The sequence below is a fragment of the Sinomonas sp. B1-1 genome (assembly GCF_050474465.1).
GTDB lineage: Bacteria > Actinomycetota > Actinomycetes > Actinomycetales > Micrococcaceae > Sinomonas > Sinomonas flava.
Genome location: NZ_JBCHVF010000005.1, coordinates 1 through 186,536 on the forward strand (window position 1 = coordinate 1; position 186,536 = coordinate 186,536).

Annotated in this window: 179 protein-coding genes and 1 pseudogene; 90 read left to right on the forward strand and 90 right to left on the reverse strand. The window is 70.2% G+C overall.

Going from position 1 to position 186,536, the window contains the following annotated elements; translation table 11 throughout:
- The 7 genes from ACQ5BE_RS09575 to ACQ5BE_RS09605 form a co-directional block, all read right to left on the reverse strand.
- The coding region (locus tag ACQ5BE_RS09575; protein WP_430296805.1) for a Gfo/Idh/MocA family oxidoreductase at positions 1–287 on the reverse strand (287 nt) is incomplete at its 3' end.
- Positions 284–1,099, reverse strand: a complete 816-nt coding sequence (locus ACQ5BE_RS09580; protein ID WP_430296806.1) for a ThuA domain-containing protein — start codon at positions 1,097–1,099, stop codon at positions 284–286. The genes ACQ5BE_RS09575 and ACQ5BE_RS09580, both read right to left, overlap by 4 nt.
- Entirely contained in the window at positions 1,096–2,199 is a 1,104-nt protein-coding gene (locus tag ACQ5BE_RS09585; RefSeq protein WP_430296807.1) for a Gfo/Idh/MocA family protein, read from the reverse strand. Before ACQ5BE_RS09585 ends, ACQ5BE_RS09580 begins: the two co-directional genes overlap by 4 nt.
- Positions 2,200–2,243: 44 nt before the next feature.
- On the reverse strand, positions 2,244–3,140 hold the full coding sequence (locus ACQ5BE_RS09590) for a carbohydrate ABC transporter permease (protein WP_430296808.1): 897 nt from the start codon (positions 3,138–3,140) through the stop codon (positions 2,244–2,246).
- On the reverse strand, positions 3,137–4,072 hold the full coding sequence (locus ACQ5BE_RS09595) for a carbohydrate ABC transporter permease (RefSeq protein ID WP_430296809.1): 936 nt from the start codon (positions 4,070–4,072) through the stop codon (positions 3,137–3,139). The genes ACQ5BE_RS09590 and ACQ5BE_RS09595 overlap by 4 nt, the downstream gene beginning before the upstream one ends.
- Positions 4,073–4,074: 2 nt before the next feature.
- Positions 4,075–5,241 carry an ABC transporter substrate-binding protein gene (locus ACQ5BE_RS09600; protein WP_430296810.1) on the reverse strand — a complete coding sequence of 389 codons (1,167 nt, stop codon included), beginning with the start codon at positions 5,239–5,241 and terminating at the stop codon, positions 4,075–4,077.
- Between the two features lie 343 nt (positions 5,242–5,584).
- Positions 5,585–6,598, reverse strand: coding sequence for a LacI family DNA-binding transcriptional regulator (locus ACQ5BE_RS09605; RefSeq protein ID WP_413249011.1), 1,014 nt, complete (start codon positions 6,596–6,598; stop codon positions 5,585–5,587).
- A gap of 161 nt (positions 6,599–6,759) precedes the next feature.
- On the opposite strand from ACQ5BE_RS09605, the gene ACQ5BE_RS09610 reads away from it, so the two are divergent.
- On the forward strand, positions 6,760–7,260 hold the full coding sequence (locus ACQ5BE_RS09610; protein ID WP_208710733.1) for a GNAT family N-acetyltransferase: 501 nt from the start codon (positions 6,760–6,762) through the stop codon (positions 7,258–7,260).
- Positions 7,261–7,269: 9 nt separating this feature from the next.
- Here the strand turns inward: ACQ5BE_RS09610 and ACQ5BE_RS09615 are convergent, their stop codons facing one another.
- The 7 genes from ACQ5BE_RS09615 to ACQ5BE_RS09645 form a co-directional block, all read right to left on the reverse strand.
- Complete coding sequence (locus tag ACQ5BE_RS09615; protein ID WP_430296973.1) at positions 7,270–8,325, reverse strand: FUSC family protein; 1,056 nt, start codon at positions 8,323–8,325, stop codon at positions 7,270–7,272.
- Between the two features lie 101 nt (positions 8,326–8,426).
- On the reverse strand, positions 8,427–9,623 hold the full coding sequence (gene rlmN / locus ACQ5BE_RS09620; RefSeq protein WP_430296811.1) for a 23S rRNA (adenine(2503)-C(2))-methyltransferase RlmN: 1,197 nt from the start codon (positions 9,621–9,623) through the stop codon (positions 8,427–8,429).
- A 583-nt stretch (positions 9,624–10,206) separates the two neighbouring features.
- The gene (locus ACQ5BE_RS09625; protein WP_430296812.1) at positions 10,207–12,117 is read right to left on the reverse strand and encodes an ABC transporter ATP-binding protein; all 1,911 of its coding nucleotides are present in this window, start codon (positions 12,115–12,117) and stop codon (positions 10,207–10,209) included.
- A gap of 17 nt (positions 12,118–12,134) precedes the next feature.
- On the reverse strand, positions 12,135–12,752 hold the full coding sequence (locus tag ACQ5BE_RS09630; protein WP_430296813.1) for a PadR family transcriptional regulator: 618 nt from the start codon (positions 12,750–12,752) through the stop codon (positions 12,135–12,137).
- 421 nt (positions 12,753–13,173) lie between these two features.
- Complete coding sequence (locus ACQ5BE_RS09635; protein WP_430296814.1) at positions 13,174–13,656, reverse strand: carboxymuconolactone decarboxylase family protein; 483 nt, start codon at positions 13,654–13,656, stop codon at positions 13,174–13,176.
- 78 nt (positions 13,657–13,734) lie between these two features.
- On the reverse strand, positions 13,735–14,925 hold the full coding sequence (locus ACQ5BE_RS09640; RefSeq protein WP_430296815.1) for a 4-hydroxybenzoate 3-monooxygenase: 1,191 nt from the start codon (positions 14,923–14,925) through the stop codon (positions 13,735–13,737).
- A gap of 202 nt (positions 14,926–15,127) precedes the next feature.
- Positions 15,128–15,877, reverse strand: coding sequence for an IclR family transcriptional regulator (locus tag ACQ5BE_RS09645; protein WP_430296816.1), 750 nt, complete (start codon positions 15,875–15,877; stop codon positions 15,128–15,130).
- Between the two features lie 116 nt (positions 15,878–15,993).
- Here ACQ5BE_RS09645 and ACQ5BE_RS09650 point away from each other — a divergent pair, with 116 nt between their 5' ends.
- Positions 15,994–17,232 carry an MFS transporter gene (locus ACQ5BE_RS09650; protein ID WP_430296817.1) on the forward strand — a complete coding sequence of 413 codons (1,239 nt, stop codon included), beginning with the start codon at positions 15,994–15,996 and terminating at the stop codon, positions 17,230–17,232.
- Positions 17,233–17,321: 89 nt separating this feature from the next.
- Here ACQ5BE_RS09650 and ACQ5BE_RS09655 read toward each other — a convergent pair whose 3' ends face one another.
- Both ACQ5BE_RS09655 and ACQ5BE_RS09660 read right to left on the reverse strand, forming a co-directional pair.
- Positions 17,322–18,395, reverse strand: a complete 1,074-nt coding sequence (locus ACQ5BE_RS09655; RefSeq protein ID WP_430296818.1) for a tellurite resistance/C4-dicarboxylate transporter family protein — start codon at positions 18,393–18,395, stop codon at positions 17,322–17,324.
- A 13-nt stretch (positions 18,396–18,408) separates the two neighbouring features.
- Positions 18,409–19,425: a zinc-binding dehydrogenase gene (locus ACQ5BE_RS09660; RefSeq protein WP_430296819.1), complete on the reverse strand. Its 1,017-nt coding sequence runs from the start codon at positions 19,423–19,425 to the stop codon at positions 18,409–18,411.
- Positions 19,426–19,552: 127 nt separating this feature from the next.
- Between ACQ5BE_RS09660 and ACQ5BE_RS09665 the strand changes: the two genes are divergently transcribed.
- Together ACQ5BE_RS09665 and ACQ5BE_RS09670 are read left to right on the forward strand one after the other, a co-directional pair.
- Positions 19,553–20,176, forward strand: a complete 624-nt coding sequence (locus ACQ5BE_RS09665) for a HutD/Ves family protein (RefSeq protein ID WP_430296820.1) — start codon at positions 19,553–19,555, stop codon at positions 20,174–20,176.
- A gap of 67 nt (positions 20,177–20,243) precedes the next feature.
- Positions 20,244–20,972: an HD domain-containing protein gene (locus tag ACQ5BE_RS09670; protein WP_430296821.1), complete on the forward strand. Its 729-nt coding sequence runs from the start codon at positions 20,244–20,246 to the stop codon at positions 20,970–20,972.
- Here ACQ5BE_RS09670 and ACQ5BE_RS09675 read toward each other — a convergent pair.
- Complete coding sequence (locus ACQ5BE_RS09675) at positions 20,863–21,753, reverse strand: hypothetical protein (RefSeq protein WP_430296822.1); 891 nt, start codon at positions 21,751–21,753, stop codon at positions 20,863–20,865. The two genes, ACQ5BE_RS09670 and ACQ5BE_RS09675, sit on opposite strands and share 110 nt — an antisense overlap.
- Positions 21,754–22,042: 289 nt before the next feature.
- Between ACQ5BE_RS09675 and ACQ5BE_RS09680 the strand changes: the two genes are divergently transcribed.
- From ACQ5BE_RS09680 to ACQ5BE_RS09700, 5 genes are all read left to right on the forward strand, one after another.
- The gene (locus ACQ5BE_RS09680; RefSeq protein WP_430296823.1) at positions 22,043–22,834 is read left to right on the forward strand and encodes an IclR family transcriptional regulator; all 792 of its coding nucleotides are present in this window, start codon (positions 22,043–22,045) and stop codon (positions 22,832–22,834) included.
- Between the two features lie 3 nt (positions 22,835–22,837).
- Entirely contained in the window at positions 22,838–23,914 is a 1,077-nt protein-coding gene (locus ACQ5BE_RS09685; protein WP_430296824.1) for a phosphotransferase family protein, read from the forward strand.
- Between the two features lie 44 nt (positions 23,915–23,958).
- Entirely contained in the window at positions 23,959–24,399 is a 441-nt protein-coding gene (locus ACQ5BE_RS09690; RefSeq protein WP_430296825.1) for a VOC family protein, read from the forward strand.
- Positions 24,400–24,477: 78 nt separating this feature from the next.
- Entirely contained in the window at positions 24,478–25,632 is a 1,155-nt protein-coding gene (locus ACQ5BE_RS09695; RefSeq protein WP_430296826.1) for an MFS transporter, read from the forward strand.
- Between the two features lie 108 nt (positions 25,633–25,740).
- Positions 25,741–26,214, forward strand: a complete 474-nt coding sequence (locus ACQ5BE_RS09700; RefSeq protein WP_430296827.1) for an SRPBCC family protein — start codon at positions 25,741–25,743, stop codon at positions 26,212–26,214.
- A 45-nt stretch (positions 26,215–26,259) separates the two neighbouring features.
- On the opposite strand, the gene ACQ5BE_RS09705 is transcribed toward ACQ5BE_RS09700, so the two are convergent.
- Positions 26,260–27,324, reverse strand: a complete 1,065-nt coding sequence (locus ACQ5BE_RS09705; RefSeq protein ID WP_430296828.1) for a sodium:calcium antiporter — start codon at positions 27,322–27,324, stop codon at positions 26,260–26,262.
- A 100-nt stretch (positions 27,325–27,424) separates the two neighbouring features.
- Between ACQ5BE_RS09705 and ACQ5BE_RS09710 the strand changes: the two genes are divergently transcribed.
- Positions 27,425–27,910 (forward strand): MarR family winged helix-turn-helix transcriptional regulator, encoded by a 486-nt coding sequence (locus tag ACQ5BE_RS09710; protein WP_430296829.1) that lies wholly within the window; start codon positions 27,425–27,427, stop codon positions 27,908–27,910.
- Positions 27,911–27,933: 23 nt separating this feature from the next.
- Here ACQ5BE_RS09710 and ACQ5BE_RS09715 read toward each other — a convergent pair whose 3' ends face one another.
- On the reverse strand, positions 27,934–28,896 hold the full coding sequence (locus ACQ5BE_RS09715) for an aldose 1-epimerase family protein (protein WP_430296830.1): 963 nt from the start codon (positions 28,894–28,896) through the stop codon (positions 27,934–27,936).
- Positions 28,897–29,068: 172 nt separating this feature from the next.
- Here ACQ5BE_RS09715 and ACQ5BE_RS09720 point away from each other — a divergent pair, with 172 nt between their 5' ends.
- The 8 genes from ACQ5BE_RS09720 (at position 29,069) to ACQ5BE_RS09755 (ending at position 38,952) form a co-directional block, all read left to right on the forward strand.
- On the forward strand, positions 29,069–29,455 hold the full coding sequence (locus ACQ5BE_RS09720) for a low affinity iron permease family protein (protein ID WP_430296831.1): 387 nt from the start codon (positions 29,069–29,071) through the stop codon (positions 29,453–29,455).
- 129 nt (positions 29,456–29,584) lie between these two features.
- Complete coding sequence (accB, locus tag ACQ5BE_RS09725; RefSeq protein ID WP_430296832.1) at positions 29,585–30,112, forward strand: acetyl-CoA carboxylase biotin carboxyl carrier protein; 528 nt, start codon at positions 29,585–29,587, stop codon at positions 30,110–30,112.
- Positions 30,109–31,518, forward strand: a complete 1,410-nt coding sequence (locus ACQ5BE_RS09730; RefSeq protein ID WP_430296833.1) for an acetyl-CoA carboxylase biotin carboxylase subunit — start codon at positions 30,109–30,111, stop codon at positions 31,516–31,518. Before accB ends, ACQ5BE_RS09730 begins: the two co-directional genes overlap by 4 nt.
- On the forward strand, positions 31,518–33,011 hold the full coding sequence (locus ACQ5BE_RS09735) for a pyruvate/oxaloacetate carboxyltransferase (protein ID WP_430296834.1): 1,494 nt from the start codon (positions 31,518–31,520) through the stop codon (positions 33,009–33,011). The genes ACQ5BE_RS09730 and ACQ5BE_RS09735 overlap by 1 nt, the downstream gene beginning before the upstream one ends.
- Positions 33,008–33,880: an HAD-IIA family hydrolase gene (locus ACQ5BE_RS09740; protein WP_430296835.1), complete on the forward strand. Its 873-nt coding sequence runs from the start codon at positions 33,008–33,010 to the stop codon at positions 33,878–33,880. Before ACQ5BE_RS09735 ends, ACQ5BE_RS09740 begins: the two co-directional genes overlap by 4 nt.
- Positions 33,881–33,908: 28 nt before the next feature.
- Positions 33,909–35,795 carry a PEP-utilizing enzyme gene (locus ACQ5BE_RS09745; RefSeq protein WP_430296836.1) on the forward strand — a complete coding sequence of 629 codons (1,887 nt, stop codon included), beginning with the start codon at positions 33,909–33,911 and terminating at the stop codon, positions 35,793–35,795.
- A 26-nt stretch (positions 35,796–35,821) separates the two neighbouring features.
- Positions 35,822–36,928, forward strand: coding sequence for a PEP/pyruvate-binding domain-containing protein (locus ACQ5BE_RS09750; protein WP_430296837.1), 1,107 nt, complete (start codon positions 35,822–35,824; stop codon positions 36,926–36,928).
- Positions 36,925–38,952: an acetoacetate--CoA ligase gene (locus ACQ5BE_RS09755; RefSeq protein ID WP_430296838.1), complete on the forward strand. Its 2,028-nt coding sequence runs from the start codon at positions 36,925–36,927 to the stop codon at positions 38,950–38,952. The genes ACQ5BE_RS09750 and ACQ5BE_RS09755 overlap by 4 nt, the downstream gene beginning before the upstream one ends.
- Before the next feature lie 53 nt (positions 38,953–39,005).
- Here ACQ5BE_RS09755 and ACQ5BE_RS09760 read toward each other — a convergent pair whose 3' ends face one another.
- On the reverse strand, positions 39,006–39,785 hold the full coding sequence (locus ACQ5BE_RS09760) for an IclR family transcriptional regulator (protein ID WP_430296839.1): 780 nt from the start codon (positions 39,783–39,785) through the stop codon (positions 39,006–39,008).
- Between the two features lie 193 nt (positions 39,786–39,978).
- Between ACQ5BE_RS09760 and ACQ5BE_RS09765 the strand changes: the two genes are divergently transcribed.
- Together ACQ5BE_RS09765 and ACQ5BE_RS09770 are read left to right on the forward strand one after the other, a co-directional pair.
- Positions 39,979–40,326, forward strand: coding sequence for a hypothetical protein (locus ACQ5BE_RS09765; protein ID WP_430296840.1), 348 nt, complete (start codon positions 39,979–39,981; stop codon positions 40,324–40,326).
- Positions 40,327–40,367: 41 nt separating this feature from the next.
- Positions 40,368–40,709 (forward strand): YciI family protein, encoded by a 342-nt coding sequence (locus ACQ5BE_RS09770; RefSeq protein WP_430296841.1) that lies wholly within the window; start codon positions 40,368–40,370, stop codon positions 40,707–40,709.
- 72 nt (positions 40,710–40,781) lie between these two features.
- On the opposite strand, the gene ACQ5BE_RS09775 is transcribed toward ACQ5BE_RS09770, so the two are convergent.
- The 7 genes from ACQ5BE_RS09775 to ACQ5BE_RS09805 are packed head-to-tail and all read right to left on the reverse strand — an operon-like array spanning position 40,782 to position 47,515.
- Positions 40,782–41,486, reverse strand: coding sequence for a substrate-binding domain-containing protein (locus ACQ5BE_RS09775; RefSeq protein ID WP_430296842.1), 705 nt, complete (start codon positions 41,484–41,486; stop codon positions 40,782–40,784).
- Positions 41,483–42,457 (reverse strand): aldo/keto reductase, encoded by a 975-nt coding sequence (locus tag ACQ5BE_RS09780; protein WP_430296843.1) that lies wholly within the window; start codon positions 42,455–42,457, stop codon positions 41,483–41,485. Before ACQ5BE_RS09780 ends, ACQ5BE_RS09775 begins: the two co-directional genes overlap by 4 nt.
- Complete coding sequence (locus ACQ5BE_RS09785) at positions 42,454–43,407, reverse strand: Gfo/Idh/MocA family oxidoreductase (RefSeq protein WP_430296844.1); 954 nt, start codon at positions 43,405–43,407, stop codon at positions 42,454–42,456. The genes ACQ5BE_RS09780 and ACQ5BE_RS09785 overlap by 4 nt, the downstream gene beginning before the upstream one ends.
- A 34-nt stretch (positions 43,408–43,441) precedes the next feature.
- On the reverse strand, positions 43,442–44,839 hold the full coding sequence (locus ACQ5BE_RS09790) for a protocatechuate 4,5-dioxygenase subunit alpha/beta (RefSeq protein ID WP_430296845.1): 1,398 nt from the start codon (positions 44,837–44,839) through the stop codon (positions 43,442–43,444).
- Position 44,840: 1 nt separating this feature from the next.
- Entirely contained in the window at positions 44,841–45,776 is a 936-nt protein-coding gene (locus ACQ5BE_RS09795; protein WP_430296846.1) for an amidohydrolase family protein, read from the reverse strand.
- Between the two features lie 2 nt (positions 45,777–45,778).
- On the reverse strand, positions 45,779–46,471 hold the full coding sequence (ligK, locus tag ACQ5BE_RS09800) for a 4-carboxy-4-hydroxy-2-oxoadipate aldolase/oxaloacetate decarboxylase (RefSeq protein WP_222703663.1): 693 nt from the start codon (positions 46,469–46,471) through the stop codon (positions 45,779–45,781).
- Positions 46,472–46,486: 15 nt separating this feature from the next.
- Complete coding sequence (locus ACQ5BE_RS09805; protein ID WP_430296847.1) at positions 46,487–47,515, reverse strand: amidohydrolase family protein; 1,029 nt, start codon at positions 47,513–47,515, stop codon at positions 46,487–46,489.
- A 108-nt stretch (positions 47,516–47,623) separates the two neighbouring features.
- Here ACQ5BE_RS09805 and ACQ5BE_RS09810 point away from each other — a divergent pair, with 108 nt between their 5' ends.
- Positions 47,624–48,514: a LysR family transcriptional regulator gene (locus ACQ5BE_RS09810; RefSeq protein WP_430296848.1), complete on the forward strand. Its 891-nt coding sequence runs from the start codon at positions 47,624–47,626 to the stop codon at positions 48,512–48,514.
- A 15-nt stretch (positions 48,515–48,529) separates the two neighbouring features.
- Here the strand turns inward: ACQ5BE_RS09810 and ACQ5BE_RS09815 are convergent, their stop codons facing one another.
- Complete coding sequence (locus ACQ5BE_RS09815) at positions 48,530–49,183, reverse strand: hypothetical protein (protein WP_430296849.1); 654 nt, start codon at positions 49,181–49,183, stop codon at positions 48,530–48,532.
- Positions 49,184–49,292: 109 nt separating this feature from the next.
- Here ACQ5BE_RS09815 and ACQ5BE_RS09820 point away from each other — a divergent pair, with 109 nt between their 5' ends.
- The 9 genes from ACQ5BE_RS09820 (at position 49,293) to ACQ5BE_RS09860 (ending at position 55,777) form a co-directional block, all read left to right on the forward strand.
- Positions 49,293–50,015 (forward strand): alpha/beta fold hydrolase, encoded by a 723-nt coding sequence (locus ACQ5BE_RS09820; protein WP_430296850.1) that lies wholly within the window; start codon positions 49,293–49,295, stop codon positions 50,013–50,015.
- A 14-nt stretch (positions 50,016–50,029) separates the two neighbouring features.
- On the forward strand, positions 50,030–50,317 hold the full coding sequence (locus ACQ5BE_RS09825; RefSeq protein ID WP_430296851.1) for a muconolactone Delta-isomerase: 288 nt from the start codon (positions 50,030–50,032) through the stop codon (positions 50,315–50,317).
- 85 nt (positions 50,318–50,402) lie between these two features.
- On the forward strand, positions 50,403–51,338 hold the full coding sequence (locus ACQ5BE_RS09830; protein WP_430296852.1) for a ketopantoate reductase family protein: 936 nt from the start codon (positions 50,403–50,405) through the stop codon (positions 51,336–51,338).
- Between the two features lie 91 nt (positions 51,339–51,429).
- Positions 51,430–52,524, forward strand: coding sequence for a sensor histidine kinase (locus ACQ5BE_RS09835; RefSeq protein ID WP_430296853.1), 1,095 nt, complete (start codon positions 51,430–51,432; stop codon positions 52,522–52,524).
- A complete protein-coding gene (locus ACQ5BE_RS09840) occupies positions 52,521–52,658 on the forward strand; it encodes a hypothetical protein (RefSeq protein ID WP_430296854.1) in 138 nt (45 codons plus the stop codon). Before ACQ5BE_RS09835 ends, ACQ5BE_RS09840 begins: the two co-directional genes overlap by 4 nt.
- Before the next feature lie 12 nt (positions 52,659–52,670).
- A complete protein-coding gene (locus tag ACQ5BE_RS09845; protein ID WP_430296855.1) occupies positions 52,671–53,159 on the forward strand; it encodes a LuxR C-terminal-related transcriptional regulator in 489 nt (162 codons plus the stop codon).
- Positions 53,160–53,300: 141 nt separating this feature from the next.
- On the forward strand, positions 53,301–53,690 hold the full coding sequence (locus ACQ5BE_RS09850; protein ID WP_430296856.1) for a hypothetical protein: 390 nt from the start codon (positions 53,301–53,303) through the stop codon (positions 53,688–53,690).
- A 2-nt stretch (positions 53,691–53,692) separates the two neighbouring features.
- Positions 53,693–55,048, forward strand: coding sequence for a DJ-1/PfpI family protein (locus ACQ5BE_RS09855; RefSeq protein ID WP_430296857.1), 1,356 nt, complete (start codon positions 53,693–53,695; stop codon positions 55,046–55,048).
- A 162-nt stretch (positions 55,049–55,210) separates the two neighbouring features.
- A complete protein-coding gene (locus ACQ5BE_RS09860) occupies positions 55,211–55,777 on the forward strand; it encodes a dihydrofolate reductase family protein (protein WP_430296858.1) in 567 nt (188 codons plus the stop codon).
- A 31-nt stretch (positions 55,778–55,808) separates the two neighbouring features.
- On the opposite strand, the gene ACQ5BE_RS09865 is transcribed toward ACQ5BE_RS09860, so the two are convergent.
- Both ACQ5BE_RS09865 and ACQ5BE_RS09870 read right to left on the reverse strand, forming a co-directional pair.
- Positions 55,809–56,447 (reverse strand): SOUL family heme-binding protein, encoded by a 639-nt coding sequence (locus tag ACQ5BE_RS09865; RefSeq protein WP_430296859.1) that lies wholly within the window; start codon positions 56,445–56,447, stop codon positions 55,809–55,811.
- A 53-nt stretch (positions 56,448–56,500) separates the two neighbouring features.
- Positions 56,501–57,079, reverse strand: a complete 579-nt coding sequence (locus ACQ5BE_RS09870; protein ID WP_430296860.1) for a TetR/AcrR family transcriptional regulator — start codon at positions 57,077–57,079, stop codon at positions 56,501–56,503.
- Between the two features lie 118 nt (positions 57,080–57,197).
- Here ACQ5BE_RS09870 and ACQ5BE_RS09875 point away from each other — a divergent pair, with 118 nt between their 5' ends.
- Positions 57,198–57,860 (forward strand): NADPH-dependent F420 reductase, encoded by a 663-nt coding sequence (locus tag ACQ5BE_RS09875; protein WP_430296861.1) that lies wholly within the window; start codon positions 57,198–57,200, stop codon positions 57,858–57,860.
- A 126-nt stretch (positions 57,861–57,986) separates the two neighbouring features.
- Positions 57,987–58,634: a dihydrofolate reductase family protein gene (locus ACQ5BE_RS09880; RefSeq protein WP_430296862.1), complete on the forward strand. Its 648-nt coding sequence runs from the start codon at positions 57,987–57,989 to the stop codon at positions 58,632–58,634.
- 100 nt (positions 58,635–58,734) lie between these two features.
- Here ACQ5BE_RS09880 and ACQ5BE_RS09885 read toward each other — a convergent pair whose 3' ends face one another.
- The 4 genes from ACQ5BE_RS09885 to pdxA form a co-directional block, all read right to left on the reverse strand.
- Positions 58,735–58,917, reverse strand: coding sequence for a hypothetical protein (locus ACQ5BE_RS09885; protein ID WP_430296863.1), 183 nt, complete (start codon positions 58,915–58,917; stop codon positions 58,735–58,737).
- 355 nt (positions 58,918–59,272) lie between these two features.
- Positions 59,273–59,713, reverse strand: a complete 441-nt coding sequence (locus tag ACQ5BE_RS09890) for an SRPBCC family protein (protein WP_430296864.1) — start codon at positions 59,711–59,713, stop codon at positions 59,273–59,275.
- Between the two features lie 165 nt (positions 59,714–59,878).
- Positions 59,879–61,213 carry an MFS transporter gene (locus ACQ5BE_RS09895; protein WP_430296865.1) on the reverse strand — a complete coding sequence of 445 codons (1,335 nt, stop codon included), beginning with the start codon at positions 61,211–61,213 and terminating at the stop codon, positions 59,879–59,881.
- Positions 61,214–61,257: 44 nt separating this feature from the next.
- Entirely contained in the window at positions 61,258–63,522 is a 2,265-nt protein-coding gene (pdxA, locus tag ACQ5BE_RS09900) for a 4-hydroxythreonine-4-phosphate dehydrogenase PdxA (RefSeq protein ID WP_430296866.1), read from the reverse strand.
- A 223-nt stretch (positions 63,523–63,745) separates the two neighbouring features.
- Here pdxA and ACQ5BE_RS09905 point away from each other — a divergent pair, with 223 nt between their 5' ends.
- The 7 genes from ACQ5BE_RS09905 to ACQ5BE_RS09935 all read left to right on the forward strand — a co-directional run bounded on the left by ACQ5BE_RS09905 (position 63,746) and on the right by ACQ5BE_RS09935 (position 70,601).
- Positions 63,746–64,729: an aldo/keto reductase gene (locus ACQ5BE_RS09905; protein ID WP_430296867.1), complete on the forward strand. Its 984-nt coding sequence runs from the start codon at positions 63,746–63,748 to the stop codon at positions 64,727–64,729.
- Positions 64,730–64,763: 34 nt separating this feature from the next.
- Positions 64,764–65,558, forward strand: a complete 795-nt coding sequence (locus tag ACQ5BE_RS09910) for an HpcH/HpaI aldolase family protein (RefSeq protein WP_430296868.1) — start codon at positions 64,764–64,766, stop codon at positions 65,556–65,558.
- A gap of 7 nt (positions 65,559–65,565) precedes the next feature.
- Positions 65,566–66,819 carry a sialidase family protein gene (locus tag ACQ5BE_RS09915; protein ID WP_430296869.1) on the forward strand — a complete coding sequence of 418 codons (1,254 nt, stop codon included), beginning with the start codon at positions 65,566–65,568 and terminating at the stop codon, positions 66,817–66,819.
- Entirely contained in the window at positions 66,812–67,492 is a 681-nt protein-coding gene (locus tag ACQ5BE_RS09920) for an SDR family NAD(P)-dependent oxidoreductase (RefSeq protein WP_430296870.1), read from the forward strand. Before ACQ5BE_RS09915 ends, ACQ5BE_RS09920 begins: the two co-directional genes overlap by 8 nt.
- Positions 67,493–67,590: 98 nt before the next feature.
- Positions 67,591–68,394, forward strand: coding sequence for a DeoR/GlpR family DNA-binding transcription regulator (locus tag ACQ5BE_RS09925; protein WP_430296871.1), 804 nt, complete (start codon positions 67,591–67,593; stop codon positions 68,392–68,394).
- An 86-nt stretch (positions 68,395–68,480) separates the two neighbouring features.
- Positions 68,481–70,154, forward strand: coding sequence for a LuxR C-terminal-related transcriptional regulator (locus ACQ5BE_RS09930; RefSeq protein WP_430296872.1), 1,674 nt, complete (start codon positions 68,481–68,483; stop codon positions 70,152–70,154).
- A 66-nt stretch (positions 70,155–70,220) separates the two neighbouring features.
- Positions 70,221–70,601, forward strand: coding sequence for a hypothetical protein (locus tag ACQ5BE_RS09935; RefSeq protein ID WP_430296873.1), 381 nt, complete (start codon positions 70,221–70,223; stop codon positions 70,599–70,601).
- Between the two features lie 67 nt (positions 70,602–70,668).
- Here ACQ5BE_RS09935 and ACQ5BE_RS09940 read toward each other — a convergent pair whose 3' ends face one another.
- The 9 genes from ACQ5BE_RS09940 to ACQ5BE_RS09980 all read right to left on the reverse strand — a co-directional run bounded on the left by ACQ5BE_RS09940 (position 70,669) and on the right by ACQ5BE_RS09980 (position 79,424).
- Complete coding sequence (locus ACQ5BE_RS09940; protein ID WP_430296874.1) at positions 70,669–71,097, reverse strand: rhodanese-like domain-containing protein; 429 nt, start codon at positions 71,095–71,097, stop codon at positions 70,669–70,671.
- A 2-nt stretch (positions 71,098–71,099) separates the two neighbouring features.
- Entirely contained in the window at positions 71,100–71,732 is a 633-nt protein-coding gene (locus ACQ5BE_RS09945; RefSeq protein ID WP_430296875.1) for a bifunctional 4-hydroxy-2-oxoglutarate aldolase/2-dehydro-3-deoxy-phosphogluconate aldolase, read from the reverse strand.
- A 16-nt stretch (positions 71,733–71,748) separates the two neighbouring features.
- Positions 71,749–72,684: a sugar kinase gene (locus ACQ5BE_RS09950; protein ID WP_430296876.1), complete on the reverse strand. Its 936-nt coding sequence runs from the start codon at positions 72,682–72,684 to the stop codon at positions 71,749–71,751.
- 7 nt (positions 72,685–72,691) lie between these two features.
- A complete protein-coding gene (locus ACQ5BE_RS09955) occupies positions 72,692–74,272 on the reverse strand; it encodes an N-acyl-D-amino-acid deacylase family protein (protein WP_430296877.1) in 1,581 nt (526 codons plus the stop codon).
- Positions 74,273–74,296: 24 nt separating this feature from the next.
- On the reverse strand, positions 74,297–75,610 hold the full coding sequence (locus ACQ5BE_RS09960) for an alanine racemase (protein WP_430296878.1): 1,314 nt from the start codon (positions 75,608–75,610) through the stop codon (positions 74,297–74,299).
- Between the two features lie 26 nt (positions 75,611–75,636).
- A complete protein-coding gene (locus ACQ5BE_RS09965) occupies positions 75,637–76,029 on the reverse strand; it encodes a RidA family protein (RefSeq protein WP_430296879.1) in 393 nt (130 codons plus the stop codon).
- 72 nt (positions 76,030–76,101) lie between these two features.
- Positions 76,102–77,445, reverse strand: a complete 1,344-nt coding sequence (locus tag ACQ5BE_RS09970; protein ID WP_430296880.1) for an MFS transporter — start codon at positions 77,443–77,445, stop codon at positions 76,102–76,104.
- A 35-nt stretch (positions 77,446–77,480) separates the two neighbouring features.
- Positions 77,481–79,013 (reverse strand): IS1634 family transposase, encoded by a 1,533-nt coding sequence (locus ACQ5BE_RS09975; RefSeq protein WP_430296881.1) that lies wholly within the window; start codon positions 79,011–79,013, stop codon positions 77,481–77,483.
- A 9-nt stretch (positions 79,014–79,022) separates the two neighbouring features.
- Positions 79,023–79,424, reverse strand: a complete 402-nt coding sequence (locus ACQ5BE_RS09980) for an MFS transporter (RefSeq protein WP_430296882.1) — start codon at positions 79,422–79,424, stop codon at positions 79,023–79,025.
- A gap of 151 nt (positions 79,425–79,575) precedes the next feature.
- On the opposite strand from ACQ5BE_RS09980, the gene ACQ5BE_RS09985 reads away from it, so the two are divergent.
- Positions 79,576–80,316: a helix-turn-helix transcriptional regulator gene (locus ACQ5BE_RS09985; protein WP_430296883.1), complete on the forward strand. Its 741-nt coding sequence runs from the start codon at positions 79,576–79,578 to the stop codon at positions 80,314–80,316.
- A gap of 376 nt (positions 80,317–80,692) precedes the next feature.
- Here ACQ5BE_RS09985 and ACQ5BE_RS09990 read toward each other — a convergent pair whose 3' ends face one another.
- Together ACQ5BE_RS09990 and ACQ5BE_RS09995 are read right to left on the reverse strand one after the other, a co-directional pair.
- On the reverse strand, positions 80,693–82,021 hold the full coding sequence (locus ACQ5BE_RS09990; RefSeq protein WP_430296884.1) for a hypothetical protein: 1,329 nt from the start codon (positions 82,019–82,021) through the stop codon (positions 80,693–80,695).
- Positions 82,014–85,415, reverse strand: a complete 3,402-nt coding sequence (locus tag ACQ5BE_RS09995) for an AAA domain-containing protein (protein ID WP_430296885.1) — start codon at positions 85,413–85,415, stop codon at positions 82,014–82,016. The genes ACQ5BE_RS09990 and ACQ5BE_RS09995 overlap by 8 nt, the downstream gene beginning before the upstream one ends.
- Positions 85,416–85,685: 270 nt before the next feature.
- Here ACQ5BE_RS09995 and ACQ5BE_RS10000 point away from each other — a divergent pair, with 270 nt between their 5' ends.
- The 9 genes from ACQ5BE_RS10000 to ACQ5BE_RS10040 all read left to right on the forward strand — a co-directional run bounded on the left by ACQ5BE_RS10000 (position 85,686) and on the right by ACQ5BE_RS10040 (position 96,083).
- A complete protein-coding gene (locus ACQ5BE_RS10000; RefSeq protein WP_430296886.1) occupies positions 85,686–87,038 on the forward strand; it encodes a cytochrome P450 in 1,353 nt (450 codons plus the stop codon).
- 5 nt (positions 87,039–87,043) lie between these two features.
- Entirely contained in the window at positions 87,044–88,150 is a 1,107-nt protein-coding gene (locus ACQ5BE_RS10005) for a PEP/pyruvate-binding domain-containing protein (protein ID WP_430296887.1), read from the forward strand.
- Between the two features lie 45 nt (positions 88,151–88,195).
- Positions 88,196–90,100 (forward strand): PEP-utilizing enzyme, encoded by a 1,905-nt coding sequence (locus tag ACQ5BE_RS10010; protein WP_430296888.1) that lies wholly within the window; start codon positions 88,196–88,198, stop codon positions 90,098–90,100.
- Positions 90,093–90,875 (forward strand): SDR family NAD(P)-dependent oxidoreductase, encoded by a 783-nt coding sequence (locus ACQ5BE_RS10015; RefSeq protein ID WP_430296889.1) that lies wholly within the window; start codon positions 90,093–90,095, stop codon positions 90,873–90,875. The genes ACQ5BE_RS10010 and ACQ5BE_RS10015 overlap by 8 nt, the downstream gene beginning before the upstream one ends.
- An 86-nt stretch (positions 90,876–90,961) precedes the next feature.
- Complete coding sequence (locus ACQ5BE_RS10020; RefSeq protein ID WP_189694476.1) at positions 90,962–91,285, forward strand: 2Fe-2S iron-sulfur cluster-binding protein; 324 nt, start codon at positions 90,962–90,964, stop codon at positions 91,283–91,285.
- Position 91,286: 1 nt separating this feature from the next.
- Positions 91,287–92,597 carry an NAD(P)/FAD-dependent oxidoreductase gene (locus ACQ5BE_RS10025; protein WP_430296890.1) on the forward strand — a complete coding sequence of 437 codons (1,311 nt, stop codon included), beginning with the start codon at positions 91,287–91,289 and terminating at the stop codon, positions 92,595–92,597.
- 188 nt (positions 92,598–92,785) lie between these two features.
- On the forward strand, positions 92,786–93,589 hold the full coding sequence (locus ACQ5BE_RS10030; RefSeq protein WP_430296891.1) for an HD domain-containing protein: 804 nt from the start codon (positions 92,786–92,788) through the stop codon (positions 93,587–93,589).
- Positions 93,586–95,139 (forward strand): aldehyde dehydrogenase family protein, encoded by a 1,554-nt coding sequence (locus ACQ5BE_RS10035; protein WP_430296892.1) that lies wholly within the window; start codon positions 93,586–93,588, stop codon positions 95,137–95,139. The genes ACQ5BE_RS10030 and ACQ5BE_RS10035 overlap by 4 nt, the downstream gene beginning before the upstream one ends.
- Positions 95,140–95,213: 74 nt before the next feature.
- Complete coding sequence (locus ACQ5BE_RS10040; RefSeq protein ID WP_430296893.1) at positions 95,214–96,083, forward strand: GAF and ANTAR domain-containing protein; 870 nt, start codon at positions 95,214–95,216, stop codon at positions 96,081–96,083.
- A gap of 255 nt (positions 96,084–96,338) precedes the next feature.
- On the opposite strand, the gene ACQ5BE_RS10045 is transcribed toward ACQ5BE_RS10040, so the two are convergent.
- Positions 96,339–96,506 carry a hypothetical protein gene (locus tag ACQ5BE_RS10045; RefSeq protein WP_430296894.1) on the reverse strand — a complete coding sequence of 56 codons (168 nt, stop codon included), beginning with the start codon at positions 96,504–96,506 and terminating at the stop codon, positions 96,339–96,341.
- Positions 96,507–96,643: 137 nt separating this feature from the next.
- Positions 96,644–97,417, reverse strand: coding sequence for an isochorismatase family protein (locus ACQ5BE_RS10050; protein WP_430296895.1), 774 nt, complete (start codon positions 97,415–97,417; stop codon positions 96,644–96,646).
- A gap of 508 nt (positions 97,418–97,925) precedes the next feature.
- Between ACQ5BE_RS10050 and ACQ5BE_RS10055 the strand changes: the two genes are divergently transcribed.
- Positions 97,926–98,702, forward strand: coding sequence for an SDR family NAD(P)-dependent oxidoreductase (locus ACQ5BE_RS10055; RefSeq protein WP_430296896.1), 777 nt, complete (start codon positions 97,926–97,928; stop codon positions 98,700–98,702).
- A gap of 341 nt (positions 98,703–99,043) precedes the next feature.
- On the opposite strand, the gene ACQ5BE_RS10060 is transcribed toward ACQ5BE_RS10055, so the two are convergent.
- The gene (locus ACQ5BE_RS10060; RefSeq protein ID WP_430296897.1) at positions 99,044–99,391 is read right to left on the reverse strand and encodes a hypothetical protein; all 348 of its coding nucleotides are present in this window, start codon (positions 99,389–99,391) and stop codon (positions 99,044–99,046) included.
- A 378-nt stretch (positions 99,392–99,769) separates the two neighbouring features.
- Here ACQ5BE_RS10060 and ACQ5BE_RS10065 point away from each other — a divergent pair, with 378 nt between their 5' ends.
- The gene (locus ACQ5BE_RS10065; RefSeq protein WP_430296898.1) at positions 99,770–100,069 is read left to right on the forward strand and encodes a YceI family protein; all 300 of its coding nucleotides are present in this window, start codon (positions 99,770–99,772) and stop codon (positions 100,067–100,069) included.
- Here the strand turns inward: ACQ5BE_RS10065 and ACQ5BE_RS10070 are convergent.
- Complete coding sequence (locus ACQ5BE_RS10070) at positions 100,066–100,845, reverse strand: IclR family transcriptional regulator (protein ID WP_430296899.1); 780 nt, start codon at positions 100,843–100,845, stop codon at positions 100,066–100,068. The two genes, ACQ5BE_RS10065 and ACQ5BE_RS10070, sit on opposite strands and share 4 nt — an antisense overlap.
- Positions 100,846–101,033: 188 nt before the next feature.
- Here ACQ5BE_RS10070 and ACQ5BE_RS10075 point away from each other — a divergent pair, with 188 nt between their 5' ends.
- The 4 genes from ACQ5BE_RS10075 to ACQ5BE_RS10090 are packed head-to-tail and all read left to right on the forward strand — an operon-like array spanning position 101,034 to position 104,636.
- The gene (locus tag ACQ5BE_RS10075; protein WP_430296900.1) at positions 101,034–101,801 is read left to right on the forward strand and encodes an SDR family NAD(P)-dependent oxidoreductase; all 768 of its coding nucleotides are present in this window, start codon (positions 101,034–101,036) and stop codon (positions 101,799–101,801) included.
- A gap of 33 nt (positions 101,802–101,834) precedes the next feature.
- Entirely contained in the window at positions 101,835–103,079 is a 1,245-nt protein-coding gene (locus ACQ5BE_RS10080; RefSeq protein ID WP_430296901.1) for a cytochrome P450, read from the forward strand.
- Positions 103,076–104,299: an NAD(P)/FAD-dependent oxidoreductase gene (locus tag ACQ5BE_RS10085; RefSeq protein ID WP_430296902.1), complete on the forward strand. Its 1,224-nt coding sequence runs from the start codon at positions 103,076–103,078 to the stop codon at positions 104,297–104,299. Before ACQ5BE_RS10080 ends, ACQ5BE_RS10085 begins: the two co-directional genes overlap by 4 nt.
- Before the next feature lie 16 nt (positions 104,300–104,315).
- Complete coding sequence (locus ACQ5BE_RS10090) at positions 104,316–104,636, forward strand: 2Fe-2S iron-sulfur cluster-binding protein (RefSeq protein WP_430296903.1); 321 nt, start codon at positions 104,316–104,318, stop codon at positions 104,634–104,636.
- A 26-nt stretch (positions 104,637–104,662) separates the two neighbouring features.
- Here ACQ5BE_RS10090 and ACQ5BE_RS10095 read toward each other — a convergent pair whose 3' ends face one another.
- Positions 104,663–105,409: a FadR/GntR family transcriptional regulator gene (locus ACQ5BE_RS10095; protein ID WP_430296904.1), complete on the reverse strand. Its 747-nt coding sequence runs from the start codon at positions 105,407–105,409 to the stop codon at positions 104,663–104,665.
- A gap of 142 nt (positions 105,410–105,551) precedes the next feature.
- Between ACQ5BE_RS10095 and ACQ5BE_RS10100 the strand changes: the two genes are divergently transcribed.
- The 9 genes from ACQ5BE_RS10100 (at position 105,552) to ACQ5BE_RS10140 (ending at position 112,427) form a co-directional block, all read left to right on the forward strand.
- A complete protein-coding gene (locus ACQ5BE_RS10100) occupies positions 105,552–105,938 on the forward strand; it encodes a cupin domain-containing protein (protein ID WP_430296905.1) in 387 nt (128 codons plus the stop codon).
- A 29-nt stretch (positions 105,939–105,967) separates the two neighbouring features.
- Positions 105,968–106,840 carry a hypothetical protein gene (locus ACQ5BE_RS10105; protein WP_430296906.1) on the forward strand — a complete coding sequence of 291 codons (873 nt, stop codon included), beginning with the start codon at positions 105,968–105,970 and terminating at the stop codon, positions 106,838–106,840.
- Positions 106,841–106,931: 91 nt separating this feature from the next.
- Positions 106,932–107,378, forward strand: a complete 447-nt coding sequence (locus ACQ5BE_RS10110; RefSeq protein ID WP_430296907.1) for a cupin domain-containing protein — start codon at positions 106,932–106,934, stop codon at positions 107,376–107,378.
- A 39-nt stretch (positions 107,379–107,417) separates the two neighbouring features.
- Entirely contained in the window at positions 107,418–108,764 is a 1,347-nt protein-coding gene (locus tag ACQ5BE_RS10115) for an MFS transporter (protein WP_430296908.1), read from the forward strand.
- Between the two features lie 13 nt (positions 108,765–108,777).
- A complete protein-coding gene (locus ACQ5BE_RS10120; RefSeq protein WP_430296909.1) occupies positions 108,778–109,287 on the forward strand; it encodes a nuclear transport factor 2 family protein in 510 nt (169 codons plus the stop codon).
- The gene (locus tag ACQ5BE_RS10125; RefSeq protein WP_430296974.1) at positions 109,260–110,360 is read left to right on the forward strand and encodes an SDR family oxidoreductase; all 1,101 of its coding nucleotides are present in this window, start codon (positions 109,260–109,262) and stop codon (positions 110,358–110,360) included. Before ACQ5BE_RS10120 ends, ACQ5BE_RS10125 begins: the two co-directional genes overlap by 28 nt.
- A 114-nt stretch (positions 110,361–110,474) precedes the next feature.
- Complete coding sequence (locus ACQ5BE_RS10130) at positions 110,475–111,365, forward strand: fumarylacetoacetate hydrolase family protein (RefSeq protein ID WP_430296910.1); 891 nt, start codon at positions 110,475–110,477, stop codon at positions 111,363–111,365.
- Between the two features lie 128 nt (positions 111,366–111,493).
- Positions 111,494–111,700, forward strand: coding sequence for a hypothetical protein (locus tag ACQ5BE_RS10135; RefSeq protein WP_430296911.1), 207 nt, complete (start codon positions 111,494–111,496; stop codon positions 111,698–111,700).
- Positions 111,701–112,202: 502 nt separating this feature from the next.
- Entirely contained in the window at positions 112,203–112,427 is a 225-nt protein-coding gene (locus ACQ5BE_RS10140) for an alpha/beta fold hydrolase (protein WP_430296912.1), read from the forward strand.
- Here ACQ5BE_RS10140 and ACQ5BE_RS10145 read toward each other — a convergent pair.
- Positions 112,424–113,293, reverse strand: coding sequence for a helix-turn-helix transcriptional regulator (locus ACQ5BE_RS10145; protein WP_430296913.1), 870 nt, complete (start codon positions 113,291–113,293; stop codon positions 112,424–112,426). The genes ACQ5BE_RS10140 and ACQ5BE_RS10145 overlap by 4 nt on opposite strands.
- 85 nt (positions 113,294–113,378) lie before the next feature.
- On the opposite strand from ACQ5BE_RS10145, the gene ilvD reads away from it, so the two are divergent.
- Positions 113,379–115,271: a dihydroxy-acid dehydratase gene (gene ilvD / locus ACQ5BE_RS10150; RefSeq protein ID WP_430296914.1), complete on the forward strand. Its 1,893-nt coding sequence runs from the start codon at positions 113,379–113,381 to the stop codon at positions 115,269–115,271.
- Positions 115,272–115,419: 148 nt separating this feature from the next.
- Here ilvD and ACQ5BE_RS10155 read toward each other — a convergent pair whose 3' ends face one another.
- From ACQ5BE_RS10155 to ACQ5BE_RS10200, 10 genes are all read right to left on the reverse strand, one after another.
- Positions 115,420–116,472 carry a DUF2637 domain-containing protein gene (locus ACQ5BE_RS10155; RefSeq protein ID WP_430296915.1) on the reverse strand — a complete coding sequence of 351 codons (1,053 nt, stop codon included), beginning with the start codon at positions 116,470–116,472 and terminating at the stop codon, positions 115,420–115,422.
- A 78-nt stretch (positions 116,473–116,550) separates the two neighbouring features.
- The gene (locus ACQ5BE_RS10160; RefSeq protein ID WP_430296916.1) at positions 116,551–117,480 is read right to left on the reverse strand and encodes a hypothetical protein; all 930 of its coding nucleotides are present in this window, start codon (positions 117,478–117,480) and stop codon (positions 116,551–116,553) included.
- Positions 117,477–118,166 (reverse strand): cytochrome b N-terminal domain-containing protein, encoded by a 690-nt coding sequence (locus ACQ5BE_RS10165; protein ID WP_430296917.1) that lies wholly within the window; start codon positions 118,164–118,166, stop codon positions 117,477–117,479. The genes ACQ5BE_RS10160 and ACQ5BE_RS10165 overlap by 4 nt, the downstream gene beginning before the upstream one ends.
- Positions 118,163–118,339 carry a hypothetical protein gene (locus tag ACQ5BE_RS10170; RefSeq protein ID WP_430296918.1) on the reverse strand — a complete coding sequence of 59 codons (177 nt, stop codon included), beginning with the start codon at positions 118,337–118,339 and terminating at the stop codon, positions 118,163–118,165. The genes ACQ5BE_RS10165 and ACQ5BE_RS10170 overlap by 4 nt, the downstream gene beginning before the upstream one ends.
- A gap of 105 nt (positions 118,340–118,444) precedes the next feature.
- A complete protein-coding gene (locus ACQ5BE_RS10175; RefSeq protein WP_430296919.1) occupies positions 118,445–119,902 on the reverse strand; it encodes a benzaldehyde dehydrogenase in 1,458 nt (485 codons plus the stop codon).
- A gap of 69 nt (positions 119,903–119,971) precedes the next feature.
- Positions 119,972–120,778, reverse strand: a complete 807-nt coding sequence (locus ACQ5BE_RS10180) for an IclR family transcriptional regulator domain-containing protein (RefSeq protein ID WP_430296920.1) — start codon at positions 120,776–120,778, stop codon at positions 119,972–119,974.
- A 237-nt stretch (positions 120,779–121,015) separates the two neighbouring features.
- Positions 121,016–121,705, reverse strand: a complete 690-nt coding sequence (locus tag ACQ5BE_RS10185) for a 3-oxoacid CoA-transferase subunit B (RefSeq protein WP_430296921.1) — start codon at positions 121,703–121,705, stop codon at positions 121,016–121,018.
- Between the two features lie 4 nt (positions 121,706–121,709).
- Positions 121,710–122,378: a 3-oxoacid CoA-transferase subunit A gene (locus tag ACQ5BE_RS10190; RefSeq protein WP_430296922.1), complete on the reverse strand. Its 669-nt coding sequence runs from the start codon at positions 122,376–122,378 to the stop codon at positions 121,710–121,712.
- Between the two features lie 31 nt (positions 122,379–122,409).
- A complete protein-coding gene (locus ACQ5BE_RS10195) occupies positions 122,410–123,657 on the reverse strand; it encodes a thiolase family protein (RefSeq protein ID WP_430296923.1) in 1,248 nt (415 codons plus the stop codon).
- A complete protein-coding gene (locus ACQ5BE_RS10200; RefSeq protein WP_430296924.1) occupies positions 123,654–124,484 on the reverse strand; it encodes an alpha/beta fold hydrolase in 831 nt (276 codons plus the stop codon). Before ACQ5BE_RS10200 ends, ACQ5BE_RS10195 begins: the two co-directional genes overlap by 4 nt.
- Before the next feature lie 161 nt (positions 124,485–124,645).
- On the opposite strand from ACQ5BE_RS10200, the gene ACQ5BE_RS10205 reads away from it, so the two are divergent.
- Entirely contained in the window at positions 124,646–125,557 is a 912-nt protein-coding gene (locus ACQ5BE_RS10205; protein WP_430296925.1) for a multidrug DMT transporter permease, read from the forward strand.
- Positions 125,558–125,600: 43 nt separating this feature from the next.
- On the opposite strand, the gene ACQ5BE_RS10210 is transcribed toward ACQ5BE_RS10205, so the two are convergent.
- A complete protein-coding gene (locus tag ACQ5BE_RS10210) occupies positions 125,601–126,932 on the reverse strand; it encodes an Nramp family divalent metal transporter (protein ID WP_430296926.1) in 1,332 nt (443 codons plus the stop codon).
- A 72-nt stretch (positions 126,933–127,004) separates the two neighbouring features.
- Positions 127,005–130,037 carry a glycoside hydrolase family 2 TIM barrel-domain containing protein gene (locus ACQ5BE_RS10215; RefSeq protein WP_430296927.1) on the reverse strand — a complete coding sequence of 1,011 codons (3,033 nt, stop codon included), beginning with the start codon at positions 130,035–130,037 and terminating at the stop codon, positions 127,005–127,007.
- A gap of 133 nt (positions 130,038–130,170) precedes the next feature.
- Between ACQ5BE_RS10215 and ACQ5BE_RS10220 the strand changes: the two genes are divergently transcribed.
- Positions 130,171–131,034, forward strand: a complete 864-nt coding sequence (locus ACQ5BE_RS10220) for an alpha/beta hydrolase family protein (RefSeq protein ID WP_430296928.1) — start codon at positions 130,171–130,173, stop codon at positions 131,032–131,034.
- A gap of 46 nt (positions 131,035–131,080) precedes the next feature.
- Complete coding sequence (locus ACQ5BE_RS10225) at positions 131,081–131,419, forward strand: YnfA family protein (RefSeq protein WP_430296929.1); 339 nt, start codon at positions 131,081–131,083, stop codon at positions 131,417–131,419.
- A gap of 25 nt (positions 131,420–131,444) precedes the next feature.
- On the opposite strand, the gene kynA is transcribed toward ACQ5BE_RS10225, so the two are convergent.
- Positions 131,445–132,293: a tryptophan 2,3-dioxygenase gene (kynA, locus tag ACQ5BE_RS10230; RefSeq protein WP_430296930.1), complete on the reverse strand. Its 849-nt coding sequence runs from the start codon at positions 132,291–132,293 to the stop codon at positions 131,445–131,447.
- A gap of 83 nt (positions 132,294–132,376) precedes the next feature.
- Complete coding sequence (locus ACQ5BE_RS10235) at positions 132,377–133,450, reverse strand: hypothetical protein (RefSeq protein ID WP_430296931.1); 1,074 nt, start codon at positions 133,448–133,450, stop codon at positions 132,377–132,379.
- Positions 133,451–133,652: 202 nt separating this feature from the next.
- Here ACQ5BE_RS10235 and ACQ5BE_RS10240 point away from each other — a divergent pair, with 202 nt between their 5' ends.
- Both ACQ5BE_RS10240 and ACQ5BE_RS10245 read left to right on the forward strand, forming a co-directional pair.
- A complete protein-coding gene (locus tag ACQ5BE_RS10240; protein ID WP_430296932.1) occupies positions 133,653–136,739 on the forward strand; it encodes a M14 family zinc carboxypeptidase in 3,087 nt (1,028 codons plus the stop codon).
- A gap of 149 nt (positions 136,740–136,888) precedes the next feature.
- The gene (locus ACQ5BE_RS10245) at positions 136,889–137,890 is read left to right on the forward strand and encodes an aldo/keto reductase family protein (protein WP_430296933.1); all 1,002 of its coding nucleotides are present in this window, start codon (positions 136,889–136,891) and stop codon (positions 137,888–137,890) included.
- A 21-nt stretch (positions 137,891–137,911) separates the two neighbouring features.
- On the opposite strand, the gene ACQ5BE_RS10250 is transcribed toward ACQ5BE_RS10245, so the two are convergent.
- The 6 genes from ACQ5BE_RS10250 to ACQ5BE_RS10275 all read right to left on the reverse strand — a co-directional run bounded on the left by ACQ5BE_RS10250 (position 137,912) and on the right by ACQ5BE_RS10275 (position 145,296).
- The gene (locus ACQ5BE_RS10250) at positions 137,912–139,447 is read right to left on the reverse strand and encodes an aldehyde dehydrogenase family protein (protein WP_430296934.1); all 1,536 of its coding nucleotides are present in this window, start codon (positions 139,445–139,447) and stop codon (positions 137,912–137,914) included.
- 16 nt (positions 139,448–139,463) lie between these two features.
- A complete protein-coding gene (gene dapA / locus ACQ5BE_RS10255; protein WP_430296935.1) occupies positions 139,464–140,372 on the reverse strand; it encodes a 4-hydroxy-tetrahydrodipicolinate synthase in 909 nt (302 codons plus the stop codon).
- A gap of 54 nt (positions 140,373–140,426) precedes the next feature.
- Complete coding sequence (locus ACQ5BE_RS10260; RefSeq protein WP_430296936.1) at positions 140,427–141,815, reverse strand: protoporphyrinogen/coproporphyrinogen oxidase; 1,389 nt, start codon at positions 141,813–141,815, stop codon at positions 140,427–140,429.
- A 44-nt stretch (positions 141,816–141,859) separates the two neighbouring features.
- Complete coding sequence (locus tag ACQ5BE_RS10265) at positions 141,860–143,215, reverse strand: MFS transporter (protein WP_430296937.1); 1,356 nt, start codon at positions 143,213–143,215, stop codon at positions 141,860–141,862.
- Between the two features lie 354 nt (positions 143,216–143,569).
- A complete protein-coding gene (locus ACQ5BE_RS10270; RefSeq protein ID WP_430296938.1) occupies positions 143,570–144,223 on the reverse strand; it encodes a TetR/AcrR family transcriptional regulator in 654 nt (217 codons plus the stop codon).
- 194 nt (positions 144,224–144,417) lie between these two features.
- On the reverse strand, positions 144,418–145,296 hold the full coding sequence (locus ACQ5BE_RS10275; protein ID WP_430296939.1) for a sigma-70 family RNA polymerase sigma factor: 879 nt from the start codon (positions 145,294–145,296) through the stop codon (positions 144,418–144,420).
- A 231-nt stretch (positions 145,297–145,527) separates the two neighbouring features.
- On the opposite strand from ACQ5BE_RS10275, the gene ACQ5BE_RS10280 reads away from it, so the two are divergent.
- On the forward strand, positions 145,528–146,202 hold the full coding sequence (locus ACQ5BE_RS10280; protein ID WP_413251060.1) for a TetR/AcrR family transcriptional regulator: 675 nt from the start codon (positions 145,528–145,530) through the stop codon (positions 146,200–146,202).
- Positions 146,203–146,246: 44 nt separating this feature from the next.
- Here the strand turns inward: ACQ5BE_RS10280 and ACQ5BE_RS10285 are convergent, their stop codons facing one another.
- Positions 146,247–147,179, reverse strand: coding sequence for a helix-turn-helix transcriptional regulator (locus tag ACQ5BE_RS10285; protein WP_430296940.1), 933 nt, complete (start codon positions 147,177–147,179; stop codon positions 146,247–146,249).
- Positions 147,180–147,401: 222 nt separating this feature from the next.
- Here ACQ5BE_RS10285 and ACQ5BE_RS10290 point away from each other — a divergent pair, with 222 nt between their 5' ends.
- Positions 147,402–148,157: a mechanosensitive ion channel family protein gene (locus tag ACQ5BE_RS10290; protein WP_430296941.1), complete on the forward strand. Its 756-nt coding sequence runs from the start codon at positions 147,402–147,404 to the stop codon at positions 148,155–148,157.
- A 48-nt stretch (positions 148,158–148,205) separates the two neighbouring features.
- Positions 148,206–148,631, forward strand: coding sequence for a lipopolysaccharide assembly protein LapA domain-containing protein (locus ACQ5BE_RS10295; protein WP_430296942.1), 426 nt, complete (start codon positions 148,206–148,208; stop codon positions 148,629–148,631).
- Positions 148,632–148,729: 98 nt separating this feature from the next.
- Here the strand turns inward: ACQ5BE_RS10295 and ACQ5BE_RS10300 are convergent, their stop codons facing one another.
- Positions 148,730–149,701: an aldo/keto reductase gene (locus ACQ5BE_RS10300; RefSeq protein WP_430296943.1), complete on the reverse strand. Its 972-nt coding sequence runs from the start codon at positions 149,699–149,701 to the stop codon at positions 148,730–148,732.
- A gap of 149 nt (positions 149,702–149,850) precedes the next feature.
- Between ACQ5BE_RS10300 and ACQ5BE_RS10305 the strand changes: the two genes are divergently transcribed.
- Positions 149,851–151,083, forward strand: coding sequence for an MFS transporter (locus ACQ5BE_RS10305; protein ID WP_430296944.1), 1,233 nt, complete (start codon positions 149,851–149,853; stop codon positions 151,081–151,083).
- 22 nt (positions 151,084–151,105) lie between these two features.
- Here ACQ5BE_RS10305 and ACQ5BE_RS10310 read toward each other — a convergent pair whose 3' ends face one another.
- Positions 151,106–151,906 (reverse strand): ABC transporter permease, encoded by an 801-nt coding sequence (locus tag ACQ5BE_RS10310; RefSeq protein ID WP_430296945.1) that lies wholly within the window; start codon positions 151,904–151,906, stop codon positions 151,106–151,108.
- Positions 151,899–152,669, reverse strand: coding sequence for an ABC transporter ATP-binding protein (locus tag ACQ5BE_RS10315; protein ID WP_430296946.1), 771 nt, complete (start codon positions 152,667–152,669; stop codon positions 151,899–151,901). The genes ACQ5BE_RS10310 and ACQ5BE_RS10315 overlap by 8 nt, the downstream gene beginning before the upstream one ends.
- Before the next feature lie 112 nt (positions 152,670–152,781).
- Here ACQ5BE_RS10315 and ACQ5BE_RS10320 point away from each other — a divergent pair, with 112 nt between their 5' ends.
- Positions 152,782–153,204 (forward strand): SRPBCC domain-containing protein, encoded by a 423-nt coding sequence (locus ACQ5BE_RS10320; RefSeq protein ID WP_430296947.1) that lies wholly within the window; start codon positions 152,782–152,784, stop codon positions 153,202–153,204.
- On the opposite strand, the gene ACQ5BE_RS10325 is transcribed toward ACQ5BE_RS10320, so the two are convergent.
- On the reverse strand, positions 153,186–154,778 hold the full coding sequence (locus ACQ5BE_RS10325; protein WP_430296948.1) for a Na+/H+ antiporter: 1,593 nt from the start codon (positions 154,776–154,778) through the stop codon (positions 153,186–153,188). The two genes, ACQ5BE_RS10320 and ACQ5BE_RS10325, sit on opposite strands and share 19 nt — an antisense overlap.
- A gap of 345 nt (positions 154,779–155,123) precedes the next feature.
- Here ACQ5BE_RS10325 and ACQ5BE_RS10330 point away from each other — a divergent pair, with 345 nt between their 5' ends.
- The gene (locus ACQ5BE_RS10330) at positions 155,124–155,264 is read left to right on the forward strand and encodes a hypothetical protein (protein ID WP_430296949.1); all 141 of its coding nucleotides are present in this window, start codon (positions 155,124–155,126) and stop codon (positions 155,262–155,264) included.
- 86 nt (positions 155,265–155,350) lie between these two features.
- On the opposite strand, the gene ACQ5BE_RS10335 is transcribed toward ACQ5BE_RS10330, so the two are convergent.
- The 9 genes from ACQ5BE_RS10335 to ACQ5BE_RS10375 form a co-directional block, all read right to left on the reverse strand.
- A complete protein-coding gene (locus ACQ5BE_RS10335) occupies positions 155,351–155,752 on the reverse strand; it encodes a hypothetical protein (protein ID WP_430296950.1) in 402 nt (133 codons plus the stop codon).
- Positions 155,753–155,967: 215 nt separating this feature from the next.
- A complete protein-coding gene (locus tag ACQ5BE_RS10340; protein WP_430296951.1) occupies positions 155,968–157,842 on the reverse strand; it encodes an FAD-dependent oxidoreductase in 1,875 nt (624 codons plus the stop codon).
- Positions 157,839–158,735 (reverse strand): sugar phosphate isomerase/epimerase family protein, encoded by an 897-nt coding sequence (locus tag ACQ5BE_RS10345; protein ID WP_430296952.1) that lies wholly within the window; start codon positions 158,733–158,735, stop codon positions 157,839–157,841. The genes ACQ5BE_RS10340 and ACQ5BE_RS10345 overlap by 4 nt, the downstream gene beginning before the upstream one ends.
- The gene (locus ACQ5BE_RS10350; RefSeq protein WP_430296953.1) at positions 158,732–160,882 is read right to left on the reverse strand and encodes an FAD-dependent oxidoreductase; all 2,151 of its coding nucleotides are present in this window, start codon (positions 160,880–160,882) and stop codon (positions 158,732–158,734) included. The genes ACQ5BE_RS10345 and ACQ5BE_RS10350 overlap by 4 nt, the downstream gene beginning before the upstream one ends.
- Positions 160,879–161,964, reverse strand: a complete 1,086-nt coding sequence (locus ACQ5BE_RS10355) for a Gfo/Idh/MocA family protein (RefSeq protein WP_430296954.1) — start codon at positions 161,962–161,964, stop codon at positions 160,879–160,881. Before ACQ5BE_RS10355 ends, ACQ5BE_RS10350 begins: the two co-directional genes overlap by 4 nt.
- A gap of 19 nt (positions 161,965–161,983) precedes the next feature.
- Positions 161,984–162,925: a shikimate dehydrogenase gene (locus ACQ5BE_RS10360; RefSeq protein WP_430296955.1), complete on the reverse strand. Its 942-nt coding sequence runs from the start codon at positions 162,923–162,925 to the stop codon at positions 161,984–161,986.
- Positions 162,925–164,286 (reverse strand): MFS transporter, encoded by a 1,362-nt coding sequence (locus ACQ5BE_RS10365; RefSeq protein ID WP_430296956.1) that lies wholly within the window; start codon positions 164,284–164,286, stop codon positions 162,925–162,927. Before ACQ5BE_RS10365 ends, ACQ5BE_RS10360 begins: the two co-directional genes overlap by 1 nt.
- A 251-nt stretch (positions 164,287–164,537) precedes the next feature.
- Positions 164,538–165,437 (reverse strand): prolipoprotein diacylglyceryl transferase, encoded by a 900-nt coding sequence (gene lgt, locus ACQ5BE_RS10370; RefSeq protein WP_255405364.1) that lies wholly within the window; start codon positions 165,435–165,437, stop codon positions 164,538–164,540.
- Positions 165,438–165,503: 66 nt separating this feature from the next.
- Complete coding sequence (locus tag ACQ5BE_RS10375; protein WP_344301316.1) at positions 165,504–166,400, reverse strand: LysR family transcriptional regulator; 897 nt, start codon at positions 166,398–166,400, stop codon at positions 165,504–165,506.
- Between the two features lie 50 nt (positions 166,401–166,450).
- Here ACQ5BE_RS10375 and ACQ5BE_RS10380 point away from each other — a divergent pair, with 50 nt between their 5' ends.
- Positions 166,451–167,638, forward strand: coding sequence for an MFS transporter (locus ACQ5BE_RS10380; protein ID WP_430296957.1), 1,188 nt, complete (start codon positions 166,451–166,453; stop codon positions 167,636–167,638).
- A 300-nt stretch (positions 167,639–167,938) separates the two neighbouring features.
- On the opposite strand, the gene ACQ5BE_RS10385 is transcribed toward ACQ5BE_RS10380, so the two are convergent.
- The gene (locus tag ACQ5BE_RS10385; RefSeq protein ID WP_430296958.1) at positions 167,939–168,754 is read right to left on the reverse strand and encodes a PIG-L family deacetylase; all 816 of its coding nucleotides are present in this window, start codon (positions 168,752–168,754) and stop codon (positions 167,939–167,941) included.
- A gap of 688 nt (positions 168,755–169,442) precedes the next feature.
- Here ACQ5BE_RS10385 and ACQ5BE_RS10390 point away from each other — a divergent pair.
- Positions 169,443–170,792, forward strand: a complete 1,350-nt coding sequence (locus ACQ5BE_RS10390) for a hypothetical protein (protein ID WP_430296959.1) — start codon at positions 169,443–169,445, stop codon at positions 170,790–170,792.
- A 74-nt stretch (positions 170,793–170,866) separates the two neighbouring features.
- On the opposite strand, the gene ACQ5BE_RS10395 is transcribed toward ACQ5BE_RS10390, so the two are convergent.
- Positions 170,867–171,400, reverse strand: a complete 534-nt coding sequence (locus tag ACQ5BE_RS10395; RefSeq protein ID WP_430296960.1) for a hypothetical protein — start codon at positions 171,398–171,400, stop codon at positions 170,867–170,869.
- A gap of 69 nt (positions 171,401–171,469) precedes the next feature.
- Positions 171,470–172,132 carry a hypothetical protein gene (locus tag ACQ5BE_RS10400; protein ID WP_430296961.1) on the reverse strand — a complete coding sequence of 221 codons (663 nt, stop codon included), beginning with the start codon at positions 172,130–172,132 and terminating at the stop codon, positions 171,470–171,472.
- A 29-nt stretch (positions 172,133–172,161) separates the two neighbouring features.
- On the opposite strand from ACQ5BE_RS10400, the pseudogene ACQ5BE_RS10405 reads away from it, so the two are divergent.
- The 3 genes and pseudogenes from ACQ5BE_RS10405 to ACQ5BE_RS10415 all read left to right on the forward strand — a co-directional run.
- Positions 172,162–172,414, forward strand: a pseudogene (locus tag ACQ5BE_RS10405) (IS256 family transposase); the annotation flags it as partial.
- Between the two features lie 138 nt (positions 172,415–172,552).
- Positions 172,553–174,577: an acyltransferase family protein gene (locus ACQ5BE_RS10410; RefSeq protein ID WP_430296962.1), complete on the forward strand. Its 2,025-nt coding sequence runs from the start codon at positions 172,553–172,555 to the stop codon at positions 174,575–174,577.
- A 301-nt stretch (positions 174,578–174,878) separates the two neighbouring features.
- Complete coding sequence (locus ACQ5BE_RS10415; RefSeq protein WP_430296963.1) at positions 174,879–176,012, forward strand: AbrB family transcriptional regulator; 1,134 nt, start codon at positions 174,879–174,881, stop codon at positions 176,010–176,012.
- 128 nt (positions 176,013–176,140) lie between these two features.
- On the opposite strand, the gene ACQ5BE_RS10420 is transcribed toward ACQ5BE_RS10415, so the two are convergent.
- Positions 176,141–176,815 carry a hypothetical protein gene (locus ACQ5BE_RS10420; RefSeq protein ID WP_344301318.1) on the reverse strand — a complete coding sequence of 225 codons (675 nt, stop codon included), beginning with the start codon at positions 176,813–176,815 and terminating at the stop codon, positions 176,141–176,143.
- 195 nt (positions 176,816–177,010) lie between these two features.
- Between ACQ5BE_RS10420 and ACQ5BE_RS10425 the strand changes: the two genes are divergently transcribed.
- The 7 genes from ACQ5BE_RS10425 (at position 177,011) to ACQ5BE_RS10455 (ending at position 183,808) form a co-directional block, all read left to right on the forward strand.
- Positions 177,011–177,394 carry a cupin domain-containing protein gene (locus ACQ5BE_RS10425; protein WP_344301319.1) on the forward strand — a complete coding sequence of 128 codons (384 nt, stop codon included), beginning with the start codon at positions 177,011–177,013 and terminating at the stop codon, positions 177,392–177,394.
- 46 nt (positions 177,395–177,440) lie between these two features.
- Positions 177,441–178,529: an NADH:flavin oxidoreductase/NADH oxidase gene (locus ACQ5BE_RS10430; protein ID WP_430296964.1), complete on the forward strand. Its 1,089-nt coding sequence runs from the start codon at positions 177,441–177,443 to the stop codon at positions 178,527–178,529.
- A gap of 111 nt (positions 178,530–178,640) precedes the next feature.
- A complete protein-coding gene (locus ACQ5BE_RS10435) occupies positions 178,641–178,943 on the forward strand; it encodes a YciI family protein (protein ID WP_430296965.1) in 303 nt (100 codons plus the stop codon).
- Complete coding sequence (locus ACQ5BE_RS10440; RefSeq protein WP_430296966.1) at positions 178,940–180,040, forward strand: alcohol dehydrogenase catalytic domain-containing protein; 1,101 nt, start codon at positions 178,940–178,942, stop codon at positions 180,038–180,040. Before ACQ5BE_RS10435 ends, ACQ5BE_RS10440 begins: the two co-directional genes overlap by 4 nt.
- A complete protein-coding gene (locus ACQ5BE_RS10445) occupies positions 180,037–181,722 on the forward strand; it encodes an FAD-dependent oxidoreductase (protein WP_430296967.1) in 1,686 nt (561 codons plus the stop codon). Before ACQ5BE_RS10440 ends, ACQ5BE_RS10445 begins: the two co-directional genes overlap by 4 nt.
- Positions 181,723–181,876: 154 nt before the next feature.
- Positions 181,877–183,259, forward strand: coding sequence for an FAD-binding oxidoreductase (locus ACQ5BE_RS10450; protein WP_430296968.1), 1,383 nt, complete (start codon positions 181,877–181,879; stop codon positions 183,257–183,259).
- Between the two features lie 156 nt (positions 183,260–183,415).
- Positions 183,416–183,808 carry a rhodanese-like domain-containing protein gene (locus ACQ5BE_RS10455; protein ID WP_430296969.1) on the forward strand — a complete coding sequence of 131 codons (393 nt, stop codon included), beginning with the start codon at positions 183,416–183,418 and terminating at the stop codon, positions 183,806–183,808.
- A gap of 24 nt (positions 183,809–183,832) precedes the next feature.
- Here ACQ5BE_RS10455 and ACQ5BE_RS10460 read toward each other — a convergent pair whose 3' ends face one another.
- Positions 183,833–184,720, reverse strand: coding sequence for a LysR family transcriptional regulator (locus tag ACQ5BE_RS10460; protein ID WP_430296970.1), 888 nt, complete (start codon positions 184,718–184,720; stop codon positions 183,833–183,835).
- Between the two features lie 141 nt (positions 184,721–184,861).
- Between ACQ5BE_RS10460 and ACQ5BE_RS10465 the strand changes: the two genes are divergently transcribed.
- Entirely contained in the window at positions 184,862–186,022 is a 1,161-nt protein-coding gene (locus ACQ5BE_RS10465) for an iron-containing alcohol dehydrogenase (RefSeq protein WP_430296971.1), read from the forward strand.
- A gap of 45 nt (positions 186,023–186,067) precedes the next feature.
- The coding region (locus ACQ5BE_RS10470) for an aldehyde dehydrogenase family protein (protein ID WP_430296972.1) at positions 186,068–186,536 on the forward strand (469 nt) is incomplete at its 3' end.

Consider the following 186,536-nt stretch of genomic DNA (forward strand, 5'->3'; position numbering starts at 1 on the left):
CCGGCCTCGAGGGCGGCCACCGCGATCTCGGCGTGGAGCCAGCCGGGGGCGCAGATGTCCACGATGTGCACATCGTCCCGGGCGATCACCGCCCGCCAGTCGGTGGCGGACTCGGCCCACCCGTACCTCGCGGCGGCCTCGGCGACCTCCCCGGCGTGGCGGCCCACGAGGACCTTCTGCTCCACGGCCGGGACATCGAAGAACGCCCTCACGTTCCGCCACGCCTGAGAGTGGGCCTTGCCCATGAACGCATACCCGATCACCGCCACACCCAGGGCCCCGGTCATCGCGAGACCTCCCGGCCGAGGAGCGCGGACTCTGTGCGGCTCGTCGCTGCCACAGGAGCGTCCGTGTCAAACCAGCCTCGGGGTCGATTGCTGACCTCCGGGGCGGCACGGTGCAGGTCCGGCTGCGCCGCCCAGCGGACGCCGTTTGCGAGGACCCGACGGACCTGAGGATGGTGGTAGACGGGGTACTCCTGGTCCCCCGGGCTGAAGTAGAAGATCCTGCCCCTGCCCCGGGTGAACGTCACGCCAGACCGGAAGACCTCACCCCCCGCGAAAGAGCTGATGAAGATCAGGTCGTCCGGCTCCGGGATGTCGAACAGCTCTCCGTACATCTCCTGCTGGGGGATGACGATCGGGTTGTCGATCCCATCAGCGATGGGATGTGACGGCTTGACGGTCCACACGAGCTCACGCTCCCCTTCATTGCGCCATGCCAGGGAACAGCTGGTGCCGAGAAGCCGTGTGAAGACCTTCGCGAAGTGCCCCGAATGGAGCACGATCAGTCCCATGCCGCCGAGGACATGACGCTGCACACGATCCACGACGTCGTCGGCCACCTGCCCGTGAGCCTTGTGGCCCCACCACAGCAGAACGTCGGTCGTTGCCAGAACCTCCTCCGACAGTCCATGGTCCTGATCCGTGGCGAGCGTCGCGGTGGAGATGTCGGCGGCGGGAAGCGCCTGACGGAGACCGGCCGAAATCGCACCATGGATCCCCTGGGGATACATCTGGCCGATGTGCTCGGGCTCGTTGAGGGACTCGTGCACCCCCTCGTTCCACACCAGAACGCGCAGCTTCTCACCGTTGGTCACAGCTGGACCTCCTTCGCCTCACGCGCGGAGCGGTAGCATGCGTCAATGATCTCTGCCCGGCCCAGCGCCAGCGATCCGTCATGGGACCCCCACACGGCCGCTCCGGCACGCACGGCCGCAATGAACTCCTCCACGACGGCTTGGTGGCCTCGTCCCGGCAGCGCATGAGGCCAGTAGTCCGCGTTGACCCCTTCCTTGTCGGTGAAGATCGTCAGCTCCCCCACGGGCGCTGACGGCGATCCCTTCGCCTTCAGTTCTGCTCCGCCATCAGTCCCGTAGACCATGAAGTCGAGAAGGTCGTCCTTCTCCCGGTAGCTCGCCCATCCAGCCTCGACCAGGAGGGTCGCGCCTCCTTCCAGCCGCAGGAACGCCGACGCGAAGTCCTCGACCTCGAACGCATGTTCCGCGCTCATCGGCGAGAAGCGCGCACTGCCGCCGCGCCCTCGCGGGCCCAATTCCGCATGGGCGGACGCCGTCACGCTGAGGACCTTCGGCTCGCCGAGGAGGTGCAGGGCGTAGTCGAGGACATGCACGCCGATATCTGCCATTGGGCCGCCCCCGGAGAGCTGCGGGTTCGTGAACCAGCTGCCGAGCCGCGGGATGCCGGTCCGGCGCAGCCATGACGCCTTGGCGTAATACGGCCGGCCGAGCTCGCCGGCGTCGATGATCGACTTGAGCTTCTGGATGTCCCCACGGCGACGGTGGTTGAAGGCGACGTCGAGGACCCTTCCAGCCTTCCGGGCAGCAGCGACCATCGTGCGGCCCTCATTCGCTGTCCGCGCGAGCGGCTTCTCGCTCAAGACGTGCAGCCCGCGCTCGAGGGCAGCTATCGCGATCGGGGCGTGCAGGAACGTCGGAACCGCGACGCTCACGGCATCCAGGTCCTGATACTCGAGCATGTCCTCCCAGCGGAGGAAGGCCTGGGGAATGGCGTACTCGGCTTGGAGGGAGTGCAGCAATTCCTCCTCCATCCCGGCAAGGGCGACGATCTGCACGCCGGGGATCGTGCTGTAGGCCTTGAGATGCTGCTGACCTGCCCAGCCGATGCCGACGACGCCGACCTTGAGCGGTGAGGGAACAGCACACTGTTCGGAGTTCACTGGATGATTCCTTCTGTTCGGTGTGTGACGAGGAAGTGCCCGGCTCAGCCCTTGACGGCCCCGGCCGTCATGCCAGCGACGATCCGCTTCTGGCAGATCAGCACGAGGACCACGAGCGGTACCGTGACGATGACTGAGGCTGCGCTGATCCGTCCCAAGGGGATGTCGAATTCGCTCATGCCGTTGAAGAAGGCGATCGCGACTGGGACAGGCCTGGCCGCGGGCGAACTCGTCAGTGTCACGGCCAGGAGGAATTCGTTCCAGACCGAGATGAACACGAGAATCGCGGTGGTGGCGAGGCCCGGCACCGCGAGCGGCAGGATCACTCTCCTGAAGGCCTGGAACGGCGTGGCCCCATCAACGTATGCGGACTCCTCGAGCTCTCGGGGGATGTCCCTGAAGAACGAGGTCAGGGTGTAGATCGCCAGGGGCAGCGCGAAGGTCAGCTTGGGGATGATAAGGCCCAACAGGGTGTCGTAGAGGCCGATCTCGCGCCATATGGCGAACATCGGTGCCGCGATCGCGATGGCGGGAAATGTCGTGACAGAGAGGACCAAGGTCAGCACGAGGGCCTTCCGGCGCATCTTCAGACGGGCCAGCGCGTAGGCGGCAAACGAGGCGAACACCAGCGCGATGACGGTCGTGACGACGGCGATGATCACCGAATTCCTCAGGGCGAGGAGGAAGTCACCGTTGCCGAACACCGAGAGGTAGTTCTCGACGGTTGGCTGGCTCGGAAAGAGCTCGCCCTGGCCCAGGCTTGCACCCTTCTTGAGCGAGGTGCTGATGAGCCAGTAGAACGGCACGAGCGAGAATCCCATGACGACCACGGCGAACACCCAGACCAGCGGATGGAGACGGTCCCTGCCCCGGCGACGCTTCGGCGCACGCGTACTCTCAATGGACTGGATGGAGGGACGTGAGGCGGTAGCAGTGCTCATGAGCGGTCCTCCCGTGCAATGTCGCGGATGTTCCCGCCTCCGAAGCGGATGTACACGGCGGAGACGATCATGACGGTCAGGAAGGTGAGGATGGACAGCGCGGACCCTTGGCCGACAAGCCGGTTCTCGTTCAGCTGGCTGTACGCCAGCATGGACATGGACTGCGTCCCGTTCGCGCCGTGCGTGAGAACGAAGGGAAGGTCGAAGATCCTCAAGGCGTCGAGCGTGCGGAAGATCGCCGCGAGGACGATGGCGGGGCGGAGGAGCGGAAGGGTCACGTGGACGAAGGTCTTCCACCTTCCCGCGCCATCGAGCTCCGAGGCCTCGTAGGTTTCCTGGGAGATGGCCTGCAGGCCCGCGAGAATGATCAAGGCCGCGAACGGCGTCGTCTTCCACACGTCTGCCATGACGATGACGGCCATCGCGTACCCCTGTTCCCCGAGCCACACGACGCCGGCCCCCGGAAGGTGGAGCGCGGAGAGGATCTGGGGCACGAACCCCGTGGTGGGATCGAACATCGTCTGCCAGGTGATCGCGCTGACCACCGTGATGATCGCGTACGGGATTAGCACGACCGTCCGGAGGATCGCCCGTCCGCGGAAGGCGAGGTTGAGCAGCATCGCCATGCCCGTGCCGAGGACGATCTCGAGCGCGACGGAGCTGCCCGCGAACAGGAAGGTCTGCCCGAACGCCTTCCACCAGTCCGCCCCGGCGAGCGCATCGGTGTAGTTGGCCAAACCTACGAAGCGGGACAGGCCCGCCTGACGGAGGCTGTACTGGTTGAGCGAGAGCCAGACTGCATAGCCCACCGGGACGGCAGCGACCAGAGCCATGAGCACAAGCGATGGTGCCGTCATGGCGGCGGCGAGGCGCCGCTCGGCATGGTCTCGGGTGCTGCGATGGCGATCGGCCCCTGGGATGCGGATAGCCATCGTCAGAAGCTCGCCTGAGCGCTCTTGATCTGGTCGGCCATCTTCTTCACTGCGTCTTCCGTGCCAGCCGTTCCCGCGAGGACGGAGTAGACGTTCTTGTTGATCGCCTCAGAGATCTGGGCGTACACCGGGGAGACGGGCCGCGGCTTGGCACCCTTGACGGAGACCAGCAGCTCCTGGGCGAACGGCATCTTTGCGAGGACGTCCGGGTCCGAGTAGGCCGCCTCACCTGCGGGAGCCTGCGAGTAGTCCATTGCCACGTGCTTCTGCCACTCCGGTGAGGACTCGAAGTTGATGAAGGCGACGGCCGCCGCCGTGTTCGACGAGAATGCTGAGATCGCCAGATTCCAGCCGCCCAGCACGCCGCTTCCCTTCGAGCTCCCGTCGAAGGACGGGAGGGGCGCGACACCGAAGGTGCCCTTCAGCGGCGTCGCATTGAGCTGTCCGTAGACGTTCGGCCAGTTGCGCTGGTAGCCGAACTTCCCGGACTCATAGGCAAGGCGGGTCGCGTTCTCCTCGTAGGTCAGCACCCCACGGTCGGCGGAGCCGTTCTTGATGCCCTCCGCCATGAAGTCGAGAACCTTGCGGGTCTCAGGCGAATCGACCTTGACGTTTCCCTGGTCGTCGATCACCTCGCCGCCGGCACTGTAGAGGAGCTCGAGGAAGTTCACCGTGAGCCCCTCGTACTGCTTGGCCTGATAGACGAGGCCGTTTCCCGGGGCCTTTGCCGCCTCGGCGTAGAGCTGCTGCCACGTCTCGGGCTTCGCCACCTTGTCCTTGGCGTAGTAGATGAGTCCGGCGTTCGTGTAGAACGGCGTTGCCCAGGACTTGTCCTTGTATCGGGTCGTGGCAACAGTCGAGGGGATGAGCGTGCCCTTGACGGCGTCGGTCACCTTGGTCACGTCCTGAAGCCAGCCCTGGGACGCGAACTCTGGCGTCCAGGTCACGTCGGTCAGGTAGAGGTCGCATTCGCTGGACTTGGCTTGAAGACGCTGCACGGCCTGGGTGCGACTCTCGTCAGTAGTGGCGCCGAGAACGGTGTACTTCGCCGTGATCCCCGGATTGGCCTTCATGAAAGCCTCGACCGTGCCCTTGTAGAGGCCGACCGAGTCCCTGCCACCGCAGATGGACAGGGCCCCGGATGCTCCGTTGGCAATGGCCGGGTCCACGGCTTGAGCTGAGGGTGCGGACGACGCTGCCGTGCTGTTTCCACATCCGGTGAGGGCGAAGCCAATGGCTCCTGCTGCTGCAACGAGGGCGGCGATCCGTCGCCGCCCCTGCCCGCGGGAGACGCCACGCTGCCGTGCAGCCATGGGCGTCGGGATCGAAGAGGGTGTGAGGTCCACAGATTGCTCCTTTGGGATCTGGAGGCTCGAAGGGCAGGCGGTGGATCGATTCCGCACATGCCGAATCGATCCACCAGCAATCCAAAAAGGAAGTGCCCCGGACCGGCTACTGCTTGCCGGATCGATTCAGCACTTCGTCGATACTTTCAGGTGATTCTCGTCACTGTCAAGGGGAGTCGTGGCAGCCGCATGACTCCCGAACCATCAGTTCGGGCGCGAAGACCCGCTGGGTGATCGGCCCTGCCGGATCCTCGATGACGCTCAGGAGCAGCTCTGCGGTCGCGCGTCCGAGCCTCTCCGGCCGAGTCGCGACCGAGGTGAGTGGAGGTTCCCATAGGGCGGCTGTACGCACATCGTCGTAGCCGATGACGCGGACCTCGGAAGCCCTCCCCGCACGGCGCAGAGCGCGGTAGACGCCGAAGGCCACGCCGTCGCTCTGACACACAATGGCCTCCGGAAGCGCGCCACGCTCGAGGAGCTGCTCCCCGGCGCGCAGGCCGCCCGCACCGCTCGAGGGACTCTCGACATCGACGAAGTCGCGGAGATCCACACCGGCCTCGGTCAGCGCTGCGCGCACGCCCTCGATCCTGTCCCTCCGCGAGAGGTGGCCGGCAAGTCCGCCGACAAACGCGAAGGACCTGGACCCATGGCTCAGAAGGTGCTCGGCTGCGAGGCGACCGCCGAGCCTGTCGTCAGGACCGACATAGGGAGCAGAAACTCCCTCCAGATACTTCGTGACGAAGACGTGAGGCATGCGCGAGGCCTCCAGCCCTTGGAGGAAGCTTCTCCCCGAGCGCGTCGCCGGCATGATGGCCAGCCCGGCAACCTGGTACTCGCGGAGCTCGCTGACCAGCTCGTCCTGCCGCACGGGATCGTCGGAGGACGCGACGACGAGCGAACGGAACCCCGCCTCCGCGAGTGCCGCCTCGAGACCGACGAGCAGCTCCCCGAAGAACGGATTCGCGATGTCGGTGACGATGACGCCGACCGTCGTCGTCCGCTTGGTCCGCAGCGATGCTGCACCCCGGTTGTACACGTAGCCCAGTTCGCGCATCGACTGGTGGACGCGGTCCTGAGTCTCCCTCGACACGCGGCCAGTACCAGTCAGCACGTTCGACGCGGTCGTCCTCGAGACGCCGGCGTGCGACGCGACATCCTTGAGGGTGACCGCTTGAGCCATGCGGACAAGATAGCAGGATCGATTCACCGCAGCGCCCCGAAGCGTGGTCGGGGCCACGGCTTCAGGAGTTTCCCAAAGCTCACGCGACCGTCACGGCCCCGAAACACGCGCTCACTACCGTTTCACGCATACAACGCGGCACCTCGAGTCAGGAGAGCGTCATGCAGACCCACCCCAAGCTCATCATCCGGCGCGTTCCGTGGAGCAACCCCGTGGGCCGCGACCTCCGCGCCGCGCAGCAGGCCGAACTCGATTCGCGCTGGGGTCACGCCGACCACGAGGCCGGGGACGCGCCGTCGGCCGCGGACGTCGCGATCTTCCTCATCGCCTACGAGCGCGCCACCGGGCAGCCGCTCGGCTGCGGCGGGCTGCGCTGGGTCGAGCGCACGACGGCGGAGGTCAAGCGCGTCTATGTCCTCCCCTACGCGCGCGGGGCCGGGATCGCGACCTCGATCCTCACCGCGCTCGAAGCGGAGGCCCACGGCGCCGGCGTGACGCTCATGCTCGCCGAGGCTGGGTCAGCGCAGCCGGACGGGAAGATGTTCTACGAGGCGGCCGGCTATCGGCGCATCCCCAACTTCGGCCCGTATCAGGAGCTCGACGACTCCATCTGCTACGGCAAGCCCGTCATGAACCCCGTGCGCATCCACGCCGTCGGCTGAGGGGACGGCCTACCACTCCAGCTGCTCCGCCCGCGAGCGCCATCGGATCCAGTGCCGCCAGACGCTCGGGGCCAGGACCACGAAGACGCCCACGATCGCGCCGATCACGGTGTCGATGAAGCGGTCGTGCAGCAGGTCCAGCGGGTTGACGTGGGCCACGAGCAGCGTGGACATGAGGGCGAGCGGCGTCACGCACACCTGGGCGAGGAAGTACTGGCGCGCGATCAGCATCTCGGCGCCGAACTGGCACGCCGCGATGAACACGACCATGAGCCACGCCGCCGGCCGGATCGCCACGATCCCCGCGAGGACCGCGAGCCCCACCACGGTGCCGAGGATACGCTGGACGCCCCGGTCCACTCGGTGCCGGGTCGAATGCCCCACGAGCGGGACCACCGCGGCGACCATCGCCCAGTAGTTGTGGCCGAACCCGAGGGACTGGCCGACGATCGTCGCGAGCGTCCCGGCGATCCCGGCGGCGATGAGGTAGCCGAGGGATTCGAGCCACAGCACCTTCCGCTCCTCGGCGCCGAGCCGGATGCGCCACGCCGCGCGGACGGCGTCCCAGGTGAACGGGGTCCGGCGCGATGGGTGGACGCGCGATGCCACGCCGATGGCCAGGCTGAGGGCAGCCGAGCCCGCCGCGGCGAGCATGGCCTCCCCGAGCGGCGGCTGGTGCGGCATCGACGCGACGGCCGCGAACGCGAAGATCTGGAAGAGCGAGCCCGAGGGCCGCAACCGCCACAGCCCGACGACGACGGAGCACGCCCACGCGACCAACGTCGTCGCCCCGACGATCGCCCACGGGTCCATCGCTCCGCCCGGGCTCAGCCGGGCCCCGACCGTTGCCGCGAACAGGACGCCAACCATGAGCAGCCCCGCCCGCACCTGCGTCACGATCCGCTGGCGGTGCGGCTCATTGCGGCCGTAGATGCCGGTGAACGCGCCGAAGCTCGCGAAGATGGCGAGGTCGAGCCGGTTGACCGCGACGAGCGTGATCAGCGGCACGAACACGCCCACCGCGCAGCGCACGGCGACCTGGTGGTCGTTCCTGAGCGGGCCCATGCTGAACAGCAGCTCGCGCACGAACCTCCGGACCCGGAAAAGCACGACGGCGCGCCGCCCGCCCGGGCGCGCGGCGCCGTCGTGCGTCATCTCGGAAGCGCTCACTCCGCTGCGGCGAGCTGGCCGCAGGCGCCGTCGATCTCCTTGCCGCGCGTGTCGCGCAGGGTCGTGGGGATGCCGGCCGCGCGCAGGGTCTCAATGAACTCCTGCTGCACGGGCCGCTCGGAGGAGGTCCAGATCGAGCCCGGTGTCGGGTTGAGCGGGATCGGGTTCACGTGGACCCAGCCGCGGCCGCGCTGGTTGAGCTTCTTGGCGAGGAGGGCAGCGCGCCAGGCGTGGTCGTTCATGTCCTTGATGAGCGCGTACTCGATGCTCACGCGGCGGCCGGTCTTCTTGTAGTAGTCGTGCGCGGCGTCGAGGGCGTCGTCGACCTTCCAGCGGTTGTTGACGGGGATGAGCTCGTCGCGGAGCTCGTCGTCGGGCGCGTGGAGGGAGAGCGCGAAGGTGACCGGGAGGTCCTCGTCGGCGAGCTTGCGGATCGCGGGGACGAGGCCCACCGTCGAGACCGTGATGTTGCGGGCGCTCATGCCCAGGCCCATCGGGACCGGGTCGACGAAGCGGTGGACCGCGTTCATGACGCGCTTGTAGTTGGCCAGCGGCTCGCCCATGCCCATGAAGACGATGTTGGTGACGCGCTCGTCGTCGTGCTCTTTCTCGCCGAGCTCGCCGGCGGCGATGAGGCGGTTGGCGGCGACGACCTGGTCCACGATCTCCGCGGTGGACATGTTGCGGGTCAGGCCCGCCTGGCCCGTCGCGCAGAACGGGCAGTTCATGCCGCAGCCGGCCTGGCTGGACACGCAGAGGGTGATGCGGCCCGGGTAGCGCATGAGCACGGACTCGACGAGCGCGCCGTCGAAGAGGCGCCAGAGGAACTTGATGGTGTTGCCGTCGTCCGTCTTGAGGCGGCGGACCTCGGTCAGCAGCGGCGGGAAGAGCTCGGAGACGAGATCCTCCCGGCCGGCCTTGGGGAGGTCGCTCATCGCGGCCGGGTCCGTGGTCCAGTGCTGGAAGTAGTGGGTGCTCAGCTGCTTGGCGCGGAACGCCGGGAGGCCGAGCTCCTTGAGCTTGGCCTGGCGCTCCTCGAGGGAGAGGTCCGCGAAGTGCTGCGGGGGCTGCTTGACCCGCGGGGACGCGAACTGGAGCAGCGGCCGGCCCTCGGGGGTGCGCTGCTGCTCCCAGCCCTCTGCCGTGGGCAGGACCTGGGGACGGGTGTCGGGAGAGGCAGGGCGAGAAGTCATCCTTCCCATCATCCCACGCCCGTTTGCTGAAGTGACAATCCGGGGACTATGATTCCGCTCTCGCGAGGGTGGTCGGGGCCGGGGCGGGGTCGCAGCTGGGCGGGCCGGGTCGTTTGGGCGGGCGGGGTCGTTTGGGCGGGCGGGGTCGTTTCGGGTACAGGTCCTTCCGCCCCCAAAGCCTTTCGGGTACAGATCTTCCGGCCTCCGGGCCTTTCGGGTACGCACGACGGCGTGTGGCCGACCCACGCGCGTGCGCCGCGCCGTCGTGCGCGCTTTCCCGGCCGACGCCAGGAGGCGGCTTGTCGCTGTTGAGACAGGGTATGACCCCCCCTGCGACGGCTTCTTGCGTGTGAGACGCCCTCAGGCGATCTCCCTCGCGCCAAGCCGTCTCACCCCATCGCTACGCTCACACCTGGCGCCCTGACGATTTGGCGTACCCGAAACGCCGCCCTGACGAATTTGGCGTACCCGAAACGCCGGCCTGGCGAGTTGGCGGGCGAGTTGGCGTACCCGAAACGCCGGGCGACCCGAATTCGCGTACCCGCAACGCGGCGCGGCGAGGCGCCAGGGGACCCGCCCGCCGTCAGGCCTGCCGGGCCGGCGACGGCGCCGCGGCCTGCTCGGCGTACAGCCCCGCATACGTCCCCCCGGCCGCGAGGAGCTCGGCGTGCGTTCCCCGCTCGACAATCCGCCCGCCGTCGACCACGTAGATCACGTCCGCGCCGACCACGGTCGAGAGCCGGTGCGCGATCGCGATCGTCGTCCGGCCGTGGGCAGCGGCATCGAGGGCCCGCTGGACCAGGCGCTCGGAGACGGTGTCGAGGGCGCTCGTCGCCTCGTCGAGGATGAGGACCTCGGGGTCCTTCAGCAGCACGCGCGCGATCGCGATCCGCTGCTTCTCCCCGCCGGAGAGCCGGTAGCCCCGCTCTCCCACCACCGTGTCGTAGCCGTCCGGGAAGGACTGGATGGTGGCATGGATGTTCGCCGCGCGGCAGGCGGCCTCGAGCTCCTCGAGCGTCGCATCGGGCTTGGCGTACCGCAGGTTCTCGGCGATCGAGGCGTGGAACAGGTACGTCTCCTGGCTCACGACGCCGATATGGCTCACCAGCGACTCGCGCTCGATGTCCCGCACGTCCCGGCCCGCGAAGCGCACCGACCCCGAGGTCGCCTCGTAGAAGCGCGGGATGAGGTATGAGACCGTCGTCTTGCCCGCGCCGCTGGGCCCGACGAAGGCGACGTACTGCCCCGGCTCGATTGCGAACGAGACGTCCTCCAAGGTGGCCCGCTCCTCGCCGCGCGCGTCCGGGTAGCGGAACGTCACGCCGTCGAACGCCACCTCGCCCAGACGGGGCGCGCCGTCGGGGAGGGGGGCGGCGTCGGGCGCGTCGGCGATCGCGGGCTTGAGGTCGAGGTACTCGAAGATGCGCGCGAACAGGGCGCCGGAGGTCTGCAGGTCGAGGGCCACGCGCATGAGGGCGATGAGCGGGAAGAGCAGCCGGGCCTGGACGTTGGTGAACGCGACGATCGTTCCGGCGGTGATCGCGGCCGGAGCGCCGGCCCCCACGCTCCCGGTCAGCAGCCACCCCGCCACGAGGTACACGATGGCCGGGATCGAGGACATGAAGATCGTCACGAGGGCGAAGAAGTACTGGCCGCTCATGGCCTGGCGGATCTGCAGCCGGACCAGGTTCCGGTTCTCCTTCGAGTACCTGCCGATCTCGTCCGGCTGGCGGTTGAAGCTCTTCGACAGCAGGATCCCCGAGACGCTCAGCGACTCCTGGGTGATGGCAGTCATGTCGGAGAGGGACTCCTGGGTCTTCGTCGCGATCCGGGCGCGGACCTGCCCGACGCGCCGCTGCGCGACGACGAGGAACGGCATGAGCACGACGGCGATGAGGGTCAGCTGCCAGTTCAGCGCCACCATGGCCACGAAGGCCGCGATCACCGTCACGACGTTGCCGACCACCCCTGAGACCGTGTTCGACAGCACCCCGGCGACCCCGCCGACGTCGTTCTGCAGCCGCGACTGGATCACGCCCGTCTTGGTGCGGGTGAAGAAGCTCAGTTCCATGGACTGCAGGTGCGTGAACAGGCGCACGCGCAGCGAGCCCATGACCTCGTTGCCCACCGTCGAGGTCAGGTACGTCTGCCACACCCCCAGCAGGGCCGAGAGCACGTACGCGCCGACCATGAGGCCCACGAGCTGGACCAGCGTGGGGACGTCGGGGCGGCCCGCGGGCGGGAAGAGCCCCTGGTCGAAGATGCGCTGGGTCAGCAGCGGCGGGGCGACCGAGAGCGCCGCCGCCGCGAGGACCAGCACCACCGTGAGCACGAGCGCCCCGCGGTGCGGGCGGAACAGCTCGGCGATCCGCGCGAGCAGGTGCGGGATCTTGGGCGCCTCGGCGTTGAGCTTCTTCTGCAGCGCCACGTCGCCGGTTCCAATGCGCCCGCCGCGCACGACGGCGCCGGGTCGCCCGGGCGGGTGCATTGACATGGCTTCTCCCGACTCCGCTATTCCGCGAGGATCAGGTACAGGGCCTTGCGGGCCTCATCGATCTTCGCGGCGGCCTGGGTGCGCTGCTCGTCCGTCGCCGCCGTGCGGAACTGGTGCAGGACGCCCATGAACTTGCCAACGCTCTCTATGAACGCCTCGGTCGCCTCGCTCGTTCCGGGGGCAGAGTCCCAGGCCTTGGTGAGCTCCTCTGCGTGGTCCGCGGCGTAGGCACGGCCGGCGTCGGTGAGGGTGTACTCGGTGCGCTTGCCCTCGCCCGCCTGCTCGACGAGCTCCTCGTCGACGAGCTGGGCGAGCGTCGGGTACACCGAGCCGGGGCTCGGCTTCCACATGCCGTTCGTCTTGGCGCTCGCGGCCTGGATGATGCCGTAGCCGGTGAGGGGCTGCTCGGTGAGGAGCGAGAGGACCATGGCCCGCACGTCCCCGCGGCTTGCGCGGCGTCCCCCGCGGGGGCCGAACCCCGGCGGGAAGCCGTGGCCGGGATGATGGCCGCCGGGCCCGAAGCCGTGTCCGGGGAAGCCCGGGCCCCCGGGCGCGAAGCCGGGGATGCCGCCGCGGGGGCCGGCGGGACCGAAGCCCCGCTCCCCTGGGCGACGTGGTCCGTCGTGATGGTGCATTTCTTCATGATGATGGTGTCGCGCGTTTTCGCACACGGTGTTCTCCTGAAGCGGATCGATATGTCCCGGCTCCGGACGGAACCGATATCTAACGATATATCGCTGAACATCGGAGAACAACCCCTCCCTTCGCCGAGGTCACCTCTTCTGGCGCCGAGGTCACCTCCTGTGATGCCGAGGTCACCTCTTCTGGCGCCGAGGTCACCTCTCGGAGCCTGCCAGCGGGACATCAGCTGCCCGCAGCCGCTTCTGCTGGGTGAATTAGCTCAGGAGACGCGGCTTACAGCAGCACATGCGGGCCCGCCAACTGCATTCCCCGGCGGGGTGACCTCGGCGCCACACCCGGTGACCTCGGCGCCACACCCGGTGACCTCGGCGGCACACGGGGTGACCTCGGCGGCACACGGGGTGACCTCGGCGGCTAGGGGCGGACCTTGTGGCGGCTCACGATCGAGACGCGGTTGAAAGCGTTCATCGAGACGGCGGCCCAGCACAGCGCCGAGTACCGGGCGTCCCCGAGCTCGGCACGTGCGCGAGCGAGGGCAGAGATGCGCTCCTCGTCGTCGGGCAGGTGCGTGACGGCCTCGGCGATGTCGAGGGCGGCCCGCTCGAGCACCGTGAACAGCCCCGCCTCGCGCCACGCCGGCAGCACGTGCAGCTTCCGCTCCGGCACGCCCGCCTCGACCGCAAGCCGCCCATGGAGGTCCAGGCAGAACGCGCACCCGTTGATCTGCGAGATCCGCACCGAGGCGAGTTCCACGACGGCGCGCGGCAGGCCGGCGTCGTCCGTCACCTTCCGCACCTGGAGGGCGAGGGCGTTGAGGGCCTTCCAAGCCGCGGGGTCGGACTTGTCGAGGTAGAAGGCGGGCTCGTCGTCGGGTTCGGGGGCGGGGCTCTCGGTCATGGACCCATCATGGCCGGAAAACGCCAAACGGCCCCCGGAACCTGGAGGTACCGGGGGCCGTGGCGCGGGCGCAGGAGGCTACTTGGTCTGCCACCCCGTGTAGCACTCGGCGATGTAGGCGCGGCCGTGCTCGGACTCGAGCAGGGAGCGGAGCTCGCCGAGCTGGCGGGCGCGGAAGAACGCGTGGTTCTCCTCCTGGGGGACGGTATGCAGGAGCGTCGTCATCCAGTAGGAGAAGTTCTGGGCCTTCCAGACTCGGTCCAGAGCACGCTCGGAGTAGGAGTCCAGGATCGCGGACGAGCCGGACTTGAAGTAGGAGTCGAGGCCCTCGAAGAGCAGCCGGACGTCGTGCAGGGCGAGGTTGAGGCCCTTGGCACCCGTCGGCGGGACGGTGTGCGCGGCGTCGCCCGCAAGGAACATGTTCCCATACCGCATCGGCTCGTTGACGAAGGAGCGGAACGGCAGCACGACCTTGTCCGTGACCGGCCCCTCCTTGAGTTCGAACCCGTTGCCGTTGACGCGCAGGCGCAGCTGCTCCCAGATCTGCTCGTCCGTCCAGTCGGCAGGGTTGGTGCCCGGGTCGCACTGGAAGTACATGCGCTGCACGGTGTCGGTGCGCTGCGAGATGAGCGCGAAGCCGTGCTCGGAGTTCGCGTAGATGAGCTCGGGGGAGCTGCGCGGCGCCTCCGTGAGGATGCCGAACCAGGCGAAGGGGTACTCGTTGAAGTACCAGCGCCGCTCGGACTCGGGGATCGCGAAGCGGCAGTGGCTGCGGGAGCCGTCGGCGCCGACGAGGATCTGGGCGCGGAGCTCGAAGTCCTTGCCGTCCTCGTCGGTGAAGAAGACCTTGGGCTGGCCGGTGAGGTCAGCGGTGTCGACGTTGGAGCACGAGTAGCGGACGTCGCCGCCGTCGGCCTCGCGGCGCGCGGCGAGGTCGTCGAACACGTCGTTCTGCGGGTACAGCCACACCGACTGGCCGACGAGGCCCTTGAAGTCGATGCGGTGGCTCACGCCGTCGACCCGGAACTCGGTGCCCTCGTGCTCGTGGCCGTTGCGCAGGACGTTGTCCACGCCCGAGTCGACGAGCAGGTTGACGCTGCCGGCCTCGAGGATGCCGGCGCGGATGGTGCTGGAGATGGCCTCGCGGCTGCGGATCTCCACGACCGTGTTGTCGATGCCGGCCTGCGCGAGCAGGTGGGAGAGCATGAGGCCTGCAGGGCCTGCGCCCATGATGGCCACCTGGGTGGTGATGACGGTGCGATCGCCCATGATCGTTCCTTTCGGGGGTGGGGCCGGCTCGCGGGATCCGCGGCGGCGAAGCGTCTGGAATGAGTGTGACGCGCATCGCCTGCGCCGCGTACCCCAATTCCATTGATCGGAAGACGCCGACGAAAACGAGAGGCATGCTCCCGGCGTCGTGCGCCGTTCGGCACGCACGACGGCGCCCGCCCGCCGCGCGCGGTCGGGCCGCCTACTGCGCGCGCTCGCCGAGCTGCCTGCCGATGCCCCGGGCCGCCGTCATGAGCGCTGGGACGAGCTGCTGGATCCGTACCTCGGCGAGCGGGACCACGACGCCGATGGCCGCGACAGGCCGGCGCTGGCGGTCGTGGATGGGCACGGCGATGCCCCACGTGTCGGGGTCGACCACGCCGGCGAGCTCCGCGAAGCCCTGGGTCGCGGCCGCGGCGAGGATCTGACGGACATGCTCGGCGGTCGTCCTCCCCGTGGGGTCGCGGAAGCGCGCGAGGTAGGCCGCCTGGACGTGCGGCGGCTGCGCAGACATGATCGCCACGCCGGCGGAGGAGATGTGCACGGGCATGCGGCCCGCGACCTTGGCCCGGTTGGCCACGGACCCCCTGCGGGAGAGCCGCTCGACGAAGAGGACGTCGTCGCCCTGGAGCACCGCGAGGTTCACGTTCTGGTTGAGGACCTGGTGGATGTCGTCCATGAAGGGCAGCGCCGCCTGGCGCAGCACGAGGGTGGGCGAGTTCCGGTTCACGAGCTCCCAGAGCCGCAGGCCGAGCTGCACCTTGCCCCCTGGGGCCTGCTCGAGGAGTCGGTGCTCGGCGAGCTGCTTGACGAGCCGGTGCGCGCTCGTGAGCGGGAGCCCGGCGCGGGCCGAGAGCTCGCCGAGCGGGAGCGAGCTGACGCCCTCGGGGAAGGCCTCGAGGATGCGGACCACGCGGTCCACCACCGAGTCCCCGGTCGTCGAATTCGCCATCTCCGCCTCGCTCCTGTCGCGCCCGCCCTGGTCCAACCAGATTCCATTGAATGGATCTCAGTGTCGCACACGACACGGCGCGGTGATACACCTCTCAGGTGCGGAACGATGCAATGATGCCCCAGACCCCCGTGTCCTCGAAGAAATCCCAGTGGCCGGTGTGGCTCTGCTGGCTCGCCATGGTCCTCGATGGCTTCGACCTCGTGGTCCTCGGCGCCGTGATCCCCACGCTGCTCAAGACCAAGGAACTCGGCTTCGACCCGGTCGGCGCCACATTCGCTGCGACCATCTCCCTCGTCGGCGTGGGCCTCGGCGCGCTGTTCATCGCGCCGCTCTCCGACAGGTTCGGCCGCCGGCGCCTGCTGATCGCGTGCGTCGCGTGGTTCTCGGTCTTCACCCTCGCGGTGGTCATCGCGCCGAACGTCGCGCTCTTCGGCCTGTTCCGGCTCCTCGCGGGCCTGGGCCTGGGCGCCTGCCTCCCGGCTGCGCTGGCCTACATCAACGACTACGCCCCGGCCGGCTCCGGCGCCTCGAACACGACCCGCACCATGACCGGGTACCACGTGGGCGCCGTCGCGACGGCGTTCCTCGCGCTCATGGTCATCCCGGACTGGCGCGTGATGTTCATCGCGGGCGGCCTCGCCGGCCTCGCGCTCGTGCCGTTCCTGTGGTTCAAGCTCCCCGAATCGCTGCCGTCGAAGGCCGCACCCGAGGGCACGCTCGAGCCTGCCGAGGTCGCCGAGGAGTCCCAGCCGGTCGGCTTCAAGAGCCTCCTGCAGAAGCCGTACCCGCTCGTGGCGCTCGGGATCGCCGTCGCCTCCTTCATGGGCCTCCTGCTCGTCTACGGCCTCAACACGTGGCTGCCCACCCTCATGGCCGAGGCCGGGTACTCGCTCAGCTCGTCGCTCACGCTCCTGCTCGTGCTCAACATCGGCGCCGTGGCGGGCCTCGTGCTCGCAGGCTGGCTCGCGGACAAGCACGGGGCCAAGCGGATCGTGCTGATGTGGTTCGGGGTCTCCGCGGTGCTGCTGGCGTTCCTGAGCATCAAGATGCAGAACGAGCTCCTCCTCAACGCGGCCGTCTTCGTCACCGGCGTGTTCGTGTTCAGCGCCCAGGTGCTCGTCTACGCCTGGGTCTCGCAGATCTTCCCGGCGCACCTCCGCGGCACCGCGCTCGGCTTCTCCGCCGGGGTGGGCCGGATCGGCGCCATCCTGGGGCCGGCCGTGACGGGCACACTCGTGACGCTGGGCATCGCGTACCCGTGGGGCTTCTACGTCTTTGCCGCGGCCGCCGTGCTGGCCGTGTTCGCACTCGTCGCCGTCCCGCACGTCGTCCCGGGCCGCAACGACCTCTGACGCCTTCCCTCTGGGGGTCACCTCCTGAGAGTCACCTCAGGTGACCCCCAGGAGGTGACCCCCAGGAGGTAACCTCCAGAAGGTGATCCTCAGACGGCGGAGGGGCGCGGGCGCACCAGGGTGGCCCACAGGTGCCAGAGCATCCCGGCGAACGCGGCGAGGAACGCCGCAACCGCCACCCACAGCTCCGCGCGCCCGATCGTGGCGACGATCGGCAGGTGGTCAGCCCGGCCGAGGTAGATCCCGGCGACGGCGTACATGCCGAGCGGGAAGATGACGCTCCACAGGCCCGGCTCATAGGCGAGCGGGACTCGGTGGACGAAGTGCCGCCACCATCCCGCGGCCACCAGCACAGGGAACAGCCACGAGGCGAAGGACCAGAACACCACCGAGGAGCCGGCCACGAGTCCCCGCGTCGCGTCCACCATCGGCGCACCGGCCATCTCCACGATCCGGGCCCCGGCGAGGACGCTGATCGCCATCGCGCCCATCGCCACGAAGTACTGCGGACGCAGGTCCTCGGGCCGGATCGGGTACGTCATGAGCCGCAGGGACACGAAGATCCCCACCGCCGCGTAGAGGATGAGGCCCACGGACCAGGCGACCACGGCGGTCAGGGCCAGGGCCGAGCGCCACTCGTCGCCCACCCCGGGCTCGAGCGACGCCGCCGCGACCGCCACGGACTGGCTCGCCACCACCCAGATGAACCACGTCCCGTTGGCGTCCCTGACTACGGGCCGCTCGTCCCGGCCGAGCACCGCGGTCCACGGCACCACATAGCCCAGGACCACCCAGGCGAGCACCGCCACGGCGAGGAGCGCCGCCGTCGCCCCTGACCAGCCGGCCATGCCGAGCCGCACGCCGAGGACATCGGTGCCCGCGATGAACGTGAAGAACCCGAACGCGCGGCCCGGATCCATGAAGTCCCGCGCCATGGCGTCCCGGAAGCGGGTCAGCCGGATGAGGTTCAGCACGAGGATCACCGCGTACGCGACACCGCAGATCCACAGGAGGACGGCGGAGAGCACCCCGAACCCCTCGAGCTCGAGGCCCACGGAGATGATCCCGCTGGCCATCACGAGCGCGAAGTACCCCGGCGTGAGCGTCTGGACCGCCTCCGCATAGCGGGAACTCACAGGTTCACGGGGAGGGGCAGCGCTCATGCCCGCAGTCTAGTCAGGGGACCAGGACCACCTTTCCGGTGTTGCCCCGCGCCTCGAGGTAGGCGTGGGCCGCCCCCGCGTCCGCGAGGGGGAAGGTGCGGTCCACGTGCGGGCGCACCCACCCGTCGTCGACGCCCTGGAGGATGGCTGTCGCCCAGCCGCGGACCTTCTCGCCTTCGGTGAACAGGTGCCCGAGGTTCACGCCGAACACGCCGAGGTTCCGGTTCATGAGCGGGATGGGGTTGAACAGCGGCTGGCGCGCCACGAGCCCCAGGAGCTTGAGCTTCCCGGGCAGCCTCGACGAGACCGAGCCGGCCACGCTGAACATCCCCAGCCGCCCGGACGCCCGGAGCACCCTGTAGCTCTGCTTCCAGTGGCGGCCGCCGAAGGGGTCCAGAACGAGTTCGACGCCGCGGCCTCCCGTGAGCCGCATGACCTCCTCGGGCCAGTCCTGGGTGGTGTAGTCGATGGCCTCATGGAGGCCCCGCTCGGCCAGGAAGGCGTGCTTGCGGGCACTCGCGGTGCCGATCATCCGCGCGCCGACGTGCCGCCCGATGTCCACGGCTGCCAGCCCCACTCCCCCGCCGGCGTTGTGGATCAGGACGGTCTCGTCCGCCGAGAGGGAGCCCATGACCACCATGAGCTGCCACGCGGCGAGGTACGTCACCGGGATGGCCGCGGCCTCGGCGTACGACAGCCGGGACGGCTTCTCGAATACCTGCTCCTGCGGGACGCAGACCATGTCCGTGTACCCGCCGAAGTGGGTGAGGGCGACGACGTCGCGCCCCTCCCACCGCGGGTCTGCCTCCGGCCCCACGGCGTCCACCACGCCCGAGACCTCGTAGCCCACGACCGCCGGGAACCGTGACACGTCCGGGTACAGGCCCTTGCGGGCGAGGATGTCCGCGAAGTTGACCCCCGAGGCCCGCACCTGGATCCGGACCTCCCGTCCCCGCGGCGTCGGATCCGGGCCTCCGCGCAGGGCCATCCGCTCGGGACCGCCCACCCCGGTGATCACTGCCTGCCTCACGCCTCACCCCTGTCCTCGTCAAACCCCGGCCCTCGTCGCCGACGGGGCGATCATAGCCCCGCCCGGGAAACGGCCGGGGAGTCTTCCCTGGGCCCCGTAGCCTTGGAGCACCGACGGAAGGACGCCCATGCCCGCGCACATCATCCGCTTCGCCGACCTCCGCCCGGAGAAGTGGCGCAACGGCGGCGGAACGACGGTCGAGATCGCGAGCGGGCCCGAGCGCACCCCCGCCTCAGAGGAGGACTGGGGCTGGCGGCTGAGCATCGCGGACGTCGAGCGCGCCGGCGACTTCTCCGCCTTCGAGGGCATGGAGCGCGTGCTCACAGTGGTGGAGGGCGAGCTGCTGGTCCTGACCGTGGACGGCCGCGAGCACGGCCTCGAGCGCTTCCGCCCGTTCCGGTTCGACGGCGGTGCGCCCGCCAGCGCGGTCCTGCCCACCGGCTCGATCCGCAACCTCAACCTCATCACCCGCCGCGGCGCGTTCACCGGCTACGTGACCATCCTCGAGCTCTCCAAGAAACGCTCCCTGCCCCTCTCGGCCGGCCAGCTCGGCGTCCTCCTCCAGGGCGACGCCGCCGCCTCGGGCGCGGGCCCGGCGGACGACGGCGGCACTCCCCTCGGGCGGTACGACACCGTGGTCGCCGGTGCCGCAGAGGAGGGCGAGCTGCCGGTCGAGGTGTCCGGCCGGGGCTTCTTCGCGGTGGTCTCCCTCGAAGCCGACTCCCCCGCGGACTCCCCTGAGGCCGACTAGCTGACCGCTTCCGCCCAGTGGAAGCCGCGGGTGGCGGCGAGCACGCGCGGCGCGGTCCACTGGCACCATGGCACTGAAGCGCACGGCGGCCGTGAACCACGTCGGCCGGGAGGTCGCCTCGTCGATTCCCGCGGAAGCCGACGGGGTGTTCGGCCTCGCCGAGACCGGCGACCACGGGCTCGACGGCGAGCTGTCACGGATCTGGCCGCGCGCCGTCGTGCATCTGGGGGTGCGCAGCAACGACGCCCACACGCTGTACGCGGTGGCGATCGCGCGCTCGCTGCTGGCAGCGCACCCGGGGGCGGAGGCCGGCGTCGTGCTTCCGGCGATCATGCTGCACGACATCGGCTGGTCGCGGGTGCCGGCCGCCGAGGTGCTCGAGGCGATCGCGCCCGGCGGCGGGCGGCCTGACCTCGTGCTGCTGCACGAGAAGGAGGGCGCCCGGCTCGCGGAGGGCATCCTCGCCGAGGCAGGCGTGCCCCCGGAGCGCGCGGCGCGGATCGTCGAGATCATCGACGGCCACGACTCGCGGCGCGAGGCGATCTCGGTCGAGGACGCCATCGTGAAGGACGCTGACAAGGTCTGGCGGCTGACCCCGCACGGCATCGACACGGTCATGGACTGGTTCGGGCTGGACCGCGGTCAGGCGCTGCGGCTGTGCAGCTCGCGTGTGCACGCGCACCTGTTCACGGACGCCGCGAAGGCGCTCGCGAGGGGCCTCGCGGCGATCGAGTCCGCGAACCTGTGGCCGGAGCGGGCGGCGCTAGAGTTGGGGGACGTTGGCCCTGCCGCTTGAACGCTGTCACCAGGCGATCAGCGCTACGGACGGCCCAAGGTTGCCCCACGCGCGGCTGGAGCTGGCCGTCACGCTCATGATGCGCGGCGACGCTAACCATGAAGCCAAGAATCGCCATGCCGGCAACAAAAGAATAAATAACGCCGCGTTCGAAGGTTCCCGAAAGATCACTGCTGGGATATAGGACCATCGATACGGCTGATGTGACGGCGACGATCGCCAGCACAAAGAACGTAATGCTCGCATTGGTGCGCTTGAACCAGAGAACTCCTATTGCGGCGAGGGAAATGACGATGCCCGCCAGAAGGACTCCGACGGCACCCACGTGGACAGTAGAAACGTAGTCTTCAGGGAATGCGCCAATGAGGACGATGGCAAGGCCGGTGAGAACGAGAGACCAACGGATGACGAGCGTGGTCACGCGCGCAAGGGCCGTGTGCTCGATCCTGAGCTTCCCGCTCTTCTCCCCGCGGCGGACATCTCTGTAGGCAAGCTCCAGGTCGCCGGCGTGCGCCGCGATCCAGAGCACTGGTGACGTGATGAGACACGCAGCCACGACGACGCTTACACCGATGAAGATGAGGGCGAGATCCATTGCCGCGAAAGACGGCGAACACACATATCGTGGCGGATTGCCTTGGTCCCCGCACTGGGTCGCGCCGAGGTCACTGATGTAATTCGCTATGTAGCTATACGCGCCGTGACCCTTCCACCCGAGCTGGACGACCCACTCGAAGATCACAAAACCCAGCATTGCCCTCGCCGCCCAGGATCCGAGCATGTGACGAGAGTCAGAGGTCCTAGGACGCCGGCCCAAGGACCATCCGCCAAGCAGTTCGATCCACGCCTTCACCTTGTCCATGGCGATGATTAACTCTCGCGAATGGAAAAGGTGCAAGAGGTCCGCTCCACGTGACGATTACAGGAAAAGCAGCGAATGTTGTCCCCCACTTTCTCGACGCGACACGTCCGAGAGCGGGCGGCGCTAGAGTTGCCCTAGCCGCAGCGGGCGCGCCAGCGCCGGGCTCAGGACGCCGAGCGGCGGCACAGCGGCAGGGGCGGGAGGCGCGATGGCGGGCGGCAGCAACGAGCCGGGCCGCACGGTCACGTCCAAGTCGCTGGCGATCCTGTTCGCGTTCGAGTCCGGGCGCCGTTCCCTGAGCCTCTCGGAGCTCGCGGAGGCAGCCCACCTGCCGCTCAGCACCACCCACCGGCTCGTCGCGGAGCTGGTCGAGTGGGGTGCCCTGGCACGGGACCCGCAGGGCCGCATCCAGCTCGGGCTTCGGCTGTGGGAGCTGGGCCAGAACGCCGGGCGGGCGCTGCGCGACACGGCGCATCCGTTCATCCAGGATCTCTTCTCGCTCACCGGCGAGACGGCGCACCTCGCGATCCGGGAGGGCCACGAGGTCCTCTACATCGACCGCATCTACGGGACCAGGCGCGTCCCGCGGGCCTCCCGCGTGGGCGGGCGCCTGCCCATGCACGCGACAGCCGTCGGCAAGGTGATCCTCGCCTACGAGGAGGACTGGGTCCGCGACGCATACTTCCACCGGCACCTCGAGCAGCCCACGGCGTACACGCACGTCAACCCGGCGCGCCTCGCCGAGGAGCTCGTCCAGATCCGCGACCAGGGCTACGCGACCACGGCCGAGGAGATGCGCCTGGGCTCCGCGTCGATCGCCGTGCCCGTCTTCCACACGGGACGGATCGGGGCCGGGCTCGGGATCGTCGTCCTGTCCTCCCAAGCCGGCACGATGCTCCGCCACCTGCCCACGCTGCGCGGCATCTCGGCGCAGATCGAGCGGGCGACGGCGCACATCCCCCTCGAGACCCTCCGAGCCAGCGCGAAGATCGGGGGGTGAGCGGTGCCCGGCGAGGCGGACCTGCGGCCGGCCGTCGCTGCGGCCCTCGCATGCGAAGTCGACGGGCTCGAGGACGTGCGCTCCGAGGCGCTGGACTACGACGCGTTCCTCGCGCACCGGACGGTCCGCCGCGTCCACGGGCGCGCCCGCGTGGACGGCGGGTGCCGCCCGTGGTCGCTGATCGAGAAGACCACCGAGGGGCCCGGGCTCGCCGAGCGGTACCTGCTGGACAACGGGGCGCGGGAGTTCGCTGCCTATTCGAGCGGCCTGCTGGATAGCCTCGCCCCGTCGGTCCGGGCGCCGCGCCTCTACGGCTCCCACGCCGGCGACGGCGGCAGGCTCGCCCTCTGGCTGGAGGAGGTCGTTCACCACGGCGCGCGGCCGCTCGACGCCGCCTCCCTCCTGGCCGCCGCAGGGGACCTCGGCGCCATGGCCGGCAGCTGGCACCGGCGGGTGCCCGCGGAGCCGTGGCTGTTCACCGGCTGGGTTGACCGCCACAGCCAGCCGGAAGCGGTCCCCGCCGGGCTCGAATCGCTCAGCACGGTCAGCCGAGAGGTCGTCGCCCTGCTCGGGTACCGCCTCGCGGCGGGGCGCGACCTGATCGCCGCGCAGCCGCGCGTGCGGGACATCCTCGAGTCGCTGCCCCAGACGCTGTGCCACCATGACGCGGTCGGCGCCAACGTGTTCGTGTCCTCGGGTACCACGGTGCTCATCGACTGGGAATCGGCGGGACCGGGCGCGGTGGGCGCGGACTTGGCCTCCCTGCTGTTCTCGTCGGTCCGCCGCGGCGACGCCATGGCCTCCGTAGTGGCCTCGGTCCTCGACAGCGCCGTCTCGGCGTACACCGAGAGCGTGCGCGAGAAGGACCCCTCGGTCTCCGCGAAGGACGTCCGGCGCGGGTTCGACGCCGCGGTCGCCCTGCGCTGGAAGCTCATCGCCGACCTTGCAGACGCGGCGGAGCGGCACCGTCCGATCCGGCGCGGCAGCAGGCCGGACGAGCCGGCTCGGGAATCGCTCGGCGAACTCGTCGCCCTCGCCGATCTCCTGCTCGATGCAGCCCACCGTGCCCTCGATCACTGACAGACTGGGGGTGGTTCAACCAGCGAGCAGCGAGAGGTGATCCTGTGGCCCTTCAGCGGATGGACAATGTCGCCGTCGTCGTCGACGACCTGGACGCGGCGGTCGCGTTCTTCACCGAGCTCGGCATGGAGGTGGACGGCCGGGCCTCGATCGAGGGGCTCTTCGCCGACCAGACCGTCGGGCTCGACGGCGTGCGCAGCGACATCGCGATGATGGCGACCCCGGACGGCCACGGCAGGCTGGAGCTGACGAAGTACCACCACCCCGCAGCCATGGCCGCTCAGCCGCCGGCCCCGCCGCCCAACACGCTGGGCCTGCACCGCGTGATGTTCGCCGTGGACGACATCGACGACACCTTGGCCCGCCTTCGCGCCCACGGCGCCGAACTCCTCGGCGAGGTGGCGGAGTACGAGGGCATCTACCGCCTCTGCTACCTCCGCGGACCCGCGGGCATCATCGTCGCCCTGGCCGAGCAGATCGGCTGACCCCTCGTGAGGCGACCCCGGACCGACGCGGCACGCCGTCCGAGGTGGCTCACGCGCAACGTCGCGACTCTCTCCGGGGTGAGCTTCCTCCAGGACGCCGCGAGCGAGCTGCTGTACCCGATCCTGCCCATCTTCCTCACGATCGTCCTTGGCGCCCCCGCCGCGGTGGTCGGCGCGGTCGAGGGCGCCGCGGAGGGCGCGGCGTCCCTCACGAAGATCTGGGCCGGCCGGCTCGCCGACCGCTCCTCGAAGCGCCGCCTCATCGCCGCCGGCTACGGTCTCGCGGCGGTGGGGAAGCTCATCATCGCCCTCGCGACGACCTGGCCCGTGGTCCTCGCAGCCCGCTGCGTCGACCGGCTCGGCAAGGGCATCCGCGGCGCCCCCCGCGACGCGCTCCTCATGGACGGAGCCGATCCGGCGAACCGCGGCCGCGTCTTCGGCTTCCACCGCACGGCGGACACGCTCGGCGCCGTCGTCGGACCGTCCCTGGGGCTGATCCTCTACGAGCTGTTCAACCGGCAGATCCCGCCCCTGCTGTGGATCGCGGTCATCCCCGCGGTCCTCTCGGTGCTGCTCGTCGCCGCGGTGAGGGAGAAGCGGGCGGCGTCCGCCGGCGTCGTGCGCGGGGCGGGCCAACGCACGACGGCGGCCCCGCACCCGGGTGCCGCGGGCCGGCTGCCGGCGCGGCTGCGGCTGCTCATCGGGGGCCTGACCCTGTTCTCGCTCGTGAACTTCCCGGACGCGCTCCTGCTGCTGCGGGCGCACGAGCTGGGACTCTCGACCGAGGGCGTGATCGGGGCGTACATCCTGTACAACGTGGCGTACGCGGCCCTGTCCTACCCGGCCGGAGCGCTGTCCGACCGGGTGCCGCGGCACCTGGTGTTCGCGGCCGGGCTGGTGTTCTTCGCGGTCGGGTACCTCGGGCTCGGGCTCATCGACGACCCCGCGCTCGTGTTCCCCGTGCTCATCGTGTACGGCGGGTTCACGGCCGCGACCGACGGCGTGGGCAAGGCGTGGGTGTCGACCCTCGCCCCCGCACAGCTGCAGGGCAGGGCACAGGGCCTCTTCCAGGGGCTCACGGGCGGCGGCATCCTCGTTGCGGGGATCTGGGCCGGGCTCGCATGGGGCGACGCCGGGCGGGTGCCGCTGCTGGTGAGCGGCGCGGCGGGGCTGGTGCTCGCCGTCGTGCTCGTGGTGGCAGGGCGCCGGCTCTCCACGCGGCGCTCGGGGTGAGCTCCGACGTCTCACGGCGGTCCGGCGCCGGCCGCAGGTGTCTCCACAGGCCACATCCGCCCGGAACTGCGGCAGTCTGGTAGGGGGCCGAAAAGAGGAGGAATCGACATGATGCCGATCGTCTTGATTATCGACATTGCACGTCCGGTCGAGGAGGTGTTCTCCTACATCACGGACCCGTTGCAGTTCCCGGAGTGGCAGCTCGACGTCGTGAGCGCACGCCGCGACGATGCCGGCTCGCGCGGCGTGGGATCGCGGTTCGTCACCACACGCCGGGTCGGGCGCATGCAGCGGACGACGACCCAGGAGATCATCGACGTCGATGAGCCGAGGACCTGGGCCGCGCGCACCATCGGCGGCCCAGTAAGCCTGCTGGCGAAGGTGACTGTCGAGCCACGTGGCGACACCAACCGCTCGCGGGTGACCTTGTCGTTCGACTTCGCCGGCCGCGGGCTCGGGAAGTTCCTCGCGCCCCTGATCCGCAGGATGGCGGCGAGGGAGGCGCCCAAGAGCCTCCAGAATCTGAAGCGGCGGCTGGAGAGCGGCGAGCACCGCACGGATCGGCAGGGAAGCGGGACGTGACCGCGCTCGGGCGGCTGGCGCTCCTGCCCATCTCACCCGTGGCGGCTACCCAGAGGCGACGGCGAAAAGCCCCGCGACGCCGAGCAGGTAGAGGACCAGCACGATGAACGAGTCCGCGCCCATGCCCGCGACCCGCCGCTTGGGCCTGAAGATCAGGCTCATGACGTAGACGAGAGTCAGCAGGATCGCGAGCGCTGTCAGGTAGATGTCCGTGTTGTGCGCCTGCGGCAGGACCGGTGTGCCCGAGATGAGCACCGCGACCAGGAACAGCACGGGGAGGAAGGCATTGCCGCCGAAGATGTCGCTGACCGCCAGCTTGTAGTCGCCCTGCTTCACGGAGGGCAGGCCGGTCGAGATCTCGGGCAGGGACGTTGCCAGGGCAAGGATGGTCGCGCCGAAGAGGACCCCGGAGAGGCCGATGTGGCCGGCAATCTCGTCGCCGCTGCGCTCCAAAGCCACGCCTGCGACCAGGGTCGCCACGGCCGCTGCCGAGAAGATGAGTACCGCCCGGCCCGTGCTGGTCTTCGTGCCCCGACTGCCGTCTCCGGGGTCCTTGCTGTGCCCCTGCGCCTTGTCCTGCGCGCCGGGGGCGTTGCCCTGCTCGTGCCACGGCAGGCCCTTCTGTGCCCGCCGCACGGCGAGGAGTCCCACGACCCATACCGCGGTGATCAGGACAGCCGCAGGCGTCAGACGGAAGGCGACGAGGCCCGCGGGCATCTGGCTCCCGGCGATGACGACCCCGAGGACGCCCACCACGGTGACCGCCTCGATGACGAGGGTGAGGGAGGACGCTCGGTACATCAGGGGGTCGCCCCGTCTGGTCCCGAAGGCGTCCAAGGCCACCAGGACGACGGTCTGGATCGCGATGCCGCCGAGGATGTTGCCCACCGCGACCCCGAGGTTGCCGGAGACGGCCGCGCTGACGGTGATGGCGATCTCGGGGAGATTGGTGGCGACGGCCAGGAGGATCAGGCCGCCGAGGGCTGAGCCGAGGTGGAGCCTCACGTCGAGGATGTCGGTCTGCTTGGAGAGCTGGATGCCCGCCAGCCAGATCACGGCGGCGGCAGCAACGAAGAGCAGCAGTAGCGCCCAGAGGGGCCAGGACGACATGGGCGAATCTCCTTTTCTTGAGAGGATGGGGGTGATCTTGCTGACCCAGAAGCTTCCGCAAACTTTGCGGATTCGCAACGGGTCAACGGATACTGGGAACATGGAGAAGACCGGGGGCGTGGGGAGAGCCGAGCAGGTGGATGCTGTCCTGCGCGCAGCGGATGTCCTGCTGAGGGTGGTTGCGGCATCCGTGGCCGAGGTCGAGGATGTGGTCACCACCCCGCAGCTGCGGGTCCTCGTGCTCCTCGCCCTCCATGGGCCCCAGAACCTGGGCGCGGTGGCCCGGGAACTCGGAGTGCATGCGTCCAATGCGACCCGCACCTGTGACCGACTCGTCGTCGCCGGCCTGGTGAGCCGGCGGGACGACCCCTCTGACCGGCGCTTCCTCCAGCTGGACCTCACCCCCGAGGGGAAGGAACTGGTCGAGACGGTGTTCGAGCACCGCCGCCAGGCCATCGCCGAGGTGATCGGGCGGATGCCGGCCGATTCGCGGGATGAGGTCGCGGCGGCGATGGCGTCGTTCGCCGACGCGGCGGGCGGATCCGGCACCGAGGACGGGCGCTTCACGCTCGGCCTCGACGGCTGACCGGCCCTGCCCGGCGTCCGCGCTCATCCCCTCCTGCCCGAGGGCCGCGGCTCGATGCCCCAAACCGCGGTGTGCGACTCCCCCGGCCCGAGCTCGATGAGGCCCTCGCCCGAGTTGAAGGCGTTGGGTGCGCAGGTCATCGGCTCCACGCCGAGCCCCGTGCGCCTGCGGTCCTCCTGGGGCAGGGTGTCCCCGGTGAAGATCTCGAAGTAGGGGTAGGCCTCGTCGGCCCACAGCGCCGCGCCCCACGTTCCGTCGGGGCCCTCGATGTGGACCCGGGCGCGGCCGTCGTCGTCCCGGGCCAGCTCGGTGTAGGTGACGTCGATCCGGCGGTCGCCGAGCACCGTCATCTCGCGCAGGTCGTAGGCGGTGCCGTCCACGCGGCGTCGTCCGGTGGGGATCCCCTGGTCGTCGACGGGCAGGTAGACGCCGCCGGGGACCTGCACCCGCGCCGGGTCGATGGACGGCGTGCCCGCGGTGAGGTACGGATGCGCGCCGGTCCCGTACGGGCAGGGGCCCGCGCTCCGGTTCACCGCGGTGGTCCTCACGGAGAGGCCGGAATCGTCCAGCTGGTACTCGATCCGGCACTCGAGCACCCACGGCCACCCCTGGCAGGCGTGCTGCGTGTGGACGAAGCTGGCCGCGCCCTCGCTGAGCTGCTCGAGCCGCCAATTTGCCCAGCGGGTCAGGCCGTGGATGGCCCCGCCCTTCTCCGGCTCGGTCAGCGCGAGCTGCTCGGTGCGCCCACCCCAGCTGTACCGCCCCTGGCGGATGCGGTTGGGCCAGGGGATGAGCGACTGGCCGCGGGCCCCGGTGCACACCTCATCCTCGGTGTAGCCGTCCAGGACGTCTCGGCCCTCGCACTCGAAGCGTCGCAGCGAGGCCCCCACTTCGGTGATGGCTGCAGAGCAGCCGGCGTGCGCAAGGGTGACCTGACGGCCTGACGGCAGGTGGCGCTCGTCGGCCCTTCCGGGAGTCAAATCCATCGCGTGTCCCTTTCCTCGCATGCATGAAGAAAACGCAATGGTTGCATACCCGCAAAAGACCTGGGAAAACAATCAGTGGCAACCTCGCGCGGCGGGGTGAGCAGCAGACATGAAGCGCGCAACGGAGCCCCCGCCACAGGGAACTGACACCTCGGTCGGGCAGGATGTGGCCATGGACAACGAGACGACACACCGCCAGGACTTCTTCACCCGGTTCGCGACCCGTACCTCCAAGGTGCTCGGGCATCCCTGGGTCTTCTCGGCCGCGATCGCCATTCTCGTCCTCTGGGGCTTCTCGGGGCCGTTCCTCGGGTTCTCCGACACCTGGCAGCTAGTGATCAACACCGGCACGACGATCGTGACCTTCCTGATGGTGTTCATCATCCAGAACACCCAGAACCGGGACTCCGCGGCGCTGCACATCAAGCTCGATGCGGTGATGCGGGAGCTGCAGATCACGAACTCGAGGCTCTACGAAGCCGAGGAGGAGGGCGAGAAGGAACTCGAGCGGGAGCGCCACCGCCTCGAGCACGAGGCCGGCGACACGGACGGCTCGTAGCAGCAGCGCGGGAAGGCCAACTGAGATTCCTTTGATAGGAATCTTGAAAGTTTCCGTTGCGATGGCAGGAATCACATTCTACGGTTCTGGAGAAGTGATCCCCGCCACAACGCAAGGAGGCGCTGCCCCGTGGACCTTGACCTCGAAGAGCTCGCTGCCGTCATCGAGCAGCTCGACAAGACCGAATTCACCGACTTCTCCTTCGAGAAGGGAGACTTCCGGCTCCGGGTCTCGCGCGGCGGGCACTTCGCCGACGCGGCCCCCGCCGTTCCCTCACCCCACGCCGCGCCTCAGGCCGCGCACGACGCCGCCGCCTCACCCGCCGCCGCGGCCTCGGCGCAGCCTTCCCCCGCCCCCGCGCTCAGGGCGGTGTCGGCGCCAGCGGCACAGGCGCCCTCGACGCCCGAGGCCGGCCACGCCGTCGTGACCGCGCCGATGCTCGGAACGTTCTACTCCTCCCCCAAGCCGGGCTCCCCGGCGTTCGTCGCGGTGGGCGACACGGTCGAGCCGGACGCCGTGGTCTGCATCGTCGAGGTCATGAAGCTGATGAACTCGGTCCAGGCCGGGGTCTCCGGCACGGTAGCGGAGGTCTACGCGAAGGACGGCGACCTCGTCGAGTTCGGCCAGCCGCTCTTCGCCGTGCGGGAGTCCGCATGACCTCGCCCGCCACCGAGCGCGCGGCACACCGGATCTTCATCGCGAACCGCGGCGAGATCGCGGTCCGCCTCATCGAGGCCTGCGACCGGCTCGGCTTCGACACCGTCCTCGGCGTCTCGGCCGCAGACAGGGACACCCTCGCGGCGAAGCGGGCCGGACGCGTCGTCGTGCTCGGCGGCCCCCGCCCCGGCGACTCCTACCTCGCGATGGACACCGTGGTCCACGCCGCCGTCGCCACCGGCTGCACCGCGGTGCACCCCGGCTACGGCTTCCTCTCCGAGCAGTCTGCCTTCGCCCGGCTGTGCGCCGAGGAGGGCCTGACGTTCATCGGCCCGCAGCCCGAGGCCCTCGAGGCCCTCGGCGACAAGCTCACCGCCCGTCGCCTCGCGGAGGCGAACGGCGTCCCGGTCTCGAAGGGCGGCACGGCGGCCGCGGAGCGCGAGGTGGCGGACCTCGCCGACTCGATCGGCTTCCCCGTGCTGATCAAGGCCGCGTTCGGCGGCGGTGGCCGCGGCATGAAGCTGGTCCGCAGCCATGCGGAGCTCCTCGAGGCCTGGCAGCTCGCCTCGGCCGAGGCGGAGGCCAGCTTCGGCGACGGCACCGTGTTCCTCGAGCGGTTCGTCGAGGATGCGAAGCACGTCGAGGTCCAGGTCCTCGGCGACCGCCACGGGCACCGCATCCACCTCGGCGAGCGCGAGTGCTCGGTGCAGTACCGCTACCAGAAGGCCGTCGAGGAGGCTCCCTGCGCGGCGCTGCCCGAGGCCACCCGCCGCCTGCTCCACGCGAGCGCCCTGCGCCTCGCCGACGCCCTCGACTACGTGGGCCTCGGCACCGTCGAGTTCCTCTACGACCCCGCCCGGGACGAGCTCGCATTCCTCGAGGTCAACCCCCGCCTCCAGGTGGAGCACCCGGTCACGGAGGCAATCACCGGCGTCGACCTCGTCCGGGAGCAGATCCTCGCAGCCCTCGGCGAGCCGCTCTCCGTCACCCAGGACGACGTCGTGGTCACAGGCCACGCGATCGAGTGCCGCATCACCGCGCAGGACCCGGACCGCGGCCTCGCACCGAGCCCGGGCCGCGTCACCCGCTGGCGCCCCAGCACCGGTGGCGGGCTCCGCCTCGACACCCACATCTACGAGGGGTACCTGTTCCCGCCCTACTACGACGCGCTCATGGCGAAGCAGATCGCGTGGGGCCCGGACCGGGACGCGGCGATCGAGCGCATGGAGTCGGCGCTGGCGGGCTTCGGGATCGAGGGGCTGACCACCTCGCTCCCGCTCCTGCGCCGCATCCTCGGGCACCCCGACTACCGCACTAACCGCGTCACGACCCACTGGCTCACGGACCATCTGGAGGACGTCATGCAGAGCACGAGCTCCCTCCACGCTGAGGCGGGGGTGCACTGATGGCGAAGATCAGCCTCGTCGACGTCTCGCTCCGCGACGGCAACCAGAGCCTGTGGGGCGCCACGGGCATCACGACCCGCATGGTGCGCGGCGTCGCCCCGCTGCTCGACGCCGTCGGCTACCGCACGCTCGAGCTCGTCTCGAGCACGCTCATGGCCACGGCCGTCCGCTACCACGCCGAGGACCCCTGGGAGCGGATCCGCACCGCGCGGCAGCTCGCACCGAACACCCAGCTCGGCTTCCTCACCACGGGCAAGCGCTTCATCACGTTCGGCCGCACGCCGGACGCGGTGTTCGAGCTCGCCTTCACCCTCCTGGCCCGCAACGGGGTCCGGAAGCTGTGGGTCATCGACCCGATGCATGACATGGAGGGCGCCAAGCGCACGGCCGCGATGGCCAAGCGCGTGGGCTTCGAGGAGGTCATCGGCGGGGTCTGCTACACGATGAGCCCCGTCCACACGCCGGAGTACTTCGCCGAGAAGGCCGGCGAGCTCAGCGACAGCCCGGACATCGACGGCGTGTACCTCAAGGACCCCTCCGGCATCCTCACCCCGGACAGCGTCCGCACGCTCGTCCCGGCGCTGCAGGCCTCGCTCGGTCGCGCCGCGGACGGCCCGCAGCTGCGCGAGGTCCACTCGCACTCGACCACGGGCCTCTCGCCCATCACCCTCCTGGAGGCCGCGGACCTCGGCGTGCCGACGCTGCACTGCGCGCTCCCACCGCTCGCGGACGGGGCCTCGCACCCGAGGGCACAGCAGCTCGTCGCGAACCTGCGCGCCCGCGGGCACGAGGTGGCCGTGGACGTTACGGCCATGGACCGCGCATCGGAGTACCTGACCCGGCAGGCCCGCATCAAGCGGCTCCCTCAAGGGCAGCCCGCGCAGTACGACGAGGCCTACTACCGGCACACGATCCCCGGGGGCGTGCAGTCCACCACGCGCCGCCAGCTCGCCGAGATCCGCCGCCCCGAGCTGTTCGACGCCGTCATCGAGGAGTCCCTCCAGGTCCGCGAGGACCTCGGCTGGCCGATCGTCATGACCCCGTTCGCGCAGTACATCGTGGCCCAGGCCGCGCTCAACGTCATCTCCGGCGAGCGCTACAGGACCATCTCCAACGAGGTCGTGGACCTGCTCCGCGGCGACTTCGGCGCCCTGCCCGGCAAGGTCAGCGAGGACCTCCTCGACCGGGCCCTCGCCACCCCGCGGGGCCGGGAGAAGCCGGACGACGCCGACGAGGTCACCCTGAAGGGGCTCCGGCAGCAGTTCGGCATCCACCTCGGCGACGAGGAACTGCTCCTGCGTGCTGTGATGCCGGCCGAGCAGGTGGACCGGATGGTCGCCGCCAAGACCGACTCGACGAGTGCCACGCTCGCCGGGCTCATCGCGGCGGCGGGGTCGCCGTCGTCGGGCCTCTCGGTCTCCGTCAGCAGCGGTGACACGGCGTTCTCGCTCAACCGTGCTGCCAAGAACGCCGCCAAGGAGGCCACCGCATGACCACGAACCCACTCGACCAGGTCCGCGCCTGGGTGCTCGACGTCGACGGGTGCCTCATGCGCACCGCCAAGGCCGGCGGCGCGGGCGGCGAGGCCATGCCGGGCGCCGCGGAGCTCGTCGCGTTCCTGCACGGGCGCGGGGACCGCGTGCTCGTGTGCACGAACGCGTCCCAGCAGCCACCGCGCGTCTACGCCGAGCACCTGCGCGGGCACGGCATCGACGTGCCGGACGAGGACTTCGTCACGGCCGGCTCGGCCGCCGCGGACTACCTCTCAATCCATCATCCCGGTGCCCGCGTCCTGGCCGTCGGCGGGGCCGGCATCACCGAGCCCCTCGCGGCGAGCGAGCACACGCTGGCAGATCCAGCCGACAGCGAGCTGGCCGACGTCGTGCTCGTGGGCGCCGACGATGCCTACACGGGCGCGCAGCTGAATGCGGCCGCCCTCGCGGTCGACGCCGGGGCGCCGCTCTACACGACCGTGGACGTGCCCTGGTTCCACGGCGGGATCCGGAAGTCGCTCGTCGTCTCGGGCGCGGTGGCCCACGCCATCGGCTGGGCCGCCGGCGTCACGCCCACAGTCCTGGGCAAGCCGTCCCCGGCGCTCGGCGAGGCGCTCATGCACAGGATCGGCGCGCCGTCGTCCGCAGGGACAGTGCTGCAGCCAGAAGCCGTCGCCGTCGTGGGCGACGCGATCGTCGAGACGCAGCTGGCCCGCAGCATGGGCGCCGTGAGCGTCCTCGTGCTCACCGGGTCCACGACGCCGGAGAAGCTCGCGCAGCGCGCCGGCCCGGACGTCCCCGACCTCGCCCTCCCAGGCGTCGCCGACCTTCACGCCCTCCTGACCACCCCAGTCGTCCCCACCCCGTAACTCCTTCCACCGAAGTAAGGAACCCACGATGTCCCTCGACAACGCCCGCCGCTTCCCGTTCTTCTCCGAGGCCTCCGCCCCCGCCGGCGGGGAGGGCTGGCAGTCCATGTACCCGTACTACCTCGTCCCTTCGGAGGAGACGCAGGCGCACGAGGACGGCCAGTTCTGGTTCGCCGACACGATGCACTGGTCCCGCGGCGCCCACCCGTTCGACAGCATCGGCGCGGAGGCCGTGTACCTCGGCGTGGGCACGTTCAGCACGCGCATCTTCGCGCTCCCTGTCTCCCTGGGCCTCGACGTGCGCATGTTCAACGGCTACGTCTACATCTCCCCGCTCGCCGTGACGGACCCGGCGCAGATCCAGGCGCGCGCCGCCGTCTTCCAGGAGCGTGCGGGCTACTACTACGCGAACTGGGACGAGCTGTACGGGAAGTGGAAGGCCAAGATGGACCAGGCCATCCAGTCGCTCGCGACCGTCTCGTTCCCGGCGCTGACCGAGTACGACCCGAAGGAGGTCGTCTTCGAGGCCAAGGGCCGCTCGGAGGCCATGGCCGTGATCGAGAACTACCACCGTCTCATCGACGAGTTCTTCGCCATCTGGCAGTACCACTTCGAGTTCCTCAACCTCGGCTACGGCGGCTACATCACGTTCTTCCAGTTCTGCAAGCAGGCGTTCCCGCTCATCACCGAGCAGCAGATCTCCCGCATGGTCGCTGGCGTGGACGTGCTCGCGTTCCGGCCCGACGACGAGCTGCGCGCGCTCGCCGCCAAGGCGAACGAGCTCGGGCTCGTTGAGGCGCTCGACGCCGGCGGCTCGCCCCAGGAGGTCCTCGGCCGCATCGCCGCCGCTCCCCGCGGGGACGAGTGGATCGCGGCCTTCGAAGCCGCGAAGGACCCGTGGTTCAACTACTTCACCGAGTACGGCTTCACCCACGACCAGGTCACGTGGGCGCAGGACCTCTCCGTCCCCCTGAAGAACATCTCCCGCTACGCCACGAAGATCGCCGCGGGCGAGGACATCTCCCGCCCGATCGAGCGGCTGCGCGAGGAGCGCGACGAGATCGTCGACGAGTACCGCGCCCTCCTGGCCCCAGCGGAGGCGGCCCAGTTCGACGAGCTGCTCGGCCTGGCGCGCAAGGTGTTCCCGTATATCGAGGAGCACAACATCTACGTGGAGCACTGGGCCCACAACGTCTTCTGGCAGAAGGCCGACGAGCTCGCGCAGTTCCTCGTCTCGGCGGGCTTCCTCGCAGAGAAGGAGGACTTCTACTACCTGAACCGGTTCGAGGTGGACCAGGTCCTGTTCGACGTGGTCGACTCGTGGGCGATCGGGGTCGAGGCGCGCGGCAGGAAGCGCTGGGCCGCCGAGATCGAGCGCCGGAAGCCGATCGTCGCGGCGCTCCAGTCCGTCCCGGCAGCCCCGGCCTACGGCATCCCGCCCGAGCAGGTCACGGACCCGTTCGCGGTCATGAACTACGGCGTCACCACCGAGCGGGTCAACGACTGGCTCGGCTCCTCGGACGAGTCCGCCGCGGGCCTGAACGGCATCCCCGGCTCCCTGGGCGTCGTGGAGGGCCCGGTGCGCGTGCTGCGCTCCGAGAACGACCTGCCCCAGCTGCAGCCGGGCGAGATCCTCGTCGCGCCGATCACCGCGCCCTCGTGGGCCGCGGCGTTCTCGGTGGCCGCGGGCGTAATCACGGACATCGGCGGCATGATGTGCCACGCCGCGATCGTGTGCCGCGAATACGGGCTCCCCGCTGTGGTCGGCACCGGATTCGCGACGGCGCGGCTCACCACCGGGCAGCGCGTGCGGATCGACGGGCGCAAGGGCACTGTCGAGCTGCTCGACGCCGCGGGCGCCGGGGACACCGGGGACGCCGGGGAAGCCGCCCAGTCCGACACCGCTCTCGTCTGAGCCGGAAGACACCCAGAGGAGACACGATGTTCACGCTGACCTTCACCGACCCCGCCTGCCGGGACGTGCGCGAGACCGGCGGCAAGGCCAAGAGCCTCGCCGACATGACGGCGAACGAGCTGCCGGTCGCACCCGGCTTCGCCGTCACCGCGGAGGCCTACCGCCACTTCCTCGCCGCCACCGGCCTGGGCGAGACGATCGGGCGCCTGCTCGCAGACCCGCTCGACCCGCACGACCTCGCCGCGCTCGAGCGCACCGGCAACGCCCTCATGGAGGCCGTCCGCCAGACCGCGATCCCGCAGGACCTCGCCGAGGCGGTCCGAGCAGCCTACGCGGAGCTGTGCACCACGACAGGGCTCGACGACGTCTCGGTCGCCGTGCGCTCGAGCGCCACCTCCGAGGACTCCGCCGGGGCCTCGTTCGCCGGCGAATTCGAGACCTGGGTCGACATCCGCGGCGCCGAGGACGTCCTGGCGCACCTCCTCAAGTGCTACGAGAGCGTCTTCGCGCCCCGGGTGCTGGGCTACGCGATCGAGCAGGAGCTCGATCCCCGCACCATCGAGATGGCCGTCGTGGTGCAGAAGGTGGTCCGGGCGCGGGCCGCCGGCGTCATGTTCACCCTCAGCCCCACCAGCGGGGACCGCTCCAAGATCGTCCTCGAGGCCAGCTGGGGCCTGGGCCTCGCGGTGGTGGGCGGTGAGGTCACCCCGGACCGGTTCCTCGTGGACAAGATCGGCCTCGAGATCGCGGACCGCACCCCCGGGGACAAGCGGATCGAGTACCGCACCGGCGCCGCGCCGACCCCGGTGGAGGAGTCCCGCCACCGGACCCTGTGCCTCGACGACGCCGAGGTCACCGCGCTCGCGAAGCTCGGCAAGCGGCTCGAGCGCATCCACGGCTCGGCACAGGACATCGAGTTCGCCGTCGACGAGGAGCTGCCCGAGGGATCCAACCTGGTCCTGCTCCAGTGCCGCCCGGAAACCGTGTGGAGCGGCGCCGAGCGCAAGCCCGCCTTCGACGCCTCCGCCGGGATGATGTCCTGGATCACCGGGTCCATCTCCGGAGGCGCGGCCGCGGCCGCAGGCCACACGCACGACCTCGCCCACAAGCACTCGGCCTCGAGGGCACGATGACGACGACGGCCGGACAGGAGACCCCGCCGAGGGCGGGCACCGGGCAGGGCAGCCTCCTGCGCCCGGCCCCGGGCAAGGACGAGTGGCCGCAGACCCGGCTGGGCCGGTTCCTGCTGACGGCCGAGAAGGCAACGGGCCGCACGTTCGCCGACTACGAGGACGCGTGGGCCTGGAGCGTGGAGGACCTCGAGGGCTTCTGGCAGCTCGTCTGGGACGAGTCGCGGATCATCGCGCACACCCCGCCGGAGCGGGTGCTCGGGCGGCGGGAGATGCCCGGGGCCGAGTGGTTCCCCGGGGCCACGCTCAACTACTCCGAGCACGTGGTGAGGGCCCTGCGTGACCGGGGCGACGGCGTCGTGCTCAAGGCCCGCAGCCAGACGCGGGCGGCGATCGACTGGACCGGGAACCGGCTCATCGAGGAGATCGGGCGCCTCCAGGCGGGGTACCGGCGGCTCGGGCTCGTGGCCGGCGACCGCGTGGCGGGGTACCTGCCCAACACGCCCGAGGCCCTTGCCGCGTACCTCGCCGCCGCCGGCCTGGGGCTCGTGTGGGCCGCCGTGCCGCCGGAGATGGGACCGCGCAGTGCGATCGACCGGCTCGGGCAGCTGGATCCGAAGCTGCTCATCGCCCTGGACGGGTACCGGTGGGGCGCACGCGATGTCCTGCGGCTCGCCGAGCTCGAGGAGATCCGCGCGGCGCTGCCGGGGACCGCCGTCGTGCTCCTGCGCTACCTCGACCCGAATGCTGAGGTGCCGGGCGGCGTCGAGACGTACGAGTCGCTGCGCTCCGAGGCGGGCGCGTTCGAGGCGGTGCCGGTGCCATTTGCGCACCCGCTGACGGTGCTGTTCTCCTCGGGGACCACGGGGAGGCCGAAGGCGATCGTGCACTCGCACGGGGGGATCCTGCTGGAGCATTCCAAGGCGATCCCGCTGCAGTTCGATCTGGGGCCGGAGGACCTCGCCTACTGGTACACGACCACGGGGTGGATGGTGTGGACGCTCATGGTGTCCTCGCTGCTGACCGGGTGCGGGCTCGTGCTCGTGGATGGGGACCCGGGATGGCCCGCGCTCGACGGCGAGTGGTCGCAGTGGGCGGTCGCGGCCGAGACCGGCGCGACGTACCTGGCCTCCGGGTCGGCGTACCTCGCCGCGTGCGCGAAGGCCGGGCTGCGCCCCGGCGGGGTCTGGGACCTGAGCCGGCTGCGGGAGATCAACTGCTCGGGCTCGCCGCTCTCCGCCGAGGCGGCGGAGTGGGTGTACGACGCCGTGTCCCCCACGGTGCTGCTCGGCCCAACCTCTGGCGGGACGGACGTGTGCACCGCGTTCGTAGGCGGGACGTTCCTCACGGCGGTGCGCGCCGGGGAGATGTCCTGCCGGGCCCTGGGGGCGGATGTGGAGGCGTGGTCTCCGGAGGGAGGGCCCGCGCCGGTGGGCGAGCCGGGCGAGCTCGTGGTCCGGCAGCCGATGCCGTCCATGCCCGCGGGGTTCTGGGGGCCGGACGGGGCGCAGCGCTACCGGGACTCGTACTTCCACACGTTCGACGGCGTGTGGTGCCACGGCGACTGGCTCGTGCACACCGGCGACGGCGGGTGGATGATCACCGGGCGCTCCGACGCGACGCTCAACCGCGGCGGGGTGCGGCTCGGGACCGCGGAGTTCTACGCGGTGCTCGACCAGGCGCCCGGAGTGGCCGATTCGATGGTGCTGCACTTCGAGGACGGCAGCGGGATGGGGAAGCTCGTGCTCGCGGTGGTGCCGAGAGAGCCGGGCGGGGAACCAGCCGCGCTCGTGGCGTCCTTGAAGTCGCTCATCCGATCGCAGCTCTCGCCGCGGCACGTGCCCGACGTGATCTTGACGGTGCCCAGCGTCCCCCGCTCCTCGATCGGCAAGCGCCTCGAGGTCCCGCTCAAGCGGATCGTCCTGGGGGCGGCGGCGGAGGATGTCGTGGACAAGGGGGTGCTCGTGGACCCGGACGGGCTCGCGGCGACCGTCGCGGCGATCCGTGCGGCGCTCGGCGCCGAGTAGTGGTGCCGAGTAGCAGAGCGGGCGGTACGGCCGGCCGACGGGTACCTCGCGCGTCAGCCCTGGAGGCCGACGGCGAGCCGCGCCTCGATCGCGGCGGCGGCGTCCCGCAGCCCGTTGACGATGTCCGGCATGGCCGGGCGCTTGAAGCGCGAGGCGGGGATCGCCGTCGTGATCGCCGCGACGGGCTGGCCGGCGGGATCGTGGATGGCGACGCCGAGGCCGACCACCCCGGGCTCGGTCTCCTCGAAGTTGGTGCCGAAGCCTGCCCGGCGCACGTCCGCCATGGACTTCTTGAGCCGGCCGACGGTGGCGATGGGACTCGTGGGCCAGGGCGGCAGGCCGTTGCGGTAGATCTCCTCGAGTTCCGGGTTGCTCAGCTCCGCAAGGATCGCCTTCCCTCCCGCGGAGGCGAAGGCTGGCATCTGGTCCCCCCGGCGGGCGGTGACGCGCAGGACGGCGTCGGCCTCCACGCCGTCGACGAACATGATGTTCCCGCCGCGGCGGACCATGAGCTGGACCGTCTCGCCCAGCCGTTCGGCGAGTTCGTTCAGCGGGCCCTCGGCGGCGCGGCGCAGCTGGGCCAGGGAGGCGCCGTGGGCCCGGTCGGGGACGAGCGCGGGGCCGACCCGGTAGCGGCGGTCGCCCGTGCGGGCGGCGAAGTTCCGCAGGACGAAGGTGGCGAGCATCCGGTGCGCCGTCGAGGGGGCGATCCCGAGCGCCTCCGAGGTCTCCTTGACCGACAGCGACCCCCGCTCGCGCAGCAGCTCCACCAGCCGGAGCGTGCGGTCCACCGATTCGATCGGGCTCGCTTCTCCCCCGCTGCCCTCAGCCATCCTCACCCCGTCCCGCGCCCGCACTGTGCGGCCGCTCCGGTCCATTCTCGCAAGCGTGGTGCTGGGTGAGCGGGACGACCGAAGCCTAGGCATTGCGCCGCGAGTGAGTGTAGCTTCGTGGCGTCACGGGAGGATCAACGCTGCCGTGGCGGTCTCAGATCTCGATTCTCGGCACGAGCAGACAGGCAGGAACATGGCAGACGACCAGGTTCAGCGCAACCTCAAGGGCATGGACGATCTCGACTTCGACGGGTGGAACAAGGCCGACTGGACCGGCGTGTTCGCCCACCACCACACGGACGACGTGCACGTGGACTGGAAGGGCCAGCCCCCGACGGACGGCGTCCAGGAGCACATCGACGCGATGAAGGCCTTCGTCGAATCCGCAGGGGGAACGCCGCCTCAGATCACGGCCCACCCCATCGCGTTCGGCTCCGGCGAATGGACCTGTGTGATCGGCGAGTTCGCGGACGGCAGCCGCATGGTCACTGTCGCGAAGTGGAAGGACGGCGCCATCGCCGAGGAGTACATCTGGGCGTAGCACCGAGGGCGCGCACCGCAGCGAAAGGAGTGCGACCACGAATGACGAAGTACCTGATCTCGTTTCCGAGTGCTGCCATGGTCGTTCCTGCCGGGGAGCTCGAGTCCGTGGCGGCGGCGGCGCACGCCGTGGTCCAGGAGGCGAAGGACGCCGGCGTCTGGGTGTTCGGCGGCGGCATCGACGAGAGCGTCCCGCCGGTCATGGTCGACGCCGACGGGACCGTGCGCGAGGGCACCTACCCGCAGACGGCGCAGCTCGAGGGCGGCTACTCGGTGCTGGAGCTGCCCTCGCACGATGCGGCCCGGGAGTGGGCCGCGAAGATCGCCGCCGCCTGCCGCTGCGCCCAGGAGGTGCGCGCCTTCCAGTACGACCCGTCCAGCTAGAGCTGCGGGCCCGCTGACGCCGCAGGCGAGCAGCAGCCCGACCGTAGTACGGGGGCGCTGCTCGCCTGAGCGCTAGGAGCCGGCAGGGGCGAAGCTGTGCTCCGCCACGATCGGGGCCGCGGCCTCCGAGGTGAAGAACCGCAGTACCTCGAGCGCTGCAGCGCGGTCGTCCGCCGCGGTCGCGACCGCTCCGGCGAAGACGGTATCGATCGCGCAGTCCGGCGGCAGGACGCCGAGGATCCGGATGCCCGGCTGCCCCACGAGCTCGCTGAGCTGCTGGAAGCCGAGGTCGACCTCGCCCTCGGCGAGCGAGCGCGCCACCGGAATGCCCGGGCGCGCCTGGACCATCCGCTGGCCCAACTCGTCGCCGAGCCCCCAGCCGTCGATCATCTTCACGAGCGCGACGCCGCTGGGCCCGGTCGAGTAGCCGATGCGGCCGGCCTCCTGCAGGGCGGCCCGGAGGCCCGCGGCGTCCGGGAACGCGTGGCCGCCGTCGTGGGCGGCAGGCTCCTCGGACTCGGCGGGAACGGCGACCGCAACCTGCGACAGCATGAGCGGCGTGACCGAATCCGCCACGACGTGCCCGTCGTCGGCGAGCCGGCGCAGCGCGCCCAGGGCGAGGAACACCAGGTCAAGCTTCTCGCCCTCCGCCACTCGCTTGGCCGCATCCACGCCGCCGACCGACTCGAGCTCCACCTCGGGCAGGCCGGCCCTGACGGCGGCTGCCGCCAGGTCGGTGAGGACGTGGCGGGTCGCCATCGAGGAGATCCCCCTCATGCGGCGTCCTCGAAGGACTCGGCGTCGACCTCGCGCGACGCGGCGGCCGCGTAGCGCGGGCCGGACACGGTGGAGGTTCCGATGAGCTCGCCCGCGCGGGCGAGCAGCCCGGCGTCGACCGTGAGGTCCGCGGCCGCCTGGTTCTCGCGGAGGTGGTCCAGCCGGGTCGTCCCCGGGATCGGCACCACGTGGTCTCCCCGGGAGAGCACCCAGGCGAGCGCGAGCTGGCCCGGAGTGCAGCCTGCCTCCTGCGCCAGCGCCCGCCACTGGGGCAGCAAGGACGCGTTGGCGGCCCAGTGCTCCGGCTGGAAGCGGGGCATGTTCCGGCGGATGTCCTTCGGCGCGAACTCCGCCGGGTCGTCGAAGCCGTCGCTGAGGAAGCCGCGCGCGAGCGGCGAGAACGCCACGAGCGCGACCCCGCTCTCGCGGGTCGCCTCGAGCATGCCGAGCTCGGGGTTGCGGCTCCACAGCGAGTACTCGTTCTGCACCGCGGCGATCGGAGCGACGGCCTGCGCCTCGCGCAGGCGCTGCACCGACACCTCGGAGAGCCCGATGGCGCCGATCTTGCCGGCGGCCACCATCTCGGCCAGCGCACCGACGCTCTCGCCGATCGGCACCTGCTTGTCCCACCGGTGCAGGTAGTACAGGTCGATGTGCTCGACGCCGAGGCGCCCGAGCGATGCGTCGACCTGCGCGCGCAGCGTCTCGGGGCGCCCGTCGATGACCTTGACGCCGTCGACCATCGCCATGCCGCACTTGCTGGCCAGCACCACCTCGTCGCGGCGCCCGGCGATCGCCTGCCCGACCAGTTCCTCGTTGCGGCCGCCGCCGTAGAGCGTGGCGGTGTCGAGCATCCGCACGCCCTCGTCGAGCGCCGCGCGCAGGAACGCCAGACCGTCCTCGACCGACGGCGGAACCCCGTAGGCGTGGCTCAGCGACATGCAGCCGAGGCCGATCTTCGGCAGGATCACGCCAGCTGCTCCTCGAGCTGGCCGAGCACGCGGTAGCAGTCGATGACCTGGCGGATCGAGGAGTTCGGCTCGCGGCCCTCGCGGATGGCGCTGACGAACTCACGGTCCTGCAGCTCGATGCCGTTCATGCTGACGGCGACCTTGGACACGTCGATCTGCTCGTCCTTGCCGGTGTACAGGTCGTCGTAGCGAGCGATGTAGGTCGCGCTGTCGCCGATGTAGCGGAAGAACGTGCCGAACGGGCCGTCGTTGTTGAACGAGAGTGACAGCGTGCAGATGGCCCCGGTCTCGCTCTTGAGCTGGATCGACATGTCCATGGCGATGCCGAGCTCGGGGTGGATCGGGCCCTGGATGGCGTTCGCCTGCACGATCTTGCCCGCCTGGTAGGCGAACAGGTCGACCGTGTGGGCGGCGTGGTGCCAGAGCAGGTGGTCGGTCCAGGAGCGGGGCTCGCCCTTGGCGTTGGTGTTGGTGCGGCGGAAGAAGTACGTCTGGACGTCCATCTGCTGCACGTTGAACTCGCCCGCAGCGATGCGGTTGTGCACGAGCTGGTGCGAGGGGTTGAAGCGGCGCGTGTGGCCGACCATCGCGATGCGGTCTGAGGCGTCCGCGGCGGCGAGGGTCGCCTCGGCGTCGGCCAGGGAGTCCGCGAGCGGGATCTCGACCTGCACGTGCTTGCCCGCCTTGAGGACCTCCTGCGTCTGGGACGCGTGGAGGCCCGTGGGGGTGGCGAGGATGACGGCGTCGACGTCGTCGCGCTCGAGCACGGCGTCGAGGCCGACGACGGCGTTGGCGATGCCGTACTTGCCGGCGACGCCGTCCGCCTTCTCCTGCGAGGTGGCGCTGACGACGGTGACCTCGGCGTCCTCGATGTTCTTCAGGCCGTCGAGGTGCTTCATGCCGAAGGCGCCGTTGGCGCCGACGACGGCGACGCGGATCTTGTCGGTCATTCGTTACTCCTTTTCGCGGATCCGGATGAGAGTGTCAGGCGTTCGGAACGGCCGCGGTCTCCGCGGGCTCGGCGGCTGGCACCTGATCCGCGGACTCGGCCACGACCGCGTCGTCGGCGGAGTCGGTGCGCGGCGCGACCGGGTTCGAGATCACGAGGTGCCCGACCGCGGTGTTGGAGGCGGGCACGTGGTAGAACCGGTGGTCGACTCGGGGCGCCTCGCCGCCGAACTGGTCGTCCATCGCGCCGCGGGCGATCAGCCAGTCGACGAGCTCGATGCCCTCGGAGCCAGCCTCGTCGACGTACTCCATGTGGTCCCACTCGGTGAGGCCCAGCGGGTCCGCGATGAGGTGGTCGAGGAACGCGTTGTCCCACTCCTCGTTGATGAGGCCGGCGCGCGGGCCCTGGAGCTGGTGGCTCATGCCGCCGGTGCCCCAGATCTGCACGTTGAGCTCGGGGCCGTCCCACTTGTCGAGGGCGCGGCGCAGGGCCTTGCCGAGCTCGTAGCAGCGGCGGCCGGACGGCACGGGGTACTGGACCACGTTGACGGCCAGCGGGATGACCTTGCACGGCCACTCCTTGACGTCGCCGAAGACGAGCGAGAGCGGCACGGTGAGGCCGTGGTCCACGACCATCTCGTTGACGAGGGTGAGGTCAAAGTCGTCCTGGATGACCGACTGCGCGATGTGCGCGGCGAACTCCGGGTAGCCCTTCACGTCCGGCACCGGGCGGGGGCCGTAGCCCTCGTCGGCGACCGGGTACTCGACGCCCGTGCCGAGCACGAAGGTCGGGATGATGGAGGAGTCGAACGCGGTGGCGTGGTCGTTGTAGACGAGGATGACGACGTCGGGCGTGTTCTCCTTGGCCCACTTGCGGGTCCACTCGTAGCCGTCGAAGACCTTCTTCCAGTACGGCTCCTCGGTCTTGCCGAGGTCCATCGCGGCGCCGATCGCCGGCACGTGCGAGGTGAACAGCGCCGAGGTGTACTTCGCCGGGGCGTTCTCGCGCATGGTCTCGGACTTCTCATGCGGCGCGGGCGGGACCCAGCCGTCGAGGTCCTTGGCGCGGTTGCCCTCGGGCCGCCGGCCGCCGCCGATCATCATGTCGCGGTAGGCGGCCTCGGACATGCCCGTCATGGAGCCGGCCATCTGCTGGAAGCTCAGGCCGTGGGTGGCGCCGATCTTGCTCAGGAAGTAGATGTTGCCGCCCTCCGCCATCATGGCGTTGAGGTCCATGTCGAGCACGGCCTGGCGCTGCTTCGGCGAGAGGGGCCACTCGTCGAGGTACGCCTCGCGGTCGGCCAGGTAGCGCTGGCGGTTCTCGGGCTTCATCAGCGACATCGAGAACTGGTTCAGGTGGTATCCCTTACGGGCCATCTCGGCGTCGAAGATGATCGTGCCGGGAACCTGCTTGTACGGCTTGTCGAGTGCCATGTCATGCTCCTTCGGGCCAGTAGAGGCGATGGGGGTTGTCCACGAGGAGGCGCTGCTGGAGCTCCGCCGTCGTCGCGATCTGGGGGATGTAGTCGACCAGGAGCCCGTCGTCGGGCATGTGGTCCTTGAGGTTGGGGTGGGGCCAGTCCGTACCCCACAGGACGCGGTCGGGGAACTCCTCGACCACGCGACGGGCGAACGGCACCACGTCGGTGTAGGCGTGCTGCTCGCCGTCCAGGGCGCGCGGCCCGGTGACACTCAGCCGTTCGGGGCAGGAGACCTTGGTCCAGACGTTCGGGTTCTCGCGCATGAAGCGCAGGAACAGCTCGAACTCCGGGCCGTCCGGGTCCTTCGTCACGTCGGGTCGGCCCATGTGGTCCACCACGACGTCGGTCTTGATGGCGGAGAAGAAGTCGTAGAGGTCGGGCAGGTCCGCCGCCTCGAAGTAGATCACGACGTGCCAGCCGAGCGGTGCGATCTTCTCGACGATCTCCTCGAGCGAGTCGGTGGGGACCCGGTCGACGAGGCGCTTGACGAAGTTGAACCGTACGCCTCGGACACCCGCCTCGTGCAGCTCGGCGAGCTGCTCCTCGGTCACGTCCCGGCGGACGGTCGCGACGCCGCGGGCCCGGCCCTCGCTGCGGCGCAGCGCGTCGACCAGTGCACGGTTGTCGGCCCCGTGGCAGGTCGCCTGGACGATCACGTTGCGGTCGAAGCCGAGGTGGTCGCGCAGGGCGAAGAGCTCCTCGGCGGAGGCGTCGCAGGGCGTGTACTTCCGCTCGGGGGCGTAGGGGAACTCGGCACCGGGGCCGAACACGTGGCAGTGGGCGTCGACCGCACCGGCAGGCAGGCTGAAGGTGGGCTTGGAGGGGCCCTCGTACCAGTCGAGCCAGCCGGGGGTCTTCTCGAAGTCGCCCGTCGTCTTTCCGTGCGCCATGGTCAGTTCTCCACGTACTCGAGGCCGGCGGCGGCAAGCGGCTCGCGCATGCCGTAGAGGTCGAGGCCGAGGACGCCCTCGCGGAACTTCTGGCGCTTGCTCTCCTCGTTGTCCTCGCGCTTCTGGCTCGCCTCGGCGACGGCGCCGACGAGCTCGCGCGGCACGACGACGACGCCGTCGACGTCCGCGACGACGACATCGCCCGGGTTGACGAGCGCGTTGGCCACGACGACCGGGACGTTCACGGAGCCGAGCGTGGCCTTGACCGTGCCCTTGGCGTTGATGGCGCGGGAGAACACCGGGAAGTCCATCTTCTCGAGGTCCGCCACGTCGCGCACGCCGCCGTCGATCACCAGGCCCTTGCAGCCGCGGGCGCTCAGCGACGTGGCGAGCAGCTCGCCGAAGAAGCCGTCCTCGCTCTCGGTGGTGCAGCCGGCGACGATGACGTCGCCCTCCTGCACCTGCTCGGCGGCGGCGTGGAACATCCAGTTGTCGCCGGGCTGGAGCAGCACGGTGACCGCCGGGCCGCAGAGCTTGGCGCCGTTGTAGACGGGGCGGATGTAGGGGCGCAGGAGGCCAACGCGGCCCATCGCCTCGTGGATCGTCGCGACGCCGAACTTCGAGAGGCGTGCCACGTCCTCGGGGTCGGGACGCTCGATGTTGGTGTGGATGAGTCCGAGGTTGTTCAGTCGCAAGGTGGTTCCTCCTCTTTAGAGCCCGCGGGCGGTCAGGGCGCGGTCAAGGCGCGGGTACACGCGGCGGGCGTTGGCTTCGAAGACCTGCGCGCGCTGCGCGTCGGTCAGGCTGTCGGTGGCGTCGACGTACCGCTTCGTGTCGTCGAAGTAGTGGCCGGTGCGCGGGTCGATGTCGCGGACGGCGCCGATCATCTCGCTCGCGAAGAGGATGTTGTCCGTCGGGATGACCTTCGTGAGCAGGTCGATGCCGGGCTGGTGGTAGACACAGGTGTCGAAGAAGACGTTGTTGAGCAGGTGCTCCTCGAGCTCCGGCTTGCCCAGTGCCATGGCGAGGCCCCGGAACCGGCCCCAGTGGTACGGCACCGCGCCGCCGCCGTGCGGGATGACGAGCTTGAGTTCGGGGAAGTCCTTGAACAGGTCGCCCTTGAGCAGCTGCATGAAGGCGGTCGTGTCCGCGTTGAGGTAGTGGTCGCCCGTGGTGTGGAAGACCGGCTTGCAGGAGGTGCTGACGTGCACCATTGCGGGGATCTCGTACTCGACGAGCTTCTCGTAGATCGGGTACCAGGACCGGTCGGTCAGCGCCGGGGCGGTCCACTTGCCGCCTGACGGATCCGGGTTGAGGTTGACTGTGACGGCGCCGAGCTCCTCGACGGCCCGGGTCAGCTCGGCGACCGTGGTGGCCGGGTCCTCTCCGGGCGACTGCGGGAGCATGGCGCCCATGAGGAACCGGTCCGGGAAGAGCTCGCTGACCCGCGCGCAGAGGTCGTTGCAGATGCGGGCCCAGGTCTTGCTGACCTCGAGGTCGCCGATGTGGTGGGCCATGAACGAGGCGCGCGGGCTGAAGACCGTGATGTCGCTGCCGCGGTCGTTCATGAGCCGCAGCTGGTTCGCCTCGATGGTCTCGCGGATGTCATCGTCGGAGATCTTCAGCGTCGCCGGGTCCGGAGCCTCGCCCCGTCCTTCCGTGAAGGCGATCTGCTGGTCGCGCCAGGCGCCGAGCTGGGCCGGGGCCGTCGTGTAGTGGCCATGGATGTCGATGATCAACGAGTGTCGTCCTTGTCACTTGGAGGCTTGTCTCCAACCATGCTAGGCAGGGCGCTCGGATGCAGTCGAATAGATATTCATTGGCGCCTGCATAGATATCATCAATGGATGGCACTGACCGATCTCAACCAGCTGCGCACGTTCGTGGTGCTCTACGAACTGCGCAGCGTCACCGCCGTCGCCGAGCGGCTGCACGTCACGCAGCCGACGGTCAGCTACACGCTGCGGCGGCTCCGGGCGCGGTTCGACGACGAGCTGTTCCGCCGCGAGGGGCATGACATGGTGCCGACCGCGAGGGCCACCCAGCTGTTCGGCCCGCTGCACGATGCGCTCGCGCAGATCGACGCGACCGTGAACGAGACGGAGGCCTTCGAGCCCGCCGGCTTCAACGGCCAGCTCACGCTCGGGCTCACCTCGATCGGCGAGCAGACGTTCCTCCCGCCGATCATGACGGCGCTGACGCGCGAGGCCTCCCGGCCGCACCTGCAGGTGGAGCGGCTGGACTCGGACCTGGTCGAGGACGGGCTCACCCGCGGAACGGTGGACCTGGCGATGACGGTGTCGATGATCGGCAGCCCGCGGCTGTGGCGCTCGCACGTGCGCGCCGTCGAGTACGTCGCGCTCGTCTCGGGCGAGCACCCCCTGCCGCCCACCGGGCCCGACATGTTCGCGGGCCGCCACTTCCTGCGCGTCTCGGCGCGCGGCGGCCACATCTTCCCGCTGCAGGCGCTCACCGAGCACGGGCTGATGCAGCAGATCGTCCTCACCGTGGAGGAGTACGCGACCGTCCCCGCGGTCCTGGAGGCCACCGACCTCGTCGTGCTGCTGCCGCGCCACGTCGCCGAGGTGTTCACCGGCTGGTTCCCGGGCCTGCTGATCGCGGACCTCCCGTGGCCGGGGCAGAGCACCCCGGTGTCGCTGTACACGCGGCGGGAGGCGAGCCTGACGCCGGCCCAGCGGTGGTTCCGCTCGCTGGTCCTGGCCGCGGTCCGCGAATAGGGCGGACGACGGCGGTCAGCTGCGCTTGCGGTTCCAGCTCGCCTTCGCCGGGGCGAAGGGGCTGCGCACGTGGATCGACCACGAGGAGTGCGGGTGGATCGAGAGGATGCACCGCTCGTACCAGGCGCGCGCCTCGTCGGAGAGCCTGGGCAGGACGGCGTCCTTGTCGACGTCGTCCTCCGGGCGCGGCCGCAGCGCCTTCCAGACCAGCTGCACCTCGGGCGCACCGGTGGGTATGCCGCCGACGTCGAGCACCGCGCGGTCCCACGGCAGCTGGAGCCGCGGGTCCCGCTTGTACACCCAGGCGCGCGGCGCGCCGTCCTCCAGGTTGACCTTCAGCACCCAGACGTCCTTGGCGACGTCGCGGATGAGCACGGGCTGCACCTCGTCGCCGGCCTGGACCTCCGCGAACGGCACGAGGTCGTCCTCATCGCGCACCGCCCACGCGTCGTAGCCGGCCGGAAGGCTCGCCACGAGCTGCGGAAGGTCGCCGAACACCACGCTCACGTCGGTGTTGGAACGCTCGCGGATGGGCTCGCCGAGCCAGCGGTCGAGGGCGACGCCGCCCGAGAGCCACCAGCGGACGGGCGACGACGCGAGCAGGTCTGCGGCGGCCTGCGCGCTGAGGGGCTCCCACCTCGTCTCGGGAGTGGGTGCGGAAGAGGCCATGGCTCAAGGTTACCCACGCGATGGGCGCCGAATACCCGCCCGTACACTGAGTCCGAGCGACGGCGACAGTGAGAACCCGACAGTGAGAACCAGCGAGAAGGAGCGGCACGTGGATCAGGAGACGTATGTGCTCGTCCATGGGGCGTGGCACGGGGCGTGGTGCTGGAGACCGGTGGAGCGCCTCCTCGAGGCCGCCGGTGCCCGGGTCTTCACGCCGACGCTGACGGGGTTGGGCGACCGCGCGCACCTGCTGACTCCCGACGTCGGGCTGGACACCCACATCGCCGACGTGCGGGCCACGATCGAGACGGAGGAGCTGCGCGACGTCGTCCTGGTCGGCCACAGCTACGCGGGGATGGTCGTGACCGGGGTCGCGGCCGAGATCCCGGACCGGATCAAGCGCCTCGTCATCGTCGACGGCTTCCTGCCCGAGGCCGGCGAGGCCGCCATCCGGCTCCTCCCCGAGCACGCGGCCGCCCACTACCTCGAGTCGGCGGAGGCCAATGACGGGCTCGTGATCGACCCGCGGCCTGTTGCCAACCTCGGCGTGACCGACCGGCAGGTCATCGACGAGCTCACCCCGCGGCTTACTCCGCAGCCTGCCAAGACCTACATGGACTCGGTCGGTCGCGGGCTCGGAGAGCTCCCGTTCACCGGCGACTACCTCCTGTGCTCCGGCTGGCGCACGCCGTTCGCCCGGTTCGCGGAGCGGGCGAACTCCGCCGGCTGGAACGTCACCGAGCTCGACGCCGACCACGAGGTCCTCGTGACCAACCCCGAGCTGCTCGCGCGGCACCTCCTCCAGTCCGGCGCCATGGCGTCGGCCGACTAGAGAGCGAGACGACCATGGAATTCCTGGTGAGGCAGGAGAACCGGATGCCGGTCATGCCGGCGGAGGAGGCGGCGCGGATCAAGGCCGCCGAGCGGGAGTATGCCCAGCAGCTGCGGGACCGCGGGATCCTCCGACGCCTGTGGCGCGTCCCCGGCACGCGCACGGCGATCGGCTGGTACGAGGCCGACGACGCGACAGAGCTCCACGACGTCCTGTCGGGGCTGCCGACGTTCCCATGGCAGACGATCACCGTCGAGGCGCTGGCCACCCACCCGCAGGAGCAGCCGCTCCGGCGCGACTGAGGCGGCGTCGTCGGACGCGCCGCGGCACGCCGCGCCGTGCCGGTACGCTGCGCGGCGCCGGTACCCTGACGGAGGAGGCGAGGCAATGAGGATACTGATCGCGGGTGCTGGGGCGACGGGCGGCTACTTCGGGGCGAGACTGGCCCAGGCCGGCCGGGACGTCACCTTCCTGGTCCGAACAGGGCGGGCGGGACAGCTGGCCAACGGTCTGCGGCTGATCGGCCCGGACACCGACGAGACGGTGCAGGTGCACGCTCTGACCGCCGAGCAGCTCGACGACCGGCCGTACGATCTCGTAATCCTGGCGCTCAAGGCAAGCGCCCTCGAGAGCGTGCTCGACCAGCTCGGGCCGGCGATCGGCCCGGAGACGCTGATCCTCCCGTTCCTCAACGGCATGCGGCACCTCCGGCTCCTCAACGACCGGTTCGGCACGGGCCGCGTGCTCGGTGGGTCCGTGCGCGTGGTCACCCACGTCACCCCGGACGGTGCGATCCGCCAGGTCCTCCCGCTGGCCGAAATCGTCCTCGGCGCCCAGCCGGGCGGTTCCACCGCCCGCGCCGAGGAGGTCGGCCGCGAGCTGTCCGTGCCGGGCTACAGGCTGCGGGTCACGCAGGCCATCCTGACGACGATGTGGCACAAGTGGGCGTTCATCGTCGCCTCAGGAGTCGGGTCGATCCTCATGCGGGCCGCCTTCGGCGAGATCTCTGCGGTGCCGGAGGGACAGTCGTTCATCCGGGACGTGATCGCCGAGACCGAAGGGGTCCTCAAGGCTGCCGGCTATCCGGCGTCCGAGTCCTCGCACCGGTCGTCGCTGGAGATGCTGACCCAGCCGGGCTCGCCCTTCGTCCCCTCCCTGTACCGCGACTTCACCGAGGGCCGCGACCACGAGGGCGAGCACCTCATCGGCGACTTCGCCGCCACCGCACGCGGGCTCGGCGTCGAAACGCCCCTGACAGACCTGGCCCTCCTGCAGATCCGCGTCCACGACCGGGCCAAGGCTCTCGCACCCGATCGCGTCTGACCCGCAGGCGCCAACGCGCCAGCCGCCTACGCCACCGACGCCTCGACCCGCCCCTGTTGACCGCGGAACCGGCACCGCGCACTGTGGAACGGTGCACTGGGCACTGGCCGTCCTCACTGTCATCGCGTTCGTGACCCTGCCGCTCGGGTCCGCGAGCTTCGAGCAGCAGCCGCTGATGACCCTGCTCGTCGGGCTGGCGTTCGCCCTGCTGGCAGTCTTCGGGTTCCGCTTCGTGCAGGGGCGCTCCTTCTGGTGGAGGGCGCCCTTCATCGGCGTGCTGCTGGTGCTCGGCTTCTGGGAGTTCTCGCTCTCGGGGGCAGCAGTCGGGTCCGTCCTGTTCCTCGTCGTGCTCGTGTCGGAGAGCGTGCTGCTCCTGCCGCTGCCTGCCGCGGCCGCGGTCGCCGCCGTCATCCCGCTCATCCACCTCGGGATGGACTGGCGCGACGGCCTGCGCGAGGGGCTCGGCACCCTGGCCGCCACGGTCTTCACGCTCATCGTCACCGAACTGCTCGTCCGGGAGCAGAAGGCCCGGGCGGAGCTCGCCACCGCCAATGAGCGGCTGCGCGGCTACGCCGCCCAGGCCGAGCAGCTCGCCACCATCCAGGAGCGCAACCGTCTCGCGCGGGACATCCACGACGGCGTAGGCCACCACCTCACGGTCGTGCAGATGCAGCTCGAGGCGGCGCGCGCCGTCCTCCGCACCGCGGGGCCTGAGCGACTCGACGCCATGCTGGCCACCGCGCAGGAGCAGTCGGGGCAGGCCCTCGCCGAGGTGCGGCGGTCGGTGGCCGCCCTGCGGGAGCGGCGCCCCTCCCTCGAGGAGGCCCTGCGGGTCCTCGCCGCGGAGGCGACCCAGACCGGCGTGCCGGCCGAGGTCGAGGTCCGCGGCACGGCCCGGCCCCTCCGGGCGGAGGTGGAGGAGTCCCTCTTCAGGGCCGCCCAGGAGGGCCTCACGAATGTCCGCAAGCACGCCGAGGCGAGCCGCATCGCCGTCGTCCTCGACTACCGCGGTGCGGACCGCGTGCGGCTCGAGGTGCACGACGACGGTCGGGGCCTCGGCGAGCAGCCCGGCGTCGGATTCGGGCTGACCGGGCTGCGCGAGCGGATGGCGGGCCTCGGCGGGCGCCTGTCCCTCGACCCGGCCGACCCCACCGGGCTCACCCTCACCGTGGAAGTGCCGGCGTGACGATCCGGGTGCTCGTCGCCGACGACCAGGCGCTGTTCCGCGAGGCGCTCGTGACGCTGCTCGAGGTGCAGGCCGGGGTCGAGGTGGTCGGTGAGGCCGCCAACGGCGACGAGGCCGTGCGCCGGAGCCGCTAGCTGCGTCCCGACGTGGTGCTCATGGACCTGCGGATGCCGGTGCTGGACGGCATCGCCGCGACCGCGCGGCTGCACGCCGAGCAGCCCGGCGTGCGGGTCCTGGCGCTGACAACGTTCGACGACGACGAGAACGTCTTCGCCGCGCTGCGCGCGGGCGCCGTCGGGTACCTGCTCAAGGACGTGACCTCGGCGCGGCTCGTCGAGGCGCTCGAGGCGGCGGCGCGGGGCGGATCCGTGCTCGAGCCGTCCGTGGCCGCGAAGGTCGTGGCCCGCGTCGCGAGCCTCCCCGCGGAAGCGCCGGCGCCGGAGCATCCGCTGTCCGGGCGGGAGGTCGAGGTCGTGCGGATGCTCGCTCAGGGACACAGCAACCGCGAGATCGCCGCCGTGCTCTTCCTCGCCGAGGGCACGGTGAAGAACCTCGTCACGAGCGTGCTGTCGAAGCTGGACGTGCGCGACCGCACCCAGGCGGCCCTCAAGGCCCGGGACCTCGGGCTTCTCTGAACCGCCTCTCGTCTGACCTGCCTCTCACGGGACCCCGGGTCACCCCGCGAAGGTGACCCCGGCCATGACCTCCGGCACCTGACCCGGCCTCTGCCCCGGGACGACGATTCCTATGTCCGCAAGGAATCAACAGGAGCAGAGATGAACCACCAAGAGAAGACCTCGCACCGTCCCTCCGCACGCCGCTTCGCGCTGCACGGCCTGGAGATGGTGATCGCCATGCTGGTCGGCATGGTGGTGCTGGGGACCGTCTGGTCATGGCTGGGGCTGAGCCACGACACCGCCGTGGAGTCGCTCGTCATGGCCACGGACATGGCGATCGCCATGGCGGTCTGGATGCGCTTCCGCGGGCACGGGCTGCCGGCCATCGTCGAGATGTCCGCCGCGATGTACGTGCCGTTCCTGGCGCTGCTGCCGTTCTACTGGACCGGCGCGCTCTCCGCCATGGACGTCATGAGCGCCGGCCACGTGCTCATGCTCCCGGCCATGCTGGCCTCGATGCTGCGCCGCCGGCACGAGTACGGGTGGTAACGATGCGCGCCATCCTGAAGACCATCGCGAAGGTCCTCGTGGTCGTGGTCGCCGCCCTGGCACTCCCTGCCGCGGCAGGCGCCGCCGCCGTCAACGACCTGGTCTCCACCCTCAATGCACCGCGGACCGACGGCGCCACGGCGCGGCCCGCACCCGCGGCCTACGACCCGGCGAAGCCGACGGCCGTCGTCGTGGTCGGCGACAAGGGCGCGGTGGTGTCCGACGCCCTCGCTCCGTACGAGATCCTTGCCAGCACGGGTGCGTTCAACGTCTACACCGTCGCCCCCGAGGCGCACCCCGTTCCCCTGACCGGCGGGCTCGACCTCGTGCCCGACTTCACGTTCGCACAGCTCGAGCGCCTGATCGGAAAGGCGAGCGACGTCGTCGTCGTGCCCGCCATGCCCGACGTCGCCGATCCCTCCGCGGATCCGGTGGCCGGCTGGCTCGCGCGGCAGGCCTCCGCGGGCTCGCTGGTGCTGACCGTCTGCAACGGCGGCGCGATCGCCGCGTCGGCCGGGGTCCTCGACGGGCACCGGGCCACCGCGCACTGGCTGCGGCTGGACGAGTGGGCGCGCACGTACCCGCGGGTCGACTGGGTGCGCGGCACAAGGTACGTCGACGACGGCGCGGTCGTCAGCACCGCCGGCATCCTGTCCGGCGTGGACGGCACGCTGCGCGTCGTCGAGCGGCTCGTCGGGGCGAAGGCCGCCGCCGATGCCGCCGCGGCGATCGGCTGGCCGCACTACCACCCGGGCGGTCCTGCGCCCATGGAGCAGGCCCGGCTCGAGCCGCGCGACGCCGTAGCGGCGGTGAACACCGCGTTCCGCTGGGACCGGCAGAAGGTCGGAGTGCTGCTCGAGGACGGAGTGGGCGAGATCGAGCTCGCCTCGGTGTTCGACACGTTCGGGCAGTCCCTGGCGGTCCGCACGGTCGCCGTGGGAGCCGGCCCGGTGCACACCCGCCACGGGCTCACGTTCGTGCCGCGGGCCGCGACGGCGGCGGGGCTTGACCGGGTGATCGTGCCCGGCTCGGGGAGCGGCGGGGCGGTCGCCGGGGCGGCTGCCGAGTACCCGCACCGGGACGGGGGCTTCCCGTACGACGGCGTGCTGCGCAACCTCGCGCGCACCACGGACGTCGCGACGGCGCGCTGGACGGCGAAGGTCCTCGAGTACCCGGTCGACGACCTGGGCCTCGCGGGGCAGCCGTGGCCCTGGGACGAGACGCTGCGCCCCGTCGCCCTCGCGCTCGTCGGCGTGCTCGCGGCGCTCGGAGCGTTCGCGCTCGTCCGTGCGCGCCGGCGACCGACGGCCGGCCCCGCGGTGAGGGAGCGGGAGCCAGAAGGCGCCGGGACGCGGTAGCTCCGCTGGGGCGGGTGCGTCTCCGCAGAGCTGTCAGCGCACGACGACGGGTGGGCACCCGCCGTCGTGCGCGGTCGCGTGCGCGTCCGCGGGAGACTGCGACCCGACCCGTCGGGTCCGCCCGCTCTTACGCTGGGGACCGGCCGGTGGCAGGCTGGCGCCATGCGGAGACTGATCTACGGCATGAACGTGACGCTGGACGGCTACATCGCGGCGGTCGGCGACGACATCGGCTGGAGCGAGCCCAGTGAGGAGCTGTTCGCGTGGTGGCTCGACCAGGAGCGAGCGAGCGGCCTGACACTGTACGGACGCAAGCTGTGGGAGACGATGAGCGTCTACTGGCCGACCGCGGACCAGGAGCCCGATGCCAACCCGTTGGAGATCGAGTTCGCGCGGAACTGGCGCGACTCGCCGAAGGTCGTGTTCTCCTCGACGCTGGACGGCGACCTCGGCTGGAACACCCGCCTCGTCGCCGGGGACGCGGTCGCCGAGATTGCCCGGCTCAAGGACGAGGACGGCGCCCCCATGACTATCGGCGGCGCAACGCTCGCGGCGGCAGCCATGCGGGCCGGGCTGATCGACGAGTACGTGCTGGCCACCCATCCCGTCCTTGTCGGCGGCGGCACCCCGTTCTTCACCGCGATGGACAGCTGGGTGAACCTTGACCTGGTGGAGACGCGGACGTTCCCCGGCGGCGTGGTCATGACGCGGTACGAGGCGAGGCGCTGAGCCGGCGGAGCCGAGTGCCCCACCGCCGTCGTCAGCTCTCCGTCGGCGGCCTCGCAGCCTGGTCCGGCGCCACGTCCTGGATGACCTCGTTGTGGCGGAGGAACCAGGGCTTGAATGGTGGGTCGAATCGGGCGAAGCGGGGAGCACCTGACGGTTTCAGGCCGGCCGCGGTCAGGGCTTCCTGGAGTTCGCGGTTGCGCTTGGCGAAGTCAGCTTCGGTCCCGCGGCCCGAGAAGCGGACAACTGCTGCCGTGGAGCCCGGCACGGCCCGGATCGTCACCCGCGGGTCCGCCGGCACCGGGGCCGTTTCCTCGGTCATTCCGGTCGGGAGCACGAACGACACGACGTACGCGCCACCGTCCGACTCCCTGCCGCCGGCAGGGCCTCCGCCCAACGGACCCTGTTGGAGCACCGGCGCCGTCATCTGCACCTTCTGAGACGGAGGCTTCCGGGTCGGCGCTGCGCCCTGGAGGACGGGCGCGGTCATCGCCACCGACTGGCGAGCCGCGTTGTTGCCGCTGATGTAGTTGAACAGGTGGCGGAAGGCGGCATTTCCGGCGCGGTCGAAGGTCGCGTCGACCTCTACTTCCGCGACGGTGTGCTCCGGGTACCGCCGCAGCTCGAAGTCCGCATAGCGCCGCAGAAGCTCGTAGGGCTGCTGTTCAGTCATCCTCACCCAGACGCTACGCCCCGCGTGGCGCTGAGCATAGGGGCGTGTATGCCTCAGCGCCGCGGGCAGGCCTCGTCGATGAGGCGCCGCGCCAGACCGAGCGCGCGGTTGCCGTACGTGCGCCCATCGAGCACCGCCGCGGTGGCATAGGCGCCGTTCAGCACGATCAGCAGTTCCTCGGCAAGGCGGCCGGGATCTTCGGCGCCTGCCTGCTCGGCAAGGGAGTGGAGCCAGTCGCGCACCCTCTGCTTGTGGTCGACGGCGACACGGTGCGCCGGGTGGTCTCCCTCGGGGAACTCGGTATTCGTGTTCAGCATGGGGCAGCCCCGGTACCCTGTCCCCGCGGTGTCCTCCGCGAGGACCTCGAACACTGCGCTGAGCTTCTCCCGGGGGTCCGCGTGCTCGGCCGCGGCCTGCTCCATGCGCTCGAACCACGCGTCGGCACGGCCTCGGACATAGGCGGTGGCCAGAGCGTCCTTGGTGGGGAACTGCCGGTAGACCGTGGCGTTCCCGACGCCGCACTCCTTCACGACAGCATCCATGCCTACCGCGCGGATCCCCTGCTGGTAGTAGAGGCGCGTGGCCACCTCCAGGATGTTGCGCCTGTTCTCTTCAGCCGTCCGCCGCGTCACCGCGATCTTCCTCCTCGTGCCGTCCGTACCCTCCCAGCTTGACAGACGGACCGATCCGTCACAAATAATAGACGGAACGATCCGTCACATCGTACGGATGGCGACTCGAAGGAGCACCATGAAGATCGCAGTACTCGGGACCGGCATGGTCGGGCGCGCCCTGGCGGGCCGCCTTTCCGAACTCGGCCACACCGTCACCGTCGGCACCCGCAGCCCGGAGGAGACCCTCGCACGCACCGGCGACGACGCGTTCGCCGCCTGGGCCTCGGCGAACCCGGCCGTGGGGCTCGCCTCGTTCGCCGACGCCGCCTCGGGCGCCGAGCTGGCCATCAACGCCACCAACGGTGGAGCGGCGCTCGAGGTCCTCTCGCTGGCAGGTCAGGAGAACCTCGCGGGCAAGGTCCTCGTCGACATCGCGAACCCCCTGCACTTTAGCGCCGGCATGCCGCCGACCCTGTTCGTGAAGGACACCGACTCGCTCGGCGAGCAGATCCAGCGCACACACCCCGACGCGCTCGTGGTGAAGACCCTCAACACGCTCAACGCGTCCCTCATGGCGGACCCCGCCAAGCTGGGCGAGGCCAGCACGGTGTTCGTCTCCGGGAACGACGCCGTAGCAAAGGCCACGGTGTCCGGGCTCCTGGCGGAAATGGGCCACCAGGACATCATCGACCTCGGCGACATCACGACGGCCCGCGGCACCGAGATGCTCCTTCCCGTCTGGCTGCGCCTGTGGGGCGCTCTGGGGACGCCGGAGTTCAACTTCAAGATCGTCCGCTGACCGGGCGCCTCCTCGCCCAGCGGGAGCCCGAGCGGCACAATGGCTCTGGATGGCGAGGCCCTCGGACTGCGGTGGGGCCGCGTCGCCGCGCCGCCTCGTCACTCCCCCACCCCGAAGGAGCCACCCATGGCCGTTCGCGTCGACCTCAACATCTCCCTCGACGGCTACGCCTCGACCGCCGACCAGACGCCGGAGAACCCGATGGGCGATGACTGGCAGCGCCTCGTCGCGGCCTACATCGGCACGAGGACCTTCCGCGAGCGGGTGCTCGGCGACCGCTCCGGCGAGGGGACCACCGGTGTCGACGACCGCTACGGGGCGGCCTACTTCGAGGGCATCGGCGCCGAGATCATGGGCGCGGGCATGTTCGGCCTGCACACCTTCCCGGACGATCCGGACTGGCGCGGGTGGTGGGGCGACGAGCCGCCATTCCACGCGCCGGTCTTCGTTCTGACGCACGACGCCGACCGCGCGCCCATCGAGTTCGACAACGGCACGGTGTTCCACTTCCTCTCGGCCACCCCCGAGGAGGCGCTGGCCAAGGCGACTGAGGCCGCCGGCGGGGCCGACGTGCGGATCGGCGGCGGCGTAGACACCGTGCGGGCGTTCCTGAAGGCCGGGCTCGTCGACCGTCTGCACGTGGCGATCTCGCCCATCCTGCTCGGCCGCGGGACGAGCCTGTGGGAGGACCTGCGCGGGCTCGAGGCCGGCTACACCGTCAGCAGCGAGGTTGCCGAGAGCGGCGTCGTGCACATGACCTTCGCGCGGGACTGACGCCGCGACGTGCAGGAAAGGGGCTAGGAAACAATCATCAATCGTCGCCGACGCCATCGCCTTCAGCGGGCCGGTCCCGCATTCGCTAATGCCGCGGCGATCAGCGGGCCTGCTGGGCGAGCCTCTTGACCGATTCGGGCGCTTCCTGACCGGCCTTCTCCAGAGCAGCCACGTAGACTTTGGCAGCTGCGGCCCGATTGGCAGCCTTCTTGGACACGAACCGGCTGCCGGACGTGGTCGTACGCACAGTGCCAGTGACGTTGCGCTTGGTGCCTTCGGCCATCACGATTCCTCCGTCTGCTGGTCCTCTGATTGTGCCCCGGCTTGCTGCAAACCGTCTACGAGCTCGATCTCATCACCCGGGAAGACGATCGGGTCGAGCGCCGTAGCCGCGAACTTTGCCGCTTCCACATCCGGCGCCTCCCCGACCAGCTGTGCAAGTGCCGCAATGCCCAGAGCCTGCGCGGCTTTCTTCCCAGCGCGCGCGTGACCCCCGCACCGTCGCGATGCATGCACTGCTGAGGCAGACCGGCTGCCGGCATGGCGTTTGCGTTCGGCACCCGGCGCTCATGAAGTTCCGTCGCATGCACGACGGCGCTTCCCCGGCTCGGGTGCGCGGCGTCACCGGAGCGTCCGCCCTAGGGCTGGCCCTCCTCGACCACTCGCTTGATGTCCGCCAGGACGGGGGCCCACGCGTTGGCGACCATGGTGTCGGCGTCGGCCTGGGTGGGGCTGTTGCCGTGGGTCAGGGTCAGCGTTGTGGCGCCGTCGTGCTCCGTCAGCTCGTAGGTGACGTGGTGGTAGTTCTCGGGCGAGTCGTCGGTGCCGGCCAACGGGCTCCAGTGGGTCGTGCTGACGACCCTGGGCGGCTCGTAGCGCAGGACAGTGCCCTTGTCGGTGTAGCGCTGCCCCTTCCATTCCCCGCTCCAGGTCACGGAGCCGCCTACCCGCCAGTCGGCCTCAAGCGTCGTCCCGTGGAGGTACAGCGAGACGGTCTCGGGGTCGACGAGCGCGTCCCACACGCGCTCGATCGGGGCGTTGATCGTGATCGACGTCTGGGCTGAATAGGTGTCCGCCATGGCGCGATCGTAATGCCGTATACGGGAGGGGACGAGGGCTGGCGTGTGGATTGGGTGGGCGCACGACGCCGACCCGGGCCCCGCGCCAGCGGCGGCTGGCGCGGGGCCCGGGTCGGGAGGGTCGTCCTGGTGCGGCTGGCGGCTCGTGCCAGCGGCTTCAGGATCCTACGCGGTGGCGTGGCGGGCGTGCTCGTCCTCCTGGACCTCGGTCCTCGCGCGCTTGCTGGGACCGATCCAGACGGCCACGATCGTGATGATCGCCTGGCTGATCATGTAGAGGGCCACGGGCCAGTACGAGTTGGTCGCGGCCAGCAGGAGGGTGGCGAGGACGGGCCCGATGCCGCCGGAGATCGCGCTACCAACTTCGCGGGAGGAGGCGAGGCCGGTGAAGCGGATGCGGGCGGGGAAGAGGTTGGCCAGGTAGGCGCCCTGGGTGGCGGACATGCCGCGTACGGCGATGGCGTAGATGATGACGATCGCGATGATGACGATCGGGGTCGACTTGGTGTCGATCATCCAGAACATCGGGAAGATGAAGGCCGCGACAGCGATGGCCGAGCCGATGTAGACCCGTGCGATGCCGAGGCGGTCGCCGAGCCATCCGAAGAGCGGGTAGGTGAAGAGGCTCACGAGCGAGGCGAAGAAGAGGCCGTTGAGCCCGACGCTCTTGTCGAGGTGGAGGAAGGTGGCCGCGTAGGCCAGGACGAAGGTCTTGACGAGGTTTGTGGTGGCGTTCTCGGCGAAGCAGGCGAACATGGCCACGAACCAGTTGCGCGTGTGGGAGGCGAAGACCTCCCTGACGGGGCTCTTGGGCTTCTCCTTGGTCCGGGTGACGGCCAGGAACTCAGGGGACTCCATGACGCGCATCCGGATGAAGAGGCCGACCACGATGCCGATCGCGCTGGCGAGGAAGGGGAGCCGCCACCCGTAGGCCATGAACTCGTCCTTGGGCATGAAGTCCAGGAGGGAGTAGAAGGAGGTGCCGAGCATGATGCCCAGGGCCAGGCCCGCGCCGGGGAGGCTGGTGAGGAGTCCTTGGCGCTTCTTGCTGGCGTGCTCGGAGACCATGACCTGGGCCCCGCCGAACTCGGCGCCCGCGCCGATTCCCTGCAGGATGCGCAGGAGGAGCATCAGGATCGGGGCCCAGATGCCGACCTGGTCGTAGGTGGGGAGCAAGCCGATGAGGACGGTGGAGGCGCCCATGAGGACGAGGGTCGCGGCGAGGACGTTCTTGCGCCCGATCCGGTCGCCGAGGGCGCCGAAGACGAAGCCTCCAAGGGGGCGGAAGAAGTAGCCGATCGCCGTCGTGGTCAGCGCGGCGGCGGTGCCGATGAGCGGGTCGAACTTGGGAAAGAAGAGGGTGTTGAACACGAGGGCGGACGCGGTGCCGAACAGGACGAAGTCGTACCACTCGATGGTGGTGCCGATGACGCCGGCGATGATGGCCCGGCGGACCCAGCGGGTCCGCTGCTCGGGGGTGGGGGTCATGACGTTGGACATTGCTGTTCCTTCTACTGCGTTGTAGGGGAGCTGGCGCGGGGGGTCTACGGCTGGAGGGACGGGCGGGGCGACATCTCTGCCGCCTGGCGGAGGGCCTCGATCATGCTGCGGACGTCGGCAATCCCCTTGCCCGCGATGTCGAATGCCGTGCCGTGGTCGACCGAGGTGCGGATGACCGGGAGGCCGACGGTGATGTTGACGCCGGCCTCGATGCCCAGGACCTTGACGGGGCCGTGGCCCTGGTCGTGGTACATGGCGACGATGAGGTCGTAGTCGCCGCGGCCGGCGAGGAAGAAGGCCGTGTCCGCCGGGAGCGGGCCGCGGGCGTCGATTCCGTCGGCCTGAAGCTTCTCGATGGCGGGGGTGATCTTCTCCTCTTCCTCGCCGTAGCCGAAGAGGCCGTTCTCCCCCGCATGCGGGTTGATGGCGCAGACGCCGATCTTGGGATGCGCGACGCCGGCGCGCTTCATCGCCTCGTCGCCGCGGCGGACGGTGCGTTCGACGAGTCCGGGCTCGATCCTGCGGATCGCGTCGAGGAGGCCGATGTGGGTGGTGACGTGGATGACCTTGACCTTGGGGGTCGAGAGCATCATGGACACCTCGTCGACGCCCATGAAGTGGGCGAGCAGTTCGGTGTGCCCGGGGTAGATGTGCCCGGCCTTGTGCAGCGCGGCCTTGTTGAGGGGAGCGGTGCAGATTCCCTGGACCTTGCCCGCCATCGCGAGCTCGCACGCGATCCTGATGTAGTGGTAGGCGGCGTTGCCGGCCTCCGCGGATTCCTCGCCCCAGGGCAGGTCTTCGGGCAGGAGCTCCGGGTCGATGACGTTGACCCGCCCTGGGGTGAACTCGGCGTCCTCGACCCCTTGGACCGTGACGATCTCGGCCGGGACACCGAGCGCCTCGGCACCGAGGCGCAGGCGGTGGGCGTCCCCGACCACCACGGGGCGGCTGTCGGCGTAGGCGCCGGGGTGGACGAGGGCGCCGACGGTGACTTCAGGCCCGATTCCGGCGCCGTCGCCCATGGTGACGGCGATGAAGGGCCTGTCATCGTATGCGGGGGTCATATGGATCTCCGTTGTTTCTCTGGGATGGTTCGAGGACTGGATGGCACGGTACAGCTGGGCCAGGACCTCCGGATCGCCGAAGCTGCCGGGCTTGGTGGCAACGAGCCGGCCATCGTCGGCTCTGCTGACCACGGCGCCGTGCTGGACCGCGGTGAGCGGGACGAGTGAGGCGATGCCGAGGGCATCGAGGACCTCCCGGGCGGTCTCCCCGCCGGTGAGGATGAGGTCCGTCCGGAGGCCCTGCTGGGCCTCCTGGGCAAGCCGGGCAAGCTGGGCGACGATGGCTGCCGAGCGGGCCGGATCCACCGGACCCTCGGGGACAGCCATGGCGACGGACCGGCCCTCGGCGAGCGCAACGCGGACGCCCGCCGCCCCTCCCCCGTGCGGGGGGAGGCGCACGACGTCGACGCCCTCCGCGGCGAGGTGCTCCACCTGCCGCCGGGCGGCGGGGGAGGCGGAGCCGACGACGGCGAGCACGGCGCCGCGGCGGCCTGCGGCTGGCATCGCCGCAGCGGGGGTATGCGCGGTGCGCGCAGCTTCCCTGGCCAGGCGCTGGGCGAGCACGCCCGCGACCTGTCCCGTGCCGGCGAGCGCAAGGCGACGCCGGCCTGACGAGAACCCCAGCGAGGCAACAGCCTCGACGACGGCGGCGAGGTCCGCCTCGGTCTCGCCGTCGACGACCAGGATGGCAGGCTCGGCGCTGCCGCAGACCGACTGGATCCGCTCGGCGAGGCCCGAGGACCGCACCGCCTCGAGGCCCACATTCAGGACGTTGCTTCCGGTGGCGAAGAGCTCCCCCAGGTTCCCTGGGGCAGGGCGCGGCTCGGCGCCCCAGAGCCCGGCCTCGCGGAGCGGCACGCCGGCCACGAGGGGCTCGGCCCCCACGACGGTCCTGTGCATCGCAGGGAGGGCACCGGCGAGCACCACGTCGTACCCGAGCTCGGCCAGGGCCGACAGCTCTGGCCCGACGTTGCCCCGCCAGAGCGAATCGGTCTTCTTGAAGACGACCGCCCCGGTCCCGAGACCCGCGGCGGCGGTCTTGACCGCCGCGCCGGCCGCCGCAGGCGAGGCACTGCGCGTGTGCGTGTCGAGGACGACGACCTCGGAATCGTCGGAGGCCGCATCGCCCAGGTGCGCCCCCGGCGTCGTGAGCGCGATCCGCGCAGTGAAGCCGTGGGCCGTGAACTGCTGGCCGACCTCGGCGGCACCCGAGAAGTCGTCCGCCTGAACGAGGATCCTGGCCATGTCCCTCCTCCTTTCCGATTCGGTGTGAGAGCTGTGTCACCAGCAAGCATGACATAGCTGCGCGAAACGCGCTAGTCCTATTGCTCAATTCGCGCAGCAGTGGGATAGTTGATCCCACAGACGGCAGATCGCCGGGCAGGGACAACGGCGCGATAGTGCGCATTTCGCGCAGAACGCGCAATTTCCCGCGCGGCAGATCCCACCCTCCATCGACAGGACGACAATGAGCAACCACCCCGCCGCCGCTCCCCCGCAGGAGCTTCCGCTCTCGAAGCTGGTCCTCGGCACCATGACCTTCGGCGACACCGCGGACGAGGCCACGGCGCGCGTGATCTTCGACGAGGCGCTCGATGCCGGCATCACGGCGATCGACACCGCCAACGGCTACGCGGGCGGACGGACGGAGGAGATCCTGTCCCGCCTGCTCAAGGGCCGCAGGGACGAGGTCCTCCTCGCCACGAAGGCCGGCATGCCGCACCCCGACCACGGGGACCACTCGCCGCTCTCGGCGCGGGGCCTGCGGCTCTCGCTCGAAGGCAGCCTCAGGCGCCTCGAGGTCGAGAGCGTCGACCTCTTCTACCTCCACCAGCCGGATCGTGCGGTGCCGATCGAGGAGACGCTCGGCGCCGTCGCCGAACTGGCCGCGGAGGGCAGGATCAAGGCTCTGGGTGTCTCCAACTTCGCCGCCTGGCAGATCGCCGACCTCATCCACGTCGCCGACAAGGTCGGCTCTCCCCGTCCGGTCGTGGCGCAGCAGCTCTACAACCTGCTCGCGCGCCGGGTCGAGGAGGAGTACCTCGAGTTCGCCGCGTCCCACGCCGTGCACACCATGGTCTACAACCCGCTCGGCGGAGGCCTGCTCACGGGCAGGCACCGCTTCGAGGCGAAGCCGACGGAGGGCCGCTTCGGCGACTCGCGGCTCGCCGCGATGTACACGCAGCGGTACTGGGACCCGCGGCTCTTCGAGGCCGTGCAGGCGCTGAGCGGTATCGCCGACGGGGCGGGCGTGTCGCTCGTCGAGCTGTCGCTGCGGTGGCTGGCCCACCGCGACGGCGTCGGCTCGGTGCTCCTCGGCGGCTCGAAGGCCGAGCAGCTGCGCGCGAACATCGCCGCTGTCGCCAAGGGCCCCCTGCCGGCCGACGTGGTGGAGGCGTGCGATAGCGTCGGCGCCATGCTGCGGGGCCCGATGCCCGCCTACAACCGCTGAGCCGAGCAGACGAGAAACCGAAAGCAGGAGAACAATGACGTCTTCACCTCAGGCACTCGAGTTCGCGCGGAAGATCCGCGCCCGGGAACGCGCCGTCGGCTACTGGGCCGTGCTCGACGCGCCGGTGGCTACCGAGCGGATCGCGCGCCTCGGCTACGACTACGTCGCGCTCGACGCCCAGCACGGCCTCCTCGGCTACTCGGGGGTGCTCCACGGGCTGATGGCCATCGACGCCTCCCAGCGCGCAGTCGGTCTGGTCAGGGTCGACGGGAACAGCCCGACGTCGATCGGGAAAGCCCTCGACGCCGGCGCCGTCGGCGTCATCGTGCCCCTCATCGACAGCGCCGAGGACGCCGCCGCCGCGGTCGCCGCTGCCAAGTACCCGCCCTTGGGACGCCGCTCCTACGGGCCCATGCGCTCCGCGCTCCGGATCGGACCCGTCCCGGCCGAGGCCGACGCCACGACGCTGGTCTTCGCCATGATCGAGACCCCCGAGGGCCTGGCAAACGTCAAGGAGATCTGCGCGACCCCGGGCCTCGACGGAATCTACGTGGGCCCCTCCGACCTCACGCTCGCCGTCGGCGGGGCCTTCCCCGGCGACCCCGCCGTCCAGCCCGAGTTCGACCACGCCCTCGCCACCGTCGCGGACGCCGCGGCGGCCGCCGGCATCGCCGCCGGCATCCACACCGCCGCCGGGGCGATCGCAGCCCAGCGGCTCCAGCAGGGGTACACCTTCGCCACCGTCGCCTCCGACCTCACCCACCTCGAACTGGCCGCCAGGGCCCACCTCGACGCAGCCACTTCCGACGCAGCCACTCCACAGGACTGAGACCGCCATGACCGCCAACACCATCGACAGTGCCTACAGCGCCATCACCCGCGACGGCGTCCTCCGCCGCGCCGACGGGGCGACCTTCGCCTACCTGCCCGCAGCCACCGTGCAGTCCCACGCCGCGAACCTCCAGACCCTCCCCGACGGGCGCCTGGGCTGCGTGTGGTTCGGCGGCACCCAGGAGGGCATCGGCGACATCTCGGTCTGGTTCTCCGCCCTCGAACCGAGCGGCGACCACTGGTCCGAGCCCGAGCAGCTCTCCGATGACAGCACGCGCTCCGAGCAGAACCCGATCCTCTTCGCCCCCGGCGGGGACGACGTCTGGCTCCTGTACACGGCACAGAAGGCAGGCAACCAGGACACCGCCGAAGTTCGCCGGCGGATCTCGCGCGACAGCGGGACGACGTGGGGCCCGGTGGAGACCCTGTTCCACGCCACCGAGGCCGGCGGCGTCTTCGTGCGGCATCAGCCCCTCATCCTCCCCTCGGGCCGCTGGCTGATCCCGATCTTCCGCTGCCTCACCACCCCTGGCGAGAAGTGGGTCGGCAACAACGACGACAGCGCCGTGATGGTCTCCGACGACGGCGGCCGCACCTGGCGCGAGCAGCTCGTCCCCGGCAGCCTCGGCTGCGTCCACATGGACATCCAGCCCCTCCCCGATGGATCGCTCCTGGCCCTCTACCGCAGCCGCTGGGCCGACTCCATCTACGAGTCGCGCTCCACCGACGACGGCGCCACCTGGAGCGAGCCCGTCCCGACCGAGCTGCCGAACAACAACTCCTCCATCCAGTTCACCGCCCTCGCCGACGGGCGGCTCGCCCTGGTCTACAACCACCGCCGCGCGGAGGAGACGACGGAGCGGCGCCTCTCGCTCTACGACGAGATCGACGACGACGGGCTGATCGATGATGGCGCAGCAGCTTCGGCCGCCCCCGCTGTCGAGCCCTCGCCCGCCACGGCCGGCCGGGGCGCCTTCTGGGGGACCCCGCGCGCACCCATGACCCTCGCGATCTCGGAGGACGGGGGCCGCAGCTGGCCGATCCGGCGGAACCTCGAGGTCGGGGACGGCTACTGCCTGTCCAACAACTCCCGCGACGGGCTGAACCGCGAGTTCTCCTACCCTTCCATCCACCAGGGGCCGGACGGTGGGCTCAACATCGCCTACACCTACTTCCGCCAGGCCATCAAGTACGTCAAGGTCAGCCCGGAATGGGCCTACGCCGGCACGACCACCCCGGGCGGGGACGCCGATGCCTGAGGTGGGGCACGCCGTCGTCACCGGCTGCAGCTCCGGCATCGGCCGGGCGATCGCCGCACGCCTCCTGGCGGAGGGGTGGCGCGTCACGGGGCTGAGCCGCAGGGAGACCGACCTCGGCGACGGTTTCAGCTGGCGGCAGGCCGACCTCGCCGATTCGCGCTCGCTCACCGAAGCGGTAGAGGGCTTGCCCGCGGCCGACGCCATCGTCCACGCGGCAGGGCTCCAGCGCACCGGGCGCCTCGGCAGCCTGGACGCGTCCGCCCTGCAGGAGATGTTCGCTGTGCACGTCGCGGCGGCGAGCACCCTCGCGGACGCCCTCGTCCCGTCCATGCCGGACGGCGGCCGGATCGTGCTCCTCGGCAGCAGGACCGCTGCCGGCGCCGCCGGCAAGAGCCACTACGCCGCGACCAAGGCAGCGCTCCTCGGGCTGGCCAGGTCATGGGCCAAGGAACTCGCACCCCGCCGCATCACCGTCAACGTCGTCTCGCCCGGCCCCACCGACACCCCGATGCTCTCCGACCCGGCGCGCGCGGACGTGCCCCCGGTGTCGACCCCGCTCGGGCACCTCGTCGACCCGGACGACGTGGCCGCACTCGTCGGCCTTCTCGTCGGTCCCCACGGGGCTTCGATCACGGGTCAGGACTACGTCATCTGCGCGGGAGCGTCGCTATAGCACGCGCTCCGCGGCCCCGCCGCGCCACTCGCTACGATGAGGGAAGGCGCCCGCTCACCGTTGAACAGATGCGCCCACGTGAGCCGAAGGGGATCCGGATGACGACGGCAAAGGCCCGGCGAGAAGAGATCTACCGCCTCGCCACCACGGCCGGGCTGACCTCTGTCGAGGAGCTCTCGCAGCGCTTCAACGTCACGGCCTCCACCATCCGCAGGGACCTCGCGCTCCTGCACGACGAGGGCAAGCTGGCCAGGACCTACGGCGGCGCGCTCGCGATCGGCGCGCACCCCGAAGCGTCCCTCCGGCAGCGGATCGGCGAGGCGTTCGAGGAGAAGCAGGCCATCGCGCAGTGGGCCGCGGGGCAGGTCCAGGGTGGCGAGTCGATCCTGCTCGACGGCGGGTCGACCGTCGGCGCCCTTGCCCACGCTCTGCGGGACCGCAGCGGCCTCACCGTCACCACACCAGCCGTGAACACCGTCCAGGAACTCGCCGACTCTCCCGGCATCCACGTCGACTGCCTCGGGGGGCGGCTGCGCAGCGTCAGCCAGACCTTCGTTGGTCCGCTCGCCGAGGCGGCCCTCGAGCGCATGACCTTCGACAGGGTCTTCCTGGGTGCCGACGCCGTCACCGCCGACGACGGGATCTGCGAAGCCGACCAGGCCCAGACCCGGCTCAAGGAACTCATGGCCCGCCGGGGCGCCGCCGTCTACGTCCTCGCCGACTCCAGCAAGCTCGGCCAGCGCCCCTTCCACGCCTGGGTGCGCCTGCCGCTGCCCTGGACGCTGGTCACCGACGACGGCGCCGACCCCCACCAGATCACGCTCTTCCGGGAGGCGGGCATCGACGTGGAAGTAGTCAGCGGCCACAAGGTTCAGGAAGCCGAGCGCAGCCGGGCAAGCTGACTTCAAGCGTTCGACGGCGCCCGGCCACCGCGACGTGTCCCCTTCGGCCGGTTGCCGGGCGCCCGCCTCGGGGTGAAAATCACCCCATGGGCGCAGACCCGACCCGGCGCGAGGAGGCCTTGCGACAGGCCGCACTGGGCCATCTGTCCGCCGCCGTCGCCATGCTGCGCCCGCTGGCCGAGGCCTCGGGCGACCCGGAGGATCGTCTGCTGATCGGCAGGCTGGCCCTGGTCCTGACGGACGACCGCGAGACGCGAGACCAGCTCGAGCGGGCCTACCGTGAGTTCCGCGAACGGGGCCTGCCGCGTCGCGCGGCTCTGGCGGCGACGTGGCTCGCCGTGCACCTCGACCTGCTCGACGAGCGCATCGCGGCCCGTGCCTGGTTGGACCGGGCGAGGCGCCTGCTCGAGCCGGAGGGGCGCTGCGTCGAGCAGGGCTACGTGCTGGTCGCGCTCTTCGGCATCGCCGTTGCGAGTGCCGACGCACTTCAGGAGAACGCGCGGGCCGCGCTCGCCGTCGCCCGCGAGTTCCGCGATCCGAACCTCGAGTGCAAGGCGCTGGCGGACTGGGGTCTGGCGCTCGTGTCGCGGGGGCAGATCGCCGAGGGGATGGCCCACCTCGACGAGGCTCTGGCCATGATCACCGCCGGTGAGACCCGCGATCCTGCCGTGATCAGCCAGGCGGTCTGCGGGATGATCAACGCCTGCGACCGGTCGGGGGACCTGGCCCGGGCGGAGACGTGGCTGCGGTTCGTCGAGGAGCGCACACCTGCCGAGGGCCAGGGGGCGTCGATCCACACCTTCGCGCAGTGCTGGCGCGCCCTCGGCTCGGTGCTCTCGGAGGCCGGCCAGTGGACCGAGGCCGAGACCCTGCTGCGCCTGGCGCTGGCCCGCGGGGACCGGTCGTACCATTTCGCGAGACTCGCCACGCGGGCCGCCTTCGCGGAGCTGCGGATCCGCCAGGGCCGGTTCGAGGAAGCCGCGCGGCTCATCGACGAGGGCAGCGACCGCGTCGAGGTCCTCGGCCCGCGGGCGCGCCTCCACCTCGCCCAGGGGCGCAGCGACCTTGCCGCCGCGGTCGCCCGGCAGGCGCTCCGCCAGCTCGACGGCGATCGCCTGCGCGCCGCACCGCTGCTCCTCGTCCTCGTCGACGCCGAGCTCGCCGCCGGGAACATCGAGGCGGCGGGCGAGGCGGCCGAGGAGCTCGCCCGGATGGCCGAGCTCACGGCTGTGTCGACCGTCGCCGCCCAAGCAGCCCTCGCCGTCGGGCGTACCGCGGCCGCGCGTGGCGACCCGGCCGCGGCCGCAGAGCGATTCGCGGCGGGTCTGGCCGTGATGCACGACGGCGCCGCCCTCCTCCGCGCGGCGCTCCACCTCGCGCTCGCCCGCGCCCAGGCTGGGAGCAGGCCCGCCGACGCCGCTGTCAACGCCCAGACGGCGTTCGCAGTCTACGAGCGGCTCGGGGCCCCCGAGGCCGCCTCAGCGTCGGAGCTGCTGCGCGAGCTGGGCCGGCCGGCGTCGCCCGCCCCGCGACCATCAGCGCCGCTCGCCGCGCTGACCCACCGGGAGCGCGAGGTCTTGGACCTGCTCCCCCGCGGGCTGACGAACCCGGACATCGCCCAGCGCCTCCACATCACGCCGAGGACAGCCGAGCACCACGTAAGCAGCATCCTGTCGAAGCTGGGCCTGCGCAACCGGAGTGAGGCCGCAGCCTTCGCCGCGAGCTTCCGTCTCGCCGGGGAATCCCCCGCGGGAAGATAGGTCAGTTCCCCGATGCGGCGGGCGCCTCACTGCGCACACAATGGGTGGCATCCCAAGGAGGACCCCATGCCAGGAGCACGCAAGGACACCACGCCCATCACCCTCGAGAGCCCGGCCTATACCGGCCGCCTGGCCAAGCTGGGCGAGTACACGGTCGCCTTCGAGAGCATCACCCGGGACGGCGACTCCTCGCCGTTCTTCAAGGGCCTGCCGGACGACCGCTGCCCCTGCCCCCACTGGGGGGTGGTGCTGGAAGGCCGCCTGACGTTCCACTATGCCGACCACGACGAAACCTTCGAGGCGGGGGACGCCTACTACGCGCCGCCCGGTCACCTCCCGGAGTGCCCGGCGGGCACCGAGCTCATCACCTTCAGCCCCACCGACCAGATCGAAGAGGTCAACGCGATGCTCGCCGCCAATAGCGCCCGGCTGGCGGCGGGGCGCTGACTCGAAGCGAGGTGCACGGCGGTGAGGACACGACGGCGGGAACGCACCCGCCGTCGTGCGCCCCGACCTAGTCGGCGGACAGCTGATGGGTCTCCACGTGCGTGACGAGCGGGTCCGGCGCCCCCTGCGTGACATGACTCCCCCGTTCGACCGCGAACCCGTTCCGCACCCAGTACTCGTACCCGCCGATCATCTCGCGGACGTCGAAGCCCTCGAGCAGCAGCCGTTGTGCGGTGTGGGTGGCACCGTTGCAGCCGGGTCCCCATCCGTAGACGACGAGCGTCCGGTCATCAGGCAGCCACCCCAACGGGGCATCCAGGGCGTCCTTGGGCAGGTGGAGGGCGCCGGCCGCGTGGCCCTGATCCCACGACGACTGCCGCCGGGTGTCGACGATGACGGCCGTGCCATCGGCTTGTGCCTCAGCGGCCGCGACCACATCGATCTCGTACGCCAGCTTGGCTTCGAGGAACGCCAGCACGTCGGCCCGGGAGGCCACAGCTACCGTCCCGCCGAGACAGCCCGATCGGCTGTCCCGAGGAGCGCCGCGAGCGCAGGCAGCTGGGACGGGTCCTCGAGGGCCGATCCGACGGCGACCACACGTGCACCCGCACGGAGGAAGTCGCCCGCGTTCGATGCACTCATACCGCCCGTCGTGACGAACTTCGCCTGCGGGAAGGGGCCCTTCATGGCCTTGATCCACTCGGTGCCGAGCACCGACGCAGGAAAGGCCTTGAGCCAGGTCAGACCCTCCTTGAGCGCAAGCTGCACCTCGCTCGGGGTCGAGACGCCCGGCAGCGCCGGCAGGCCGGCGTCGGAGGAGGCCCGCACCATCTCGAGGTCGAACCCGGGGCTCACCGTGAAGGCGGCGCCGGCGTCGACGGCCTGCTGCACGTGCTCGACCGTCACCACGGTGCCGGCTCCGACGATTTTTCCCCGCTCGCGCGCGGCCGCCGCGACGACGCGGAGCGCCTCGATGTCGTCGGGCGTCTGGATGGGGAGTTCGACGACGTCGATGCCGAGGTCCCACGCCGTTGCGGAGACCGCGAGGCTCCTCTCGGCCCCCATGCCGCGGAGGATCGCCATGAGGGGCGCCGCGCCGAAGATCTCGTCGAACTGCGAGTTGTCGATCATGGGTGAATCGGTCCTTTCAATCGGTGAGCTGCGTGAGCAGTGCGGACGGGGCGCCTGCCGCATCGGCGACGAAGTCGCTCGTCGACAGCAGCACGAGTCGCGCGCGTTGGTGCCCGGCGCGGAGCCGGTCCCGCGCAGCCTCGCCCCGGAGCCGGGCCGCGAGGTAGCCGGCGGCGAACGCGTCACCCGCGCCCACCGGTTCCACGACCTCGGTGGCGATGGCCGGCTCGAACACGCGCACGTCCGCGGTGGACTCGGTGGCCCCGACGTTTCCGTCCTTGACCACGAGCGTCCCGGGGCCGGGCAGCAGCTCCCGCACGTCGTCGGGCGTCGCGCACCCCCACAGGGCCTGCGCCTCATCGAGGCCCACGAAGACGACGTCGGCCCGGTCGGCCAGCTCGCGCAGGACGGGTGCGGCCGCGCCGTCGGGCCAGAGGGAGGGCCGGTAGTTGACGTCGAAGCTCAGCCTCGCCCTGCTGGCAGCCACGCGCTCGATCGCGGCGTCGACCAGCGCCGCGCAGGTCGCGGACAGCGCGGGGGTGATGCCCGAGAGGTGCACCACCTCGGCGTCCTCAAGCGGAACGCCCGCGAGGGTCGCAGGGCTCATCCGGGACGCCGCCGAGCCCCGGCGGTAGTACAGGACGCCCTGCCCGGGGTCCTTGAAGTAGACCCCCGTGGGAGCGGCGGGGTCGAACGCGACCCACCGCGTGTCGACGCCGCGCCCGCGCACCGATGCCAGGATCCGGCGGCCGAGGACGTCGTCACCGAGGGCGCTCACCCATGCGGACGCGATGCCCAGGTCCGCCACATGGCAAGCGACGTTCGACTCGGCACCGCCCGGGTGGAGCCGCAGATCCTCGGCGGTTGCGAGCGACTCCGCGCCCGCGGAGGTGACCATCATCATCGTCTCGCCGATCGTGATGAGGCGCGGCGCGTTCTCAGGTGTTGGCATGGATTCCCTATCGTCCGGTTTGATCACGTCTGATGCCCCGCCCGGGGGCACGGCCGGGCCCGCCGTCAGCGAGCGAGCCCGCAGCGAGCACCGGCTGGCCGGCCACGATGACGTCATCGATGCCGGCGGCCTCGCCCCGAGGCTGCTCGTAGGTCGCGGTGTCGGTTACGGTCTGGGGGTCGACGACGATGAGGTCGGCGACCCAGCCGACGGCCACCCGCCCGCGGAGGCCCAGCGCGAACCGCTCGGCCGGGAGGCCCGAAAGGTGCCTCACCGCCTCCGGCCAGGACCACGTCTGCGTCTCGCGCACGTACTCGCGGAGGTACCGGGCAAAGGTCCCGCGGGCCCGCGGGTGCGGGTGGGCTCCCACGAAGATGCCGTCCGAGCCGCCCATGTGGGCCGGGCTGGCGAAGATGCTCGCGAGCTCGGAGACAGGGCGCTCGTGCCGCACCGCCATGACCTGGTTGACCTCCAGACGGGACGCTGCCAGCACGTCCAGCGCGAGGTCGATCGCGTCGGTGCCGTGGCGCGCCGCCGCTGCCTCGAGGGTGAGCCCGTGCGCCCACGCGAACTCCGGGGCCGCGATGTGGGCCAGGGTGATCATCGACGGCCACTCCGGCCCGAGGCTCGGGTTGCGCTCCACGCGGGGGAACCAGTCGCGCCGCAGCCGCGCCCGCTCGGCCGGGTCGGCGAGGAGGCGGACGACGTCGTCCACCGGCAGCAGTGACAGGTCCGGCGGAAGGAGCGGCATGCCCAGGAGGCTGCAGCCGCGCGTGTACGGGTACGCGTCGAAGGTCGCATCCTCCCCCGCGTGCTCGAGCACCGCGAGCTGTTCGTGCAGGATCTCCGCCGGCGCGTGGAAGTGCGAGATGTGGACGCGGGCGCCGGAGGCCGCGGCGATGCCCGCGATCTCGTCGATGCCCGCCGCGGAGTTCGCCTCGTACCCGCCGCGCATGTGGGTGACGTAGACGCCGCCGGCTTCGGCGACGGGCGCGCACAGCGCGGAGATCTCGCTCGCGTCGGCGAAGATGCCCGGCACGTAGTCGAGGCCTGTGGACAGGCCGACCGCCCCTGCCCGCATGCCCTCGTCGACGAGCGCGGCCATCGCCTTGCGCTGGGCCTCGTCTGCCGGGGCGGTCGAGCGTCCGCACACTTCCCAGCGCACCGTGCCGGCCGGGACGAGGTAGGCGGCGTTGAGCCGCGACGTCCCGTCGGCCGCCGCGAGGTACTCGGCCACCCCGCCGCCCGCGTAGCGCGGGTGCGGGCCGTTGATGGCGGCGAAGTACTCGCTCGCGTACGCCCCGCTGCCCGGCGCATAGGAGACGCCGTCCTGCCCCGCGATCACCGTGGTCACGCCCTGCTTGAGCAGGGCCCGCTGCACGTCCTCGTCGGCGAGCAGGCCGTCGGCGTGGGAGTGGGCATCGATGAACCCGGGCAGGACGTAGCGCCCGCCGCACTCGATGGCCTGGTCGTCCGGCCGTGGGGCGATGTCGCCGACCTCGGCGATGGTGTCACCCTCGACGGCGACGTCGGCCTTCCGCATCCCGTCGCCGTCGACGACGGTCCCGCCGCGAAGAACCAGCCGCATCCTGTTGCTCTTTTCGTTGGTCGGTCAGAAGAAGGTCTGGACGAGGTCGACCACGCGGTCGGAGTCCCGCGAGGCCACGACCGGCAGGTAGCGCCACTTGTCGAACGTCGTGCACGGATGCGAGAGGCCCAGCGAGACGACGGAGCCGAGTGCCACGTCCTGCCCGGCCAGCCCGAGGTAGCTGTGCTGGTCGTTCATGGCGAGGACGGTCGCGTCCGCCAGCGGCTCCCACGCGCCGTCCAGGTCGGGTGCGACCTGGCGGGGAATCGGCAGGCCCTCGTCGAACGGGAAGTCCCGCTTCCCGCCGTCGAGCAGCGCGAGGCCCCGCTCGGGATGGGATACCACGCGGGCGACGCCGCGCATCGCCGAGCGCAGCCGGCCCGCCGCTGCCTGGCCCGCGGCTCGCGCGCTCCCCTCGTCGAAGGGCGAGATCTGACGATAGAACCCGTCGTCGTGCGTGATGTAGGCGCCGCTGCGCAGCGTCCACAGGGTACGCGAGTCGCCCGTGCGCGAATCGGCAGCCATCGCGCCCGCGAAGACGTCGGCCACGACGTCGGGGTACGCGCTTCCTCCGGCGGTCACGTAGAGGTCGCCGTCGCCGTCGTACAGCTCTCCCAAGTCGCGGTGGAGCTCGACCTGCCGCTCGACGTAGCCGCGGACGGCGTCGAGGGAGGCGTCCGACCGGTCGTGGGCGAGGGAGCCCTCGTAGCCGGCGACTCCCGCGAGGCGCAGGACGTCGGAAGCGGCAGCCCGCCGCGCGACGTCGTGCGCCTCGGCGAGGGTCCGCGCCCCGGTGCGCCCGCCGGGAGCGCCCAGCTCGACGCAGACGTCGACCGGCCGCGGCGTGCCAACGCTGCGGAGGCCACGCTCCATCGCCTCGATCGTCGCGGACGAGTCGGCCCAGCAGACGAAGCGGAGCGTCGGGTCCGCGAGCTCGGCGGCGAGCCACCGCAGCGACCTCTCGTCGACCACGGAGTTGGCGAGCATGATCGAGTCCAGACCGAAAGCGCGCGCGGTGCGGACCTGTCCCATGGTGGCGAGCGTGATGCCGAGGCTTCCGGCGTCGAGCTGCCGCTGCCAGAGCGCCGGGGCCATGGTGGTCTTGCCGTGCGGCATCAGCTCGAGCCCGCGGGAGGCGCACCACTGGGCCATCACGTCCACGTTGTTCGTGATGAGCGCGTCGTCGAGCGCGACGATCGGCGTCCAGAACTCGGAGAGCCGGGGCTCGCTGGCGAGGAACTCGGCCACGGTCATGCCGACGGCCCGTGCGGGGATGCCCTTGTCGCGCGCCGTGAGCTGACTCTCCCCCAGCTCACCCAGCCGCAGTGTGCCTGCCATTGCTGCCTTCCGCGGATCGCCGGGTGTCAGCGGGCGTCGGGGAGAGCCGCGACGACGTCGATCTCCACGAGGATGTTCGCCAGCTGCGACCCGACCGTGGTGCGCACGGGGTAGGGCTCGGTGAAGAACTCCTTGTAGGCCTCGTTGAACTCGGCGAAGTCGGCCAGGTCGGCGAGGTGCACGGTGGTCTTGACGCAGTCGTCCAGGGTGAGCTCGCGTTCGGCGAGGACGGCCTGGATGTTGCGCAGCACCTGTCGGGTCTGCTCGCCCACGGAGTCGGCGACGGCTCCGGTGGCGGGATCCTGCGGCCCGAAGCCTGCGGTGTAGACGAACCCGTTCGCCTCGACGGCCTGGCTGTAGGGGCCGGCCGGCTGCGGGGCGTTGGTGGTGTGGAAGGCGGTCTTGGTGCTGACGTTCATGGGTTTCTTTTCCTATCTGTATGAGGGCTGGAGGGACGACGGCGCGCGAGGTGCCCGCGCGCCGTCGTGCGTTCAGTTGGCGTTCAGCTCGTGCAGCCGGCCGGCGTTCTCGACGTCGGGGCGGAACGATGCGTAGGCGGTGGCGATGACGCCGATGAGGGCGATCACCGCGACGTAGATGACCACGGGCCAGACGCTGTGGAAGGCCGCTGAGAGCGCGGTGGCGATGAGCGGGGCGAACCCGCCGCCGATGGTGTTCGAGATCTGGTAGCCGATGTTGACGCCGGTGGTGCGCGCCTCGACGTCGAACATCTCGACCAGCATCGTCTGGAGGGTGCCCTGCATGGCCACACCCGGGATGACGAAGCCGACGACCATGCCCAGCCAGATCAGCACAGCGGTCTCGGTGCTGAAGAGCGCGAAGGTCGGGTAGATCAGCAGGGCGAAGGCGATGCAGGCCCCGATGTAGACCTTGCGGCGCCCGATCCGGTCCGAGAGGCTCCCCCACATCGGCGCGACGAAGATCTGCAGGACGCCCACGATCATCGTCCCGATGAACCCGACCTGGGCCTGGGTGCCCTTGGACACCATGTAGGCGAGGCCGAAGGTCAGCACGACGTAGCCCGCGATGCTCTGCGGCAGGCCGATGAGGATGCCGAGGATCGCGTTCTTCGGGTGGCGGAAGACCTCGCGGAGCGGGGACTTGCGGGCGGTCGGGGCGGCGTCGCGGTTCGCGGCGAGCTCCTTGAACTCATCGGACTCGTCCAGCTTGGAGCGGAGCACGATCGCGATAATCGCGAGGACCAGGGCGATGAGGAATGGGATGCGCCAGCCCCACTCCATGAAGAACGACTTGGGTCCGGCGCCGAAGGCGGCCATGAGGCCGGCCGAGGCGACGTTGGCGATGCCTGCGCCGCTGATCAGCAGCGCGCCGTACAGGCCGCGCTTCCCGGCCGGAGCGTGCTCGACGACGAGCGCGGCCGCGCCGCCCATCTCGCCGCCCACGAAGAGGCCCTGCAGCATCCGGAAGAAGAGCAGGAGGATCGGTGCGGCGATCCCGATGGTACCGGCCGACGGGATCAGGCCGATCGCCGCCGTCGAGATTCCCATGCCGATAACCGTGATCATCAGCGTGGTCTTGCGGCCCATCCGGTCGCCGATGTGGCCGAAGACCAGGCCGCCGATCGGGCGGAGCAGGAAGCCGACGGCGAAGCTCGCGAATGAGGAGAGCGTGCCGACCACGGGGTCATCGCCCGGGAAGAAGACCGCGGGGAACACGGTGGCCGAGGCCAGCCCGTAGAGGTAGTAGTCGAAGTACTCCATGAGCGTGCCGATGGCCCCGCCCGCGACCGTGCGACGTCGCTTCGCGGAGATCGATCGCCACCCAGATTGCTGAACTTGGTGTGTCTGTGCCACAAGAGCCTCCTTGCCCCGACCCGACTTGCACAGGCTTAGTGCCCCGGGGCGTTGATGGGTGGTAGGCGGTCGAGGATGTCGCGGGCGTCGGTGTCGATGGCTGGGGCGGCGGTGATGGTCTGTTTGCCGATGCGGATGTCCACGGTGCGCAGGGGCCTGAGGGTTCGGACGAGTTTCTTGATCGTGACGCCTGTGGTGTCCTGGAGGTGGCGGGCGATGGCGAGGGCGGCGAAGACGACGGTGAGGTGGGCCTCGATGGCCTCGCGCTGGTGGTGGAAGACAGGCCGGGCCTTCAGGTCGGACTTGGTCATGCGGAAGGACGCCTCGACCTGCCAGAGGTCGTGGTAGGCGCCGACTACCGCGTTCCCGGTCATCTTCTCGGTGCTTAGGCTGGTCACGTAGCCCTTGAGACCTGCGAGCTGGCGGGCGCGGTCGATGGTGGCCTGGTCCAGGGCCTTCTCGGCCCCGGTGACCTTCAGGAACCGCGCCTTCTTCAAGGGAGTGGTGCCGGCGGCGATTCGTTCGGCCTTCTCGATCATGAGGTTGATGGTGCGCCGGTCGCGCTTGGCCCGCTTGAAGGAGTACTGGTAGACGATCCGCCGTTCCCGGGCGTCCTTGCCGGTGCCCATGGTGCGGCGGGTCTCGAGGATCTGGCCGTCCTCGAACCAGTCCCCGTGGGCCTGGAAGTGCTCGGCGAGGTCGTAGGGGGCCTTGGTGAGGCGGGAGCCGACGATGAACGAGAATCCGGCGTCCTCGAGGGCGTTCAGGTTGCCCGCGGAGAGCATGCCGGCGTCGGCGACCACGACCATGTCCGTGACCCCGTGGCGTTCCTGGAACGCCTTCAGCACCGGCACCAGAGTGGTGGTCTCGGCCTTGCGCCCGTCGAAGAGGTGCACCTCCAGCGGGAAGCCGCCCGGGTCCACGAGGAGCCCGACCTGGACCTGCGGGTCCACCCGGTGCTCCTTGCTCATCCCGACCCGCCGGAGCTCGTCCTCGTCCTCGTTCTCGAAGTGGAGCGTGGTCACGTCATACATGACCATCGCCGCGGCACCGGTGGCGCGGACCGAGTGGGCCAGACACGCCTTGGCGAGGGCGTCGCGGTAGTCCCGGCCCTGGCAGCGCTTCAGCGCCGCGGACAGGGTGTTCCGGTGCGGGGCCACGATGCCGAGGTCCTCGAGGATGCCGATCGTGGCCAGCTTCGAGGCCGGCTCGACGAGCCGCGCCAGCACCATCGCCTTGAACGCCGCGTCCCCGAGGGCGTCGAACCCGAGCCCGGAGTAGGCATCGGAGAGGACCTCCCAGAGGACTTCGCAGCGGGTCCCTGCCACCACCGCCGGGCCGAGCGACGGCGCCGGCCCCGCGCCCTCATCCGCGGTCAGGCCGAGGTCGAAGGCCTGCTGACCCGCATTGAGGCGGTCCTGGGCGGCCTGCACAAGCGCGGCGAGATCGGCCTCGCTGTGCGCGGAGCCGAGGTGCTCGAGGATCCGCCGGACGCCGGAGCGTTTCTCCACGATCTGCACGGCGGTGGCCCCGGAGCCCGTCTTCACCTTCCGGATGTATGGAGACACCCCAGCAGGCTACAGATTAGTGCCCCATTCACGCCGCCGACCCCTCCCTGACCTGCGGAAACATTCCAAGGAGCCGTTCACCTGTGCAAGTCGGGAGATTCCCATGCCGATAACCGTGATCATCAGCGTGGTCTTGCGGCCCATCCGGTCGCCGATGTGGCCGAAGACCAGGCCGCCGATCGGGCGGAGCAGGAAGCCGACGGCGAAGCTCGCGAATGAGGAGAGCGTGCCGACCACGGGGTCATCGCCCGGGAAGAAGACCGCGGGGAACACGGTGGCCGAGGCCAGCCCGTAGAGGTAGTAGTCGAAGTACTCCATGAGCGTGCCGATGGCCCCGCCCGCGACCGTGCGACGTCGCTTCGCGGAGATCGATCGCCACCCAGATTGCTGAACTTGGTGTGTCTGTGCCACAAGAGCCTCCTTGCCCCGATGCCTGCAGATGTGGTGAGTGCGGGCGACGAGTCGTTCCGCCCTTCCTTTTCGAAGCTAGCACCCGCTTGAACAGTCTGTCTACGGCTAATACAATTTGTCTATGCCGATCGTCGGCGCGTAGTACTGACCCATGAGCGAGGTAGACATGACCCTGACTTCGGCGCAGCCCGCGGCGGACCACCCGCTCGCCCACATGGGGACGTACGAGTCCGTGGCCGACATCCTCGCGGTGTTCCGCCCGGCCATGCACGCGATGGCCGCCGCGGTCGGGCCCGGCTGCGAGGTGGTGCTGCACGACCTCTCGGCCCCCGACGTGGACCTCGGCCACACCATCGCAGCGATCGAGAACGGGCACGTCACCGGACGCGAGGTGGGCGGCCCGTCGTCGAGCCTCGGCGCCGGCGTGCTCCACAACCAGGGCGCGGACCACAACGCGTTCGGTTACCGGGGGTTCACGGCCGACGGCCGCGAGCTCCGCTGCTCCTCGGTGTACTTCCGCAACTCAGCTGGGCGCATCATCGCCGCCCTCTGCATCAACTTCGACATCAGCACGATCCAGCGCCTGCAGTCCCTGCTCCAGGGCCTCCTGCCCACGGCCGCATCGGACTCCCCCGAGCAGCCGAACGAGTTCTTCGGCCGCGACCTCGTGGCGGTGATGGACGCGATGGTCACCGAGGCCATCCGCGAGGTCGGAAAGTCCGTGGACCAGATGAGCCGCGACGACCGCATCGCGATCCTCACCAAGCTCGACCAGCAGGGCGTGCTGCAGATGCGCAAGGGGATCGATCGCATTGCGGCGCGGCTAGGAATCTCGCGGGTTACTGCTTACTCGTACCTTGATGAGGCGCGGAACCAGGCCGCGGACGAGTGACAGCCCCGCAGCTGTCGTGCGCCGTGTCCTTGCGCCGGAGTGTCCTCGTCAGCTTTCCGCTTGAGGCCTCGCATCCTGATCCAAGCACCACGTCCTGGATGACCTCGCTATGGCGGAGGAACCCGGGCTTGAACGATGGATTGAATCGGGCGTAGCGGTCCGGATCTCGCCGTCTCAGGCCAGCTGCGGTCAGGCCCTCCTTCTGAGTTGGCTCACGCTGCTCCCGGCAGCGGCCGTGTCCAATGCTCCCGGCTGCAACAGCGCAGCCGGGCTCCGCACTTTCCGCGACGGAGGCTACTGGCGCAGCGCCGTGGAGTACCGGGCCAGTCATCGCCGAGGACTGCCCTGGCCGCGCTTCGCTCTCTTCCGATGGGGTCTACCGGTCCATTCGTTGTTCCTCTATTAGGTTTAGATACCGGAGGTACTCCTTGTCGACGCGTGAGGGGATTGCGACGAGCGTTCCTTCCTCCATTCGGTACGTCCGATCCGAATCGCCGCGAAATGACAGCCAGTTGAAGCTAGTGCTCACCCAAACATCGTCGAAGATTAGGATCTTTGCGTGGGTATTCTTGACACGCACAAAGGTGAATTTATCGAAGCGCAACGACAGGTTCTTCAGCCGGTCAATTATGTACCCGTCCGAGCCCCTATCATCTTCACCATATCCATGGGCTATCGTGACCTCGACGCCTAAACGAAGGCGATGTTCCAGACTTGCCATGAAGTCAGTATTCACAACCGCCTTTTTGATCCAAGGCGCAATAATCAGAAGTCTGCGTCGCGCCGTCGCTAGTGCCTCAGCCAGAAGGTCCGCGTGCTCGAACACGCTCACGCTGCGCACCGGCGACCCGCCGGCACCAGTGGCGAATGGATCATCCTTCCCCGCGGTCTGATCGCTATCAACCGACTTAGCGGCCGTTCGCTGGGCCTCCAACTCCTCATCTAGGAGCGGTCGCTGCTCCGACACGCCAAGTGACAATCCAAGTCGCCCGACAGCCCCGATACTATCGAGCGCCAATCCATGCCCCGTAGCCAAATCGTCGTCAATACAGATAGCAAGCTCAAGCTCCTGCCGATTCTGATCGGCGTAAACGAGCATCTGCACCGGAAGATATCGATGCTTCTTCACTGCGACCTTATGGACGCGAAGGATCTGCAATCGGTCAGCCTTAAGCAAAGCATTAAAGCCGTGCGGCGTGACATCATCCAGACCTATTCTGGCATTCTTAGCGGCAGGAAGAATCGTCATGCCGCGGTTCTCAGCTTCCTTCTTTTCGATAAGCTCGCTCTCTTTGTAGTCCTTTAGCGACCAAGTTAGACGATCAAACGAAACTGGGAGTGGCTTGAGTACGGGCTGAGTCGCTGCAAGGTTCCGGACTACTTCGGTACCCAGCCGAGTCAGGGCGAGTCGACCACCACTTTCGCGGCGACGGAGGTGGTTCTCGGTGATCTGGGCCGCCGCTGCTTCAAGTACGTGCACAGGCTCGAGACCAAGGAAAGCCGCGATCTCCTCGACGGTGTCTACGCCCAGTTCCACAAAACGCAGAGTAAAGGCTTCGGTAATAGGAAGGTCTTTTTTCTCCTGGGCGAGCACATCGGCTCGCAACACCGTCACTGGCACTGCTGCATCTTCAACAGCAATCAACTGAAGACCCGGGCGCGCATCTCCGAACCGGCGCTGGAAAATCTGAAATTGTCTAGTCACGATCAGCTGGCCTCACTGCACAATCAGTTGGGTTCTGTTCGATGTACTCCAAGACTGCTCTCAACGAACCGCCCGTACCGCGGATGAAGTCAGCGTCGCCAACTATGGTCAGTCCGTATCGCGCGCGTGACAGCGCGACATTAATCCGCCGCCAGTAGTCAGCGCCCAGAAATCCTAATTTGCCTTGCGGATTGCTCCGCGTCAGGGAGAATATCGCGAGATCAGCTTCCCTCCCTTGCACGGCGTCAACGGATAAAATTGTCGTATCCAGTCGACGGAAACTCTTCGGAGCAAGGCGCCGTCTCAACTCCTCGACTTGACTCTTGTACGGAGCGATGACCAGTACCTCAAGGCGCTTCCCTTCTGGGGCCTTGATGATCTCAAAGTCGACAGCGCGGTCTATAGTTTCCAGATGTGACACAAGCAGGCGCGCCTCAGCGCGGTTCGCAAAGCTGATTGTCCCACTCTCTCGTCGGCGATCGCCGAGAGGCCCAGTATCGATCCAGGTAACTGCCGGTCCAACCACCTTGTCATAGCCTGGAAGCCCATCCGTGCGCGGCGATCGCAGCAATCCGTCGTAGAAGCAGTTCGAGATGAGATCGCCGATCGGGCGAATCATCCGATACTGCTCTTGGAGCATGAGCTGCGAGTGCTCCGGCAGGTGGTTAACAAAGCGTTGGAACAGAGTCTCGGTGACGTCGTCCCTTCGCAGTCCATGCTCTTCGAGTACCGCAGTGGCGCGGAACAAGTCTTCATCAGTTGGCGGGAGCTGACGAGTATCGCCTACCAAGATCCAACGCTTGGACCGGGACATGGGCACCAACGCCTCGGTGAGTGTCGCCTTCGATGCCTCATCCACGATACAGAGATCGAACTCAAGCTGTCCGACCGCTTTATTGCGAAGGAAACCGATACAAGTGCCCGCTATCACGGATGTGCCCGACAAGAAAATCGGGGTGAGACTATCTTCCGCTCCTATAGCCTCCAGCCAGCCCGCCTGGAGCTCGAGACGCTTCAGCAGTTCGCGTGCCGGCGCGCTCGTGCCCAACAGAAGATCGACCGCGCTCCGGGCCTCTCTGCTGCTGATCTCGGATGGAATTGTGAGATCTCCCGCAAGGTGCGCTTGGGCGGTGGCTGAGAGTTCCGTGCGCCGACCGTTCAGCTGGTCGAGCCGCTCTTGGAAGCGTTCCCTAGGATTCTCACCCTCAATGGCGGTCGTGAGATCCGAGTCGGCAAACGATCCAGCCGCCACGAGGTCGTCCACATGGCGCTCGACCAACTCGATCTCTCGCGTAACTGCGACGAGCTGCTCGAGGGTGAGGGCGGCACGTAGGTGATCAGCGTCGATACCGAGCCGCTTAGCCCACATCGAAAGGTTACGGTCGGCCCGGGACCTCACCTCCTCAGCCCACCGGCGGATCTGAGTATCCAAAAGGAGTTCCCTCACCCCCGGCTGTACGACCGACTCATCTGGCCCCGCAAGACGGACCAATCCGCCGATGCCAACGGCGTGCAGACGCTCAACAGCGTTATCCACCGCGACGTTCGTTTGGGATGCTATAAGCACCCTCGCATCCGGTTGACGCTTGAGTAGCTGCACCACCGTCTCAGTGATGAACCTAGTCTTACCGGTACCTGGCGGTCCCTGAATGACGAGAGCGTCCTGAGCGCCAAGAGCGAGGTTAACCGCACGCTGCTTAATCGGGTCGAGGTCACTTCCCCACTCGGTTACCTCGACGGCAAGCGGCTTCGCGTTAGAGGCGGGATCAAGGAGTACGCTGCGAAGATCTTGACTGGGAGTTGTCCCGCTTCTCACGGAGAGTACGGCGCTCCGTTGACGGTTAAGAGAGATCGCCGAAGGCTGGTCGTACGGCACAAGACTCGCTGTCGGAGGAAGTCCAGCCAATGCGCGTTTCGAAAGAAGCGTAATCCGATCGGCGTCCTGATCGATGACTTCGCCGTGCCCAAATCTGCGACCGGAATGCTGATCGATCACCTCCCAGTCGGTTCCGACAATGTCAGTTTCGTGCTCCTCGCTCAGTGTAAATAGTGTTCGACGCCCATCAGCCTGCACCTTCTTGTAGCGGAGCGGCCCATGCTCGCCACGAGAAAGGTCCTCCCGGGCGTCCAACACTCGCAACCAGAGGTCGAAGAGTTCCTCCCCATCTTCATCGCTTCGCCCGTCGTCCAGATAGTCGCGCCGCGCATAATAATCGTCAATCAACTCTATCAGCGCATAGCGTGCGCGCTCGACTGGCGCCAATTTTATCGGCTGATGAACTATCCAGCTAAAGATCGAGGGGAGGGCTACTCCGTGGTTACGGCCACCCTCAAGCTTCTCGAACTCAAGCGCAGGGGCCGCAGTCACTATGAATCGCGCCGCCTTTTCGTCAGGCTTCAGTGTATAACGATGTTCGTTACCCACCAGAAGTACGACAGATGGATCTCGCCTCCCAGTCTCCCAATTCATCCCATACGAGGCGAAGACCTCCCCAGATAGGTCTTGCTGGATCTTGGCAAGTGCTCGCGTCTTGTCGACAGGCTCACCCGCCAACTGCTGCTGGGCCTTCCGTGTAAGGTCGAGCCAAAGTGGATGCCGAGGCTGCTCACGTAGCGCGGTTCGCTGTACTGCAAGACTCTTGAATTCAGAAGCGAGCTCGCTTCCGTTTGCTGGTCGCTCAGTCGGCTCCGGATTAACGCAAGCCGCAAGCAGATCCCTAATCCTTACCGGAACATCCACTGATTCCAACGCAAGCTTTACATCGGGGAAGTCACGAATGGTGGTTTCACTGAGACACTGAAGCAAAACCACCCCAACGCTGTAGACGTCGCGCACATACGGGATGGCAGCATCGAGTTCCGGAGGCGCATACGCTCCGGAACGAAATCGCTGAACAGTGAAATCACTGTGCTGATCATCGCCGCGAAGCTTCGCGATCCCGAAATCGGCTAACAGAGGTTCGCCGGAATCAGCGATCAGAATGTTTGCTGGCTTGATATCTCGATGCTCGAGCAGGTTGAGGTGCGCATACGCCAGCCCTTCCACAAGAGGACGACCAATTGATTCGTAGAGTTCATCCCAACCATTCCATGGGCGCTCCTTCAGAAGGTCAACCAAGCTTCGCTCAACCCAATCAAGAACCAGAAAATAGCTGCCTGTCTCATCGACTCCGGCATCGCGAAAACGGACAATGTTTGGATGACTCAGACTCCGCAGGGCGCGCGTTTCCCGATCAAATACTTTACGAGTCAATATGTCTGAGGAGCTAACAACGAACTTGACCGCAACGGAGGTTCCGTCGCGCGTATCGATCCCCTTACGCACTGTAGAAAGCCCTCCGCTGCGCTTCTCGTTGTCAAGCAGCACGAAGTACTTTCCGATTACATCCGCCATAAGCCCCCCTCTTTGTACCGGCCCTGCGCCTAGATTCAGCACAGTGGCAGCATTCAGCACGCTACAACGAAGGCCGTACATAGGGTAGCCCGAATCCGAAGAGCCACATCGACTGGTCGACCTCACTGATGGAAGCGGCGAAGAGCTACGATCACTTCCACTCAGTGGAAGGTGACCGACCGCACTACCCGGTGATCAGGACCACACTTGATCCAGACGCACAGGCTCGGCCCCCAGCCGCGCCGGAGGCCACGAGATCAAGGAGTGCTGATGTCACTGGAGACTCAGGGAACGGGCTGTCCCTTCGGATTCGGCGCCGAAGCCGGCACCGACACGGGCTCCCCCGCCGCCGCTTCAACCAACGCCGCCACCGCCCCCGCGGCGACCCACAACGCCACCCACCACGGCTACGAGCCGTTCCAGATGAAGAACCCCTTCCCGGCGTACGCGGCCCTCCGCACCGAGGAGCCGGTCATGTACGACGAGCGGATCGATATGTTCGTCGTCACCCGCTACGACGACATCAAGGCCGTCTTCGAGGACTGGGAGACCTTCTCCTCCGAGAACGCCCAGGCGCCTGTCCGGAAGCGCGGCCCGCAGGCCACCCAGATCATGAACGAGGGCGGCTTCACCGCCTACTCGGGCCTCTCGGCCCGCATCCCCCCGGAGCACACCCGCATCCGCGGCATCGTCCAGAAGGCCTTCACCCCTCGCCGGTTCAAGGTCCTCGAGCCGTTCATCCGCCAGAACGTCGCAGACCGCCTCGACGCGATGATCGCCCGCGGCCAGGACGCCGGCACCCACCACGGCGAGATCGTCAAGGACCTCGCCTACGAGGTCCCCACCATCACCATCCTCACCCTCCTCGGCGAGGACCTCGCCAAGCTGGACGACTACAAGCGCTGGTCCGACTCCCGCGCCGCGATGACCTGGGGCGACCTCACCGACGAGGAGCAGATCCCCCACGCGCACAACCTCGTCGAGTACTGGCAGGCCTGCCTCGCCCTCGTCACCAAGGCCCACGCCGAGGGCGGCGACAACCTCATCGCGGACCTCGTCACCGCCCAGAAGGACGGCGCCGAGATCTCCGACCACGAGATCGCCTCCGTGGCCTACAGCCTCCTCTTCGCCGGCCACGAGACCACCACCACGCTCATCTCCAACGCCCTCCGCCTCCTCGCCGCGGACCCCGCCGTCTGGGCCCAGCTCGTCAAGGACCCCAAGAAGATCCCCGGCGCCATCGACGAGGTCCTGCGCTACTCCGGCTCGATCGTCGCCTGGCGCCGCAAGGCAACGAAGGACGCCGAAATCGGCGGCGTGAAGATCCCCGAGGGCTCCGGCGTCCTGCTCGTCATGGGCTCCGCCAACCGCGACGAGTCCAAGTTCGAAGACCCCGAGACCTTCGACATCACCCGTCCCAACGCCCGTGAGCACCTCTCGTTCGGCTTCGGCATCCACTACTGCCTCGGCAACATGCTCGCCAAGCTCCAGGCCAAGATCGCCCTCGAGGAGGCCACGGCGAAGCTCCCGCACCTCCACGTCGATGACCCGGAGAGCATCGAATTCCGCGAGAACCTCTCGTTCCGCGTCCCCGTGTCCGTTCCCGTCTCGTGGGAGGCCTGAGACCCATGACCCAGCAGTTCACCGACACCCAGTACATCCAGTTCTTCGACGGCGGCACCGAGCCGACGCTGGCGAACCTCGGCGGCAAGGGCGCCTCCCTCGTCACGATGACGTCCGCGGGCATGCCCGTCCCCCCGGGCTTCGTCGTCACCACCGCCCAGTTCGACGCGTTCATGCACGAGGCCGGCATCACCGACCACATCCACGCGCTCCTGGCCGGGCTCAACCCGGACGACGTCGCCGAGGTCGACGCCGTCTCCGCCGCCATCCGCGCGGACATCGAGTCCCGCCCGGTCCCCACCGAGGCCCGCGCCCAGACCGTCGCGGCCTACGACGCCCTCATGTCCCGCTTCGACGCCCCCGTCCCGGTCGCGGTCCGCTCGAGCGCGACGGCGGAGGACCTCCCCGACGCGAGCTTCGCGGGCCAGCAGGACACGTACCTCTGGCTCGAGGGCTTCGGCGCGGTCGGCGAGCACATCCGCAAGTGCTGGGCCTCCCTCTACACCTCCCGCGCCATCATCTACCGCCTCAAGAACAACATCCCCAACGAGGGCCTCTCGATGGCGGTCGTGGTGCAGAAGATGGTCAACGCGAAGGCCTCCGGCGTCGCCATGACCCTCGACCCCACCAACGGCGACCGCTCCAAGATCACCATCGACGCCTCCTACGGCGTCGGCGAGATGGTCGTCTCCGGCCAGGTCACCCCGGACAACATCGTCCTGGACAAGGTCACGCTCACCCTGATCAACGAGCACCTCGGCGACAAGCACGCCGAGCTCATCCCCGACCCGGCCGCGCGCCGCCTCGTCGAGCGCGAGGTCGACGCCGACCGCCGCGCCCGCCGCTGCCTCACCGACGCGGAGCTCACCGCGGTCGCCACGCTCGCAAAGCGCGCGGAGAAGCACTACAAGACCCCGCAGGACATCGAGTGGGCCCTCGACGCCGACCTCCCCGACGGCGAGAACCTCCTCCTGCTCCAGGCCCGCCCCGAGACGGTCCACTCGAACAAGCCCGCCACGGCACCCCAGCCCGTGGTGAGCACGACGACGCAACCCGGCCCCGCGGCGTCGTCCGGCGGGTTCAGCTGGGGCTCCATCAAGCTCACCGCCTAACCCACCCCGTATCCGCAGCACCCCCACAGAAGACAGGACACACCAATGTCGATGAAGTCCTTCCCGAAGCCGTCCGAGCTGCCGGTCCCCGCCGGAGCCGAGGGCTGGGAGAAGCTGTACCCCTACTACCTCGTGTTCCAGGACAAGCTCAAGGAGCAGGAGGACGCCAAGTTCTGGTTCTGCGACTCCCAGCACTGGCCCACGGTCTTCAAGCCGTTCGAGACGATCGGCGGCGAGTTCGCGGTCAAGTGCCTGGGCCAGTACAACGCCCGCCACCTCATGATCCCCAACGCGAACGGGATCGAGTTCCGAATCCACCTCGGCTACCTCTACATGAGCCCCATCCCCGTCCCCGAGGACCAGATCGCCGCGCGCGTGCCGGACTTCGAGGAGCGCGTGGGCTACTACTTCCAGAACTGGCCGCGCCTGCTCGAGCAGTGGCACACCAAGGTCAAGGGCACCATCGACGAGATGGAGAAGATCACCTTCGCCAAGCCCCCGGCCATCGTCCCGATCGAGGACATCCACTCGGGCAAGGCCATGGACGGCTCCGAGGTCCTCATGGACAACTACGACCGCCTCATCCAGCTCGCCTACCAGAACTGGCAGTACCACTTCGAGTTCCTGAACCTCGGGTACATCGCCTACCTGGACTTCTTCAACTTCTGCAAGCAGGTCTTCCCGAACATCCCGGACCAGTCGATCGCCACCATGGTCCAGGGCGTCGACATGGAGCTCTTCCGCCCCGACGACGAGCTCAAGGGCCTCGCCGCCCTCGCCGTCGAGCTCGGCATCCAGTCCGCCTTCGAGAACGCGGACGACGCCGACGCCACCCTGGCCGCGATCCGCGCCTCCGAGGGCGGCGAGCACTGGATCAAGCGGTGGGAGGAGGCCCACGAGCCGTGGTTCAACTTCACCGTGGGCAACGGCTTCTACGGCCACGACAAGTACTGGAACGAGCACCCCGAGATCCCGCTCAACTACATCAAGGACTACATCGCCCGCCTGGACGCCGGGCAGGAGATCCTCCGCCCGGTCGAGGCGCTCGTCGCCGAGAAGGAGCGGATCGTCGAGGAGTACCGCGAGCTCCTCGACGGCGACAACCTGGCCGCCTTCGACGCCAAGCGCGGCCTGGCCGCCCAGTGCTACCCGTACGTGGAGAACCACAACTTCTACATCGAGCACTGGACCATGGGCGTGTTCTGGCGCAAGATCCGCGAGCTCTCCCGCCTCTTCCACGCCGAGGGCTTCTGGACCCAGCCCGACGACCTCCTCTACCTGGGCCGCAACGAGGTCCGCGACGCGATCTTCGACCTCGTGACCTGGTGGGGCGTCGGCGCCGCGCAGCCGATCGGCCCGAGCTACTGGCCCGAGGAGATCGAGCGCCGCCGCGCCATCGTCGACGCGCTCAAGACCGCCCGCCCGGCCCCCGCGCTCAACACCCCGCCGGCTTCCATCACCGAGCCCTTCACCCGCATGCTCTGGGGCATCACCACCGAGCAGGTGCAGCAGTGGCTGGGCGAAGGCGAAGCGGTCGACGGCGGCGGCCTCCGCGGCATGGCGGCCTCGCCCGGCGTCGTGGAAGGGCCTGCGCGCGTCATCATGGACGCCGACCACCTCTCCGAGGTCCAGCAGGGCGACATCCTCGTCGCACCCGTCACGGCGCCGTCCTGGGGACCGATCTTCGGCAAGATCGCCGCGACCGTCACCGACATCGGCGGCATGATGAGCCACGCGGCCATCGTGTGCCGCGAGTACGGGCTCCCGGCCGTCACCGGCACCGGCTCGGCCTCGACGACGATCGTCACCGGGCAGCGGCTGCGCGTCGACGGGACGAAGGGCATCGTGGAGATCCTGGACGGCCCCGCGGTGTCCGGGCCGGGCGCGCACAGCCACTCGCACGACGAGCACGGCCACGGCGAGGCCGCGCAGGAGCCGGCGCATGTCTGAGCAGGCCAGCGCTGCTTCTCCTGGCGGCCGGCAGGCTCCCCGGCTCGCGCTCATCACGGGCGCGGCCGGGGGCCTGGGCCGGGCCTTCGCCCTCGGCTTCGCCTCCCGCGGCTACCGCGTCGCCGTGGCGGACGTGAACGCAGCCGGGGCCGAGGAGACGGCGCAGCTCGTCCGCGAGGCCGGCGCCCAGGCCACGGCCCTGAAGGTCGACGTCACGGACGTCGCGTCCACCGAGGCGATGGCCGCGGAAGCCGCCGAGTTCGGCGGAGGCCGCATCGACGTCGTCGTGAACAACGCCGCCATCTACGCGACGGTGACCCGCAGCCCGTTCGAGGAGATCGACCCGGCCGAGTGGGACCTCGTGATGGGAGTGAACCTCAAGGGCCCGTGGCTCGTGACCCGCGCGGCCAGCCCCTACCTGGGCGAGGGCGGGCGCGTCATCAACCTCTCGAGCGCCACGATCTACTCCGGCTCCGAGCAGTGGGCACACTACGTCGCCTCGAAGGGCGGGGTCGTGGCCCTGACCCGGGTCCTGGCCAAGGAGCTCGGCAAGCGCGGCGTCACCGTCAACGCGATCGCCCCCGGGTTCACCCTCACCGAGGCCAGCTACGGGCTCATGGAGAACGCCGCCACGTACGGCGTGGACCGCGGTGCCATCAAGCGGGCCAGCCAGCCCGAGGACATCGTGGGCGCCGCGCTCTTCCTCGCGAGCCCCGACTCCTCCTACATGACCGGCCAGACCCTCGTGGTCGACGGCGGCCGGCAATTCATATAGACCCACCCACCCGCCCTAGACCCCCAGAACCTGACCCCCAGAATCTGACCCCTAAACGTCGTCAGCACCCACCAGGAGCAGCAGACATGACCACCACCGTCCACTACACCGACGCGGAGGGCACCGTCCGGGACATCGAGGGACGCCCCGGCGACTCCGTCATGGAGACCGCCGTGCGCAACGGCGTGCCGGGGATCGTCGCCGAGTGCGGCGGATCGCTCTCCTGCGCCACGTGCCACGTGTTTGTCCGCGAGGACTGCCTCTCCGAGCTCCCGCCCATGGAGCCCATGGAGGACGAGATGCTCTACGGCACCGCCGTGGACCGCGAGGAGAACTCCCGCCTCTCCTGCCAGCTCAAGCTCACCGAGGGGATGGACCTGTACGTGACCACCCCGGAAACGCAGGTGTGAGATGGCTGCCGACACCCCCGGCCAGGAGCCCACAGGCCTGCTGATCATCGGCGCGAGCCAGTCCGGCGTCCAGCTGGCCATCTCGCTCCGCGCCCTCGGCTTCGAGGAGCCCATCACGCTCCTCGGCGAGGAAAACCACCGCCCCTACCAGCGCCCGGCCCTCTCCAAAGAGTGGCTCCAGGGCGAGGTGGGCAACGAGTCGCTCATCTTCCGCTCGGCCGAGTACTGGGACGAGCACAATGTGACCCTGGTCAAGGACCAGCGGATCGTGGAGGTCCGCAAGGAACCTGATGGCTCCGGCATCGCGGTCGCGGAGTCCGGGGCGGAGTTCCCGTTCAAGCGCCTCGCCCTCACCGTGGGCGCCCGGGCGCGGAAGATCGCCGTCGACGGCGCCGACCTCACCGGCGTCGTCTACCTCCGCAACGCCGACGACGCCCTGGCGCTCAAGGCCATGGTCGGCGACGCGACCGACGTCGTGGTGGTGGGCGGCGGGTTCATCGGCCTCGAGGCGGCGTCGAGCCTGAAGAAGATGGGCAAGAACGTGGTGCTGCTCGAGCACGGGCCGCGGCTCGTGGGCCGGGCCGTGGGCGAGGAGACCGCGCAGTTCTTCCTCGACGCGCACCGCTCGCGCGGGCTGGACATCCGCCTCGACGCCCGCATCTCCCGCTTCGTGCCGGGCGCGACGGGCGACGGCGGGAAGGCCGTCGCCGGCGTCGAGCTCGCTGGTGCCGGGGGTGCCGGCGAGGTGATCCCGGCGCAGATCGTGCTGGTGGGGATCGGCGTCATCCCGAACACGGAGCTGGCCGAGCAGATGGGCCTGGCCGTGGACAACGGGATCGTCGTGGACGAGCACGCGCTCGCCTCCGACGGCACGACCGTTGCCGTGGGCGACTGCGCCAACATGCCCAACCCGGTCCCGGGCTCCCCAGCCGGTGAGCGCATCCGGCTCGAGAGCGTCAACAATGCGATCGAGCACGCGAAGGTCGCGGCGTACTCGCTCGTGGGCCGCCGCGAGGACTACGCGGGCATCCCGTGGTTCTGGTCGAACCAGGCGGACCTCAAGCTGCAGATCGCCGGGCTCTCGATGGGCTACGACCAGACCGTGGTCCGGCGCGACGACGAACGCGGCAAGTTCTCCGTCCTGTACTACCGCGCCAGCCGGATCATCGCCGCCGACTGCGTCAACGCCCCGCTGGACTTCATGGCCGTCAAGAATGCCCTCGCCAAGGGCCAGAACATCCCGGCCGACGCCGTCGCTGCCGCCGGCGCCGAGGCGGACATGACCGTCCAGCTCAAAACCCTGGCCGCGTAGGCCGCCGGCGGGCCACGCTCGCACGATCGGTGCGCAGCCGCACGATCGGTGCGGACCAGCACCGATCGTGCGGGCGGGCACCGATCGTACGGGCCGGCAACCCCCGGCCGGCCCGGCGGCGTCCCGCATCCGGGCCGGCGACCCGCCCCACCGGCCCCCTCGTCCCTTTCCTTGCACCGGAGGATCCCATGACTGACCACCCCAGCCTCGCCGCACCGCAGGCGAGCGCGACCGCGAGCGCCGAGCCGCCGCCGTCGTCCGCCGCCGAGCCGCACGCCGGCCAGCCCGCCGTGGACACGGCCCGCGCGGACGCGTTCGCCGCGGCCCACCCCGTCCGACCGATCCCCGCCGAGGGCCCCGTGGACACCCGGTCCATCTGCGACACGCCCAGCACCGCGGGCCCGGGCGGCCGCCTCGACGCGCTCTGGAAGGCCGTGGTGCCGTACACCAGGACGCGCGGGAACGACATCCACCTGCCCATCTCGGTCGCCTACGCCGAGCGGCTGTGCGACGCCTACCCGAGCGCGGACCGCGAGCTCGTGCTCGTCGCGACCCTCCTGCACGACACCGGCTGGGCCCGCGTCGACGAATCCCGGATCCTGTCCGAGGGCTTCACCGGCGACTGGCGCAAGGCCCAGATCCGCTACGAGCACGAGCACCAGGGCTGCCTCGTGGCCCAGGAGGTGCTGCCAGGTCTCGGGTACGCGGACGAGTTCGTCGAGCGGGTGACGGCGATCATCGACGGCCACGACACGCGGCACGTCGCCTACTCGCTCGAGGACGCGCTCGTGCGCGACGCCGACCGTGCCTGGCGCTTCGACCGGGCCGGGATCGCGCTGGCCTCCTCGTGGTTCGGCATGGACCCGGCCACGTATACGGACCGCCTTGCGGCCGAGATCGTGCCCGAGCTCATCACCGCCGCCGCCGTCGAGATGGCCGGGGCGGACCTTGCGCGCTCGAACGCGCTGCTCAAGACGGGAGTTCTCCGATGACCACGGTCCACACTGCCCAGGATGCGCACACCCAGGATGCCCGCGCCCGGCGCGCGGCGCTCGACCTGCCCTACACGCGCGTCGACGATATGTTCATCGACGGCGCGTACGTCCCCGCCCGCGGCACCGGCCGGAACCCCGTGACCGACCCCGCGACCGGCGAGGTGTGGGGCGAGGTCCCGGACGGGTCGGCCGAGGACGTCGACGCCGCAGTGGCCGCAGCGCGCCGGGCGTTCGACGCCGGCCCCTGGCCCCGCCTCTCCCCCTCCGAGCGCGCGGCGTACCTGACGCGGATCGCGGACGAGATCGAGGCCCGCACCGAGACCCTCGCCCTGACGAACACGCGCGAGAACGGCTCGCCCATCACGGAGACTCGTGGCGCGGCAGCGAACGCGGCGGGCATCTTCCGCTACTTTGCGACCCTCGCCGAGTACCTCGAGCGCGAGGACGTGCGGCCGTTCCCGTTCGCACCGGGCCAGGAGTCGGTGGTGCGGCGCGAGCCCGTGGGGGTGTGCGCGCTGATCGCGCCGTGGAACTTCCCGATCAACCTCGTGGTCATCAAGCTCGCCCCCGCGCTGCTGGCGGGGTGCACCGTGGTGATCAAGCCGGCCTCGCCCACGCCGCTGTCGATCCGGTTCATCGTCGACGCCGTCGCGGCCGCGGGCGTGCCGGCCGGCGTCGTGAACCTCGTGACCGGCTCGGGGCGCATGGGCGACCTGCTCGTGAAGCACCCGGGCGTGGACAAGGTCGCGTTCACGGGCTCGACGCCGGTGGGGCGGCGCATCGCGGCGGCCTGCGGGGAGCTGCTGCGGCCGGTCACCCTGGAACTGGGCGGCAAGTCCAGCGCGATCGTGCTGCCGGACGCGGACCTGGACGCGATGGCCAAGGTGCTCATCCGCTCCTCGATGCGCAACACGGGGCAGACCTGCTACATCTCCACGCGCATCCTCGCCCCGGCCTCCCGGTACGAAGAGGTCGTGGAGATGGCCCGGTCCGTCATCGCCGCGGCGCCGCAGGGCGACCCGCTCGACCCGTCCACGGTCTTCGGGCCCAGCGCCACAAAGTCGCAGTTCGAGACCGTCGTGGGCTACGTGGAGTCGGGCCTCGAGGAAGGCGCGCGGGCGACGGCGGGCGGCAGGGCGGCGTCGTTCGCCCAGGAGACCGGCCTCGAGGGCGGGTTCTTCGTGGAGCCGACCGTGTTCGCGGACGTCACCCCGTCCATGCGGGTGTCGCGGGAGGAGATCTTCGGGCCCGTCCTGACCATCCTGAAGTACGACGACTCGGCTCCCGATGGCGGCGTTGACGAGGCCGTGGCGCTGGCCAACAACACCGAGTTCGGCCTCGGCGGCCTCGTGTTCTCGTCCGACCCGGAGGCGGCCCTGGCCGTCGCCGACCGGGTGGACACGGGGTCTATCGGCATCAACTTCTTCGCCTCGAACCACTCCGCGCCCTTCGGCGGCCGGCACGATTCGGGGCTCGGGACCGAGTACGGCGTCGAGGGCCTGGGCGCGTACCTGACGTACAAGTCGATCCACCGGAAGGCGGTGTAGCGCGAGAGCCGGACCAGCGTACTCTGGAGATCACGCTGGTCCAGCGAGGGCCGTCTCAGGAGGCAGAGGTGATCATGGACGAGACAGCGGGCGGACCTGACCGCCGCATCGAACCGAACGTGGAGGTCGTCGCCCCTCCACAGCGGGCTGCAGCGCCCTCGAACGGGTCTGCGCCCGCGCCGGCGCCTCCCGCCGACGGCGCCGAGGTCGAGGGCCGCTCCGCCATAGCGCGGGCCCGCGAGGAGGAGCTGCTCGACCTCCTGCTCGACAGCCCCGACCTCTCGACCTTCCTCACCCGCGTCTCCCAGCGTGCGGCCGAGGCCCTCTCCGGCACCGGCGAGGTCTCCTGCAGCGTCACGCTGGACCGCGACGGCCGGCGGAGCACCGTGGCGAGCAGCGATGCGATGGCGGAGGCCATGGACGAGATCCAGTACGCGAGCGGCGAGGGCCCCTGCCAGGAGTCCGTGAGCACCGAGCGCACCGTCTACGTCCCCGACCTCCGCACCACGAAGCGCTACCCCCGCTACCGTGAGGCGGTCGACGGCGCACCCCTCCGTTCGGTGTTCGCCACCCCGATTCCGCTGCCGACCTCGGCCAAGGCCACCGCCGCGCTCAACAGCTACAGCACCGAGCCCGAGGGCTTCTCTGCCGAGCTCCGCTCCGAGGCGGAGGAACTCGCAGCCCTCGCGTCCCGGTCGGTGCAGCTGGCCATCCGCTGCGCCCAGGAGAGCGAGAGGGCCGCGGACCTCGCGGCGGCCCTCGAGTCGCGCACCACGATCAACCTCGCGGCCGGGGTGATCATGGCGCAGTCGAACTGCACCCCGGCGCAGGCCATCGAGGTCCTCAAGAGCGCCTCTATGCACCGCAACATGAAGCTGCGCGACGTCGCCTCTACGGTCCTGGCCAGATTCGGCGACGCGAATCCCGAGACCCACTTCAGCTGAGGCGCGTCTGGCTTCGGCACCGACGCGGCAGTGCTCGTGCATCTCGGAGTGCTGCGCACAATTCGTTTCCGCAGGACGAGCAGACACCACGACAAGGGCGTTCCCCGATGTCCGTCACTTGCCGCGGACCAGCGCACCTTCGTCGCATCGGTACTTTCGGGTGGATCGGTGGCCATTCGCTAGCATCTCGCCCTTGTCCCGGGCTTTGACCGCAGTCAGAGGTGTTGCATGCGTTCGGCGAGGGCGCGGGCGGCCTCACCGATTGCCCGGCATTCGCAACTTGTCCGCGAGCAGCTCATCAAAGCGTTTGGTGTTTGTCAGCACGGCGATCGTAATCGACATGGAATGTCCGCCACGGACGGCAACGGGCAGCGCCGCCGCGCTGATGCCCTTCACTGCCCGGGAGAGCGCATCGCCGCGCATGCGGTCATCCACCGAAGTCCCAGCAAAGGCTCCATTGGTGGGGCGGGCCTAACGGGAACAGGAACGCAACCGGCGGCCACCGACGGTTGATCGTCGATGGCGCCGTCGCGGGCTCGCCTTCGCCCAGCGCTGGCGGCCTATCCGGCTGACCCGAAGGGGTCCGGCACGGACTTCTGGCCGGCGTTGTTCCAGTAGTTCTGGGTGATCCAGCCGTATTCGGAGAGGTTCTGGAAGAACGGTTCGAGCATCGCGTTGGCCGACGGGCCCTTCCAGTCGGCCTGCAGTTCGCAGGCCAAGGCGAAGGTGGTGACGGGTTCGGCCCCGGCGTTCGCCATGCGCAGGGTGGCCGCTTGCGCTTCGTACTGATTCCACGCGCCGCAGGCGTCGATCACCGGGAACACCTTGTACCCGTCGTTGAGCAGGGACAGTGTCGGAAAGGCGCAGCACGTGCCGATGGTGACCCCGGCAATGATGACGTGGGTGCGGCCCGTACGGTCCACGATGTCGTCAAAGGCACGCCGGAAGGATGGGTCCTCATAGGCGTTGATGATGCCGGTGCGACGGTAGATCGGCTCCGTATCGAAGATTTCCTTTATTTCGGGAAGGGTGTCGCCGTTTTGCCACTGAGCGTTGGAGGAGCTGATCAGCACGGGGAGCTGCAGCGCCTTGGCTACCCGCGCCAGACCGACGACATTGCTCTTGATCTCCGCCGCCGAGCTGAAGTCACGCGTGCTAGCCAACAGTCCGATCTGGTGGTCAATGAGCAGGACAATGCTGTTCTCCGCCGTTGGCTTCTCATGGCCGAACCGGCCGGCCGCACGCGCATCTGCCGCCGGAACCTTGTTGGGAAGGGACGAATCGGTGATCGGGCTGACCACGTCGTCCGGGCGCCGTGGCGCTTCCTCGGTCATGACGTGCCTCTCTTCCTCACAGGACGGAACCCAGGAATAGCGGAAAGCCTGGCCTGAGCATAAATGCCGGCGTGCCGCCGGGACAAGGACACGGGTTGACTGATTGAAGCCTCCGCGCTGCGGTTGTCGGTGCCAAGCGCGGCGTGGTCGGCGTGCCCAAGAACGCCGCCGTCGCGTACGGCCCCGTGCCGGGCAGATCACACCGCAGGTACAGAGGTTCACACTCGACGATGCCCTCCAGGCCTACCACCGGCTCGAGGCCGGACAGGTAAACGGCAGGGCCGTCGTCGTGCCCCACTGCGCCTGAGTCTTGGGAAAGGTTCCATTGACAGGACTATCCCCAACGTGGGGGCTGTGGCATAAGACCAGCGCCAGCTGGGTGGAGGTCGCAGCCGAGTGGGCGCCCCACAGCGGACGTGCGCGCGGGTGCGCGCTGTGGTCGGGGAACATTTGCCCCTCGTCCCCCGTTGATTGAAGTATCAACTAAAGTCGATGAAAGGGAAATGGCATGACCACCTATCCAGTCCTCGAAGGAAAGACTGTCATCGTGACCGGCGCCGCGATGGGCATGGGCGAGGCGACCGCGCGGCTGTTCGCGGAAGCGAAGGCGAACGTGGTGCTCGCGGACTTCAACGTGGAGAAGGGCCAGGCCGTCACGGACGACATCGTGGCCAACGGCGGTTCTGCAGCGTTCGTGAAGGTGGACATCTCGAAGTCCGATCAGGTCAACGCCATGGTGGACTTCGCGGTGGAGAAGTACGGCCGGCTCGACGGCGCCGTCAACAACGCGGCGCTGACCCCGGACAACGGCTACTCCGCCGAGTTCGACGAGGCCTACTGGGACAGGCTCATGTCCGTGGACCTCAAGGGCACCGCCCTGTCCATGAAGTACGAGCTCCAGCAGCTCCTCAAGCAGGGCGACGGCGGATCGATCGTGAACATCTCCTCCGTCTCGGGCTTCCGCCCGCAGCCTGGCAACATCGCCTACGTCTCGGCCAAGCACGGCGTGGTCGGCATGACCAAGACCGCCGCGATGGAGTACGGGCCGAAGGGCATCCGCGTCAACTCCGTGGCCCCTGGAGCGATCGACACCCCGATGCTCCGCGGCGCGCTCGAGGAGTTCGGGCTGGACGAGGAGTCCTACGCCCCGCAGCTGTCCCTGCTGAACCGGTTCGGCCAGCCGACCGAAATCGCCCAGGCCTCGCTGTGGCTGATCTCCGACCTGTCCTCGTTCGTCACCGGCACCACGCTGCACGTCGACGCCGGCTACGTCGAGGGCCGCTGAGGCTCTCCCCCCCCCGCTCAGCGATCGGCGGCCTCGCACCAGCAGGTGCGGGGCCGCCCCCAGACCGGCCCCGGGGTCCCGTTATAAGAATTACCGAGCTGCCGCTGGAAGATCTCGTAGGTGCGGTCCATCGCGTGCTCGGGCAGGAGGCCCACGAGCGACGAGCGGCGGCCCGGGCGTAGCTGCGACCGTGCCCAGGACCCCGCCGATGCCGCCGCCCACACAAAGGACCGGACCGCCTTGGCCGACCTGCCAGCCCGGTCTTGTTTGCACGGTTCGATGATGCGGCTGGGCTGGAGCCATCCGAGAGACGCTCCAGCCGGTCTTGCACGCTGAGACGGCTAGGACCAGATGCACTCCTCGGCGATCGCGCCGTCCTTCCACTTCGCCACGGTGACCATGCGGCTGCCCCCCTCGAAATCGCCGATCACGCACGTCCATTCGCCGGAGCTGAAGCCGATTGGGTGGGAGGTGATCTGCGGCGGCGTTCCTCCGGCCGTCTCCACGTACGCCTTCATCGCGTCGATGTGCTCCTGCACGCCGTCGATCGGCGGCGCACCCTTCCAGTCCACGTGCACGTCATCGGTGTGGTGGTGGGCGGACACGCCGTGCCAACCGGCCTTGTTCCACCAGTCGAAGTAGAGATCATCCGTGCCCTTGAGGTTGTTCTGAACCTGATCGTCTGTCATGTTCCTGCCCATCCCGTGAGGACTGGGGGTCCAGCAGTGTCAGAGCCGGCAGGTGGGGTGGGTAAACCGTCGGGCCGTAACGGCACGACGATATGCCTGCCCCCGAGCCGTGCCACCCCCCGCGCACTGCTTGGCTCACAGCACGGATTCGTCTGGCAGCGGACTCTCAGGGCTCATCCCTGGGCGCTTGGGCCGGACTGGCCCCGGCGGATTGCGAATACCCAGGCGCGGGATCCGGACCTCACGCGAAACCGGCGCGGGATGCATCCGGCGCTGCATGGACACCGCCGCCCCCGCGGCCTACGCTCGCAGCGCCGACCGTCATGAGGGTCCATCGCCAGAACAGGGCAGAGCTCCGGCAGCGACTTCAGCCGGATCGTGAATCACGTGCTGGGGGCGCCGGTGGGTACGTTGCAGGGAACCGTCGTGGTGGCCGAGGATCTGACCGCATCGAGCGTCGAGGTCAGTGTCGAGACCGCCGCGATCAACACATTGAACCCGGTGCACGGCGACGACCTGCGCTCGGAGCATTACCTCGATGTGGCGCAGTACCCGGCCATGACGTTCCAGAGCACCGCCGTTGCCGAGTCGGCAGCCGGGGTATGGCACGATCCTTCGTGTGCCGTCTGGGGAGGTCCCATCTGCGCGGCTTCTCCTCCGAGCGGAGCGATGGTCTAGAGGCCCGGTGGGGTGCGCTTCCTCAGGAGCATGGCTGACTCCTGGAGACGGTCTTTGATTTGGATCAGCGACGCGATGTCGCTTCGATGTGCCGGCACCGAGGCGAGGAGTGCGATCCTGTCCCGCCAGCTCCTTCCCTCGAGGATGATGGCAACCCCGTTGAGCCCCTCCTCGATCTCCTGGAGGTTGAGGGCGTAGTCCTGGGACTTCAGGTCGTCCAGCTCACGCAGAAGCTGCGTGACGGAGGATGTCGTCCTGGGGGTGAATTGGGGGAGGCCCTCTTCCGGGTACAGGGCGCGGACCTGCTCTGGGATGAGTCTGGACAGCAGAAGCTTTCCAGCCGACAGTGCATAGGCGGGACGGAGATAGCCGATGCGGATCCCCGCCCGCAGCGGCTTCTCCGACTCGCGTCCGTCGAAGAGCAGGACTTGGGAGCCAAGCAGGGTCGCGACATGGACTGTCTCCCCTGTGCGGTACATCGCGTCATCGATGACGGGTCGGAGCCGCAACCGAGCTTCGATGTCCATTCCCCGGGGCCTCGCCATCTCTACCAGAGCGGGGCCGGGGAAGTACCCCCGGCCTGTCGGCCCGAGGGAGAGGATGCCCCTCGAGCGCAGGGTATTCAGAATGCGGTGGGCGCCCGACCTTGAGATGCCTAGGGCCGTGGCGACGCTTGTGACCGTCACCGTGTCGCGTGAGGTGAACATCAGCATGACTTGGATCCCGGCGTCGAGGGATTCGAGGGGGCGCGCTTGCGAAGTTCGGTCCTGCGGCATGGCAACGAGACTACTGGGTCGCCGGTCGCCCTATTCCCGATTGTCTCACCCACAGGTACAAAGGGCTGTCTGGCTCTCTAGTTACCTGAAAAGTGTCTTCCTGAGCGGCACAACTGCTGGTATTCCCTTCACGTACGGCGTCCTCGCGTGGCCTGCTTGATGCACAGCCAACTTGTAAGGAGCATCACATGGACCTGACCGGCCGCAGCTACATCGTCGTGGGAGGGGCATCCGGGATCGGCGCCGCCGTCGCATCTGCCATCGTCGCCAGGGGCGGCACGGTCGACGTGTTCGACCGGGTCGCACCTGAAGCGAGCGCGGAGGGCGTCATCGCCTACCGGGTGGATGTCCGGAACGAGGAGTCGGTGATTGCGGCCGTGGAGGCCGTCGTGCGTTCGCGTAGCCGGATCGACGGGCTCGTCTACGCGGCCGGCGTGCTCGACGGGTACGCCACGCTCGAGGAGATCAGCCCCGAGCTCATGGACACGGTTCTCGACGTCAACGCCGTCGGTGCGGTCCGGGTCCTCAAGGCCGCAGTCCCGCACATGAGGTCCCGCGGCTACGGCCGCATCGTGCTCTTCGGGTCCATAGCCGGCAGTGTGGCAGCGGCCGCTGGCATCGCCTACACGATGTCCAAGCACGCCGTCGAGGGCCTCATGAAGCATCTGGCCGTCGAGCTCGGGCCGGAGGGGATCACGGTCAACGCCGTGGCCCCGGGCTCCATCCAGGGCACGAAGATCCGGACCAACATCGCCGAGCTCGTCGGCGCTGGCGCCGTCGCCACCGATCGCGGCCTCGGGACCATGGGCCCTGAAGAGGCCGCCAAGCACTACCCCGTCGGACGCCTCGGGACCATCGACTCCGTGGTGCCCACGGTGCTGCACCTCCTCGACGAGTCGTCCTGGTTCATCAACGGCTCGTCCGTGACAATCGACGGCGGATTCACCAGCAAGTAGCCGGACAGACCGACTCCAACGCGAAAGACCCCCATGCTCACCACGACTCTTATCCCGTACTCGCACGAGCTTCCCTGGCCCGAGCACCTCCGCCCCTTCGAGACGGTGGACTTCGAGATCCAGAAGGACCCGTTCGCGCACTACGCCTGGATGCGCGAGCACGCCCCCGTCCTGCGGACCCAGACGCCGGCTCGCGACGTCTGGTTCATTTCACGGCATGACGACGTCCGGGCCGCGCTCCGGGCCCCGAAGGTCTTCTCCTCGGCCGTCGTGGATCCTGCTCCGCTTGTGTTCCTCACGCTGTTCGACCCGCCCGAGCACACGCGCCTGCGCCAGGTCGTCGCGTCGTCATTCACGCCCAAAGCCGTCGCCGCCTTCTCGGACCAGGTCCGCGGCTACGCCCACGGCTACCTCGATGAGCTGCTCGCGGCAGGAGGCGGCGACGTCGTCGAGGGTTTCGCGCTCCGCATCACCATGGCGACCATCAGCGGGCTGCTGGGCATCCCCGCCTCGGACTTCGACCAGATGAAGGCTTGGTCCGACGACATCTCGAGCTACTTCGGGCGCCTCGCCCGCCAGGCGCCCGGGTCGGAGGGCGACGAGGAGGGGGCCAAGGCGTTCTTCGCATACCTCCTGGACAACCTGGACCGGGCACGCCGCGATGACACCGACTCGGTCGGCGGCAACATCGCCCGACTCCTGACCGAAGGAGTTCTGACAGAGCAGGAGGCCAAGCACTTCTGCGCGTTCCTCTTCGTTGCGGGCCACGAGACCACGACGATCCTCCTCGCCAATGCGTTCCTGCGCTTCGCAGAGAGCCCAGAGCTCCTCGAGCGCATCCGTCGGAACCCGACCGACGCAGCCGCGTTCGTCGAGGAGATGGCCCGCCACAGCGGCACCATCCAGAGGATCAGCCGCATCACCACGAAGGACGTCGAGGTCGCGGGAGTGCAGATCCCCGCAGGGGAAATCGTCATCCTGCTGCCCGGCTCCGCGAACCGGGACGAGAGGAGATTCGCGGATGCCGACCGCTTCGACATCGACCGGGACACCAATGGCCACCTCGGGTTCGGCCACGGCATCCACAGCTGCCTCGGGCAGCACCTCGCGCGGCTGGAGGCCGGCATCGGCGTCGAGCTGATCACCCAGCGGCTGAGCCGGGTCGAACTGGATCCAGCGCACCCCATCGAGTTCGTCACGGGCGGCAACCTGGCCAACACCGGCCCCAGCAGGCTGGTCGCGAAGCTGACCGGGCGCACCGGGGAGGTAGCCCGATGAGCGCGGACCAGTCTCAGGTCGTCATCGTGGGGTCCGGCCACGCCGGAGTCCACACCGCAGCCAGCCTGCGCGCCGAGGGCTGGGCCGGGGGGATCACGCTCCTGGACGAGGAATCCCACGTGCCGTACGAGCGTCCCCCGCTGTCCAAGGAGGCGCTCAAGAAGCCGGCCGGCTTCGAGCCCCCACTGCTGCGCAAGGAGTCCTTCTACGGGGCGAAGGACATCCGGCGCATTCCGAATTCGAGGGCCGGACGCCTCGACCGCGACAGGCAGGAGGTCGTCACAACCGACGGGCAGACCTTCCCCTACCACCGGCTCGTCCTCGCCACGGGTGCACGGGCACGGCCGCTCGCCATCCCGGGAAACGCCCTGAGCGGCGTCCACTACCTGAGGCGGCGCGACGAGGCGCTTGCCCTCAAGGAGGCCCTCGCGCCGGGCAGACGGGTCGTCATCGTGGGCGCGGGCTACATCGGGATGGAGGTGGCGGCAGCCGCGAGTGCGCTCGGCTGCGACGTGACGGTCATCGAGTTCGCGGCCCGCGCCATGAGCCGCGTGACCTCCTCGGTGGTCTCGGAGCACTTCCGGCGCCTCCACGAGGCGCAGGGCGTACGGTTCGTCTTCGGCGCGGCGGTTGCCCGCATCGAGGGCGAGAAGGCCGCGACGGCCGTGGTGACGGCCGACGGTGCGGCGTACCCGGCCGACGTCGTCGTGGTCGGGGTCGGGATCATCCCGAACGACCAGCTCGCCGCGGACGCAGGGCTGGACTGCCTAGACGGCATCCTCGTGGACGCAGACGGGCGCACCAGCGATCCGCACATCTACGCGGCAGGAGACGTCGCGCGGGCGCGCCGTGCGGACGGCGCCCCAGGGCTGCGGCTCGAGTGCATCCAGAGTGCCGTGGCCCAGGGGAGCGTCGTCGCGGCGAGCATCGCGGGTGCCGTGAAGGACGGCGGGGAGGTCCCCTGGTTCTGGACGGTCCAGCACGACGTGCGCCTCCAGACGGCCGGTCTGTGGCATCCCGACGACGACGTCGTCGTCCGGGGTGCGGGCGGCGACGGTTTCAGCGTCCTGTACCTGCGCCAGGGCCGTCTGGCCGCCGTCGACACCGTCAATGCGCTGCAGGACTTCGTTCCCGCGAAGAAGCTCATCGCCGCGGGCAGCATGATCGACCGAGCCGCTGCGACCGATCCTTCCACCAAGCTCACCCTTGCCACCCTCTGAACCGGAAAGGCCGATCATGAACGCCCAGATCACCGTCGTCGACCGCGAAGGCCGTCAGCACTCGGTCCCGTGGGAACCCGACCAGTCGCTCATGGAAGCGCTGCGGGACAACGACATGCCGGTCCTCGCCTCGTGCGGCGGGTGCTGCTCGTGCGCCACGTGCCACGTGTTCCTCCCGGACGACGTCATGGAGACCCTCGGCGAGCGGGACGGTGAGGAGCTCGAATTGCTCGCCGAGACCGAGGCCTTCCGGCCGGGGGCCTCCCGGCTCGCCTGCCAGGTGCACTTCGCCGCGGCCCTTGCCGGGACGACCGTGACCTTGGCCCCGGAAGAGTAGGGGGCCGCATGGGTACCGCCGGCGCGTCAGCGAGGCGAGATGGCGTCCTCGAGCCTGAGGAGGAAGGCATCGCCCCCGCCGGCCTGCTGGCCCTTGCGCTTCTTGGCCTGAGCTGAGGGCTTAATGGGGGAATGCAGGAGGGCCGCGCGTTCGGCGGCGTCGATGTCGCCGTCGATGACGGCCCGGGCGAGATCCTCGTGCACCTGCAGGATCTTCTCGCTCACCGTGGGGCCGAGGGAGTACCGCTGGACTGAGGCCTGGAGCGTGTCGAGGATCCCGCAGTACATGTCGGTCAGCACCGCGTTGCCGCCGGCGCGGGCGATGGCGCGGTCCACATCCCACGCCGCGACCAGCACATCCCGCGCCCCGCGGGCGGCCCGCAGCTGCTGCACCGCCGCTTCGATCTCCGCAGCGGCGGCCCCCGTCCGGTCGGCAGCCGCCCGTGCTGCCATCATGCCCTGGAGTGCGTCCTGAACCTGCATGCAGTCGTCGACGGTCAGGGGATCCTCCTGCGCCGCAAGCAGAGTGCGGCGCATCTGGAACCGCTGCGACCTGTCCGCCACGAAGATCCCCCCGCGCGGGCCAGGCATCATGTCGATGTAGCCGCGGGCGCGCAGCAGGCGCAGTGCCTCGTTGAGCGTGCCAGCGGCCACCGTGTGCTTCTTCTGGAGCGCAGCCTTGGTTCCCAGAGGAGTCCCCGCATCCAGGTCCTCGGCATCGATCACTGACTGGATCTGCTCTGCAAGGCGTTCTGCCTTGGACTCTGCGACCACTCTGGGGCTCCTCGCCTTGGGGATCTCTCAACTATAGGAAACCCGCGGGAACGGGGCTGGCGGCTCACGGGCCAACCTCGGGCGTGATGGGGTTCACAGTTATCAGAATATTGATTATTATCATTGCATGGAAAGGACGAACATGACCGCAGTAGCAGGCCTCCCCTGGGGGCTCGATGATGTCGTCGAACCCTTGGCCAATGCCGACAGGGCGGCGCTGATCGAGAGCAGCCAGCTGTTCGTCGGCGTCAAGGAGTTCGCCCCCGGCGAGGTGTTCGCCAACCACTACCACGAGGGCTATGACGAGTTCTTCGCGGGGCTCTCGGGGTCCCTCACCCTGTGGACCGGCCGCGCCCAGCGCGTGGAACTGACCGAGGGCACCTCACTGCTGTGCCGGCGGGGGATCCACCACTACATCGTCAACGAGACCGGGGAGCCGGCACGCGTCCTCTTCGCCAAGGTCCCGCTCATCACCGACGACACGACCTGGGTCGACTGGTCGCCCCAATCCCTGCCCTCCCAGGGCTGACACGCCCTGCCTAGACCGAAGGACACCCCATGCTGGATACCAAGGCGCAGGCGCCCGTGCCGGGCCGCATCTTCCCCCAGGAGCGCAACGGCCGACGCGTCGTCGTCCTCGACTCGGCAACCCACTCCCACCGCCACGCGGCCTCCGCCGAGGCTGCCCCGGGGTCCGAGATCATCATCAATGCCTCATACGCCGGCGTGTACTGCGCCAGGCTGCTGCAGGAGGCAGCACCGGTCGCCGTCATCGGACTGGACTGCGGCATCGGCAAGGACGGGGCCGGCATCGCGGGACTGTGGTACTTCGATGCCCTGGCAACCCCTGCGGCCGCCGCGGACATCTCGACCCTCGAGCACGGCAATGGCGCCGACCTGTACGAGAACGGCGTGATCTCCAGGGTCAACGACCACGCCCGGGCTCTGGGCGTCACGCCGGGCACCAGCGTCCGGGACGCCGCAGCACTGCTCCTCGACGCCCCCGCCGCCGGGGTCAGCATCGACCCGGCCAACCGCGAGGTGGTGGCACACGGGCCCGCGGGCCACGACGTGGTGTGCACCAATTCCATCGCGGACGCCCTACCAGAGGACCGCGACACGAACGTCCTGTGCACCGCCGGACACACGGGACGCTCCGTCGTGGACTACATCCTGTCGTTCCGGCCCTACGGGTTCATCTGCTCCGACGGCGCCATGGGGCGGGAGGGTTCGGGCATCGCAGCACTCGCCCCCGCCAACGAGGCCGGGATACCTGGGGCCGCAGTCTCCGCCGCGACGGCGCGCATGGGAGACGGGCATTCCACCTACTACGACGGCCTCATCAGCGCCGTCAACGATCTCGCCGCCGAGGCCGGCGTCCACGTCGGCCAGACCGCCGTCGAAGCTGCCCGGCTCCTCGCGGCACGCTGACCTGCAGCAGGCGGCTACCAGAATCCCCCACCGTCAGAGAGTCACCATCCCGCCGTGCCACACGGCAGGAGCAATGAAAGGAAGAACAGACATGACCACCACGAACAGCGAGCTGCGCATCGACGTCAGGCCCCAGGTCACCCGCGCTGGCGAAGAGGACACGCATACCGCATCCTCGGGCGGCTGCATCAGAGTCTCGGGCGTCGGTCCCCAGCACACGGCGGCCACGAGAATCTGGTTCGGCCGCGTCACCAACGAACCGGGCTACCGCTCGCTCCCGCACCACCACGGCGAGGCGGAGACCGGCGGGTACGTCCTCCGCGGACACGGCCGCATCTACTTCGGGCAGGACTACGGCGAATACGTCGACATGTCCGAGGGCGACTTCGTCTTCGTTCCCCCCTTCATGCCGCACGTGGAGGTGAACATGAGCGTTACCGAGGAGCTCGTGTGGCTCACGGCCCGCACCCCTGAGAACATTGTCGTCAACCTCGACGACGTTGACGACGCCACCCTTGCCGGCTACCGCCGCGCCTGACCTCCCCCCACCCCCGACCAACAAGGATGCGTGACTGCAATGGCGCAGATGCAACGACCGTTCGATGACCCCATCATGGAGCGCCAGGTCTTCCGGAAGATGGCCATCCGGCTGCTTCCGATCCTCATGCTCGGCATGTTCATCTCCTACGTCGACCGGGCCAACCTGGGCGTGCTTGCCAAGCCGATGTCGCTCGACCTCGGGCTCACAGCGGCGGCCTTCGGGCTTGCAGCAGGCCTCTTCTACATCGGCTATCTCGTCTTCGAGATCCCTTCCAACATGATGCTCGTCAAGGTCGGCGCACGACTGTGGATCGCGCGCATCATGGTGACCTGGGGCATCGTGACGATGCTGATGTCGCTGATCCAGAACGAGTTCACGCTCCACATCATGCGGATCCTCCTGGGCGTGGCCGAAGCAGGCTTCTCCCCCGGCGTCTACCTCTTCCTGGCCTTCTGGTGCCCTCCGAGGATGCTGGTCAGGGCGTACTCCCTCGTCCAGGTCTCGATCCCGATCGCACTCGCCATAGCCTCCGCCCTCACCTCCTCCCTCCTCCTCATGGACGGCGTGCTCGGCCTGGCCGGATGGCGCTGGACCTTCCTCATCGAGGGAATCCCCGCCATCCTCCTGGCCGCTTACATCTTCTTCGCCCTCCCGGACCGGCCGGGCAAGGCAAAGTGGCTGACCATGGAGGAGAAGGACTACCTGGCGCGTTCGGTCGTCCAGCCCTCGGCCAGCGCGAAGCAGGAGCTGAAGCACCTCCCCCAGGCATTCAGGCGCTTCTCAGCCTGGGCCTTCTCCCTGACCTACTTCTGCATGACGATCGGGTTCTGGGCCATCACGTACTTCCTGCCGACGATCGTCCAGGAACGCTTCAAGGTCGGGGCCGTGGAATCCGGCTTCATCTCAGGGATCCCCTGGATCATCTCGGCCGTGGCCGTCATCCTCGTCGGCCGCAGCGTGGCGCGGACGGGCGAACGCACCTGGCACATGGTCGGGGCCATGGTCGTCGCAGCGAGCGGCCTCTTCACCGCCTCGCTCACGGACAACGCGGTGTGGGCCCTCGTGGGCATCACCCTTGCCGCCGCAGGGTTCAATGCCGTGATCCCAACCTTCTGGACCATGCCGGCCCAGGTCTACATCGGCGGGCTCGCGGCGGTCTCGATCGCAATGATCAACTCCCTCGGCAACCTCAGCGGGCTCGCCGGTCCCGTCGTCCTGGGCTTCCTGAAGGACGCGACCGGCAACACCCGGGTCGGGCTCATGATCATGGCATGCTTCTTCGTCGCCGCGGCGGCCCTGAACTTCGCGCTCAGCCGGTACAGCGACCGCCACGCAGCGAAGGCCAAGGACTCTTCCGGAGACCTCGAGGCCAGCCATGTCTAGAAGCGGGGAGACCATGGGCTACGCACCTCCCACGGTGGAGTCCCTCTATGCCATTGAGTCCATCAAACAGCTCAAGGCGCGATACTTCCGATACGTCGACCTCAAGAAGTGGGAACTGCTGCACGGTCTTTTCACCGAGACCGCCCGCTTCGAAGGCCTCTGGGCCGCCGGCGACGGGGTGGATGCGTTCATATCCAACATCTCCCGGAACCTCGCAGGGGTCTTCACGGCCCACCACGGATACATGCCAGAAATCAGACTCGAGGCGCCCGAGCGTGCGAGCGGTATCTGGGCCATGAGCGACAGGCTCGAATGGGAGGCCGACACCCGGGCCTACCTCGGGGTGTCCATCCCGGGCCAGCGCGGAATCCACGGCTACGGATACTACGAGGAGGAGTACCTCCTGACCGACGGCGAGTGGAAGATCGACTTCCTCAGACTGACGAGGCTCCACATCGAACCCATCACCTCCGCTCCCCCACCCAAGCTCTCAGGCTGGCTCGAACCGGAGATGGCCCGGTGAGCAACGGGGCCAGGCGTGCCCTGGTAGTCGGTGCAACGGGAATCGCCGGATCAGCGGTGGCCCACCACCTGGTCGACCTCGGCTGGGACGTGTGGGGACTGTCCCGGGGAACCGGAGTCATCGGACGGCCCTACCGAACGGTCAGCGCGGACCTGGGCGACATCGGCCAGCTCAGGAGCGTGCTCAGGGGCATCGGCATCACCCATCTCTTCTACACATCCTGGTCGCGGCAGGGGACCGAGGCCGAGAACATTGCCGTCAATGGAGCGATGCTCCGCAACGTTCTCTCGGCCGCGGGAGAGCAGGGGGGCCTTGAGCATGTCGCCCTCCTGACCGGGCTCAAGCACTACCTCGGCCCCGCCGAAGCGCAGCCAGTGCCGGGCACGCCCGACACCCCGTTTCTGGAGGACGAGCCCCGCCTGCCAGTACCGAACTTCTACTACGCGCAGGAGGACGAGGTCCTGGCGGCGGCGGCCCGCTTCGGGTTCACTTGGAGCGTCCACCGGGCCCACACGATCATCGGATACGCCGTCGGAAACGCCATGAACATGGGACTCACGCTGGCGGTCCAGGCAGCAATCTGCCGAGAGAACGGGAAGCCCTTCGTGTTCCCAGGGTCTGAAGCCCGGTGGAACGGCCTGAACGACATGACCGACGCCGGGCTCCTTGCCCGGCACATGACCTGGGCAGCGACGACACCTGCAGCGGCCCAGGACGCCTACAACGTGGTCAACGGAGACGTGTTCCGATGGCGCTCCATGTGGGGCCGAATCGCCGACATGCTCGGCGTCGAGGACGGCGGCACCGACGGCGCATCACCGCTGCGGACGCAGATGAACACCATGGCTGCCGAGACGTGGTCGCGCATTGCGCGGAAGCACAAGCTGAAGGAGCACGATGTGAGCAAGGTCGCGTCATGGTGGCACACCGACGGCGATCTAGGCCGCCAACGAGAAGTCCTCGCCGACATGCGCAAGAGCCGGCTCGCCGGATTCACGGGCTATGCCTGCACCGAGCACGCCTTCCGCGACCTCTTCGAACGCTACCGGGCCGCAAGCGTCATTCCCCGCTGACCATGCGTGCGGGAGGGGCCGGGCACCGGTCCCTCCCGCACGCATGGCCACGAAGAACCACCCGGCGCGCCGCGGCGCATCCATCGAAGGCCAGACCCCCGAGGAGAACACCAAGTGAAGCTCGCCACCCTCCGCACCCCCGGCCTTGGCACGGGGCGCACCGTCGCCGTACGGCAGGACGAGGACGCCTACGTCGAGGTGACCGGGTATGCCGACCTGGGCACGCTGCTGGCCGTGTCCGGCTGGCGGGAGATCGCGGCGAAGGCCGACGGCGCGCGCCATCCGATCGAGGGCGGGGACCTCGCGCCGGTGGTTCCCACGCCGTCGAAGGTGCTGTGCGTGGGCCTGAACTACGCCTCGCACATCAAGGAGATGGGCCGGGACCTGCCGGCGTACCCGACGCTGTTCGCGAAGTTCGCCGAGACCCTCACCGGCCCGTACGACGACATCGAGCTGCCCGCCGCGGACCACGCGATCGACTGGGAGGCCGAGCTCGTCGTCGTGATCGGCAGGCAGGCCCGGCGCGTGCCCGAGGCCGAGGCGGCCGACTACATCGCCGGGTACACCGCGGCGAACGACATCTCCATGCGCTCGTACCAGTTCCGCACCAAGGAGTGGCTGCAGGGGAAGATGTGGGAGCGCTCCACCCCCGTCGGCCCGGTCATGGTCACCCCGGAGGAGCTGGACCGGAACGCGGCGATCACCACCGACGTGGACGGGAACCGGATGCAGACCGGCACGATCGGGGACCTCGTCTTCACCCCCGAGCACCTCGTCTCCTACATCTCTGAGATCATCACCCTCAACCCGGGCGACCTCATCCTCACCGGCACCACCGGCGGGGTCGGGCGCGCCCGCACCCCGGAGGTGTACCTGACCGACGGGCAGACCGTGACGGTCTCGGTCGAGGGCATCGGGCAGCTGCGCAATGTGGCCCGCGCCCAGGCCGAGAACCCCGCCGTCGCCCCCGTCTGGGTCCCCGAAGCCCCTCCAGTGCGCGCCTGAGACTGACGCGACTTCCCCGCTGCACCAACAACCCGGTTCTCTGAATGACGCCCGCGCCATGGCACCGGCCAACCCGGAGAAAGCCGGGAAAGAGATCGAGACCGACGCCCTCCTCGACCAGTTCGAAGATGTTCTCGCCACCATCCTGCGGCACTTCTCCGGCATCGAACCGCGCGACAGCCGGATTCGAAGCGCTCCACGGCGCGCAGCAGCGCCTCCCAGACGACAGCACCCGGGACTGGTTCAACGCCCAGTTCGGCACGCTCCAAGGGATCCGGGAAGCCCCCTACCCCGACCTGCGCCTCGAACCCCACCGGTCCGACTACGGTGAGTAGCCGCGGTTCATCCTTCGGCCCAGCCGGACGACAGCGACCGAGCCCTCGTCTGGGCAAGTCGATGGAGTCCTGGGCTTTCGTGAGCTGGCTTTCTTTGAGTCGCTCGGCCATGGATCGGCAACGTCGTGAAGGCCCCTGTTTGAGCACGCTTATGCCTGGGTCGCGGAAAACTACTGACTGAGCCGGACTGGTCCTCGCACCAATCCTGCGCTGGGGACGGGAACCCCGCCGGGCCGGCCGCCGGCGCGCACAGCAGCGGTAGCGGCGACGCCACCACCGGTCGCACCACAGGAGAAGACATCTACTCGCAGGGCAGCGTGCGGGCCGCCCCCATCGGCCGGGGGACTGTTTTTCTCGAAGGGCCTCCCGTTGTGCCACAATCGCTCGTTTCAGGCCGATGGCGCGGGACCTCAGCCAGAGCAAACGACGAAAGACCTTCACGGGCCGGCTGGGCCTCCGCAGTTCTGAGGTAATGGAAACTACAAGCAGTGTCGGCGCCGAATTGGCGAACAGTTCCGATGCGCCTCATGTCCCCGGAACCAGTGGCAGGGTAGGTACCTGCGGGGCCAGCGACGACGACTTCCAGAAGCTCGAGTACGCCCGCCGGTACGTCGAGGAGATCCCGAACGCGGACCTCGTGGTGGTCGAGGGCAAGCACATCCCCACCGAGGACTCGCCCCACGAGGTGGCGCGGGCCATCGTGGAGCACCTCGGCGCGGCCTCCTAGTCGGCCGCGTCCGCCGCAGACGCCTGCCGCACCAGCTCGGCCATGCGCTCCCGCGTGTCCGACCCCGGCGCGGGCAGGTACGCAACGATGTGCAGGGTCGGGGCGTCGGAGGGGACGAGCTGGTGCTGCTCGAAGTCCAGGCGCCCGGCCACGGGGTGCAGGAAGGTCCGGGCGCGTGAGGCGAAGCGGCGCACCTCGTGGTCGTCCCAGGCGCGGGCGAAGTCCTTCGAGTCCTGCCGCAGCCGGGAGACCAGCTCCACGTGCGCGGCGCGGTCGGCGTGCGAGCCGGCCTCCGCGCGGTAGTCGGCCAGGAAGCTGCGTACCGTGACCTCCCAGTCGGGCAGCATGCCGCGCACGTAGGGATCCGTGAAGGTCAGCCGCAGGAGGTTCCGGTCCGGAGCCGGGACCGAGGCGATGCCCGGGAACAGCGCCTCGTACCCGCGGTTCCAGGCCCCGATGTCCCACGTGGAGGTGACGGCGAAGGCCGGCGCCGGATCGAGGGCCTCGAGGAGGTGCTGGACGTGCTCGGGGACCGGCTCGGGAGCCGCCGGCGCCTCGCGCGGGGCCGGGGCGAAGCCGCTGAGGCCCAGGATGTAGTCGTGCTCCGGCGCGGTCAGGCGGAGGTTGACCGCGACGGCGTCGAGCACCTGACGCGAAGGGTTGATGTCCCGGCCCTGTTCGAGCCAGGTGTACCAGGTGACCGAGACGCCCGAGAGGAACGCGATCTCCTCGCGGCGCAGCCCCACCACGCGGCCACGCCCGACGGGCGGGAGTCCGTACTCGGCCCGGACGGCGCGCTCCCGCTTCTTGCGCAGGAAGGCGCCCAGCTCCTTGCGCCGGGCATCGGCGGGCGCAGCAGGCTCCACCCCGGCCTCCTCGAACGCTAGTAGTTTCACTACTAGTATCACTGCAGTCTGGCGGTGGCCCGCGCGCGCGTGATGGTGTGGTCCCATGCCAGCTCTTCGCTCCCGTACCGTCACCCATGGCCGCAACATGGCCGGCGCCCGCGCACTGATGCGCGCCTCCGGCGTCGCCAACGCGGACATCGGCAAGCCGATCATCGCCGTCGCCAACTCGTTCACCGAGTTCGTTCCCGGTCACACCCACCTCGCCCCGGTGGGCCGCATCGTCTCCGACGCGATCCTCGCCGCGGGTGCCGTCCCGCGCGAGTTCAACACCATCGCGGTGGACGACGGCATCGCCATGGGCCACGGGGGCATGCTCTACTCGCTCCCGTCCCGCGACCTCATCGCGGACTCCGTCGAGTACATGGTCAACGCGCACTGCGCCGACGCGCTCGTGTGCATCTCCAACTGCGACAAGATCACCCCGGGCATGCTCATGGCCGCGCTGCGCCTGAACATCCCCACCGTCTTCGTCTCGGGCGGCCCGATGGAGGCCGGCCGCGTGACGCTCACGGACGGCTCGGTCCGCTCCCTTGACCTGGTCAACGCGATCGCCGACGCCGTCGACGAGTCGATCTCGGACGCGGACATCGACCTCATCGAGCAGAACGCCTGCCCCACGTGCGGCTCCTGCTCGGGCATGTTCACGGCCAACTCGATGAACTGCCTCACCGAGGCCATCGGCCTCTCCCTGCCCGGCAACGGCTCGGTCCTCGCGACCCACACCGCGCGCAAGGCGCTCTACGAGCGGGCGGGCGCCACCGCCGTCGAGCTCGCCAAGCGCTACTACGAGGACGACGACGACTCCGTCCTCCCGCGCTCGATCGCCACGGCCCAGGCCTTCGACAACGCCATGGCCCTGGACATCGCGATGGGCGGCTCGACCAACACGATCCTGCACCTGCTCGCGGCGGCGCAGGAGGCCGGCGTCGAGTACGGCCTGGCGGAGATCGACGCGAAGTCCCGCAAGGTCCCGTGCCTCGCCAAGGTGGCGCCGAACGTGGCCAAGGACAAGACGTACTACATGGAGGACGTGCACCGCGCCGGCGGCATCCCCGCGCTCCTCGGCGAGCTCAATCGCGGCGGCCTCCTCCACACCGACGTGCACTCGGTCCACTCCCCCGACCTCGCCTCGTGGCTCGACGCGTGGGACATCCGCGGCGGCAAGGCCACCGAGGAGGCCCAGCAGCTCTGGCACGCCGCGCCCGGCGGGCAGCGCTCCTCGACGGCGTTCTCGCAGTCGAACGAGTGGACCTCCCTCGACACCGACGCCGAGGGCGGCTGCATCCGCAGTGTCGAGCACGCGTACTCGAAGGACGGCGGCCTCGCCGTGCTGCGCGGCAACGTCGCCGTGGACGGCGCCGTCGTGAAGACCGCGGGCGTGGACGAGTCGATCTGGACCTTCGAGGGGCCGGCGGTCGTGTGCGAGTCGCAGGACGAGGCCGTCGAGAAGATCCTGAACAAGACGGTCAAGGAGGGCGACGTCGTCGTCATCCGCTACGAGGGTCCGAAGGGCGGGCCTGGCATGCAGGAGATGCTGTACCCGACCTCGTTCCTCAAGGGCCGCGGTCTCGGCAAGAAGTGCGCGCTCATCACCGACGGCCGCTTCTCGGGCGGCACCTCGGGCCTCTCGATCGGGCACATCTCGCCCGAGGCGGCGTCCGGCGGGACCATCGCGCTCGTCGAGGACGGCGACCTCATCCGCATTGACATCCCGAACCGCTCGATGGAGCTCGTGGTGGACCAGGCCGAACTGGACGCGCGCCGCGAGCGCCTCGAAGCCACCACCGGCTACCACCCGGCCAACCGCGAGCGCCCGGTCTCCGCGGCGCTGCGCGCCTACGCCGCCATGGCGACCTCGGCCGACAAGGGCGCCGTGCGCGACGTCGACTCCCTCACCCGGCTCACCTCGCCGCAGGCCCCGCAGCCGGTCGCCTGAGGCCCGACTGGAGCGACTGGACCGACCCCTCTGGCGCAATTGTCGGGTTGGGACGGGTGCGATGCCCTTCAACCCGCCTCAACCCGACAATTGCGCCAGGGGCTGACCCTGCCGTTCGCGCGGGAGCGCCTGGTAAGTCAGCGCCTGATCAGGCGCGGGCGTCCTCGAGTTCGGCCGACTGCTCGGCGTCCTTCGCGGCCTCGGGGGACTCCGTGACGTCCGCCGTCTCCGCCGAGCGCTCGGCGGGTGCGGGGCCCCGGAGCAGCGGGTTCACGGAGGTGACCGTCGAGAGGTCAGGCATGATCGGGCGCCCGGAGCCGAGCCCTGACTTCGCGGTAGGACGGGCGGACGAGGCGACCTTCGCCGCAATGGCCCCAGCGGCACCAGAATCCCCGGCACTAGACTCCCCGGCCGCCGGCTCCCCGGCAGCCGGTTCTTTGGCAGCCGCGGCCGCCACCTTCCGGACAGAACCGGTCGCCGCGGAGGCGCGCGGCGTCGCAGAGGCGGCCGCCTTGCGGGGCTTCCGCTTCGGGGCGGCCTTGGGCTCCTCCTCGGTCCCCCCTGCCGGAGTCGCTGCCGAGGACACCTGCGAGGTCTGCGGCTTGCGTGCCGGACGTGCGGGCTTCGGAGCGGACGTCGCGTCACCCTCGGGCCCGTCGCCGGCCAGCGCCGCCTCGAGGGCGTCGACGTCGAGCCCGGCCATCGCGGCGTCGACCTCGGCGCCGAGCTCGGCCAGACCAGCCGCCTCGGCCGCGCGGACGGACGTCTCGGCGGCGGACCGGGCGTACTGCACGAGGAGCACCGTGAGGTGGGTGATGGCCAGGAGGACGACGGGTGGCATCGCGGCGACGAGTGCCGAGACGATGACGGGGACGTTGCCGTTCTCGGCCCGGACGGCGAGGATCGCGTGGATGGAGTTCGCGGCGGTCGAGACGATCGCGCCGAAGAACAGCAGGATCCACGGGTAGAGCTGCTCCCTCCCCTGACGCCCTGCGAGGGCCACGATGGCCACGGTTGCGGCGACGATCATGCCGTCCACGATGAGCGGCCACATCCAGGCGATCGTGGGGTTGATGCCGGCACGCACGGCCAGGTCAGTCAGGGCGGAGAAGCTGAGGACGAAGGCGCCGGAGCCGATCACAATCGTCGCGGCGATACCGGTCCCGACGATGCGGCGGGAGATGGGCTTGGGCGTCTTCACAGATGGGGTGTTCACAGGGTTCGGGGGGTTCACCCTAGTTTTCTACCACGGAGCGAAGAACCCCCGGTGACCAGTCCTTCACCCTCTGCGGCGGCGGTAGTAGTCCCGCCAGATGAGCCGGTGTACCGGGATGATCCGCGGCAGCGAGCGCACCCCGGGGATGAACGGGACGAGCATGAGGGCGAGCGTCAGGACGGCCATGATGAGCGTGATCACGAGGTCCGCGTTCGCGAGCCCCGTGAAGGGCGGGATCTGGTACCAGAACGAGAAGAGCCACAGCCACGACTGGCCCGGGTAGTTGCCGGTCTCGTTCATCATGCCCCACTGGTCGCCGGTGAGGTGCTGGTCCTCGGCGAACCCCTGGAAGTACTGCCCGTCGCCGAGGAAGAGCACCTCACGGGTGCGGTCGAGCCCGGGCGACGCGCCGCCGTCGAGCGCTGCGTCCAGCGAACCGCTCCGCGCCATCGCGAGCAGCGCGCCGTCCAGGGCGGGGACGGGGCCGTAGTCGCCGGACGCCACCTTGGAGGGGTCGCCGTCGGGCGCCTTCGACAGCGCCTCGGCGTACGCGGACGTCCAGTCGCTGCGCTGCTGGTCCGTCGCGCCGGTCCACGCGGCCACCTCCGCAGGAGGCTGCGGGAGCGTCTCGAGCGGGCCGAGGACCACGTCCTGGGCGGTGTCGACCGGCAGGCGGACGCCCGAGAGGCTCTGCAGGTCGAGCGGGCCGAGCGTCTGGCTCGCGCCCTGCGTCCCGTTGTACGGCGGCCCGTATCCGGCGGTCTCGCTCGTCCCGCCGAGCTCGGCCGTCGCGGTGGCCACGAAGTCCGACGGCGCGGCGCTCGCCCACTGCTTGAGCGTCACCGGCGCCTCGTCGGGGGATCCGAAGACCGCTGCGAGCCCGACCGTGAGGACCCCGACGACCACGAGCGCGTAGACGAGCTCCTTGACGAGGTCGTACTCGCGCACGGCTCCGCGCCAGGGCTGGCGGTCGAGATCGGCGCCCCGGCTCACGACGGCTCACCCGCCCCGGCTCCGGGCCGCAGCTGGGCGTCGTGCTCCGACGCCTCGAGCGGCGGGACGACCCCGTGGACGCGCACGAGGAGCACGTGGAGCACGACGACGGCGCCCACCGCGAGCGGCAGCAGCACGATGTGCCACATGAGGACCTGGCCGAGGTTGGCGACGTTGAACCACGCGCCGACCCCGACGGCGTTGAGCGCGTCCTTGGCCTCGAACGCGATCCACTGCGAGTCGAAGTTGGTCTGGAGGAGATAGCCGGTGAACGCGGTGACGATCGAGACGACGAACGCGATGACCCCGGTGATCCATGTCAGGGCCCGGCCACCGCGCCACGACGCCATCCAGAACTTCCCCCACAGGTGGATGACCATGAGCATGAAGAACAGCTCCACGCTCCACAGATGGGTGCTGTTGATGAAGTGCCCGAGCGCCGAGACGTGGTACCAGGCGGGACCGTTGAGCGCGAGGACGACTCCGGACGCGATGACATACAGAAGCGCTGCGATGGCACCCATGCCGAACACGTAGATCCATGAGGCGACGTAGCTCGGCTGTGTCTCGGGCAGCAGCCTGTCCGGGGGGAGCGTGCGGACGCCCCGCTCGCGGAGCCTTCCGGTCCAGTTCGCGATATGCCCTCCGGCGGCAGCCTCCCGGCGAGCGGGGTGGGCGCTGGTCATCGCCGGCCCCGTCCTCCCGGGAAGGGCAGGAGGAGCGCGGCGATGAACAGCACGATCATCGCAACGATGACGATCAGGTTCCCCAGCTGGACCGTGAAGGAACCCCATCCGAGATAGATGCCGTCGGCCTCGAAGCGGGCCGCGGACGCGAGGGCCGTCAGTGGTGTGTCCACGCCTTCACGGTGCGCCGCGCCGGCGCAGCGAGATAGGGACTTAGTGCCCAGCGGGCCCAAGTCCCAGCATTCCCACAGGAACGGCGGTCCCAGCGGGATCCCCGCTCAGAACGGATAGGTGGCGATGTCAGGGCGCATCGTGAGCCACTGGACCTCGGTGAAGGCCTCCATGTTGGCGGTGGCCCCGCCGAACCGCGACCCCGTGCCGGAGGCGCCGACCCCGCCGAAGGGCGCGTTGGCCTCGTCGGAGACCGTCTGCTCGTTGATGTGGACCTTGCCCGAGTGGACGCGGTCTGCGATCTTCATGGCCGTCCCGACGTCGCCGAGGATGCCGACGGACAGGCCGTACTCGTTGGCGTTGACGAGCTCCACGACCTCGTCCACGCTGGAGAACCTCGTCACCGGGGCCACCGGTCCGAAGATCTCGTCTGCGAAGGCGGGGTTCTCGAGGTCGAGGTCCGCGAGGACGGTCGGCTTGTAGAAGAGCCCCTCGAAGGTCCCGCCCGCGGCGAGGCGGCCGCCCTTGGCGACGGAGGCTTCGACGATGCCGTGGATGCGGTCGCGCTGGCGCTCGTCGATGATCGGCCCGAGCGCCACCTGGCTCGTCGCGGGGTCGCCCACGGGCAGGTTCTCGGCCTTCTCCGACAGCGCGGCGACGTAGTCGTCGTACACAGACTCGTGCACGAAGTGCCGCCCGGTCGTCATGCAGATCTGGCCCTGGTGCATGAAGGAGCCGAACGCGCCAGCCGAGGCGGCCTTGGGGATCTCCGCCCCCGGCAGCACGATGAGGGCGTTGTTGCCGCCGAGCTCGAGGTGGGCGCGCTTGAGCAGCCGGGCCGCCGCCTCGCCCACCCGACGGCCTGCCGCCGTCGAGCCCGTGAAGGAGACCACCCGCACCTCGGGCGCCTCGACCACGGCAGTCCCGGTCTCCGCGCCGCCCGGCAGCAGGGACAGCACGCCCTCGGGCAGCCCGGCCTCCTCGAAGACCCGCATCAGTGTGACTCCGCCGCACACGGCCGTGCGCGGGTCCGGCTTGAGCAGCACCGCGTTCCCGAGCGCGAGCGCCGGCGCGACCGAGCGGATCGAGAGGATGAGCGGGAAGTTGAACGGCGCAATCACGCTCACGACGCCGGCCGGGCGCCTCCGCGCGAACGACCACCGGTCCTCGTCCGAGGTCAGGACCTCCCCGTGCGGGTGCGACGGCAGGGCCGCCGCCTCGTAGCATTCGTTCGCCGCGGTATGGGTCTCGAGCTGGGCCTTGGGCGGGATGCTGCCGGCCTCCCGGACGATCCAGTCCTGGACCTCCTGGGCGTGCTCCTCCCACAGCTGCCCCGCACGGCGCAGGACGGCGGCGCGCTCCTCGGGCTTCTTCGCCGCCCATTCGGGCTGGGCCTTCGCCGCGAGCTGCGCCGCCCGGTAGACGTCCTCGCGCGAGGCGGACCCGACCGAGCCGAGCGTGGCGCCGGTAGCCGGCTCAACGACGTCGTACGCGCCGCCCTCAGCCTCGGTCCACCCGCCGATGTTGACCTTGCCGCCCCACAGTGCGGCGTCGAGAAGTGCCATTGCCGTGTCCTCCTGTCACCCTTTCCCACGAGTCTGCCCCCGAACGGCCGCCGACGCCACGGCAGCCTGTCAGGCGGCCCCCACGGCGCGGGCGGCCTCGGAAATCGACGCCGCCGCCGCGTGCAGCTGGGGCACGAGCCGGGCCACCTCCGCGTCTCGGTCGGTGCGGTCGTCGAGACGAGCGGAGAGGGCGATGTTGATCGCCGCCGCGGCGCGCCCGTCCGCCCCGCGCACCGGCACGGCCACGGAACGCAGGCCCACCTCGAGCTCCTGGTCGACGACGGCGTACCCCGCCTCGCGTATCCGGGCGAGCTCCGCCTCGATCGCCTCGCGCGAGGTGAGCGTGCGGGGCGTGAGCGGAGTGAGGTCGGCGCGGGCGAAGTACTCGTCGAGGTCCGCCGCCGGGAGGTCGGCGAGCAGGACACGGCCCATCGACGTGGCGTGCGCGGGGAACCGGGTCCCGGGCGAGATGCCCACGGTCATGATGCGCCGCGTGTGGATGCGCGTCAGGTAGACGATGTCGGTCCCGTCGAGGATCGCGAGCGACGTCGACTCGCCGTTGCGGTGGGAGAGCTCCTCGAGGATCGGCTGGGCCAGCTCGGGGAGGCGCTGCCCCGACAGGTACGCGTAGCCGAGCTGGAGCACGAGGGGGGTGAGGGCGAAGACGCGACCGTCCGTTCGCACGTACCCCAGCTCGACGAGCGTGTGGAGGAACCGCCGCGCCGTGGCCCGGGTGAGGGCGGTCCGCGCGGCGACCTCGGAGAGCGTCATCTCCTGGTGGTCGGCGTCGAACGCGCGCACGACGGCGAGGCCCCGCGCGAGCGACTGCACGAACTGGTCGCTGGGTTTCGACTCCGCTTCGCTCCGCTCAACCACCGTTACCCCCGGTTTCGACTCCGCTTCGCTCCGCTCAACCACCGTTGTGTCCGCTTCGCTCCGCTCAACCACCGTTACCCCCGGTTTCGACTCCGCTTCGCTCCGCTCAACCACCGTTGCGCCCCGGTTTCGACTCCGCTTCGCTCCGCTCAACCACCGTTGCCCCTCGGTTTCGACTCCGCTTCACTCCGCTCAACCACCGTTGCGCCCGCTTCGCTCCGCTCAACCACCGTTGCGTCACACCCCCGGGAGCAGCGGCACCCCGACGAGGCCCTGGAGCTCCGAGAAGGTGATCCCGAACGTCTCGCGGACGCGGACGCCGTCGGGCGTGATGAGGAAGACGGCCTTGTCCGTGTACACGCGGGTCACGCAGCCCACGCCTGTCACGGGGTAGGACAGCTCGGGGACGAGCTTGGACGTCCCGTCCTTGGTCGTCAGCGTCATCATGACGTAGACGTCCTTCGCGCCGGTCGCGAGGTCCATCGCCCCACCGACGGCGGGGATCGCGTCCGGCGCCCCGGTGTGCCAGTTCGCCAGGTCGCCGGTGGCGGAGACCTGGAACGCGCCCAGCACGCACACGTCGAGGTGGCCGCCGCGCATGATCGCGAACGAGTCGCCGTGGTGGAAGTAGCTCGCCCCCGGCAGCTCCGTGACGGGGATCTTGCCGGCGTTGATGAGGTCCTGGTCGACCTGGTCCCCGGTGGCGACCGGGCCCATGCCGAGCATGCCGTTCTCGGTGTGGAGAGTGATGTCCTGCTCGTCGGTCAGGTAGTTCGAGACCAGGGTCGGCTGGCCGATCCCGAGGTTCACGAACGAGCCCGGCGCGATGTCCTTCGCGACGAGCTTGGCGAGGTCGTCGCGGCCGAGGGGCGAGTCGGAGGCCTGCGGGACCGCCTGGGTGATGTTCGACGTCGTCTGCTGGCTCATGCTCTCAGCCCACCTTCACGATCGTGTTGACGTAGATGCCGGGGGTGATGACGTTCTCGGGATCGAGGCCGCCGGTCGGCACGATCTCGGAGACCTGCGCGATGGTCTGCTTGGCGGCGGCGGCCATGATCGGGCCGAAGTTCCGCGCCGTCTTGCGGTAGACGAGGTTGCCCTTGCCGTCCGCCTTGAGCGCCTTGATGAGGGCGACGTCGGCGTGGATCGGGGTCTCGAAGACCTGCCACTTGCCGTCGAGGAAGCGGGTCTCCTTGCCCTCGGCGAGCATCGTCCCGAACCCGGTCGGGGTGAAGAAGCCGCCGATCCCGGCGCCGGCGGCGCGGATGCGCTCGGCGAGGTTGCCCTGCGGGACGAGCTCGAGCTCGATCTCCCCCGCGCGGTACTTCGCGTCGAAGTGCCACGAGTCGCTCTGGCGCGGGAACGAGCAGATCATCTTCTTGACCCGGCCCTCCTTGATGAGCAGCGCGAGGCCCTCGTCCGCCTGGCCGGCGTTGTTGTTGACGACCGTGAGCTCCTTCGCGCCGCACTCGAGGAGCGCGTCGATGAGCTCGAAGGGCTGGCCGGCGTTGCCGAAGCCGCCGATCATGACGGTCGAGCCGTCCCCGATGCCCGCCACGGCCTCCGCCACGGAGTCCTTGAATTCCAGTGAGTGTGCCACTGCCTGTCTCTCTCCTTCGATGCGTGCGGGGTTACTTCGCGGACACGTTCTCGAGCACCACCGCGAGGCCCTGGCCCACGCCGATGCAGATCGCGGCGACGCCCCAGCGCCCGCCGCTGCGCTGCAGCGAGCGCGCGAGGGTGCCGAGGATGCGGCCGCCCGAGGCGCCGAGGGGGTGGCCCATGGCGATGGCTCCGCCGTGCTGGTTCACGATCGCGGGATCGATCTTCCACGCGTCCACGCACGCGAGCGACTGCGCGGCGAAGGCCTCGTTGAGCTCGACGGCGGCCACGTCGTCCCACGTGATGCCCGCCTTGGCGAGGGCGCGGTTGGCGGCCTCGACGGGCGCGAACCCGAAGAACTGCGGCTCGTTCGCGGCGGCCCCGCGGCCGGCGATGCGCGCGATCGGGTCGAGGCCGAGCGTGCCGGCCGCGGCCTCGGAGCCGAGCAGCACGGCGGAGGCGCCGTCGGACAGCGGCGAGGCGTTGCCCGCCGTGACGGTGCCGCCCGTTGTCGTGCCCGAGGAGTCGCCGTTGTCCTTGCGGAACACGGTCTTGAGCCCCGCGAGCTTCTCAGCCGAGGAGCCGGGGCGGATGCCCTCGTCGCGGGTGAGGTCGGTGCCGGGGACGGGGACCACGAGGTCGTCGTAGAAGCCCGCGTTCCACGCCGCGTCGGCGAGGTTGTGGGAGTTGGCAGCGAACTCGTCCTGGCGGTCACGGCCGATCGCGTGCCGCTCCCGCAGCTGCTCGGTCGCCTCGCCGAGGGAGACGGTCCACTCCGTGGGCATGTTCGGGTTGACGAGGCGCCAGCCGAGCGTGGTCGAGGCCAGCGTCATGTCCCCGGCGGGGTATGGCCTCTCGGTCTTGGGCAGGACCCACGGGGCGCGGGACATGGACTCGACGCCGCCCACGAGCATGACGTCGGCGTCGCCCGCCTGGATCTGGCGGGAGGCGATGATCGCGGCGTCGAGCGAGGACCCGCACAGGCGGTTCACGGTGGTGCCGGGGATCGAGACCGGGAGCCCGGCCAGGAGGGTGGCCATGCGGGCCACGTTGCGGTTCTCCTCGCCCGCGCCGTTGGCGTTGCCGAAGACGACCTCGTCCACCGCACTGTGCTTGCCGTCGGTACCCTCCAATGCCTCCGCGGTGAGGCCGGGGGCGCGGTCCACGATCGAGCGGACCATGTGGGCGGCCAGATCGTCGGGGCGGACGCCGGCGAGGGCGCCGCCGAACTTGCCGAACGGCGTGCGGATCGCGTCGTAGATGAAGGCGTCGGTCATGAGTTGCTCTCCTCGGAACTCGGGGTGGCGGCCGAGACGGCGGCGCGGAAGTGGTAGTGCAGGAGGTCGGCGACGGCGGCGGGGTCCTCGGTCGGAGCGATGTGGGCGACGCCCGGGACCTCGACGGCGGTGCCGTTCTGGGCGTGCTCGGCCATCCACTGCGCCTCGGAGAGGGGGCAGACGGAGTCGTGCTCGCCCGCGATGGCGAGGAAGGGGGCCGCGATCTCGGGGAACCGGTCGCGGACGTCGTAGGCGGCGATGGCCCGGCAGACGGCCGCGTAGCCGAAGCGGTCGGCATCCCGCAGCGTGTCCAGCAGGCGCGAGGACTCCGCGGGGTGCTCTCCCAGGAAACCGGGCGCGAACCAGATCTGGGCAGAGGCCTCGAGGCGGATCGCCGTGCCCTGCTGCGCCACGGCGTCGGCACGCTCGGCGTAGGCCTCGGCACCGTTGAAGCGGGGCGACGAGCAGACCATGGCGAGGCTCAGGAGCCGGTCGGGGTGGCGGAGCGCGATCTCGGCACCCGTGGCGCCGCCCACCGAGTCGCCGGCGTAGTGGAAGCGGGCGCCCGGCTGGATGGAGTCGACCACGGCCACCACGGCGTCCGCGAGGTCGCCCACACTGAGCTCGGCGTCGGGCGCGAGTGACGGCGAGGCGCCGTGGCCGGGGAGGTCCCAGGCGAGGATGTCGTACTCGTCGCCGAGGAGCCGCGCGGCGTCGTCCCACATGGCGGTCGAGGTCCCGAGCGACGGCCCGAGCACCACGAGTTCCTTCTCCCCCAGCTGCTCGCGCGGGCTCAGCCGCACTGCCTTGATGGTCGGTACGCTCACGCGCTCCTCGCTTCCCTCGATGACGTCTGGAGAGTTCGCTGGCTCTCCGGATTCTCCCATTCAGGATGCCATGCGTTCGTATGATGCACAACTGTTCGCTAGACGAACACACTGGCGGCGAGCAGTGTTTGCCGCGACGACTCCGCGGGTAGGCTCCGCGGATGCTGTCCCTCGAAGCGGCGCGCGTCGCAGGAGCCAGCCTTTCGGTGGGCGCGGCGAGGGTCTTCTCCTCCACCCACTGGCTCGGGATCCCGATCGCGCTCGTCGGGGCGGTGTTCCTCGCGCTCGGGACCATCTGCCAAGGGCGCGGGGTGGGAGCGCACGGCGGCCGGCAGACCTCGCTGCGCGTCCTCGTGCGCCGGCCGGTCTGGCTCGTGGGAACCGCGATGCTGGGCGCGGCCATCCTCCTGCAGCTCGCGGCCCTCCGGTTCTCGCCGCTCATGGTGGTCCAGCCGATCGGCGCCGCGGCCCTTGTCGTGACGGCCCTGGCCACTGCCCGCAGCTCCCGCCAGCTCCCCGGCCGGCGGAGGACTGCGGGCATCCTCCTGAGCGTCCTCGGGATCGCCGCCTTCGTCGCGGTGGCCGCGGTATCGGCCCAGGACGTGCAGATCGACGACCGGCATCTCCGCACGACGCTGATCCTCCTGGCGCTCGCCCTCGCCGCCACGCTCCTGGTCTCCGCCCGCAGCCGCACCCGCCCGAGCGCCATCGTCTCCACAGGCGCCGCCGGAGTCCTCTACGGGTTCGTGGCGACGCTCGCCAAGGCGGTCTTCGGACGCATCGACCAGGGAAACTTCGCCTGGCTCTCCGTCGCCGGCCTGGCGGGACTGGTGGCTGCGCTCGTGATCGGGGCCCGCTTCGTCCAGAAGGCCCACGCAGGCGGCAGCGACGAACTCGTCGTCGCCGGGCTCACCGTCGTCGACCCGATGACGGCCGTGACCCTCGGCATCGTCGTCCTCGGGGAGGCGGACGCCGCGCCGCCCGAGGCGTTCGCGGGCTTCCTCCTCGCGGGAGCCGCTGCGATCGCGGGAGTGTGGCTCGTGGCCCGGTCACACCCGGCGGGGCACGGCTGAAGACAGAGGATGGAGTCCTCAGGACCGAGGATGGAGTTCCCTGTCAGGATCCCGTCCCCGTGAGCGTGGTCCACACGCCGACGACGCCGGCCGCCGCCATGAGTGCCGCCGTGGCCCAGCCGATGGTCGCCGCGACCCTGCCGTTGACGTATGCCCCCATGATCTTCCGGTCCCCCGAGACGAGCATCGTGACGATGAGGAAGGGCGCCGCCGCGATGCCGTTGATGATGGCCACGAAGACGAGGAGCCCCATCGGGTCGTCGAGGGTGACGGCGAGGATGACCCCACCGATGATGCCGACCCCGAGGAGCCCGTAGAAGACCCTGGCCTTGCGCGGCCTCCGGTCGAAGCCCCACCGGGTCCCGAGCAGCCCCGACAGGCCCACGGACGCCGAGCCGGCCAGGACCGGGATGGCCAGGATGCCGGCGCCGATGAGGCCGATCGCGAAGAGCGCCTGCGCCGCCGGGCCCGCGACGGGTTCGAGGGCCTTGGCGGCGTCCGCAGCGGAGGCGATCGCGACCCCGCCGGCCTTGCCGAGGGTCGCGGCGCTCGCGGCCATGATCGCGAACATCACGAGCACCGAGAAGACCATCCCGGTGAACACGTCGGCGCGCGCTGCCCGGAGCTTCTGCCGGGCGGCGGGACCGTCCCGGTCAGGCAGGGCGATCGGCCACCGTCCGCCCAGCTCCTCGGCGCGCATCTCCTCCACCCGGTGGGCCGACTGCCAGAAGAAGAGGTACGGGGAGATGGTGGTGCCCAGGACCCCGACGAGCAGCTCGAGGTAGTCCCAGCTCCACTGGAACTGCGCCAGCGCCAGGCCCGCCAGGACGTCCGTCCAGCCGACGTCCGCGGCGAACAGGACCGCGACGTAGGCCAGCAGGGACAGGCAGAGCCACTTGAAGATCCGCGCGATCACACCGAAGGATCCGCTCATCAGCGTGACCGCGATGCCCACTCCGGCGACGGCGGCCCACAGCTGGTCAGGCCCGGCGCCCAGGAGCTGCATGCCCTGGCCGACAGCCATGAGGTCCGCCGCGATGTTGAGGGTGTTGGCGACGAGGAGCGCGACGATGAGGATCCCGATCACGATCCGCGGCTTGCGGGAGAACTTCCTGCGGATGAGCGTCCCGAGGCTCTCCCCCGTGGCGAGCGCCGTCCTGTCGGAGATCTCCTGGACGGCGAGCATCATCGGCAGCGTGACGGGCGCCGCCCAGAGCATGGCGTTCGAGAAGCTCGCGCCGGCCTGGGCGTAGGTCGCGACGCCGGACGCGTCGTCATCCGCCGCGCCCGTCACGAGCCCGGGCCCTAGCAGGCCGAGATAGCGCCGGACACGGCTCTCCTTCGATCGCGCTTCGGCGAGTGCTTCCTGGGGCACAGATCCTCCTCTGAGGTCAGACCTCCGCCCGCTACCCGACCGGCGGCAGGGGCAAACCCCGACAGCCTGCCGCTAGTCCCCCACGTGGAACGCGAGCGGCAGCGCGAACCGCTGGGCGTGCAGCCTGTACCGCGGGAGCTCCCCGGGTCCGCACGCGGCCGTCCCGATGCCGTGGTGCTCGGCGTCGAGGTTCACCCAGACCCAGTCCGGGTCCGGAACGAGCTCAGTGGGATGGGCGGCGGCGTCGAGCGCCTCCGTGGTCCAGGGCCGGGCGGTGAGCATGAAGGGCCCGCCCGCGACCGTCAGCCGGCGCCCCGCTCCCCCGTGTCTCCCGGAGAACTCTGCCCGGCGGACGCTGCGCCGGGCGCCGTTCTCCTGCGGGCGCAGGTACGGGGTCTGGAGCCCGGCCACGCTGGACTCCCAGCGGCCCTCCCTCACCCCCGCGGCGCAGTCCGGATAGGCCTCCCCCGGGCCGAGGCCAAGCCACCGGACGCGGTCCAGCCCCGCGGGCACCGCGAGTCGCACCCCAAGGCGCGGCACCGGCACGGACCACGTCCCCACCGGCGACCCGACGACGTCGACGTGCACCGCCGCGCCCTCGGCCCGCCACCGGTACTCGACCTCGTAGCCCACGTCCGTCGCGGCCGGCATGACGTGCGTGACCACGCTCAGCGCCCCGTCCTCGGCGGTCACCGACAGGACCCGGTGGCGGAGCCGGTCCAGGCCCAGCGCCCGCCACGCCTGGGCGGGAGGGTCCACTTCGGCGCGCTCGTCGTTGTCCGTCGGCGCGCGCCACAGGTCGAGCCGCGGCCCGCGCACGGGCAGGTCGCCTAGCCGCACGAGGGTTCCGAATGGGTCGAACGCGGCGGGCCCCAGCTCCCAGCCCTCAGCGGTCTCCACCGGCTCGGCGTCCCCCGCCGGGCGGGAGGGGCCGTGCCTGACCGCCGCGCCGTCCCCGGCCCCGAGCCGCGCCTGCCCCCAGGCGACCTCGTGCCCGGCCGGCGCCCACGCGGCGTCGTGCGCCAGGTGCGCGCTCACCGTCAGGACGCGCACGACGCCGCCGCGTGGCTCCGGCGCGGCCGTCACCTCGGCGGGCAGGGGCATGTCCGCGGACTCGCCGGGGCCGAGGACGGGAACGGCCAGCGCGCCCGAGGCGACGGGCTCGCCGTCGTCCGCGAGGTGCCAGCGGAAGGCGAGGTGCCCGGTCGTCGTGTGGGCGAGCCGCGAGCGCACGGCGACGCACTCGCCCGAGGGCTCGAGGCGGACCGGCTCGTAGGCCTTGGCGAGCTCGGCGAGGCCGGGCGAGGGGGTGCGGTCGGGGAAGAGGAGCCCGTCCGCGAGGTAGTTCGCGTCGTGGAGTTCCTCGCCGAAGTCGCCCCCGTAGGCGTAGAACTCGGCCCCGGAATCCGGGCCCGAAGCGGTGCGCTGGAGGATGCCGTGGTCGATCCACTCCCACACGAACCCGCCCGCGAGGCGGGGGTAGTTCTCGAACAGGTCCTCGTACTCGGCCAGGCCGCCAGGCCCGGGGCCCATCGCGTGCGCGTACTCGCACAGGAGGAACGGGAGGGCGCGGCGGTGGTAGTCGTTGGAGCGGTCCTGGGCCGGCGCCTCTTCGTCGCGGCCGATGAGCTCCGTCTCGGCGTGCCCGGTGTACATGCGGGAGTAGACGTCCACGTAGGAGCTGTCCGGGTCGCCCTCGTAGTGGATGAACCGGTCCTCGTCCCGTTCGCGCGCCCAGTCCGCCATGGCGGCGAGGTTGCTCCCGCGCCCGGACTCGTTGCCGACCGACCAGCCGATCACGCACGGGTTGTTCTTGTCCCGCTCGACGGTCCGCTGGATCCGGTCGAGGAGCGCGTCGCGCCACTCCGGCTCGTCTGCGGGGTTGCCGCGCCAGCCGACGCGCTCGAAGCCGTGCGTCTCGAGGTCGCACTCGTCGAGGACCCAGAGCCCGTACTCGTCGCAGAGCGCGAGGAAGCGCGCGTCCGGCGGGTAGTGGCTCGTGCGGACCGCGTTGATGCCGTGGCGCTTCATGAGCTCGACGTCCGCCCGCATCGTGGCCTCGTCCAGCGTGCGCCCCGTGACGGGGTGCCACTCGTGGCGGTTCACGCCGCGGAGCCTGAGGGGGGCCCCGTTGGCGAGGAGGGTCGCGTCCTGGATGGCGATCGTGCGGAAGCCGACCGCGAGCCGGACCGTCTCCACCGGGTCCGGCCCCCGGCCGGCCGAGACGGTGGCGCGGTAGAGCCGCGGCGACTCGGCGCTCCACGGCTCCACGGCCGGCACGGCGATGGGCTGGTTCGCGGGCGCCTCGATCCCGAGCTCGGGGATGCGCACGACGGCGCCCGGCCCGGCTCCGGCGGCTGAGTCGCCGCCCGCGGACCCCGCGCCGGGAACCTCGACGAGGAGCTCGCCCGATCCGGTCTCGGCGTCGTAGGAGGCGTGGACGAAGAGATCCTCGATCCCGCCGTCGGGGCGGTGCAGCAGGGTGACCGGGCGGAAGATCCCCGAGAGCCACCACATGTCCTGGTCCTCGAGGTAGGAGCCGGACGACCACTGGTGCACGCGCACGGCGAGCGTGTTTCCCTCCGGGGTGCCGGCGGGTGCGAGCTGCTCGGTCGCGTCGAATTCGTGGGTGAGGCGGGACCCCTTCGCCTCGCCGAGGCGGTGGCCGTTGAGGAAGACCTCGAAGGCCGAGTCGACGCCCTCGAACCTCAGGAGCCACCGGCCGGGTGCCGGCGCCTCGGGGGTCGCGAAGGTGCGGCGGTACTCGCCGGTGGGGTTCTCGTCCGGGACCTCGGGGGGGTCGATGGGGAACGGGTACCGCACGTTCGTGTAGGCCGGCGCGGAATAGCGCGGCGGGCCGGGGACTCCCTCGAGCTGCCAGCAGTGCGGCACCCGGAGGCGGTCCCACCCGGCGTCGTCGAGTCCGGGATCGGCGAATCCGGGCTCCGCTCCCCCGCCGGGATGCGCCCCGCCCGCGGTGGGCCAGAAGCGGAAGGCCCACTCGCCGTCGAGCGCCAGGCTCACGGCGTCCGTGTCGAAGTGGGCTCGCGGCGGGAGGACTCCGCGGTGGGGAGTGATGTCCGTGATCCAGGGGGCTGCCGGCATGGGGGCCTTCCGTGAGGGGGCGACGTCGGGGCGACGGGCTGGGACCCGCCCCACGCTACCGAGGATGGGAGGCGAGCGGGAGGGCCATGGCGCATGCGCGGCGGCAGCATCCCGGCGCAGTAGAGTCGCGGGTGTGACCCAGCCCGTCCGCATTGCCTACGGCCCGCATCCTGACCAGTGGGGCGACCTGTATCTCCCCGCGCCCGGGACGTCTCGGGCGCCCGACGGCGGGTGGCGCGGCGTCGTCGTCGTGGTCCACGGGGGCTACTGGCGCGACAGGTACACGGCCGAGCTCGGCGCGCCCGTCGCCGCGGACCTCGCCGCGCAGGGGTTCGCCGCGTGGAACCTCGAGTACCGGCGGGCCGGGACCGACCTCGAGGACGGCGCACGGTCCGCGGGCGACGGCGGGTGGCCGGCGACGTTCCTCGACGTCGCCGCCGGGATCGACCGCCTCGCCGATGTGCCGGGTCTCGGCGTGCTCGCGGACGACGACGCCGGGCGGCTCTCGCGGGCGCTCGGCGCGGGACGCGTGGTCGGCCTGGGGCATTCGGCAGGAGGGCACCTCGCCGCGTGGGCCGCGGGGCGGCACCGGCTGCCGGAAGGCGCCCCCGGTGCGGGACCGCGTGTGGTGCTCGCCGGCGTCGTGAGCCAGGCGGGGGTGCTGAGCCTCGCCGCGGCGGAAGAGCTCGGGCTCAGCAACGGCGCGGCGCGGAACCTCATGGGCGGCGCCTCGGCGGACTCGCCCGAGATGGCCCTCTCCTTCGGGCTCGCCGACCCGATGCGCGCGCTGCCGATCGGCGTGCCCGTCCACGCGGTCCACTCGCGCGCCGACGAGGCGGTGCCGTTCGCCCTCTCGGCCGACTACGTCACGGCGGCGCAGGCGGCCGGGGACCCCGCCGTCCTGCACGAGACGACCGGCGACCACTTCGCCGTCATCGATCCCGGGCATGAGGCCTACGCGCTCTGCCGGCGGCTGGTCGGGGACCTGCTCGCCTGAGCCTGACCCGCGCGTTCCCGCCGCGCCCCGCTGGCATCATGGGCGCGTGAGCATCCTCAAGGCCGTCATCCTGTTCGCCCTGGCCGCACTCGCCGAGATCGGCGGCGCATGGCTCGTGTGGCAGTCAGTCCGCGACGGGAAGCCGTGGTGGTGGGCCGGGCTCGGGGTGATCGCACTGGGGATGTACGGATTCATCGCGACGTTCCAGCCGGACGCGAACTTCGGCCGCGTGCTCGCGGCGTACGGCGGGGTGTTCGTGGCAGGGTCCCTGGCGTGGGGCATGGTGATGGACGGCTTCCGACCCGACCGCTGGGACGTCATCGGGACGGGCGTGTGCCTGGCGGGCGTCGCGGTCATCATGTTCGCCCCGCGGACCGGTGCCTGACGCGAGCGCCTGCCGCTCGTCCGGGTCAGGTCCCGATCTCGGTGCGGACGGCGTAGAGCTCGGGGAAGAACGTCAGGTCCAGGGCGCGCCGGAGGAACCCGACCCCGGACGAGCCGCCCGTGCCCCGCTTGAAGCCGATCGTCCGCTGGACGGTGCGCAGGTGGCGGAAGCGCCAGAACTGGAAGTTGTCCTCGACGTCCACGAGCGCCTCGCACGCCTCGTAGAGCCCCCACGGGGTGTCGTCGGATTCGTAGATCCGGCGGAAGACCGGCACGAGGGCGGGCTGCATGCTCCAGTGCTCGCTCACGTCCCGCGCCAGGATCTCTTCCGGGACGGGGTAGCCGGCGCGGGCGACGGCGCGCAGGAACTCGTCGTACACCGTCGGCTCGGCGAGGACCGCCTCGAGCAGCGCGTGCGCCTCGGGCTCGGAGGTGAAGACGCCGAGCATGCGGCGGTCCTTGTTGCCGAGGATGAACTCGACCGCCCGGTACTGGTACGACTGGAAGCCGGAGGCGTGCCCGAGCGAGCCGCGGAACTGCGCGTACTCGCGCGGGGTCAGCGTGGCGAGCACGCTCCACTGGTCGGTGAGCTGCTTCTGGATGGCCTTGACGCGGGCGAGGCACTTGAGCGCCATGCCGAGGTCGTCGACGGCGAAGCGGGCGCGGGCCTCGCGGAGCTCGTGCAGCATGAGCTTGAGCCACAGCTCGGACGTCTGGTGCTGGATGATGAACAGCATCTCGTCGTGGTGCTCGGGCTCGCTCACGGGGTGCTGGGCGTGCAGGAGCCGCTCGAGGTCGAGGTACCTGCCGTACGTCATGGCACCGTGGAAGTCGGTGCGGATGGTGGGCTCGAAGTCGCGCACGCCGTCGGCCACGGGATCACCCTGCCTCTCGTGAGGGCGTTGGCGGGCCCCGGTGGGGGCCGTCACACGATCGTAGCCGTGGGGAGAGCGTGCCGTCAGAACTCGATCCCGCGCGCCAGCCCGATGAGCTGGTCCTTGACATGGTCCAGCGTCGGCCCGGTCGGTGAGATGAGGACCTGGACGCTGAAGGCGCCGACGTCCTTGCCCCGCACCACGATGAGGTCGATCGTCGTGACGGGTTCGTCGCCTGCGGGCCGATCCGTTTTGGCCCGCGGGAACGTGCCGGTGGCGATGGCCGCGCGGTCGCCGACCCCCGAGACCTTCTCGCCTTGGAGCGATGTGAAGGCGGTCGACGACGCCGCGCCCTTCTCCAGCTGCAGGGAGAAGACGATCGAGTCCGGTCCCGGCGTGCCGGGCTGGCCGAACGTGTACCGGCAGCTGGTCTCACCCGGCAGGAGCTGCGCGTCGGTCGTCGCACCGAAGGCCTGCTTGACCTTGTCGGCGCCCACGAGGGCGCAGACGGGGCTGTCGGTGGTGGTTGGAGGCCCGACGGGCGGGGCGGACGGGACGCTGAGCGCTGTCCCGTTCCCCCACCCGGCGTCGACCGTCGCCTGGGCGAGCGCTCGCGCAATGGCGCTGCCGTCCGGCGGGGGCGCCGTCGTGGTGGCTCCCGGCGGGGCAGGCGGCGGGGACAGGTAGCGGAGGTCGAGGACCTCCTTGCCGCGCACCGCGACAAGGATCGTGTTGGCGGAGGCGCCGTTGCCCTCTCCCCGGAAGTAGCCGGACCACTGGAAGCACGCGAAGTCGCCGATCCCGGCGACGGGCGAGCAGTCGCTGGACCGCTTGGCCGTCTCGATGTCCGCGGCCGACGCGGGCGAGTTCAGCGACACCGACAAGAAGTTCGGTCCGCCGTCCTTCATGCTCGAGTAGCTGCAGCTGTAGTCCTTGGGCCCGAAGGGCCGGGGGCTGTCCTGCCCGTACTGCGTCAGGGCCGGGTCGATCTTCGAGGCACGTTCCGGGGTGATGAGGCTGCACGCCGGGTTCGCTGCCGCACCGGACGAGGAGGACGACGGCGTTTCGCCGCCCTGGGAGCATGAGCCCAGCACGAGGACGAGCACCGCGGCGCCCGCGAACGCGCCTCGTGGCCGCAGGATCCGCCGAACGCCCATGCCCCTCACCAAGCCCTCCGGAAGCTGCCCCCTCGCGCAAACCGTAGCCTTCGGACGTCCGGGGCCAGTAGAGGCCATGGGCCCGGGAACCGGGACCCCGATACGCTGCTCGACACCTTGCCTTAATCCACATGCTGGTGAAATGGTGACCTGCATCACATTCGCATCTGGAGCCGTGGGGGTTCTCGTGAAGCGTCCGTCTGTGCTGTCTGTGGTCATCGGAATGGTCGCCGCCCTGCTGGTCGGCCTGACGCCGGTGGCATCCGTCGCAGCCCCGAAGGGGGGTGATGACCTGGATGCCTACACGGCCACCGTCACGCCGGCCCAGCTCGCAGAGCTCGTCCGCCTCGGCCACGACGTGGAGCCAAAGGCCCGTGGCGGCGACAGCACCGACGTCGACGTGGACCTCGTCCTCACCCAGCAGGAGAGCGACTACCTGCGCGGCCACGGCATCAATGCCCAGCTGAAGAAGGTCAACGGTGGGCAGACCGTCAAGCAGTTCGCGGCCGCCCAGGCCGCCGCGGGCTACAAGGTCTGGCGGTCCTGGGACCAGCCCGGCGGCATCCGCGACGAGCTCGTGCAGGTCGCCGCGCAGTATCCGCAGATCGCCAAGCTCGTCAAGATCGGGACCACGATCCAGGGCCGGGACATCCTCGGGATCAAGCTGACCCAAGGCGCCACCGGCGTGGCCGACGGCACCCGGCCAGCGGTGCTCTACAACGGGACCCAGCACGCCCGCGAATGGATTGCCACCGAGGTCACGCGACGGATCATGAACCACTACATCGACGGGTGGAAGGCCAACGACCCTGAAGTGAAGAAGCTCCTGCAGACCTCGGAGCTCTGGTTCGTGCCGGTGGCCAACCCTGACGGCTACCAGTTCACGTTCGACCACGAGCGCCTCTGGCGGAAGAACACCCGCGACATCAACGGCGACGGGCAGATCACCTCCGGCGACGGTGTGGACCTCAACCGGAACTTCCCGAACCACTGGGGGTACGACGACGAGGGCTCGTCCGGGCTGCCGTCGAGCGAGACCTACCGGGGCACGGCGCCCGTCTCGGAGCCCGAGACGGCAGCGATGAAGGGCCTGCTGGACAGGATCAAGTTCAAGTTCCAGGTCAACTACCACTCCAACGGGCAGTGGCTCCTGTACAGCGAGGGCTGGCAGATCGGGACCCCCACGGCGGACGACCCGATCTACTACGCCCTGTCCGGCAACCTCGACAAGCCCGCGATCAAGGACTTCCACCCCGGGCTGAGCTCGGACGTCCTGTACGTCACGAACGGCGAGACGAACGACTACGCCCACACGGCACTGGGAACGCTCGCGTGGACGCCGGAGCTCTCGGAGGGCTGCGACGGCTGCGGATTCGTGTTCCCCGACGACGAGGCCCTCGTGCAGGCCGAGTTCCAGCGGAACCTGCCGTTCGCCGAGTCGGTGGCGAAGTCAGCCCTCACGCCGGACAATCCCGTCTCGGTGCTCGGCACGCAGACCAAGCCCTTCTACCTCAAGAGCGACGACCCCTACAAGCGCGGCAACCCCGGCGCGGACCTGACCTTCGCATACTCCTATGGGGACCCGCAGACGGTCGCGGTCATCGCGAAGCGGAGCGTCGGCGCGGTCACCGCGAAGTGGCGGGTCAACGGCGGCGCCGTCCAGTCGGCGCCGACCTCCGAGTGGCAGGGCGGCGAGCGCTACGCGCCGGCTGCCACCTACTACCACCAGGTGCGCGGCACGGTGACCGGGACGAGCCCGGGCGATTCGGTCGAGGTCTGGTTCGAGGGCGGGGGCCAGAAGAGCGACTCGTTCACCTACAAGGCCGTCTCGGAGACCGGCAACCAGGTGCTCATCGTCGCGGCCGAGGACTACACCGGCGCCTCGCCGGTCCAGAAGTCCGGCCCGAACTACCTTGACTACTACGTCAACGCACTCAAGGACAACAGCGTCGGAGCGGACGTGTACGACGTCGACGCGCGGAACCGGACGGCGCCCGACGCCCTCGGCGTCCTGAGCCACTACAAGGCCGCCATCTGGTACACGGGGGACGACATCGTCACGCGCACCGCGGGCCGGGGGCCCGGGAACGCGGACCGGCTCGCCCTCGACGAGCTGCTCGAGTTCCGCGCCTACCTCAACGAGGGCGGAGCCGTGGCCTATACCGGGGACACCGCCGGCAACCAGTACACGGGCAACGTCGGCACCCAGATGTACGACCCCAAGGGTGAGATTGCGTGCGAACCCCTGCCCGCGGGCGTCGACCCCCGCCGCTGCCTCGCACTCCGCGGTTCCGGGGACGGCGTCAACGACGTCCTGCAGTACTGGTTCGGCGGGTACAACGTGGTGGCCCGCGACGGTCTCGATGCGACAGGCAAGCCGTTCGGCGTCCTCGGGAAGGACGTTCCCTTCACAGGCCTGACCTGGGGCCTGAACGGCGGGCAGAGCGCCAAGAACCAGAACGACACCATGTCCTACGTCGCGACGAGCGGCGTCCTGCCCGTCGAGAAGTTCAAGCAGTTCGAGAGCTGGCCGGCGTCCGTCTGGGACAAGCCGGGCGGACCGTACGCCCCGCACACGGGGACCCAGTACGTCTACTCGCAGCTCGCCGACATCTCCTACAAGCGGCTGGCGAACACCGTCTCCGTCCCGGCAGGAGGCGCGAAGCTCTCCTTCTGGACCTCGTACGACACCGAGGCGGACTGGGACCACCTGTTCGTCGAGGCGCGCACGGCAGGCCAGGACGACTGGACGACCCTCCCCGACGCCAACGGCCACACGTCCACCGCAACGGGTGAGAGCTGCGCGGCAGGGTGGGTCGACCTGCATCCGCAGCTCGCCCACTACCAGACGTGGGACGGCGCGAGCAGCTGCACGGCGACCGGCACGACCGGCTCGTGGAACGCGGCGAGCGGCAACTCCGGCGGGTGGCAGCAGTGGTCGGTCGACCTCTCCGCCTACGCGGGCAAGGACGTCGAGGTGGCCATCGCGTACGCGAGCGACTGGGCGACGCAGGGGCTGGGCGTCTTCGTCGACGACGTCGCGGTTTCCACGGGCCAGGGCTCGACCTCCTTCGAGACCGGCATGGACGGCTGGACCGTTCCCGGCGCGCCTCCCGGGAGCGCCGCGAACGGCAACGACTGGGTCCGCACGGACGCCGCCGGCTTCCCGGTCGGCAACTCGATCGCGACCCGGGACACCGTGCTCATGGGCTTCGGCCTCGAGGGCGTGACCACGCGGGCGGCGAGGGCCGCCGTCATGGGCAAGGTCATCGGCTACCTGCGCAAGTGACGGTGCTCTGAGCACAGCGCGACGACGGGCGACGGCGGCACTCACCTGCCGCCGTCGCCCGTCGTCTGCCTTCGCATGGCAAACCCCTTGCCGAGCCCCCGGGCGCAGGAGTAGGCATGTGGGAAAGCGATGACTGAGAAGGAGCACCCATGCGCTATCGCACGCTCGGCAGTTCTGACCTCGAGGTCTCGGAGATCTCCCTCGGCTCGTGGCTGACCTACTCGGGCGGCATCGAGGCGGACCAGACGCGCGCCTGCACCGAGGCCGCGTTCGACGCCGGGATCAACTTCTTCGACACGGCCAACGTCTACGGCCGGGGCGCCGCGGAGACGGCCTGGGGCGAGATCCTCTCGAAGCACCCGCGCGACTCCTACATCCTGGCCACGAAGGTCTTCGGGCAGATGTCCGACGATCCGGCCGAGCAGGGGCTCTCCCCGGCGCAGATCGCCAAGCAGATCGACGCCTCGCTCAGCCGCCTTCAGACCGACCACGTGGACCTCTACCAGGCGCACCGTTTCGACGCGAGCGTGCCGATCGAGGACACCGTCGAGGCGCTGCAGAAGGTCGTAGAGCAGGGGAAGGCCCGCTACCTCGGCTTCAGCGAGTGGAGGCCCGAGCAGATCCAGGCCGCAATCGACATCGCCGGGCCCGGCCTGTTCGTCTCGTCCCAGCCGCAGTACTCCATGCTCTGGCAGGCCCCCGAGGACGAGGTCTTCCCGCTCTGCATGGCCAACGGGATCTCGCAGATCGTGTGGTCGCCCCTCGCCCAGGGCGTCCTCACGGGCAAGTACAAGCCGGGCCAGGCCCTGCCCGAGGACAGCCGCTTCGCCAACGAGGCCATGAACGCCTTCAAGGACCGCGTCCTCCAGGACCCGATCCTCGAGGCGGTCCAGCGGCTCGTCCCGGTCGCCGAGGGAGCCGGCCTCGATCTCCCCACGATGGCGCTGGCCTGGGTGCTGCGCCGCACCGAGCTCGCGTCGGCCATCACGGGCGCCTCGCGGCCCGAGCAGGTCCACGCCAACGCGGCCGCCTCCGGCGTCGAGCTGAGCGACGACGTGCTCGCGGCGATCGACGACGCCCTCGGCGACGTCCCGGTCAAGGGCCAGACGCCGGCGCCCAACGCCCAGGAGGGCGTCCTGCACCGCGCCTGACCCGACCGGAACGGCCGGGGGTCACCGCCCCCGGCTGTGCATGACGTGCTTGGTACGGGAGTAGTCGTCGAGGGCGTAGACGGAGAGGTCGCGCCCGTACCCGGAGCCCTTGAACCCGCCCCACGGGACCTCGTTGGCGAGCACGAGGTGAGCGTTGACCCAGACCGTGCCGGCGTCGATCCGTGACGCGACGTCGTGGCTGCGTCGCCCGCTCTCGGTCCACACCGAGGCGGCGAGCCCGAACGGGACCTCGTTGGCCCGGGCGATCGCCTCGGCCTCGTCGCTGAAGGTCTCGACCGTGACCACGGGGCCGAAGATCTCCTCGCGGGAGCACTCGGCGCCGTCGGGCACGTCCACGAGCACGGTCGGGGCCACGAAGTACCCGGGCCCCTCGAGCGCCGCGCCGCCGATCGCGGCGCGGATGCCCTCGGCATGGGCACGCTCGAGGTAGCCCAGGACCCGCTCGTAGTGGCCCTTCGAGTTCAGGGGTCCGATCTCGACGTCGGCCCCTGCGCCGGGCTCGCCGACGACGAGCGTGCTGACCTCCCGCACGAGCAGCTCCGTGAACTCCGCGGCGACGGACTCGTGGACGAGGACCCGGCATGCTGCTCCGCACTCCTGGCCGGAGTTCCAGTACCCCGCGGCCCGCAGCGAGGAGGCAGCGGCGGCGAGGTCGGCGTCGTCGAACACCACGACCGGGGCCTTGCCGCCGAGCTCGAGGTGGACCCGTTTGAGTGTCTCCGCGGCTCCGCGGGCCACCGACCGGCCGCTGTTGACCGATCCGGTGAGGGCGATCATGTCCACGTCAGGGTGCTCCGAGAGGCGCTGCCCGACGACGGACCCGCGCCCCGTGACGACGTTGAACACGCCGGCCGGGAGGAGGTCCGCGACCAGCTCGGCGAACTTGAGCGTGGTCAGCGGGGTCTGCTCGGAGGGCTTGATGACGAGGGTGTTCCCCGCGGCCAGGATGGGGGCGATCTTCCACGCGCCCATGAGCAGCGGGTAGTTCCACGGCGTCACGACCCCCACGACGCCCAGCGGCTCGCGCAGGATGAGCGAGAGGTGGTCCTGCGCGTACTCGCCGGCGGCCATCGACGTCGTCGCCCGCAGCGCCCCGGCCATGAAGCGGAAGGTGTCGATGGTGCCCGCGACGTCGTCCTCGGAGACCATGAGCGGCTTGCCAGTGTTGGCCGACTCAAGGCGGACGAGGAGGTCGGAGTGCTCGGCGAGGCGGTCGGCGATCCGGTGGAGGACCTCCGAGCGCTCCTTGGGCACGAGCCGGCCCCACGCCTCCTTGGCGGCGAGGGCGGCCGCGACGGCGGCGTCGACCTCCGTCACCGTCCCGTCCGCGACCGAGGCGACCGGCTCGCCGGTGCAGGGGTCGATGACCTCGGTGACCGGCCCGGAGGTCCCCGGGCGGAAGGCCCCGTCGATGAAGTGCTCCCCGGGCGGAAGCTCGGCGTCCGCGACGAGGCCGGCAGCCGTCTGGGACCTGCGGACCTGCGCCGTGCCGGTCGTGGCGCTGCAGGCGTTCGTAGTGCTGGTCTGGAGGGACATGTGCTGGTCCTTTCCCCTAGGCGTGCGCGGTCTGGAACCGGGACGCGTCGAGCGCGGCCAGAGCCTGCTTGAGGCGCGCGAGTTCGTCGCCACCGAGGTCTGCCGTGGGCCGCCGCGGCGACCCGGCGGGGAGTCCCCTCAGCCCCAGACCGGCCTTGACCGACGGGATGAACGGCACGGACAGGAGCGCGTCGATGACCGGGTAGAGGACGTTCCACTGCTCGCGGGCGCCGACGAGGTCGCCCTCGGCGATGAGGCGGGCGACGACGACGATCTCCTCGGGCACGACATTCGCCGTGCCGGCCATCACCCCAGCCGCACCCTCGGCGAGCGCGCTGTACAGGTAGGCGTCCCAGCCGATGAACGTGCCGATGACGTCGCTGTGGTGGTGGATGAGCTGGAGGGCCTGCTCCCAGTTCGCGCTGGAGTCCTTGATGTAGCGGATGTTCGGCACCTCCTCAGCCAGGGAGCGCACGGTGGCCGGGTCCAGGTTCACCCCGGTGACGGCCGGGATGTTGTAGAGCATGATGGGCAGCTCGACCGAGCCGGCGACGTCCTTGATGTACGCGACCGTCTCCTCGAGGGACAGCGGCTCGTAGTACGGGGTGATGAGCATGAGCACGTCCGCGCCGGCCTGCTCGGCGGCCTGGGAGAGGCGGATGGCCTCGGCGGTCGAGGTCGCTCCGGTCTGGGCGATGACCGGGACGCGCCCGGCCGTGTGCTCGATGACCGTCTCGATCAGGAGCAGTCGCTCCTCGGAGGACAGGGCGCCGACCTCGCCGGTCGAGCCCGCGGCGACGACGCCGCCGACGCCGGCGTCGATCGAGCGGTCGACGACCTTGCGCAGGGTGGCGACATCGATGGTCTCGTCCTGGTTGAAGGGGGTGGAGAGGGCGGTGAGGACGCCGGATAGCTGGGTGGTCATGCTGGCTGTACTCCTTGGGAAGCGCGTTCGGGGGGTCGGTGGCCTTGGTTCAGTTCAGGAACCGGAGGCGAGGCGGAGGTGGGGCGTGGTGCTCTGCCGCTCGGTCGCGAGCAGGCTCGCGGCCTCCTGGGCGGCGGAGAACCCGGTGGTGATGGAGCTCTCGGTATAGAGGGTGCCGAGGTAGTCCCCGGCGAGGAAGACGCGGTCGGTGCCGCGCATGAGCGTGGACTGGATCTTGGCCCGCCCGGGGAAGCAGTACGGGGAGGCAACCTTCCACCGGTCGGTCTGGGCCTCCACGACGCTGTCCGCGAAGCCGTGTCCCAGCACGGCGTCGAGGTCGGCGAGGTGGGTGGCGATGACCTCCTCGTCGCTCTTCTCCAGCAGCGCCCGGCCGAGGCTGGCCGGCGAGAAGGTCATGAAGCTGCCGCCGGGCTTGCGCACGGACTCGGTGCCGCGGACGATGCTGGCCTGGTTCAGGGCGATCGCGAAGGAGCGCTTCGGGGCGGCGATCGCGTAGATGTCGTCCCACGGCCGGGCGGTGGTCTCGTCGGTGAGGAAGGCCGTGCTCACGTGCGGGCCGTACTTGATCTGGCCGAGGGCGTCGCGCAGCTCCGCGGGCAGGTCCACCCCGATCCGGTTGGACACATCCGCGGTGGTCGCGAGCACGACGGCGCGCGCCTCCACCTCGCGGCTGATCCCTCCCTGGTGGTAGCGGACCACGACCGAGTCCTTCTTGTGCACGACCTCTTGGACGGTGGCATCGAGCTGGACCCGGTCTCCGAGGGCGGCGGCGATCGACTCTGTCAGCGTGGACGGGCCGCCGACGATCCCGCGGCTGAGCCCATGGCCGAAGCCGAGGACGAGGCTGAAGTAGCCGATACCGGCGCCGGCGGAGATCTGGTCCATGTCCCCGGCGGAGCGGGTGACGGTGGTCTTGAACAGCGCGGCCGCGTCCTCGGACAGGTCTCCGACGAAGTCCTGGAACGAGGTCTCGTTCTCGAAGTCGTAGATGCGCTGCTGCCGCTGCGCACCTGACTCGCCCGACCGCTTCCGCACGACTCCCGTGTACTTGGCGACACCGGCGACGACCTTCAGGCCCGCCCGGAAGGTGTCGATCCGGGACGCCAGCGACATCGGGATGCGGAAGGGGTACGTGGCGATGTGGCCCTTCTTGATGAACGTCCCGTTCATCGACAGCGCCTGGAGGGACCCGGGGATCTGGACGGCCGTGACGCCCACCTCGTTCAGCAGGGCGTCGGTCGAGGACCCCTCGCCCGCGAAGACGTGGCCGCCCCAGTTGAGCCAGTATGCACCCCGGCGCTCGGACCGGATGCGGCCGCCGACGCGGTTCTCGGACTCCAGGACCACGGTGTCCCAGTGCCGCAGGCGCCAGGCTGCCGAGAGCCCGGCGAGACCGCCACCGACGATGACGACGTCTTTCATGTCAGGTTCCTTCGAGAGTGTTGTTGGGTGGGAGGACAGGAGGGTCAGCTCAGGACGCGGTTGCGGGAGCGGGCGCCTTTGGGGGCAGCCGTCTCGAGGGCCGCTGCTTGGCCGAGGGTCATGCCGCGGGTCTCGGGGGCCCAGGCGATCGAGACGACCATCCCGAGCAGCGTGATGATCGCGGCGATGATCATGGTGGTGCCGATGCCCAGGCCGGAGAGCGCGAGCGGGACGAGGTACGTGCCGGTCGCTGCGCCGATGCGGCTGAGCGAGGAGGCGAGGCCGACGGCGGATCCGCGCACCTCGGTGGGGAAGAGCTCGTTGGGGTAGACCCACTGCATGATCTGGGTCCCGCCGATGAGGAGGGCATAGGCGGCGAAGAGGATCATGATGATCATCGGGTCCGCGCTCGGGAAGAGGCCGAGGCCTAGCAGGGCGAGTCCGGCCCAGAGGAAGCTGTGGATGATGAGCGGCCGGCGGCCCATGCGGTTCACCAGGAACACGGCCACGAGGCAGCCGATCAGGAACATCACGGTGATCGCGGCCGAGCCGAGGTGCGCGAGGTCGCCGCTGAGGTTGAGGGCCTCGAGGATGGCGGGGCCGAAGGCGTAGACGGCGAAGAGCGGCACGATGGAGCAGGTCCAGAAGATCGTGATGAAGGCCATGCGCTTGCCATAGCCGGAGCGCACGAGCTCGCCGAGGCTGACGTTCGCGCCACCCTCTTCGGGAAGGTCGGCGAGGGTGACGTGCGGGCCGTAGACCTTGGCGAGGACCTCGTTGGCCTCTTCATGGCGGCCCATCTTCGCGAGCCAGCGCGGGGATTCGGGAGTTCCCATCCGCAGGAGCACGATGATGAGCCCGGGGATGGCCGCGCTTGCGAGCATCCAGCGCCAGCCGTCGGCGAAGGTCAGGAGGAACTGGCCGACGATGTAGGCGACGGCAGCGCCGACGAACCACATGGTGACGAAGGCGCCCAGGAGCGGGCCGCGCCACTTGCTCGGGGTGAACTCCGCGAGCAGCGAGGTGGCGATCGGGTAGTCGGCGCCCACTGCGAAGCCGATCAGCAGGCGAAGCACGATGAGCCACACGGCATCCCCCACGAATGCCTGGGCGATCGAACAGGCGACCAGGGCGATGAGGTCGACGGTGAAGAGCAGGTGCCGGCCGAACTTGTCCGTGAGCCAGCCGCCGAGGAAGGCACCGAAGAAGATGCCGATGAGGGCCGCCGCGCCGATGAGGCCTTGCTCGGAGGCCGAGAGTCCGAACTGCGGCGTGATCTGGATCATCGCGACGCCGATGATGCTCAGGATGTACCCGTCGAGGAACGGTCCGCCGGAGGAGTAGAGCGCCAGCTTCTTGTGGAACGACGACAGGGGAGCGTCGTCAACGACATGGGACATGGGGTTTCCCTTCGGATGTGGGTGGACCGCTCTGGGCGGGCCCTCGAGAGGAGGTGAGGGGTGCTTGTCGCGGGCCGGCCGCTGTCGTCATCGGCAGCCGCCGGTGCGGTAGTCCGGGTCGGGGTCCCGCCCGCTGCAGAGGATCGGGGCCGCTGTGATCAGGTGCGCATCATGTGATGCGTTGCACACCATCCTAGGATTTGATCAAAGATCGAGCAAGGGGTGCGACGCAACTTTTTTCGCAGGCACCCCGGGGATGCCCGGACACAGAAAAATCGCCGCTGTCCAGCGGCGAAGGGAAAGGGCACGGTGGGGATTGGCTGCAGGGGCTCGGCAGCGCGCCCCTCGGAAGGCTCAGTCGCCGGAGGGCCTGCCGCGCAGGCTGCCGGCGGGCCCGACGGCGTCGGGCGGCGCCTCGGAAGCGAGGGAGGGCAGGGCCGACGCCATCCGCTTGGCGTGGGCTGCCGCCTCCGCGTCTCCCTCGGCCGCGGCGACCACCGCGCCGCAGATGAGCGCCTGGAGCGTGCAGGCCACCCCCTCGGGGTCCCCAAGCCCTGCCTCGGCGGCGATCTCCTCGATCTCCGCCAGCGTCGAGTCGAGCTGACGGGCGGCCTCCTTCGCGAAGGGGTGCTCCGGGCCCATCTCGATGATCACCTGCTCGAGGGCGCCGGGCGCCTTTCCCTGACGGAACAACCCGTCGAGGGCGTCGAAGAGGCCGAGCAGGGCGTCCCTGCCGCTCATGCCGGACGCACGGACCGCTTGGGCTATCGCCGTTCGCGCACGCCCCCAGCCCTGGAGACAGGCGAGGATCAGCGCATCCTTGCTGCGGAAATGCCGGTAGAAGGTGGCCTTGGCCACCCCGGAGCGTGCAATCAGCTCCTCGATGCCGACCCCTCTGATCCCCCGCGTGGCGAAGAGTTCCTCGGCAGCTGCGAGGATCCTGCCCCTCGTTCCCCTGCCGCCCCTCGCTGAGACGGCCGGCCCCACGGACAACGCTGTCAGCAGCATCTGCATCCCTGCCCACCTCTCTCCGGCCCGCGCGAAGAGCGGTGGGCCAAGCGATCCGGCATCGGAGAGATGCTTCCCAGCGCTTCTCTGCATTAAACGGCAGGCCGCCCCGCTGCGTGGGGTCCAGCCTCCTCACCTAGGCGAAGGCATGTGCCTCGCGAGAGCGTGGGGGTTCAGGGTGTGGGGTTGCCTGCCTAGGCGGCGATCTTGCGGCGCATGCGGTCCAGGAGGCGGCGCAGCAGGCGCGAGACCTGCATCTGGCTCACCCCGAGCTCGGCAGCGATCTCGCTCTGGCTCATCTCCTGCACGAAACGCATCCGGATCAGCCGCATGTCCTCCTCGCTCGCCCCCTCCAGCGCCGCGGCGAGCATCTGGCGCTCCTCCACCCGCTCGAACCCCGGATCCGTGAACGAGACGACACACGAGGACGCACCCCCCGCCTCCGGCTCCGACACCCCGTCCAGAGGCTCGATCGCCACCCCGACCATCGCCGAGTCCGCCCCCCGGGCCTCGGCCACCTTCCCCGCCGCAGCACCCGCGGCCTCGCTCAGCTCCGCCGCGGTGGGCTCACGCCCCAGATCCTGCTCCAGCCGCTCCCGCGCAGCCCGCACCCCCAGGCGCAGCTCCTGCACCGACCGCGGCGGACGCACGACCCACGACTGGTCCCGCAGATGACGCTTGATCGTGCCCGTGATCGTGGGCACCGCGAACGGCACGAACCCATGCCCGGACCCCTCCCGGTACCGCTGGGCCGCCATCACCAGCCCCAGCCGCGCCACCTGGCGCAGGTCCTCCGGATCATGCCCCGGCACCCGGTACCGGCGCGCCAGCGCATCCGCCACCCCCAGATGCTCCGCCACCAGAACCGCGGCCTCCGCACCCAGCGGCCCCCGCACCGCCTCCCGCGGCCCCTCCTGGGCCCCCTGCCCCTCCTGGGCCCCCTGCCCCTCCTGGGCCTCCTGGCCCTCCTGCGGGGCCTCCGGGGTCTCCTGGGCCTCCACAGCCGCGGCCCCGCGCAGGGCATCCCCGCGCCCGCCGGCCAACACCTTCAGACGAGCCTTCGACTCACTCACAGCGCCATCCTCCTTGCCGCCGCACACGCGGCGTCCCGGTCCTTCCGGCCGGCCAGGCCCCCCTGCCCGTTCCCGGGCCCCGGGGTTCCTGGCCGGTTCTGTCCAGTTCCGTCCAAACGAGACAGACCTGTCTGTCCCGCTAGAAAGAGTTATACAAGTAGACAGACCTGTCTGTCTAGAGCGTCACCCAAATAGACAGACCTGTCTGTCTGGAGTGCTACGATGGACGCCATGGACGGCCGAGACCTTGGCCGGGCCCTTGGGGCCGCGGCGCGTAAACCTGCCCGGGAGCGGATCCTGGAGACCGCGTACGGGCTTTTTGCCAGACGCGGCGTGCGAGACGTCGGAATCGACGAGATCATCACCCACTCCGGGGTCGCCAAGGCCACGTTCTACCGGCACTTTCCCTCGAAGGAAGCGCTCGTCCTCGCCTACATGGACCGCTGGTACCAGGTGCGCCACGACGCCATCGAAGAGGCGATCGCGCACGCGCACAACCCCGACGACGCGCTGCTGGCGGCCTTCAACGTCCTGGACGACTGGTTCAGCCGCGGCGCCGCGGAGGTCAACACGTTCCTCCACGTTGTGATCGAGTTCGGACCCGCCCACCCGCTGGGCCGGGCCGCGATGGCACACCTCGCCGCGATCCGGGGGCGGCTCGCCGCTCTGGCAAAGGCCGCCGGGCTCGACGACCCCGAGGGATTCGCCTGGTCGTTCCACATCCTGACCAAGGGCGCGATGGTCGCCTCCATCGAAGGCGACCACCGGGCCGCCATCCGCGCGCGCAACCTTGCCCGGGCCCTGATCGACTTGCACCGGCCGGACACTCCGGGGAGCCCCACCGCGGACCGGGACGAGGAGCGCGAAGCCGCAATCCTCCGCGGGCTCGACTCGGCCAAGCGGTAGGAGACGGCGGCGCAGACCATGTCGCCGCCGCGCGCTGAGAGTTCCTAGAGCTCCGGGCGGAGCGCTCCGTCGGGAGCGGGCGTGACGTCCCCTGCCGCGGCATCCTCGGTCGCCGCCCAGCTCCCGAGGAGGCGCAGCGACTCCTCGGACGGGGAGCCCGGAACGGCCGGATATACCGTGAAGGTCAGGCCCGGGTCCTCGGCGAGCGAGAGCGCCTCGAACAGGAGCTCGATCTCCCCGACCACGGGATGCCGGAAGACCTTGTTGCCGGAGTAGTGCCGGCGCACATTGTGCCGCGCCCACAGCGCGGCGAACTCCTCGCTGCGCGTCGAGAGCTCGCCCACGAGGTCGGCGAGTCCTTTGTCGTACGGATTGCGGCCAGACTCCGTGCGCAGAATCGCCACATTGTTGTTGGCGGCAACGTTCCAGTCCGGGTAGAAGTCCCGGGCCCGTGGATCCAGGAAAATGAAGCGCGAGGAATTCGCGGGGCGGGCGGTGCCGTCGGGCGCGAGGCGGGGCGCGCCGTCGTACATCTGGCAGTAGAGGGCGCGGCCGAGCCGATTCGTTGCCAAGATGTCCATCCTCGCGTTGCGGACGAAGGCGGGCGCGCCCGTCATGGCGTCGAGCATGAACTGGACGCTGGGACGGACGGCCTGACGGGAGGCGCGCTGGCGGGCCCGCGGAGAGGCGTTGGCAGTCCGGGCGAGGTCGAGGAGGTGGTCCCTCTCGGCGTCGTCGAGCTGGAGCGCGCGGGCGAGCGCCTCGAGGACCCCGTCCGAGGCGCCGGCGAGGTTCCCGCGCTCGAGCCGTGTGTAGTAGTCCACGCTCACGCCCGCGAGCAGCGCCACCTCCTCGCGCCGCAGCCCCGGCACCCTGCGGTTGCCGCCGTAGACGGTGAGGCCGGCTTGCTCGGGACTGATCCTCGCTCGCCGGGTGGCGAGGAAGTCGCGGACCTCGGCGCGGTGGTCTGTTGCCATGCGCTCCACGCTACGCCCGTCGCGTGGAAGCCGAGAGGCCCTGCCAGTACCCGTCTCGCGGGCCACGCTCCCCTGGCGATCGTCTGGAAGGCCAATGAATTCACCCGCACAATGTGCAATATGAAAAACGGTCAGCCAAGAACTCCGCTTGTTTGCACCAAACCGGGTGGGGAAGAAATGGAGGACATCATCAGCGCGACTCCGAAAACTGGAGGCTCTGCCATGTTCGATTCCTTGACCGCTGGACTCGCCGAGGTCGCTCGGTTTGTCCCCCAGTTCCTCTTGTTCCTCGTCATCCTCATCGTCGGCCTCCTCGTCGCGCGATTCATTGCCAATGCCCTCTCCCGCCTGCTCACCAAGGTGGGCTTCGACCGCTGGGTCGAGCGGGGCGGAGTCAAGCGGGCGCTCCAAGGTTCGAATCTCGATGCGAGCACGATCGTTTCAAAGATCATCTACTACGCACTCGTGCTTTTCGTCCTGCAGTTCGCATTCGGCGTCTTCGGCCCGAATCCGGTCAGCACCCTCCTCGCGGCCATCATCGCGTTCCTGCCGAAGATCGTCGTCGCCATCATCATCGTCATTGTCAGCGCCGCCATTGCCGCGGCCGTAAAGACCCTCATCCAAGGCTCGCTGGGCGGCCTCTCCTACGGCCGCACGCTGGCCAACATCGCGAGCATCTTCATCATCGGCATCGGCATCATCGCCGCACTGAACCAGGTGGACATCGCTGTCACGGTCACCACCCCCATCCTCATCGCGGTCCTGGCTTCGATCACCGGAGTCGTGATCGTCGGGGTGGGCGGCGGCCTGATCAAGCCGATGTCCGAGCGTTGGGAGCGCTACCTCTCCCGCGCTGAGGAGGAGGCCCCGCGCGTCAGGGCCAAGGCCGAGTCCGCGCCCCCGGCCGGCGAGCAGATCAAGGACGCGGCACGCCAGTACATGCCGGCCGATCAGGACGGCGGCTCCCACCGTTCGTGAGGCGCCGAGCCATCGTCGACACGCTGTCAACGCCCAGGAGGAACCGTGATGGTCAGCAGTGAGAACGGGGGGCGGAGCCGTGAGCCCCGCACCACGAGGGCGGCCATGACGTGGACCGCGGTCGTCGCGGCCCTCGTGGTCTTCATCCTGCTCATCGTGTTCTTCATCCAGAACCAGGACACCGTGGAGGTCCATTTCCTCGGGCTCACCGGACCGGTCCCGCTCGGCGTCGCCCTGTTCATTGCGGCGGTCGCCGGTGGGGTGCTCGTCGCCGTGGCGGGCGCGGTGCGGATCATCCAGCTCCGTGCCGTCGCCCGGCGGGCCACGCGGACGCCGCCTTCGGGGCGCGCGCCCCGGTCCGGGCCGGCGTCGTCTTCCGGACCCACACCGTCCGGCCCCGCATCTCCCTCAGGGCCTGCAGGCCCCTCCGGGCCCGCGTCGCCCGCGGGCCGCACTCCCCCACAGGACCGCTGACCGCCCGGGCCGCCATCCCCCGGTCAGCGACGGGGCGCCTCCGTCTTCGCCCGTCGCGGGCGAGGCGGAGGCGCTTTCACGTCCGGACCCCGCGGGCTCTAGAACCCCGACGGGAGCCGCGGCGTGTACGGCTCCTCGAGAGCCTGGACTTCCTCGTCGGTCAGCTCGAGCTCGAGGGCCGCGACCGCGTCCGGGAGGTGGTGGGACTTCGTGGCGCCGACGATGGGCGCGGTGACCACGGGATTGCGGAGCACCCATGCGAGCGCGACCTGGGCCATCGGCACTCCGCGCGCCTCCGCGACACGCTGGACGGCATCCACGATCGCTTCGTTCGTCTCCCCCGAGTAGCGGCTCTGCAGGGGATCCGTCGTGGCGCGCTGGGTCTGCTGCTCCGACCACGGCCGCGTGAGGCGGCCCTTCGCGAGCGGGCTCCACGGGATGCTGCCCACGCCCTGGTCCGCCAGGAGCGGCATCATCTCGCGCTCCTCCTCGCGCATCACCAGGCTGTACTGGTCCTGCATCGAGACGAACCGCGTCCACCCGTTCGCCTCGGCCGCGTGCTGCATCTTCTGGAACTGCCAGGCCCACATCGAGGACGCGCCGAGGTAGCGGGCCTTGCCGGCCTTCACCACGTCGTGCAGGGCCTCCATCGTCTCCTCCACCGGCGTCTGGGGATCGAAGCGATGGATCTGGTAGAGGTCCACGTAGTCGGTCCCGAGCCGGGCGAGCGACGCGTCGACCTGCTCCATGATGGCGCGGCGGGACAGCCCGCGCCCGCCGGGGCCCTCGTGCATGGGGAAGAAGACCTTGGTGGCCAGCACGACGTCCTCGCGCCGCGTGTACTTCTGGATCGCACGCCCGACGATCTCCTCCGAGGACCCGTAGCCGTAGACGTTCGCGGTGTCCCAGAAGGTGATGCCGAGCTCGAGGGCCTGCCGGAACAGCGGCTCGGCGGCCGCGTCGTCGAGCGCCCATTCGCTGAACCCGCGGGACGGGTCGCCGAAGCTCATGCAGCCTAGGGCGATCCGGCTCACGCGCAGCCCCGAGGCTCCGAGACGGGTGTACTGCATCAGGTGGTCCTTTCGTCAGCGGTTGTCCCCCCGACGCTACGCCGCGCCTCCCGACCGAGGGAGGTTCTGCCAGTACCGGGATGGGCCGGGACTCCCGGACGCCGGCAATGGGCGGTGGACTGGACCCACAGAAAGCAGAAAGGACGCCCATGCCTGGCCTGACCCGCCTCCTCACCCCCGCTGCCGCGCTGCTGTGGGGACTCCAGTTCGCGTTCCTCACCCCGGCGCTCGCGCTCGTGCTCTCGGGCCAGTTCGGCGCCAGCGACGCCGAGGTGGGGCTCGCTCTGGCGGTGTACAACGCGAGCGGCTTCGTCGCCGCGCTCGTCCTGCCGGCGCACGCGGACCGACGCCGGGACTACCTGACCCCCATGCTCTGGTGCAGTGCGCTCACGTTCGTCCTCGCCGCCGTCCTGGCCTTGGCGACCTCGCTGCCGCTCGCCGTCGTCGCCCTCGCAGTCGTCGGCGGCCCGGCCGGCGTGGGAGTGTCCCTCCTGTTCGCCCACCTGCGGGCCCACGGGGCCACCACCGGGGAGGTCATGAACACCCGCGCGCTGGTCTCCTTCGCGTGGGTCGCCGGACCGCCCCTCGCGATGCTCCTCATCGGGTGGTTCGGGCTCCAGGCAGTCGTCGCCGCGGTGGGCGTCGTCGCCGTCGCAGGCGGGCTCACGACGGCGGCGTTGCGGCGCCGCGGGAACAGCCGCCCGAGCGCTGGCACGGCCAGTCCGAGGACAGGCAGCGCGGGATCGGCCAGCGCGCAGACGCCGAGTTCGGGATCGGCCAGCCGGACAACCGTGGTCCTCGTCGTCGCGGCCTTCGTCGCCCTGCAGGCCACGAACGCGGCGGCCGTCGCCGTCATGGCCCTGTTCACGGCCGGGTCGCTCGGGCTGGACGTGCTGTGGGCCGGGATCGCCCTCGGCGTGTCCGCTGGCCTCGAGGTGCCGGCGCTCGTGCTGCTGGGCCGGCTCTCGCGGCGCTTCTCGAGCCTGCCGCTCATCGGCTCGGGGTGCATCGCCGGCGCTGCGTACTACCTCGCCGTGCCCTTCGTGGGCGGCCCTGTGCTCCTCATCGCAGCCCAGGTGCTCAACGCGTGGTTCTTCGCGGTCGTCGCCGGGGTCGGGCTCACGTACTTCCAGGAGGTCATCCCGCGCCCCGGCATCGCCTCGGGCCTGTTCACGAACACGCGTCGGGTCGGGGCCATCATCTCTGGCGGGATCATCGCGGCCGGCTCAGCGCTGGCCCCCGGATACGGCGGCGTGTTCGGCGTGTGCGCTGCCCTCACGGCCGCGGCGCTCGTGGCCGTCCTCGCGGCGGCCGTCGCGGGCCGCCGGCGTCGTGCCGTCCCCGACCCGAGCGGCGGGCTCCCCGCCTCGGCGAGCCGCTGACGCGGCGTCGTGCGCGGGAGGCTCAGGCGGGCTCCCAGCGGAACCAGCGGATCCCGATCCCGGCGAAGATGGCCGCGTAGCCGACCAGCGCCACTGCCTGCCACGTGTTCTGCGCCGACCAGACGGCGAGGTTCCCCACGGCGCCGAACAGGTCCATGAGCGCACCCACCGGGGTCCATGCCGCGATGTTCCTGAAGTCGTCGCCGAGGAGCCCGGTCGCGCCGAGGATGCCCGTCAGGAAGAGCACGATGTACAGGACCCGCGCCACCGCGTTGACCACACCGGCGGAGCGCACGAGCGCCACGAGGGCCTGGCCGATCGCAAGGAACACCGCCGCGCCGAGGAGCGCGATCGCGAGGATCAGCGCGTACTCGCCCGCGGAGAAGACCGTCTGGTGCTGGATGCTGCCCACGATCAGCACGACCACGCCCATCACGAGGTCCGCCGCGAACTGGACCGCGAGGCGGCTGCCCATGATCGCCCAGGTGGGCGCGGGGGTGACCCGCAGCCGCTGGAAGACCCCTGCCTCCCGGTCCCGCGAGAGCGTGGTCGGGTAGGCGATGATGCCCGATGACAGCAGCCCGTACGTGAGGGCCATGCCGATGAGGAAGCCCGCGTCCGTGCTGAGCCGCCCCCTGTTCGTGAGGAACAGGATCGCGATGGGCACGACCAGGTTCAGCAGCAGCACCTGGCGGCTGCGGACCAGCACGGTCGCATCGGCGGTCAGCAGCGCGCGGACGGCGAGGGCGGTCGACGGCGCGTGGTCGGCCTCGTGCGCACGGCCGGCCGAGGGGGCGCCGGGAGGGAGGGGGATGTCAGTCACGGATGGTCCTCCCGGTCAGTCCGATGAACACGTCCTCGAGCGTCACGTCCCCACGGGCCACGGCGAGCACGCGCGGGTCCCTGCGGTGCTCCGCCACGAGGCTGCCCGGCGAGCCGAGGGCGAGGAGCCGGCCGTGGTCCATGATGGCCACGCGGTCGCACACGGCCTGGGCCTCCTCCATGGAGTGGGTCGTCAGCAGGACGCTCCCACCGGCCCCGCGCGACTCCTCGATGCGGTCCCACAGCTGGCGTCGGGACTGGGGGTCGAGCCCGGTGGTCGGCTCGTCCAGCAGGAGGATGCTCGGGCCATGGAGCATGGCCACCATGAGCGAGAAGCGCTGCTGCTGGCCGCCGGAGAGCTTCTTGAACGGTTTGCCGTGCTCCTGCGCGAGCCCCGCCTCGCGGAGCCTCTCATCGATCTGCCGGCGCGTGATCGGCACGCCGTAGAGGCCGGCGTAGAGGCGCGTGATGTCTTCGATCCGAAGCTCGGCCTGGAAGCTCGAGGCCTGCAGCTGCACGCCGAGCCTGGCCTTGAGCGCGGAGGTCGCGTGGCCGGCGTCGTGCCCGTCCACGATCACGCGGCCGGCGTCGGGCGCCCGGAGGCCCTCGATCACGCTCAGCGTCGAGGTCTTGCCCGCGCCGTTGGGACCGAGCAGCCCGAAGATCTCGCCGCGCCGCACCGAGAAGCTCAGGCCGTCGACGGCGGTCTGGGCCCCGTAGCGCACCACGAGGCCCTGCACGTCGAGAACCGGGTCCTCAGCCATGCCTCGATGGTACGGCCCGTTGCCTGAGGAAATCATGTGGACTGGCTGGGTGTGGCCCGGTCCGATTGGCACGCGCGCCGGCGGGGGAGGATCTGCCTGAGGAGGAGCATCCATGACCGAGACCGTCTACCGCGTGCGCATCCGCTGCACTGCCGACGCCCTGTGGTCCGCGCTGACCGAGACCGACTCCCCGCGCCCGTGGATGCGGGGCTGGACCGTGCACAGCAGCTGGGAGCGCAACGCCGCCTACACGATGCATGGCGAAGGCCGCGAGGTCGCCGCGGGCCACGTCATCGCGGCCGACCCGCCGCGGCGCCTCAAGCTGACCTTCGACCCGGCGTGGGACGCCGGGATCGCGAAGGAGCCGCCGGGCACGCTCGAGTACAGGATCCATCCCTCGGACGGGGGCGAGTGCGAGCTCACGGTGACCATCGCCGGGCTGGGCGGCAGGTCGGCGTCGTCCGTCGCCTCGGACACCCCCGCGACCCACGAGGCCCTCAAGCAGTGGCTGGAGGATCACTCCGTCTCCCGCTGATGGCCGAGCCGGACCTCCTCCGCATCGAGCTCGTTCTGGATGGTGCGCAGCACGGTGTCGTCGATGGTCTTCTCGTCGCGGAGCCGCACCACCGTGGCCCGCTTGCGGGCGATGAGCTCGAGCCGGAGCTGCGTGTACTGACGGGTCCGCACGACCGCAGGGTGCTCGTGGTCGTCGAAGCCCGCGTTGAGGGCCTCGAGCCGCTCGTCGTACTCGCTGCGGATGCGCTCGAGGACCTCGTCGTCGGCCCCGATCTCGCGCGCGAGCCGGGGCAGCGCCTCGCACGCCTCCTCGATGGCGGTGCGCTTGGCGATGGCGAGCTCCTCGACGATCTTCGTGTCCTCCGGGATGCGTGCCCACCGGATCACCTTGGGCAGCGCCATGCCCTGCAGGACCAGGGACGCGACCACCACGAACGCCGTGACGAACACGATCGCGTTGCGCTCCGGGTACTGGCCGCCGTCCGGGATCGAGAGGGCGACGGCGAGCGAGACGGCGCCGCGGAAGCCCGCCGTCGTGCTCATCACCCGGGCGCGGTTCGTGGTGCGCAGCTGGCGCTGGTAGGGGCGGCGGTCGACGGCGCGGATCACGTACGCCGAGACGACCAGCACCACCAGGCGCGTGACGAGGATGGCCACGTAGACCGCGACGCTGATGAGCACGACCTGGCCCAGCGCCTGCCCGTTGGCCCGGCCCGCGGTGGTCCAGAGGCCCCCGACCGCCGACGGGAGCTCGAGGCCCACGAGGACGAAGAGGGCGCCGTTGAGCATGAAGCTCGCAAGCGACCAGACGGCGACAGTCTGCTGGCGCGTGTAGGCCGAGATGGCCAGCGGTGCGGTCCGCGAGAGGTAGAGGCCGCAGGCCACGACGGCCAGGACGGCCGAGGCATGGATGAGCTCGGCGCCGAGGAACGCGATGAACGGAGTAAGGACCGTGGCGGCGTTGCCGGCCATGGCGTTCTCGATCCTGCGGCGGGCCTCGAGCATGACCCATCCGACCGCGAGGCCCACGGCGGCGCCCCCGACGAACGAGTACACGAACTCGCCCGCGACGAGCGGGAGGCTGATCTCGCCCTCCCCCGCCGCGAAGCCCAGGGCGACGCCGTAGACCACGAGGGCCGTGCCGTCGTTGACGAGGCTCTCGGCCCGCAGGACCGTCATCTGGCGGCGCGGGAGCGCCTTGCCGAGGGACGCGACCGCGGTGGCGTCCGTGGGTGCGACCGCGGCGCCGAGGATCCACGCCGAGCCCCAGTCCAGGCCGAACCCGTGGGCGACCGCGGCCACCGCCCCCGCCGTGACCACGACCAGGAGGGTGCTCGAGAGCATGATGCCGCGGATGAACCGGCGGATCTCGCGCAGCGAGGTCGTGAGGCTTTCCCAGTACAGGAGCGCCGGGAGGAACAGGAGCAGCACCGTCTCGGGCGGGAGCCCGACGCCCCGGAACACCGGGACGAGGGTCAGGAGCAGCCCGAACGCCAGCAGGACCACCGGCGAAGTGACCCGCAGTCTGGGCGCGAGCAGGCTCCCCACCACGACGGCCGCGCCGAGCGCGACGATGAGTTCGAGAGCGAGCATGGGGCGCTCCTGACGGGGACGAGGTTCCGCGACTGAATGTACGCCGCGCCTCCCCCTGATGGGGAGGCTCTCCCGCTACCCGGATGGGCGGCCCCTCACGCGGGGTCGGTCCCAGGCTCCATCCGGGGTCCTCCCGTCCGCTCCTGCTCGGTTTGGCCACCGGGAGGGGCAGGATCCCGGCGTGTCCCGCATTCTTGTTCCCGTGGCGGAGCCCTAGGCGAGCAGGAACGGACGCGCGGTTGTGGCCGTGCGGCTCCCTTGACCGATCTGCCGGACAGTGCTGTTCTGAAAGGCACGGCGTGAAGCAGCTCGGGCCGTCCAGCCTTGCCACCGCGAAGGAGTGCCATGGTCAACGACGACCGCCGCGACGCCAGCTACGTCCCCAGCACTGAGGACCTCTCCCAGGACTTCGATTTCCGCCCGGAGGAGACCGCCTGGGACGACGAGGACGGACTCTTCGACAGCGAGGAGATCGTCGTCGGCTGACGCTTGGAGCCCTCGGGCGCGAAGGTGCGGGGCGCCGTCACGTGCGTGGCGGCGCCCCGTCGCGTCCGGCCTCAGGGATGCAGGCCCTAGGAGCAGTGGGCGAATGCCTCGCGAATGGCCGTGCCCAGGGCCTCGTCCCCCGGCCGCTCGATCACGGCGACCGGCTCCGCGCTCCCCACGAGGCCCTCCCGGGAGCCCCCATTGCGACTGGCCGTCACCCTCACCACGTCGTCCTCGCGTTCCACATGCACGTGCAGGAGGCCCCGCGCGTAGGCCGACCATGTCCGCAGCCCGAGGGCCTCCAGGACCGGAGAGAACGGCGACGGCCCGCGGCGCAGATTCGGCGTCCGCACTCCCGTCCGCGAGGCGTCCAGCATCCGGAGCACCGCCGCTCCCAGTTCCCGGTCGGAAGCGCCGGACGCCAGCACCTCGAACGCTCCGTTGCTGATCCAGAAGCCGTCTTTGGTCTGGGAGCTCGAGGAGGCCACTAGGGCATCTCCGCGGAGGTCCGCCGCGGCAACACTGATCGAGCCCGTCGTGCGACGGCGCCGCCCCCACATCCTGCCCTCCCGTCCACGCGCCACGTGTCCGATCACAACCTACGCCCGGCAAGGCCTCGACCGCGTCCGTTCCTGCTCGCATTGGGGCCGCCCCGGCCCGGAACTCCGGCGTGTCGGGGTTCCGGGCCTCGTGTCGGGGCCCCTTATCGAGCAGGAACGGACGGCGCGGCAGGAACGGACGGCGCGGCAGGAACGGACGGCGCGGCAGGAACGGACGGCGCGGCAGGAACGGACGGCTCAGCCGGCAGCGTCCCGTCGTCCTCATAGGCCCCCGCCCCGACGCCGGCGAGCTCCCGCCCGGCCACGTACCCGAACGTGAGCGCGGGCCCGAGGTTGATCCCGCCGGCCGGGTAGAAGCCGCCCATGACGCTGGCCTGGTCGTTGCCGGCCACGAACAGGCCCTCAATCGCGGACCCGTCCGCCCGCAGCACCCGCGCGCGCCCGTCCGCGGCGAGCCCGGCGAACGTCCCGAAGGACCCCGGGACCACCTTGACCGCGTAGAACGGGCCCTTCTCGATCGGCGCGAGCGAGGGGTTCGGCCCCACCTTCGCATCCCCGCCGTACCGGTTGAACTCGGTCTCGCCCCGCTCGAACTCGGGATCGACTCCGGCCCGCGCGCCCTCGTTGAACCGCTCCACCGTCTCGCGCAGCCCGGCCGGGTCGATCCCGCACGCGGCGGCGAGCTCCTCGAGCGTCCGGCCCTTCTTCAGGTACCCGTTGCGCAGGTACGGGAACAGCGGCACAGGCAGCGGCTTGGCCATGCCGAGCGGGTACTTCCGCACGAACCGCGAGTCGGCGATCTGCCACGACTCGACCGGCTCCCCCTCGGGCGTCGCGGCCACGAGCGCGGAGACGTAGTCGTAGTAGCCGTTGGCCTCGTTCACGAACCGCTTCCCGTCGCGCCGCACCCCGATCGACCCCGGCTTGGCCCGGTCCATGATGTGCGGGAACACGCCGTTCCGCCCGAACGCGGGCGCCTTCCCGACCGTGTACGGCACGAGCGAGACGGGGCACCACGCCGCCGCGGACTCGACGTCCGTCTCGAACCGCGCGCCGACGGACTCGCCGAGCGTGATCCCGTCCCCGGTCGTCTCCTTCGGCGCGAGGGTCCGGTGCTCGCGCCCCGTGGGCGTCTTGGGGAACAGCGCGCGCCGCCGATCGACGTCGTTCGGGAACCCGCCCGCCGCCAGCACGACGCCGCGCGCCGCCCGGATCTCGTACTCGCCCTGCGTGCCGTCCGGCAGGGTGCCGCGCACGACGGCGCCGCCCACCCGGGCGGGCGAGTCGCCGCCGTCGTGGGTCAGCAGGCGCACGGCCGGCGTGGAGACGCGGATGTCCACCCCGAGGTCCTCGGCGCTCTGCAGCAGCCGCCCCACGAGGGCGGTCCCGTTGACGAGCTGCATCCCGCGGCGGTGCACGGCCAGGTCCAGGACGTGCCGGCCCACGCGCCAGGTCGCGTACGCGAGGCCCTTGAGGCTGCCCTGGGAGGCGGAGAGGAACGTGGCGAGGTCCGGCCCGGCCATGATGCCCATCCCGAGGAACGACGTCTCGTACAGCTGTCCCCGCAGCAGCTTCCGGACGCGCGGGGAGAGGCGGCGGGCGTTGACCGGGGCCGGCCCGACGGACCGGTGGCCCGTGCCGGCGCCGGGGGTCTTGCCGTAGACGTCCTTGATCTTCGCGCCGGGGGTGAACTGCAGTCGGGTCTTGCCCTCGAAGAAGCCGACCATGTGCGGGACGGCCTCGAGGAACGCGTCGATGCGTGCGGCGTCGTAGCGCGCGCCGAGCCGGTGGCGGAGGTAGGTGCGGAACTGCTCTGGGTCCTCGTCCACGCCGTCCGCCTTGGCGAGCGGGTTCCCGGGCGTCCACGCCCAGCCGCCGGACCACGCGGTCGCGCCGCCGCAGACCTCGGCCTTCTCCACCACGACGACGCGCAGCCCGTGGTACGCGGCCGTCACCGCGGCGGAGAGGCCGCCGGCGCCGGAGCCGATCACGAGGACGTCGGTGTCGATGGACTTCATGCGGGGGCTCCGTTCGGGACAGCGTTCGAGACAGCGGCGGCGAGGCCGGCGGCCTCGGTCAGGACATTCTGGGCGGTCTGGCGCAGGCGGCGGGCCCAGTCGAGCTCGCCGAGGCGCACGACGTCGGCGGGAGACGGTGCCTCGACGCTCACCGGGGTGCCGCCCGGCAGGGCGGCGACGATCTCGGCCAGGCCGAGGCCGCCCTCCCCGGGGGCGAGGCGCGCAGCGCGTGACTCGTGGATGAGGCCCTCACGGTCCCCGGGGCGATCGGCGGGCGCGTCGCAGAGCTGGAGCAGGGGAACGAGGTCCGCGATCCCGGCGAGCTCTGCGAGGGTGCCGCCGAAGCGGCGGAAGTGCAGCGTGTCGACCACCACCTGCGCACCCGCGGCCCGGGCCGCGGGTGCGGCGGAGCCGAGCGAGTTGATGCGCTGGTACGAGATCGGCTCGAGGGTGGGCGTGATGCCGAACCCGCGCCCGTCCTCGGCCAGCTGCGCGAGGTTGTCGGCGAAGCGCGCCGGCTCGGGGTCGGCCCCGGCCACGGTCATGGTCTCCGCGCCGAGGGCCTGGCCGGCCTCGAGCATGCGGAGCCATGCCTCGCGCTGGCCCGCTCCGTCCTCGCCGCGGCCGTCCATGAGCAGGAACTCGATGTCCAGGACGCGGACGCCGGTGGAGCGGACGTTGCGCAGCGTCGCAGCGAGCATGGGCGAGCCGGGCTGGAGGTCGTAGGGCCGCTCCGTCGGGGTCACGGGGCGGACCCGGGCGCCGACGAAGTCGAACCCCGCCTCGGCCGCGATCAGCACGAGGTCCGGCGGGGCGGTGTCGAGCAGGGACAGCTGCGCGAGGCCGACGGCCCGGGTGGGCTGCTGGTCGGACTGCGTCGAGCGGGGGCTCATGCGTGGGCTCCTTCGAGGACACGGCTGCTGGCCGAAACGGCGGCGGGGGCGGCTCGCTCAGGCTCCGGTGCGAGGGCGGCGGCGAGGCGCTGCGCGGCGTCGTACCCGTGCTTGATGGCGTTCGACGCCGTGGGCGGCAGGTGGTCCACGACGGTCCCCGCGAGCACCACCGGAACGCCGGCGCCGAGGGTCAGCGCCGCCTCGCGGCCGGGGAGGTCCACGGTCGCACTGAGCGGCACGACGCCGCGCGAGACCAGGAGCGGCCCGGGCGCGTCGAGCCACTGCTCGCCCTCGGGCCCGACAACGCGCACGCGGCCGGCGTCGGTTCCGGGCGACTCGGCCTCGACGATGCGGGAGTCGAGGACTATGCGCACGTCCAGGTTCGCCTCGAGCCGCGGGACGGCGAGGATCTTGGCGCGGCGCCCGGACTCGGGGGCGATGGCCGGCTCGGGCCCGACGAGCAGGACCCGTGTGCCGCGGCCCGCGAGCGTGTCGGCGACGGACATCGCGACCGAGTCGGCACCCCAGACCGTCACGGCCTCGGGCCAGTCCGCAGACGTCGCCTCGGTCCCCTCGAGGAGGCCGGGCCGGGCGGCGAGCCAGTCGCGGACGTCGAGGACGGCGTCGTGCGCGGTGCCCGGCCCGCTGACCCGGAAGCCGGGCTGGGGGCGGGCGCCGCCGGTCGCGACGACGATCCCGTCCGCTTCCCACTCCCGTGCGAGCGCGGCGAGGTCCGCGGGGCCGGCTGCGGCGGCCCGCACGCCGAGACGCACCTCGACGCCGAGGCGCCCGAGCGCGGCGCGGTTCCAGTCGAGGTAGCGGTGGAAGTCCGGGGTGGGGCGCATTCGGGCGGCGAGCGCGAACTGGCCGCCGAGCCGCTCCCCCGCCTCGAGCACGGTGACCCGTGCGCCGGCCTCGGCGAGCTCGCGGGCGGCGGTCAGGCCCGCGGGCCCCGCGCCCAGGACCAGGGTGTGGGGCCCGACGGCGTGTGGCGCTGCGTCGTCGGCAGCCCGCACCCGCGGCGTCGGGACGGGCACCCGCGAGCGCCCGACCGCCGGGTTGACGGTGCACGTGACCTGGCCGAGGCCGAGGTTGTCGATGCAGACGTTGCACGCGATGCAGGGCCGGTACGCCGCCTCGCCGGGGACGCTGTGCCCGAGGACGGCGGGGACGAACGCCGGGTCCGCGTGGACGGCACGGCCGAGGGAGACGAAGTCGCAGACGCCGTCGGCGAGCACGGCCTCGATCGCCGCGGGCGAGTTGAGCCGCCCGGCTAGGCCGAGCGGGATCCCGAACCCGCGGTAGACGCGGGCGTAGTCGGCGAGGACGCCGGGCTTCCACTCCCCCGACTGCACGATCCACTCGCCGGCCTCGTAGGACCCGGCGGAGAGGTCGAGGAAGTCGAGCGCGTCCAGGTCGAGGCGGGCGACGACGTCGAGCGTCTGCTCCGGCGTGAGCCCGCCGTCGACGCCTTCGAGCATCGAGACGCGCATCCCGACGATCGCCTCGGGCGCGGCTGCGCGGACGGCGGCGATCACGAGGTTCGGGAAGCGCTCGGGTGCGCCGAACTCGTCCGTGCGGCCGTTGGTGCGCGCAGACATGAACTGGTGGATGAGGTAACCGTGGCCGCCGTGGATGCTGATGACGTCGAACCCGGCCTCGACGGCGCGGCGCGCCGCGTCCCCGTACGCGTCGACGAGGTCGTGGCACTCTTGGGTGCTGAGCTCACGCGGCAGCTCGCCGCCGGCGACCTCGCACGGCACCGGTGCCGGGGCGACGCACGGGAACCCGGTCACCACGGACTGCGCGGTGCGGCCGCCGTGGTTGATCTCGACGGCGGCGAGGGCGCCCTCGGCGTGGATCGCGTCGGTGAGCGCGCGGAACCCGGGGAGTACGGCGTCGTCGTGCAGCCCGAGCTGGTGGGTGCGGCCCTTGCCGTCGGCGCGGACGTAGGTGGCCTCGGTGGTCACGACGGCGAGGCCGGCCCGGGCGCGTGTGACCAGGTAGTCGGCGTACTGCTCGGTGACGCGGCCGTCGGTGGTGCCGTAGTTGCGCTCCATGGGCGAGGTCCACAGCCGGTTGCGGAGGGTGCGCTGCGGCCGGCCGTTGCGGCCGAGGACGAGCGGGGCGGCGGCGTTGCGGGTCATGAGAGGGCTCCTTCGCGTGCGAGGACAACGGGGCGGCCGGTGCGGGACGACTCGTAGACGGCGAGCAGGATCCGGAGGGCCGCAGTGGCATCGCGTCCTGTCACGGCGGGTTCGCGGCCCTCGTCGCCATTGGCGCCGAGCGCGTCCACGAACTCGCGGATCTGGGCCGTGTGGTGGGGGACGAGCTGGCCGTTGATCGTGGACAGGTCCACGTTGGGAGCGGTGCCGGCCGGATGGGCGGGCTCGGTCTCGATGGTCCCGCCGCGCGCGAAGAGGGTCACGCGCCCGTCCGTCCCCTCGGGGAACTCGGTCAGTTCGGCGGTTGCCCCGGTCTCCCCCGTGACGCGGATGCCCACGCCGAGGCTCGGGGTCGCAGCGGTCGACGCCGACAGGGTCGCCATCGCGCCGGAGGCGAACCTCAGGACCGCGGCGGCGGTGTCCTCGACCTCGATGTCGTGCCGGAAGGTGGCGATGTGCCCATGGACCTCGGTGACCTCGCCCATGAGCCACTGCAGGAGGTCGATGTAGTGGATGGCCTGGGTCATGAGGACCCCGCCGCCGTCCGTGGCCCACGTCCCGCGCCACGGGGTGGCACCGTAGTACGCCGGCTCGCGGTGGAGCAGCACGGAGGCGTGGCCCAGGATGGGGCGGCCGAGCGTGCCGTTGTCGACGGCGGCGCGGAGACGCTGCGCGGCCGGCCAGAAGCGGCGCTGGAACAGGACCCCGAGACGCACGCCCGCGGCGTCGCACGCGGCGACCATGCGCTCAGCGGAGGCGAGGTCGATCGCGATCGGCTTCTCGCACAGCACGTGGACGCCCGCCGCGGCGGCGGCCAGGACCACGGCCTCGTGGGTGGGGTGCGGGGTGCAGACCGAGACGATGTCGACGCCGGCAGCGAGCAGCTCCTCGACCGAGCCGAACGCCTGAGGGATCCCCCAGCGCGCGGCGGTCTCGCGGGCGCGGTCGGGGTCGACGTCGCACACCGCGACGACAGCGGCCTCGGGAATCGCGGCGAAGGCCTCGAGGTGGTTGCGGCTGATCGCGCCGCAGCCGACGATCCCAACTCTGTACGGGGCAGTCATGGGTGGTCCTTTCGGGCGGTCAGTCGGTCTCGGCCACGAGGTCGAGGAAGTGGGCGCGCATCCGGGCGCGGTCGGCGGGCAGGCCGGTGAAGAGCTCGAACGAGTCCGCGGCCTGCGCCACGGCCATCCACCCGCCGTCGAGCACGCGGCACCCGGCGGCGAGCGCGGCCTTGACGAGCTGGGTGGCGAGCGGACGGTAGACGACGTCCGCGACCCAGTGACGCCGCATGAGCGCCGAGGTGTCGAACGGGGTGCCCGGGTGCCCGACCATGCCGATCGGCGTGGCATTCACGACGCCGTCTGCCTCGCTCAGGCGCGCGAAAACCTCCTCATGGGCGACGGCGGCGACGCGGCTGCCGCTCCCCGGCTCCCCCAGACGCGCAGCGAGGGCAGCGGCGCGGGCGGGATCGACGTCGGCCACGAGTAGTTCCCGGACGCCCGAGTCGAGGAGTGCGCGGGCGACGGCGGACCCGGCACCGCCAGCGCCGACGAGCACCACGGTTCCGAGGGGCACGCCCGGGAGGCCCTCGGCGAGCGCGGCGCGGAAGCCGGAGTGGTCCGTGTTGCGGCCGGTGAGGCGTGAGCCCGGGTGGGTGCCGCCGTCGTGCGCGGCACTGTCTGCGGGGTCGGCGGGGTCGGCATCCACAGTGACGGTGTTGACCGCCCCCAGCGCCCGCGCATCCTCGGAGAGCGCGTCGAGGCCCGGGATCACGGTCTGCTTGCACGGGTGCGTCACGTTCAGGCCGGTGTAGCCGAGGCGGCCGGCGTCCCGGGCGAGCTGGCCGGCGTCCTCCGGCGTGAGGCCGAGCTCGTCGAGGTCAAGGGCGCGGTACGCGTAGCGGAGGCCCTGGGCGGCGGCCTCGCGCTCGTGCAGGAGCGGCGAGAGCGAGCCGGCGACGTTGGCGCCGATCAGGCCGATGAGCTGCGGCCGGGGCGGGCGGGGGCTGGGAGCGGTGGTCATCAGGCTGCGGTCTCCTGGGCGGTCTCCGCGGGGGCCGGGGCGGAACCGCGGCGTGCGGGCTTGAGGCCGAGCTGGGCCTTGGGCGTGCGGAACGTCTCACGGGCGGTGAGGGCCGCGACGGCGGCGACGGCGCAGAAGCCGACCGTCATCCACGCCACCGGGCCCCAGTTGGCCGGGTCCCCGGCGGTGAGGGCGGTGCCGATGGCGGGGGTGAAGCCGGCCACGAGGAGGCCGAGCATGAGGCTCACGGCCATGCCGGTGTAGCGGGTGCGGGCGGGGAACAGCTCGGGGAAGTACGCGGGGTAGACACCGTTGGGCATCGCGTAGAACACGCCGGTGAGGGCGATGGCAGTGGCGAAGATGAGCGCCCAGTTGCCGGTGCCGAGGACCGTGAAGAACGCGAAGACGAGCACCGCGCTGCCGATGGTGCCGGTGATGAAGACGGGCTTGCGGCCGATCCTGTCCGACAGCAGCGCCCACATCGGCTGGGTGAAGACGGTGACGAGGTTCGCGACCGCGATGACGGTCAGCATCATGGGCTTGTCGAGGCCCACGACCTGCGTGGCGTACGTGAGGGCGAAGACCGTGAAGACGGTGTTGACCATGGTCACGAGGGAGCTGAGGGTCACACGGACCACGTTCGCGAAGTCGTGGCGGAAGAGCGCGACGAGCGGGATGGCGGCGGTCGCGGCGTCCTCCTTGATCTCGGCGAAGACCTCGGGCTCCTCGAGCCTGCGGCGCAGGTAGAAGGCCACGGCCGTCACGACGGCGCTCGCGAGGAACGGGATGCGCCAGCCCCAGCTCATCAGCTGGTCCTGCGGGAGCATCGTGATCGGGATGAACACGACCGAGGAGATCACGATGCCGAACTGGATGCCGCTCATCGTGAAGCTCGTGAAGAACGCACGGCGGCCCTCCGGGGAGTGCTCGAGCGTCAGGGAGCTCGAGCCCGGCGACTCCCCGCCGGCGGAGATGCCCTGCACGAGGCGGAGGGCGACGAGCGCAATCGGCGCGATGGGCCCCACCGCCGAGTAGGTGGGGAGGCAGCCGATGAGGAACGTCGAGATGCCCATGAGCACGAGGGTCAGGACCAGGACGTTCTTGCGCCCCAGGCGGTCGCCGAAGTGGCCCCACAAGACGGCGCCGAGCGGGCGCGCCACATAGGCCACGCCGAGCGTGGCGAAGGAGAGCAGCGAGCCCGCAGCGCCCGCATCGGGGAAGAACAGCTTCCCGAAGAAGAGGGCCGCCGCCGAGCCGAAGATGAAGAAGTCGTAGTACTCGAGCGTGCTGCCCAGGAAGCCGGAGAAGGCCGCGGTCTTCGCGGCGTGGGACTTGGGTGCCACGGATGTCGACGCTGACATGGTGCTCCGTTCAGATGCCTTTCGTGCCACTCACGGGATGTGGTGGCTCATCCAGCATCGCCACGGAATTGTGGCGCGTCCAACACTTAGTTGGTCTCGCTCTATGTGCGATTAGCGCTTAATCGAGCCGGAGCGCTTTCTCTGCGCTGGGCGCGGGGCGCAAGGGCTGCCCTCCCCCGCTTCTCCTGTGTGGATTGACCAAGGAGAAGCGGCGATGGGCAGCACATGCGGGCAGCAGTGAACGGAACCTGCTACCGCGTTTCCCCCGCCTGTTCCTCGGCGGGCGGCGCTGGGGAGGCGGGGCGCGCCGTCGACCGCGGCCGGCGGACGGTGAGCAGGAAGGCGATAGCGCCCGCGAGGAACAGCAGGCCCGAAACCCACGTGTTGACGCGGAGGCCCAGGATCAGGTTGGCGTAGTCGGAGCGCATGAGCTCGAACGCGAAGCGCCCCGCCGTGTAGGCCGCGATGTAGAGGGCGAACACGCTCCCGGCGCCGAGCCTGAACCGCCGGTCCAGCCACATGATCACGGCGGCTGTGACGAGGCACCAGACCGACTCGTACAGGAAGGTGGGCTGGAAGTAGCCCAGGACCACGGGATTCCCCGCGGCGTCGATGACGGCCCGGGCGGCCTGGGGGTCCATCTGGTGGATCTCGAGCGCCCAGGGAAGGCCGGTCGGGTCGCCGTAGAGCTCGTTGTTGAACCAGTTGCCCCAGCGGCCGATCCCCTGCGCGATGAGGACGCCGGGCGAGATCGCGTCGGCGAACGCGATGAACGAGGCCCCGGCGCGCCGGCACCCGATCCACGCACCGAGCGCGCCGAGCGCCACCGCGCCCCAGATCCCCAGGCCGCCGTCCCAGATCGCGAACGCGTTCCACGGGTTCTTCCCGGGCACGAAGTACAGCTCGGGGTCGGTGATGACGTGGTAGATCCGGCCGCCGATGATCCCGAACGGGACGGCCCAGAGGCTGATGTCCAAGGCCTCGCCCGGCAGGCCGCCGCGGGCCTGCCATCGGCGGGTGCCGATCCACATCGCCACCGCGATCCCAGCGATGATGCACAGGGCGTAGAAGTGGATCGTCAACGGCCCGATCTGGATTCCGCTCACGGTCGGGGAAGGCAGGGAGGCCGTCACGGCAAGGCTCGCGCTCACCGCGGGATCGTACCAATCCCAGATGACCCCGCGCTGGACACCGGACGACATCAGGCGGCAGCCCGCTCATGTGACGGTGGGCAGCACGCGCTCGGCGACCTCGAGCGCATGCGGGAGCACCCGCGACGGGTTCGACGGCGCCCACGCGAGCCCGTGCCGGAGGTACGGCTGCGCCGCACCCGCCAGCGGAACGTACACCGCTCCGTGCGGGAGGATGTCGCTCATCCCCTCACTCACGAGGCTCACGCCCATGCCGGCGGCCACGAACGTGAGGATCATGAACGGGTCCCCGATCGTCTGCACCACGCGCGGGCGGAACCCGGCGGCGACGCACGCCGCCGTCGCCGTCCGCTCCAGGTCGGAGCCGCCGCCGGACGGCATCATGATGAAGTCCTCGTCGCGCAGCTCGCCCAGGTCGAGTGTGGCCCGCTGGGCGAGCGGGTGGTCCACGGGCACGACGGCGCCGAGCGCCTCGCGCGCGATCAGCCGGGACGCGAGCGGGGACGGGTCGAGCGGGAGGCCCACGAAGGCCAGGTCGAGCGTGCCCTGCTGGAGCTGCGCGACGGCGTCGCCCGTCACCACCCTGCCCTGGAGCGAGAGGACGACGTCAGGGTACTGGCGCCGCAGCGCCCGGGTGAGCCGCGGCAGGGTGCGATGGTTGATGGCACCGGTGAAGCTCACGGTGAGGTGCCCGTAGACCGTGCCGACCGAGGCGTGCGCGGCCTGGCGCGCCACCTCGAGCTCCTCGAGCGCGCGGTACGCGTGCGGGAGCAGCGAACGCCCCGACGCGGTGAGCGAGACACTGCGCGTGCTGCGGTCGAACAGGGGGACGCCGATGTCCTTCTCGAGCTTGCGGATCGTCTGGCTCAGCGGCGACTGTGCCATGTGCAGCCGGGACGCCGCGCGCCCGAAGTGCAGCTCCTCCGCGACGGCGACGAACGCCTCGAGCCACCTGATCTCCACGTTCCCATTCAAGCATCGGGGCCGGCCCAGCGATGGGTAGTGTGGAGGGCGTGACCGCGACCAGGGACTCCGACCAGAAGACACGCACCCACGGAGTCCCGAACCGGGTCCTCATGGGGATCGGCTTCCTGTCCTTCTTCGACCGGTTCGCCACTCCCCCGATGCTCCTCGTCCTGGCCGACCGCACGGGCCTGTCCCTCGGCGAGGCCGTGGGGCTCGTGGCCTGCTACTCGCTCCTGTACGCCCTCGGCCAGCCGCTGTGGGGGTTCGTGAGCGACCGGTTCGGCCGCGTCAGCGTGCTGCGGACGGCGCTGACGGGCCTGCTCATCGCCGCCGCGGCGAGCACGATCCTCAGCTCCTACGTCCCGCTGCTCCTCGCCCGCTCGGCTGCGGGCCTCATGGCGGGCTGCCTCTACCCCACCCTCCTGACGATCATCGGCGACACCCGGACCGGCATCGAGAAGGCCCGGGGGCTGTCCGACCTGCAGGTCTACTCGTCGCTGGGGACCACCGTCGCGACCCTCGCCGCCGGCTCGCTCGCGGCCTTCACGGACTGGCGCCTCGTCTTCGGACTGCCGGCCCTGGGCTGCCTCGCGCTCCTGTTCTCCCTGCGCCACACGCACGACGCCGCCGCCCACCTCCGCGGGCCCGCGGACTTCCGCCGGGCCTTCTCGGGCGCAGCCCTCGGCGTGTACGGCATCGCGGTGCTCGAGGGCGCGGTGCTCATGGGCGTCCTGACGTACATCGTGCCGGCGCTCCAGGACGCGGGCGTCCCGATCGCGCTGGCCGGGGTGCTCGCGGCGGGCTACGGGGTGGGCGTGATCGTGGGCGCACGGATCATGCGGCGGCTCGTGCGGCGGTTCTCCCGCACTCAGCTGATGGGGATCGGAGGGGGCGTCATCGTCGCCGCCTATGCGGTGTCCGCGCTCTCCCAGGACCCGGCGGCCCTCACCGTGACCTCGCTGCTGATCGGTGCGACGAACGCCGTGCTGCACTCGTCGCTGCAGGGCTGGGCCACCGAGGTCGCCCCCGAGGCACGCGCGACGACCGTGGCCCTGTTCGCCGGCTCGCTGTTCCTGGGCAGCTCGCTCGGCACGTTCCTGACGGCCGGCTACGCCGATGAGCGGCAGTACGGGGTGATCTTCCTGCTCGGACTCGTGGCCGCGGTCGTGCTCACGGCCGTGGTGACTTTCGCGCACGCGGCGTGGGAGCGGCGTCGTTCACGGTCAGGGGCCTGATGCGCCAGTAGAGCCATGCCCTCCTCGCGTCCTCACCCGCTCAAGGCAGACACCCAGAGCGGCAGGAGCAGTATGTAATGCACGCGATCAAGATCGGTGTGCTCAAGGAAGGTATCGACGAACCACGGCCCGACGATGCCGTCATAGACGACGTCGCAGTGCCGGGCCAGGTGTCCGGCCGGTCCTCGGGTTCCTCCGCCAGCTGCGTGGGGAGCCACTGGGGGTGACGGGGTAGCGATGCCCTCCCTGGCTCCCTGAGCCGTCCCGTCCGAGGATAGGACCGGCGCTGTCCGGGTGCCTCTATCCGGTGGCGGAGATGTACTGGCGTCCGAGCCAGCGCCCGTAGGTGTCGGGGGCGTACAGCTGGTCTGGTGAGCTGATGTTGTGGTCGTAGCCGGCGAAGTTCGAGAAGGCTGCGGTCTTGGCATCGAGGTCCGCGCCGAAGACGTTCTGGTCCCAGTCCCCAGTGATGTAGGCGTAGTAGCCGGTGATGGAGTTGGGCCCGGCGTTGGCCTGGCTGGCCGCGAGGGCGAAGTTGGCGGTAGCCCAGTGGTCGCTGTGATCTCCTGTTTCCGTGTACGCCCCGGGCCAGGTCTGGGTGAGCACCTGCGTGGGCTTGAAGTCGGCCAGGAGCGCGGCCAGAAGCGAGATCAAGTCCTGGCGGCTGTACGTGTCGGAGCCGTCGACGAGGCCTGTGTAGGCGATGCGGCCGTCCCAGAGCTTGATGATGCTGTCGTAGCCGTAGGTGGCGGTGCCGGTCCCATCGATCAGCCCGTCCGGGATGTGCAGGAAGGCCACCTGGACGCTTCCGCCGTCGAGTCCCTGCCGCAGGAATGAGCGCCCCGGCACGCCTGTGGGCAGCGTCGACCAGGAGTTGGCGACGCCGGCCATCTGGGCGTAGGTGGAACGGATCCCCTCCTCGAGGGAGAGCCAGTAGTCCGATCCCTCGCCAGCCTCGCCCGCGGTGGTGTAGACGATGAGCACGGGCCGATTGGCCTGGACGGCGTGGAGGATGTCCGGGCTGAGGAAGAGCAGGTCGTCGTCGGTGTGGGCGACAACGACGACCACGGGTCCGGCGGCGGCAGCCGCGGGGGCCGGGGTGAGGCCCTGGAGCACACCGCCACTGGAGGCAACGATCGCCCCGGCGCCTACCAGCCTGACGAACGTCCGACGCGTCATCCCGGGCCGGGGCGACGCCTCCCGACATCGAGGTGGCACGGCTTCGGGGCCAGCCTGTGAAGCGGCAGGGACGGTGTCGTCGGCGGCCATGGTGTTCCCCCTGATGAGCATGTGAACGTGTGCGTGCTTGGTCTGCACACGAATGCATTGGGATTGGGGCACAATCAGCCCCTTTGGAGTGGAGAGGGCCAGCGGCGCCGGACCGTTGCTCGTGAGGAATTAGGGCAGGGCTCCCCGACTTCGGAGAGGCCGAAGACGACCGGTCAGGCCGGCGGCGCGAGATCGCCGAACGGGATAATGCCTTTCCGTGTCATGTGGACCTTCGGCTGCGAAAGCGGTCTGGAGAACGTCGGACTCATTCTGTGCTGCACTTCACAGCCAGGTCAATGAGTTTTCCAAGAAATGGCGCGCATTGACTGTGCGGCGACGTGAGGACCCCGCACCCGGGGCACGAGCGGGCCGTCGCGCCAATTGCGGCGCCCCGCTCTCCTTTCGGGGGGGGACACAATCTCCCCTTGGCGTGGTCTAATGAACGTGGTCTCAGACACAGTGGTGCCGCGGGGGGCTCCGGAGCCAATGGGGCGGCTCTTCCTTCGATGGCAGCCATGACCCGAGGAGAGCGCTCATGGCGTTCACTGTGGCGACGGCGAAGGTCAACATCACCCCCACGCTGAGTTCCAACCCCTACATGGCCGGCTACGGCACGGACGATGGAGGACGCCTCGCGACCAGCAGCACGCCCTACGAACCTCTCTGGGCGCGCGCCGTCGTCATCCGCGTGAACGGCAGCCCGCACCTGATCCTGAGCGTGGACATACTGGCGATTCCCCGCTCCATGCACCAGCGCATCCGCGCCCGCCTGGTGGCGCTGGCCTCGTGGGCCACCTCCGACATCCTGCTCCAGGCCACCCACACCCACAACGGGCCCACCCTGATCGACACCCTCGAACCGTTCTGCAGCTACGGCCTCGGCACCAGCGACATGGACCAGATCCGCTCCTACTCCTCCTGGCTCGAGGACCGCATCGTTCAGGCAGCCCAGAGCGCGCTCAGCGCCGCCCAGACCGACGTGGCCCTGGACTACCAGGTCATCCAGCAGAACTGGTCGGTGAACCGCGCCGGGCTTCCCTACGCCGAGACCGATGTGCCAGTCCTCGCGTGCCGCCGCTCCGACGGCACGGCGGCCGCGGTCATCTTCGGCTACGGCTCCCACCCGGTGGCCGCCGGCGACCGGTCGCTGTTCGACGGCGACTACCCCGCCGGCGCCTGCAACTACATCGAGAACCGCTCGAACACGTTCGCGCTGTTCCTCATCGGCCCCGCCGGCGACCAGAACCCTGCAGGCTCCCCCAGCTGGCCCCTGCGCGACCAGTGGGGAGACAGCCTGGGCTCGGCGGTGCTCAGCGCGGCGCAGGGCGCCGGACGCACGCTCACCGGACCGATCGACACCCAGTACCAAGAGGTCAGCCTGCCGCTGGACATCGACACCTCGGCCGGGAACCTCGCAGCGCTGCGCGACGCCTACGCCGCACGCCTTCCCAACCCCAGCGGCTTCCCCCCCTACTACGTCCGCCACGCGCAGACGATGATAGCGAGGATCGACTCCGGCAACGTCGCCACCAGCGTCCCGTCCCCGTTCCAGGTCTGGACCATCGGCGGCGGCACCCCGCTCCGCATGGCCTTCGTCGGCGGGGAGATGGTCAGCGGCTACGCCGCCTACTTCCGGTCCACGTACGGCGGATCGGCCGGGATCTGGATCGGCGGCTACGCCAACGAATCCTGCTGCTACATCCCCACCAGCGAGTTCTTCTCCCCCAACATGACAGCCGGCAGCTACGAGGGCGCCTGGGACACCGACAACCCGGCCATCGCAGGCGGCTCCATGACCGTCTACGGCCACATCGCCCACTTCCAAGCAGGGACGGACGGCGTCGAGTCGACCCTCATCAACGCCCTGACCAGCATGCTGGGCTGACAGAGCCGCAGCAGGAAGGGCCGGCGGGTCCCCCGAACCCGCCACCCCTTCTTCGAGCGCTCGCCCCGGCCGTCCTACGCCGGCGCGCCGGCGTCGATCCAGCGCCTCATGATGGCCGCCTGCGGAGCCTGAGGGGCCAGGACGAGCACCCCTTGGACGATCGGGGCGCCGACCCGGCGGATCCCCGTCTCGACCGTGCGCTGGTCCAGGCGGGTCGCCGCGGTGACGATGGCGAGGCAGACCTGCTCCCGGCTGCCGTTCGCGCCGGCGGCGATGGCAGCGTCGACCGCCGCGTTCTCCTCGGCGGTGAGGACCTGGGGCCGCGGGCCGACGTACTTGACCTGGCAGGAGGCGACCTCCAGGTAGCGGCTGTTGGACCAGAGCTCCTCGAGGCTCGTCAGCTCGGGAAGGCTGGTGCCGTCGTAGAGCGTGGACGCGAACAGGTACACGGTGGGCCGCTCGAGCCTCTCCTTGGCAGTGTCCGGGGGACTCTTCCGGGCCACAGGGACCGCCGGCGCCGCCTGCGCCCCCACGCCCGCCCACGCGGCTGCTCCCACCCCGACTCCGATTGCGAACAGCTGGACAGCGCGACGCCTGGAGATATCCACGAACACCCCCGTGTTCTTTGGATGCTCCCCAGCAACGCATGTATTGGCTGCAAGGGCCGGCCAGCCCTGCTAGTCCATCTTCCACCAGATCCCGCACTTGTCACCAGTGAATTTCTGCCCCTCTGCCAGTGCAACGTGCCCGGAGTCCGTCGACCCTCCGGCCGCCGTCTGGTCACCCGTCGCCGAGAACACACTCCATCGGCATGCTTCAGAGGGCTTGAGCGCGCCATGGCTTCCGGCAGCGACCTCGGGTCCGACGGCATGCGTCCCGTCCCCGAACCGCTCGCCCGCTGCCCAAGCTTCGATGATCTTCCCCTGGGGGGCATCGGGGCAGAGCGTGGCCGCCGCCCGGAGCATGTCCCTGCTCTCGGCGGCAAAGCCGTCGGGCCCCGCCTCGTCCGGGATGCGGGTACAGAGCCGCGTCGCCTCGAGGATCGTGTCCAGCGCGGCGTCCCCCGTTGCCTGCCCTGGAGCGGCGATCGCCACGACGGCGGCCTCGTTGCCTTGGGGCTCATACGGCCGGCTGCCCTGATAGTCAACCGTGCACTGCTTGATGCGGACATAGTCCGTGCTCGCCCAGACCTGCTCGAGGCTGTACCGCGAGATGTCCGGCGAGCTGTCCACGTGGGTGCAGGTGATCAGGAAGCGCAGATCCTCCGCCGCGAGCGTCGTGCCAGGAGCGGAGGACGGACGGGCTGCGCCGGAGGAGGACGACTGCGCGTGGGACTTCAACGGCGTAGCTCTGACACAGGACGTACCCGATGGGCGTTGATGTTGAGCCGGCTGCCGAGGCCATGGTGGAGGAACTGGACGTGGCCGACGGCGGGGAGGCCGGGCGACCTGCCGTCGCGGTCGTGGACAGGGCGCTGATCGCGCAGCTCGTAGGCGACGCGCAGCGGCGCGGGCTCGCGATCGACGGCGAGGGCGGCCTGCTGGCGCAGCTGAATACGGCTCGTGCTCGAGTCCGCCCTCGAGGGCGAGCTGACCGCGCACCTGGGCTACGAGAAGCACGAGCTAAAGGGGCCGCTCCGACCGGTTCTGGGTCTCGGAGCCGGTGCGGTGTGCGCCATGGAAGGGGATAGCTCGGGGGACATGTTCGGCGGGCCGTGACGGCAGGGTGCACGACCGCCTGTGGGATGCGAAGATTCCGCTATGCAGAGCAGCGCCGCTGTAAGGCCCAAGGCCGCCGGGTCCTCGCGGCCCGTCTCGCACTATCGCCCGGAGATCCAGGGCCTCCGGGCCGTCGCCGTGCTGATGGTGGTCGTCTACCACGTCTGGCTCGGGCGGGTCTCCGGCGGTGTGGACGTCTTCCTGTTCATCTCCGCCTTCCTGCTCACCTCCCAGTTCATCCGGCGGCACGACGACGGGGCCAGGGTCAACCTGCTGGAGCACTGGCTCCACGTGTTCAAACGTCTCCTGCCCGCCGCCGCCGTAACCCTCGGCGGGGTGCTCGCGGCCGGAGCCGTCTTCCTGGCGGACACTCGCTGGAACCAGCTCATCGACCACACCCTCGCCTCCCTGTTCTACGTCCAGAACTGGGTTCTGGCCGGCGAGTCCGTCGACTACTTCGCCCAGAACAAGGGGACGGCAAGTCCGCTGCTGCACTTCTGGTCGCTCTCGATCCAAGGGCAGGTCTTCCTCCTGTGGCCGCTGATCCTCGTCGTGGCAAGCTCGGTCTCACGCCGGACGCGGCTCTCCCACCGGGGGCTGCTCTGGGGCGTGTTCGGCCTGGTGTTCGCCGGGTCCCTGGCGTTCTCCGTCTGGGAGACCGGCGCGAACCAGGCCTACGCCTACTTCGACACCAGGACCCGCCTGTGGGAATTCGCCCTGGGCTCCCTGCTCGCCCTCGCCCTGCCGCACCTGCGCCTCCCCCGATGGTTCCGGGTGGTGCTTGGCTGGGCCGGGATCATCGCCATGCTCGCCTGCGGGATCGTCCTGCAGGTCCAGCAGGAATTCCCCGGATACCTCGCGCTGTGGCCCACCCTCTCAGCCTCGGCCGTCATCGTCGCCGGCAGCACCGGGGCGCCGGGCTCGGCGGACCGGGCCCTCTCGGCCCCGGGGATCGGCTGGCTGGGTGGCATCTCCTACGCCCTCTACCTCTGGCACTGGCCGCTGCTGGTCATCTACCTCGCACAGACCGGGGTCGAGCGGCCGGACCTCGTAGCGGGAGCGGGCATCATCTTCCTCTCGATCGTGCTCGCCTGGATCACCACCGTCCTCGTCGAATCCCCCATCCGCCGCTGGAAGGCCGCCGACCGCGGCATCGTCCGGCCCGCCACGGCGGTCCTGGTGTGCCTGGCCCTCGTGGCCGCCCCCGCCATCGCCTGGCAGTCACAGCTCTCCTCGAGCGCGGCCCAGGCCGAGCAGGTCGGCGGCGAGCAGTACCCCGGCGCGGCCGCGCTCGACGGCGCCCCCGTCCCCGGGAACGTCCGTCCCCGCCCGGAGCTCTCTGCACTGGGCTCGCAGTGGCCCCTCTTCGCGAACTGCACCGAGGACAGGGCGACCAACGAGCACCAGTGCGACAACGGCGTCGCGCACGGGGAGAAGACGATCGTCATGCTGGGCGACTCCCACCCCTACATGTGGTCCACTCCGTTCCTGACAATGGCCAAGAGCCGCCACTGGCGCGTCGAGGCGACCGGCCGTGGCGCCTGCCCGCTCTCGGACGCGGCAGCGGACCCCGAGTGCGCCGCATGGATCGCCAAGCACGTCGACGAAGTCATCGCCAAGCACCCGGACATGGTCGTCACCGTGAGCACCCGCGCCTCCTACTCCGCCGAGGCCACGGAGTACCTCGACCCCGGCTGGGAACGCACCATCCGCAGGATCACCGCGGCGGGGATCCGTGTTGCCGCGATCCGCGACACCCCACGCTGGGAGGACGCGGACCTCTCCGGCCCCGAATGCCTGGCCCGGCACCGCACCGACCCGGTGGTCTGCAGCATCGAGGAGTCCTCGGTGCTCGCCGCCCAGGACCCCACAGAAGCACTCCAGAAGACCATGCCCGAGGTGGCCTTCCTCGACTTCAACGACTACTTCTGCCGCGGCACCACCTGCCCCGCCCTGATCGGAAACGTGGTGGTCTACCTCGACGCCAACCACGTGACCCGCGCGTACATGGAGACCCTCACCCCCATCGTCGAACAGCGGTTCCTCGCTGCCACCGGCTGGTCATAGACGCCGGCAACTTCTCCCGCTGCACCGCATCCCTGTAGCACACAGAAGTGGTCCACTTCACGGTCTCCGGAAAGCATTCATCCGGAGAGAGGCTAGAGTTCGACCTCAGTTTCCCCCACTCTCAGGTTCGCCTTGGAACGTCATTGGGGTCCGGGGCAATGGCGCCTGTCAGCAACATACCGGGAAGGAAGCCATGCTCAGCGTCGGGACCAAGACCGTCCGAACGATTCAACATGCAAAGGGAACTGCAGGTCGGCTGGCCGCAGCGCCTCTCAGCCGGGGCCGTGCGGGGGCTGCGGCCGTGTGGCTGGCGCTGGCCAGTTCGGCCTTTGCCCTCGGCGAAGCCGGTTCGCTCATCGGCCTGCCCGCGCCCCATCTTCTGCTGGCTCTGCTCGTCGGGGCCGCAGCCGCCCTCTCCGGGGCCACGAAGCAGCAGCTGCCCAAGCCAGCAGCTGTGGCCTCCCAGGCCGCCGTCGGCGTACTCATGGGAAGCTACATCACTCCTGCCGCCCTCCAATCAGCGGGTGCCGCGGCCCTCCCCATGACCGGGGTGACCATCCTGACGATCGGCCTGTGCCTCGCGGCCGGATCCCTCTTCGCGCGATGGGGCAGGACGGGCCTAGCCGACGGTGCACTGAGCCTCGTGCCCGGAGGGTCCGCCGCCGTCGTCGCCGCCGCGGACGATCTCGGCGCCGACTCCCGGCTCGTCGCCTTCTCGCAGTACTTCCGGGTCGCACTCGTGGCGTTCACGGCACCCCTTGTGGCCTTCGCCATGCACCCGACCACCGGCGGGAGCGTGGGGACCGAGAGCGCCCCGCTCTGGAATGATCCCCATCGGATCGTCCACCTGTCACAGAACCCGCACCAGCTCCCGGGCCTGCTCATGCTGGGCGCCGTGTGCATCCTCGGGGTCAGGGCCGGCAGGCGCCTCTCGATGCCAGCCCCCGCGCTCCTCGGGCCGATGGTCATCACCGCACTGTTCGTCTTCACCGGCACCGCGCAAGGGTTCGCACCCGATGGGGTGCTGCGCAGCCTGCTCTTCGTCCTGGTCGGCCTCGAAGTGGGCCTCAGGTTCACGTGGTCCTCCGTGCGGACCGTCGGCAGGCTCTTCCCCCACGTCCTCCTCTGGACCGTGGCTGTCTGCCTCGCGTGCGGGTTCCTCGCCTGGACATTCTCGGCGGCCCTTGGCCTCCCGCTCCTGGACACCTACCTCGCGACCACACCAGGCGGGATCAACGCAGTACTCGCCACGGCCGCGTCCTTGGACGCCAACCTCCCCGCCATCTCGACGGCCCAGAGCATCCGGCTTTTCATCGTGATGCTCTTGACCCCACCGCTGATCAGCTGGCTGGCCCACAGGACCCGGCCAACTCCGACATCGGCGACCGCCCCTGTTAAGCATCTCCCGATGGTGACCGAGGCCGCCGTCTCCTGAGACCGGCTCCGGGTGACCTGGCGCCTCTTCACCCCGTCAGCACGAGATCCGTGGCCCCCGGAGCGCCCGGTCCGCGCGGGTGGGCCCCGGCCAGGCGTCTGAGGGCGCGGGTCGGCTGAGGGGCCGGGTCAGAGCCCGGCCCGGTCGATCCTGCGGTGGTACCGCATGCCCGCGGCTCCGCCGAGGACAGCGCCTGCGAGCGTGATGAGGGCCGTGACCACCAGGACGATGATGCCGCCTGTGGTCAGCGTGCCCTCGTCCACGGGAATCCGGGGGAAGCTGTTCAGGGTGGAGAGGACGTTGAACTGGCTCCCCGCCACGACCACCAGGATCGCGAAGAGGATGGCGATGACCACGGCCCACAGCCACACGGCAAGGCCCTGCCGGGCACCGTCGAAGCGTGCCATCCGGCCCGCGACGTAGCCGCCGCAGTAGTAGGAGACGAAGAGGATCAGCGCCACGACCACGGCGCCGACGATGCCCACGGTCTGCCCCGCCTGGTTGGCCAACTTGGCGGGATCGGTCTGGGTGCCGACGCCGACTCCGGCCCCGGCCGCGGTGAGCACGGCGGTCAGGAGCACGGACATGCCGGTCGCGGTGAGCCACCCGAAGAAGGCCGAGCCGGCCTTCATGCCACCGAAACGCCTCCGCTGCTCGGCGGGGGTCAGCGCCTCGTCCTCGCGGTGCTCGCGGTCGTCCCGGTACTCCCGGTCGTCGCGTTCCTCGCGGTACTCCCGGTCGTCGCGGCGTTCCCTGTCCCAGTCGCGGTCCTGGCCGGCGGGCTCGCGGTATTCGTGGCTCATGGTCCTGCCCTCTTCCCGTAGCGGATGCTTCACTTCGGTGCTACCGCCACACTTCCCCGCCGCGGACCGACCCAACCATCGCGGCAGGGGCCTTCCGGTCCGGTGCGGCGAGGCCTACCCTGAAATGGTCCCGATGACTCGTCCCGCTGGGAAGCTGGAGGCTCGGTGAGGCGGCCCGAACCAGAGGAGCCTGCCATGTCCACCCACGCCGTCAACGCCGTCACCACCCTGAACGTGAAGTCCCACGACGACCCCGACGAGAAGCGCCGCCCGGACAAGTCCGAGATCGACCTCGTCACGGTGGGCGACTACACGATCGGCCGCTTCACCTTCTCGCCCGGCTGGAGCTGGTCCGGCTGCATCAAGCCCGTGGTCGGCACGGACAGCTGCCAGAACAACCACGTCGGCTACTGTGTGGCCGGCACCCTCGAGGTCCAGCTGACGAGCGGCGAAACCGCCACCATCACGGCCGGAAGCTCCTACACGATCCCGCCCGGCCACGACGCCCGCGTGGTCGGCGACGAGACCTTCGTGGGGCTCGAGTTCGTCAGCGCGGCGACCTTCGCCAAGCCCGAATGACAGGCACCATTTGACGGCGGGGGATGGGAGCGCAAACGTAGGCGGCATGGCTGCCGAGAAGCTCTTCACCCCCGTCGAGATCCGGGGCGTCCAGTTCAGGAACCGCCTCTGGGTGTCCCCCATGTGCCAGTACTCCGTGGAGCAGTGGGATGGGGTGCCCACTGCATGGCACCTCGCCCACCTCGGCTCGTTCGCGAGGGGCGGGGCTGGCCTCGTCATGACCGAGGCGACCGCGGTCAGCCCCGAGGGGCGCATCACGAACTGGGACACGGGCATCTGGAACGACGCCCAGGCCCAGGCGTGGAGGGACATCGTCGCGTTCGTCCACGCCCAGGGCGTCCCGGCCGCGATGCAGCTCGCCCATGCGGGCCGCAAGGCGTCCACCTACCGCGAATGGAGCGGGAAGGGCACCCAGGCCGTCGAGGACGGGGGCTGGGAGACGGTCGCACCGTCGGCCGTCGCGTTCGACGGCTACGCGACCCCGCGCGAGCTGACGGGAGACGAGATCCGGGGCATCGTCGCGGACTTCGCCGCCGCCGCGCGCCGGGCCGTCGACGCCGGATTCGACGCCCTCGAGATCCACGGCGCCCACGGCTACCTCGTCCACCAGTTCCTCTCCCCGCTCTCGAACCTCCGCACCGACGAGTACGGCGGAAGCCTGGAGAACCGCGCCCGGTTCCTGCTCGAGATCGTCCGAACCGTCCGGGCGGAGACGGGCGACGGCGTGCCCCTCCTCGTGCGGCTCTCCGCCACCGACTGGGTCGAGGGCGGCTGGAACCTCGAGGACACCGTGACGGTCGCAGGCTGGGCCGCCGCGGAGGGCGCGGACTGGTTCGACATCTCCTCCGGCGGCCTCGTGCCGGCCGCGAGCATCCCCGTCAAGCCCCTGTACCAGGTGGGGTTCGCGACCGCCGTCCGCAGCGGCGCCGGGGTGCCGGTGAACGCCGTCGGCCTGATCACCCGGCCGGAGGAGGCCGCGGAGATCGTGGACAGCGAGGCGGCGGACGCCGTGATGGTGGCGCGCGAGTTCCTCCGCGACCCGCACTTCGCGCTCCGCGCCGCACACGAGCTCGGCGTCGAGCTGGACTACTGGCCGCCGCAGTACACGCGGGCGAAGTGGCGCCGCGAACAGTGACCCAGCAAGCCGAATCGGCGTCCCACTCAATGGGACACTCCCTCCGAGGGTGCTCTCGGTCACAGCAGACTGGGCTGGACCGACCGACCGCCCTCGACGAGGAGAACGCCCGTGGCACTGTTCGCCGTCACGTACCAGTACACCGACAACCCGTCCGGCAGAGACCTGCACCGCCCCGAGCACGTCGCCTTCCTGGCGGCCCAGTATGAGGCCCGGCGCCTGATCGTCTCCGGCCCGACCGACGGGGGCGCTGGCGCGCTCCTGATCCTCGCAGGCGCCACCGCGGACGACGTCGAGGGCCTCCTCGACGCCGACCCCTTCTGCCGTGAGGGGCTCATCGCACGCCGGACGGTCACGGCCTGGAAGCCGTTCTTCGGCGCCGACCGGCTCGAGCTGAGCGAGGCCGCCCGATGAGGGTCGCCCGCACGGTCGCCGCCGAGACGGTCCGCTACGAGGAGGCGCCGATTCCACGCCCGAGCCGGGGACACGCCGTCGTGCGCGTGCGCAGCGTGACGCTGTGCGGGACGGACGTGCACATCTGGGAGGACGACTACGCCACCGAGCTCCCCATCGTCCAGGGCCACGAGTTCTCTGCGACCATCGCGGCCTTGGACCCTGAGGACGAGGGCGGCGCGTTCGCCGTGGGAGACGACGTCGCGGTCTCCCCCTACGCCGCCTGCGGCACCTGCTACGCGTGCTCCGTCGGACGGCCGAACGCCTGCGGGGCCATGAGCATCTACGGCTGCTACGAGGACGACGGCGCCCTGGCCGAGTACCTCCTCGTGCCGCTGGACCGCACTCGGAGGCTGCCCGCTGGGCTGCCGGTGGACCTCGCGCCCCTGTGGGAGCCGGTCTCGATCTCGCTGCAGGCCGTGCGCCGCGGGCGCGCTGAGGCCGGCGAACGCGTCCTCGTGGCCGGCGCGGGGCCGATCGGCCTGTTCGCGCTGATCGCGCTGCGCGAGGCGGGGTGCAGCGTCGTCGTGCTCGACACCGACCGCGAGCGCCTCGCCATCGCGGCCGAGCTGGGCGCGGAGGCCGTCCTGGCCGTCGGTCCGGGCTTCCCCGACGACGGCCAGCGCCGCAATCTCGACGAGTGGACCGACGGCCAGGGCCCCTCGCTCGTGATCGACGCGACGGGGTCACCGGCGTCGCTCGCCGCGGCGGTGGACCTCGTGGCGCCCGCGGGCCGGGTCGTGGCTGTGGGGATCAGCGACCGCGAGCTGACGCTGTCGATGCGGTCGCTGCCGATCAAGGAGATCGACCTCCTCGGCTCGCGCAACTCCCTGCACATGGAGGACGCCCTGGACCTGCTCGCCCGCCACCAGGACGCCTGCCGCTCCCTCATCACGCACCGCTTCGGCTTCCACGATCTCGACGCCGCGTTCCGCCTCCTGCGGGACCGCACCGTCAGGGTCGGCAAGGTCGCGATCGACCTCCCCGAGCCGTCCGGCAATGAGCCGTCTGGCGAGGAGCCGGCGCTCGCCGCGGCCTCCCGGGGGGATCGCGCATGAGCTTCCTGGCCGCTCCCCCACAGCTCGCTCCCCGCTATGACCTCGCCATCATGGGCTCCGGCGCCGCCGGTCTCGTCGCCGCGTGCCGGGCAGCGGCGGCGGGCCTCGCCGTCGTCGTACTCGAGAAGGCCACGCGCCTGGGCGGGACGACCGCAGCGGGCGGCGGCGTCATCTGGGCGCCCGACAACCCGCTCATGCCTGCCGGCAGCGACTCCCCCGAGGCGGCGGCAGCCTACCTGCGCGCGGCGACGGGCGGCGCGATGGCCGAGGAGGAGATCGGCTGGTACCTGCGGACGTCGCGGGAGGCCGTCGAGTTCCTCGACCGCGAGACCCGCGTGGAGCTCACGCCGCTGGACCGCCCGGACTACCACATGGAGTGGCCGGGCGCGGTGGCCGGGGGCCGCAGCCTCGACAACGACCCGTTCGACCCGGCCCGCTTCCGCGGCGTGCCGGGCCTCGCCGACGCGATCCGGCCCCCCACCTACCTGCCGCTCATCTCGATGAACGAGCGCGACCATCTCCACGGCGCCGCGCCCGACCCGGCACTGCTGGCCGGGCGCGCCGCCGCGGGGGTGCGCACGATGGGCGGTGCCCTCGTCGGAGCCCTGGTCGCGACCGCCGTCGAGCGGGGCGTCCTCCTCGCGGTGTCGGCGCCGGTGACGGGGCTCGAGCCCCTCGGGGGCGGCGCGGGCGGGGCGCACGACGGCGGCGGATGGCTCGTGCGGGTGGGCGACGGGGCCGCCGGCCCCGCCACCGCAGTGGCCGCGGGCGCGGTGCTCATCGCGTCCGGCGGGTTCGAGCGGAACCGCGAGCTCGCGGCGTCGCTCCTGAGGTTCGAAACCGCCGCGATCGGGGCGCCGTCGAACACCGGCGACGGGCTCCTGATCGGGCTCAGGGCCGGGGCGATGCTCGGCCAGACGGGCGCGATCTGGGGCGTCCCCGTGATCGCTCCCGAGGGGTGGGAGTACGACGGCGCGCCCACCGGACGGATGGGCAACGTCGAGATGACGCTCCCCGGCTCGATCACGGTCAACCCGGCGGGGCGGCGGTTCGTCAACGAGGCGATGAACTACCACGACCTCTCGCGGGTGTTCGCGAACGTTGACCCGGCGACGTCGCGGCCGGCGAACGATCCGGCGTGGCTCGTGTTCGATGCGGGGTACCGGGAGCGGTACCCCGTGGCGGGCAGCCCGGCCGGGACGGTGCCCGAGTGGATGCACTGCTCTGAGACGCTGGGCGGGCTGGCCGAGGCGATCGGCGTCGACGCGGGGGCGCTCGCGGCGACCGTGCGGAGGTTCAACGCGGACGCGCGAACGGGGACCGACTCCGAGTTCGGGCGTGGGTCCACGGAACAGGACCGGCACCTCGGGGACCCCACGGTGGGCCCGAACCCGTGCCTCGCCCCGCTCGAACGCGCGCCGTTCTACGCGGTGCGCATCCGCCCGGGGGCTCTCGGGACCGCGGGCGGCCTCGTCACGGACCTCGACGGGCGCGTGCTGGCGCCGTCCGGCGAGCCGATCGCGGGCCTCTACGCCGCGGGGAACTGCTCGGCCACGGTCTTCAAGGACGCCTACCCCGGCGGCGGCGCGACCTTGGGCTCGGCGGTGACAAAGGCCTTCGCGGCCGCGGGGCACGTGGTCGCGAGGCACGCAGCAGACGCACGCTCACCCCTTTCCGTCTGAAGGTCACGTCCTGAGGGTCACGTCCTGAGGGTCACGTCCTGCGCGTCGCAGACGATCTGACCCCCAGGACGTGACCCCCAGACGGAGGTAGGGACACCCGGGCGCTATCCTCGCCGGAGGGACACCGAACCCCACCTCCGTCAGAAGGACGTCCATGCCCCTCGCCCAGCTCGCCGCCGTCGTCGAGTCGCTCCGGTCTGCCCTCCCCGGCAGAGTGGAAACAGACCCCGACAGCCTCGCACCGTATACCTCAGACCGGTCCGGCCACCGCTCGTCGGGGTCACCCCTCGCGGCGGTCTACCCGCAGACCATCGAGGACGTCCAGGCCGTGTGCCGGATCGACTCCGCGGCGCAGGTGCCGATCGTGAGCCGCGGGGCGGGAACGGGCCTCGCCGGCGGGGCGGTCGCCGGACCGGCAGAGATCGTCCTGTCGTTCCGGGACATGGACAAGATCCTCGAGATCTCCGAAGCCAACCGGCTCGCCGTCGTCCAACCCGGGATCCTCAACGGCGACCTGAACCGCGTTCTCGCAGAGCACGGCCTGTGGTGGCCGCCGGACCCAGCCAGCAAGGACATCTCCACGGTCGGAGGCAACATCGCCATGAACGCGGGCGGGCTCCTGTGCGCGAAGTACGGCGTCACGCGGGAGGCGGTGCTCGCGCTCAAGGTCGTCCTCGCGGACGGCACCCTCATGTCCATGGGCCACCGCACGGTCAAGGGCGTCACCGGCTACGACCTCTGCGCGCTCATGATCGGTTCCGAGGGCACCCTCGGGATCATCGTCGAGTGCACCCTCAAGCTGCAGCCGCTCGTCAGCGGCGAGGTTGCGACACTCGGGGCGTTCTTCGCCACGGTCGACGACGCCGTCGCCGCCGTCACCGAGGCCACCAGACGCGGACACGTGGCCGCCATCATGGAGCTCATGGACGGGCGCACCCTGGACATCGTGAGCAGCCACACCGGCCACAGCCCGGCTCCCGGCGCCGGCGCCTACCTCCTCGCCCAGTGCGACGGCCCGGCTGCCCTCGCCGCGGCGGCGCAGCTCGCGGCAATTGCCCACGACGCCGGCGGCACCGTCGAGACCACCACGGATCCCGAAGAGTCACGGCGCCTCCTGGACTTCCGCCGCAGCGCGTTCCCGGCGCTCGAGGCACAAGGGACCATGCTCGTGGAGGACATCGCCGTCCCCCGCGACCGTATGGCCGAGGCGTTCGCAGCCATCCGGCGCATCGAGGAGACCTACGGCGTCGCCATCCCGACGACCTGCCATGCCGGGGACGGCAATCTGCACCCGACGTTCGTCTTCACCGGAGACGAGGTGCCGGAGCACGTCTGGCAGGCCGCCGGGGAGATCTTCTCCACCGCGCTGGAGCTCGGCGGGACCCTCACGGGCGAGCACGGCATCGGCCTGCTGAAGCGCCGCTGGCTCCAGGACGAACTGGGTGAGGAGCAGTACGACCTCCAGCGGCGGATCAAGCAGGTCTTCGACCCGCAGGGCATCCTCAATCCGGGGAAGGTCTTCCCTCCTGCAGACTGAGGATGGCGCGGGTCACCATTGACCCGCGTTCTTCCGCCGAATTACCGTGTGGACCACCCATTCCCACGATCCTGGCTCCTTGTCAGCGGGGTGCTAGCCGGACGAAGCGAGGAAGTCCTGGAACAGCAGCGCCATTCCTCTGCAGGCAGGGCCGGGGTGGACGACCAGCCGGCCCTGACCATCGACCAGTTGCTCATCCAGAGCCGTCTGGGACTCGAGCGGGTTCTACCGGAGGACTTGAACCGAGAGATGTCCGCGGGTGCCTTGGTCGTCGATACGCGGCCGGCCGATCAGCGCGAGCGCGACGGCGAATTTCCGGGGGCAATTGTCATTGACCGCAACGTCCTCGAATGGCGTCTCGACCCGTCCAGCCCCTCCCGGCTGCCCATCGCCGACGACCACAGTCGCCGGATCGTGATCGTCTGCAACGAGGGCTACAGTTCAAGCCTCGCCGCCCACACGCTGCAGCGGCTCGGGCTGACCAGAGCGACCGATCTCGTCGGCGGCTTCCAGGCGTGGCTGGCGCTTCAGAACCAGATCAAGGACTGAGCACCCCCGCATCTGCCCCGCCGACTACACCGCGCGGAGGTGCTCGTGGTTCCGCACGAGCTCGAGCAGGGCGGACTCCCCCGCCCGCGTCCTGGCCAGCCGCTGGTGCTCTGTGGGGACCGCGATCCAGTACGTGCGCTCGATCTTCGTCTGTTCGACGATCCGTACCAGTCGATCGTCTCCCGCGGCCACGAAGTCCGGGAGGACGGCGATCCCCAGGCCCGCGACGGCCGCCATCCACTGGCCGGTGACGTTGTTGGTCTGGATTGCCGGACGGACGCCGGGCAGCGCGCTGTCGAGGAACCGGAGGGCCGGGATGTCGAGCAGGGCGTCGACGTAGCCGATGAGCGGATGACGGCTCACCTCGGCGAGGTCGAGGGGCCGTTCCTGGCGTGAGAGGTACTCGCGGCTCGCGTAGAAGCTCAGCCCGTACGTCGCCAGCCGCCGCGAACGCACCCCCCGCGTCGTCGGCTCTTCGAGCGAGATGCCGATGTCGAACTCGCGCGTGGCCAGCAGGTTCAGGCGCGTCTCCGTCACGATCTCGACAGTGAGCTCGGGATGGTCCGACCGCAACCCTCCGACCCCCGGCGAGAGCACGAAGGCGCCGAAGCCGTCAGGTGCTGCGATGCGCAGCGTTCCCGACAGGCGCCCACGGGCGGAGCCCAGCTCCTCGGCTGCGGCGAGCAGCGACGATTCGACCGCCTCCGCATGCACCAGCAGCCCCCGCCCGGCCTCGGTGAGCTCCCACCCCTGAGGCGTGCGGTCGAAGAGCCGCGTCCCGGCCGCCCTTTCCAGCTGGGTCACCCTCCGGCCCACTGTCGTGTGCTCGACGCCCAGCCCTCTGGCGGCCGCGACGAGCCGCCGTGTGCGGGCGACCTCGAGGAAGAAGCGCAGGTCGTCTGCTTGGATCACAGCCTCACTCTACGAGTGCTGTGCAATCGTGCACAGGGCAGTACTGAATTGCCGCTTGTCCGTGGCGTCAGCCGCACAGAGACTGGAAGACGTGCCGGGCACCAGGTGTGCCGGGCCTCGACGACGAGCGGGAGGCACGCGATGACCTTTCAGATTTCCCTGCCCCGACTGATGAATGTGGGCGCCGGAGCGGTCCGGGAGCTGGGCACAACCGTGCGGGACCTCGGGGCGCAGCGGCCCCTCGTGGTGACGGACGCCTTCATGAAAGAGTCGGGAACGGTCGACGCCGCTCTGGCCTCCCTCCGCGATGCCGGTCTGGAAACCGGCCTGTACGCCGAGTGCATCCCTGATCCCACCACGGACTCCCTGCAGGCCGGCCTCGCCGCCGTGGAGGAGCACCGTGCGGACCTTCTGGTCGGCTTCGGCGGCGGCAGCTCGATCGACACGGCCAAGGCGCTCGGCTTCCTGTCCCAGAACTCCGGGCCGATGCGGGACTACAAGGCGCCGCGGGTCAACACCGGCCCCGCCCTGCCGGTGGTCGCGGTCCCCACCACGGCGGGCACCGGCTCCGAGGCCACGCAGTTCACCATCATCAGCGACTCTGAGACCGACGAGAAGATGCTCTGCACTGGCCCCTCGTTCCTGCCGGTCGGCGCTGTGGTGGACTACGAGCTGACCCTCTCCATGCCCGCCCGGCTCAGCGCGGACACCGGCGTGGACGCCCTCACCCACGCGATCGAGGCCTACGTGAGCCGCCGGGCCAACCCGTTCTCGGACGGGTTCGCCCTCGCGGCCATGAGCACCATCGGGAAGAACCTCCGCGCGGTCTACGCGGACGGCTCGGACCGGGCGGCTCGCGAGGCGATGATGCTCGCGGCGACCCAGGCGGGCATCGCGTTCTCCAATTCGAGCGTGGCGCTCGTGCACGGGATGAGCCGACCCATCGGAGGCCACTTCCACGTGGCCCACGGGCTGGCCAACGCGATGCTGTTCCCGGCGGTCACCGAGTTCTCCGTCCGCGGCGCGCAGGCACGCTATGCCGACTGCGCACGCGCCCTCGGCGTTGCGGACGCGGAGGACGACGACGCCGCGGCCGCCCAGGCGCTCGTCGACGAGCTCAAGGCCCTCGCCCGCGACCTCGCCGTCCCGACCCCCGAGTCCCGCGGCATCAGCCGTGCCGACTGGGAGCGGGCGGTTCCGGTCATGGCCGAGCAGGCCCTCGCCTCCGGCTCCCCCGGCAACAACCCTGTGGTCCCGACGTCAGCAGAGATCGAAGAGCTCTACCTCAAGATCTACAACTGACCCCCACATCCCAGGCATTCCAGCGAAAACAGGAGTACGAAGCACATGAGCATCAAGACCATTCCGCATTTCCTCAATGGTGAGGAGTCCAACGGTGTCGGGGAGCGGACGCAGCCGGTGTTCAATCCGGCCACGGGGGAGCAGACCGGGGAGCTGCGCCTGGCCGACCGGGCTGACCTGGAGGCCGCGGTGGCGAACGCGCGCAAGGCCGCCGAGGCGTGGGGGGAGACCTCCCTGGCCAAGCGCACCGCGGTGCTGTTCCGGTTCCGCGAGCTCGTCGCCGCGCACGTGGACGACCTCGCACAGCTGGTCACGGCCGAGCACGGCAAGGTCATCTCGGATGCGAAGGGCGAGATCGGGCGCGGCCTGGAGGTGGTCGAGTTCGCGTGCGGGATCCCGCAGCTGCTCAAGGGCGCCTACTCCGACCAGGCCTCCACCGGCATCGACGTGTTCTCCTACCGCCAGCCCGTCGGGGTCGTGGCCGGGATCACCCCGTTCAACTTCCCCGTCATGG

Coding starts and splice junctions, on each gene's coding strand:
- ACQ5BE_RS09720 (WP_430296831.1), top strand. CDS start 29,069: ATGGACAACGAGACGACACACCGCCAGGACTTCTTCACCCGGTTCGCG.
- ACQ5BE_RS09890 (WP_430296864.1), bottom strand. CDS start 59,713: ATGGCGGACACCTATTCAGCCCAGACGTCGATCACGATCAACGCCCCG.
- ACQ5BE_RS09680 (WP_430296823.1), top strand. CDS start 22,043: ATGGCGGGCGGCAGCAACGAGCCGGGCCGCACGGTCACGTCCAAGTCG.
- ACQ5BE_RS10305 (WP_430296944.1), top strand. CDS start 149,851: ATGCCTGGCCTGACCCGCCTCCTCACCCCCGCTGCCGCGCTGCTGTGG.
- ACQ5BE_RS10280 (WP_413251060.1), top strand. CDS start 145,528: ATGGACGGCCGAGACCTTGGCCGGGCCCTTGGGGCCGCGGCGCGTAAA.
- ACQ5BE_RS10185 (WP_430296921.1), bottom strand. CDS start 121,705: ATGAGCCAGCAGACGACGTCGAACATCACCCAGGCGGTCCCGCAGGCC.
- ACQ5BE_RS09610 (WP_208710733.1), top strand. CDS start 6,760: ATGCAGACCCACCCCAAGCTCATCATCCGGCGCGTTCCGTGGAGCAAC.
- ACQ5BE_RS09655 (WP_430296818.1), bottom strand. CDS start 18,395: ATGAGCGCTGCCCCTCCCCGTGAACCTGTGAGTTCCCGCTATGCGGAG.
- ACQ5BE_RS10055 (WP_430296896.1), top strand. CDS start 97,926: ATGACCACCTATCCAGTCCTCGAAGGAAAGACTGTCATCGTGACCGGC.
- ACQ5BE_RS09825 (WP_430296851.1), top strand. CDS start 50,030: ATGGAATTCCTGGTGAGGCAGGAGAACCGGATGCCGGTCATGCCGGCG.
- ACQ5BE_RS10090 (WP_430296903.1), top strand. CDS start 104,316: ATGAACGCCCAGATCACCGTCGTCGACCGCGAAGGCCGTCAGCACTCG.
- ACQ5BE_RS10430 (WP_430296964.1), top strand. CDS start 177,441: ATGGCTGCCGAGAAGCTCTTCACCCCCGTCGAGATCCGGGGCGTCCAG.
- ACQ5BE_RS09630 (WP_430296813.1), bottom strand. CDS start 12,752: ATGCACCATCACGACGGACCACGTCGCCCAGGGGAGCGGGGCTTCGGT.
- ACQ5BE_RS09605 (WP_413249011.1), bottom strand. CDS start 6,598: ATGGCTCAAGCGGTCACCCTCAAGGATGTCGCGTCGCACGCCGGCGTC.
- ACQ5BE_RS09925 (WP_430296871.1), top strand. CDS start 67,591: ATGACGACGGCAAAGGCCCGGCGAGAAGAGATCTACCGCCTCGCCACC.
- ACQ5BE_RS10120 (WP_430296909.1), top strand. CDS start 108,778: ATGGGCTACGCACCTCCCACGGTGGAGTCCCTCTATGCCATTGAGTCC.
- ACQ5BE_RS09715 (WP_430296830.1), bottom strand. CDS start 28,896: ATGGATTTGACTCCCGGAAGGGCCGACGAGCGCCACCTGCCGTCAGGC.
- ACQ5BE_RS09930 (WP_430296872.1), top strand. CDS start 68,481: ATGGGCGCAGACCCGACCCGGCGCGAGGAGGCCTTGCGACAGGCCGCA.
- ACQ5BE_RS10330 (WP_430296949.1), top strand. CDS start 155,124: ATGGTCAACGACGACCGCCGCGACGCCAGCTACGTCCCCAGCACTGAG.
- ACQ5BE_RS09995 (WP_430296885.1), bottom strand. CDS start 85,415: ATGGCGGATGTAATCGGAAAGTACTTCGTGCTGCTTGACAACGAGAAG.
- ACQ5BE_RS09735 (WP_430296834.1), top strand. CDS start 31,518: ATGGCGAAGATCAGCCTCGTCGACGTCTCGCTCCGCGACGGCAACCAG.
- ACQ5BE_RS10235 (WP_430296931.1), bottom strand. CDS start 133,450: ATGGGCGTTCGGCGGATCCTGCGGCCACGAGGCGCGTTCGCGGGCGCC.
- ACQ5BE_RS10420 (WP_344301318.1), bottom strand. CDS start 176,815: ATGAGCCACGAATACCGCGAGCCCGCCGGCCAGGACCGCGACTGGGAC.
- ACQ5BE_RS10110 (WP_430296907.1), top strand. CDS start 106,932: ATGACCACCACGAACAGCGAGCTGCGCATCGACGTCAGGCCCCAGGTC.
- ACQ5BE_RS10450 (WP_430296968.1), top strand. CDS start 181,877: ATGCCCCTCGCCCAGCTCGCCGCCGTCGTCGAGTCGCTCCGGTCTGCC.
- ACQ5BE_RS09885 (WP_430296863.1), bottom strand. CDS start 58,917: ATGGCCGAAGGCACCAAGCGCAACGTCACTGGCACTGTGCGTACGACC.
- ACQ5BE_RS10100 (WP_430296905.1), top strand. CDS start 105,552: ATGACCGCAGTAGCAGGCCTCCCCTGGGGGCTCGATGATGTCGTCGAA.
- ACQ5BE_RS10295 (WP_430296942.1), top strand. CDS start 148,206: ATGGTCAGCAGTGAGAACGGGGGGCGGAGCCGTGAGCCCCGCACCACG.
- ACQ5BE_RS09785 (WP_430296844.1), bottom strand. CDS start 43,407: ATGACCGACAAGATCCGCGTCGCCGTCGTCGGCGCCAACGGCGCCTTC.
- ACQ5BE_RS10300 (WP_430296943.1), bottom strand. CDS start 149,701: ATGCAGTACACCCGTCTCGGAGCCTCGGGGCTGCGCGTGAGCCGGATC.
- ACQ5BE_RS09830 (WP_430296852.1), top strand. CDS start 50,403: ATGAGGATACTGATCGCGGGTGCTGGGGCGACGGGCGGCTACTTCGGG.
- ACQ5BE_RS09645 (WP_430296816.1), bottom strand. CDS start 15,877: ATGGCGAATTCGACGACCGGGGACTCGGTGGTGGACCGCGTGGTCCGC.
- ACQ5BE_RS09595 (WP_430296809.1), bottom strand. CDS start 4,072: ATGGCTATCCGCATCCCAGGGGCCGATCGCCATCGCAGCACCCGAGAC.
- ACQ5BE_RS09815 (WP_430296849.1), bottom strand. CDS start 49,183: ATGGCCTCTTCCGCACCCACTCCCGAGACGAGGTGGGAGCCCCTCAGC.
- ACQ5BE_RS10070 (WP_430296899.1), bottom strand. CDS start 100,845: ATGCCGCAGGACCGAACTTCGCAAGCGCGCCCCCTCGAATCCCTCGAC.
- ACQ5BE_RS10205 (WP_430296925.1), top strand. CDS start 124,646: ATGCTGTCCCTCGAAGCGGCGCGCGTCGCAGGAGCCAGCCTTTCGGTG.
- ACQ5BE_RS09860 (WP_430296858.1), top strand. CDS start 55,211: ATGCGGAGACTGATCTACGGCATGAACGTGACGCTGGACGGCTACATC.
- ACQ5BE_RS09775 (WP_430296842.1), bottom strand. CDS start 41,486: ATGAGGGGGATCTCCTCGATGGCGACCCGCCACGTCCTCACCGACCTG.
- ACQ5BE_RS09740 (WP_430296835.1), top strand. CDS start 33,008: ATGACCACGAACCCACTCGACCAGGTCCGCGCCTGGGTGCTCGACGTC.
- ACQ5BE_RS10390 (WP_430296959.1), top strand. CDS start 169,443: ATGGCGTTCACTGTGGCGACGGCGAAGGTCAACATCACCCCCACGCTG.
- ACQ5BE_RS09760 (WP_430296839.1), bottom strand. CDS start 39,785: ATGGCTGAGGGCAGCGGGGGAGAAGCGAGCCCGATCGAATCGGTGGAC.
- ACQ5BE_RS09895 (WP_430296865.1), bottom strand. CDS start 61,213: ATGTCCAACGTCATGACCCCCACCCCCGAGCAGCGGACCCGCTGGGTC.
- ACQ5BE_RS09615 (WP_430296973.1), bottom strand. CDS start 8,325: ATGGGCCCGCTCAGGAACGACCACCAGGTCGCCGTGCGCTGCGCGGTG.
- ACQ5BE_RS09955 (WP_430296877.1), bottom strand. CDS start 74,272: ATGCGGCTGGTTCTTCGCGGCGGGACCGTCGTCGACGGCGACGGGATG.
- ACQ5BE_RS10020 (WP_189694476.1), top strand. CDS start 90,962: ATGACCACCACCGTCCACTACACCGACGCGGAGGGCACCGTCCGGGAC.
- ACQ5BE_RS10040 (WP_430296893.1), top strand. CDS start 95,214: ATGGACGAGACAGCGGGCGGACCTGACCGCCGCATCGAACCGAACGTG.
- ACQ5BE_RS10050 (WP_430296895.1), bottom strand. CDS start 97,417: ATGACCGAGGAAGCGCCACGGCGCCCGGACGACGTGGTCAGCCCGATC.
- ACQ5BE_RS10025 (WP_430296890.1), top strand. CDS start 91,287: ATGGCTGCCGACACCCCCGGCCAGGAGCCCACAGGCCTGCTGATCATC.
- ACQ5BE_RS10290 (WP_430296941.1), top strand. CDS start 147,402: ATGTTCGATTCCTTGACCGCTGGACTCGCCGAGGTCGCTCGGTTTGTC.
- ACQ5BE_RS10195 (WP_430296923.1), bottom strand. CDS start 123,657: ATGACCGACGCCTTCATCTACGACGCGATCCGCACGCCGTTCGGCAAG.
- ACQ5BE_RS09865 (WP_430296859.1), bottom strand. CDS start 56,447: ATGACTGAACAGCAGCCCTACGAGCTTCTGCGGCGCTATGCGGACTTC.
- ACQ5BE_RS09765 (WP_430296840.1), top strand. CDS start 39,979: ATGGCAGACGACCAGGTTCAGCGCAACCTCAAGGGCATGGACGATCTC.
- ACQ5BE_RS09590 (WP_430296808.1), bottom strand. CDS start 3,140: ATGAGCACTGCTACCGCCTCACGTCCCTCCATCCAGTCCATTGAGAGT.
- ACQ5BE_RS09675 (WP_430296822.1), bottom strand. CDS start 21,753: ATGCTCGGATCCTGGGCGGCGAGGGCAATGCTGGGTTTTGTGATCTTC.
- ACQ5BE_RS09985 (WP_430296883.1), top strand. CDS start 79,576: ATGAGCGAGGTAGACATGACCCTGACTTCGGCGCAGCCCGCGGCGGAC.
- ACQ5BE_RS09935 (WP_430296873.1), top strand. CDS start 70,221: ATGCCAGGAGCACGCAAGGACACCACGCCCATCACCCTCGAGAGCCCG.
- ACQ5BE_RS10165 (WP_430296917.1), bottom strand. CDS start 118,166: ATGACCAGCGCCCACCCCGCTCGCCGGGAGGCTGCCGCCGGAGGGCAT.
- ACQ5BE_RS09745 (WP_430296836.1), top strand. CDS start 33,909: ATGTCCCTCGACAACGCCCGCCGCTTCCCGTTCTTCTCCGAGGCCTCC.
- ACQ5BE_RS09945 (WP_430296875.1), bottom strand. CDS start 71,732: ATGATCGACAACTCGCAGTTCGACGAGATCTTCGGCGCGGCGCCCCTC.
- ACQ5BE_RS10270 (WP_430296938.1), bottom strand. CDS start 144,223: ATGCTGCTGACAGCGTTGTCCGTGGGGCCGGCCGTCTCAGCGAGGGGC.
- ACQ5BE_RS10115 (WP_430296908.1), top strand. CDS start 107,418: ATGGCGCAGATGCAACGACCGTTCGATGACCCCATCATGGAGCGCCAG.
- ACQ5BE_RS10075 (WP_430296900.1), top strand. CDS start 101,034: ATGGACCTGACCGGCCGCAGCTACATCGTCGTGGGAGGGGCATCCGGG.
- ACQ5BE_RS09855 (WP_430296857.1), top strand. CDS start 53,693: ATGCGCGCCATCCTGAAGACCATCGCGAAGGTCCTCGTGGTCGTGGTC.
- ACQ5BE_RS10465 (WP_430296971.1), top strand. CDS start 184,862: ATGACCTTTCAGATTTCCCTGCCCCGACTGATGAATGTGGGCGCCGGA.
- ACQ5BE_RS10410 (WP_430296962.1), top strand. CDS start 172,553: ATGCAGAGCAGCGCCGCTGTAAGGCCCAAGGCCGCCGGGTCCTCGCGG.
- ACQ5BE_RS10285 (WP_430296940.1), bottom strand. CDS start 147,179: ATGGCAACAGACCACCGCGCCGAGGTCCGCGACTTCCTCGCCACCCGG.
- ACQ5BE_RS09905 (WP_430296867.1), top strand. CDS start 63,746: ATGAGCAACCACCCCGCCGCCGCTCCCCCGCAGGAGCTTCCGCTCTCG.
- ACQ5BE_RS10135 (WP_430296911.1), top strand. CDS start 111,494: ATGTTCTCGCCACCATCCTGCGGCACTTCTCCGGCATCGAACCGCGCG.
- ACQ5BE_RS10350 (WP_430296953.1), bottom strand. CDS start 160,882: ATGACCCGCAACGCCGCCGCCCCGCTCGTCCTCGGCCGCAACGGCCGG.
- ACQ5BE_RS10015 (WP_430296889.1), top strand. CDS start 90,093: ATGTCTGAGCAGGCCAGCGCTGCTTCTCCTGGCGGCCGGCAGGCTCCC.
- ACQ5BE_RS09635 (WP_430296814.1), bottom strand. CDS start 13,656: ATGACCGAGAGCCCCGCCCCCGAACCCGACGACGAGCCCGCCTTCTAC.
- ACQ5BE_RS09950 (WP_430296876.1), bottom strand. CDS start 72,684: ATGCCAACACCTGAGAACGCGCCGCGCCTCATCACGATCGGCGAGACG.
- ACQ5BE_RS10315 (WP_430296946.1), bottom strand. CDS start 152,669: ATGGCTGAGGACCCGGTTCTCGACGTGCAGGGCCTCGTGGTGCGCTAC.
- ACQ5BE_RS10245 (WP_430296933.1), top strand. CDS start 136,889: ATGCGCTATCGCACGCTCGGCAGTTCTGACCTCGAGGTCTCGGAGATC.
- ACQ5BE_RS10175 (WP_430296919.1), bottom strand. CDS start 119,902: ATGGCACTTCTCGACGCCGCACTGTGGGGCGGCAAGGTCAACATCGGC.
- ACQ5BE_RS10080 (WP_430296901.1), top strand. CDS start 101,835: ATGCTCACCACGACTCTTATCCCGTACTCGCACGAGCTTCCCTGGCCC.
- ACQ5BE_RS09665 (WP_430296820.1), top strand. CDS start 19,553: ATGCCCGCGCACATCATCCGCTTCGCCGACCTCCGCCCGGAGAAGTGG.
- ACQ5BE_RS09960 (WP_430296878.1), bottom strand. CDS start 75,610: ATGGCAGGCACACTGCGGCTGGGTGAGCTGGGGGAGAGTCAGCTCACG.
- ACQ5BE_RS10440 (WP_430296966.1), top strand. CDS start 178,940: ATGAGGGTCGCCCGCACGGTCGCCGCCGAGACGGTCCGCTACGAGGAG.
- ilvD (WP_430296914.1), top strand. CDS start 113,379: ATGCCAGCTCTTCGCTCCCGTACCGTCACCCATGGCCGCAACATGGCC.
- ACQ5BE_RS10085 (WP_430296902.1), top strand. CDS start 103,076: ATGAGCGCGGACCAGTCTCAGGTCGTCATCGTGGGGTCCGGCCACGCC.
- ACQ5BE_RS10345 (WP_430296952.1), bottom strand. CDS start 158,735: ATGAGCCCCCGCTCGACGCAGTCCGACCAGCAGCCCACCCGGGCCGTC.
- ACQ5BE_RS09795 (WP_430296846.1), bottom strand. CDS start 45,776: ATGGCGCACGGAAAGACGACGGGCGACTTCGAGAAGACCCCCGGCTGG.
- ACQ5BE_RS09915 (WP_430296869.1), top strand. CDS start 65,566: ATGACCGCCAACACCATCGACAGTGCCTACAGCGCCATCACCCGCGAC.
- ACQ5BE_RS09710 (WP_430296829.1), top strand. CDS start 27,425: ATGGAGAAGACCGGGGGCGTGGGGAGAGCCGAGCAGGTGGATGCTGTC.
- ACQ5BE_RS10010 (WP_430296888.1), top strand. CDS start 88,196: ATGTCGATGAAGTCCTTCCCGAAGCCGTCCGAGCTGCCGGTCCCCGCC.
- ACQ5BE_RS10355 (WP_430296954.1), bottom strand. CDS start 161,964: ATGACTGCCCCGTACAGAGTTGGGATCGTCGGCTGCGGCGCGATCAGC.
- ACQ5BE_RS10425 (WP_344301319.1), top strand. CDS start 177,011: ATGTCCACCCACGCCGTCAACGCCGTCACCACCCTGAACGTGAAGTCC.
- ACQ5BE_RS09750 (WP_430296837.1), top strand. CDS start 35,822: ATGTTCACGCTGACCTTCACCGACCCCGCCTGCCGGGACGTGCGCGAG.
- ACQ5BE_RS09670 (WP_430296821.1), top strand. CDS start 20,244: ATGGCACTGAAGCGCACGGCGGCCGTGAACCACGTCGGCCGGGAGGTC.
- ACQ5BE_RS10365 (WP_430296956.1), bottom strand. CDS start 164,286: ATGTCAGCGTCGACATCCGTGGCACCCAAGTCCCACGCCGCGAAGACC.
- ACQ5BE_RS10060 (WP_430296897.1), bottom strand. CDS start 99,391: ATGACAGACGATCAGGTTCAGAACAACCTCAAGGGCACGGATGATCTC.
- ACQ5BE_RS10250 (WP_430296934.1), bottom strand. CDS start 139,447: ATGTCCCTCCAGACCAGCACTACGAACGCCTGCAGCGCCACGACCGGC.
- ACQ5BE_RS09790 (WP_430296845.1), bottom strand. CDS start 44,839: ATGGCACTCGACAAGCCGTACAAGCAGGTTCCCGGCACGATCATCTTC.
- dapA (WP_430296935.1), bottom strand. CDS start 140,372: ATGACCACCCAGCTATCCGGCGTCCTCACCGCCCTCTCCACCCCCTTC.
- ACQ5BE_RS09875 (WP_430296861.1), top strand. CDS start 57,198: ATGAAGATCGCAGTACTCGGGACCGGCATGGTCGGGCGCGCCCTGGCG.
- ACQ5BE_RS09640 (WP_430296815.1), bottom strand. CDS start 14,925: ATGGGCGATCGCACCGTCATCACCACCCAGGTGGCCATCATGGGCGCA.
- ACQ5BE_RS10035 (WP_430296892.1), top strand. CDS start 93,586: ATGACCACGGTCCACACTGCCCAGGATGCGCACACCCAGGATGCCCGC.
- ACQ5BE_RS10005 (WP_430296887.1), top strand. CDS start 87,044: ATGACCCAGCAGTTCACCGACACCCAGTACATCCAGTTCTTCGACGGC.
- ACQ5BE_RS09850 (WP_430296856.1), top strand. CDS start 53,301: ATGAACCACCAAGAGAAGACCTCGCACCGTCCCTCCGCACGCCGCTTC.
- ACQ5BE_RS10030 (WP_430296891.1), top strand. CDS start 92,786: ATGACTGACCACCCCAGCCTCGCCGCACCGCAGGCGAGCGCGACCGCG.
- ACQ5BE_RS10340 (WP_430296951.1), bottom strand. CDS start 157,842: ATGAAGTCCATCGACACCGACGTCCTCGTGATCGGCTCCGGCGCCGGC.
- ACQ5BE_RS10445 (WP_430296967.1), top strand. CDS start 180,037: ATGAGCTTCCTGGCCGCTCCCCCACAGCTCGCTCCCCGCTATGACCTC.
- ACQ5BE_RS09880 (WP_430296862.1), top strand. CDS start 57,987: ATGGCCGTTCGCGTCGACCTCAACATCTCCCTCGACGGCTACGCCTCG.
- ACQ5BE_RS09810 (WP_430296848.1), top strand. CDS start 47,624: ATGGCACTGACCGATCTCAACCAGCTGCGCACGTTCGTGGTGCTCTAC.
- ACQ5BE_RS10105 (WP_430296906.1), top strand. CDS start 105,968: ATGCTGGATACCAAGGCGCAGGCGCCCGTGCCGGGCCGCATCTTCCCC.
- rlmN (WP_430296811.1), bottom strand. CDS start 9,623: ATGACTTCTCGCCCTGCCTCTCCCGACACCCGTCCCCAGGTCCTGCCC.
- ACQ5BE_RS09625 (WP_430296812.1), bottom strand. CDS start 12,117: ATGTCAATGCACCCGCCCGGGCGACCCGGCGCCGTCGTGCGCGGCGGG.
- ACQ5BE_RS10000 (WP_430296886.1), top strand. CDS start 85,686: ATGTCACTGGAGACTCAGGGAACGGGCTGTCCCTTCGGATTCGGCGCC.
- ACQ5BE_RS09730 (WP_430296833.1), top strand. CDS start 30,109: ATGACCTCGCCCGCCACCGAGCGCGCGGCACACCGGATCTTCATCGCG.
- ACQ5BE_RS09920 (WP_430296870.1), top strand. CDS start 66,812: ATGCCTGAGGTGGGGCACGCCGTCGTCACCGGCTGCAGCTCCGGCATC.
- ACQ5BE_RS09755 (WP_430296838.1), top strand. CDS start 36,925: ATGACGACGACGGCCGGACAGGAGACCCCGCCGAGGGCGGGCACCGGG.
- ACQ5BE_RS10215 (WP_430296927.1), bottom strand. CDS start 130,037: ATGCCGGCAGCCCCCTGGATCACGGACATCACTCCCCACCGCGGAGTC.
- ACQ5BE_RS10325 (WP_430296948.1), bottom strand. CDS start 154,778: ATGCTCGCTCTCGAACTCATCGTCGCGCTCGGCGCGGCCGTCGTGGTG.
- pdxA (WP_430296866.1), bottom strand. CDS start 63,522: ATGGCCAGGATCCTCGTTCAGGCGGACGACTTCTCGGGTGCCGCCGAG.
- ACQ5BE_RS09910 (WP_430296868.1), top strand. CDS start 64,764: ATGACGTCTTCACCTCAGGCACTCGAGTTCGCGCGGAAGATCCGCGCC.
- ACQ5BE_RS10045 (WP_430296894.1), bottom strand. CDS start 96,506: ATGCGCGGCGATGCGCTCTCCCGGGCAGTGAAGGGCATCAGCGCGGCG.
- ACQ5BE_RS09700 (WP_430296827.1), top strand. CDS start 25,741: ATGATGCCGATCGTCTTGATTATCGACATTGCACGTCCGGTCGAGGAG.
- ACQ5BE_RS10360 (WP_430296955.1), bottom strand. CDS start 162,925: ATGACCACCGCTCCCAGCCCCCGCCCGCCCCGGCCGCAGCTCATCGGC.
- ACQ5BE_RS10265 (WP_430296937.1), bottom strand. CDS start 143,215: ATGTCCCATGTCGTTGACGACGCTCCCCTGTCGTCGTTCCACAAGAAG.
- ACQ5BE_RS10260 (WP_430296936.1), bottom strand. CDS start 141,815: ATGAAAGACGTCGTCATCGTCGGTGGCGGTCTCGCCGGGCTCTCGGCA.
- ACQ5BE_RS09705 (WP_430296828.1), bottom strand. CDS start 27,324: ATGTCGTCCTGGCCCCTCTGGGCGCTACTGCTGCTCTTCGTTGCTGCC.
- ACQ5BE_RS10320 (WP_430296947.1), top strand. CDS start 152,782: ATGACCGAGACCGTCTACCGCGTGCGCATCCGCTGCACTGCCGACGCC.
- ACQ5BE_RS09770 (WP_430296841.1), top strand. CDS start 40,368: ATGACGAAGTACCTGATCTCGTTTCCGAGTGCTGCCATGGTCGTTCCT.
- ACQ5BE_RS09650 (WP_430296817.1), top strand. CDS start 15,994: ATGCCCCAGACCCCCGTGTCCTCGAAGAAATCCCAGTGGCCGGTGTGG.
- ACQ5BE_RS09965 (WP_430296879.1), bottom strand. CDS start 76,029: ATGAACGTCAGCACCAAGACCGCCTTCCACACCACCAACGCCCCGCAG.